We start from the raw sequence: 230686 nt of genomic DNA, 5'->3' as shown, positions 1-230686 counted from the left end.
CAGCTGACCTGCAGTTGCCATAAAAGGAAGTGCTCCATTAATGACACCCGTATCATAACCGAACAACAGGCCGCCGAATGTAGATACCAATGTAATCGTTCGTAAAAGCCCTTTATGAGCTAAGCTTTCTTCTCCTATTACAGCCTCTTTCTTTTTTGTACTCACGGCTTTCTTCCCCTTCTTTCAAGAATGGCAGAGCACCCGACACCAAGCATAAGCCAATGCATCCCTCCTTCAGCAATACCCCTTGTTGTAACCGCTTTCTAAAAAGATTATAAGACAACGAGATTTCTCGCGTCTTTATCATATGAAGACATTGTTTTGTCATTTCAGGACATCTTATTCGTGCGGCTTGGCCTGTTCGATTTTTTGAAAAGGTTTATTGATTTGAAATGCGGTCATTTTTGAGTCTTTATAAAGGGAGCGGAAAAGCCCTGGAGAGCTGCCGATTTTAGCGGAAAAGACGCGAGTGAAATAATGTACTGAGAAACCGATTTCTTCCGCTATTTCTTTAATCGACAAATTCGTTGATTTCAGCAGTTCGGCAGCTTTGTTTATTTTTTCATTTTGGACAAATTCTGAGTAGCTGACGCCCAGTTCTGCTGCAAATAAACGTGATAAATGCCTCCCTGAGATATGAAAGTGGCTAGCGACATCCGTCAGCTTTAACGGCTGTGACAGATTGTCTTTTATGTGCAGTTTCACCTCTGTCAGCAAAGCAGAAGATGTGTGAATGGGCTGCTTTTGTTTCGGGCGTTGGGCGTACGGGAGAAAGGTTTGGATTAATGACAGGATCAATGCATGCGACAAATGAGATAGGATCTCTTTGTCAAAAGCATTGACAGGTTGCGCTGCTTGCAGCATTAACGTTTTCCAAAGCAGGCCCGGCGGTTCGCCATCTTTCAATTGCATTGTGATAAAGGGGCTTTGTTTCACTTCTTCCATCACTTTGATCCATTCGGCGCTTGACTGATCCTCGCTCAGCTCGAAAGCGACGTAAAAAAGGAACAGCCCTGTTTCACTTTTGATTTGGTGCAAATGCTCCGGCTTTGACAAAAAAATCGTCTGTTCACGAAGCGGATATGTACGATCGCCTTCAAGGTAATATCCTTCACCTCTTACCACGTAACAAATTTCATAAAAGGAATGCTTATGAAGCAGTGTGTTATAGTGGTTCGTCATCGCTCCCCAGTAGTGGACGTAAAATGAAACATCCTTTTGCTCTAAGCGATGCACATATTGATTTAATGCTATTTTGCCCGTCACAAGGTGGTTGAGTTCCATGTAAACGCCTCCTAACAAGTTGGTTCTCTCATCATAACAAGGCGGACAAAAATAAAAAATCCCCCTGCCGTTATTTCGGCAAGGGGATTGCAGTTAAATCACAAATGTAATATAGGCGCCGGAAACAGGGTCTTTCACACGAAAGCTGTTTTCCGTCTCTTCAATCGAATACCCGGCATGTTTGACTCGGTTTGCCACTAAATCCAGCTCCTCTTGGTGAGGCAGGACAACAGTGTAATAGTCTAGTCCGCTGGCATTTGTCGGTTTAGGCGGCGCATTTCTTCCCGCCCAAATGTTTAAGCCGATATGATGGTGGTACCCCCCGGCTGAAACGAAGAGGGCGGACATGCCCGCATAGTTTCCGACAATGTCAAAGCCCAGTACATCTGTATAAAACGCCTTTGCTTCTTTCAAATCACTGACATGCAGATGAATGTGTCCGATGATTGTATCGGTCGGAAGCGATGTTTTCCGCTCATCTCCCGCCTCTTCCAGAAGGCCCTCAATGTCAACAGCGGTTGTCGTCATGACGTAGTTTCCTTCCCGATCACGCTGCCACGTGCTGCGGGGGCGGTCAGCGTACATTTCAATGCCGTTTCCGTCAGGATCAGACAGGTAGAGCGCTTCGCTGACAGCATGGTCTCCATGTCCGATAGCAATGCCGTGTTCAATCAGGCGGGCGAGCGCGATCCCAAGTTCTTTCCTGTCCGGAAGAAGAATCGCAAAGTGATAAAGGCCTGTCACAGACCGTTCAGGCAAGACGACAGCGCTCGGATTTTCTTCAAGAATAAGCAGTACGCGTTTCCCGTCAGCCGTTAATTCAGCTTGGCGATCCGTCTTTTTTAAGACTTGAAAACCGATGACGTTACAGTAGAACTGAAGCGAACGCTCCAGACTGCGAATTGTGAGTTTGGCATAGCCAATGTGTGTATCCTCATGAATACTGGTCATGCTGCATGCCTCTTTTCTTATGCTGAAACGTTTTCGTTCTTTTTTCCTTTAAATACAAATGGGTCCAGCGCCAGGAATCGACTTCCAGTAAGCGCCAGGTGAATGGATGTCAAAAGCAGAAGGTAATCAAATTCTGCATTGCCCATGAATGGCGCTTTCAGCTTAACAGTGATGATGGCGCCGATCAGTGTAAGGGCGAACAGTACACCGACAATACGTGTAGCCAATCCGAAGAAGACAAGCACTCCGCCAATGAGTTCAATCGCTGCGATGACATACGCCATAAAGCTTGGAAGGCCTATGCTGCCGAAAAATTGGATGGTGCCCTCCATTCCCTGAAACTTTGATAAACCGTGAACAAAAAAGATAATACCTGTAATAACTCTTAAAAGTAATGTGCCAATTTCAAATGATTTATTCATTTTATCCTCCTTGATAAATGTTACCACTTACTTAATGTAAGCTAGTATATATACATAACTTGTTTACGTCAAGTAATTTTGTTACATTTTACGAAAATGAAATAAAAGTACTATAAAACTGTAACAAAAAAGACCTCTGTGCAGGACAAAGGTCTATTTATCAAATTGGCTTTCATATAAGTCACTGTAAAATCCTTTTTGCCGAATCAGCTCATCATGGCTGCCTTTTTCAATCATTTCACCGTCTTTTAGCACCACAATCTGGTCCGCTCTTTGAATGGTGTTCAGCCTGTGGGCAATGATGACGCTTGTTCTTCCTTCCATTAAACGGGCGAGCGCTTCTTGAATGTTGACTTCTGTAACGGTATCAATGTTGCTTGTCGCTTCATCCAAAATGAGAAGAACCGGATCGGCAAGCACCGCCCTCGCTATAGAAATCAACTGCTTCTGTCCTTGACTGATGCCCGAACCGTTTTGCGTCAGCACGGTGTCATACCCTTTTGGCAGCCTTTCAATAAAACTATGGGCATTCGCTGTTTTTGCAGCGGCTTCGACTTCCTGATCAGAAGCATCAAGCCTGCCGTAGCGAATGTTTTCTCTGATCGTTCCCTGAAATAAGAAAGAATCCTGAAGAACAAACCCCATGTTTTTTCTCAGGCTTGCTCTAGTAAGGGTTTTAATATCAGTACCGTCGATTAAAATTTTTCCTTCGTTAGGCTCGTAAAAACGGGCGAGAAGATTAGTGACGGTTGTCTTCCCCGCCCCCGTCGGTCCGACAAACGCGATGGACTGCCCTGCAGGCACGGTAAACTGTAAATGCTTCAGTGTCTGCTGCCCTTTATCGTAACCGAAGGACACATCCCGGAATTCAATGCTGCCTGTTTGGATGGGCTGATGCACGGCGTTCTTTTCATCCTCGCGCTCTTCTTTTTCATCAAGCACGTCAAACACCCGTTCAGCGCCGGCGATTGCGGACAGCATCGTATTAAACTGGTTGGCCAGATCGTTTAAAGGGCGTGTAAATTGTCTTGAATACTCGGCAAAGACAACGATGGAGCCGATCGAGATCCAGCCTTTCAGCGCAAACAAACCGCCGATTGCCGCAATCATTGTAAAGCTTAAGTTATTCAAAGAGTTCATGACCTTCGGAATAAACCCGGAAATCGTCTGCGCCCAAAAGCCCGACGTCTTGAGTGCAGCGTTTTTTTCGAGGAATTCAGCAGTAATCTGCTTCTCACGTGAATATGCTTTGATGACCTTTGCGCCTGAAACAGATTCCTCAATATACCCATTCAGATCACCAAGGTTTTTCTGCTGTTCTTTAAACAGCTTTCCCGTTCGGTTGGTGATCCATTTCAGGCTCGCTGCCATCACCGGAATAATGGTCAGCGTAATCAATGTAAGGAGCGGGCTCATGTACAGCATCACCGCAATCGTCCCGACAAAGGTGATCACGCTTGACAAAATTTGAATGACTGACGTGTTTAAGGTAGAACTGACATTTTCGATGTCATTCGTCACCCGGCTCATCAGCTCCCCGTGCCGCTGTTTATCAAAAAATGGAATCGGCAGCTCATGCAGATGAGTGAACAATTCGCTTCTCATTCTGAAAACCGTGCCCTGCGAGATCGTAATCATCCAATAGTTTTGAAACCAAAGCGACAGGGACTGAATGATATAGATAGCGAGCAGAAGAAGCAAAACGGGAATCAAGCCGCTGACCGTTTTCCCGACGATAAAATGGTCAATGGCCTTTCCGATCACAAAGGGGCCAAGGAGCCCGAATATGGCGCTGATGACAACCATCAGCATGACAAGTATGAGCAGTCCTTTTCTTTCAGCCAAGTAAGACCAGATTCGTCTCAGTGTGCCCTTTGTATCCTTTGCTTTCGCCCGCTTTTTCGCACCTTCTTTTTTGTCAATTGGCAGTTTGGGATATTGGAAAGGCTTGCGGATGTCTTTTAGCATGACTCGCTCCCCTCCCTTCCGAATTGTGACTCGTAAATGCGCTTGTATAATTGAGATTCAGAAAGCAGCTCACTGTGAGTGCCTTTTTCAATCAGTTCGCCGTCCTCAAGCAGCAAAATCTGATCAGCTTTCATCGCCGTGGTCATTTTTTGTGTAATGATCAAAGTTGTGCAATGGTATGTGCTGATTGCTTCAAGCAGCTTCGCCTCCGTTTGCAGGTCAAGCGCGCTTGTGCTGTCATCTAATAGAAGGATAGCCGGTTTTCGAATCAGCGCCCGCGCAATGGAAATCCGCTGCTTTTGGCCGCCGGACAGGTTGACGCCTCTTTGCCCCAAAACAGTGTCATATCCATTTGGGAGCTTCAAAATCGTTTCATGAATTTGCGCATGTTTGGCCGCATCCATTATTTCATCTAGTGAAGCATTTTCTTTGCCCCAAGCGATATTTTCTTTGATTGTGCCGGAAAACAAGAGGACTTCCTGCGGTACATATCCAATTTGCCTGCGCAGCCCTTCAGCCGGAAAATCTTGAACCGGCTTTTCATCTATGTAAATGCGGCCTGAATCCGGCTGATAAAGCCGCGGAATGAGCTGAAAAAGCGTGGACTTGCCCGAGCCCGTCGCACCGAGAATCGCGATCGTTTCTCTTGGCTTTGCGGAAAATGAGACATTCCTGAGCGCTTCTCTGTCCATTTCAGGATAGCGAAAGGATACATGCTGAAACTCAATCCGTCCTGACAAACGATCAGATATGATGCCTTCCTCCCGCTCGTCGCCTTCTGTTTCAAGCACCTCACCGATTCTATCCCCTGAAGCCTTCGCCCGGGTGAAAATCATAATCAAAAACGGAAACATCGAAAGCGCGCCTGTAATTCGTGTTGCGTAGTTAATTATCGCAACAACATCGCCGACCTGAGTGCTTCCGCTCGTAATACTGTAGGACCCCGCCCACAAAATCAAAAGGATGCAGAGATTCATCAAAAGCATCAGTACAGGCATCGTGAATTCCACAAGCTGAAAGGCCGAAACCGTTTTTTCCATCAGCCTTGTGTTGGCTTTGATAAATCGTTTGACTTCGTGGCTGCCGCGAAGCAGCGCTTTGATCAGCTTGATTGCAATTAAATTTTCCTGCATGATGGTGTTCACTTGATCCAGCCTTTTCTGCACTGAGCGGAACAGTGCCCCGCCTTTCCTTAATACCCACAGCAAAAACAAGATCAGGATCGGAATGGTCACAAGCAGAAAAAAGCCGAGTTTCACATTAACGGCAAGCGACAGCACAATGCCGCCTGCAATCATTAAGGGAGCCCGCAGCATAAACCGCAAACTCATAAAAATCATATTTTGAACCTGTGTGACGTCGTTTGTCAGCCTTGTAATATAAGAAGAGGACGAAAACTGGCCAAATGTGGAATAGGAGAAGGACTGGATTTTTTGAAAAAGCCCTTTTCTCGTATCATAGGAAAAGCTTTGGCTGACATGGGCGGCATAAAAGGAATTCAGCATCCCCGCCGCAAAGGATAACACGGTCAGCCCGATCATGACCGCGCCCCATATCCATACATGCCGCAGATCTTGCTTCAATATCCCATCGTCGATGATTTTTGCAATCAATAAAGGCTGCACCAGTTCAACTGCAAGCTCCGTCAGCATAAGAATCAGAGCAATTCCCGCCAGCAATGAATATGGTTTTAAAAACGACAAAGCCTTTTGCATGTAAAAGCCTCCAAACCCCTTTTTACTCGATTGTCTCTTTCTTTACTTTACTATGGCGGTCTTTTTGACGGCAAACGAAAACCCTCCCGAAAAGGAGGGCAGTCTTTATTGATTCAATATTTTTTCCACACGCTCCCGCATCTGCGGCACGCTTAATCCGATAATCACCTGAAACGCCTTCCCGTTCCTGACAACGCCGTGTGCGCCAAGCGCGCGGAATACGCTGTCGGGTTCAACCTTTGTTTCATCCTTGACACTGACTCTGAGGCGGGTGGCGCAGTTTGTGACTTCAGTGATGTTGTCTTTTCCGCCCAGCGCTTCAATATACAGAAAAGCGGTGTCATCCGCCGTTTCAGCAGCGGAGGCCGTTTCATCCTTGTTTTTTCGTTCTCTGTATTCCTTTTTCGAATATAGCTTTGTTTCCTGCTGTTCATCCTTTTCCCGTCCTGGTGTAGCGATATTGAATTTGAGGATTAAAAATCTGAAGACGAAAAAATAAATTGCTGTAAACGAGAGCCCGATCAAAATTTGATACACATATGTCATACCGTGGCTGCCAAAGAGCGGAATCCAGTTCAAGGTCACCGCCTCAATCAGTCCGCCTCCCATATTTCCGACGACGCCGGCCATATACATAACTGTCGACATTGTGGCGGCAAGCACGGCGTGAACCGCAAATAAGAAAGGTGAAATGAATAAGAACGTAAACTCAATCGGCTCTGTAATACCGGCGACAATCGCTGTCAGTGTGACAGGAATCAGCAGCCCTGCGACGAGTTTTTTCTTTTCCTTTTTGGCTGTCACATAAAAAGCCAGGGCGATACCCGGAATACCGAAGATTTTCGAGTTGCCGTGAAGCGCGAATCCGCCTTGCGGAAAGAGCTCCTTCAGCGGTTTGGCGCTTTGCGAATATTCGCCAAGATGCTGTGCCCAATACGTGACGATCCCGCCTTCTGCTACAGCCGGGCCATAAATAAACGGCGTGTAAATAAAGTGATGAAGGCCGGTCGGAATTAAAATCCGTTCCAAAAACGTGTATATCCAAACGCCCACCGCCCCAGAAGCAACCAGGAAGCTTTGAAGCGAGCCGATTCCCGATTGAACCATCGGCCAAATATAAGACACAGCCAAGGCAATTGGGATCATAATAAAGAAGGAAATCATCACGATATATGTTGAGCCTTGAAAGATGCCGAGAAAATCGGGCAGTTTTTTATCAAAATAGCGATTATGCAAAAAGACGACAATCGAAGAAATAAAGATGGCTCCGATGATGTTGGTATCGAGCGTTTTTATGCCCGCAATCATCGTTAACCCGCTCGTTCCGCCGACCTCTTGATTCATGTCGACGCCAAATGCTCCTCCCCATACCGTCAATATCGCGCTGACAAAATAGTTGAATGTCAGGTAGACAGTAAGCGCTTCCAAACAAGCGCGTGCCTGAGCTTTCTTCGCCAAAGCAACCGGGATGCCAATGGCGAATAAGAGCGGCATTTGGTTAAAAACAGTCCAGCCGCCCTGCTCAATGATATACCAGCACTGATACCAAAAACCGTCAGGATCGGCGAGCGGTCCCATGAGGGTTTTATTTTTAAAGAGCGTGCTGATACCGACGATAATGCCGGCGAACGCGAATAATAAAACAGGCACAAACATCGCGCTTCCAAAGCGCTGAATTTTTTGCATCATACCAGAACCCCCTGCTACTCATTGTCATTTTTTTCTGCCTCTTTGTAATCAACATATGCGCGGAACAATGCTTCGCCAACGAGAAAAAACGGTGCAAAAGCGACAATTTCCGTTTTATCGCTTAATGTCACAGGTTTGCTTGTCGCATAAAGATTATGCGGAGTCAGCTGGGCGAGGACATTGTTTTTTAAATTCGTAATGGAAATAAAGGGAATACCCTTTGCAGAAAGCATTCTTGCCTGAGGAATCAGCTCCGGTGTTTCTCCGGAAAGAGAAATGATGATAAACAGATCGTTTACTTTAAAATCATCGCGCATCAAATTAAATTCATTTGTGTCTTCAATTAAAATAAGATAGCGATGGCGCGGAATAAACATTCTTTGCAGGTCGCGGGCGCATATCTTTTGCGCATTTCCAGAACCGTAGACGAAAATGCGGTCAGCTGCATCAATCAGCTGGCACATGTCCGTCATGTCCTTTGTCCGTAAAAACTTCAAATTTGCTTCAATATCATCAAGCAGCTTTTCAAAACTCATACTCTCGCCTTCTTCCGGCTGATCTTCCCACTTTAAAAAGACGCGAAATTCACTGTAACCGCTGAAACCGAGCTTTTGGGCAAGCCGTAAAATTGAGGAACGCGATACACTGCAAGCTTTGGCCAGCGCGTCGATTCCAAGGTGATAGCATGTGTGCTTATGATTCAATATATATTTTAAAATATGAAAATCGTTGTCATTCAATTTGCTGTAGTGCTGATTGATCAGTTCTTCGAGCTGCATATCAGATCCCCCCATTTTCTTTCTATTATATACAATTACAGATTCGAAAATGGGGGAATTTCAGTTATGATATACGGGTCGGGCTTTGATCAAGCTCAGGCCAGAAGTCTTTGTTGGCCTCCATTAAATCCTCGAGAATAAGTCTTGCCACACGCGCGTTCGGCACTGTTTTTGACAAAATTAGCGCCTGCCACAGCTTTTGGAACGATTTCTCCGCCCACGCTTCAACAGTCAGCTTCTCAACGGATACCTGCTGCTCCATAAGCCCTTTTTGGAATTGCGGAATGGTGCCGACGGTAATCGGTTCAGGCCCATTTGAGCCGACAATGCATGGAACCTCGACCATCGCAGTCGGGTCAAAGTTCGCAATTGCGCCGTTATTTTCAACGATCAACAGCATTCTTTCACCTGTGTTGTAGGCAATCGCCCGGGCAAGATCAACAATATATGATGCGTGGTCATCGATTTTGATTTCGCTGTTTTCTGTGGACTGCTCACGTGTAATCATGTCACATTGGCTGAAAATAAAAGCTTCGCGCCCTTCCATCACTTCATTTGCCCGCGTATGATTCGGATTTGATTTTTTCACCATATCATCCGGGAACAAATAATATTGCAAATACGTATTCGGCAGTGTATCAGGATCTGCGGCCTGCACGTCACGCGCTTTGGCGAATGTGTCATTCCAGCTCGCCTCCACCGCTTCAGCCTCTGTTTTCGGAATATAGCCGTATTGAGATACATGTTCCTTCAGCTTCGGCATTAAATCGTTGCCCTCTTGATCCTGAATTGATGTCCACCAGCCGAAGTGATTTAATCCGTAATAGCGGACCTTCATTTCTTTTCTTGAGGATAAGCCAAGAATTTGCGCCATCCGGTCTTCGATCCCAACCGGCATATCACAGATATTGAGAATTTTAGAATTCGGTCTAAGGCGTCTCGTAGCTTCAGCCACAATTGCCGCCGGATTGGAATAATTGAGCATCCACGCATCAGGCGAGTATTTTTCCATGTAATCTAATATTTCAAGCACACCGCCGATCGAACGCATACCGTATGCGATCCCGCCCGGCCCGCACGTCTCCTGGCCGACAACTCCGTACTTTAACGGAATTTGCTCATCAAGCGCACGCATCGCGTATTTCCCTACTCTGATGTGCGCCATAACAAAATCGACATCTGTAAAAGCTTCTTCCGGGTCAGTCGTCGCTGCAAATTCAATATCCGGCGCTTTTTCTCTGATAAAAACGTCACAGGCGCCTGCAATTCGATCCTGTCTCTCCTTATCATTATCATACAGCTTCAGCTTTCTGATCGGAAACTCCTCCAAATGGTCCAAGAGCATGAGTACGATCCCTGGAGTGAAAGTGCTCCCTCCGCCCGCTATTACGATTGAGAATGATTTTTTCTTCATATGACGACCTCCTTGATAACGTTTACAATTCCATTTATACCATGAGATAGCCCGTCCCGTAACACGTTTGGCGCACTTAGGTCATTTGATCAAATTTAGTGTTTTTTCCCATAGAGCGGGAAATTTCTCATTTGCCTTATGTCTGAGGGATTTGTTTTTTTTACCTTTTTTGTAATCTTAAAGTCTCACCAACTGTGAATTTTAAGTGAATATACGCCCTTCCAATTCTTATGAAAAGGTTCTTTTGTACGATTCGGATACATGCCGAATTATTTATAATCATTTATATAAAACATCCAATTGTGCGTGAATTTAGAAAAGGCAGGGGACAAAAGTTGGACTCATATAAAGTCATTGAGCTGGCAAACAAGTACAGTGCGGCCGCAGAAGAGGTCAGAAGCTCCAAAATGCTGCTTGAATCCCGGTTATCTGCAATGGGAGATGCTTGGCAGGGAAAAGCAAGAGATTCGTTTGACCAGGATTTCGAGGAAACGAAAGCCGCCTACGATCAATTCGAACAGGAGCTGCTTGAAACAAGCCAAGAGCTGAAGGCTGCCGCTGTCAAAATAGAAGAACGAAAAGCTGAAATTGCCAGAATGGAAGAACTGGAGCGTAAAGCAAGAGAGGAAAGACATAAATTCGGGAGGTGAACGGTGTGTCAGGAAACATTGCAGTTGATCCGGATAAGCTCGAACAGCTTGCAAATGATGTTGTCACTGAATTAACTGATATGGAAAACAAATATAAGGACCTGCATGTGGAGCTGGGGCAGATGATTTTGCAATGCGATCCCCGCTACAGCAGCTGTTTTTCCGGAGTGGGCGATGCGTGGAGCTCAGGAAAAGCACTCGTCACCAAGCTGAGTGACAATGAGATTTTCATCAGAAAAACGGGCGATAAATTTGTGGAACAAGATGATATTTTGCGAAAGCTCTACAATGCCTACGACAAATACGGTACGATGACAAGCTTAACCGCTCTTATGCTGACGCAGGGAAAATATTACGGATTAGGGCTTACGAAATTTGTGAAACAACCAAGCGGCTTGCATACAGCCCAGCACTCAAAACTGCTCTTGGATATTTCCAGGGCCGTTGACAGCTCACGTTATCAAAAAGCGGCAAGAGTGCTTTTGAATCCTAAATATTTGTTGAAAAAGACAAACCGTCCATTTTCAGATTTGGTACATAAAAAGTTTACAAAATACTTTCCTCAGGACACGGTGGATTTTTCAAACAGCGTCAGAAGCTACACAAAAGGATTTCTTAATGAAGCCGGCGTACGCTCCACTTTGAAGGATGTGGGAAAAACGGGCTTGAGATTCGCGAAAGGAAATGCCATTACCGCCACACTGATTACCGGAGCGACCGAAACATTCGGAGCAGGCGTGAAAATTGCTGAAAATTATGCAAAATACCAGGATAAACCGGAAGTTCTCAAGCGTGAAAACGCCAAGGCCGTCGGGAATGCTGTGAATAATACGATTTTTGTTGCCGGCGGTGCCACAGCTGGTGCTGTTGTGGGCGGTGCCGTAGGAAGTGTGTTAGGTCCTGTCGGCACAGTAATCGGAGGCACAATTGGTTCGGCAGTAGGAGGGTTTGTTGGGGAAAAAATCGCAAAATTCACATCAGTCTATGCTGAAAAAGCAGCGATAAAACTTAAAGAACCGATCCATGCTGTCGTTGATACAGCCAAAAAAGGACTGGAATCAGCCGGCAAAGTCGTCAAATCAGTGAATGACGGCATAGATGCGGCGAATAAAACGATACATAAAGGGATAGACAGTGCGAAAAAAGGAATAGAAAAAGCAAAGAAAACAGCGGATTCGCTCATACACGGCGCAACCCATTTCCTTAAAGGGAAATTTTCATTTGGATAGGAGAATAAACAATGAAGCAGTTTACAATCAGCATAGAAGAACTCTTGTTTTGTTTTTACAGCGAAGGGTTTTTCGAACAGGGAATGGCCTTAAAACAAGCCTATTTTCCCGAAATAGAAGATGAACAGCTCGGCGCCTTATTTGAAGCCGCGTGCCGCTCACTCTTAGCCAAAGATGCGGCGGAATATCGGAATCATCAATATCGGTTAAAGGACGAATACTGTCCGTTTATCCACGTGTTAAACGATGCGGACTATACAGTGAAGCTATCCAAATTTGATGAACAAGCCAAAGAACAGAATATATCCTGCCATGTTTCGAAGTTTGGCACTTACTCTCATGAATTGCTGTTTGATGAACAGGTACATAGAATCAAAAAAATGGATTCAACTAATGGAGTACTCTCTAAAACATACGAGTTTTTAAATGTAATAGATGCAGAAGATCATAAAGAATCAATGATCACCCTGACGTCAACTGAATTCGAATGGCTTCTGGAGGGCGCTTCAGACACTCCCGCATATCAGAAGGAATTTCTAGATAAGCATGATCACCAAGAGGACGTGACCCGTTTTGTAAATGATCTGGCTTTGCGAAAAGGAAAAATGGATACGCTGATGCGGCTGGTTTATGACAAAGACAACTCGCCGGAAGTGGCTGATATGGCTTTCGTCCTGCCTGGCAGCCGTCATACTTGGCTGGTAACAGGCATTACCCAAAATGAATTTTCTATCGTAACAGCAAATAAAGATGTGATAAAAGGAATACTTTTTTGCTAAAGAGCGATAAAGGAGAATAGCAATTGAAAAACAATGAAGTAATTAAGGTCAAAAGCAGACTGTTTTTTAGAATATGGCTGTTCCTCGCTACAGGGGGCGCCTTTATTGTGGGAGTCTGGCTGGTGTCTGAAGCCCTCACGTTTGAATCTAAATATGCCCTGCTTTATTTGGGCGGCGGATTACTGGCGATGATTTATGGATTGATCACATTCTTTATGGCTTTTCCTGCGTTCACAAGCCGTGGAAATGTCATTTTCACCATAAAGACCGGACCTAGTGGCGAAATCTTCTCGAGAAAGCGCAGCGTGCTGTTTTCCGAGGTGAAGCGGCTTTATATGGGACGCCATCAATACAGTTTGAAAGGGATCTTTTTTGAGGATATTATCATCGAGAAAACAGACGGCAAAATCGTTCGAATCCCGACCTGGAACATCATCGCGAATCCGCTGTTTTTCGAAGCAGTTGAACGCTATATCCTTCCCTATCTGAATGAAGAGGCGAAAAGCAATTGGATCGGACAATTTACAGAGGTTCAGCGAAAAGCATATTTGAAGGAATTTGAGAATCATCCGAAGCTTTAAAAGCTCTCCTCCTCTATAATGAAAGATAAATGCAAATTGAGGAGTGCTCATGATGCTGATTACCATTCTTTTATTTCTCGCGGCAGGGCTTGCTGAAATTGGCGGCGGATATCTGGTTTGGCTATGGCTGAGAGAGGCAAAGCCAGCCGGCTACGGGATCGCCGGAGCATTGATCTTGATTGTCTACGGCATTCTTCCGACATTCCAGTCCTTCCCTTCCTTCGGCCGTGTATACGCCGCTTATGGCGGGGTATTCATCGTGCTTGCGGTCCTGTGGGGATGGCTTGTTGACCGGAAAACACCTGATCTGTATGATTGGATCGGCGCATGCATTTGTCTCATCGGTGTCTGTGTTATTTTATTTGCGCCGCGCGGATAACAAAATGGCCTGCTTATGAAGCGGGCCATTTTTGTTTAATCCTCTTTTAAGCTGTTCAGCTGCACTTCATGCTCCTGCTGCGGTTCGTCAAGCGGATAAATTCTTGCTGTTCCGTTTTCTTCATTCACGTGCTGAATGTATATAGGAACGCCGTTATATGTTACTTTTTTCATATCGGGAGATTCTACTATTTCTTTCGCCCTTTGAATATTCATCGTAACACCCTCCTTCAATACATAACGTTTCCATTTCCTGAAGGAAGTATGCTTTATGATTCAGCGGACAAGTTGAATTTTTTCAGGCGTTTGTAGAAAGTGCTTCGGGGAATCCCGCTGATTTTGGCAGCTTGAGAGACGTTTCCTTTTGCAGATTCAAGCGCTTTGATCATCATATCCTTTTGGATTTGCTCACGAAAGGTAAGCACGCCGGCAGCAGCCGGCTTTTTTTCTGCAGAGCTGGCCGGCAATCCAGCGGCTTCCAGTAAAGCGGGAAGCGGTTCATCCCTCAGCCGGCCGTCCGGAAATCTGATAGAAAGACGTTCAAACACATTAAACAGCTCACGGATATTCCCCGGCCACTTCCATTGCTTCAGCACATGACAAAAATCAGAAGGAAGTTCGCCTGGCCAATGATTCTTCTGTTTGTAGTACTCAAAGAGGTCCGGGATATCCTCGGTGCGATCGCGTAATGGAGGCAGTTCAATTGGATAGACATGAAGACGGTAAAACAAGTCCTCTCTGATTTTTCCGTTTTCGGCAAGCTCGCGTAAATCACAATGTGTGGCGGCAATAACTCTGATATCAACCGGAATTTCTTTCGTCCCGCCGATTGGCGTTATCTTGCGTTCCTGAAGCACCCGTAAAAGTGCAACCTGCATCGAGTGGGAAATTTCTCCGATTTCATCTAAAAATAATGTGCCTTGATTCGCTTTTTGAAAGGCGCCTTTATAGCCATTTCGTTTCGCTCCCGTAAAAGCTCCCTCTGCATATCCGAACAGTTCGCTCTCAATCAAATCAGACGGAATCGCTCCGCAATTGACAGCAACAAACGGACCGTGACGTCTCTCACTGTTCTCATGAAGAGCGCGAGCCGCGACTTCCTTTCCCGTACCAGTTTCGCCCGACAAACAGACCGTTGCATCTGCCGCAGCTGCACGTTCAAGGTTCATCAGCATCGCTTGCGATCTGCCGCTTTTCCCGATCACTCCATTGAATCGAAACACCTTCTTTTTCTTATGTTCCGAAAGATAAAAACAAGTGCCGCCATCTCCTATGGTGACAGCTTTTTCGATTGAGTAGCCCCGTTCCTTCAACTCATACAGGTGCCGGCCCTGCCAATCCGGCATTGAGGTTCGAATCGGTATGCTCGCACTGATGATGTGCTGCTTGTTATTGCATAGCACCATCGGCACACTGGATGCAGCTCTCTCTCCAAAACGACTGATCAGCTCGAGCTCTTTCTCACGGCTTTTAGCTGCGAGTTCCCGTTCAGCTGCATAGGCGATCGCAGTGGCAATACCGAGCATATGAGGATGAGCGCCTGCCGCCGGACACGATATGTCAATCACACCCGCAAGGCTGCCATCCTCATGGTGAATCGGAGCGGCTGAACAGTTCCAAAGATGGGAAGCAATGGAGTAATGCTCTGATCCTTGTATCGCAACCGGCTCGCTGATGTGGAGCGCCGTGCCAATCGCATTTGTTCCGACAGCCGTTTCCGTCCAGCATGCCCCTTCGACGAAATTGATGCGTTTGGCTTCATAGAGCGCGCGGGGATGGCCGTCCAATGCCAGTACAACACCATCTGAATCAATTAACAGCGCCATCATTTCCATTTCTTTTATGGCAGGCAGCAGTTTTTCGAGGTAAGGCTTTGCGGTCGTCAGGAAGAATGAATGCTTTTTTGACTGCTGATCCAGCTCCGTTTGCTGTAAAACCTTCGGGCCTTTTTCTAAATAAGGATTGACCTCAGCTTTTTTGCAGCGATGCCATGACTCGGCGATCCGTTTTCTTATTCGGGCTTCGTCAAGCACACCGTCTTTCACAAAACGTTTCCAGGTTTGCAAATCGTTTGGGACCGAATTCATTTCCTTGATCGCTCCTCCCTTACACGCCGTTTTCATCTATTGTAGGGGAAAAATAAAGCGCTTTCAACAATAAAAAAAGCAGACGCCTTATATCCATGCGCCTGCTTTTCCTCTTATTATGCATGTACTGCAAGCCCGATCGTGCTTAGCAGCGCCTCGTGCAATGTTTCCGATAAAGTCGGATGGGCGGCGATAAAATGCTCCGCCATATCTGCCGTCATCTCACCATTCATGATCGCTGCCGCCTGGCCGATGAGCTCGGTTACATCCGGACCAATCATCGATACACCTACGATTTCGCCGAATTCCGGTTCAGCTATGATTTTGACCTTTCCTTCCGCTTGCTGTTTAATGAGCGCCTTGCCGTTTGCAGAAAAAGGAAATTCGCCAATCTTCACATCCCCGTATACGCTTCTTGCCTGTCGTTCTGTCATTCCGATACACGCGATTTCCGGGGACGTGTAGATGCAGCGCGGCACATGTTTCTCATTGATTTTGACATCCCTTCCAGAAGCATGAGAAGCAGCAATGATGCCCTCATGGAATGCGGCATGTGCCAGCTGAATGCCTCCTATTGCATCTCCGCACGCGTAAATATGAGGCACGTTCGTCTGCATGTGCCCATTCACCGGAATGCCTGTTGGAGAAAAATCAACTCCCGCCTGCTCCAGCTGTAATCCGTCAAGACGGGGTTTTCTGCCGATCGCCACCAGTATATAATCGGCCTTTGTTTTAAACTCACGCTGGCCGCTTTTCCATATTGCCGTTTTCGCTGTTTGATCCACCCGCTCTAATCTGGATGAAATATGCACTTCAACACCGTCTTCCTCAAGCTTTTCCTGAAAGAGACGGGCGATATCTTCATCTTCAGCAGGGACCAGCTGTCCCGCTGTTTCAATGACGGTCACCTTCGATCCCAATCTGGCAAACAGCCCTGCATACTCACACCCGATGACACCGCCGCCGACAATGACAAGTGAAGACGGAATCTCGGAAAGAGAAAGCGCGTCTTTACTGTCGATGATCCATTCGCCGTCAAAAGGAGCGAACGGCAGCTCGATTGGCTCTGATCCTGAGGCAATCAATACTTGGCCCGCCTCTCTGATTTCTTTTCCGTTTTGTCCTTCGATCAAAAGCTTTCTTTCAGAAAGAAAGGAGGCTGTTCCCTTTACAACCTGTATTTGATTTTTCTTCATTAGATACTGAACGCCTTGAACAAGCTGTCTGACAACCTGCTGTTTTCGATTTTGCATTTTACTCCAATCGACTGATATCGCACCTGCGGGGAGTTCGATTCCAAAGCTGCCGGCATGCTTGATTTTATCAAGAACGTTTGCGCTTTCTAGCAAAGACTTCGTGGGGATGCAGCCTTCATTCAGGCAGGTCCCCCCAAGCTTGCCTTTGTCAATGAGCAGCACGTTTCTGCCCTGCTGTGCCGCGGAGACCGCAGCCGCATAGCCTGCAGGTCCGCCGCCGATAATGGCTAGTGTCATGTCGTTTTCACCTGCTTTTCCTATAAAATTAATGCCGCGGGTTCTTCCAAATATGTTTTCATCGCCTTCAGGAATGCAGCTGCTGGAGCGCCGTCACACGCTCTGTGATCAAATGTCAGGCTGAGCGGCAGGAGCGTGCTTCTGACGATCTCCTCCCCTTGGTACACCGGTGTGTCATAGCTTGCTCCGATACCGAGAATGCCTGCTTCTGGCGGATTTAATATCGGTGTGAAATGCTCAACTCCAAAAGCGCCAAGGTTTGTAATGGAGAAGGTTGAGCCTTGCAGTTCTTCGCTTCCCGCACGTCCCTCGCGTGCTTTTTTGGCATTTTCTGAGATGGATTGAGCCAGTTCAATCAGCGATTGCTTTTCAGCATGGCGGATGACAGGCACCACTAAGCCATTTTCCAAGGCTACTGCCATACCAAGGTGCACATGAGGATATGTGATGATGCGCTCATTTTGATAAGAGCTGTTCAGCACAGGGTGAGCTTGCAGTGCGAGAACGGCGGCTCTTGAAACAAAATGAGTGATTGTCAGTTTTGTGCCGTACCGTTCTTCCGCAGCTGGTGAAAGCTGTTTTTGAAGAGTGGCAAGCTTAGTGATATCAGCCTTCATCGTAATCGTCAGCTGCGCGCTGTTTGCCAGGCTTTCCTGCATTCGGGCAGCGATGACTTTTCTCATGCCTGTCACCGGGGTTTCCTGCGCTTTCTGATCAGAAACAGGTTTTGCCTGAGCTTTTTTCTGTTCAGCCAGCGCCTTTGTCACGTCATCCTTCACGATTCTTCCGCCTGGTCCGGTGCCTTTCAGCTGTTTCAGGTCTAACCCCGCTTTTTCCGCTATTTTTCTCGCAACTGGAGATATTTTCAATCGATCTTTTTTGGAGGCTGCGGGTTTGTTTTCTTGTTTGACGGGCTGGACGGCTTGCGGCACGCTGTCTTCAGCAGCAGGCCTGCTTGCCTCTTCCCGCACCGACTCATTGGCGTCCCCGATGTAGCAGATTGCAGTGCCGGGCGGAACCTCTTCACCCTCTTTCACTTTGATGTCGATCAGCGTTCCTTTTTCAGGCGCTTCGATCTCCATTTCAATTTTCTCCGATTGAATGCTGGCAATGCTTTCTCCCTTTTCAACCGGGTCGCCTACTTTTTTATTCCATATCGATACTTCCCCTTGTTTCATCGCCATTCCTAATTTTGGCATCACTACTTTTACTGCCATTTGTGTCCCCCCTTTAGTTCATTGCCGGCTCGCCAAGCAATTCAAGCGTGACGCTGACAATTTTATCTGGTGTCGGCAAATATTGATCTTCAAGCACCGGTGAAAACGGCACTGGTGTATGCGGTGCTGTAATCCGTTTAATCGGCGCATCAAGCAAATCAAAGCCTTTGTCTGCGACAATCGCTGCAATATCCGTGGCAATGCTGCATCGCGGATTGGCTTCATCAATGATGATCAGCCGGTTTGTTTTTTCTAACGATGTGAAAATCGCATCCTCATCCAGAGGAGACAGACTGCGCGGATCAAGGACCTCGGCTTCGATGCCTCTCTCTGAAAGCTGTGCAGCTGCTTCAAGCGCGGTATTGACCTGCTTGCCGACTGCAAATAGCGTGACATCATTGCCTTCGCGTTTGATGTCGGCCTTTCCGAGCGGAATTGTATAATAATCTTCCGGCACCTCGCCCTTCATGTTGTAGGACGTCTTGTCTTCAAAGAAGAACACCGGATCATCGTCTTCTATTGCTGCAAGCAGCAGACCTTTGGCATCATACGGGCTGGATGGAACAACCGTCTTCAGTCCCGGGATGCTCGTGAAAAGGCCATACAGCGCTTGTGAATGCTGGGCAGCGGCCCGAAATCCCGCTCCGTATGTGGTGCGGACGGTAATCGGCACTTGCGCTTTACCGCCGAACATATAGCGGAATTTCGCCCCTTGGTTGATCACCTGGTCAAAGCATGTGCCGATAAAGTCATTAAACATTAATTCTGCAATCGGTCTCAGCCCGGTTGATGCCGCAGCCATAGCCGCACCCATGTAGCCCGCTTCAGAAATCGGTGTGTCCAGCACTCTTGTGCGCCCGAATTCCTGTACGAGCCCCTTTGTGACTCCTAATACACCGCCCCATGCTTCATCATCCTGCAAATGATCAACAGCCGCTCCGCCGGCAACATCCTCACCGATCAAAAGCACATTTTCATCTCTTCTCATCGCAAGCTTCATTGCTTCATTGATCGCGTCTGACATGCTTATGACTCTCGCCATCTCTTACATTCCTCCTTTTTCATATGACACATACACATCTGTCAGCAGCTCCGAATCTTTTGGATATGGGCTGTCTTCGCTGAACGAGACGGCTTTTTCAATCGATTCGCTGACACGCTGTTCAATGTCTGACAGCTTATTAGCATCTGTTTCTTTTAAAAGGTAGTTTTTAAAACCTTGAATGGCATCTTTTTCTTCAAGGTGCTCAACTCTTTCATCCTTCGTTTTATAGGTTTGGGCATCTCCTTCGAAATGGCCGTAGTTTCTGTAGGTCATACATTCAATCAAAGACGGGCCGCCGCCGTTTCTTGCTCTTTCTATCGCTTCCTCGGCTGCCTGGTAAACTGCTAAAATATCTTTGCCGTCAACTGTAACCCCCGGCATGTTATAAGCAGCCGCCCGATCGGCGATTGAATCACAGGCTGATGCGTACTCAAATGGGGTAGCTTCGCCATAGCCGTTGTTTTCAGCAACAAATACGACAGGAAGGTTCCATACAGCCGCTAAATTCAGCCCTTCGTGGAAGGTACCTTGGTTATTTGCCCCGTCCCCGAAAAAGCAAACGCTTACATTTTTAGTCTGTTTATATTTAGCCGTGAGCGCTGATCCGCATGCGAGCGTAAAGCCGCCCCCGACGATTCCATTTGCGCCTAACATGCCTTTATCAAGATCCGCAATGTGCATAGAACCGCCCTTGCCTTTGCACAATCCGGTCGCTTTCCCGAAAATTTCCGCCATCATGCCGTCCAGGTCACAGCCTTTGGCGATACAATGTCCATGTCCCCTGTGGGTGCTTGTAATGCTGTCGCCATCATGTAAATGAGCGCACACCCCTACAGCCACGGCTTCCTCACCGGCATATAAATGAACGAATCCGGGAAGCACTCCCTGGGCGAACAGGTCATGCACTTTGTCTTCAAAGCCCCTGATCTCCAGCATCTTTTGGTACATCCACAGCGCTTTTTCCTCAGTTAATGATAAGCCTTCTCGTTTTAACAATTCCATTTTGTGCGCCTCCTTCTATTTAGGGTTCACCATTATAAATGCAAGAAGTGTGCCAGTCTTTTGAGTCCGTAAAATCAATCTTCTCGTCTTCACTTTGGAGACAGTTTGAGACGTGTGTCTCGTTTTGTCTCAAACTGATTCATTTGTCTCGTTTTACAGCATGCAAAAAAAGACCGGATATCACCCGGCCTTTGACAATGATCGACGTATTTATTTCCTTGGAAATCTTTTTAACTTCCTAGTTCCTCTGCATCGTTTGACTGAATAGCTGTTTTTGAAAGAAAATCAATTGAATATTTGACATATCCAATACCGCCGCCCCCGTCCTTCTGCATACAGTCTATCGTGCCGTTTGAGTATGTGTATCCCTTTTCATTAAGCGTTTTTCTGACCGTTTCCGCCATCTTTGCGGCATCTGTTTTTGATAACCCGCTGGTGTCTAACTGAATCGTCATGCTCATAGGCGCTTTTTCAGCCAGCTGTTTGTTCCATTTTGTATCTAACATGAACTGTCCGTTTTCAATACTCAAAGCAGCATCAGCTTTTATAAGTCGAGGAACCGCTTTTTTCAGATCTGCTTCGATTGCCTTCGTTGCTTCTTCATTTACATGTTTTGATACTGATTCGGTATACGCTTCTTCAATTCCATCGCACGTTACTTTAGGATGCAGAAATCCCTTCGTACACATTGGGTAGCGATGAGATTGGGAGGTTGCTTCGAATACATATTCAGAGGTTTTAGCGTTATATACCCCATTCGTGATCTTGATTTCTTTCTTAGGATAGGTTTGTTTCACATAAGAGACTAGCTTCTGTTCTGCAGCATTTTTCGAAAATGGATCACCGAACCATACATGATAGATATATAGTCCGCATCCGAATAATGCAATGGCAAGCAAGCCAAACACAAGTTTTTTCATGTTCACACTCTTTTCTTCATATGTATGTGCTACAGTTCATGCTTTTCTTCAACAGCCCGGTTCAGCGCTTGGAGCATGTAGCCTATGCCTTTGTATGATGATAGCGGCCAGCTGATATGCTGGTGTTCTCCGATGACGGCGTTTAGAACGCTTCGATATTTTTTTCCGCCAAGCATGACTAGCTCTTTGATATTAGAAAAGCCTTTTTCGTGAAATTGGCGGCTCAGCTCGTCCGCTGTCATGATTTCCGGATGACCGGTGCCAAAAGTGACATCGTAATTTCTCGAAACGAGATCATTAGGGCGGAGGAACCCGTGCTTCGCAGACAAAATCACCCACTCATCGAAAAATGCTTTCGCATACCGCTCGCACGCCTGATGAAACGGGCTGAGATAAGCGTCCTCTGCTCTTACCGGCCCGGCATCAGGCTGGACATCCCAGATTTTTTTCTTGCCGCAGGGGATGATGCATAGCCGTTTCATTTTCCTCTCCCCCTTTATAAGATATCTCCACTAAATATACCATTATTTTCTTACAATAAATTAGAGAAAAGACAGGCTGAGTAAAAGCTGCGTACAAAAAAGACCCGGATTTACCGAAAATCCAGGTATTTTAGTCAAGAATTGTGTAAAAATCCCTTTATTTTGTTAGCCTTTTTTGAATCAAGCACTGCAGTTACTCTATCCCATCAAGATACTTTCTCTCAAAGTCGTCGAGCAATGCACGCACTTCATCTGTTGACTTTGTGTTCATGCATTGATTTCTTAATTCACTTGCCCCTCGGAACCCGCGGAGATAAATTTTGAAAAAGCGAGGAAGAGGCTTGTACGGACGGGCTTCTAATGCTGAATATTTATCATGAAGATCCAGATGCAGCCTTAAGAGATCAAGCAATTCCTTGCTGCTATGCTCTTTCGGCTCCTTTTCAAAGGCAAATGGATTTGTAAAAATACCACGCCCAATCATAATTCCATCAACACCGTATTGTTCAGCAAGTTTCAAGCCAGTTTGGCGGTCAGGGATATCCCCGTTTATTGTTAACAATGTATCTGGTGCCACCTCGTCACGAAGTTTCTTAATCTCCGGGATGAGTTCCCAATGCGCATCTACTTTGCTCATTTCTGCTCTTGTGCGCAGATGAATAGAAAGATTGGCAATATCCTGTTTCAAAATGTGTGTCAGCCACTCGCGCCATTCATCCACATCCGTGTATCCAAGTCTTGTCTTCACGCTTACAGGCAATCCCCCTGCTTTTGCAGCTTGTATTAATTCTGCCGCAACTGCAGGACGGCAAATAAGGCCGCTTCCCTTTCCATTCCCCGCAACATTAGGCACAGGGCAGCCCATATTGATATCTAGTCCTTTAAATCCTAACTCTGCCATGCCAATACTCATTTTACGGAAGTTTTCAGGCTTATCTCCCCATATATGGGCCACAATTGGCTGTTCATCCTCTGTAAAAGTCAAACGGCCGCGCACGCTATCCTTCCCATCCGGGTGGCAATAGCTCTCTGAGTTTGTGAACTCTGTAAAAAACACATCCGGTCTGCCTGCTTCACTTACTACATGCCGGAAAACAACATCTGTCACATCTTCCATTGGTGCCAGTACAAAAAACGGCCGTGGTAATTCACGCCAGAAATTTTCTGTCATAACAAAAATCAAATCCTTTCATTAGGGGATACGGCTATACCTGTATCTCAATATTAAAAAAACTGACCATGCTTCTTTTACACTTATCGCATGCGAAAGCATTTCTTATCAATCTATAGTAAATTTTGAAGATTTCACTCTTTATACCTAAAAAGCAAACCGAAAATAGAAAAGGCGGTTTGGGTCATATGGTTAGGTACATGACCCAGATTTCGGTTTTAAACTCCTGAAAAATCGAGAAATGACCTGATCAAAAAGTGAAAATTGAAACCCACATACTATGTGTGAGTAAACATAAAGTTTTCCAACCAAAAGATGATCTCAAGAACAGATCGTCCCGACAGGCTATGCACGAAAAAGACCCGGAAATCGGCAATGTTCATTCTGCCGAAATCCAGATCTGATTAGGAATTAATGAGACGATTTTAAAACAAGTCTCGCCACTGCTTCAACATGAGCCGTCTGCGGAAACATATCGACAGGCTGAATATAGTCCACGCGATAGTCCTTCGAGAGCGTCTGCAAATCCTTCGCAAGCGTGGATGGATTGCAGGAAACGTAGACGAAGCGTTTCGGTTTGACTTTTTTGATCGTGTCCAGGAACGTGCTGTCACAGCCGGTTCTTGGCGGGTCTACAATGACGACGTCCGGGCGGAAGCCTTCTTTCGTCCATTTCGGGAGCCAGTGCTCGGCTGTTCCTGTTACGTATGTGGCATTTGCCATGCCATGTTTTTTGGCGTTTTTCTTGGCATCGTCAATTGATTCCTTGATGACGTCCATGCCGCGGACTTCCTTCGCTCCGTCCGCCACCCACATGCCGATAGTGCCGACGCCGCAATACGCATCAACGACTTTTTCTTTTCCGGTCAGCTGCGCCGCTTTTTTCACTTCATCATACAGCTTGACGGTCTGTTCCGGATTGAGCTGGAAGAAAGCGCGGGCGCTCAATTCAAAAGATACGTCGCCGAGCACTTCTTGAATCACTGTTTTTCCGGCGAGCGGTTTTGTTTTCTCACCGAAAATCACTGAAGTTTTCGCCCCGTTTACATTCTGAATAATGGATTTGACCTCTGGCAATCGCTTTTGAATCGCTTTGACGATTTCTTCCTTGTGCGGAAGCGTTTCTTTTGCGGTTACAAGCACGACCTGCACTTCGCCTGTTTCAAAGCCGACTCTCGTCACGATCGTGCGAACGTCGCCTTTTCGTTTTCTTTCATTATAAACAGACACATTGAAGTCCTCTAAAATGCGGCGGACGATGCCTGTTGTTTTGTTCGTTGCCGGATGCTGAACGATACAGTCTTTAATCGGAACGATGTCATGAGAATCAAGACCGTATAAGCCGGCGATGATGCTGCCGCTTTGCGAGCGCCCGATCTGGAATTGGCTTTTATTGCGGTAATTCCACGGGTTGTCCATGCCAATCGTTTCTTTGATTTCCATGTTTTCAACTTTAAACTTCGTATGGCGTTCAAGAGACTGAATGACGATATCACGTTTTTCCCGAAGCTGCTGGCTGTATGCAAGGTGCTGAAGCTGACAGCCGCCGCATTGTTCATAAACAGGGCAAGGCGGTGCCACCCGGTGCTCAGATGCCTTGCGGATTTTCTTAATGCGGCCCTCCGAAAACTTCGGCTGGACCTTTGTGGCCTGCACAACAACTTCTTCGCCAGGAAGCGCGCCGGGCACGAAGACGACTTTTTTCTTAAAATAGCCGACACCTTCTCCGTTAATGCCGAGACGCTTAATCGTCAGCGGAAAAGTTTGTCCGACCTTCAGTTCGACGGGCGCCTGTTTCTTTTGTTGGTTCACGTTGTTCTCTCCGTTTCTATATGAAGCTTTCTGCGGATGGCAGAAAGTGAAATGGTTTTTTCACATCTTTCTAGTATAACACGTTTGCAGGATTTCCTTCATTGTCAGACGAATTATTCTATACTCCTCCACAAATACAAAGACGCATAGCTTAAATAAGGCTCCCACTCCTTGCTCATCGCCAGCATGACATCCTTTGCCGGCTTATCGTCCAGCTGAAAGTGGCGTTTGATGGCATTCTGGAGGCCGATATCGGCAAGCGGGAATAAATTGGGACGGCCAAGTCCGAACATGAGGACGTTTTGCACGGTCCACGGGCCGATACCCCTGATTTTGATCAGTTTCTTCATAATGTCTTCATCCGCCATATGCGGCAGCTCTGACAAGCTGAGTGTGCCTTCTGCGATCATCCTTGATGTATCAATGGTGTATTCCGCTTTTCTCATGCTGAATTGCAGATCACGCAGATCCTGATAATCGAGTTCCGCAATCGTTTCCGGCTTTGGATAGCACCACACGCCATCCTTCTGCTCGCCAAACGCATGAACAAACCGTTCTGTTAGCGTGTAAGCGAAGGAAAGATTGAGCTGCTGGTGGATAATGCATTTCATCATGCAGTTGTACACGCTGTAGTCCAGAACAAGCGGCGTCCCGGCATGCTCTTCAAAAATGGCGGACAGGCTCGTTTTTGAAAAATGATCCAGAACGTGCTGCAAATGATTTTCCCATTGAAAAATCCGCTTGATTTCCTTCATCATTTCTCCCTGATCGGTTTCCCCGCTAACGTGAAACTCAGGCTCGTCAGCATAGCCTAACGCCTGTACTTTTACAATACATACGTCTCCCGCATGATTTCTGATCGGCACGCGGACTTCTCTCGCCTCTCGATCGACAGCATTGAGGGGGTCTAAAGACAGCCTGTCCAGCACGCGGTCAAAATGATACGGAGGCGTGACAGATACTTTTTCCTTCCACATGAGATCCACCCTTTTTTCCGTTTTTGTTCAGTATAACATGCCGCTGGAATTAGGCAGAGAGTACCGTATACTTTTCTCATAAAGACCGCATGATATAATGGCAGGTGGAGGGTTGTTTATGATCAACATTACCGCAATCACAACAGAGCATCAGCTGCTGAAAAATATACCGATCGAACGAGTGGAACAGCCTGATATTGCATGGTACTGGGTTGATTTTTACGGCCCGGAGGATACGGAAACGGCGTTATTGAGAGATTTTTTTCATTTTCACCCGCTTGCCATTGAGGATTGCTTCCAGCATATGCAGCGGCCAAAGCTTGACCATTATGACGGCTATCGTTTTTACGTGATTCATGCGCTGAATAAGGAAACACTTGAGACGGAGGAAGTCGATATCTTTCAAGGCGAAAAATTTGTCGTCACCTTTCATTTACACGAAACGCCCGGTATCGCTAAAGTCCGGGAGCGTTTGTATGCTTCACCGGACATATTGAAAAAAGGGCCCGGGCATATTTCTTATATGATCATGGATCAGCTTGTTGATGAATATTTTCCTCTCGTGTATAAAATTGAAGACCGGCTGAATGAAATTGAAGAAAGCCGTCCCCACAAAACGTATGGAACGCTGATGAACGAGGTGTTTGATCTCAGAACAGACCTATTGCATTTGAGACGGACGATTATCCCGATGCGTGATTTGCTCTACCGGATTTTAAGCCTTGACCATGTGAAAGAGCAGCGGGAAACGAAAGCCTATTTCAGCGACATATATGATCATTTGTTAAAGTTGTCTGAAATTGTGGAATCCAACCGTGACATGACGTCCGACTTGCGTGACAGCTACGTGACGCTAAACTCAAACCGGATGAATGCGATTATGATGACACTGACGATCGTATCAACCATTTTCATCCCGCTCACCTTTATTGCCGGTGTATACGGTATGAACTTCGACTTTATGCCGGAACTGCATTGGAAATACGGATATTTCGCTGTACTTGGCCTGATGGCCGCGCTTGTGATTGGAATGCTGATTTGGTTTGTACATAAAGGATGGTTCAATATTTTTAAATGAGGACAGCGAGCAGCTGTTCTTTTTTGTTGTAAGCCGATCGCTATGCATATTCTGTTCATATTGTTTATAATGGAAAAAATATTCAGGGAGTGATTAGATTGAAAATTGCTGTCATCGGACTCGGCAATATGGGACAGCCCATTGCCCGAAATGTTCTTCAAGCAGGCTACGAATTGACTGTCTATAACCGGACGAAACAAAAGACAGAAGACCTTGTCACAGAAGGCGCACAGGCAGCTGATACGCCGCGGCTGGCGGCAAAATCCGCTGATATTGTCATCACAATGCTTGCAGATGATGATTCTGTCAGCACCGTGACATTCGGAGAAGACGGGCTGCTTGAAGGATTAGCAGAGAACGGCATTCACATCTCGATGAGCACAATCAGTGTTGAGTTCTCAGAAAAGCTCGCAGCGGCTCATGCAGAGAAAGGACAATTTTTTCTCGCCGCTCCTGTCCTTGGCAGACCGGATGCCGCAGCCAAAGCCGCGCTCCGTATCATAACAGCCGGACCGGCGGAAGCAAAGCAAGCTGCCAAGCCTCTGCTCGACAGCCTGAGCCAGCAAGTATTTGACGTCGGCGAAGAAAGCAAGACGGCAAATGCAGCCAAAATCAGCATCAATTTCTTGCTCGTGTCCATGCTGGAGGCGTTATCTGAATCCTTCTTAATGATGGAGAAATACGGCTTAGAACAAAAACAATTTTTAGAAATCGCCAGCGCGCTCTTTGGTTCTCCAGTCTATCAAAATTACGGAACCATTATGGCCGAGCAGAAATTTGAGCCGGCCGGCTTCAAAATGTCTTTAGGGCTGAAGGATACCAACCTGGCACTCGCCGCCGCAAAACGGGTTTCTGCAAATCTTCCTCTTGCCGAGCTGGCCAAGAGCCATTTTGAAAGCGGGATTGAACAGGGCTTCGGAGATCTGGACTGGGCCGCACTGATTAAATGTATAAAATAAAGAAAAGCCTCTCCATTTCAGGAGAGGCTCTTCTCATTACAAGGACGGCAGCCTCATTTCTTTCTCAAACATCAGATCATCAATGCTTTTAAATGTGTAGCCCTGTTTTTTCAGATCTGTAATCGCGTCATCCAGCGCTTCTGCATTGTCCCTCGATACGGTGTGAAGCAGGTAAATGGCTCCCGGGTGCGCCTGCTTGATCATATGATCGTAGGCATATTTCTTTCCCTTTTGGTTGTTGATTTTCCAATCAACAAAAGCGACCGACCAGAAAACGGTTTGATAGCCGAGGCGTTTCGTTTCTTTCAGTACGTACTCACTGAACACGCCGCGCGGCGGACGCAAATACAGGTTGTCCTGCTTTCCCGTAATTTTATAAACCTCTTCGTTGACTGAATCAAGTTCATCCTGAATCTGATCAGCTGTTTTTGTCGTTAAATCCGGATGGTGAAAGGAATGGTTGCCGATAATATGGCCCTCATCTGACATTCGTTTGATCAGCTGAGGCTGGTCCTTTACGAAATGCCCGGTGACAAAAAACGTTCCTGTTACGCGATGTTTTTTTAAGACATCAAGCACTTTTGGCGTATAGCCATTTTCATATCCGTTATCAAACGTTAAGTAAATCGTTTTTTCCTTTGTATTCCCTAAATAAAACGCGTCATATTTTTCAATCAAACTGTTCAGCTGCTTCCCGGCATCTGGCGGCTGATGATTGACACTTCGTTTAAAGCCCCAATTAATCGGCTCATTCGGCACCGCTTCCGCCTGTGCTGCACCTCCGGCAAGCAATACGGCGGCGCAGCATATTGAACACATCCACTTCATGGCCAGCGCTCCTTCTGCATTTTTTCTTATTTTACAGATAGGGGCTTTGTTTTATACTGTTGCTTTATGCCAATAAAAAAACCGCGGCGGGCACGCGGTTTTATTCCCAATCTTTTTTAAAACGTTCGTATTTGGCTTCCAGGTCATCAAGCATGCTGATAAGCCTGTCTATATCTTCAACGTCGGTTGCTTCAGGGTCTAATGAATCGATGACGTTCATAAACATGTCAAGTCTGTTCTTTAAATAATCAATCTGCTGATCTTTATTGTTTACGGCGTTCCCCATTCTGTTCCTCCATTCATTTTTTATTATGGTAGCTCATTTTTTGCCGTTTTTCAATCGCCGCGCTACTTGCGATCTTGGCAAATCAGGTCTAAAATTAACTGTTGGCAGCGTTAGTATGCCCATTAATAAAGGAGTTAGATAGTCATGACACAAAACACGAAGCTGCGTCCGATTACGCCCGAGTTTGACCCTTGGGAAGCCTATATGGATGTTGACCAATACGGAGACATGCAGCTGACAAACGTTGAATTCACAACGACGACACTGTGCAATATGAGATGCGAGCATTGTGCTGTAGGCTATACATTGCAGCCTAAAGACCCGAATGCTCTGCCAATAGATCTTCTGTTAAAACGGCTGGAGGAAATCCCGCGCCTCAGATCCATCAGCATCACAGGCGGAGAGCCGATGCTTTCGTTGAAATCAGTAAAAGAATATGTTGTTCCTTTATTGAAATATGCCCATGAACGGGGTGTGCGGACACAAATTAATTCAAATCTGACCCTCGACATCGAGCGGTACGAATGGATCATTCCGTATCTCGATGTGCTACATATTTCTCATAACTGGGGTACAGTTGAAGATTTTGCTGAAATCGGCTTTGCCATGATGGACAGAAAACCGACCTTCGAACAGCGCGCGCGCTATTTTGAAAAAATGATCGAAAACAGCCGCACGCTCGTGGATGCCGGAGTAATGGTATCTGCGGAAACGATGCTGAACAAACGAACTCTTCCGCATATTGAGCATATTCACCGCCAAATCACAGAAGATATGAAATGTCAGCGTCACGAGGTCCACCCAATGTATCCAAGCGATTTCGCAAGCGCTCTTGAATCCCTCAGCCTGAAAGAGATGAGACAGGCCATTCACCGCTTGCTGGATATTCGTGATGAAAATACGTGGATGCTGTTCGGAACGCTGCCGTTTTATGCCTGCAGTCCGGACGAAGACGACCAAAAGCTGCTTCGCCGGCTTCGCGCGGCGAAAAACGTCACAGTGCGAAATGACCCTGACGGCCGATCCCGCCTGAATGTGAACATTTTCGATGGAAACATTATCGTGACCGATTTCGGTGATACCCCGCCGCTTGGCAACATTCAGACGGACAGCCTCCCTTCCGCCTATGAAAAGTGGAGAGAGACCAAGCTTGCGAAGGAACTAAGTTGCCACTGCCCGAATGTCCGGTGCCTCGGACCGAATGTTCTTGTCAAAAACAGTTATTATCAGGATACAGACTTCACAAAACGTCAAGCCAGGAGTTAGATGCGGATGAAAGAAACACTTACGGAGATTTTTCAAAATAAAATCGTCGATATTCTCCTCGTTGCCGTTATCCTTTGGATCGGTGTCTTTATCATCAACCGGCTGGTACAGCTATTTTTTAAACGGACGGATTTTATTGAAGAAAAAAAGGAAAAAACGATTGAAAGCCTTGTCCGTTCTGTCACCCAGTATACGGCGACAATTGGTTTTATTTTTTACGTTATTTCTTTATTTGTGCATGATTTCGGCAAGATATTGGCCGGGGCGGGCGTAGCAGGTATCGTGATCGGTTTTGGCGCCCAATCGCTGATCAAAGATGTGCTGGCTGGTGTGTTCTTAATATATGAACGCCAGCTGCACAAAGGCGATTATGTCACCGTCAACAACTTGTTCAACGGAACAGTGGAGGAAATCGGCCTCCGCTCGCTGCAAATCCGGGAATGGAGCGGGAAGCTGCTCACCATCAGCAACGGCGAGGTCAGACAAATAGAGAACTATAATATTGATTTTATGCGGATTACCGAATCCTTTCTTATCAGCTTTAAAGAAGATCCGGACCGCGTGTACAGCGTGTTGGAAGAGGCATGTGACATGCTGAATGAAGAGCTTCGTGATTCATTGAAGCGGGATGAATTCGGCAATCCGACAGAACCATTTCAAATCCACGGCATCACCGCATTGAATAAAATCAATCGCGGCGTCGAATTTACGGTTAAAGGCATGGTGAAAGATGATGATTATTTCAGTGCCAGCCTTGCAGTAAGACGGGTTCTCGTTCGCCAGCTCTACCAAAACAATGTGCAAATGCTTGAGGAAGCGGTCCGAATTGAGAGAACCCAATAAACAAAAAAACTGATTCCGAGTTGGAATCAGTTTTTTATTTATCTTGGCAGTGAGGAAAGCTGAAAACCAAACGTGACATGATCTTGAACTGGAATCCACGCGCCGATTCCCTGTGACGTGACATTTTTCACGACGAGTTTTCGTTTATTTCCTTTCAGCACTAAGTACACTTCTCCGTAAGTCACTTTTCCTTTTTCATTCACAGCCGGTGCATATGCATGTAGATAACCGATTTTTTTAGGAGCGACTTTATAAATCTGATCCCGTTTTGTGCCAGCCCCAATGACCGTCTCAAATGCAAGCGGGAGGTTCGTTTTCTTCATTGCTTTTTGCATCATCATGCTTTTGACATCTTCAGCATTTGGAACTTTAGCTGTCAAGCCACCCTTCACTCTGTACTGCTGTTCCTGGGCATAATGCATTTCAGCAGTTTCTTTCCCGCCGCGGTTATCCGCACGGTTTGTATTGATTTTTTTATATTCCCAGTTTGCGACTGTTTCATTTGATTCATAGCCGAGCGCCCATTTCCCGAGAAATATTGTCGCCCGGTACCCTACTGCAAGCGGTGTGCCGGATATGTTGGATTCATTCAGCATTTTGATGAGATGCGGATTTTCAATCTTTACCTCAGAATGATCGAGCAATTCCTTTGCCAGCTTGCTCGGCTGAAGCATTGGCTGATCCTGTGAAGCATTCGGATACGTGTTTTCCTTTGAAATGCTTGCGACAGAATTAGGAACCTTAAACTGCTTTTTCGCGTGGATGGGCTGAACGCCGAAAAAACTAAAGAATAACAACACGATAAGTGTGGAATGAAATAGCTTTTTCATCATATCACTCTTTCTATGGCATTTTCCCTTAGTCTTTTCATCCCGCTTTGTTGTTATCCATCATTTTTTCAGGTTAAAGAAGGAAAAAGCCGATCGCCATAATGACATATGCAGCAAGCAGTGTCGCCCCTTCAAACCAGTTGGAATCCCCGTCATTCGAAATCGCGATCATCAAGAGAACCGCTGATACCATCGCGACGAGCTCCGGCAATGTAAATACAAGCGGCATGCTTGTCGGAAAAAAGATAGAACAGATGACGAGAACCGGTGCGACAAACATAGCGATCTGCAGCGTAGAGCCGACTGCAATTTCAACCGCAATGTCCATTTTATTTTTGAAGGCCATAATAATCGCTGACGCGTGCTCCGCCGCATTTCCTACAATCGCCACGATGATGACCCCGATAAACAGCTCGCTCCACCCGAACTGTTCAGCAACCGAGTGAAAGGTATGGACCAGGTTTTCGGATATGTATGCAACCACAATCGTTGCCGCAAACAAGACAATCGTCGCAACCTTCCCTGACCATTCCGGCTCTTCCTCTTCTTCAGACTGAGCGGCATTATTCGGCTGATAAACGCCCCGATGCGTGACAAGTTTAAAGTACAGCGCCGCCACATACAACAGAATCATAATGATGCTGATGCCGATGCTTAAATTGAGCTTGCTGGCGTTTCCCATACCAACAGAGAATACCTCCGGAATCACAAAGGCGACAATGATGGCAAAAATCAGAAGCCCGGAGTTATGGCGGGCATCATGGATATTAAATTCCTGCCGCTTATATTTTAAACCGCCGACAAAAAACGATAGGCCCGCTACCAGCAACAGGTTCCCCAGCACTGAACCGGTTAAAGAGGCAAGCACGATTCCTGTCAGGCCTTCTTTTAATGCAAAAAGGGAAATAATCAGCTCCACCGCATTCCCGAAGGTTGCATTCAACAAACCGCCGATACGCGGTCCTGCAATGATGGACAGTGATTCTGTCGCCCTCCCCATATAGCTTGCAAGAGCGATAATCGTCACGCAATAAACGGCAAATAGAACCGCGGAAGGCCAATGCATCAAACTGCCAATCACAGAAAGCGGAACACCGGCCGCCACTAAAATAAAAAAGATACGATTCATGGTGAAATAGCTCCTTTTTTATGACTTGTTTTATTTTTATTCTTCACAAAAACCTTCATGATTACACGAGGGCAAATGTATAGCGTGATATAGGCTTTTTTCAGGTTGCCTGCTTTTGGAAAACATTGTACGATCAACATAGATTCCACATAAGGAGAACTGACACGATGTCACGATTTCATTTCTTTATCCTTGTCTTGCTCGTATCCATTTCCGGGTTTTCACAAGGCATGCTGCTGCCTGTCATTTCAATCATTTTTGAAACAAATGGAGAATCCGCTGCTATCAACGGCCTGCACGCGACCGGGCTGTATATCGGTGTGCTTTTGGCTTCGCCGTTTATGGAAGCGCCGCTCAGAAAGCTCGGATTCAAGCCGCTGATCGTCATGGGCGGAAGCATTGTCATTTTAAGCTTATTCGGATTTATTTGGCTTCAGTCAGTTTGGGTCTGGTTCCTGCTTCGCCTGTTCATTGGAATCGGCGACCACATGCTTCACTTTTCTACGCAAACGTGGGTGACCTCCATGTCATCAAAACAAAATCGCGGAAGAAACCTGTCTATTTACGGGCTTTCCTTTGGCCTTGGCTTTGCCGCAGGCCCGTTCATGGTGCCGCTTGTCAAGCTGAGTCCGTCGCTTCCTTTTATCGTGTCCGGCTGCATCAGTCTGTTTGCGTGGCTTTTTGTTTTCTTTCTACAAAATGCATACCCGGAAACCAGTCCTCATGAAACCAAATCAGACAATAGTTTCAGGCGATTTTATCAGGCCATGCTGTTTGGGTGGGTTGCCTTTATGCCTACATTTGGCTACGGCTTTCTGGAAACGGCGCTGAACGGAAGCTTTCCGGTGTACGCGCTCCGTTTGGGGATATCAGTAGACGCAGTAGCGATCATCCTTCCCGCATTTGCGATTGGAAGCATTATCTTTCAGTTTCCGCTCGGCATCCTCAGCGATAAATACGGCAGGCGGAATGTGCTGCTGGTGATTTTACTGACTGGGGCTCTTTGCTTTTTCATCGCCGGTGTATTTCCTTCGCCTTACGTGATCGGCGGCTGCTTTTTTATTGCAGGAATGGCAGTCGGATCAACCTTTACACTTGGCATCAGCTATATGACAGACCTTCTTCCGCCTCACCTCCTGCCGGCGGGGAACCTGCTTTGCGGCATTACATTCAGTCTCGGCAGCATCCTCGGCCCAGTTGCCGGCGGCTGGTATATGCAGACATTTGAAAGCGCAAACTTGTTCTACTTCATTACTCTCACGCTTAGCGCTGTGTGGCTGGCCCTTGTGCTGGGCAAACCGAAAAGCTGGTCACCGGCTGAAACCTATTCTTCATCTTCTTAATCAAAAAGCCTCCCGACATCATGTCAGGAGGCTTTTATGCTAATGGTAGCCGTTTTGTCCGTTGGCGCTTCCGCTTGTTTTATGGCTCGATTTGCTTTTCGAGTTTTGTTTGTTATGGCTTCCGCCTTTTTTCGTATGCTTGGTCATCACGATATCCCCCCGACTTCTTTTTGAACCGAAGTTCGTTTATAGGGTGCGCTAATGGTAGGGATTTTCATCAGGAAGCTTTTTACGTTTATGTAAAAGAGCGTTGATTTCTCCACCTAGGATAATTAAAATGCCGCTCAAGTAAAACCAAATCATCAGAACGATGATTCCCCCGATGCTCCCGTAAGTGGCGCTATAGTTCGCAAACGTGCTGACGTAAAATGAAAACAATGTGCTGACAATGATCCAGCCGATAGTCGCAAAGACCGCACCCGGCATGACAAACCGGAGAGACAGCTTTTTGTTCGGCGCAATCACATACAGCGCGGAAAAAACAATCAACAGCACAAGCGGACTGACACCCCAGCGAATGGCGGCCCAGACGGATAAAAACAGATCCGACGCGCCGACAAAGTCAGAAGCGAGCCTTCCAATCTCCCGGCCAAATACCGGCAGAAGCAAAGCCACTAAAATCGTAAATACCATGGCAATCGTCAAAAAAATCGAGGTTAGACGAACAATGATAAAAGAGCGGTTTTCTTCCACATCATACGCGTGGTTTAGCGACCGGACGATCGCGTTCATTCCATTAGACGCAGACCATAATGCGGCGATAATCCCGAATGACAGCAAACCGCCATTTCGATTATTTAAGGTTTGATGGGTAATGGATTCAACGAGAGACATTGCACTGGCGGGAGCATATTGTTCTATGACTCCTAAAACATCATCGGTAGAAAGCGGAAGATACGCGGTGAGCGTCAGCATAAAAATCAAAAACGGAAACAGTGACAATAGAAAAAAATACGCCAGCTCCGCTGATTTACTTTGTCCTTCATGAAGGGTGTATCTGCTGAAAAGCTCTTTCAAAAAACTCATGTCGTCTCACCTCGCATGTTTGATCATTTTTTTGAAAAATGCTCTTTCGTTTCTTGCAGAAGTTCCATCACTTGCGGCGTTGTTTTCTTCAGCTCTTTCACCTGCTGGTTCACAAAGTCGACTTCCTTTGAAAGCGTTTGGGCGAGCTTTTTGGCCTCATCCACTTTTGTGATGACAGTGTTTTTTAACAGCTCCGGATTGCTTTTATACAGTGAAAGTTTATGCTTGCATGTCAGCCATCTCATGCCGCACGCCTGTCTTGTCGGCTTATGGAGCAGTGATAACGCCGCGCCTGCCGCAGCTCCGAGAAATATCCCTTTCAGCATTAACCGTTCGTTGTTCATGCAAATTCTCCTTTCACTCACAATTGTTTTTCTTTTTGAATAGACGCAAGCAGATGCTCACAGCCCGATTTGATTAATTGGCAGACTTCTTCAAAATTCCCTGTGTAGTAAGGATCGGGAACGTCGGCAAGATCTGAATCTTCAACATAGTCCAAAAGCCTTTTGATATGCGAGGTGTTTTTAAATCCCGCCATGCTTCTGAGGCTTCCGATATTTTCTGCATCCATTGCAATGATGTAATCAAAATCGGCCAGATCCTGTTCGCTGACTTGACGCGCCAGCATGCCATCAAAGCTGATTCCTTCTCTGCGCAATATCTCCTGCGTTCCCTCATGCGGCGGATTGCCGATGTGCCAGCCGCCGATTCCCGCTGAGTCCGCCTTGATTTTCTCCTCTAATCCTTTTTTGGCTGCAAGGTCCCGAAAAATCGCTTCCGCCATCGGAGACCGGCAAATGTTACCTAAACAAACAAATAACACGCTTATCATATTGTCCAACCTCCCTATTCTTTGCCCCTATTTCTCTAAAAAGAAACCTTCATGAATATCTTAGTAGGATGTTCATTTTCTTTTCAACTGATGTCTTCACTTTTTTGGAATGAACAGCCTGCTTTTAGAATAGGGTTTTTTTCTGATGGAATTCTGTTAGAATAAAACATACCTATATTGCGCATAGAAAGGATGGAACCCTTTGTCCAGCCCAAATACAGAAACATTAACTCAAATGATTGAAGAGATTTCCCAAAAGCTGAACATGCTGAACGTCGGCGTAATCAAAGCGGAGGATTTCAGTGATGAGAAGATTGAAGACCTCACGTACCTTCACAGAATGGTGATGAAAAAAGAATCATTCAGCCCAAGTGAAATGCAGGCGATTGCTCAAGAATTAGCCTCGCTTCGTAAATAATGGAGACTGGCCGGAAACTCGGCGAGTCTTTTTTATCATTTCCCCAAACCAAAACAGCAAAGTGTTCGAATAAGATTTGAAGGAGTACAAGCATGCAAACGACATCTATCAAAACAGCATCCGGAATGTATATCAACTACTTCTTTCTGGGGATGGTCAACATCATTCTCGCATCCAATATGTCTTCATTAACAAAACAGTGGAATACCGATCCGACCGGCATCAGTTATGTCATTGCCGCTATCGGGTTTGGCAAACTTCTGACATACGGCATTTCCGGCGTTCTATCAGATAAAATCGGCAGAAAGCCGCTTGTTGTCGCTTCTGCGGGAATTATGGCCGTCTTTTTAGTCGGTATTCCTTTATCACCGAGCTATGAGCTGGCGTTTGTGTTCGCCTTATTAGCCGGAGTCGCAAATTCAGCGATGGATGCCGGAACATATCCGGCCCTAACCGAGCTCTTTCCGTCTGCTTCCGGTTCGGCGAATGTCTTGGTCAAAGCCTTTATGTCTGTCGGGGCCGCACTTTTGCCGCTTTTGATCACATTTTTATCAGACCACAGCATGTTTTACGGATTTGCTTTTTATCTGCCGGCAGCGGTCTATCTCCTGAATATTATTTATTTATCAACGCTTTCGTTTCCTAAAAAACATAAGAAACCAACTAATAGCGGCCAACAGGAATCTCCCGTTTTCTTGTCTGAACCCGTTTTTCAGAAGGAAGGCACCGCACTGATTATCATCGGTTTTACATCCACGGCTTTATTTACGGTTTCTCAAATCTGGCTCCCGAGCTACGCGCAAAAGGCAGCCGGTTTAGCTGAATCAGCATCTGTACAATTGCTGAGCTATTATAGTATAGGATCTCTGGCATCTGTTTTATTATTAGCCGTTTTGCTGAATAGATGGGTCAAACCTGTCTTCATAACGCTCTTATATCCTATTATTACTTTATGTACGCTCGCAGTCATGCTGACCGTTCATATCCCAGTTGTGCTGGACATCACTGCCTTTTTCTTAGGCTTTTCAACTGCGGGTGTGTTTCAAATTACCATTACGTTAATGACAGAGCTTTTCTGGAAGCGAAAAGGAACCGTTACCGGAATTGTAGCGACCGCTTCAAGTCTTGCATCAATTCTGCTGCCGATTGCAACAGGGCTTATCGCAAAAGCGGGGGGCATCGCCCATATTTTCATATTCGACTTCGGCATTGCGGTCATCGGAACGGCTGCAGCTGCTTTCTTGTATTACAGGTACAAGAAACTGACAGGTGCTCAAGCCTAAGCAACAAAAAAACGGACGCCCAAGAGCGTCCGTTTTTTCTTATTTCTCAAGCAATGCCAATGACTCGCGGTTAAATGCCGGTATATCGTCCGGTGTGCGGCTAGTGACCAATTGATCCTGGCAAACAACCACTTCCTTGTCCACAACGTCGGCACCGGCGTTTTCCATGTCAACACGAATGGACGTATAGCCCGTCGCTTTTCGGCCGTCGAGCGCTTTCGCATTGATTAAAAGCTGCGGGCCGTGGCAAATGGCGAATACCGGCTTTTTGTCAGTCATAAACGCTTTTGTAAATTGGACGAAACGATCGTCAGCGCGAAGCTGGTCTGGTGAAAATCCTCCGGGAATCAAAAGCGCATCAAAGTCTGAAGGGTTTACGTCGTCAATGGACGCGTCAACCGTCACTTCCGCTTTTCCCTGCTTGCCTTTTACTGTTTTTCCTTTTTCTTTTTCGATGATAGTCAGTTCATGTCCCGCTTCTTTAAAAGCTTTCGCAGGCTCAGTGTACTCGCTGTCCTCAAAATAATCTGTTAAAACCACTGCAATTTTTTTCCCCATGATTCATAACCTCCCGCTTTATATGTCTACATAAAACACTCTACCCCAGCCACACTAAAATAAACATTCCGCGATTGTGACAAACGATAAGCATAAATACCCAGTATTTGTCGCTTGATACTGCTACATAATACTCATTTTTCTCCCTTTTACAATAATCATAAAGAAACACCTACAAATAGTTACAAAATATTCTTACAATAGGAGCTGTAACACAAATTTCGTTGAAAGGTGGAGAACTGGTGAGAATACAGAAAAGACGAACACACGTCGAAAACATTCTCCGTATTCTTTTGCCCCCAATTATGATACTTAGCCTAATCCTCCCAACACCACCCATTCATGCAGAAGAAAGCGCGGCTCCTCAGGTGCATCTGAATATTTTGGCTACGACTGATATTCATGCCAACATGATGGATTACGATTACTACAGCGACAAAGAAACGGCGGATTTCGGTCTGGCGAGAACAGCGCAATTGATCCAAAAGCACCGCGAGCAAAACCCTAACACCCTGCTTGTGGATAACGGCGACTTGATTCAAGGGAATCCGCTGGGTGAATACGCGGTGAAATATCAAAAAGACGACATTATCTCCGGCACGAAAACCCATCCGATTATCAGCGTCATGAATGCGCTGAAATACGACGCCGGAACGCTTGGCAATCATGAATTCAACTACGGGCTCGACTTTCTCGACGGCACAATCAAAGGAGCCGATTTCCCGATTGTAAATGCCAACGTCAAAACAACTAGCGGCGAAAACCGTTATACGCCGTATGTGATTAATGAAAAAACCCTTATTGATGAAAACGGTAATGAGCAGAAAGTAAAAGTCGGTTACATAGGCTTTGTCCCGCCGCAAATCATGACATGGGACAAAAAAAATCTCGAGGGGCAGGTTCAGGTGCAGGATATCGTAGAATCCGCCAATGAAACGATCCCGAAAATGAAGGCGGAAGGCGCAGATGTCATTATTGCCCTCGCCCACACCGGCATTGAAAAGCAGTCACAATCATCAGGTGCAGAAAACGCCGTATTTGACCTTGCCACCAAAACGAAAGGCATTGACGCGATTATCTCGGGCCATCAGCACGGACTCTTTCCTTCCGCCGAGTATGCGGGTGTTGCTCAGTTCAATGTGGAAAAGGGAACAATTAACGGCATTCCTGTCGTCATGCCAAGCAGCTGGGGCAAATATTTAGGCGTGATTGACCTCAAGCTTGAAAAGGCAGAGGGCTCATGGAAGGTAGCAGATTCCAAAGGAAGTATTGAATCTATTGCTGGCAACGTCACATCAAGAAACGAAACCGTTACAAACACCATTCAGCAAACACACCAAAACACACTGGAGTATGTCCGAAAGCCAGTCGGCAAAACCGAAGCAGATATTAACAGCTTCTTTGCACAGGTCAAAGATGATCCTTCCATTCAGATCGTGACTGACGCGCAAAAATGGTATGCTGAAAAAGAAATGAAGGATACTGAGTACAAGGACCTTCCAATTTTGTCTGCGGGGGCGCCGTTTAAAGCAGGCGGCAGAAACGGAGCCAATTACTATACAAACATTCCAGCCGGAGATCTTGCGATTAAAAATGTCGGTGACTTGTATCTTTACGATAATACTGTTCAAATCGTCAAGCTGACAGGCAGCGAGGTCAAGGACTGGCTGGAGATGTCAGCAGGCCAATTCAATCAAATTGATCCAGCCAAAGGCGGCGATCAGACCTTGCTGAACGAGAATTTCCGTTCCTATAATTTTGACGTGATTGACGGTGTCACATATCAGGTCGATGTGACAAAACCGGCTAAATACAATGAGAACGGAAAAGTGATCAATGCGGATTCATCCCGTATCATCAATCTTTCCTATGAAGGCAAGCCGATCAGCCCAAGCCAGGAATTTCTCGTGGTCACCAATAACTATCGTGCGTCCGGAGGCGGCGGGTTCCCTCATCTGACGAGCGATAAAATTGTCCACGGCTCTGCGGTTGAAAACAGGCAGGTGCTGATGGATTACATTATTGAACAAAAAACAGTCAATCCAAAAGCAGACAACAACTGGTCAATCGCGCCTGTTTCCGGCACGAATCTGACGTTTGAATCCTCGCTTTTGGCCAAGCCATTTGCCGATAAAGCAGACGACGTCGCTTATGTAGGCAAGTCTGCGAATGAAGGCTATGGTGTGTATAAGCTGCAATTCGATGATGATTCAAATCCAGATCCTCCTAAAGACGGACTGTGGGATCTGACCGTCATGCACACCAATGATACGCACGCCCATCTCGATGATGCAGCGAGACGAATGACGAAAATCAACGAAGTGCGCAGCGAAACAAATCACAACATTCTCCTTGATGCGGGAGATGTGTTTTCCGGCGATCTGTATTTTACTAAATGGAACGGTTTGGCCGATCTGAAAATAATGAACATGATGGGCTATGACGCCATGACCTTCGGGAACCATGAATTTGACAAAGGCCCGACGGTGCTTTCTGATTTTCTAAGCGGAAACAGCGCAACCGTTGATCCGGCGAACCGCTATCACTTTGAAGCGCCGGAATTTCCGATTGTCAGTGCAAACGTAGATGTGTCAAATGAGCCCAAGCTGAAATCATTTGTCAAAAAGCCGCAAACCTTTACGGCAGGTGAAAAGAAAGAGGCCGGCATTCACCCTTACATTCTGTTAGACGTTGACGGGGAGAAAGTCGCCGTATTCGGCCTGACAACAGAAGATACAGCCACCACATCAAGCCCGGGCAAAAGCATCGTATTCAATGATGCCTTTGAAACAGCACAAAACACCGTCAAAGCGATTCAAGAAGAAGAAAAGGTAAATAAAATTATTGCTTTAACCCACATCGGGCATAACCGGGATCTTGAGCTAGCCAAAAAAGTAAAAGGCATTGATTTGATCATCGGCGGACACACTCACACCCTCGTAGACAAAATGGAGGTCGTGAACAACGAAGAACCGACGATCGTGGCACAGGCAAAAGAATACGGCCAATTCTTGGGGCGCGTTGATGTCGCGTTTGATGAAAATGGCGTTGTGCAAACAGACAAATCAAATCTGAGCGTGCTGCCAATTGATGAGCATACAGAAGAAAACGCAGAAGCAAAACAAGAGCTTGATCAGTTCAAAAGTGAATTAGAAGACGTAAAAAATGAAAAAGTCGGCTATACGGATGTGGCGCTTGACGGCCAGCGTGAGCATGTGCGCACGAAAGAAACGAATCTCGGAAACTTCATCGCGGACGGTATGCTGGCAAAAGCGAAAGAAGCAGCCGGCGCCAGAATAGCGATAACAAATGGCGGCGGCATCAGAGCCGGCATTGACAAAGGTGATATCACACTCGGCGAGGTGCTCAACGTGATGCCGTTCGGCAATACGCTTTACGTGGCCGATTTAACCGGAAAACAAATTAAAAAAGCCCTTGAACAAGGCCTAAGCAATGTGGAAAATGGCGGCGGCGCTTTCCCTCAGGTGGCCGGAATCGAATATACCTTTACATTAAACAACAAACCTGGACACCGTGTGTTAGAAGTGAAAATTGAATCGCCTAACGGAGACAAAGTTGCTATAAATACGGATGATACCTACCGCGTGGCAACAAATAATTTTGTTGGTGCCGGTGGAGACGGATATTCTGTCTTTACAGAAGCCTCCCATGGTGAAGACCTTGGCTACGTTGATTATGAGATTTTCACCGAACAGCTGAAAAAACTAGGAAACAAGGTCTCTCCTAAAGTTGAAGGACGGATCAAAGAAGTATTCCTGCCGACAAAGCAGAAGGACGGCAGCTGGACACTTGATGAAGACAAATTTGAGATTTACGCTAAAAATGCCAACACGCCGCTTGTCTATTACGGAACACATGAAGGATCACAAGAGAAGCCTATCAATCTCAAAGTAAAAAAAGATCAGGTCAAACTTTTGAAAGAAAGAGAGTCAGATCCTTCATTGACGGTGTTCAACTACTGGTACAGCATGAAGATGCCAATGGCGAACCTTAAAACTGCAGACACTGCAATCGGAATCAAGTCGACGGGAGAATTGAATGTGTCATTGGCAGATGTATATGACTTTACAGTAAAGCAAAAAGGAAAAGAAATAAAATCATTCAAGGAGCCCGTTCAGCTTTCGCTTCGCATGTTTGATATTGAAGAAGCCCATAACCCTGCCATTTATCATGTCGACAGGAAAAAGAAAGCTTTCACAAAGACAGATAACGGATCAGTTGACGATGATATGGTGACAGGATATACAAACCACTTCAGCGAATACACGATCTTAAATTCCGGTTCGAACAACAAACCGCCGGCATTCCCGTCCGACCAACCGACAGGCGGTGATGACGGCAATCATGGCGGCGGCTCCGACAAACCAGGCGGAAAACAGCCAACTGACGGAAACGGAGGAAATGATACGCCTCCCGGCACTCAACCGACTAACGGCTCTGGAGGAAACGGTTCGGGCGGATCAGGAACAGACGGTCCGGCTGGCGGCCTGCTTCCGGACACAGCCACATCCATGTACTCGATCCTGTTGGCCGGATTTCTTATCAGCGCACTCGGAACGGCAATGTACTTACATCAGAGGAGAAAACAGAATAGAGCGAATCAGGCATAAAAAAAGAGCTGCTCGCTAAGCGAGCAGCTTTCTTTTTTATACCCACTTCACAACATCTTCAACAGCAGATCTTGTTTTCGGACGAGGGTCTCTCACTCGGTAGCCAAATGCCACCATCACAGAAATATCGAAGCTTCCGTTTTCCAGAAGGCCTTCTTCTTCAAGAATACGGTGAATGTGATCGTACTGGAAGCCTTCTATCGGGCAGGAATCAACACCGATTTGCGCAGCGGCAGTCATCATGTTGCCAAGCGCGATATAGGTTTGTTTTGATGCCCAGTCAAACAATGTTCTGTCACTTTCAAGCAAATGCAAATCGTTTTTCTGGAATTCTTCTGTTTTGCTTAAATAGCCTTCGTACACGTCTTGAGGCATTTGTTTTACTTCTTTTAAATGACGTTTGATGTAGTCCGCATTATATTTGATATCCTTCGCTGTACGCGCAAGAATCAGGACGAAATGGCTTGCGGTCGGCAGCTGCTTTTGCGCGCCCCATGTGTATTCACGAAGCTTCTCGCGGAACTCCGGATTTTGGACGACGACAAATTTCCAAGGCTCAAGGCCGAGTGAGCTCGGAGACAGTCTTCCTGTTTCTAAAATAAATTCAAAATCGCTGTCTGACACTTTTTTATTCGGGTCAAATTCCTTAGTCGCATGCCTGAAATTGTATGCATCCAGAATTTGTGTCTTTAGATCTGCCATGTAAAACACCTCTCCTTTAGATTACTCTCATCTCTATTGTAGCCATTATGATAAAAAGTAAAAGTACGCACATTTTTGTTGGATAGTATCAATTTTGATACCAAACAAAAAAGCGCGCTGCCGCAGGCAGGCGCCTCTCTCATTTCCCCCGCCGCGCAAAATCAACAAATCGGAATTTGTCGAGACGGTGTCTGCTTTCCGTATATTGAAACAAACTGGTATCCTCCAAAAAGACGTAGTTTCTCACCACGACCATATGGTCATAGCCGCGTAAATCGAGCAGCTCTCTGTCCTCGTCCGTACACGGCTCGGCGACAATTTCTTTTTGGGCGTAACTGATCGAAAGACCGAGCTCTCCTTCTATATATTCATATATGGAGTTTTCACAAATTTCTTTCGTCAGGTGAGGGACATGCTTTCTGAAAAAGTAATCCTTGTCCAAAATCACATGTTCCCCGTCAATCTTTCTAGACCTGATGACTTCCCAGATGTCGTCATCCAGATTGGCCCGGAGCTGTTTTTGGATCAGCTCTGACGGAGGCTCCAGCCCGAATTTGTGTACAGTTGTTTTCGTTTCTTTGCCAAGCGTTTGCGCGAGCTCCTTGAAGCTGACAAGGCCCGAAACGGGAAACTGCATTTTTTCACGATTGAGCACGACGGAGCCTTTTCCCCTGATTTTCTGGATATAACCGTTTTGCGCGAGCATATGAAGCGCCTTTCGGACCGTTTCTCTTGATGTACCGTACTGTGCGGTCAACTCATGTTCAGACGGAAGAATCTCCTCCGCTTTCCATCGGCCGCCTTCAATTTGCTGTGCGATGTCTTTATAAATTGTGATGAATTTATTCACCTTCATTATGGACCACCCAGCTTAGTTTAACACGGTTTCGTTAAACGATAAACAATGGACTCATACGGGCGAAGCGTCATGTTCTGAAGCCCTCCCCTTGCTTCATCGTTCGTCAACAGCACCTCTGCCTTCCATTCGTCAGGCGCTAAAGAGTCCGGCAGTGTAAAGGCCGCCTCTGTCCCGTAAAAATTATTGATCACGAGCAGCTTTTCATTGCTGCCGTGTCTGAGATACGCAAAAATGTTCGGGTCATCCTTTGCGATTATCTCATACGTACCCTCTGTCACAATGTCATACATTTTGCGAATCTGAATCAATTTTTGATAATGGTAAAACACCGAATTCTGATCCCTCAGCGCCGCTTCAGCATTGATTTCCCGGTAATTTCCTGCAACCGGTATCCATGGTGTGCCCGTTGTAAAACCGCCATTTTCCGTAGCATCCCACTGAACGGGGGTTCTGGAATTGTCACGGGATTTCGCCTGCAAAATGGCTGTAATATCTTGATCAGCCATTCCTTTTTCCTTAAAGGCGTGATACATGTTCAGCGATTCGACATCCCGATAGGAGCTGATGTCAGTGAACTTCGGATTCGTCATCCCCAGCTCCTCGCCCTGATAAATATAAGGCGTGCCCTGCATCATATGAATGGCCGTAGCCAGCATTTTCGCCGATTTCACCCTATATGCGCCATCATCTCCATATCTTGATACAACGCGCGGCTGATCATGATTGCACCAGAACAGAGCGTTCCATCCTCCTCCTGCGTGCATCCCCGTTTGCCAGTCAGATAGGATCTCCTTCAGCTTCAAAAAATCAAACGGCGCCAAGGCCCATTTTTCGCCGTTAGGATAGTCAACCTTGAGATGATGGAAGCTGAATGTCATATCAAGTTCTTTATTGTCAGGATTCGTATACCGGATGCAGTGGTCTACGGTTGTTGAAGACATCTCACCGACCGTCATGCTGTCGTAATGCGAAAACACCTTTTCGTTCATTTCATGCAGAAATTCGTGCACCCGCGGCCCGTCAGTGTAAAAAGAGCGGCCGTCGCCTTCCTCCGCATTCGGAAAGCGCTGATCTTTAGAAATCAGGTTGATGACATCAAGCCTAAAGCCGTCTATTCCCTTTTCAAACCAAAAATGCATCATGTCATAGACATGCTTTCTGACCTCTTCATTTTCCCAATTCAAATCAGCCTGTGTCACATCAAACAGATGCAAATAGTATTGGCCCGATGCTTCGTCAAGCTCCCATGCCGAGCCGCCGAATTTCGATTCCCAGTTCGTCGGAACAGAACCGTTTTCCTGCGGGTTTTTCCATATATAAAAATCACGATACGGGCTGTCTATTGAAGAGATCGCCTCGCGAAACCATTTGTGCTCTGTTGACGTATGATTGACAACAAGATCCATGACGATTTTCAGGTCTCTTTTATGTGCTTCGGACACTAGCCGCTCAAAATCCTCCATCGTTCCGTATTCAGGATAAATCGAGTAATAATCACGAATATCGTACCCATTATCATGCTGGGGAGAATCATAAATCGGCGTCAGCCAAAGCACATCCACCTGAAGTGTTTTTAAGTAATCCAGCTTTTCAATAATGCCGTTCAAATCGCCGACACCGTTTCCCGTCGTATCGTTAAAGCTTTTCGGATAAATTTGATAAACCACAGCTTTTTTCCACCATGGCGTTTGTTCTGTTTTCATCTGTCTCCACCACCATATTTAAATTGAAAATGGGAAAAGGGAACGTTCAACACGTCCCGCTCCCCATTTGTTATTTATGTTTGAATCTCGCATACGCGTATGTTCCGGCAAACGGCACGATCAATACAATAGCCATCCCGATTGCAAACGCGCCCCAGTGCTGGCTCATGATTGAGAAAATCCCCGGCACGCCGCCGACACCAACGGAGCTTGCCAGCACACCTTGAGAAGAAATATACATTCCGGCCAGGCCAGAGCTGACCATTGCAATGATAAACGGGAATCTGTATCGCAGATTCACCCCAAAGATGGCAGGCTCTGTAATGCCAAGATAAGCAGAAATCCCTGATGTGAGGGAGAGGCCTTTTTGTTTCTCATCCTTCACGATAAACATCATGGCCAGAGCCGCCGAACCTTGTGCGATATTAGAAAGCGCCAGCATCGGCCATAAAAAGGTGCCGCCGAGCTTTGAACCGATGAGCTGCAGGTCGACTGCAAGAAACGTGTGATGCATACCGGTAATCACGAGCGCTGAGTAGAAACCGCCATATAACAGACCGCCCAGTGCGGCAAAAGAACCAAACACCGAGATAAGCCCTGAAGTCAGTACATTACCGATCGCAAATGTAATCGGGCCGATAATGATAAAAGAGGCAAATCCCGTTAAGAGAAGCGTAATTGGTGCGACAACGAGCAGCTGTATGCCCTCAGGTGTGCGTTTTGTTAAAAATACCTCAATCTTCGCCAGCATATAAGAAGCGAGCAAAATTGGGAGCACCTGGCCCTGATAGCCGACTTTCTGCACCTCTAGGCCGAATAGATTCCATACCGGGATCTCTCCGCTTTGTTCTGCCGCGCCATATCCCCACGCATTCAGCAAATCAGGATGCACGAGCATAACCCCGAGCACAATGCCGAGAAGCGGATTGCCGCCGAACCGCTTGACGGCAGACCATCCGATTAACGCAGGCAAAAACGTAAAGGCCGTGCCTGCAATCAGGTTAATCATATTAGCAAGATCCGCCCACTGCGGATAAACCTGCACAATCGATTTTGTGCTGAAGAAAATGCCTTCCGCCGTTAAAATGTTATTGATCCCCATTAAAAGACCCGCCGTGACAATCGCAGGCAATATTGGAATAAAAATATCTGCAAGCGTTTTCACAGCACGCTGCAAAGGATTCATATTTTTTTCTGAGGCCTTCTTCACTTCATCCTTTGTTGACTCGCCAATCCCCGTTTCCTTAACCAGTTCAGCATATACTTTATTGACAGTTCCCTGGCCGATTACGACCTGAAACTGTCCGTTTGTCGAGAATGATCCCTTTACCACATCAATTTGATCAAGCATCTCTTGGTCAACCTTGCTTTCATCTATTAAAGCAAAACGCAAACGTGTAACACAATGAGTTGCCGCTGCAATATTTTCAGCACCGCCGACTGCTTCGACAATCTGACGTGCCGATTTGTTCAGTTCCCCCATGCCAACCCCTCCGTATCCGTTTTTATAACTTGTATATACAAATTATAATCATATTGTATTCCTGTATATACAGGTAGTCAACACTTTTTTATAGCGCTTTCATCCTAGTCTGGAATATATGAAACAGACAAGGTTACCCTAAAAGTCACAAGCACTTGTTGAATATGACATTAAAAAGCAGGGTGAGCCTCTATGAATAAACGCGACAAAGCGCTTCAGCTCATCAAAGAGCTTGAAGACAATCAGGACAGACCGATCTCTCCCAATTTGAAGGAAAACCTCGAAAATCTGACCTTATTAACAGAAGGCTGCTCAGACATCGTATTTAGACAATTTGACTTTGGAAACGGGCTGTGCGGATTTATTGTTTATATCGAAGGAATTGTAAAATCTGAACATATTCAGGATCACGCCCTCCGCCCTTTCTTAATGCATTTGACGGAACAAATAAATGAACATGAAGAGGCGCTGCAAAATACTCTATCAATTTCAAGTGTTGCAATAGAAACGATTATGAGCAAAGTGGCTGCATCCATCATTGAGGGGAACGCGGTTTTATTTGCCGACGGGCACTCAAAAGGGCTGATCTTAAATATAAAAGGCGGACAAAGAAGAAGCATTGAAGAGCCGATAACAGAATCGACCATCAGAGGGTCAAGAGAGGGCAGGGTCAATACCGCTCTTGTGCGCTTTCGCGTCAAAACGTTTCAGCTTAAAATGATCTCGTTTAAAATCGGCACGAAAACCAAAACCGATGTTGTCTTGGCCTATATTGACGGGCTTGCCGATCCAAAGGTCATTGACAAAGCAAAAAAAAGAATCAAAAAGATAAAGATTGATGCTGTCTTAGAAAGCGGATATATTGAAGAATTTATCGAAGACGACACGTACTCGCCATTCCCCCAGCTGCAATACACAGAAAGGCCGGACACCGTCGCCGCCCAGCTTCTCGAAGGCCGATTTGCCATTTTCACAGATAATACGCCCTTTGTCTTAACAGGCCCGATTACGTTTTGGCAGCTTATGCAGGCCAGTGAAGATTACTATGAGCGTTATTTGATGTCTAACTTAATCCGCTGGCTTCGCTATATGTTTTTATTCGTTGCTTTATATTTGCCGGCTATTTATGTTGCCGTTATTACATACCATCAGGACTTAATGCCGACAAACTTAATGTTCAGTGTGGCCTCTGCGCGTGAACCGATTCCTTTCCCCGCCATCATAGAAGCATTGATTATGGAAATTTCTTTTGAGGCTCTCCGTGAGGCGGGAGTGCGCCTGCCGAAAACCATCGGCCAGACCGTCAGTATTCTCGGGGCCCTAGTCATTGGGACAGCAGCTGTTGAAGCGGGAATTGTTTCTGCCCCCATGGTGATCATCGTATCGTTAACAGGGATCGCGTCTTTTACAATTCCGCGGTTTAACTTAGCTATCTCCATCAGGATGCTTCGTTTCCCGCTTATGTTTTTGGCGAGTATTTTTGGGATATTCGGCATTATGCTCGGCACGATTATCTTAGTGCTTCATTTATGCAAGCTGCAATCTTTCGGCATTCCTTATTTATCCGGGATTTCTCCGTTTAAACGAGATGAAGTAAAAGATATTTTTGTCAGGGCGCCTTGGTGGACGATGACCAGAAGGCCGGGCACGTATTCGCGCGGCAACGGACAGAAGGGGGCGAAAAGAGAGGACCCAAAAGATGAAGAAAACAATATATAAGTGTGTTTTGCCGCTTCTCATTTGTATCCTTCTAACGGGGTGCTGGGACCGGACAGAAATCAATGACATTGCATTTGTTGTCAGCTCAGCCATTGATAAGAAAAAAGATCAGTATCGAGTGGCCATGCAGATTCCCTTGGTCGGCCAATTAGGCGGACAAACAGGGGGCGGCGGCGGAACTGCCGGTTCAAAAACATGGTATGTTGATTCAGCTTCCGGCACTACGATCAGAGAAGCGAACAACAAGCTGCAAACCTCCTTGTCACGGACAATCAATACGTCCCACAGACGTACAGTCATTATTGGAGAGGATATGGCGAGAGACGGCGTTGCCCCAGTCTTTGATATTTTAACGCGAAATCCGCAGAACAGATTAACGGCGCTCATTTTAGTCAGCCGGGGAGAAGCGCGGGACATTTTAAATACCGATGTTCAGCTTGAACAATTTCCGGCGGAAATGATTCGGGAGCTGGCCATTATCGCAACGAGCCGCCCCGTTTTCTTAAGCAGATTCATGTCTGATCTAGTAGAAATAGGCAGTGATCCGTATGCACCGGTCATCTCTGCATCTAAAACAAAACCTGGAGGGAAAGGCAAATCTAATTTGAAAATTGACGGGCTTGCGATCTTTAAAAAGGACAGATTGATGGATATTTTCAAAGATGAACACATGACAGCAGCCCTGATGTTGCTGAATCAAGCCCGCCAGCCAGAATTCATAGTAGACCTGCCGAATCAAATGGGGCAAGCATCCATTCAGCTTCAAAAGTCCAATGCATCCTTTCATGCCGCTGAAAAAAACGGAAAGCTGTCAATGACAATCGAGATCAGAGCCAAAGGAATTATTATGGAAAACCAATCAACCTATGAGACGAGAGAAAATGACCAGTATTACATCATTCAAAAAGCACTAAACAGAACCATAAAGAAGGATGTGATCAGCACCGTTCATCGTTTGCAAAAGTTAAAGGCGGACCCGGCCGGCTTTCAAGACAGGACCATCAGAAGCACGGCAACCACGAAGAATCTGCTGAAAAAGGAATGGGAAGAGGTATATAAAGATATGGAGGTTCACGTCGTCCCAATTGTGACGATTGAGCAGGGCGGTGTCCTATACAAAACGATCAGCCATTAATGGAGGTGCGTCAGCATGATCAGCTATATCGTACAGACATTGATTGTGTGCATTGCCATATACGCATATGAATGGAAGAATTTTCGTTCCGCTAACAATCTAACAAAATGGGCCTTCAGCCTGCTGATTGCAGGAAGTGCTTTTCTATGGATTTATATGAGAGTGAATCCCCTGCTTCCGCGGCTGGGGCACCTGTTTAAATATATTCCGTTTTGAACATGACAGAAAGGATGTGCTTTATGGACAAGACCTCTGCATACCAAGGATTATTTTTCGGAGCTCTGTATACGTTAGCAGTCGGATTAAAGCATGCTCCGATTCTCATGATCGAATCAGCAAAACAAAATGCCTGGCACAGCTACATCCTCGGCGTTGTCATCGTGATTCCGGCACTCTGGCTCATGCATAGGCTGATGAAAAAGCATCAGGATAAAAATATCTATGAGCTGCTGAGCGATTCCTCACCAATCGCAGGCCGGATTATCATTTTACTGTTTTCTTTGTATTTCCTGTTAATCAATGCTCATGATATACGTTTTTTCATCAATTTGATTAACATTTTATTTCTCCCGAGAACACCAATGGCTGTTTTTGGCGGTGTTATTATCTTTGTGGCGATCTGTATTGCCAGAGAGGGAAAAGAAACATTGACCAGAATGGCGCAGATATTCCTATTTCCATTCGGCATCCTGGTCTTATTCCTTCCATTTACGCTGGCCACACAAATTGAGCTTCAAAACTTGACGCCTGTTTTTGAAGGTCTAATCCCATACCTTCAATCAGGCTATTACGCGTTTGGGACAATGGGGGAATTGATTATCCTTCCGCTTCTCTTCTCAAACCGGAGCGTCCCGCTAAAATACACCATTTTCGCGATACTGCTGGGCGCTTTATTGTTGGCCGTGATGTTATTTTCTTCAATTTCTGTCTTTGGTCCCAACCTGACATCTACTTTCTTTGATCCTGCTTATATGGTCATCAGGCAGATCCGCATTACGGATTTTCTGGATCGCTCAGACCTGATCATCGCGGCTTTTTGGATTCCGGTCATTATGGTGAAGATAGCAGGTTCCCTATATATCGTGGTATACGGCCTTTCGTTTTTACACTCAAAAATCGACCCGAAAGCCATGTATACACCAACCGGCATGTTCTCAGTCGTATGCGGCTTTTGGTTCTTTTTAAATACAAATCAGCTAATCGACTTTAACAGAATCAAACCAATCATTAATGTAGTGATTTCTATTTTGCTGCCTTTACTCATTTATTTGATCATAAAAAGCAAAGCTTTGTTCGGCGCCAAAGCAAAGCACTAGGAATTTTTAGCTTCTTTTGTTTGATAAACAGGATTCTGTTTTGTTTTTCTTATATCTTTCAGGTAGTACTGTTCAGATGTAAAGAATTCGGTGTACAGCGCTTTTACCTTTCTGCTCAATAACAACAGCGCAATCACATTTGGAACGAGAATAAAAGCCAATGCTAAGTCCAAAAAGCCCCAAATGGCTTTTGCTCCGCCTGCGGCACCTATGATAATAGCCGCTAAATATACGAATTTAATCACGTGTCCTGCCAGCCGCCCGAACAGAAATTCAGCTTGCTTTACGCCGTAAAAAATGACAACCATAATGGTTGATACGACAAAGAAGACTAGGGAAACCGAAACGAAGTACCCTCCGCCAGAACCGAAATAATGCTGAAATGCAGCCGTCGTCAGTGCTGCCGGGTCAATTGAGGCGTTCTTCCCTGTCCAGACACCAGATGCAAGAACGACAAAAGCGGTGGTCGTGCAGATGATCAAGGTGTCAATGACAATGCCGATCACAGACCAAAACCCTTGCCGCACAGGATGATCAGTCATTGCTGCCGCATGTGCAATCGGGGCTGTTCCCATTCCGGCTTCATTAGAATACAGCCCGCGGGCAAATCCCCAGCGAACGGTTTCCGCCAACGCAGCACCTGCGAACCCTCCAACTGCTGAAGAAGAGGTAAACGCATTTGAAAAAACGAGAGAGAAAAACGCCGGCACTGATGATAGATTCATGAGAACAATCAGGAGACCGGCACCTGCGTATGCCCCTGCCATAAGAGGCACGACAAACTCTGTTACTTTTCCGATCCGCTTTACCCCTCCTATCACCACTAACCCAATCAAAAATGCAATTCCGATTCCTGCGTATATTTTATTGAAAGAAAACGTCTCGGCAAGCGAGACTGAAACCGAATTTCCCTGAACCATAATGCTGGGAATCAGCTCCACAATCAGCGCAACAGAGAAGAATACGCCGAGCCATTTCATGCGCAGCCCTTTTGTTATGTAATACATCGGTCCCCCGACGTATTCACCCTGCTCATTTTTTTCTCTGTAATGAACAGCAAGAACACTTTCAGAAAACTTAATCGCCATGGCAAATAAGGCAATAAGCCACATCCAAAAAACCGCTCCTGGCCCTCCAAACATAATAGCGGCGGGCACACCGACAATGTTCGCTGCACCGATCGTTGAACTGAGGGCTGAGGTCAATGCCTGAAGCGGTGTGACTGTGCCTTCTCCCTTCGGCTTTTTTCCTACGCTGCCGATTGTCTGTTTGAAAATGTATAAAGGATAGCGAAATTGAAAACCTTTCAGCAAAATAGTGAAATACAACCCCGTCCCCGTCAGCAGGATGATTAGCGGCGGGCCCCACAGCCAATCAGATATATGCTCTATCCATACTAATAGTCGTTCCATCCCATCACCCTTTTTTCGTTTATGGGTCATTTCCCATAGATGGAAAAACATAAACCTTTTGACATAGAACTTGGAACATAAAAAGGATGGCTTTTATCAATCGCCATCCTGCAGATCAGACCAATCAGCTGGAAGAAGGTCTGTTTCGTCCAAGCCGATCATATACTTTATTCTTATAAAAAGCGGATGCTGGCTTTGAAAACATGCCTTTTTTGTCGACAAGCTTATCAAGCAGCAATTGCTTTTCAGATTTTTTTCTGATTAATTGCTCGCGTTCTTTTTCGTCATAGCACTTTTCGATTAAATGGTCGATGGTCATAAGCTCTTTTTTGAGCGCGCCCTCGTCCTCTGCCATTCCCGCGTTTTTCAAAATACGATAGCCCATGCGCAGCGATTCCGGCAAGTGTGCCGCGTCATCCTTCGGCAGCGGCTTCCCCATTCCCGGGAGGTTTTGAAAGTCCCCGTCTTTGATGGCGCGCTTAATTTTATCTTCAGACACAATATGGGAAAAATCCATCATTTCACCTCTTTTTATCTATACCTTATATTTTATCATACAATTCTCAATGTACCATTTTATTCCTTTATTTCTAGAAAGATACCTTGTTTTACATTTGGTAATATCAAAGCGAAACGTTGATTCGACGGCGTTTTTCGCCACTTTCTCCCTCATACGATTTTCACTTTTCTAATCTGCTGATTCGTGTTATATTGGATACGTTCGTTTTTTCTATCGTTTCGCTCGAACTGGATCGGAAAAAAGGAGTGTAACAATGAAAACATTTATAAAAGAAAGAGGACTGGCCTTCTTCTTAATTGCGGTCGTCCTGTTATGGATCAAAACGTATGTCGGTTATGTCCTGAACTTCAACTTAGGAATAGACAACACGATACAAAAAATATTGCTTTTTGTGAATCCTCTTAGCTCAAGCTTGTTCTTTCTTGGCTTTGGACTCTTGTTCAAGAAAAAATTACAGCAGACAGCCATTATAGTGATTCATTTTTTAATGTCTTTTTTACTGTACGCCAACATTGTGTACTACAGATTTTTCAATGATTTTATTACAATTCCGGTCATTATGCAGGCTAAAACAAACGGCGGCCAACTCGGTGACAGCGCATTTTCGCTGATGAGACCGACTGACGCCTTTTACTTTATCGATACGATCATCCTGATCATCTTGGCGATCAAAGTAAACAAGCCTGCCGAAACGTCAAGCAAAAAATCGTTCCGAATTATTTTTGCGTCTTCAATTCTTGTGTTCTTGATCAACCTGGCAGTTGCGGAATCAGACCGTCCTGAATTGCTGACAAGATCATTCGACCGGAACTATCTTGTGAAATACTTGGGAACATACAATTTCACGATTTATGACGCTGTACAGAATATCAAGTCCAACAGCCAGCGCGCGCTTGCCGATTCCAGCGACGTAACGGAAGTAGAAAACTACATGAAAGCCAATTACGATGTGCCGAATAACGTGTATTTCGGCAAAGCGGAAGGAAAAAACGTCATTTACGTTTCACTTGAATCTTTGCAGTCATTTATCATCGACTATAAAATTGACGGCAAAGAAGTGACACCATTCTTAAATAAACTGGCACATGATAACGAAACGTTCTACTTTGATAACTTTTTCCACCAAACGGGACAAGGTAAAACATCTGATGCTGAATTTATGATGGAAAACTCTCTGTACCCGCTGGCTCAAGGTTCAGTTTTCGTAAACAAAGCGCAAAACACGCTGCAATCCGTTCCGGCGATTCTGAAGTCTAAGAATTACACATCTGCTACTTTCCACGGGAACACGCAGACGTTCTGGAACCGTAACGAAATGTACAAGGCGGAAGGCATTGATAAATTCTTTGATTCTGCTTACTATGACATGAACGAAGAAAACACGAAAAACTACGGCATGAAAGACAAACCGTTCTTCAAAGAATCAATGCCGCTGCTGGAAAGCCTGCCGCAGCCGTTCTATACGAAGTTCATTACCCTGTCTAACCACTTCCCATTCGGAATGGATGAGGGGGATACAGACTTCCCGGCTGGAGACTTTGGTGACTCTGTCGTCGATAACTACTTCCAGTCAGCCCATTACCTTGATCAGTCCATTGAACAATTCTTCAATGATCTGAAAAAAGACGGGTTATATGATAAATCGATTATTGTGATGTACGGAGACCACTACGGCATCTCTGAAAACCACAATAAAGCGATGGCGAAAGTGCTTGGCAAGGATGAAATCACTGATTACGACAACGCCCAGCTTCAACGGGTGCCGCTCTTTATCCACGCTGCCGGCGTGAAGGGCGAGAAAGTTCATAAATATGCCGGAGACGTTGATGTGGCTCCTACCATTCTGCATCTGCTCGGAGTGGATACGAAGGACTATCTGATGTCCGGTTCTGATATTTTATCGAAAGAACACCGTGAAGTGATTCCGTTCCGAAACGGAGACTTTATTTCACCGAAGTACACGAAAATATCCGGTAAGTATTACGACACGAAAACCGGAAAAGAACTCGATGAATCCGAAGTCGACAAGTCAGAAGACTCGCTCGTCAAGAAGGAACTTGAAATGTCCGATAAAATCATAAACGGAGACCTGCTGCGGTTCTACGAGCCGAAAGGTTTTAAGAAGGTGAATCCTTCCGATTATGATTACACAAAACATGACGAAGATTCTTCCGAAACGTCAAAGGATAACGAAGATAAATAAGAAAAAGCGGAGAGGTTGCCCTCTCCGCTTTTTTTATTTGACAGCAGCTCTCAATTCTTCCGCCGCAAATTCCACATTCGGGCCAATAATGACTTGAACCGATTGCCCGCCCGATTTGACAACCCCTTTTGCGCCTGCTTTCTTTAGCAGCGCTTCATCCACCAAAGCGGTATCCTTCACAGTCAGTCGCAGCCTTGTGGCGCAATGATCAATGGTTTGAAGGTTTTCTTTTCCGCCGAGCCCTTTCAGCATGATGTTTTCATTTACATCCTGAACAGTATTTTCATCCAGCACTTCATCTACATCATCGTCTTCCCGTCCAGGCGTTTTTAAATTCAAAGCCTTAATCAGTACATAAAACACGATAAAGTATACTGCCGCATAGCATATACCTACCAAAAGCAGAAGCAGCGGTTTTTCCGCGATTCCATAGCTGAGCACATAATCGATAGCTCCAGCTGAAAAAGAGAAGCCTGAGCGGATGCCGAGCCAGTTGACGATAAATAAAGATAACCCGGTTAAGACCGCGTGAACAGCGTATAAAAGCGGAGATAAAAACATAAATGCAAACTCAATCGGCTCCGTAATCCCTGTGATAAACGCCGTTAAAGCAAACCCAATCATCATCCCAGCCGTCGCTTTCCGTTTAGACGGCTTCGCAGTCACAACCATAGCCAGACACGCCGCCGGAAGACCGAACATCATGATTGGGAAGAATCCCGTCATATATGTGCCCGCTGTCGGATCTTTCGCGAAAAAGCGCGCCAGATCCCCTGTCACTCCGTTATATTCTCCAAATTGGAACCAGAAAATATTGTTCAGCACATGGTGAAGGCCAAGCGGAATTAACAGCCTGTTGAAAAGGCCGAATATGCCTGCCCCGATGCCGCCGAGCCCGAGCATCCACTCTCCAAACGAGTTTATACAAGATTGAATCGGCGGCCAGACGACTCCGAATATGCCCGCTAAAATGATCGTAATAATGGCTGTTATAATCGGCACAAGCCGTCTGCCACTGAAAAATCCGAGATATTCAGGCAGCTTGGTATCCTTGAAGCGGTTATAGGTGTAACCGGCAATTAAACCGGCAATAATTCCCCCAAACACCGCCATGTTATTTGTTTTATCAATTGTCTTTGTTGCCGCGTCAAGCATCAGATACGATATCGCCCCTGATAAACCCGCGGCCCCATTGCTGTCTTTTGAAATGCCGATGGCAATTCCGATCGCAAAAATAAGCGGCAGATGATCAAAAACCGCCGTCCCCGCCTGATAGACAAACGGGATATTAAATACATCCTCTCTGCCAAGCGCAAGGATAATTCCAACCGCAGGCAGAACTGCAATCGGGAGCATAAATGACTTCCCGAGTTTTTGTAAAAGTGAAAGCATACCCATCCCCCTCATACCCTTTTTTTTCAAATATACCATATAAGATATCTAGTGATCTATACCAATTTTCCCGGGGGTATTTCTTTTTTCCCAGGCCCGTGTGTTTCCTATTTTTAAGACAGTTGTGGTAAGCTTAATCTAGATTATTTAAAAAGAAAGCGGGAATGACAGATGATTGTAACAAACGATCAAGAATTAGAAGGCCTGAAAAAAATCGGAAGAATCGTCGCGCTTGCGCGTGAAGAAATGAAGCGGAAGGCAGAGCCCGGCATGAGCACAAAAGACCTTGACCTTATCGGAAAAGCTGTGCTTGATGAGCATGGCGCCGTTTCAGCTCCTGAGAAGGAATACGATTTTCCAGGCGTGACATGCATCAGCGTAAATGATGAAGTGGCTCACGGCATACCAAGCACATCCAAAATTTTAAAAGCAGGGGACCTTGTCAACATCGACATCTCCGCTGAATTTGGCGGCTTCTATTCCGACACAGGCATCTCATTTGTGCTCGGTGAAGGAGAAGAACGCCTTCATAAGCTTTGCCAATGCGCGGAAAACGCTTTTCAAAAGGGGCTTCAGCAGGCAAAAGCGGGCAAGCGCCAAAACCAGATCGGAAGAGCCGTTTATCATGAAGCACGCTCTCAAGGCTTTACCGTCATCAAAACCCTGACCGGCCACGGAATCGGCCGAAGCCTGCATGAAGCGCCGAATCACATCATGAACTATTATGATCCGTTTGATAACGCACTGTTCAAAAATGGCACAGTCATCGCGCTTGAACCGTTTATTTCAACGAAAGCAGAAACGATTGTTGAAGCTGGAGACGGCTGGACGTTCAAGACGCCGGATAAAAGCATGGTTGCCCAAGTTGAACACACGATCGTCATCACAAAAGATGAACCGATTATCCTGACGAAACTGTAAAACACATTCCGGGCTTCCGGCAGGTTTAACCTCCTCCAATAGCAGGTAAAACATCATTATTCTGCACGAGGAGGTCTTGCAATGAACAGAGATCAAGAAAAAATCCAAATTGAAAACGAAATGAACGCGATGCATGGCACAATAAAAGAAGACATTTTAAAAGACTTTGATGAATTTAAAGGCTACCTGAAAAAACAAGTCAACCGAGGCAAAAAGCTGGGATTGGATGACGGCAAGCTTGTAAAAAGCGCTGCGATCCTAGGAGACTACCTCGCAAAGCATGAAGAGCCGCAAAACGGTGAAGAAATGCTGCTGCAAGAGCTTTGGAGCGTTGCAGACGAAGATGAGAAAGAACATTTGGCACAGCTTCTGGTCAAATTGGTTGATAAACAATAAAACATGAGCCGGGCGATATGCGCCCGGCTTTCTTGATATTGTCACAGCCCGGCTCTTTCAGATATGCTACACTACTATTATGTCTGTGAAAGGAGCCTTTATCTGCATGTGGTTTATTATTTTCGGCATCATTTTTTTCATTGAAGGCATCATTATGACCGTTTACGGCGTTAAGAAAAAAAACGGGATGCTCACATATATCGGCATTGTTTTCGCCATTATGACATTTGGCGTTGTCATGATCAAACTAACCGGCCATTAAATCATATTCGGCTTTTGCTCCGCATATACATTCAGAAGAACATTCGTACATCTAGTGCGAAAGGCTCAGTTTTCCCCGCATCTCTTTTCAGCATCTTTTTATAGATGTTACAATGCCAATCGTTTCGAAATCAGATAGGGAAAGGAGTTTTCTGACATGCATTACGGCAGTAAAGGCTGGTATGTGGCAGAACTAAAAAAGCAGGGGATCACGCACCATGAAGGAAGAAAGCTTCAAAGCTATAAAACCTATTTTCTTGCCAACCTGCTTGAATCAAAGAAAAAACAATCTTAAATATGACAAAGCCGCGCACGTTGATATGCGCGGCTTTTTTCTATTCAACCGGCAGCAGCCTGTCCTTTTTTTTCATAAAGGACGCTCTCCAGCTTTCCGATAGTGCAGCCTCACTTAAAATCAGTTCAATGGCGGTGAGATTTTTTGCATCATGGTAGTTGATGCGGTTGGCGAACTGGACGGATATGCCCTTCTCTCCTCTGGACAGCAATTCAAGGTTCGCGCCGGGAGACACCCTGCCCTCCTCCAGCACGCGAAAATAGAACCCTGTATAGCCGGTTTGCTGGACCTTCAGCACCATTTCTTTTACACCAAACTTTTTCGCCAGCTTTACACACGGCTGGCGCGGCTGGCTGACCTGAACAACAGCTTCATCAAGTCTGAACACATCCCCGATGCAAACATTCTCCTCAGTCAGGCCCGCGACCGTCAGATTTTCTCCAAATGCGGCATTTGACAGCGGTCTTGAGAGGAACTCTTCCCAAAACGGATAATGCTCCGCCGGGTAGACACAGACAGCCTTATCAGGTCCGCCGTGGTTGACGAGGTCCGCCTGTCCGTCTCCTTCAAAATTCTCCCGATACAGCATGACGGCTGATTCAGCCGGCCGCTTCATGATGCCGGTTTCGATTTTCTTTCCGTCATATTCAAGCGTCTGCGGTTTTCCCAGATTAAGAGAAAGAACTGAATAGCGCTCTGGTTTCATATAAACACATCCCCTTTACAGGTTGTAAAATGATTGATTATCATAAAAAGAAAAGGTGGTTTTTACATGCTTCAATACCGAATCATTGTAGACGGCCGGGTTCAAGGTGTGGGCTTTCGCTATTTTGTTCAAATGGAAGCTGATAAGCGAAAACTGGCCGGCTGGGTCAAAAACCGTGATGACGGGCGTGTCGAGATTTTGGCAGAGGGTCCGGAAAACGCCCTGCAATCGTTTGTTGAGGCTGTAAAGAACGGAAGCCCTTTCTCAAAGATTACCGACATCTCTGTGACTGAATCCCGCAGCCTTGAAGGCCATCATCGATTTTCTATTGTTTACTCATAAGGCTTATCTTGATAAAAATAGTTCGGCTTAACGATTGAGTTATCATAGGAGCGGTGGAAGATATGAGAGGCAGCGGGTGAAATTGGCGGAATCAGCCACGTCCAGTCTCCCGTCAGCTTTCTGCCCGCTTCTTCCTCCTGTTCTTCAAACCGTTTAAACTGGCTTGCCGCTGTATGATGATCAACGATGCTGACACCCTGCTTTTTATACGAGTGCAGCACAGCTTTATTCAATTCAACTAGCGCTTGATCCTTCCATAAATCCGTATTGTAATCAGCGGCGATGCCGATCACGGACGCTACTTTTTTCAGCTTGTCGTACCGCTTTTCATCTGCGAGGTTTCTCGCTCCGATCTCCGTGCCCATATACCAGCCGTTAAATGGCGCGGCATTATAATGAATGCCCCCGACCTCAAGCTTCATATCAGAGATGATAGGCACGCCGTACCACTTCAGCTCCAAATCAGAAAACGCCTCGATGTCCGGATGTGTGATTGGAACCTCGATCACAAGTGAACGCGGCAGCTCATACCAGACAGGCTGTTCGTCGCCTTTCATGCGAAAAATGAGCGGCAGCAGGTCAAAATCCGTTCGTTCTCCGCGCCAGCCGAGCTCTTCGCAGGCTGCTGTCAGGGAACAGGAAGCCGGGTCGCCGATTCTTTCTCCGTCTGACTCATATCCAGCGTACCGGATCAGCTGATGATTCCAGATCTCGACTTGCTTTTCACCCTTCTCTTCCGGAGGGAAAATCGTAATGGTCGGTCTGATTTTCCCGTTATTGGTGGCGGTTTCAATATGGTGAAAGAGGGCGTCACGCACTTCCTCCTTCGTCCGGACGTCTCGTCTGTCGATAACATTCAGCGAATTCCAGAACAATCTGCCGATGCAGCGGTTGCTGTTTCTCCAAGCCATTTTCGCTCCGTGCTCTAGCTCTTCCTTCGTATGTACATAGCTTCCGGTCAGGTCAATTTCACTTTTAATGTCCTCGAGACGGTCTTTCACTTCCTCCTCCTTTCCTAATTCCTGATAGCATGCGGCAATAAACGCTTTCGCTTCGTTCCAGAGTATTTCTTTTTCTTCCAACAAACTCTCCCCTTCACATCACTTCATGCTTTTCATTGTATCGTTTTTAAGCGGCAAGACAAATGATTTTTCTGCAACTTCCTGGAAAACAATAAAAAACACCCGCGTAATGCGGGTGTCAAATAGACGATAATCGACTTGCCAATTCAGTTAAGTCACTTCGAAAGTTTTTGCCGGTCATCGGTATGCCGTGCCCTGTCAATAACGCTTCCGGTTCAAGACCGGCCAGCTTTAGAATGGACTCCGCGGCCGTCTCTGTGTCAGGCGTGAAATAAGCCGGCGGACCGTGAAGCTCCTGTTTTTGTATCAAGACGTCAGCCATTTTCTCCTGTTCCACTGTAATAACAGCATCACCTGCTACAAGCACGCGTCCGTCATCGCGGAATAACGAAATATGGCCCGGCGTGTGTCCTGGTGTCGCGATCCATATCCACTCGTCAAGAAAAGGAACTGAACCGTCTTCCGGCAGTGCCTGGACATGTGAGGAAATATCGATGGAATGCCGCGGAAACAGCGGCGACAGCTTGGCGACCAGCCCGCTCTTGCTGTCAGGACGAGCCGGAGGATAATCCTCTTTACCTGTTACATAAGGCATTTCCCGAGAATGGATATAAACAGGCACATCCCAATGCTCAAGGATCTCTTCGATTGCCCCAATATGGTCAAAGTGCCCGTGTGTGAGGATAATCGCCTTCAGCTGAAACCCTTCACCGAATCTTTGTTTGGCTTCATTGACAATCACGCCGGCTGATTGGGGCATGCCGGCATCAATTAAAACAAATGAGTGAGGTTCAGAAGGCAGCTGAATAAAATAGACATTCGCAATTTGCACAGTCAGGCCGTGCACCCCTTTTGCCGCTTCGAACCCCGTTCCGCTTCTGACTGAAGTCAGCGGCATATAAGGATCACTCATAATGACACCTCCGGAATGTTGTATGCCGTTAGTGTGTGTCATTACGCCTGAATTATCATACGGAAATAGAGATCGCACCGATGAATAGAGCGATAGCCGTCATGACGATCACTGCGAGAACCGCCCATTTCAATGCGAATTTTTGATGGTCATCAATAGAAACTCCGACGAGTCCGACAAGCAAATGAGTGGATGGCACAAGCGGACTCAGCATATGAATCGGCTGGCCGATAATAGAGGCTCTGGCAATTTCCACTTTATCCACACCGTATGCGACAGCTGTTTCTGATAAAATCGGCAGCACCCCGTAGAAATACGCGTCATTCGGCATCAAGAATGTGAAAATGCCGCTTGTTAAGGCAACAATCGCCGGGATCAATCCGCCCATTTGTTCCGGTATCATGGACACGAGCGAGATCGCCATTTCATCAACCATTTTCGTGCCTGTCAAAATCCCCGTGAACACCCCCGCGGCAAAAATCATTGAACCGATAGCCAGCACGTTGCTGGAATGCGCCGCGATGCGCTGTCTCTGATGCTCGAGATTGGGATAATTCACAATCAGCGCAATACAAAACGCAATGACAAACAGTACGGTTAAACTGACTTTACCCGATACTAAACATCCTATTAAAGAAAGCGTTAACAATAAATTGAACCACCAAAGCTTCGGCCGCTTCCACTCATCTTCAACCGCAGCAGCCGGTTCATTGGCATTGGCCGGCTGTTTCAGTTCAATCACACCAAGGCGCTTTCGTTCCGCTTTTCCAAGCACATACGCAACCGCCACCATACAAAGCATCCCGCTTGCAATGACAGGAATCATCGGCCCTGTAAGCTCAGCTGGATCAACCCCCAGCGCACTCGCGGCCCTCGGCGTCGCACCGCCCCATGGAATCGTGTTCATGATTCCCATGCCGACTCCCGCGATTCCTGCCAAGATAATTGGCCGGATGCCTAGCAGCAAATAGAGCGGAAGCATGGCGCTTGTCGTAATCATGTACGTTGTCGAGCCATCTCCGTCCAAGGCGACGAGCATTGTAAGGACCGCTGTCCCGACAACAATTTTTAAAGGGTCTCCTTTGACCATGCTTAAAATTTTGCCAACCATTGGATCAAACAGGCCTGTATCAATCATAATTCCAAAATATAAGATCGCAAACATAATCATGACCGCAGTCGGTGCGACTTGCTGAATCCCCGAAATCATCATGTCCCCAACTTCAGTAAATCCAAATCCGGCGATAAGCGCAAACACAATCGGCGTCAAAACTAATGCTGTTAAAACAGAAAGCCGTTTTGTCATGATCAATGCCATAAACACAAGCATCATGAGAAAGCCTAAGATTGCTAACACATCCATTCCCCCTTAAATGAATCCGCTTACATTTTTTTCTCCCTTACTCCCCTTTTTGTCTTGCCTTTTTGCCATCGTATGGGAAAACCAACCGCAAGTAAATAATTTGGTTTTTTTGTATTTTTAAATTTTTAAAACCGTTTTGTTCTTTTTGATCATTTTTCGGCATGAAAAAATCCCGGGATGCCGGGATCTTAATTTCCTGTCATGATGCTTTGATAAAAAGCGGATTGCTCTTCTAAAAACCGTTTCGTTTCCCTGCTGTTCAAATAAAAGCTTTCCCAGTCCTGTTCGTTTATTTTCCGCTTCCATTCAGGTGAGGAGGTGACCTTCTTTAGCGCTTGATCCCAGTAAGAAATCTCTTCCTCAGACATATTTTTCGGGCCCAAAATCCCTCTCCAATGAGAAAAAACAAACGGGATTCCCTGCTCCTTCCACGTCGGTACATTTGGAAAACCGGGAAGTCTTTTATCAGATGTTACAGCAGCTAACGTGATATCGCCGTTTCGTTCATATGGTTTCGCTTCAGAAAGTGTCATGGAAGCCGCTTCTATCTCATGTCTGATCAGCGCCTGAATGAGCTGTTCGCTGCTGTCATACTGTGAGAATTGAATGTCAAACGGGTCAATGCCGTACATATCTGCCGCTCTGACGAACGAGAGCTGATCATCATTGCCAAACCCCGGGGCAAAGCCGATTCTCACCTTGCCGGGATGCATGTTGATCTCATTCAGCACATCCTTGCCATTTGTTAACGCTGATCCTTTTGGCAATGCAACCGTCTGCCATTCCTTGGAGAGAATGGCGAGCGGCGTAAAATCGGACATTTTTAATTTGCTTTGCCCGAGAAGATCATTGCTCAATATTAGGCTGGACGTCATGCTGATGGTTTGTTTGCTGCTTTTGTTGACATATTTCCAGCCTTTCTCTCCCCCGCCGCCGGATTTATAGACGATATGAACATCATCCTTCACGATCTGCTTCTGCCTCAAAACTGATTGGATCGCCTGCGCTGTGACATCCCAGCCGCCAGAAGGTTCGGCAGGGACGACAATTTCTATCGGCCCGTCCGGCAGGCGCGGCGCAGCCACCTGCCTGATATCACCCTGCATAAAGATCAATAGAAAAATCAATAATATTATAGATTTTTTCATATCTAATCCGCCGCCAAATAATATTTTCTCTCCGGCCTGCCGATAATCCCGTATTCAAGCTCGGCTCTTGCTTCTTCCTTTGACACAAGGTACTCGGCATAACGGCGGGCAGTTGTTCGTGACGCCCCCATTTTTTCCCCAAGTTCCTCCGCTGTCAATCCTTCTGACGCAGTCTGAAGCGCTTCCTTAATTTTTCGCAGTGTAATCGAATTAATGCCAGTCGGCAAATCCTCTGCCGGCAAAGCTGTCTTCACACCGTTCCCAAAAATATGGTCGATCATGGATTGGCTGACCTCCGGCTGAGACATGAGCAGCTTCCTTTTTTCTTTATACTGAAGCAGCACCTGCCTGAACTTGTCAGCCGTTACGGGTTTGATCAAATAGTGGGCAATTCCTGCCCTTAGCGCTTCCTGCAAATGCCGGGTTTCTGTTGCCGCTGTGATAATCATAATGTCCACTTCAGGAAATTGGCTTCGTATATCAGGAATCAACGCGGTCCCAAGCTCGTCCGGCATATAAATATCCAGCAGAAGCAAATCAGCCTTGTGTTCCTTCAAAAGCGCCAATGTCTCTTTTGCGTTAGCCGCCTTGCCGATAATCTTGAATCCATCAAGCTGTTTAATCAATCTCTCATGGATTTGCGCAACTCGAAAATCATCCTCCGCAATCGCGATGTGAATCAAATGGATTCCCCCTTTGTTTCTCCTTCGGTATAAACACAGTGAATACCGCCCCGCCAGTTTTTTGATTCGCCAGTTCGATCCAGCCGCCCAGTTCACGCACTGAGTCTTTCACATTGGCCAGACCGTAGCCTCTCCTCATCCCCTTTGAAGAATAGCCTCTCTCAAACACAGCTTCTATTTTCTCTGGCGGCACACCGGGCCCTGTGTCTGATACTTCAATGACAATGTCATGGCCCATATCCGTGATAAAAAACAAAACTTCCTTCACGCTTTGCTCCGCTACAGCTTCGAAAGCGTTATCAATTAAATTGCCAATAATCGTAATAAGATGGGACAAGCCGATATGTGCAGGAAGAGGCGCGAGTGAGCTGTTCTCATCAATCACCAGCTTGACCTTCTTTTCCGATGCCTTGCTTATTTTCCCTAACAAAATGGCCTGCACCTGCTGCGAATGAATGTTATGGAATAAAAGATCATGCTGTTCATTTTGTATCGCATATTCCTCTTTAATCAGATCAATGGCTTCATCATACTCCCCAAGTTCAAGCAGCCCTAAAATCGCATAAAGCTTATTTGAAAATTCATGAGTCTGCGCCCTGAGATCCTCAGAATATTTGCGAACCTCTGTCAATGTGTCGATCAGCTTCTTCAGCTCTGTTTTCTCCCTGAAGCTGACGACAATCCCATACGCCTGCCCGCCTTGATTCATCACTTTCGTATTGATAATAAACACTTGATCGTTGACGCTTACTTCCTGGTTCGGCAGCATTTCTCCTTTTTCAAGCACAGACATCAGCCCTGCTCCCGGCATGACGTCATCTATAGGAAGATGGGTCACAGGCTCGGGCAGCTTCAGCATCTCGGCCGCCGATACGTTCATCATGGTGACGACGCCTTCACGGTTGGTGGCAATAATCCCTTCTCGAATCGCGAAAAGCATTGCGTTCCTCTCACGATATAGAGCCGCGATCTCATGCGGCTCAAGCCCAAGCGTATCCTTTCTGATGCTTTTCGCCAGCACGGCGGCGCCAATAAATCCAAGCAGCAGTACAAGCACAGCAATCACACTCAAATTTCTCAAATGCTTTTTGATGCTTTGCTCTGTCTCCGTTTGCAGAAAATCAACAGATACGCTGCCGATCACTTGGCTGTATCCCTTCTGTTCTTTTATAATCGGCGCGCTCCCTCTGATCACTCTTCGTCCATCCGCTTTTGTTTCAGAAACATGCGAACCGCCAAACAAAATTTCTCTGCTGCGCTCCAGTTTCTTTAATCCGCTTTTTCCAGAGGCGCTGCGAATGTCTCCTTTTTCGTCCAAAACATAAATGGCAAACGCGCCAGTCTGTTCTTTCATTTGTTCAATGACCTCTTGCGTCTGAGCCGCATGTCCGTCTTTTCTCTCAATGAGCTCTTTAACCGGCGGCATATAGGAAATGGTTCTCGCCGTTTGAACCGCCAGCTGCTCTGCCTGTCTCCGTTCTCCCTGTGTATGCTGAACGGCTAACGTAATGGTCAGCACACCAATGACAAAGACCAGCAGAGCCGCAATCAGCCCCATTATTTTTGTTTGCAGGGAAAAATGGAACCGCTTTTTCACCACAGCACCAGCCGTCCTTTCTACCTAGATCATACCATTTTTCACAGGAAATTTTCTCATTTTTCAAAATCCGTTTTCTTGCGAAGGAGTGAAAATAAAAAAAAGGCAGACCGCGTCTGCCTTTTTCTTTCTACCATATTCCCAGTACTTTCCACCATAATCCGCCGATCACAAGCCATACGATGATATGAACAATCGACAGGATAAATCCGATGGACCACCATTTGCCTTGCGGGATGTAGCCTGCTCCGAAGAAGACCGGAGCCGCTCCAGAACCGTAGTGAGTCGTTGACCCGAACAGGTTACTGATGAACGCGAGGCTCAGCGCTGCTAAAAGCGGCGGTGCGCCCGCTGCCACGACGACAGCCAAAAATGCTGAATACATCGCACTGATGTGGGCTGTCGCACTTGCAAAGAAATAGTGAGAGTAATAATACACAACAATTAAAATGATAAATGCCACAATCCAAGAGAACCCTGATACGGATGATTTCATGGCATTACTGAACCAAGATACCATGCCTAATTCATTCAAGAAGTTGGCGAGCATGACAAGCGCCGCAAACCAAGTGAGCGTATCCCAAGCGCCCTGTTCTTTCTTGATATCATCCCAAGTCAGAACTTGTGATAATAAGAGAACGGCCAAACCGATCAATGCGGTTGTGGTTGCGTCGATGTTGAAGCTGCCGCCAAAAATCCACAGCACGAGCACCAAAAGAAACACGATAACCATGGAAAGCTCTGATTTTTTGAACGGTCCCATTTCTTTCAGTTTTTCTGTTGCGATTTTCGCCGCATCCGGTGTTTCTTTGATTTCCGGCGGATACAGCTTGTAAATCACAAGCGGCGTGATGATTAAGCTTACAAGTCCCGGCACAATCGCGGCAATTGCCCAGCTTGTCCATGTTAAGTCCACCCCTGCGACATCATGGGCCAGCTTGGCAATCAGCGGGTTCGCCGCCATCGCTGTCAGGAACATAGCAGATGTGATCAGATTCCCCTGAAAACCGGTTTTTAATAAGAATGCACCGATTTTCCTCTCTGTTCCATTTGCCGGGCTTGATCCGAATGTTTCGGATAATGATCTGATAATAGGAAATATAATGCCTCCTGCACGCGCCGTATTACTTGGAATAGCAGGTGAAAGTATTAAATCACTGAATAGCAGTGAATAAGAAAGTCCAAGGGTTTTTTTCCCGAATTTCTGAACGAATACATACGAAATTCTCGCACCGAGCCCGGTTTTGATAAATCCCCGGGAAATAAAGAATGCGATAACGATAAGCCAAATGGTCTTATTCCCGAATCCGCTTAATGTATCCTCAATTGATAGTGTTCCAGTTAGTGCAGTAACCGCCAATGCAAAAATTGCAATTGCACCCATTGGCAAGGGCTTGGAGATAAAGCCGATAATTGTCGCGACAAAAATCGCAAACAAATGCCAAGCTTTAGGTTCAAGTCCGGACGGAGCGGGAATAAACCAGATGATTAGTCCCACAGCGACAGTAATAAGCAATGGAACAAGCTTTACTGCTGACTGTTTTCCTGCGTCTTTTTCTGAAGCCATAAATAGGTCTCCTCCTATATACTTGTTTTCCGATCCCCTTTTCCATTCTACTCCTTAACTAAGTTAATAAACATTTTAATTAATTAAAAAACACAAAGGTTAGCACCCTTTGTGTTTTTCACTTTCTTAATTTAATTTACCCGCACCCGCTTGATTTATGACATTTGATTTCACATTAGCAGAAGCATCAATCGACCCATGCAGAGACGGCGTCCAGCCGACAGAAGAGCTCAGCCCGTTTGCAGCCGATGCGTTGATCTGTGTGCCGTTCAGCAACGTGCCGGAGTCATATAAAGCCGTTCCCCCGCTGAATACGCTGATCGTTTTAGCAGCTGACAGTCCCGGTACGTCAATGACATTGTTTTGGGCATAGATTTTAGATGACTTTCCGATTCCCCATGCATAGCTGAAAGGATAACTTGAAGAGCTTGTGCTTCCTTCATAATAGTTGTTGTATACGTGCACTTGCCCGAAGCGGACTCTCGGCGCGCGCTGGACAATATTTTTATAGCGGTTATGATGGAGCGTAATTTTTAATTTGCCGTCATCGGAGGTTTTGCTGTCACTTGATCCGAAAATAGAGCTTTTATCATGATCGTGATAATAGTTGTAGGACATCGTGATATAGTTAGCGCCGTTGGAAGCATCCGTTTGGCCGTCATGGTGCTGATATTTTCTTCCATAATATTTCGGTGATGTGCTGTCCGGACGCGAACCGTCGTTAAATGTACAGTGATCAATCCAGATGTGTGTGCCGCCGTTTATCGTGATGTTGTCGTATTGTGAGTTCCAGTTCCCTGAGCTTCCGTCAGTCGGATCCCATTGCGGAAAATAGTCATAGGCATCCTGGAATTCAATGTTGCGAATAATGACGTTATCACTCTTGATTTGGAAGTTTCCTCCCACGACTTTAGCGTTAGTCCCTGAACCGACGATCGTCGTGTTTGCAGGGATATCCACCATGACCCGTGCTTTTTGGTTTTTCTGAGAGCGCGCTCTCGCTTCTTCTTGTGTTCCCGACGGCTCTTTTTTGCCCCATGTGCTAGGATCATAGGCTTTCAAATATTTGTCCAAATCATACTCCGGATCTTTATAGTCATTTAGACCAAGCGGCTTCAGATTGTCATCCACGTTCATGTCAATCGTTCCCTTGATATAAATGATTTTTGGCGTTGTGTTCGTTTCCTTCCCTAATGCCGAGACAAGCTGGTTTCTGTTGCTGACGGTATACACATTTGAGGAGGATGCTTTTGATCCGCCTGTCGTGCCGGTCGAGTACGCGCCCCAGCCATCATTGGATCCCAACGTCTGGTGGCCTAAATCAGCTGCGTTCGCGCCAGCTGGAGTCAATCCTAAAAACAAAGCCGTAGCTAACATCACTTTTTTCATCCACTATGTACCCCCATTTTCTATTTTGTGAGATTTTATTCCAATTTATCACAAAAATATAATAGCAAATTGAGGGACATTCAGAACCGAAAATGTTCCGCTATCCTATTGCGGCATTCTGCAAAATGCCACCGCAAAGACCGCAAAAAAACCAAAAGGCCGTCATAGCCTTTTGGTTTTTTCCTTGCTTTATGCCCAAGCTTTCACTTTTTCGTTATCTGTCACAAAGAGAAGTACTTTTCCTTCATCTAAGCGTTTTTCAAATTGAGCGGCTTCATCTTCAGAAAAACCGATTTCGTGAATTTTATTGCGGAGCTCATCTCCTTTTTTATTGAAGATATTTCCCACCGCGTGCTTGAAACCTGTTTCTTTGGCTCCGATCGTATTGGCATTCGTGTTGTCTGCCAGGCGTTCCGTTCTGTCATCGTCGTGAGCTAAGACGTATACATCCTCTTTCGCAACACCCATTTTCTGCAATTCCTCTACATCCTTCATGAGCTGTTCGTCATTTGTATACTCTTTTACAACTGGTTTCATGTCGATATTCCTCCTTCATGTTTTCTATATTTCTTTCATACCCGATCGTCTGTACCTGAAACAGATTCCAGAACATTAAAGAGAAAAACAGGAGGAATGGTAGTAGCTATTTGTTTTCCGTCCATGGTAAAGTGATAGGAACGGGACCTATTTTCAGAAAAATCAAAATTAAGGAGAAGCCGCTGCACGGAGCACACGACCATGAAACGCTGCCTTTATCCGTACGAGCAGGAGGTATGTCTAATGCAATACTTTTCACCAGAACAGCAATACAATGCTTGGATTGTGAGTGATTTAGTCAAACAGATTTTCCATAAGCGTGCCGGATGTTCACCAGGAATTCACGAGCTTGCGGTTTTTGCCGAGGAACATTTTCATATCGATATCGACTTTGTTTTCTCGATTATCATGAATATCGGCGACATTGAATTTGCACTAACAGATGAAATAGAAAAGAAATTGTCCGGTTATCTCAGCACTCTCCTTCCTTATGTCACTGCTGATATGTTCGAAACCTCTAAAGCCAACGCCCATGCGTTTTTGTCTCGAAGACACGGTAACGCTTCATACCACTTATTTGTGTCTGATGATGCTTTCATGAGAAAGCAGTAAAAAACGCATCTTTCTTTACTAAAAAAATATTGACATGATAAGCCATGCTATTATAGTGTTACATGTGATAATGATTCTCATTACTAAATCTGAAAAAAGGAAGAATGACATGCGCACCTATTCTAACAAGTTGATTGCCATCATGAGTGTTTTATTGCTCGCCTGCCTCATTGTATCCGGCTGTTCATCAAGCCAGAATAACAACGGAAGCGGCGAAAGCAAGTCTAAGGATTCCAGAGTGATCCATGACGAAGAAGGAAAAACGACAGTAAGCGGCACACCTAAGCGAGTGGTTGTGCTTGAGCTTTCATTCTTGGATGCCGTTCGCAATCTCGGCATTACGCCGGTGGGCATCGCCGATGACAACAAAAAAGATATGATTAAAAAGCTTGTCGGCAGCTCCATTGATTACACATCTGTAGGCACACGCAGCGAACCCAATCTTGAGGTCATCAGTTCCTTGAAGCCTGATTTAATCATCGCTGACGCTGAGCGCCATAAAAACATTTATAAACAGCTGAAAAAAATCGCTCCGACGATTGAATTAAAAAGCCGTGAAGCGACATATGACGAAACGATCGACAGCTTTACGACCATTGCTAAAGCATTAAATAAAGAAGATGAAGGAAAAGAAAAGCTTGCCGAGCACAAAAAAGTCATCAACGATCTAAAAGCCGAACTTCCGAAAGATGAAAACCGCAACATCGTTCTCGGCGTTGCAAGAGCGGATTCCTTCCAGCTTCATACATCATCATCCTATGACGGAGAAATCTTTAAAATGCTAGGCTTTACACACGCTGTGAAGTCAGATAACGCCTATCAAGAGGTCAGCCTTGAGCAATTGAGCAAAATCGATCCTGATATTTTGTTCATCTCAGCCAACGAAGGCAAAACCATTGTAGATGAGTGGAAAACGAACCCGCTCTGGAAAAATCTCAAAGCGGTGAAAAATGGACAAGTCTATGATGCGGACCGTGACACTTGGACAAGATTCAGAGGCATCAAGTCTAGTGAAACAAGCGCCAAAGATGTGCTTAAAAAAGTGTATAATAAATAGGACAAATGAGAAGCGAGGGGAAATCCTTGCTTCTTCGTTTTTGCAACCAGACGCAGTAAGGAAGTGAGACTGTTGTATCATTCAGCCAAACGGCGCTCATCATCAAGACTGATGATGTTTATCATTGCACTGATTATTTTTATATTTGGGCTTGGGCTGAATCTTTCAGTAGGAGCCTCAGACATCGGCATCATAGATTCATTGAAATATCTTTTTGTATGGGACGGTTCAAAGGAACAGCTCATCATCTCTACTCTTCGCCTTCCCCGCACTTTAATCGGCGTTTTTGTCGGCGCCAGCCTAGCTGTAGCAGGGGCGCTGATGCAGGCTATGACCAGAAACCCTCTGGCTTCACCCCAAATTTTCGGTGTGAATGCGGGTGCATCGCTTTTTGTCGTTTCTTCTCTCGTCATTCTGCCGGCATCGCCCTATTCATCTGTTATATTCGCTTTTGCGGGTGCGGCAGCAGGCGGCGCGATTGTATATATGATTGCCTCATCCGGCGGAATGACACCTGTCAAGCTGGCGCTGTCAGGAATGGCCGTGCATTTGTTCCTCTCCTCTATGACACAGGCCATCATTATTTTAAATGAGTCAGGTGAGGATGTTCTGTACTGGATGACAGGCGCAATCGACGGCAGCAACTGGCAGGATGTCATAACCATCGCTCCGTTTTCTGTCATTGGCATCGGGCTTGCCCTCGTATTTTCCGGTTCTGTTTCTGTTCTCGGTCTCGGAGACGAAACAGCAAAAGGGCTTGGACAAAATATGAACGGCATCCGGATTCTGATCAGTTTGATTATTTTAATCCTTTCCGGCGCTTCCGTAGCCGTCGCCGGGCCGATTGGCTTTGTCGGGCTGCTCGTCCCGCATATTGTCCGCAAGCTGATCGGAGAACATTATCAATACGTGCTTCCGTTTTCGGCACTGTTCGGTGCCATTTTGCTGGTGTACGCAGATGTTCTGGCCAGATGGATTGCATTTCCTTATGAATCACCGGTCGGCATTGTCACCGCGATTATCGGAACGCCGTTTTTCTTATATTTGGCAAGGAAAGGGCGGCATCTGAAATGAAGAAAACAACCAGAAAACAAAAACGCCCCTTGCTGGCGATACTCATATTGGCCGTGATTTTAATCGTTCTGTCCGTCATCAGCATTGGAATCGGTGCATTATACATTTCACCTGATGCAGTAGTGACGAATCTGCTGGGACTGGATCATTCCTTTGAATTTATCATCCAGCAATATCGTCTGCCCCGCATCATATTAGCGATTTTGGCCGGTGCTGGGCTTGCCGCTGCCGGAGCGATTTTACAGGGTGTGATCCGAAATCCGCTCGCTTCCCCGGACGTTGTCGGCATTTCAAAAGGCTCCGGACTTGCGGCGATGGCTGTGATTCTCATCTTTCCTGAGTCGCCGGTATACGTGCTTCCGTTCTCCGCATTTGCCGGAGCCGCCATTATTGCTGTACTATTATTAATGATAGCCCGAAAAAAGAGCATTCAGCCCTCTTCACTGGCTTTATCAGGCATTGCTTTAGGCGCGGTCTGCCACGCCGGAATGCAATATATGATGGTCAAGTTTCCGGGCGACGTGAATGCTGCACTCATTTGGCTGACAGGAAGCCTCTGGGGAAGAAACTGGGAAGAAGTCAAGCTGCTTGCGCCATGGCTTTTGATTCTTTTTCCGATCGTCTGCATACTCATACCGAAGCTGGATCTTATGTCACTCGGGGATGAGCTTGCACAGGGTCTCGGAGAAAACGCAAACCGGCTGAGATTCATTCTGATTTTCACCGCGGTGGCGCTGGCGGGAAGCTGTGTAGCCGTCGTCGGCTCAATCGGTTTTATCGGCTTGCTTGCTCCGCATATCGCCAGACGGCTTACCGGAGAAAAAGCTAAATATTTACTGCCTGCATCGGCATTGATTGGTGCTATTATATTATTAATTGCAGATACGTTAGGGCGCGGCATCATGCCTCCGGTTGAAATACCTGCCGGAATACTGACAGCCGTAATCGGCGCGCCTTATTTCTTATATTTATTGAAATTCGAAGCGAGGAAACAGTAGGGAGAGGATACCATGGGAAAACTGGCTGCAGACCAGCTCACTCTTTCATATGACAGTACAGTGATTATTGACGGAGTCGACTTAAAGATAGAAGAAGGAAAAATCACTGCGCTCATCGGCGCTAATGGCTGCGGTAAATCAACAATCCTCAAATCGCTCGCCAGGCTGATGGCCCCGAAAAGCGGTACAGTGCTACTAGAAGGAAAAGACATCCACCGCCAGCCATCAAAAGAAGTCGCAAAAAAACTGGCCATTCTTCCACAATCTCCTCAGGCTCCTGAAGGATTGACGGTAGAGGAATTATGCTATTTTGGCAGACATCCTCACAAAAAGCTGTTATCCAAGCATACCCAAGAGGATCATGACATGGTAGAGTGGGCGCTAGAAGCAACGGGCATGATTGAACTGAAGGATCGGACGCTGGATGCCCTTTCAGGCGGCCAAAGACAAAGAGCCTGGATTTCCATGGCACTTGCGCAAGGCACTGATTTGCTTTTGCTTGATGAGCCGACCACGTATTTAGACATCTCACACCAGATTGAAGTGCTTGAACTGCTGAAAAAGCTGAACCGCGACCATGGCCGCACCGTTGTCATGGTGCTCCATGATTTAAACCAAGCAGCTCAATATGCTGACTATCTGATCAGTGTGCTGGACGGAAAAATATACAACGCCGGAACACCGGAAGATGTGTTCACCCAGCCATTTTTCCGTGAAGTCTTCGGCTTGGAATGCTGCATCATGAGAAGCCCGATCGACCAGAAGCCAATGTGCCTGCCGACGGGACTGTGCCCGAAATTACGGGCGAAATAAAAAGGAGAGGAGCCCCTCTCCTTTTTTGTATGCCAGCTTACCTTTTGTATTTCCTCTCCTGTCCATGTTACAGTGGTGTCAACCAAGTGATAGGAGGATGAAAATGACAGCATCTCAGCAGCAAATTCAATTAGCAAGACGTCCACAAGGTATTCCTGTTCATGAAGACTTTCGCTTTGAAACCATTCCGGTTCCTGAACCCAAGCAAGGGGAAGTGCTTGTCAAAACGCTTTATGTATCGGTTGACCCTTATATGCGCGGCCGTATGCAGGATACGAAGTCATATGTTGAGCCGTTCGCCTTGGATGAAGCGCTTTCTGGCGGGGTTATCGCTGAAGTTGTGTCAGACGGGAATCATCTGAAAAAAGGCGATATCGTCATCGGAAATCTCAGCTGGCAGGAATTTTCCGCTGTGAGCGAGTCTGCCTTGCGAAAAATTGATACAAGCCTTGCTCCCGCTTCGGCCTATCTCGGCATTTTGGGAATGACCGGCTTAACAGCATACTTCGGATTGCTGGACATCGGACGCCCGAAGGAAGGCGAAACCGTGGTTGTCTCCGGAGCTGCTGGAGCCGTCGGTTCAACAGTCGGGCAAATTGCCAAAATCAAAGGCGCGCGAGTCGTCGGCATCGCGGGCTCTGATGAAAAAATCGACTATTTAAAACAGGAGCTTCAGTTTGACGAAGCCATCAATTACAAAACAGCGGATGATATCCAAAAAGCGCTTCAAAACGCTTGTCCTGACGGTGTCGATGTGTATTTTGACAATGTCGGCGGACCGATTTCAGACGCGGTGATGAATCTGCTCAATGAATTTGCCCGCATTCCGGTGTGCGGCGCCATTTCTTCCTATAACGCAAAAAGCGAAGCAGATGACATGGGCCCTCGTGTCCAATCAAAACTCATTAAAACGAAGTCGCTGATGCAAGGCTTTATCGTAAGCGACTACTCCGATCGTTTTTCTGAGGGAGCAAAACAGCTGGCCGAATGGCTGAAGGCTGGTAAACTCCATTACGAGGAAACCATCACAGAAGGCTTCGAAAACATTCCTGACGCGTTTCTCGGTTTATTTAAGGGAGAAAATAAAGGGAAACAGCTGATCAAGGTCAGTGATCCGAGCTGAATGAAGATGAAAACGGGAGGGCTTTTTGCCCTCCTTTTGTGTTTCGATGAGATCAGTTGCGAAGAATCAGCGTAAGAAAACCATCTTCATCAGGTTCCGTGTCTTCCAAAGTGAATCCTGCTGCTTGAAAGCAAGCTAAACTGATTCGATTGTCTTCTTCAATGCATGCCACCCATTCTCGCACGCTAGTAAAATCAGGTTCGGTCATCAGCTTTTGCAATATCCGTTTTCCGTACCCTTGAAGCCGGTACAAAGGATTGACGATCAATCCAATATACGTCCGCTCCTCTCCGAACTCAATAACGACCATCCCTGCCGGCAGCTGTCCATCATACGCCATGATGACAGTATCGTGTTTATCTTTATTTACTCGTGCATACCACTCATCTAATGGCAGCATCCCATCCATTCTCCGTCTGGTATCCTCATTCTCAAACCAGTGTTCAAGGATTTTCAGCTCTGGCTCCTGCATTACTTGAAACCTGTCTATTGAAGCCATTTTCCCACCTCCGCGCAAAATCTTTTCTATTATTTTACAACAAAAAAAGGGCTCTTCGCCCTTCTTTTTATTTCGTCTTCAGTTTTCCGCCTGCATACACAGCTTCACTCAGCTCAACACCAAGCTTCTTCGCCATTTTTTTCAGCTTAGATTCCTCCAATTTTGTCACAAGGCTCAGCACGTTGCCTTCTTTTCCGGCCCGGCCTGTTCGTCCTGATCTGTGGACATAGCCATCTTCATCTGGAATATCAGCATGAATCACGTATGGCAGGTTTTCAATGTCTAAACCGCGTGCGGCAATGTCAGTCGCCAATAAAAGAGGAAACTCTCCGTCTTCGAATGCGGCAATGATTTTCGCTCGCTCCATTTTTTTCGCTTCACTGTGCAAAACGCCGAGTTCAACGTGGTGATATGCCAGTTTTTCCGCATATACACTCAGGTTGCCAATGTCTCTCACAAATACGAGTGCCTGCATGCCTTCAAGCCTTGACAGCTTTTGCAGCAGCTTCACTTTGTCGCGCTGGTCGCAAATCAGGTATTGATGCTTCACTTTCCCTGCCTCCGCCTTGCTTCGCTGCACCTTCAACACCTCAGGCTCTTGCGCCAATTCGCGGAGCACGTCCTCTGTTTCCTTTTTGAGCGTGGCAGAAAAACATAGAAGCTGGCGGTCTCTTAATGTTGTTTTAATGATTTGCTTCATCGTTTCGCGATGCTCCGGCAGGACGAGCTGATCCGTTTCATCAAGCACGATCGTTTTCACTTCATGCATTTTGAGTTTCTTCGCTTTAATCAGTTCAAACACCCTGCCCGGCGTGCCGACGATGATATGCGGATGTTTCTTCAGCTTTTCGACCTGCTTCTTCACATTCGCCCCGCCGATTAAGGAAACCGCACGCAGCTCTGAGCCCGCTTTCCAATCCTGAATCACCTGAAAAATCTGCATGACCAGCTCACGGGAAGGCGCTAAAATCACCGCCTGCGGATGCTTTTGCTCTGGTTTGATCCGCTCCAAGACCGGCAGCGCATACGCCAGCGTCTTCCCTGTGCCTGTCGGCGATTCTGCAATGACATCCTTTCCGTCCATGATCAGCTGGGCTGCCTGCTCTTGAACAGGGGTTGGCGTTTGAAAGCCGGAAGCATTCCAATTCTCTTGTATAAATGATTGTGCATTATGTAAAAATGGCCAAGTTTGCGTCATTTTGTTCTCCTCAATTCCTGAAATCTATTCCATAGTATCTCAAAACCTCGCCCGGAACGCAATTTTTCTTTTTCTTTCCTATACCTTTCAACATTCCGAATCCTCCTTTATAATCAAAAGGGTGAATATTACACGCCGATTGTGCGTGTTTGATAACGATAGAGGTGTAAACATGAGTATTTTATCTGTAAAGGATTTAAGCCACGGCTTCGGGGACCGGGCCATTTTTAATAACGTTTCCTTCCGCCTGTTAAAAGGCGAGCACGTCGGTTTGATCGGCGCAAACGGTGAAGGAAAATCAACCTTCATGAATATTATTACCGGAAAGCTTGAACCTGATGAGGGAAAAGTCGAATGGTCAAAAAATGTCCGTGTCGGCTATCTGGATCAGCATACCGTGCTGGAAAAAGGAAAATCTATTCGCGACGTCCTGAAAGACGCATTCCATTATTTATTTGCGATGGAAGAGGAAATGAACGAGATTTACAACAAAATGGGCGAGGCTGATCCCGACGAGCTCGAGAAGCTGCTTGAAGAAGTCGGCGTCATTCAAGACGCGCTGACAAACAATGATTTTTATGTCATTGATTCCAAGGTGGAAGAAATCGCCCGCGGTCTCGGTTTGAGCGATATCGGTTTAGAGCGAGATGTCACCGATTTGAGCGGCGGACAGCGCACAAAGGTCCTTCTCGCTAAGCTTCTCCTTGAAAAGCCGGAAATTCTGCTTCTCGATGAGCCGACCAACTATCTTGATGAACAGCATATTGAATGGCTGAAACGCTACCTGCAGGAATACGAGAACGCGTTCATCCTGATTTCCCACGATATTCCGTTCTTGAATAGTGTCATCAACCTGATTTATCACGTTGAAAATCAAGAGCTGACACGTTATGTCGGCGACTACCATCAGTTTATGGAAGTCTACGAGGTGAAAAAACAGCAGCTTGAAGCGGCCTACAAAAAGCAGCAGCAGGAAGTCGCGGAGCTGAAGGATTTCGTTGCCCGCAACAAAGCGCGTGTCAGCACGAGAAACATGGCGATGTCCCGCCAAAAGAAACTCGATAAGATGGATATGATCGAGCTTGCGGCAGAAAAGCCAAAGCCGGAATTCCACTTTAAGCCGGCGAGAACGTCAGGCAAGCTGATTTTTGAAACGAAGGATCTCGTGATCGGTTACGATTCCCCGCTGTCCCGTCCGCTCAACCTCCGCATGGAGCGCGGCCAAAAAATTGCCCTTTACGGCGCGAATGGGATCGGAAAAACGACATTGCTGAAAAGTTTGCTTGGTGAAATCCAGCCGCTCGAAGGCTCTGTTGAACGCGGTGAGCACATCTATACCGGCTATTTCGAGCAAGAGGTCAAGGAAACAAACAACAATACGTGCATCGAAGAAGTATGGAGTGAATTCCCTTCTTATACGCAGTATGAAATCCGTGCCGCTCTGGCAAAATGCGGACTGACGACAAAGCATATCGAAAGCCGCGTCTCCGTATTAAGCGGAGGCGAAAAAGCGAAAGTCAGATTGTGCAAGCTAATCAACTCAGAAACAAACCTGCTGGTGCTCGATGAGCCGACAAACCACTTGGATGTCGATGCCAAGGAAGAGCTCAAGCGCGCCCTGAAAGAATATAAAGGCTCCATTCTGCTCATTTCCCACGAGCCAGACTTTTATATGGATATTGCGACAGAAACGTGGAACTGCGAGTCTTGGACGACGAAAGTGCTTTAATTTATAAAAAAACCCGCCTGATGAAGGGCGGGTTTTTTACTGCCATTTTTTCTGAACCATTCTCAAAAGCTCTCTGTCTTTTAAAATGAGCTGCAATGGAGATGTGAATTCATCAAGTGTCAGCTCTCTTTTGGCAGACAGCTCAAAATCCTCCTCATCTGCCCAAGCGGTAAACCACTCGACCGAGAAAAGCTGTTTTTCATGACGCTGTGTATGTATTGATAGAGCGTTTCTAAACATTTATGATCATATTCGTCAGGTTTTGCCTTATCCATGGCAAACGTCCCCTCTACAGCATGAACCATCACTTGAAATGGCAATCGTAAATGAACGGACACATTCTCAGCTTCTGCAAGATAAATCCCAGCCGCATCAATGCCTGACCGAAGCGGATGCCAACGCAATTAAAAAAATCTCACTGAATGTCCTGGAAACAAACGAAAGGATTTGAAGCAGAAGGAATCTTAAAAAAGGAGAAATTGCTTTCTGACGGAAATTACTATAATACGGTAGTAATGGGAAATTCCACGATTAAAAAAAGACACTGCATCTGTGCAGTGTCTTTCGTTATTAATGCCCCGCCTTAATTCCAGCAAGATGTTTACGTCCCATGAGAAGGACAAGCATGCCGACAAAAACGACGATTCCGCCTACTGTATATGGTGTGCTTGCAGTAAAGTGTTCTGACAGCATTCCCGCAATCCACGGAGCGAGCGCGCCGCCGATGAAGCGGACTGAGCTGTAGGCTGAAGACGCGATTGAACGTTCAACCGGCGCAGAACCCATCACAGCGGTTGTCATGATCGTATTCACCATACCGAGGACAGCACCAGCGACAACGATACATGTAATAATCAAAGTCTGATGGTCTGTCCAGATCCCCATAATAACGAGAATGGCCGCAAAGGCGATAAAGAGAACGACGAGCGAACGCACTGTGCCCAGCGCTTTGTGCACGAGCGGCGCCGTAAAGACTGACGTAATCGCCAGCAGAAGACCCCAGCCGAAGAAGACATATCCAAGACCGTGTTCATCTAAATCCAGAACGAACGGAGAATAAGCAAGCAAAATAAAAAATCCAAAGTTGTATAAGAATGCCGATACCGCCATTGTTAAAAGGCCTTTATATTTTAGCGCCTTCATCGCATCAAACACACCGACGCGTTTCGCCGGTTTCGGCAATTTCGGAAGCATGAAAGAAATCGCGATTAACGCAATAAACATCAGGACAGATACTCCGAAAAACGGCGCGCGCCATGAAATGCTTCCAAGCTCTCCGCCTGCAAGCGGCCCGACAGAAATCCCGAGACCGAGCGCAGCCTCATACAAAATAATCGCTTGGGCGCTGCCACCGACTGATACGCCGACGATGACCGCAAGCGCTGTTGAAATAAACAAAGCATTCCCTAATCCCCAGCCGCCGCGATAGCCGACTAACTGAGCGATTGAGCTTGAGCTGCCGCCAAGCCCCGCAAACACAATAATAAAAATAAGTCCGAGAATTAATGTCCATTTCGCGCCGATGCGGCTGGAAATGGCTCCTGAGAAAAACATCATAAATCCGGTTACAAGCAAATAACTTGTAAACAAGAGTGATACTTCACTAGGTGAAGCATGCAATTGTGCGGCAATGGCCGGAAGAATTGGATCGACCAGCCCGATTCCCATAAAAGAAATCACACAGGCAAACGCGACAGCCCATACCGCTTTTGGCTGGCTGAGCAAACCCGTTTTCTGATTCACTTGTGTTGTCTTATCCATTTGACCTAACCTCCATCTTTATTCCATTAAAAGAAACGCTACAAAAATAGCGTTTAACAAACTTTTCATTCGATTGATTGAATGGCGCGTTCCGCTTTGCCTTTCATGCCTTGCAGGCGTTCTTTAAAGCTTTGGAATGTGCGGATTTTCTCATCAATCAAACTCAGCTGGTGATTCAGGGTTTCCTGAATTTCCTCCAGTTTTTCTTTCCGTTCCTTAGGATCCAGTGACAACAAATACCCCTCTTTGTTTAACTCTAGCTGGCGGCTGGTTTCCATGAAATGCTGAAGCTCCTGAAGGGAAAAACCGAGCACCTCTTTTGTGCTGATGACTTTCTCAAGCTCCTCCATATCATCCTCTGAATAAAGCCTTACGCCGCCGTCTGTCCGTTTCGGCGCCGGAATCAAGCCGATTTCTTCATAAAACCGGATGGTCCGCTTTGTCAGTCCGCTTCTTTTGGCCACTTGATCAATCTTCATCCATTCCAAGGTAAATCCCCCTTCGCCGTTTCTGTTACCATTATACACCTTTTGAACCTTAACGTAAACGTTAAGGTTTAAAAAACAATAAAAAAGACGAGCAGCATAAAGCACCCGTCTTTCACTTTCCTGTTTAAGCTAAACTTCCCGCCACTGACAGAGACTCTTTTTGAAGGCTTTCAGAAAGCACTCGATACGCGATCACTTTCTTCTTGTACTGTTTCACGACGTCGATATGGTCGTCGTAGCGGTACACGAACAGCTTCACGTCTCTTTTTCCTTTTTTTGTATCTATCACCAGCGGCGTGCCGCCGTTTTCCGGATGTAAATAACGCTCTTCATCACCTGGATAGATATAATATTTTTCCAGGAAGACAGCTTCGTTAAATTGATCAATCACTTTCTGCTTCTCTGCACCCTTGAGGCGTTTTCCATCTAGAGAGAGACTTGCATTTTCGTCACTCAGCTTGGCGTGCACTTCAAATTTGCTGAGCAGCCATTCTATGACGCCTGTAGGAAGACAGGTTAATACGATTTTCACCAGACTCATGAGAATTAACATCACGATCGCCCATGTCATACTTCATCATCTCCGTTAGTTTTCCATGTGCCTCTGACACACAATTTTATTCTAACATAAGCAGGCCGGTTCGTTTTTGTCCATTATGTGAAAAAAAGCGCGGCCTGCTGCGGCCACGCTTTTTAGCTTTCCAGTTCTTCGATCATGAGGGACAATTCTGTCCAGCGGTCCATCGCAGCCTCAAGCTCTTCCGCAGTTTTCGCCTGCTCGGCCATCAGCTCTTGGATTTTGCCAAAATCACTGCCTGCTGCGGCGATGTCAGCTTCGAGCTGCTCATGCTTTTCTTCCAGCTGGGCAATTTTATCTTCGATGCCATCCCATTCCAGCTGGTCTTTGTAAGAAAGCTTTTTCCGTTTTTTCTTCGGCTCGGCTTCAGCCGTTTTTTCCTCAGCTGTCGGTTTTTGGGCCGCTTTTTTCGCTTTTGACTCCTCCATATAGTCGCTATAGGAGCCTTGAAAGCGGGAAATGACGCCATTTCCTTCAAATACAATCAAACGGTCGACGACGCGGTCAAGGAAATAGCGGTCATGGGATACGGTGATGACGACGCCAGGGAATTGGTCAATATAATCCTCAAGAACGCTTAATGTTTCAGTATCCAAATCGTTCGTCGGCTCATCGAGAAACAGGACATTCGGCTCCTGCATGAGAACCTGAAGCAAGTATAAACGGCGTTTTTCCCCGCCGGACAGCTTGCGGATATACGTCTGCTGCATCGAACGCGGGAAGAGGAAACGCTCGAGCATTTGTTCAGCTGTAATCATATCGCCATCTGCCGTTTTTACGACCTCCGCCGTTTCTTTTATATAGTCAATGACCTTTAACTCACCGTTCATTTCACTATGATCCTGAGTATAGTAGCCGATTCTGACCGTCTGTCCGATCATAATATCGCCTCCGTCCGGCGTATGACGGCCGGCAAGGGCATTTAACAGCGTTGTTTTCCCGATGCCGTTCGGCCCGATGATCCCGATCCGTTCACCTGGTATGACAAGTTCATTAAAACGGTCGACGAGCATGCGGCCGTCATAAGCGATCATGACGTTCTCCGCTTCAATAACCTGTTTTCCGAGACGGTGCGAGCCAATGGCAAAATCGAGTGAACCTGATGACTGAGGGCCTTTCTGCTCTTTAAGCGTCTCTACCCGGTCAATTCTCGCCTTTTGTTTTGTTGAGCGGGCTTTCGCTCCTCGTCTGAGCCAGGCCAGCTCGCGGCGCAGCAGGTTTTGCCGCTTCGTTTCCTTTTGCTCAGCCTGCGCTTCCCGTTCCGCGCGTTTTTCTAAAAACACTTCATAGTTGCCTTTGTACGTGTAGAGGCTGCCTCTTTCAAGCTCATAAATGCGGTTGGTGACACGGTTTAAGAAATATCTATCGTGCGTCACCAGCATGACAGCGCCGGGATATTGGCTTAAATACCCTTCAAGCCACTCAATCGTTTCATTATCCAAATGGTTTGTCGGCTCGTCCAAAATGAGCAGATCAGCGGGCTGAATTAAGTTTTTGGCAATGGCTACCCGTTTTTTCTGGCCGCCTGAGAGCTCATTGACCGGTTTTGTTACGTCGTTGACGCCCAGCTTAGACAATACGGTTTTTGCCAAGGTGTTTGCATCCCATGCATTGTTTGCGTCCATTTTCGCTTGTGCTGCCAGCAGGTGTTTCTGGCGCTGTTCATTTTCGGGATCTTTCCCCAGTTCATACAGCGCTTTTTCATATTCACGCAAGGTTTTCATCACAGCCGATTCACCGGAATAGATATGCTCCAGCACTGTTTGCCCCGCAGGCAGCTCCGGGTCTTGATGAAGAAATTCGACCTGCACGCTTCCAGATTTCGTGATTTCTCCTTCTTCGATAGATTCCAAGCCGGCAATCACTTTCAGCAGCGTTGATTTTCCTGTTCCGTTCGGCCCGATTAATCCGATTCTCTCATTCTCTTCAATATGAAAGGAGATATGGTCAAATAATGTTTTATCTCCGTATGTTTTATAAAGATTTTCCGCTTTTAATATGCTCATGGTTCCTATCAATCCTCACGTAAGTTCATGTGTACATTTTAAATCAGCCGCTGGAATAAAACTAGTAAAACGTCAGACAAATTTCATGGAAATGCAGGATAGAAAAAGACCGGGGACATTTGTCCCCGGTCTCTTACTCTTCCTCAAGCGCTTTTTCGGCCATTTTTGCAAGATGCTGTGCGCTTCCTGAAATCTCCTGCATTGTGGCGGAAATTTGTTCAACAGCAGCGGCTTGTCCGTCTGTATGCTGGTTAATCGACTCAATGGATTCCTCCAGCCCTTTCAGCAGGCTGTGGATTTTTTTCGTAATCTGGTCAATTTGGCCGACATTTTCTTTTGAATGCGTTGCTAGCTTTCTGATCTCATCTGCGACGACAGAGAAGCCTTTTCCGGACTCCCCTGCTCTTGCCGCTTCGATCGCGGCGTTCAAGCCGAGCAGATTGCTTTGGTCAGAGATGCCTTTAACAGTTACTGAAATATCGGCGATTTCACCGGCGCTTTCGCTTACTTTTTTCGCCTGAGAGGAAATGCCCGACATTTGAGTTGAAAACCCGTTAATTGATTCAGAAATGTCAGAAATAGCCGCGGCTGTTTGTTCAACGACAGCTGATAAGCTTTCCGCGACATCATGCAGCTTTGACGACTCCTCAAGGCTCGTTCCGAGGCCGACGCCTCCAATGACTCTTCCATTCTCGTCGTGCAGCGGGATGGCACGCGCGATCAATGGGAAGCCGAACAATTCTTTCGGAACCATGCTCGTCTTCTTCTGATTGCTTCGGATGGCATCTGTGATGATATCCCCTTCCTGCAGCGGATCGCCGGCTTTTACGTTCAGCGAAAAGGTTTTGGCCGGTATATTCACGAGCAGTTTTTCCGTATCATAAATGCCGATTGTAATATCATCCTGAACCAGGCTGTTTAAATAAGGGGCTACTTTGATAAATGCGTCCAGAATATATGCGGTTTCTTTTTCCGTATTTATGGTCAATTCCATTCACTCCTTTTCATTAATAAGGGAAGCTGCGTTTTTCGTGCTGGACCGAGATCCATTTCAGCGTTGTAAATTCTTCGAGGCTCCACTCACCGTTTAAACGGCCGAGACCTGATTGCTTTTCACCGCCGAAGGCTACATTCGGTTCATCATTGATGGTCGTGTCATTGACGTGAATCATGCCCGTTTCAATGCGTTTCGCAAAAGCCACGCCGCGCTCAAGATTTGACGTATGTACGGCACCGCTCAAGCCAAACGGGGTTTCGTTTGCGATATCCACCGCCTCGTCTTCTGAATCAAACTTCATAAAGGAGACGACTGGTCCGAACAGCTCTTCCTTGGCAATGCTCATGAACGGTTTGACGTCTTTTAAGATCGTCGGTTCCACGATCGTCCCGTTAAATCCGCCAAGCTTCACTGGTACAGCGCCTTCTTCAATTGCTTGCTCTACAGTCTTCATCAGCCCGTCCGTCTGTCTGCTGTTGATTAATGGCCCGATAATCGTATCAGGATCCATTGGGTCGCCGACTTTCAGCGATTCCACTTTTGCCTGGTACAGCTCAAGGAACTTGTCATAAATAGAAGAATGAACAAGCACGCGGTTGGCTGACATGCAAATCTGTCCTTGATGTGTAAATCGGCTGAACACCGCCGCATTGACCGCATATTCTATATCTGCATCCTCAAGTACGATGAAGGCACTGTTCCCGCCAAGCTCAAGAAGCGGCTTTTTAAAATGCTTCATCGCAAGCTGTCCGATGTAGCTGCCGACTTTCGTAGAACCGGTAAATGAGATGATCCGCGGCACTGGATGCTCAACGAAGCTGTCGCCGATTTCAGCAATGTCTGTGACAACAACATTCAGCAGCCCCGCTGGAATTCCCGCGTTCTCAAAAATTTTCGCAATCAGCGTTCCGCCGCAAATCGGCGTTTCCTCATGCGGCTTTAGCACAACGCCATTGCCGGCTCCGAGTGCAGGCGCCACTGATTTCATAGATAAAAAGAATGGGAAGTTAAACGGACTGATGACACCGACAACGCCTGCCGGCACGCGATATAATCTGTTTTCCTTGCCATCTATTGTGGACGGAAGAATTTTCCCCTCCATGCGGATTGGGAACGTTGCCGCTTCTTTTATGATGTTTTTGACAAGACCGATTTCAAAAGCTGCTTTGAGCCTTGTACCGCCTAGCTCCTCCATAATCAAATAAATAATGGCTTCTTCATTTTCTTCAATATACGTGACGGCTTTTTCTAAAATGATTCTTTTCTCGAACGGGTTGACCGCATCCCATTTTTTCTTTGCCAGCGCCGCTGCCCGATACGCTTCATCTACATCGTCAGCAGTCGCTTTACGGAATGTTGTGAATGTTTTTTGAGTATAAGGATTTTTGTTTTCCAATACATTTGGGCTGCTGCCCTCCTGCCATTTCCCGCCGATAAACTGTTTATTCAACTCTTCATATTGAAACATGGTCAGCATCTCCTTTATAACCGCAAATCAAAATATGGGCGAATCTATTTTTTCTATCGGTTCATCTTGCATAAAATTGAATATACGATTAGTAAAAATTACTATCCTATGATACGACAACGCTGTTTCGCTTCTATCATTTAAAGCAGAAAAATATTTTATTGACTGCGTCAAATTTCGACAATATAATACAACAAGAACTGCATATAATGATTAGAATATTTTGAATATTTCTAGGAGGAACTTTTGATGAGTTCATTATTTAGAAAAAAACCGCTTGAAACATTGAGTGCGCAGAGCAAGTCAAAAAGCCTTGCCCGTACGTTAAGCGCATTTGATTTAACCTTGCTCGGTATCGGTTGTGTCATCGGTACAGGAATTTTTGTCATTACAGGAACAGTGGCAGCGACCGGTGCAGGTCCCGCCCTCATCATATCGTTTATTTTAGCGGGGCTCGCCTGTGCGCTGGCTGCTTTCTGTTATGCTGAGTTTTCGTCTTCCATTCCGATTTCGGGAAGCGTGTACTCATACTCATACGTGACACTTGGAGAGCTGCTCGCCTTTTTGATCGGATGGGATCTCATGCTTGAATATGTCATTGCACTGTCGGCGGTTGCCACCGGCTGGTCTTCATACTTTCAATCACTGCTTGCCGGCTTCAATCTTCATATTCCGGCTGCACTGACAGGAGCGCCGGGAAGCACGGCGGGCGCCGTATTTAACCTTCCGGCTGCGGTGATCATTCTCCTCATCACTGCGATTGTCAGCAGAGGCGTCAAGGAAAGCACACGCTTTAACAACGTCATCGTACTGATGAAAATCGCGATCATATTATTGTTCATTATTGTCGGCATCGGCTATGTGAAACCGGATAACTGGTCTCCTTTTATGCCATTCGGGATGAAAGGCGTCATACTTAGCGCTGCCACTGTATTCTTCGCGTACCTTGGGTTTGACGCGGTTTCTAACGCATCAGAGGAAGTGAAAAATCCGCAAAAAAACATGCCCGTCGGCATTATTTCAGCTCTAGCCGTCTGTACGGTTCTGTACATCGCGGTATCGCTTGTGCTGACAGGCATGATGCCTTATGCCAAATTGAATGTCGGAGATCCTGTATCCTTTGCGCTGAAATTCGTCGGACAGGACGCTGTTGCCGGAATTATTTCTGTCGGTGCGATTATCGGGATTACGACGGTGATGCTCGCTTTGCTGTACGCTCAGGTTCGTTTGACATTTGCCATGAGCAGAGACGGCCTTCTGCCTGGATTGTTCGCAAAGGTTCATCCGTCATTTAAAACCCCGTTCCGCAACACATGGCTGACAGGGATCGTTGCAGCGGGAATCGCCGGCTTTATTAACCTCGGAACGCTGGCCCATCTGGTGAACATGGGAACACTTGCCGCGTTTACGGTCATTTCCGTTGCTGTCATTGTGCTAAGAAAAAAACATCCTGAAATCAAGGCGTCCTTCAGAGTGCCGTTCGTTCCGGTTGTGCCGATTATCAGCGCAGGCATCTGCCTTTGGTTCATGTACAGCCTTCCCGGCGTCACATGGCTTTCATTTGTCATCTGGATCGCTGTCGGAACGCTGGTTTACTTCCTATATTCGAGAAAACACAGCTTATTAAACAAATAATCTCTTTTCAGCCGGCGGTGCCTCACCCGCCGGCTTTTTCCTTTTTTTATGTGCTATACTTTGAATACTCATGAGAAAGGGAGACACACAGATGAAACAATACCGCACTTTATTATTTGATGTAGATGATACCATCCTTGATTTTCAAGCGGCAGAAGCTTTAGCCCTGCGTTTGCTGTTTGAAGATCAGAACATTCCTTTAACAAATGACATGAAGGAGCAGTATAAAACCATCAATCAAGGTCTCTGGAGAGCCTTTGAAGAAGGTAAGATGACACGGGATGAAGTCGTAAACACACGTTTCTCCGCTTTGCTCAAGGAGTACGGTTACGAAGCGGACGGCGCCTTGCTTGAGCAAAAATACCGCCGCTTTCTTGAAGAAGGACATCAGCTTATTGACGGTGCATTTGATCTCATCTCAAATCTGCAGCAACAGTATGATTTGTACATCGTGACAAACGGTGTGTCTCACACACAATATAAGCGTCTCCATGATTCAGGATTATTTCCATTCTTCAAGGACATTTTCGTTTCTGAAGACACAGGCTTCCAAAAGCCGATGAAGGAATATTTCGATTACGTATTTGAACGGATTCCTCAATTTTCAGCAGAGCACACATTAATCATTGGGGATTCACTGACTGCTGATATCAAAGGCGGACAGCTCGCCGGGCTTGATACTTGCTGGATGAACCCTGACATGAAGCCGAATGTGCCAGAGATCATACCAACCTATGAGATTCGTAAGCTTGAAGAGCTATATCACATTTTGAATATCGAAAATACTGTCAGCTGCTAATCAGGCTGACGGCGTTTCTTTCATAAGAGTCTTTTTTCCTCTTGATAAATTCTTCACCTTATGAATAATATGGTGGTATGCTTTGGTTATATATGTAAGGAGGAGACTCAATTGGCTATCGCCGCCCCGTTAAAAGAAAAAACAGTTCAAAAACCAGGCACCACGGTGTATCCGATTTTGATTATTATCGGAATTTGCCATATGCTCAACGATTCGCTTCAGGCTGTGATTCCGGCCATGTTCCCTATTTTGGAACGCTCCATGAGCCTGACGTTTACACAGCTCGGCATCATTGCTTTCACATTAAACATGGTGTCATCCGTCATGCAGCCTGTTGTCGGCTGGTATACCGATAAACGGCCGCGGCCGTATGCGCTGCCAGTCGGTTTGACCGCCAGCATGCTTGGCATTTTGGGCCTTGCATTTGCCCCGTCATTCATAACGATCTTATGCTGTGTGTTTTTCATTGGATTAGGCTCGGCCATTTTCCATCCGGAGGGCTCCCGTGTGGCGTATATGGCCGCCGGCACAAAACGCGGGCTCGCCCAGTCGATTTATCAGGTGGGCGGAAACTCAGGCCAGGCGATGGCGCCGCTGATCACCGCGCTGATCCTTGTGCCGCTCGGGCAATTCGGCGCTGTTTGGTTCACGCTTGTCGCCGCGCTTGCTGTTATGTTTCTCATGTATATCGCGAAATGGTACGCCTCACGTCTCGGCAGCCTTGCCCAGAAATCAGGCAAACAAAAGAAAACGGCTGAAAACACGGCCATCACCAAATCTGTTGTATCTGCTCTTATTATTATTATATTTCTCATTTTTGCTCGTTCTTGGTATACGAGTGCGATCGGTAACTTTTACACGTTTTACGCGATGGATACATATCACGTAAGCATTCAGCAGGCACAAAGCTATATTTTTGTCTTCTTGCTGTTCGGCGCAATCGGCACGTTTCTCGGCGGCCCGCTTGCAGACCGTTTTGGAAAACGCTTCGTTATCCTCGGTTCGCTGTTATGCTCGGCGCCGCTGGCGATTGTGCTGCCATTTGCCGGCCCGGTTCTCGCCTATGGCGTGCTCGCATTGATTGGCTTGGTTCTGATGTCGAGCTTTTCTGTAACGGTCGTCTACGCACAGGAGCTAGTTCCTGGAAAAATCGGCACAATGTCCGGTTTAACCGTCGGGCTTGCCTTCGGGATGGGCGCAATCGGCGCTGTGGCGCTGGGCGCTCTGATTGACGCCGCGGGCCTGACCCCGACGATGATCGCCATTGCCTTTCTCCCTGTTCTCGGCATCCTTGCCTTCCTATTGCCAAGTGACCAGAAGCTGAGAGAATGGCATAGCTGAAAAAACCCCTGCCAGGCGGCAGGGGGTTTTTTAATCCAGCTGGATAAAATGAGTGTCAGGCACTGCGTGCTTCGGGATAAAGCCATCCGCAAAGTCCGGAAACGCCGACTGTATTTCATCAATCCATCTTTTCAGATTTAATATATACGGCATATAAATCATCTCAATTGTCGCTTCGTCTTCAATCCGGTAGTACCAGCAAAGATTAAACTCTTTTTCTGTCACCAGTGTAAACCCAGAGAAATGATAGAAAATCAGCGGCGTTTCATCTATATACACGCGGCCGTCCTTTTGCCCGACCTTATAGTTTTCGATATTCCAAAGCGCTGTATTGGCTCCTATTGATTTGACAACATGAACACCTTTAAACTGCTCCGGCCATTTCTCCACATATCTTTGATCACCATATGTCTTTCGTTCCGTATCCATTTCGACCGTGCAAAATTCAATACAGTCCTGTCTCCACTGCCACACCGCTTCATATGCTTCCTTTGTATTACCGGCGCCGACAAAGCCTGTATTAAAGCGTCCGGTTCGGTCGTAGTAGGACATGAAGCGCGGCGAATTACGATGATCAGTCAAATACAGAGACGCCGTTGGGTTTTCTGCAAAAATACGTGCCGGATCAGAAAAGAAAAATAGATCCGTATCCATATGGGCAAAGTATTCAGCGTCATCCCACTTGCTCATCACATGAAACAAAAAGGCGGGCTTTAACGTCCAGCAATATTCATGAAACGTTCTGTTGCTTTTCGCTTTCAACAGCTCCGGGTCTTCCATTTCATGCAGCTGCACAAAGGTTACATGCTCCCATGGAACGTGCTGAAGCAATTCATACGCTTTCTGGTCGACACACAGCACATATAAATGAAAATCATCGCAATGCTCATGGAGAGAATGAATCATAGGCATGAGCTTAAAGATATGTGTCCTTGACACTATCGTTGAAAAATGAAATGTACTCACTTATACCACATCCAATGATCTAAGATCCACGTGCAGCAAATCGTTGACAAGCGCATACAGTGCGTTGGCAAAATCGTTCACGCCTAGCTTTTTCTTCGCCTTAGGCAGAAGCTTGCGGACAGTTTGCAAATCAAAGCTTTTCGCCGTCACCCTTGGGGATTTCTTTCGCCAATCCGGATCAATGTTGCGCTCTTTAACAACATGCAGAAGCTCAAGAAACAGATTCAGCAGCATATCATATTTCTGTGATTCCAGCAGCTTTTGAATATCAGCCATGATTCTGTTCGTCATGTCAGGCGGGAACGGCCCATTAAAAGCGAGATGAACGTCTAAGGAGCGGATGTTATTGTATTTATCGCACATATAGGCAATGTTTGCCCGAATATCGTCTACAGACTTACAATTGCTTGGATGTTCCTGATGAACACTGACAATATCACGGCGAAGCCTGAAGGTCAATCCGGCCTGATGAAGCCTGATCCCGAGGTCATAATCCTCAAACCCGTACCGCACAATGCCTTCGTCAAATAAACCGAGGTCAACCACATGCTTGCGTTTCACAGAGGAATTATTCGTGATAAAAAAGCGCCATGGCATATGATAGCCTTTCAAGTCATCGCCGTACTCATCTAAAATCTTCTTGAGCACGTCTATAAAGTCGGTATCGAGGTCAAAGCTTTTATCAAGAAAGCTTCCGTTTTTGATGTCCGCTTCCTCCAGCAGCTTTTGTTTGTCTTTCTTCGGCATTTCACCTGTGAGCTTTGCGAGCTGTTCCTTATGTTCTTCTTCAAATCGTTCATAGTAAAAACTGTAGATCCGTTTCCAAAACAACCCGCACACGACGAGATTCTCTTCGTTCTCATGGGCTTTAATATGTTTTGCCACAAGGTCCTTTGCCGCAAGCATATCGCTGTCATGGAAAATCAGGATGTCTCCTCTGGCATTGCGAAGCGCCTGATTTCGTCCGTACGCAATGCCCCTGTTTTCTTTAATCCGTGTAAAGATCAGCGGAAAATCAGATTGAAATGACTCAAGCATCGAGAGCGTCCCGTCCTCAGAGCCATTGTCCGCTACAATGACTTCGAATTCTTCATCGCACTCCTGCTGGTTTAATGACAGAAGGCTGTTGTAAAGACGCTCCTTTGAATTATATGCAGGAATAATAACGCTTGCTTTCACTTCATTTTCACTTCCTGTATTTACTCATTTATTTGTTGTCATCTTTTGAAGCAAAACCGTTAAATTCAGGGTCTAACGTTTTCATGTGCTGAATGATATGCGGCAGTGTCTCTTGATACAGTTCATGCACAAACGGCAGATCTGTGCGGGTTGTTTCATGAATCTGTTTGATTTCATTGATGCTGACGATTCGGTATCCGCTGAAATGATAAAAGATCAGCGGACTGCCATCCTCCAGCACGATCCGGCCATCTTTCCAGGAAAACGTATGCTGCCCATAATTCCAATGGCCGATGTTCACGCCGGGTGTTGTAATGTCACACACATTCGGAAACAGCTCAGACATATAATCCAAATAGCCCTGATCACCGAATTTTCCTTCACCCGGTGCATTTTTGCATTCCTCAAGACAGCGTTCCTTCCACCACTCCAAGCAATCCGTGCCTGCATCATCATGCTTGAAGCTGATAAACCCGGAATTATATCTGCCTAAAAGACGCTGCAGCATGTCAATCTGCTCTTTCTCAAAAGAAGGGATTACAATATCCCCCCGTGAAAGCAGCACCGAGCAGTCCGGCTGGTTCTCAAAAATCGGCGATGGATCTGCATAGAAAAAGAGGTCCCCGTCAATATACGTCACGCGCTCCAGCTCAGGATTGCTGTTCAGCACAGCTTGCAGAAAGATCGGCTTCATCGTCCAGCAATACTCACTTTGATCTCTAGTTTCCTTCAGCTTCAATAGCATTTCATTTTCAAGAGCGGCCACCGGCACAAGGTTCAGCTGCTTCATCTTCAGCTTCTGTAACACGCGGTGCGTATCTTCATCCATGCAAAGTATAAAAATGGGACTGTCTTGATCAACTTGCTCTAACGACTTAAACAAAGCGACTGCCTGATATAATCTTCCTTTTGATAAAACGGTGCAATACGCGCTGGTCACAGTCTTGTTCACCTCGTTTCACATTACTTTTTGAAGAATTCCGTATACCACTCAATCGTTTTTTCAAGTCCCTCATCAATAGTGTAGGCCGGTGTCCAATTCAGCAGCTTTCTTGCTTTTTCCGCGGATAAATATTGATGTTTGATTTCATTGCTTCCCTGATTCAGCACCTTAGGTTTCAGATTGCTGTTCATTTTCTTTAATATTTTCTCTACCAGTTCAAGTACGGTCAGCTGGATCTCATTGCTGAAGTTAAAGGCCTCTCCGGCAAGATTGTTTTCTTCCATTTTTTCTGCAAGAAGCAGATAAGCCTGAACGGCGTCTTCAATATAGAAGTAGTCCCGTACAAATGTGCCGTCGCTTCGGATTTCCGGCGCTTCCCCGTTCAGCACAAGCTGAATCGTCTGAGGAATGATGCGGTTGAAGTTCAAATCTCCGCCGCCGTATAAGTTTCCGCAGCGCGTAATGCAGACCGGAAGCCCGTACGTATGAAAATAGGTGTGGCTGATCAGATCTGCGCAGCTTTTTGAGACGTCGTACGGGTGCTTGCCTTGCAGCGGCATGTTTTCATCGTATGGAAGGTTTTCTTGATCGCCGTAAGCTTTATCACTTGAAGCGACAATGACCCGCTTAATTAACGGATGCTTGCGGCAGGCTTCGAGAATATTCCATGTGCCGAGGATATTCGCTTCAAAGGTAGAAATCGGGTTGCGGTTTGCCACGCCGACAATCGCTTGTGCAGCAAGATGAAAGACAGTGTCGATCTCATACTCGCCAAGCGCGCGTTCAATCACAGCCAAGTCCTCAAGAGAGCCCCGCACGATGCTCATTTTCTTGATATGTTCTCCTTGATAAAGATTGGATTGAGGCACATGATCCCTGACAAGCCCCGTAACGTTTGCGCCCTGTTCAATCAGCTCTTTCACCAAATAGCTTCCTAAAAGACCTGTGCACCCCGTGACAAATACGTTTTTATTTTTCCAGAAACTCAAATCGATTCACCATACCTTCCATACTTGTTGTCCTTGATTCCACATTTTGTTGACTTCTAAGAGATTTTTATACGTATCGATGGCCGTCCAAAATCCGTAATGGCGGTACACAGCAAGCTCCCCATCTTTGGCAAGGTTCTTCAGCGGTTCATCTTCGAACATCGTGTTCCCGTCCTTCGGCAAATAATCGAAAACCTTTGGACTAAGAACGAAGAATCCGCCGTTGATGATTCCATCACTTGATGTCTTCTCAGAAAATGTTTTCGCCATGCCATCCTCAACTGTCAAGGTGCCAAACTGCGAGACTTTGTCAATGCCGGTGACAGTCGCGGCAGCACCTTTTGTCTGATGATAGCTGATGAGATGGAAAAGATTGACATTGGCCAGCCCGTCTCCATAGGTGAGCAGAAATGTTTCATCACCGATATAGTCTTTCGCCTGCAAGATTCTTCCGGCTGTCAGCGTATCTTCCCCAGTCTCCAAAAACGTAATTTTCCACGTTTCAGGCTGCCCCAGCATCTGTACCTCTCCCGTAGAGCTGTCGAGTGTCAGGCTGTTGTGCTTCCATTCATAGTCGAGAAAGTATTCCTTGATTTTTTCTCCTTTATAGCCCAAAAGCAGAATAAACTCGTTTACTCCGTAGTACTGATAAATTTTCATAATATGCCATAGAATCGGTTTGCCGCCTATCATGGCGAGCGGTTTAGGAATGTCATTCGTGACTTCACTCATTCTCGTTCCTTTTCCGCCGCAGAGAATGACCGCTTTCATCTCTACCCCTCATCTCTATGAATATTGAGTTCGAAACCTGGTACATCTTCACAATCTATCAAGGCATTTCCCTGATAATTTGTCCGATTTCAATCCGGTTTCAAAATCTACTGTAATGATATGAGAGAAAGACGGCCTTGGTGACCAAATGGAATCTATTTTTTCAAGTTGGTTGTATAACCAAAAAAAAGAGCCTTGAGCGAAGGCAATGCGCCCGCTCAAGGCTCTTTTTCATCTTATTTGATTTCTTTCTCCTTGCCGTAATGATAGTCTGACGGATCAACGGCTTTGAAATCATTTAGTTTATGGAACCTCAGCAAGTCTTTGTACAGGACACTGTCTGAAAGGCTCAGCTGCTGGTTCACTCTTGTTTTCAGATTCTTCGTTTCTTCATTCGCTTTCAGTTTTTCACCTGTCTTCGTATCGTAAATGATATTGTCGACTGATGTGTACTTCGGCGTTACGAAGTCTCCGTTTCTGAATGCCACCGTATCGTCGTGGTCTTTAGAGAATAAATCAGTACCAAAGTTGATATATTTCTGAGAATCAATTCCTTCTAAGTGCAGAAGTGTCGGCATGACGTCAATTTCGCCGCCATACGTATGGTTCACTCCGCCTTTTTTGCCAGGAACGCGGATCATCAGCGGCACACGCTGGTTCTGTGCGTTTTGATAATCTGTGATCTCTTTTCCAAGAATCTCTTTCATCGCTCGGTTATGGTTTTCAGAAATACCGTTATGGTCACCGTAAATCATGATGACTGAGTTGTCATACAGGCCGGCTTCCTTCAGCTCCTTGAAGAATTGCTCAAGCGCTTCGTCAAGGTAACGCGCTGTCTGGAAGTAGCTGTCAACTGTGTTATCGCCTGTTGTCGCTTTTTTAAGAGACGCGTCTTTTTCATCAAGGTTAAACGGATAATGGTTTGTCAATGTAATCAAATGCGCATAAAATGGCTGTTTAAGAGATTCAAGCTTTGGAATCGATTCTGTAAAGAACGGCTTATCCTTAAGCCCCATATTAATCACATTTTCATCTGACATATCATACGTGCTTGCGTCGAAGAACTTGTCATATCCGATATGTTTGTAAATCTGGTCACGGTTCCAGAACGATTTGTAATCACCATGCAGGACGGCGCTTGTATAGCCTTCCTTCTGGTCTAAAATCGCAGGAAGCGACTGGTAAGTGTTTTCGCCTTTCGTCACAAACGCGGAGCCTTCAGGAAGACCGAAGATCGAGTTATCCATTGTCAGCTCGGCATCAGATGTTTTTCCCTGGCCTGTCTGATGGAAGAAGTTATCAAAATACGTCACATCTTCCCCGCCGTGCGCAAGTTTATTTAAGAAAGGCGTCACCTCTTCACCGTTTAGCTTGTAATCAATCAGGAATGACTGGAAGCTTTCGAGGTGAATTTTAATGATATTTTTGCCTTTGGCAGAGCCGAAGTACTCGGCGTTCGGTTTCGCATAATGAGACGTCGTGTAATTCTCGACGCTTGTTAAATCATCGCTGCTTGCATAGGCCCGTTGCGTTTCTGTTTGAGCCGTCTGTACACCGTCATAAATGGTGTAGTTGTATAAACCTAAATATTTCACAATATAATTGCGGTCAAACGTTCTTGTCAGCAGCTGCGGACGGTCTTTTTCCGCATAGTGCAGGTTGATGAAAAACAGTGCGATCCCAGAAAGGATCACTAAAGATGCAAAGCGTTTTTTCATTTTGTATTCTTTTAATTCAGGTCTCCAGATCAATACCGCAATCAAAATGATAATATCTAAGAAATAGAAAATATCATGACCGGCCATGATACTGAAAATCCCGTCTCCCATGTTTCCAACGTTTCCGGACTGTTTAATGTTCGGGAACGTCAAGAAATCGTCAAAGAAACGATAGAATAAAATATTTGCATATAACACAAATGTCATCAAGAAATCGATAATCAGCATAATAATGGCTGATTTACGCCCTTTCGCCAGCAAAGCCAGTCCTAAAAAGAAGACGGCGCTTGAGAATGGGTTAAATATCAGGAGGATCTCCTGAGTTGTGCCTTTTACCCCAAGATTAAACTCAGTCTTGTAGGATAAATACGTTTTTGCCCAAAACAGTATAACAGCCAGCACAAAAAAGCTAAGTTTGTAAGAAAAAAGTTTCTTCATGGCAACCTCTACTTTCTTAAACACTTTAAGTTCTTCATTCATATTTACCTGCTCTTTATATCCTGCCTTCCAATTCCTTCTTTCCAAACAAAATCAAGGCATCACACAACAAGAAATACACCGCGGCAAGCCGGAATATTTATGTTTCGCACCATATCATTTTTATTACAACCATTTGGAAACCAATCACTGGACGAAAGAAACCTTCATTTCGTTTCACATTTTTTTCTCGGAAATAAAAAAAGGATTTCTTTTGTCATGTGTGCCTTTGAAAAAAGAAATAGATACCGAGTATAAGAATAACATAAACTAGCAAAAACGAAAAATAGGTTTTGCAGACAGCCCGCCCTTCCGGCGGACTGAAGTTATTGTATGCATCAATGTTTAGCGCGATCACCATTTTTTCGAAAGGACTAAAAAGACTGGATGTCTCCAGTCTTCTTTATCTATATCCCTGCCCAGACATCCTTAGCGTACATACCGGTATCCTGCAGATGTCTCAGCCAGTTTTGCGCTTCTTGTTCCCCGGTTCCATGGACAGCCTGATACGCTTTTTGAAGTGCCGCCTCCACATCCGGGGCCATTTTGCTGCCATCACCGCATACATAAAGCCTGCCACCGCGGTCAAGGATTGATATTAATGTATCTGCTTGGTCAGCCATGAGATGCTGGACATATGTTTTCGGCATGCCCTCTTTTCGGGAAAAGGCTGTGTGGACAGTGACGATTCCGTCTTTTTCAAACCACTCAAGCTCATCTCGGTAAATAAAATCCCGATCGTTCCTGCATCCAAAATAGAGATGAGCCTCACCGAGCGTTTTGCCCTCCCGCTTTAAAACATCGCGGGCTTGAAGGAAACCGCGAAATGGCGCGACTCCCGTGCCTGGCCCGACCATAATAATTGGCGTTTCAGGGTCTTTCGGAAGCTGAAACCGGGATTCCGGTGTGCGGATAAACATCACGACATCATCACCGGCTTGACGCTCAGCTAAATCATTTGATGCCACACCCCTGTATTCGCCACGGCCGCTCCACGCCGGGCCGCGCACGACACCGACTGTGATCGATGCTTGCCGCGGATTCACTCTTGGAGAGCTTGAAATCGAATAATATCTCGGTTTTAACGGCCGTAAAAGCTCTAAAAATCGTTCAAACGGCATGTCGCACGCTTCATACTTTTCAAGCAAATCCAGCATGGAAATTCGTTTTTTCAATATTTGCTCCTGATAAACACCCTCTGCTGACAGTTCTTCTAATTCGCGCCTATGCGGCGGACACACTGTAAATGCCGCCAGTTCACGTATTTGCGCTCTTGTGGCTGCTTCCTGCACCTCGACGCTGTAGCTGAGAAGATCATGCAGGCTGACAGGACGGCCCAATGGCAGATGCCCCGCACTGCGGCCGCTTGCCGACAATGTCACTTGGTCGGTTCCCTTCAAACCGAATCTGTGAAGAATCCGGCTGACATTGGTTTGGCTGTTTTTTGGCAATACGCCAAGATGGTCGCCCTCTTGATATTCAACATCCGGCGGCAATGCGATTTCGATATGGCGGGTGCTTCGATCGCTGTCCGCAGACTGAAGTTCACGATTTTCAGCAATGGATGCGTGAGAGGCTTCGTACGATCTAGCCAGCGGAGACTCGCCCAGCCCTCTGACAAACTGAAGGCTCAGCGTGCTTCGTTCCTTATCGGCGTTTTCATTAAGCTCCAGTCCGAATGCCTTAATGGCGTCTGCCCACATGCTTTTTTTCCACTCGTCAAGCTGCCCTTCAAAATCACCGCTCACATCCCCTTCCCCGCGCGCAGAAAACCGAGTCGCGCCTTTCTCCGCAAGCTGCTCATCAATGAATCTCGGCACGTATTGATACGTGCTCGCCCAGTTGTGGTCGCCGCAGCCAAATACCGCGTAATGGACGCCCTCAAGCTCACCCGGTTTGATTTCTTGAAGCCACTGCACGAACTGTCCGGCATTGCTTGGCGGCTTTCCATTATAAGACGAGGTCACAATGACAACTGCTCCCTCTTTTGGCAGCTTTCCAATCCGGTCGTTCAGAGGTGCTGTCTCTGTCCTTACGCCGTGAAGACTGGCAGTATCAGCAAGCTCCCGGGCGACGCCTTCTGCGGTGCCGGTATCTGAGCCGTACAGCACGAGAAGCGGGCGGTTGTTAAGACCGATGACCGATGTGCCCTTTGCTTCCGTTTTCTCCTTTTGCTCATCAGACGCGGCTTTTTCAGCTACCCGGACGTCTGCATGAATGGCTTCCAGATGACGGCTTTGAACCCTGATGTGAAAATCGCCCGGCTTAAGTGTTAAGGTTTGTTTAATATCAAGCTCATAATTCTCATGATCAATCAGCGTGAAATATTTTAGAATCATGCCCAGCACAAGTGTGGCTTCATGAAGGGCAAACTGCATGCCGATACAGGCCCGTTGTCCATTTCCGAATGGTTTGTACGCATGATGAGGCACTTGGTCCTGATGCTCAAACCGTTCCGGCCGGAATTCTTCTGCGTCCTTTCCCCAAGCGTCTCGATCACGATGAAGCTGCGGAATCAGCACAGAAATTCTGTCATTCGTCGTGATCGGGAATTTCCCGCCAATGACTGTGTCTGCTTTTGGATAAAGGCTGAAAGCCGGAGCTGTCGGCCATAAGCGCAGTGATTCATTTAAAATCATCCGTATGTATGTAAGCTCCAGCACTTGTTTATAGGTCGGCGCTGCATCCGTCAGCACCCGATCGACCTCTTCATACGCCTTTTTCAGTTTGTCAGGATGCTTCAATAAAAAGTAAGTCGCAAAGGAAAGCAGGCCGCTCGTTGTTTCATGGCCGGCAATCAAAAACGTAATGATTTGAAAGCGGATATTTTCGTCGTCGAGCTTTTCACCCGTTTCCGGATCTTCCACATTCAGCATGCGGGCGAGCAAATCTTTTTCATCCTGGTCTCCATTCGCCCTGCGCTCTGCAATAATGCTGTCGACTAACGAAAACATCGTTTGAATATCATGGCGGAATTGCCGCTTTGTTCTGACCATAAGCTTATCTTGAACATCAAGCCGCTGCATTTGATGCATCGCTTCATCAAGCGCCCGCACCATGCTGTTGATAAACGGGTGGGGCGTTTCTCTGTAGTAACTGTTAAAGCGGTAGTTAAACCCGCATAGCCCAATGGTGTCGAGCGTCAGCCGGGTCATATCTCCCGGGACATCGACTGCTTCATTCGGATTGAGCCTTGCCCATTTTTGAATGAGCTGAACAGCGATATCGACCATTTTCTCATGATAGTCCTTCATGGCCCGCTGGCTGAACGTCGGCATCAGAATGTTGTGCGCTTTTCTCCAGTTAGGCTCATGCGTCCAGCTCGTAAACAATCCGTCACCGGAAAACGCGCGGACCTTTTCCAAGGCGCCTTCAATGCTTTTATCAAACCGTTCTTCATCACAAACCTCTTTCACCAATTCGTGGCCGGACACTACAATGGTCGTGCCCGCGGGTGTATGGATTTGAAAAATCGGGCCCTGTTCTTCCGCCAGTTTGATCAGCGAAAGCGTCGGCTTGTCTTTATCGATTAAAGGCAAATTGCCGAGCGGCCCAAACGTCTTCGGTTGAGGAATCGGGCTTGTTTCCTTCATCGAACCATTCCTTTCCGTATGAGATGCCTTCTATTTGACTACATTTCCCTTTCATGGTCATGATTATTCCGTTCTCCCAATTGACGCATGATCGCTGTTTTTTCTATACTTGAGAAGCTGTACAATACGCGAATAAGGTGAGTTTATATATGGATTTTGAAATTCGGTTTTTATCCTTTTATGTCATACAGGTGGAAGGCAAAGATGAGCAGGCGAACAAGCAGTTCAAGCACTTCCAGACCCTTGATACGGGCGAATTTGAAGAAAGCGAGCTAAAGGACTTTCTCGACGGGGAACTGAAAAAAATCGTCAAACGGAAAGCCGACCGCCATCCGCAGTCCGAGCAGGTGCCGACGAAAATCGGCCATTTTATCGTCGAGCCCGGCCACGAGCTCGATTCCAACCCAAACTACAACATGTTCAACCGCGCTCGTCTGGCGGAAACAAAAGAAGACTTCAATGAGCTGAGCGAGCAGTTCGTCCGCACGTACCTTGACACAAGCGCGGTTCGCGGCGGCGTGTTTCTCGTCGCTTCGGCCGTACCGAGAAAATACTTTGACGAGTCATTTGTCTTTATTATGAAATGTGATTTTGAGCCGAAGGTCGCCCGCATCTCTGACACGTCTTCTCTCATTAAAAAAGTCGAAATGGCGATCACGACAAAAAACATGAAAAGCATCCAATACCCGTACATGCCAGAGGAAGGAATGGTCGAAGAAGGTGAGCTAAAAATCCATCAGGCCTCGCACGCCCGCTATTTTGAGGACTTTCTGAAATTCGTCGAGTACGGCGAATCGATGCCGGAAATCATGAAAAATCAGGTCATGAACATGGTACAGGAGCACGTCTACGAGACATTTGAAGACAACAGCGAAGAGCTCAAGCAGTTCGAGCACGACATTGAGATTTGGGAAGCAAGCGAAAAGCGGGAAATCCAAGAGCGTCTCGACACCCATCAAGTCATCGAAGCCTCCGCCCAAATCATCGAGCACACGCCAGAGGCCCAGCTGAAAATGAAAGTCGGAGAAACAGAGATTAAGGGATTGCTAGCGGATTTTGGCGATTCTATTCATCTCGCAAAAGTAAACGGGCGCTATGTCGCGCTGATTGAAGCCGAGACAATTTCGTTTGAGAAAGGCAGTTCACCGGTGGAGTTTTATAAGCCTGAGGGGCTGCATGAGGTGATTGAGCGGATACTTAATAAAATCTGAATATAAATTAATCAACTTTTAAAAGGGGCTGATAATTTTTATTCAGTCCCTTGTTATACTAGTATTTTTATATTAATTTTCTCTGATTGTTTTATCTCTAGGCTAAAGTTTATTTATAATTAGGATTGCTATATTCAAATGTGAATCTTTCAATAGTTTTTTGATTTATTCTTATATGATTTTGTCCCGTAACAACTATACTTAGATCACCATTTCTTTTTTCAACATTTCCTACACAATCCAAAGTTAATTGTTGTTTCTGCTCTAAAGCATCATTTACAACTTCAAACATGTTCATTATATTTTTAGCAGCAGTAGCAAAGAAATCTTCCTCAAAAAAAACATTTAACTTTAATCTATCTTTCCCCAACAATATTACTACTCTGCTAACTTCTATTTTGATTGATAAGATATTATCATGAATTGCAATTGCTGTATTTAAATCTTCTTCATTTAAGTCAGAGATACTATAGCGTTTTTTTACAGGTGGTTCTTTTGAATTTTCTACATTTCCAGAAATACTTTTATCCGTAGTTGGTAAAACATTTAATGAATTAGTTGTTGTATCAACTATTTGGCTTTTTTTCTCTTTATATCTTTTTCTTTGTTTTTCTAATCGAAGGCGTTTTTGTTCCTCAGTTTCATTAGTATACTTAATTAGATTTTTCAATACATTATTAATATGTTTATCTGTCAACCTTGCAGAAGTCGTTGCTAGATTTTTTTTAGACTTCCTCTTCTCCTCTCTTTTGAAAAAATCTTTACAGTCTTCCGTATGATCAACTTTTGGCCATGTTCTGAAATGTGCTACCCTTACTCCTCTTGGTACATACTCCATCTTAGCCGAACAACCTCCAAAAGCACAGAATAGATTTCTCTTGATTAATTCTATATCATCTCTGGATTCTATTTCATTTAAATAAATTTCCTCAATACTATCATCTCGTTTGTACAGTACCTTCTGTATCCGCAAACTATCCCCCCCTTTTTAAACGTCTAACAGATAATTTCTCATAAACGAAATATGTGAAAATCGTATCACAAAATAACTTAAATTACCATAATGAAAAATTGATTATTCAGTTTTTATATAATTATATACCTAGACGACTTGGAAGATCGAACGGATACGCCACAAAACAGAGCAAGACTAAAAAGTCCAGAAATCACTTTCTGGACTTTTCCTATTTAATACCCTTCCCTCAACACCGCATAGCACTCCCCAATCAGTTCTTCCGCTCCCGGCTCTCCTTTCAGCCCGCGGCGGACGATTTCCGATGATAGGTTCTGGACTTTGAGCGCTCGTGGGGCTCTTCTTTTGTAGTACGCCTGTAATGCTGTTTCGTGGTCGGCGTGGTTTTGGAGTTCTTCGGCGAGGACGATGGCATCCTCGATCGCCATTGCCGCTCCTTGCGCCAGGGTCGGCGCGCCGGCGTGGGCAGCGTCTCCTCCGATGACAACGCGGCCTTTATGCCATGGCTCCTGCACGGCGACCTGCTCCAGTTTGTTAAAGATGACAGGATGCTGTTTTGACATGTGCTTTGTAACAAAATCCAGCCCCGGAAAACCAGAAAGAACCTCTTTTACTCTATCAAACCGGGTATCTTCCTCATCCCAGTAATCGCTCGTGCAAGGCTGGAGGACGAAGACATAGCCAGCGTGTTCCGCCAATGGCACCACCCCGATTTGTGTGTCTCCGCTTCTATACATGAATGTTGCGTCCTCGAATGTGTAATCAGGAAGTTCGATATAAAAGCGCCACGCTCCCATGCCGAGATGCTCTTTTTCCGTCTCCTTTTGCAGCATCTTATCGCGAACAACAGAGTGAATGCCGTCAAAGCCCGCCAGAATGTCAGCCTGCATCTTTTCTCCATCTTCACATAAGGCAGTGACCGATTCAGCAGTTTCTTCATAAGCGACAACCTTTTTCCCCCACTTGATGTCTACACCCGCCGCCTCGGCATGCTTCATGAGAATGTCATTTAACGTTTTGCGCAGGATATTATTGCGTCCTGGAAGTGAATCGTCTAAAAAGGATTCACTGACTTGAAACAGCAAATTCCCCTGTTCATCAAACGTTTTAAACCATTCTGTTTGAAAGCCGTGCTTACAGCACTCTTCGAATACGCCCAGTTCTTTCAACACCGCCAGTGCGTTTTGCGGCTGAAGAATCCCCGCACCTGTTTTTCGGTTTTCTGAAGCCGCTTCACATAAGGTGACGGAAAACCCTGCCTTACGGAGAGAAATGGCCGCTGACAAGCCGCCGATGCCGCCTCCTGCAATTAACATATGTTTCATATAAATAACCACCTTTTCAGCTCTATGTGTATTAGTTAGGTGCCTAATTATATTACCTTACTATGTCCCAAGAAAAGCTGTCAATCATCTCCAAGCCAAGTTGCGTTATGGTTTTCCCTCCTTTATAATCGTGTCACAACGAATGTACGGGAGCTACTTGCGATGGAATTAAAACATTTACCGAAATATAAGCATATAACAGAGCACGCCGAAACGTATGCCAATATTGACGCCGGCTCTCTTGAATTGTTTTTATCTCTTTTTGATATTTCAAAAAAAATGAATCATGTGATGGAGCATTACTTTGCTGGCCGAGGGCTGTCAGAAGGAAAATTCAAAATCCTGATGCTGCTCTTTGATGCCAAGGATCATAGGTTAAGTCCGACAGAGCTTGCCAAACAGTCAAACGTCACGAAAGCGACGATTACAGGCCTGCTGGACGGGCTGGCGAGGGACGGTTTTGTCAGCCGCAGGCATCACACAGAGGATAAACGAAAAATCAGCATTGAACTGACAACGGAAGGCAAAGCACGCCTTGAGGAATTTCTGCCCGGCCATTTCAGCAAAATCTCAGCGGTCATGGAAAACTACAGCGACGAGGAAAAAGACATGTTCGTAAAGATGCTTGGTGATCTTTTTGAAAGGCTGAGCGTGTTTAAAGACTAAAAAACCCGTCCGATTTGGACAGGCTACAGCGTCTTTTCTTCTGAAGCCGGATACGCATCCGGCTGTTTTTTCTTTATGACCGTAACAAATATGCCGCCGATGACACATACAATGCCAATCAAATGCACAAGCTCAAACGGCTCCTTCAATATCACGCCTGCCAAAATGACAGCAGAGACCGGAAGAAAGGATGTGAAAATGCCAGACACCCCAGCCGGCACCTTCGTCACCCCGCTATACCATAAGTAAAACGCCAAAACAGTGACAAAAAGCGCGTAATACAGCACATACGACCAATCCAAAACAGTCGGCACGCTGTAATCAAATGAAGAGGCCTCAAACAAAGCAAACGGGAGAAAAAACAGGAAGCCGAAGAGCGATACGAAGGTCGAAATCGCCAGTGCCGAAATATGCGGGGATAGCAGCTTGGCCATCAATGTAAACAACGCTTCGCCAATGACTGCAGCAATGATCAGCATGTTCCCGAATAAGGCGTGCGGCGTCCCGTCTTGGCTCCCCGCTCCAAACAAATTAATCGCCATTACGCCGCAAACCGACAGCAAAATGCCGATCAGCGTCTTTTTCTCAATTTTTTCTCTAAGCAGGAAAAAGGATAAAATACCGATCACCATGGGGGTTGTGCTTGTCAAAATGCCGCTTTCCGTTCCCGTAGTATATTGAACCCCATACAGCAGGCAAATACTGAACAAAAACACGCCTGTGAATGATTGCACCAGCAATACGAACACATCTTTTTTCGTCAAAGCCGGAAACCCTTTTTCAATGCAAAACAGCAGCGTGAGCAATACGACAGAAGCGATCAAAAACCGCAATCCGGAGGAAAGAAAGACCGGAATCCGTTCGACCATCAGCTTGCCGACAACGACAGAGCTGCCGACGATTGCCATAGCAGCTGCCAGAGATGCATATGCGCCCATTTGTTTTTTCATCAATACTCCACCTGCCTTTTTGTGTATGGCAAAAAACGCCTATCCAATGACAGGCGCTTTTTCATTAATCATCACTGCTCAAAATGCCGAAGAAGCGGAGCAGGTTGATGAATAAGTTGATAAAGTCAAGGTACAGCGATAACGCCATAACGGGAATCAAGTCTTCCGTAATGTGGCGGTGTTTGATTTGGTTCAAATCATACAAAATGTAAAGGGAAAAGACGATGGTTCCGATCACGGAATACGCCATCATCGCCGCTGAGTTTAACGGGCTGAAAATGTTGAAAATCCCTACCACTGCGAGTGCGAGCACCGCAACCAGCAGAAACGACCACAGGAAGGATAAATCCTTCTTCATTTTTGCGCCGATTGTGCCCAAGACGGCAAAAATGACAAATGTAGAGCCAAAGGCTTCGAGCACGACATAGGCGCCGGCGATGGAAGCGTAATGGCTGACGATCGGAAATAAGGTAATGCCGGAAACGAACGCGAATGTATATACAAACGCATACCCGACCGCTTTTCTTCTGCGCATCCAGAAGGCCAGAATAATCATCGCCACTTCAAGAATAGAAAGCGGCAGCATCAAAGCGACAGGAACAAATTGGCCGATAAAAAGGCCGACAGTCGCGATCAGCAATGTGAAGACAAAGACTGTCAAAATGCGTTGCATGATCGATTGCTTACTCTCGTGAACCGTAGCTTGCATGTCAAAAATCCTCCTAAAAAATGATCTTAAAGGTCTATTATATAAAAATTGGATGAAATATGTATATGTTTTAAGGAGAATTTAATGAAAACAAACGCCCTTTACATTATCATTTTGATTCTTTCCTTTTCAGCGAAAAACGGTGCTTTTCTATTTTCTCAATTTGGGTAATCTGAGAATCATGAACCGTAATCTGAACCGTGCCGAAATCGAGTGTTTCCAGCGAGCTGATGATTTTTTCAATCACTTCCGGATCAATCGTTGATTTAGAAACCAAAAGACCTTCCCCCCTGTTGAATAGGTTTTAATTCACAGTATTCTTATAAGAATTATAATATTATGTTTTTTTCGATAAATCAATGGTGATTTCTGTTCAAATCAAAAAGGCATATGATCACCCGGTGACGGACAATCATATGCCTGGAAACTTCCTATTTGTTTTCTTCCAATTCCTCAACAATACAGCGGACACCCATGTTTTCTAATGCCTGCTTCAGCGTGCCGTACGTTTCATATTCACTAAAATCAAGCCCCAATTGAATCGATGTTTGGGCCACATCCGGGCGAATTCCTGAAAATACGGCTTTGACGCCTAATAAGAAAAGTGTTTTAGACAGGTTGTACAATTGCTGAGCCACCATGGTATCCACAATCGGAACACCCGAAAGATCAACGACGAGGCTTGTGATTTTTCTCTCGACACAGCGGACCGGCACTGTTTCTAAAATGACCTGTGCCCGTTTTGTATCAATGGAGCCGATAAGCGGCAATATCCCGATTCCATCGGCAATGGAAATGACCGGGCAGCCAAGCTCTGAGATCAGTTCCTGCTGAGATGTAAGCCTCATCAGCATGAATTTTTGGTACTGCTCGGAGAATTCAATAATCAGCTTATCGAACGACTGATTCACAATGCGGTTCCATCGGTCTGCATCCTCATTTGTCACAATCTCCTGATTCTCTTTTATAAATGTGGCGACTGCGTCCCAGAATGAGATTCTTGAATTGGATATGGCTTCTACGACCTCATGCACTTGAACATCCTGCTCTACCCTGTTTTTCGCAACGTTTTGCGCCCATTTTGTCATGTTTTCTTGAAAATCGGTTTGATCCTCCAGAAATGCGCTTGCGATTGTTATATTGGTAAATGTATGCTGCTCGGTTAAAAGTGTTTTCGTTTCTTCACTTAAATGGCTGGCGGAATATAGCTCGCCTTTTAGCTGGCAACGCAAACTGAACCATTTCTCAGTAATATCCGCAGTGTTGTCTATGATATATTGATATAATAATTGATCGATATTCACGGTCTGTCTCCTTTTTCGTAATAGAAGCACTTTCATTATAAAATGATAAATCGGAATTGTGAATAAGACTAGAGAAAAATCAAATGATTCTGCTCTCTGAGAGCATTCCAGCTTCATATCCTTAGGCGAATGCACCAATAAGAGTCCGCCCGCATAAACTGCAATGTACAGTTTACAATGAGAAAGGACGTTATCACATGTATTATGTTGATCCTTATATGTTTGCGGGGCATTTTTATGAGCCTTGGCCTGCTTTTGAATATGAATACCGATATCCATGGCCTGGCATTGGCAGCGGCGCTGTTCCGGGCTCTGGCGGCGGCTCCGGCCCTGGCATTGGCGGTGGCGCTGTTCCAGGCTTTGGCAGCGGTGCCAGCCCAGGCTTCGGCGGTGCGCCGCAGGGACCTCCTCCTTCCCAAATACCAGCGAAACCCCCAAAACCGCAGGGTTCTCAAGGAGCCGTTTTGTTAGTTGAACCAATCACCATTCGTCCTTGCCTTTTCCGATTTACCTATGTTTGGTTAACCAATGGCCGCTCATTTTGGTTCTACCCAATTATCCTTGGCAGAAGATCCGTCGGCGGCTTTTATTGGGATTCCTCACGGCGCCGCTGGGTTTATTTCGCCTTAGACACAAATCACATCGATGTTGTCAGCTGCTCATTTTAAAAATCAGCCGGTTTCCCGGCTGATTTTTTTATGTTACTTCGGCCGTAAACAGGTTATAGTATTATTATCTTTTCAACTTGGAGGTTTCCCTATGATCAAACAAATTGGCACTGTTGCTGTATATGTCGAGGACCAGCAGAAAGCGAAGCAATTTTGGACAGAGAAGGTAGGCTTTGATATTGCAGCGGACCACCCAATGGGACCTGAAGCAAGCTGGCTGGAGGTTGCGCCAAAAGGGGCCGAGACTCGTTTAGTCATTTACCCGAAAGCCATGATGAAAGGCTCAGAGCAAATGAAGGCTTCTATTGTGTTTGAATGCGAAGACATCTTTGGTACATACGAGAAAATGAAGACAAACGGTGTAGAATTTCTCGGTGAGCCCAATCAAATGGAGTGGGGCACCTTCGTTCAATTTAAGGACGAAGACGGAAATGTGTTTTTATTAAAAGAATAAACTGTTGCGCACGGCGGTTCGATTCCGCCCTGCGCTTTCTTTGACATTGAGAATGAATTTCATTTACAATTATTCATATGTGAGAATGATTGGAGTGAGACAAATGTTTGTACAGTTGAGAAAAATGACGGTTAAAGAAGGCTTTGCAGATAAAGTCATAGAACGTTTCAGCGCTGAAGGAATCATTGAAAAACAAGAAGGTTTAATTGATGTGACAGTGCTTGAGAAAAATGTGCGCCGCGGTGATGAAGAAGTTGTTGTCATGATTCGCTGGGAATCAGAGGATCACTGGAAGCAATGGGAAAAAAGCGATGCGCATATCGCCGGCCATAAAGCAAACAAAGGCAAACCAAAGCCTGACTATCTGATCAGCACTGAAGTGAGCATGTACCATGTACGTGCTGTCAAACAAGGGACATACAATCAATAAAAAGCTTGCGCCTTGCTGCAAGCTTTTTTCTAAGAGTCATGTTGATCTGCTTTGTTCGTATGTTACGGTATACAGCGGCTTATTTTTATGCCATTCTGCAAATAACACGTCCTCCGTCTTATCAATGTTCTTCTTTTTCAATTCTTGCTTCAGCCACTGTTCATCCACACCTGCTTCCTTCAGATTATCCCGGACAATCTCTCCATCTATGATTAAAGTGATCGGCAGGGAAACAGACTTCGAAGGAATCTGCAAATCCTTATTGGTCGGTTTGTCAAAGTCTGATTTTGGAAGCACGCTGACCATCCCGTTTGTTTCCAAAATCGCATATTCTACTTCTTGAATCGAAAAGCTCCCAGCTTGCCTCAATAGGCTTTGCAGCTGGTTAATGTCCATCTTATTTTTCTTCAATACTTTATATTGAAGCTCCCCTTTGCGGATGACGATATTCGGCTCACCCTCCAAGAACTTCCGCGATGATTTCATTTTTTGCGTGATAAATTCAATAATATAAATCAGCACGCCCCACAGCAGCGAAGCAAAAATAATTTCTTTGATCTTGATTTCATGATCGTAAACGGCATTTCCGACCAATTCTCCTAAAATTAAAGCAGAGATAAAGTCAAACGGCGTAATTTGAGAAAATTGGGTTTTCCCGAGAAGCTTTAAGATGATAAATAAAATGCCTAAACCGCAGACCAGTTCTACCGCAACACTTAAATAATTTCCCATATTGATAGCACCTACTTCTTGATAATACTATCAGTATGGTCAATGGTTTCTTTTCTAAACCGGAAAAGCTCCGCTCAACGTTGCATGGTGCATTGGAGCATGTCATTGAAAAGCTGCTCTGCATCACTGCGATCAATCTTGACAAGCGGGTCATTGAGGAAGGCTTGAAACGCGAGGCCAGTATCCTTTGTTAAACCTGCGTCCGCCACTGCCTCCTGATTGAATATATGCCTAGCCGCCAGCATTTCCACACCTTTCGGAAGCGCTCCGGACAAAATCGGCTGGACACGGTTCCTTGTGATGAATGCGTTTGTTTCGACAATGGCTTGTATAGGGAGGTTTGAGACCTGGCCTTGATTCGGCATATTTACATTTGTGACGAGTTCACCCAATCCGAGAAGAGCCGCTATGATGTTCACGCCTTCTTCTCCCGAAGCTTTCTCAGCAACGCCCCGTTGTTGCACGATCAACCGTTCTGTTTCTTGTCGTTTCTCAGCTCTGTCTTGTTTTCTGAATGATATAGGTGTGAGATGAAATTTCCATACTTCAGGCTGTTTGAGGTATGGGCCGGGAAGAAACTCTGCCAGATGCCTGTCTCCCGCAGCAGGGATGGAGCCATACGTTTCAAATAAATCAAACGCAACACGGTGTGCCGAACAAAAGACGCTGTCCCTCCAGCTTTCCCCCTCCAGCTCATATCCTGATTCCCCATAGTGCGCGCTGAATTCACGGAATATAGGCAGCAGGTCAATATGGCGGTAAGAGGCTTTTGTGATCCATGTAAAATGGTTAATGCCGAGCACATTAACGCGGATATCCTCACGCCGCGGCACCTCAATCCCCAGCCTTTCCGTGACCATTTCCGCCAATAACTTTTGCGTCCCGAATACCTCGTGGCAGCAGCCAATCGCTTTGATGCCGGGAAACACTTTATACAGCACTCTTGTACAGACAGACATCGGGTTTGTATAATTAATGACCCATGATTCAGGTGCGTAGTCTCTTATTGCCCGGGCAATTTCCGCAAATATCGGCACAGCACGCAAGCCCCTGATGATCCCTCCAGGCCCGACAGTATCACCTACAGACTGATAAATACCGCAGCGCTCAGGCAAGTGGACATCGACTTCCATATCATCCAGTGATCCCGGCAAAATGGAAATAATGACGATATCCGCGGCTGATAACGCCTTTTTCAAAGTAGAAACAGCCTCATATCTCCATCTGCCGTTCCCGCTGTGATTGCCGATCACTTCATTTTTCTGAGCGGCTTCAAAATCAAGATCATAGAGCGCCACCGTGCCTGACATACGTTCATCAATCGACAAATCACTCATCAGGCTTCTGACCCAGCCTTGGGACCCCCCGCCAATATAGGCAATCTTAATCTGATCTAATGTACTGATATGAAACACTCCCTTTCTCAGCCTTTCACCGAACCGATCAGCATTCCCTTTGCAAAGTGTTTTTGTAAAAATGGATAGACCGCCAAAATCGGCAGCGTTGCAATGACAATGACAGCGAGTTTAATTCCCTGCTCCGGCGGAACGGCATTTTGCATCGTATCGCCATTGGTCGCCGTTAAATCCGATAAAATCGTGACTTGGCGAAGCACCATTTGCAGCGGCCATTTTGCACTGTCATTGATATATAAGAGAGCGTGGAAGAAATCATTCCAAATCCCGACCGCATAAAACAGCGCAAAGGTCGCAATAACCGGCTTTGACAGTGGCAGGGCGATCCGCCAGAAGACTCCGATTTCGGAACAGCCGTCTATTTTTGCTGATTCCTCCAGCTCGCGCGGCAGCTGCTGAAAGAAGTTTTTGATAATAATAAGGTTGAACGGATTAATCGCCATCGGCAGAATCAATGCCCAATACGTATCCAAAAGGCCAAGTGATTTTACGACAAGGTACGTCGGAATCATGCCGCCTGAAAACAGCATGGAGAAAATCACCAGATTCAACAGCAGATTCCGTCCCTTCACATGCCGCTTCGCCAGCGGATACGCCATCGTGAAGGTAAAAAACAGCTGTACAGCCGTCCCAACCACCGTGATGAAGATGGACACGCCCATGCTTCGAAGGAACGTCGGTGTCGAAAACACATACTTGTAAGCATCAAGTGTAAAGGTTTTCGGGAAAATAAAGAAGCTCCGCTGGGCAAGTTCCGCTTCTGTCGCAAAGGAACCGGCGATAATATATAAAAACGGCAAAATGGTAATCGCGCCGACACCGCCGAGAAACAGAATGTTGCAGACGTCAAACACCCGTCCGGCTTTGGTGTTGTGCATCGTGTGAATTTCAGCCATACCTCTCCCTCCTCTAAAACAATCCTTCCTGATCAAACTTTTTCGCAATGTAATTGGCGCCAAAAATCAAGATAATCCCGACAACTGATTTAAACAAACCGACCGCCGTGCTGTAGCTATACGCCCCTTGGGTAATCCCCATCATGTACACATACGTGTCGAAGATGTCAGCCACACTGCGGTTGAGTGAGTTCGTCATCAAATACACCTGTTCAAAGCCAAGATTCAAAAAGCTGCCGATTCTTAAAATCAACAAAACGATAATGGTGCTTCTTATCGCCGGCAGCGTAATATGCCACATTCTCCTGAACCGCCCCGCTCCGTCCATGATGGCCGCTTCATACTGCTCTTGATCAACCGTAGCAAGCGCTGCCAAAAATAGAATCGTTCCCCAGCCTGTCTCTTTCCAAATGCTTTGCATCACAATCATCGGCCGGAACCAGTCTGCATCCGACAAGAAAGAAATCTGCTCACCTGTCAGGCTCATGATCATTTTGTTGATCACACCTGTATCGACAGTAAAAAAAACGAAGGTGATGCTGACCACAATTGTCCATGATACAAAATGTGGTACGTAAATAAAGGTTTGGATACATCTTTTATACACGGCCTTTCTTACCTCATTCAAAAGCAGGGCCAAAATGAGAGGCGCGGGAAAGGCAAACAAAAGATCCAGGCTCGCCAGCATGAGGGTGTTGCGCAGCAGCCGGAAAAAATCCGGATTCATAAAAAAGTCTTTGAAATAATCAAAGCCGACCCATTCGCTTTTCCAGAAGCCGAGATATGGCGAATAGTCTTTAAAAGCGATCAGCACACCCCACATCGGCAAGTATTTGAAAATCAAGAAATAAAGCAGACCGGGAATAAGAAGAAGATAAAGCCATTTGTCCCGTTTGAGCGCAGCCATCCAGCTGATGCCTTTTCCAGCGGTGAGAACAGGTGCATCTCCCTTCTTCGGCACTGTTTCCATATCTGTTCTCCTTTCGTGATACCGGGGCGCCCGCCGAACGGCAGGCGCATCGGTTTATTTTGACGATTGGTACAATTTGTTCAAGTCCTTCATCAGTTCATTGCCGCCGCTTTTTTTCCAAAGCTCCACCGCATCATCGAACCCTTTTTCATCAATTTCTCCAATGATAAATTGTGTTCTCGCGTCGAGGATGATGTTGTCAAGCTGGGCTCCTTTTTGGGTATAGACATCAGATACAAGCGACTCAGCCGGGTTAAAGACGGCTATTTTTTCTCCTTCGGTTATGATGTCCTTGCGATGCTGGAAGAGCTTGGTTTTCTGGTCTTCGATGTAATACTCGCTTTTCGGAATCGACATGCTGAACTGTGCCAAGCCTTCATGCTCATACAGGAGAGATTTATTGTTTTTTTCAAGTGAGGTGAATACGCCGTCCTTGAGCTCGTAATTGCGGCCCTTCACTCCGTTGTTCGTGAGAATTTGCGCTTCCTTATCATTCATCTTATCGAGGAAGGACAGCACCTCTTTCAGCTCTTTTTCGGTTTCGACGCTTGATTTTGGTATCGTGATCATGCCTGAATAACCAGATGTCGGGAAGGTGCGCTTGCCATTCGGTCCCTCAAGCGAGCCGACGATATCAATGATATCCTTGTTCGACTCATCCGCCTCCTCCATCGCGCTTTGGATTTGAGACGCTCTTGAGCCTGTATCAACGATGACACCTGCTTTTCCTTTTACAACCGGATCATTCCACTTCGCAGAATCCATGACAGCAAAGTCCTTATTGATCAATCCCTCATCATAGAGCTTTTTAAAAAACGTGAGCGCATCCATGTATTCCCTCGTTGTAAAATCTGGAATCAGCTTTCCGTTTTCAACACCGTAGCGGTTCGGAGCGCCGAACCAGATTTGCAGAACATCCCATGGGCTTCCGTTGCCGAGTCCCATCCATTTCGGCACGACCATGCCGTACGTATCATCCTTGCCGTTTCCGTCAGGATCTTTTTCCTTAAAGGCTTTCAGCACTTCATAGAAATCATCAAGCGTTTCCGGCATATCCAGACCGACATTTTTCAGCCAGTCGGTTCTGATGATCATACACGCCCTGATCAGATCCCTCGTTCTGTAGATTCCGTACACCTCGCCGTTCACCGAGCTGTTCTTCAAAATCTTTTCATCTGCCTGGCTTAAATTCTTGTAGTCTTTTAAATAAGGAGACAGCTCCCAAAACGCCCCTGCTTTGACAGATTTGATAAAGCCGGCTGACTTATCTTTAATGACAATTGCGTGAGGCATCTCTCCTGAAGCCATGACGATGTTGAATTTGTCGTTGTAGGATGAATCAGGCACCCATGTGACCTTAATCTCTTTGCCTGTGTATTTTTCGAGCGCTTTTAATGAAGGGCTCTTATCACTTGGGCTTTCCGGCGATAAGAGCGGCGCCATAATTTTGATCGTATCTTTCGAATCGCTTGCTGAATTGGATGTTTCCGAATGGCTGCATCCGGCGATCATCATGGCAGCAAGCGGCAAGGCCATCCATTTTTTTCGCATTCTTATTTTCATGTTGCGTAAGTCCCCCTTTTTTCAATTTGCATTTCCCCTTTGCCCCTCTCAATATAAAGCGCTTACATAAATTCTTGCAATCTTCATTTTTTGCACCATTTCTCCTATGAAATTCCGGCTGTTATCCTTTTTTGCCCGATGTTTCTTTTTTTGCCGGAAGGGAATCTCCGATCAGTTCCAGCGCCGCTATGACATTTAAACACCATTGAGAGACAGTGTTCGTTGTCACCCATGGAAGCTCCTCTAAGTGCGTCCATGTCTCGATGCGCTCCGGTTTGATCGGAAGCGGCGTATGGCTGAGCTTATCTTCTAGCAAAAGATTCCACGCTTTGGCGGCGAGATGAGGATCTTGTTTTTTTCTTGCGGCGTAGGCTGTCATACTGGCGGCGAACATCGGCCAGTGAAAATGCCCGTCATGAAGAGCGCCTCCGCTTTTTTTCCGTTTTTCCTCATCACTTAGTGTGTAAAATTCGCCGAATTCACTCAGCATATCTTCCCATTCCCGGTCATCAAGAAGCTCAGCCAGCTCCATCCACACTTGCGGCGCGCCGAAGGCAATGATCATATGATATCCGCCCGCAATGCCGTCTCCCATGTGATGAAGCATCGAGGTCGCCGGGTCATATTCAAATGTCGGGCCGGATAATAAGCGGAGCGGCAGCAGCTTCAGACAGTTGATTCCCGTTTCGATTTTTTTGAGATATTTCGGATTTTCGGTCCGCTCCCATTCCGCCAGCCAGTTCGAGCAAAACGCCGCCCAGTCCGGTCCCGTTCTGGCGTGAGTCGGGTGCTTGCCTTTCTCGTAAAAAGCGCGCATCGGATCGGTTTTGACGAGGGCATAATCGGCATCCTTCACTTCTGTCAAAAGATCTCCCGTCCGCTCATCACCCGTCAGATAATAATAGAATTTATAAAGCCCGGCCATGCTGATTCTCGCTTCCTTGCAGCCGCATCCCCAGTGCACAACATTATGCCGTGAACCAAGCCCGGCGTATTCACCGAGGTGAAAGCTGTCCGTTTCGCTCGTATGGCGGGTCATGGCTTCTGCCATGCGAAAGATATCCTCTCTGCCTGAGCGGAAAAACGCCTGCCACAGCCATAGGGTCGGAACGAGCTCATTGTTTTGCCATGCGTATCCACCGAGATCGTACCGCCACATATGCCGGATCGGGTCATACGTATGCATGACATCGCCATAATGCCAAAAACCGTACCATCTGCGTTGCTCTACTTCCTTTTTATAAAACAGAAAGGCCGCATCAAGCTGTTCTTCCAGCTCTTTTTTGAGCGGATGGGATGTGTCAATGATGCTCCAAACCCCGAGTGCTTTTGATTCGTAATAGACGTCCGGCTCGCATACAATGAGCGGCGGCGCCTGCCATTTGTCAGCGAGTGCATTGAGGACTTCGTCAGACGGCATGTGCGAAAAGCACGCCAAGCTGATTTCATTTGTGTTCGCAATGCCTGTCGGATCAGAGCGCATTTCATCAAAGCCTTCATACGCGCTGACCACGTGGGTGTTTCCTGTATAATGCCGCAAATCCATCGCTTCGCCGTCCGGAGGCCAAAGCCAGATAGTCATTTTGGGGCGGCTGCCGGCAAGACCTGTGATTTCCAGTGCTGACGGATATTTCTCAAAGAAATACCGCAGGCCGAGAGCCACACCGCCATTTTTTCCGCCCGCATAGCAAAGCCCCTTCGCCCGGCTGCCATGCAGCATTCCAACCCACGCATAATCTTTTCCGGTCCGTTTTGACAGGCTGTAATGATCGCTGGAATCTTGCACGAGCTTGACATCGTCCCAAACCGCATTCTGTGTGCCATGTGCAAACCATTCCTTATGCTCTTCATCTGGAGACAGCATTTCGCCATTGATTTGTTTTTCATAAAGCGGATATCGTTCATTGAATTTACGTGTGCCAAACAGCTGGGAAGGTTCTTTATACATCCCTTTCTCTCCCGCAAAGCGGAAATGGCGGTTGTACGGCTCTCCCTCCAAAAAAAGGGCAAATTCGATGCCGAGCCCCTTAATGAATTCTTGTTTACCGCTCCTGTCAATCAGCTGCGTGTGCACAAGGCCGATCTCAGACAGCCCGGCATAAAACGTCAATCGGATGACAAACGGCAGCCATTCTTCATTCGTTTTATGGAGCACATGCACTCCCTCGATTTTGACTACTGCTTTGACAGGACCACTCTGCTCAATCGCAGCCCGTTTGATAAAGCTGACAGACCTTTCATGCAAAAGAACCGTTTCCGCCGCCGACTCCTTTCTCGTTTCTCTTATCGCGACGAGCCTCCCGCCTGCGGCGATCGGCTTTCCATTGATCTGCAATGATTGAATGAAATCAGATCCTGTTTTATGAATGGTACAAACGACTGCTCCTGTATTCACTTGGATATCATGCTCTGTCTCATGAATGCTGAGCGATTCAGTTGGCTGCGGCACTTCTCTTTTGTGCACTGTAAAACTTTGGTTTTCCTGACCGCCAAACACCGCCGCGTGCTTCGTCCACTTGATGCTCCCGTCCGGCCAATAGGCCGACGGTTCGCTTTGCACATATCGCGTTTCCGCGTTTTCATTCATAAGCGCCAGACGGTCTCCCTTTTTTAATTCTCCTTTTTTCCATGGCACGCCCCACGTCACGCCGCTTGTCAACTTTGGCTGTCCTGATAACCATTTGATCTTTTTCATCGGTCTCTCCCTCCATAGAAAAAAGCTGATTCGATGCAAAGAATCAGCTGTGATTGTCAAATTGAATCACACGGTATTCATGCGGTCCGACCGCCAGCCTCCCCGCCTTTTCCAAACGGTTCGTCAACAGATCTGTTCCCGCTTCCGGCAGTGTCACACTTCCTCCTTTTCCATCCATATTCACAACGATCCACACAAGGCCGTTATCGCCTTTGCGCGGGGCAACGATCGTGCCGGGTGTTACATCCGAGCGGACAGAAATGGCTGCCTCAGCGGCATAATGCCTGACAAGCGCCTCCAGCATCGCATCCCCTTCTTTCCCGGATGGAAGCGAGCCCAGCATGACAATTTTCCCCTCGCCGTAATTCCGTTCCGTCAGAAAAGCATGGCCCGCCCCCGGTCCTGATTCAACCGTGCCAAGGGTGTTTCCGCTCTCTGTGTCAAACACCGCGCTCCATAGTCCGAGCGGCGCCGTGATGCCAAACGCTTTTCCTGTATTCACGTTCTCATTCATCGGAAAGGTAAAAAGTGTTTTGATCCCTGACGTTTTCTCAAGTTCGCCAAGTCCGCAATCGGTATGAATGGTATGCTCGCATGTGCGCCCTCCTGTCAGCGGCCCCGTGATCCAGATGCCGCCCGCTTCAGCGAATGCCGAAGCTTTTTTGATAAATTCAGAAGACAAATACGGCACAAATGGCGTAAACAGCAAGCGATAGCCGTCCAGTAGAGCGCCTTCCGGAATAAGGTCACGGTGAATCCCCGTGTTGAGAATACGTTCATAAAAATGCGTCACAAGCGAACGATGCCGGAGTCCCCGGTGAGGCTCAGTTTTAATAAATGCTTTTGCTCTGTCAGAGTAAGTCATCGCCGCCTCGGCTTGAACGGGTTCAGTCGATAGAATAATAGGCTCGATTTCCTTTCTTGCCCGCTCAACCGCCAGCACATTTTGGTAGCCAATGGCGGGTTCGCCCCAGGCACTGAGAACCGAACCGTGGGAAATCTCGCTGCCTGAACGCTGCTGTCGCCATAGCCAGTAGCAAAATCCCTGGCTCCCTAAGGCGTAGGACGATACGGCTTCGGCCTGCAAATACCCGTCTGCGTGCGGGTAAGCGGAGCTTTCAAGCGAGGCGGCATACGACGGACTCGTTTCCAAAATCCAAAACGGGCGCCCTTGTTTCAGATTTCTCCATAAATCACAGTTCAATAAAAAGGCAGAGGCGTTTTCCTGCGAAGCGTACGTGTCATAGGAGGCAAAATCGAGATTCTGAAACATTCGCTCATTGTCCACGCTGAACATGACTGATCCGTTATGCGTGATCGGCGCATCTGAATAGCATCGGATGATTTTGGCCTGTTCATCCGCAAACGAAGCGATCATCTCCATCGAAAACAGCTGATACATAGTGCGTAGAGAGGCATGATGCAGAAACGGGGCCGGTCCCGGCTGCGGGACTTGCTCAAACGTCTGATAGGTCTCGCTCCACACATCGGTTCCCCAAGCTTCATTCAAGCGCTCAATTACCCCGTAGCGATTTTTGAGCCAGTCATGCCATAGGCGCAAGCATGTCTCACACATGCATTCTGCAACATGGCATTTAAACTCATTGTCTAGCTGCCATCCGATCAGCCCCGGGAGCCGGCCAAGCTCCTTGGCGATGGCTGTGGTGATGATGGCGGCTTTTTTTCGGAAATACGGGTTGTTCGTACAGGCATGCTGACGGGAGCCATGCCCCATGATCTCTCTTTTTTCATTGACATGCATGCGTTCCGGCCGGCCATGTGAGAACCAAATCGGCGGGGTAGGCGTCGGCGTGCACATAATCGTTTCGATCCCGCTATCATACAGCCGGGCGATGATTTCTTTGAAAAAACCGACGTCAATTTTTCCTTCTTCAGGTTCCATGATAGACCAGGCAAATTCGCCGATCCGCACAACATTTACGCCAACTTCACGCATGATGTCAATGTCCTGCTGAATCGTCTCTTCATCCCATAATTCCGGATAATAGCAAGCGCCATGATACAGTTTTCTCATCCCATTTTCACCTTTCTTTGATGATCGATTCTGTCAATGGCAGGCCGAGCTCCTTTATGCCTTTTGCCACAAGTTTCGCCATTTCATTTGCGCCTTTTTTTGTAAAATGCGTGTAATCGTTAATCCCTTCTGAAATCATAAAATAGGTGTATACTTTTTCCTCGCCCTTCTCAGTAAAGAAAGCAAGGCTTTTCTCCATCAGATCAATGAGCTGGACATTCTCCTCTTCAGCAGTCTGCTTCATAGCAATGCAGTAATCAGGAAAATCGTTCAAAAACACGCCATTTTCGTAATGAAAGCGGGCTACGGGGGTAATGAGAAGCGGATGGGCGCCTTTTTCCCGCGCACCTGCGATATACTGCTTTAAATATTGTTTATAAGTAGTGTAGGGCTCGGTGTAGCGCTCCGGCTTATTTTTCGATGCGTCATTATGGCCCATCTGCACGAACAGCCAATCATCCGGCTCGATCACATCGAGGATTGCCTGAAGCCTGCCCTCTTCCACAAATGTTTTCGAGCTTCTTCCCCCGATCGCTCTGTTGATCACTTGAATATGCTCCGGCAGATGCGAGCCGAGAAACTGCCCCCAGCCCCCTTGATTTGTGCTGTCTCCATACGTTTGAACAGTCGAATCGCCGGCAAGATAAATATGATTTGCCATTTTTTATTCCCCCTCGTTTTTTATACAGCTTCCATCACGGATAGCTCTTCCCTTGAAAAAGACCGGTGCGTACAGCGCTTGAGCATTGGTTCGTCCTGCCCGTTCGTTAATCATCTTGTCGTAGCGTTCAGCCTTTGCGTCTTATCCCTTAGTCCTCCTACAGCGGCGCCTCCGCTTTACTTCCCGCTATGTACAGGGCGGGCTTCGGCGGTTTTTTCATTCCCGTTCCGAGGTAAAAGCTCGTGTGCGGCGGCTGGTTGTAGGCGGTATTCTGCCAGGCGATGCCGAGCCTGTAAACCGGATCATGCATCAGCGTGTAAAAGCGGTGGCGGGTGAGATGTGTCGTTGTATAGATACGGAGCGCGCTGCTGTCTTCCGTTCTCCATATCACTTCTTCCCGCCAGTCTCCGAACAGGTTGGCCTGAAGAACCGGGTTTCCTTTCGTGCCGTTGTTGGACAGCACGCCAGCCGGCTGAAATATCGTCTTCAGACAGCCGTTTTCAGCATCCCATTTTTCAATCTTTGGCCTGCCGATCGTTCCGTCCCAGTCATGATCAAGCAGTTCTCTGACCAAATCACCGTCCCACCAGATGGCGAAATTGGCTGAAGCGGGCGCTTTGTCGCTGATTTTTTCGCCTTTGCTCGTGAAAAGCCCATACGACATGCCATCATTGCCCGGCGGATCAATTCCCCAGACGAGCGATCCTTTGTAGCTTGGATCAATATGAGCCGCCATGCCCCGGCCAACGTCAGTTCCAGCATGGACGCCCCATAATATCTCACCGGTTCCGGCATCTCGCAGCGACAGTCCGTACGGCTTCGTGGCGTCCTCATGCACCTGGAACACTTCAAGCCCTTTTCGTGACGGGTCCAGATCCCCTACATGCATCGCGTCTCCGTGCCCGAGCCCCGTTGAGTACAGGCCGGTTCCGTCATGATCGACAGCCATTGCGCCGTATATGATTTCATCTTTTCCGTCTCCGTCGACGTCCGCCACGCTTAAACTGTGGTTCCCCTGTCCTGCGTACGCTTCATGTCCCGGATGGTTGGAGTCAAATACCCATCGTTTTTTGAGCCTTCCGTTTCTGAAATCGTATGCCACGAGCACGGTTCTCGTATAGTAGCCGCGCGCCATAACAAGGCTCGGCCGCTCCCCATCCAAATAAGCGATCCCGGCGAGAAAACGGTCCATCCGGTTTCCATAGCCGTCTCCCCAATCCTCCAGCTTGCCGCGGGGCGGTTCATATTCCACGGTCGTGAGCGCCTCACCGGTTTCTCCTTTAAACACCGTCAAATATTCCGGACCGGACAAAATTCTGCCCTGTTCGTTTCTAAAATCGGCATGCTCATCACCGATGATATGTCCTTTCCCATCTGTTGTGCCGTCAGCTGTTTTCATGGCGATTTCTGCTTTTCCGTCACCATCCAGGTCATACACCATAAATTGTGTGTAATGAGCGCCCGCTCTGATGTTTCTGCCGAGGTTGATGCGCCACAAAAAGGTGCCGTCCAGTTTATAGGCATCTATGAGCACCTCCCCGGTATACCCGTCATGGGCGTTGTCTTTTGAATTGGACGGGTCCCACTTCAGGATGATTTCATATTCTCCATCCCCGTCCACATCCCCGACGCTGGCATCATTGGCGCTGTAGGTGTACGGCTTTCCGTCCGGCGTGATACCGCCTTCCGGTTTGGCAAGCGGAACCTCCAGTACATTTTCCCGCCAGACGGAAGCTTCTTTGGACAGTTTTTCTTCCCTTCCCTTATTGACGGCCTCCACCTGATAAACAGCGTCAGCCGTTCCGTTTTGATCGAGAAAATTAGTGCTTTCAGCGATTGGATCGCGGGTGATCCGCTTTCCATCTCGATAAAGGTGAAAAGCCGTCGTCTCATGATCCGTGCCGAGAAAACGCCAGCTGACAAACACGCCCTGTTCTGTCTTTACCGCAATCAAACCTCTGGTCAAGTATTCCATTTGCCTCTTTTTTGGTTTCATTTTAATGGGAACGGGCTGCGCGCAGCCCGTTCCTTCCCCCTTTCAGTTAAGGCGTATACATATTTGGTTTTGGCTGTTCCGCCATGCCGTCTCCTAAAAAGAAGCTTGTGTGCGGCGGCTGGTTATAGGCGACATTTTGCCAGGCGATGCCGAGCCGGTACACCGGATCGTGCATCAGTGTATACAGCCTGTGCTCAGTCGGAATGGTCGTCGTGTAAATGCGCAGAGCACTGCTGTCCTCCGCTCTCCACATGACTTCCTCCCGCCAGTCACCGAGCAGATCAGCCTGAAGCGTTGGTGTTGCTTTTGTGCCGTTGTTAGCCGCTGCGCCTGATGCAGTCAGCACATTTTTCGATACGCCGTTTTGATAATCCCACTTATCAATTCGGTTGCTGTCCAGCTGTTCCCGCAGCAGATCGCCGTCCCACCAGATGCCGAAGTTGGTCGAGGACGGAGCCCCGCTTCCGATTTTGACCCCTTTCGCTGAGTAAAGAGAACCGTTTGCCCACACCTCCTGTCCCGGATAACGCGGGTCAATATCAGCAGCCATTCCCCGGCCTACATCCTTGCCGGCATAAACGCCCCAAAGGATTTTTCCGGTTGCAGCATCCCGAAAAGATAAGCCGTATTTTGCATTTTTGTCCTCATGAACTTGAAACACCTCAAGCCCCGGCCGGCCCGGATCAAGATCTCCTGTATGAAGGGCATCCCCATGGCCTAATCCGGTCGAGTACATGCCTTTCCCGTCATGATCAACAGCCATTGAGCCGAAAATAATCTCATCTTTTCCATCCCCGTCAACGTCCGCGATGCTCAGGTTGTGATTCCCCTGTCCGGCAAACGTTTCATTTCCTGACTTTGAGGAGTCCAGCGTCCAAAGCTTTGACAGCTTTCCGTCCCTGAAGTTATAGGCAACTAGCATGGTTTTAGCGTAATACCCTCTGGTCATGATCAGGCTCGGCCGCTGTCCATCAAGGTAGGCAATGCCGGCGAGAAAACGGTCAACACGGTTGCCGTAGCTGTCTCCCCAATCCGACACATTGCCGCGCGCCGGTTCAAAATTTGCGGTGACAAGCTCTTTCCCGGTTGAACCTTGAAACACAGTGAGATATTCAGGGCCTGAAAGCACACGCCCCTGTTCATTTCTGTAATCAGCATTGGCATTTCCAATTACTTTGCCCGTGCCGTCTTTTGTCCCGTCTGCCGTTTTCATTGCCACTTCCGCTTTTCCGTCACCATCAAGGTCATACACCATAAACTGGGTGTAGTGCGCGCCCGCTCTGATGTTTTTGCCGAGATTGATCCGCCATAACTTTGTGCCATCCAGTTTATACGCGTCAATTAGCACGTCACCCGTATAGCCATCCTGTGAATTGTCTTTTGAGTTAGACGGGTCCCATTTCAGGATCAGCTCGTATTGCCCGTCACCATCCACATCGCCAACACTTGCGTCATTAGCGCTGTACGTGTAAGCTTCACCTTTTGGCGTCGTGCCGCCAGCCGGTTTATCCAGCGGGACGGAATGATACGGCTGCGCCCATACGGAGGCTTTTTCAGAAGCCGGCTGTTCGGTACCGTTTACAACAGCCCGAACCGTATACGTTGAGCCCGCCGAACCGTTTTTATCCACATAGTTCGTGGTTTTGACAGGCGCAGCATTCAGTTTTTGCCCGTCTCTGTACACATTGAACAAAACAGATGCGTTTTCAGTTCCAAGAAACCGCCAGCTGACAAAAATGCCCCCGTCTGTCTTGACCGCTACAAGCCCCCGGTTCAGCGCTTCCATCTGCCGCGCTGCCCCTTCAGCTTTCACAGGACATACAGAGATTCCCATCACCAACAAGACCAGCAACGTAACAGCGGTAAACATGCGTTTCCTTCGTGTAATCATCAGACAGCTCCTTCTCATTTATATGTAAGCGCTTACTTAAATTGGATTTTATGCGCTGTGTGAGCTGTCTTCAATTTCACTTTTTTGCATCTGCCTATTTCGGACACTGCACTTTTTTGCGTATTTGTCATTTTTTTGTTACCCGGCTTGATGATGCTGGGCCTCCGTCTTTTGAAATCCCCTAAGAGCAAAAAACATCAAAACAAGCCCAAATAAACACGGGCCGTAAAATGGGATCAGGCCAGGAAGCGTATACAGCAAATAAAGGACAAATCCGCACCCGATCAGCATACAGCCGGTTGTCAGCGGCCTCATGGCGCCAAACAGCAGTGCCTGCGGAATATATTTGCGAAGCGGGAGCTGGTAATGCACATAAAGGGGAAACACATACATCAGCGCGATGATATACAAAAGCCCTGCAAGCAGCGTGCAGCTTGTTACTGCAAAGGACAGCCAATCCGTACTGGCAGAAAAATAATGATAGTTCGCGGACAATATGAGCAAAAGAGCCGAAAACGCCAATCCGATCGCATTAACCTTGAGAAACTCTTTTTTATAGGTATCGAGAAATAACGGAAATATCGGGACATCCTTTTGCCCCATCAGCCATTTCCTTATAACGGCACACATCGCGGCTGTGCTCGGCGCCCATCCGAAAAGAACGCCGCCCAAAAGTGTAAACAACAGCCACAGCCCGTTGAGCCATGCTATTTTCACCACCGCTTCGCAGCCTGCATAAAGCGCATCCGTTACAGTCGTCTTCATCTTCTCACCGCTTGATGCACGGCAAAATCCCTGTAAACGGCTTTCATGGGGGCCATCTGCCGGAACCCGATTTTTCCTTTTGTTAACACAGGCCCATAAGTGCTGCCGTCGTCCATCCACTCAAGAATGGGCAGACCATTGATTGAAAAGTGCACATAGCCTTTGTCTTTGATCAGCTTCATACGATACGGAGAATCAGCGTCGTCTGGAGAAGGCAGCGGATCGGCCCCCATTGCGGCGAGGTGGAAACCGCGGCTTTTTCTTAAATTGCAGGTGCGGAACGCTCTTTCCTCCGCGTATTTTCTGCGGAAATACGACAGGTGGAGGGCATTGATATCTCCTGAATGATACTCAGGGTATGTTCCTGTTCTTTTCCTGAGACTTGGGTCAAACAAATCCTCGCCTCCCATTCCCGCAGCGGCAAAAAACAGCATACACAGTCCAGGCTGCTCGATCGGAGAGAAGTCCCATGTCACAATGATGCCGTCTGGAAAGGTTTCCGGACACCAAAAGACAAAGTGCGCTTCATCCTGGACATGTGACAGGTGCAAGCTGTGATCGTCAAATGAGATCTGTCCGCCTCCCTCCATCCGCCAGTCCTTCACATCGCTTTTAGACCGGAGCGGGTTGCGGTACAGGCACGCGCCTTCCTTATACATGTTCTTTCCCCTCCCGGCTCACAAGGTGGTCCTTAAGCGGAAGTCCGAGCTCTTCAATGCCTTCTGCCACAAGCTTCGCAACCTCCATTGCACCTTCTTCCGAAAAATGCGTATTGTCCTCAATGCCGTCCGGGTAATTCGGATGTTCATTTGGCTGAAACCAAACGAACAATCGCTTCGACTCCTCCGGCCCGTATGCTTCATACAGCACCTTTGTTTTCGCAAGCAGATCAATCACAGGTACATCGAGCTCCTTCGCCAGTGCTTTCATCGCATCGGGATACTCACCGAGCGTATGCTCGATCCGTCCGTTTTCATCAAAGCGGCGGCGCTGCACCGATGTGACGAACACAGGATGCGCGCCCTTTTCGCGTGCCGTATCTGCAAACAAGGTAAGAAACTGCTGAAATGTGGAGTACGGCTTCGTCCCCCGCGGTTTTTGGTCATTGTGGCCGAATTGAATCAACAAATAATCGCCTTGTGTGATGCGTTCGGCAATTGCTTGAAGCCTTCCTTCCTCCACAAAAGAATTGGTGCTCGCTCCTCCTTTGGCATGATTGCGGACCAGCACATCTTCAGAAAACAATTGCCCGAATACCTGCCCCCACCCCGCCATCGGCGCTTCATGAGGCGGGCAGTCACTCACAGTGGAATCTCCCGCTAAAAATACTTGAATCGGTTTCTTCATCACATGTTCTCTCCTTTCACGGCGTTTCCTGATACATTTGCCTGAAGACACCCGGCGGCATGCCGACCTGTTTTTTAAAAATCCGATTGAAGTAATTGTGGCGGTAACCGACTTCTTCTGACACGTCATGAATTTTTTTATTCGTATTGACCAGCAGTTCTTTCGCCTTTTCGATTCTGATCTGGGTCACATAATCGATAAAATTAATGCCGGTCACTTGCTTAAATGCCTTGCTTAACGTATATGAATTCATGCCAAGCGCATCGGCACAGCTTTCCAATGAAATGTCCGCCATATACTGTTCGTGAATCATCGCAATCACACGTTCTGCCAGCTGCTTTTGCTGTCTGTTTTTTCTGCCCTCAAGCTTGGAAAGGTAAGGCGTCACCACTACATCCATCAGCCAGGCCGCCGCTTCGTTAGGTTCGCGCAATTCTGAAATATCAAGAAACGGATTCCGGTGCTGAAATAGTTCGCTGGGATTGATCCCTGAATGCAAAATATCCTCCTGAATGCGGGAAAACAGCTGAATCAGGGCGGAATGCACATGCCTGTCTATGGCCGCCTTTTCCGCCAGTTCCCTCATACATCCATCTATCAGTTCCTTGGCTTCCTGTTTTCTTTCCAGCCGGATGGCCTGAACAATTTGTTTTTCCAGCTCAAAAGGGTAATAAGGAGCGAACTGCTCATCCTGAGGGAAGTCGGCCTGCAAATCAATGACCTGATCCCGGTTAGCAAATTTCCTGCGGGATTTGCCGCATTTCACATTCTGAAATAAAGAAGGAATTTCCGTGACACGCTCCGTCTTGCTGCTCAATGTCGAGGTCAGGCATAGTCCGGTTACATCTCCAAATTGGCGTGCCAGCTCCGTTATATACGCCTTCAGATCAGAGCTGTTTGTTTTCATCACAAGAATGGTGACAGAAAGCCGGCCGATATCAAGTATGGAGAGCTGAAAAACGCGTTTAGCCGCCAATTCCTCAGCGATATTAGTCAGTGTAAACACGGCAAGCTGTTCATCACCTTCACGGAAGATGCTTTTTTCACAACGGAGCCCTGTCACCTGTAGATCAAGCACATGAAACGCGTTTCCGCCGATGTTCCAGCCAGCCTCCTCCATCCGCAATCTGAGGCTTTCCTCGTTGTCATAGTAAAAATCGCCCTGTAAGAGATGCTGCAAAAAACTCTTTTTCATATGGGGCGTCTGCCGCAGGAGCTGCTGTTGGAGCTTCCGGCTTTCAAGGGATAGATCCTGCCATCTCTTTTCAATCCATTTGAATTCATCCTGCCCGGACGCCTGCCATGTTTTCTTCTCTCCTCCGGTAAACAAGCCAAGCAAATGCTGGATGGGACGATAGATTTTTTTTGATGCATACCATGTCATGCACACCGCCAAACCGATGCAAATGACCAGCATCACGATGATCACTTTTGATAAAAACACCATCGGCGCTGTAATAGCTGAAAGAGGCGCCGCTGACACAAAGGTCCATTGCTGATGCATCCGGTTCATTTCTCCAAAGGAGACAGAATACACCTTGCCTTCCCATTCCATCTGAAAATGGCCGTTCTCAGCAGGCTGTTTTTTTATCTCATGAAGTAAAGTCTTTTCAAAATCTTTTTCCCCCTCATGAAACAGCACCTCTCGATTTTGATCTAAAAGCAGCGCACTGCCATCAGGATAGGGGGACAAGCTTTGCAGGATTGATTCCATTTCTTTCGGATCAACCGCCAGCATGATCGTGCCGAACGGTTTCTCCGCCGCGCCCGGAATGAGCTGGATCAGCATCGCTTGATTTCCCGACCGTTTCCAATAAATGCTGTGGTCTGAGGCAAGCAGCGAGCGATACTTGCGAAGGCCCTCTTGTTCTGTCAAAGCGCTGTATTCAGGGCTCAGCACAAGAGGCCGGGGGCTGTTCAGAAAGATGGAAGCCTGCTCGATCAGCGGCTGCTGGTCCCGCAAAAGAAACAGCTTTTTCGTTAATTGATAGGAGAACGTAAAGTCTTTCTCCAAATCCCTCTCGGCCAATCCATTCATCAGTGAAGAATCGTAGGCCATCTGGGTGAGTGCCAGTTCAAGCACTGCCAGCTTCTCATCCATTCGGCTGACCTCACGCGCCACCTGTGTTTCATGCGATCTCTGCAGCTCATTCTCCACCTTGTCGATCGAAAGAAAGTAGATTGCGCCGCCAGTCAGCAATCCGGGAATACAGGCAATCAGCAAAATGAAGACAAAGTTTCTTTTGAAATACGTTCCCTTCCAGCGAGAAACCCGTTCCTTCTGTTGAGGCTGTTTTTTCATCCCTTTCCTCCCGCCGCTGTCTTTACTGATACACGCGTTTTTTCGTTTTCAAAACATCAGCAAGAAACGTCAGCGCAAGTCCCTGCCCCCATCCTTGTATTCGTTTGTAAGGCACCTGTTTGTATCCTTCGGCATTTTTCATGACGGCTGTCCCGGCAGATACCTTGCTGACCCGTCCGTCCTCTTCCACCGCATCCAAAATGGCGGCAAGCGATTTCTGCACATATTTTGTATACAGCTTTCCGCTCGACATCAGAGCAGAAGCAATACCCGCTGATGCCGAAACCTCCAGATAAGAATCCGGATCATCCAAAATCGTATGCCACAGCCCTGATTCATCCTGAAGCCGGACAAGCGCGCTAAGCTGGTCTCTGAGCGATCCGTCGATGATCATAAAGGAAGGATGTGTCACCTCAATAAGCGGGAGCGCCTTTGCCATCGTGAGTGCCGCCCAGCCGTTCGCCCTGCCCCAATAAATCCCCGACAGATGATTTTGCGCTTTGTTGTCCCAGGCGTGGTAGTACAAATTCGTGACAGGGTCCTGAAGCACATCCTCATGTCCGTGAAACTGGCGCAGGCCGTCTTCAAAATAATCCTCACGCTCCATGATCCGCCCGATTCTCAGCATAAACAGCCCAGCCATCATCAGCGTATCCGCCCATGCCTGTTCAGGGAATACGTATTCTGCCGCATTCACCGTATGCTGAAGGATACCCTCGCCAAAGCGCGGCGCCTTATGCAGCACATATTCCGCCATCTCGGCCGCTGTTTCCAAATACACGTCATCACCTGTCACCTTGTGGAGGAACAAAAGCGTATGCCCAATGGAAACTCCGTTGATCGAAAGCGGCGGCAGCCCATCCTCCAGCTGTTCATCCACCCACGTTTTTAACAGATTGATATATTCCTCGTTTTCCGTCGCTTCATAGGCCTCCGCCACACCGTAAAACGCGACGCCGCCAGGCCAATCCCACGCAAAATCCATCTGAAATGTCCGTTTCACGATCCGGTCAATAACCGACGTCACCTTTTCTTCATCAAAGATAAGCTGTGCCATCTGCAACACTCCTTTTTATTTTAATCCGGTCGTACTGATACCCTGAACGATATATTTCTGAAACAAAAAGAAAACTAGAATCACAGGCAATAACGAGACGGCCGACATGGCAAACATCGCGCCCCAGTTCGAAGCCGACTCTGTATCGAGAAAAAGCTTCAGCGCAAGTGAAACAGGATAAAGCTCCGGCTTATTCAAATACAAAAGCGGTTGAATCAGCTCCTCCCACTTCCAATAGAAGGAGAAAATCGCAGACGTCGCAAGCGCGGGGGCAATCAGCGGGAGAATGATTCGCCAAAAGCAGGCAAAGCGCCCGCATCCGTCGATTCGCGCGGCTTCATCCAGCTCCTCGGGAATCGTCCGGATAAACTGGATCATCAGAAAGATAAAAAACGCATGCCCGAAAAATTGCGGAACGACAATTGGTTTAAAGGAATTCAGCCAGTCTAATTTCGCAAACATAATATACTGCGGAATCATCAACACTTCATGAGGCAGCATTAACGTCCCCATCATGCACGCAAACCAAAATTTTTTTCCCTTAAACGGAATACGCGCAAATCCGTACGCAATGACAGCCGATGACAGGACGGCACCGATTGTTGACAGTCCGACAATGATCGCCGAGTTTTTAATAAACGTCAGAAACGGCTGTCCCGCGATACCCTTCCACCCTTCAGCATAGTTACTGAGAATAAAAGGGTCGGGAATGAGAGAATGTGAGGTTGTAAAAATACTGGCGCTTTCTTTAAACGAGCTGACAAACAGCCAAATGACCGGGTACAGCAGTAACACCGCCAGCGTTGCCGTAAAAACATGGAACAGTATGCGTTTGGGACTGACGCGCTCGGCTTTTTTTCTTTCTAAAACCGGGGCTTTTCTGACAGGCTCGTTGACCGGCTCCATCCGTCATTCCTCCTTTGACTCGTAATGAACCCAATATGACGATGTTTTAAACAATATGAGCGTAATCAGCCCGACAATGACAAGCATGACCCACGCCATCGCCGATGCGTAGCCCATTTGAAAATAGTTAAACGCACGCTGGAACAAATAGAGCGAATAGAGAAGTGTCCCGTCAAGCGGCCCGCCCTCGCCCTTCGAAATGATATAGGCAGGTGTAAATGTCATAAAAGCAGAAATCGTCTGCATCACTAGGTTAAAGAAAATAATCGGTGTAAGAATCGGAAGCGTGATCTTGAAGAAACGCTGCACCCGATTTGCCCCATCCACACTTGCCGCTTCCAAATACGAAGACGGAATGTTTTTCAGCCCGGCCAGAAAAATCAGCATTGACGACCCGAACTGCCAGACGGACAGCAGAATCAATGTCCACAGCGCACTTGTCGGATTCTGGTACCAAAGAATTTTTTGATCAATCCCGACAAAAAACAGCAGCGCATTGATGACCCCGTCATTGCCAAAAATATTGCGCCACATAATCGCCACGGCGACGCTCCCGCCGATGATCGAAGGCAGATAAAAGAGCGTTCTGTAAATGGCCGTTCCTTTTGCTGCATTGTTTAAAATGACAGCGATAAAAAGCGCGAAGCCGAGGCGGAGCGGAACCCCGGCAAGCACATACGTAAACGTCACCTTCAGAGACTGCCAATACTTTTCGTCACCCGTAAACATTTCCTTAAAGTTGTCGAGCCCGATCCATTTCGGCGCCGTAAACAAGTCATAGCTCGTGAAGGACAGAAACAGGGACGCCCCCATCGGGATCACCGTAAAGCATAGGAACCCGATGATAAACGGAGAAATAAAAGCATATCCCGCCAGATTGTCTTTTCTTATACTCCGGCTTTTTTTCATTGCGTCAGCCCCATTTCCCGTCAATTATTCCTCTCTAATATCTCATTGGCCTTTTTTCGGAACGTTTTGGCGGCTTTTTCCGGCGATACCTTCTGATACAGAATCTGATCTGACGTATCCTTCAGCAGCTTGATGACCTCCGCGCTTCCCACAGGCTCTGGCGGATCGGCTTTGCTGATGTTTTTTGACGCGGTTTCTACATACTCCACGATGTTGGCTTCTTCCTCATTCAGCTTCGGTTTAATCGCATCCGCCACCTTGTCGGAGACTGGAACGCCTCGCTCGCCTTTAATCATCTGGTTCGCTTCCTCATTATTCACGAAGAAATTAATAAATTTCGCTGCCTCTTTTTTATGCTCAGAGCTTTTCGGAATGGAAAACAGCATACTCGGCTTCAGTGTCAGCGCCTTTTCCTTCATTTGCTCCGGCGGCAGATAGAGAGACAGCGGCGAGTCTGTCAGCCGGGCAAAGCCCAAATATTGATTGGAGTAGTTCCATGTAATCGCTGACTTGCCTTTGACGATAAAATCGTCTTCCATCCCTTTAATCTGTGCGCTTTCATCAGGTGTTGGGGACGTTTTCGCTTTCACCAGCCTCAGCTGCCGTTCAAAGTAATCGACAAACAGCTGATCATCTTGATACGCGAGGCCAGTGCCGTCTTCTTTATAAAAGCGCTCACCCTTTGTGCGCAAATAATAAGGGAAGAAAATATCAGGCGGATGCATTCCGTTGGAACCGTAGACACCGGCTTTTTCCTGAAGATCATACGCCAGCTTCTCGTAATCCTCCCACGTCCAGTTTTCCTGATTGATAGACACACCGGCTTTTTTCAGCAAATCTTCATTGGCAATCACAGACAGCACGTTGACACCTAGCGTAAATCCATAAAGCTTATTGTCGATTTTTCCGCCCGACAGCATATTCTCGTCGATTGAACTGACGTCAATCGTTCCATCCTTTGTATACGGCGTTAAATCTTCCAGCTGGTTCTTCTTTCCGTATTGGGCTAAGTAAGCGGTATCCATTTGAATGACATCAGGAAGCTGGCCGGCGGCAGACATGGGCGCAAGCTTTTTCCAGTAGTCATCCCAGTTCGCAAATTCCGCTTCAATATGGACGTGCGGATTCTTTTTCTCGTAAAGTTCAATTACCTTTGTTGTATAATCATGCCTTGGCTGCCCGCCCCACCACGCGATTCTGAGTGTAACGTCTTCTTTTTTTCCTGAGGCCTCTTCACCCGCTGAACATCCGCTGAAAAAAAAGACGCAGACAAGGGATAACAGCACGTAACAAATCTTCTTCAAACCAATCCCCCCTTTAATGTAAGTGCTTACATTTTATTTTAAAGCGTTCGGATAGGGCGAAACACTCAAAAAACAGTGGCGAAAGTCAAAAAAACAGAGATGGCTATCCTGCGGAAGCGCCTCCCTGTTTTCTTCTGAATTCTGACGGTGTCAGACCGGTATATTTTTTAAAAACAAGACTGAAATACTTCGGATTATCGCCAAATCCGATTTCTTCAGCAATTTCTGATACACTCGCGTCCCGCCTCATTTTCATCTGTTTCATCGCATGTTCAAGACGCACTCGTGTAACATATTGGGAAAATTTCTCGCCTGTTTCCTGCTTAAATAACTTCCCGAGATAATCAGGATTCATAAACAGCATATCCTTCGCCGCCCATTTTAAGGACAGATTCGGATTTCCGAGCTCGTCGGCAATAAGCCTGATCATTTTTGAAATCACTGCGCTCCCATGCAGGTCACCAGACGCTTCAGCTGTGTCACGAAACAGCTGCCCCGCGTGCCGGAGTTCTCCCGCCTGACTGATGGCCATCTTGCGGTCCGCAAAAACCTCCGCCGCCTTTTCAGCGGCGTTCTCCTCTACGGCGAGCACGGTCCATTCTCCGCTGCTGCAAACCGCTGTCAGTACCGACCCGAGTGCCTCTCTGGCTGTGGCATCAATAGATTGTTCCCCTTTTAAGATCAAGAGGCGGATCTTTTTTCCGGCAAGTGAAGGCGGCGGAGACAGCTGGGCCACACCGGCGATCAAGCCTTCCAAGTATTGATCGGCTGCAAAGGAACGGATATGGTCCAGCTCGTGTTTCAGATGGGCTGTTTTCTTTTTGTGCACATCTTGCCGCTTCAGCTCAGCAATGATTTCCTCCAGCGAGCTGATAATCTGCTGTTCATTGCAGGGTTTCAGCAAATAATGCTTCACCCCATATTTCATGGCTTCCTTTGCGTATTCAAACTCTCCAAACCCGGACAGGACGATAAATTGCACCGACGGGCTGACGGCTGACACCTTTTTGATCAGCTCAAGCCCGCCCATGCCGGGCATTTTGACGTCTGTGATGACAATATGCGGCTGCTTATGTACAATCTTTTCATATGCTTCATGTCCGTTCTGCGCTTTTCCGATCAATGAGGCGCCAAGCGACTCCCACTCAATGATTCCAGCCATTCCATCAAGGATAATCCTCTCATCATCAGCCAGCAGTATTTTATACATCACACCACCTCATTTCGGCACGGTATTGTGATCACAATCCTCGTCCCCTTTTCATGCTCACTATGAATCCGCAATCCGTATGGCTCTCCGAATGTCAGGCTGATGCGCTCGCGAATATTCCAAAGTCCGATTCCTCTTCCACCCGTTGATTCAAGAATCCGTCCATCCATGCCAGGGCCGTTATCTTCGACCGTAATACAGACACATTCCTTTGCCTTTTTCGCCTGAATCCGGATGGCGCACGGCCTTGTAAAGGGTTCAAGCGCGTATTGAATCGCATTTTCCGCAAGCGGCTGGAGCGTCAGTTTCGGAATGAGGCAATGCTTCACCTCATCGTCAATATCCAACGTGAAGTTCAGGCGCTCTTCAAATCGAAATCGCTGAATGGTCATATAGTGGAGTACAATGTCCGCCTCCTCCTGAATGGTCACGATATCCTTTTTCATATGTATGCTGTTTCGCAGAAGAAAACCGAGCGATTCCACCATTTTTGAGATTTGCTTTTGCTGATTCGCCTTAGCCAGCCAATTGATGGACTCGAGCGTGTTATATAAAAAATGCGGATTGATCTGGGCTTGCAGTGCTTTCAATTCGGTTTCTTTAATAATGAGCTGTTTTTCCACATTTTCTTCCATCAGCTCATTAATCCGTTTCATCATGACAGTAAAATGACGGTTCAGCATGCCGGCCTCATCCTGTGTATGTTCCGGCAGAGAAAGCGACACACCTGCTTCAATGCCGCCGTGCTGTACCGATTTCATCGCGGTCACAAGCTGTTCAATCGGCTCCGTGATGCTGTTGGCGATTTTCCTTCCGAAAAGCAAAACCACACAGAAAAAAAGAAGAAAGCATGTGCCGATCACTGTTTTCATAAAGGAAATTTTTGCGAACATCTGATCAAAGGGGATAACGTTATAGTAGCTCCAATTTTGGTAGGATGATTGAAGGTAAGAAATAAAGTAACGTTTGCCATTCTTTTTTATCAAGTCATAACCGGGGTGCTTCAGCGTCTCTTTTGCTGCCTCAGGAACATGCGCTGATGCATGTGCCGTATACACCAAATTACCGCCTTGGTCAGCAATCATAATGTCTCCGACTGAATCGCCCCAATCCTTCGGCACATCACGAATCATCTGTTTTACATTGACCTGGATCAGCACCATGCCCAAGCCGTTCAAACTCAGCTGGTGATAGGACCTGATCTGCCGTGCTGAAATCAGGACAGGATCTGACCCGCCGAGCGTCATCCAAAGATTTCTTCCATTTTTCGCTTTCGCTCGCTTAAATACCTCTTCCTGCTCCTGCTGCAAAAGATCTGAAGAACTGCTTCCGGCTGAATACTCTGAGCCGCGGGCATCAATCACATGAATGGAATCGATGTACTTTTCATCGCTGGCATATCCCGCAAGCTGATCCCACAGCTCCTGCTTCATTTGATATTGATCATACGTATCATCCCGATTTTGCATACTCAGGATGCGCTGAATCTGTTCGTCTGTAATGATTTCATATGACACATCCTCTATCTTCTTCAGCTCGTCTTCGATCCTTTCAGAAGACATCCGAAGCACCTCCGAGGACTTGCGGTAAATCTGCTCATCATACACATGAAAGGCATACTGGACCCCGCTGTATACAAACAGAAAGGATACGGCCATAATCAACGATAGAAACACAAACAGCTTATCCTTAATCTTCATCCGCCTGTACCAGCCAGCAACTCTTTTCTTCATGCCGCCTTTTCTTTCTCCAGCCGCTGATCCATTGACCGAAACGCTTTAAAGGACAGCTTCGTTAAGATCAGGCTGAGTAAACTCCCGCTGAAAAACAATAGAAACGTAACATGAAACAGAACGAGACAAAGCACACCGACAGCGCCCGCCGCCATCAAAAGCGTCACCGCCGGACGGCTGAAGGCAATGAAAAAGCTGATGCTCAGCACCTCTCTGATTTTTACGTCAAAATGAGAAAATACCGGGAACACATACAGCACAACAAACGCGAAAATCAAACTAATGCTCAGGAATACATTGACGAGCACAGGCTGGTCCATCTGAGCCGCTATCCGCATATCCGCAAACAGAAACAGGGCAGCCGTCACAACGATAAGCCCGAGGATCTGTGATGCCCGCCACTCCTTTTTAAACGTCCGAAAAAAGACAGAAAACACCGGGGCATCTGTATTCCCCTTCGCCCATTCTCTCGCCACTGTAAACATCGCGGCAGTAGCGGGCATCAGCCCAAACACAACCAGGCCTGCAAGAGAAAACAAAATCCAAAGCACATTCAAATAGGCCAATCTCATCACCCACGTACAAAAACGATTCAGCCCATTTGTCACACTGTGTATCATCAACATCACCTTCCCGCTTTGGAAAACGCTTTCATTTTAAAGTAATATGTATTTCTCCTTTCGAAAGAAAATTCCTGCCGGTCTGTGAAAATTTCGACATGATGAGAGACGGCAGCAGCCTTATCTTTTCCTGTAACGCCGGATGGCCTTATCGATCAAATATCCGGCAATGGCTCCGAAAATGACATTGAATCCAAGCATTCCGAGCGCAGCCCCTTCCCAACCGCGTACATACACGAGGCTCTACCAGATCAGAAACACACCAAGGACGATCAGCCCGGCCAACATCCATTCCGGCCGACTTTTGTCAGGAAATCTCATCCGCATCAAAACGGATACGCCAGCAAACAGACAAGCCGTACGATCCCTGTCACAAATAATATTGCCCACACATCGCCTGCCCTCCCTTTTAGAAAAAGACAAAAAAGCCCCCTGCAAAGGACGCTTATTCTGCCGTAATCTCTTTCTCAAACAAATGATATCCGGACGCATCAGCACCCATGAATTCATATCCCATACGCCGATAAAAGGAATGCAGGGCGTCGCTATCAGCGACACAGTCAAGCCGGATCCGCGTTTTTTCCGGAAAGTGTATGCCCGTCTCCGCCCACTGAAGGACGCGGGCTCCTAGCCCCTGTCCCGCAAACCGGCGGCTTACTGCGAGGCGATGCAAATAAATGGACTCCTCATGCCCATCGTCTCCCCAAAGCGTCCGGTCCCACTCGCTCGGTGCAGGCAGCAGCATCACGACAGCCGCAAGCTCTTCATCTTTCTTAAACACAAACACATGTCCCTTTTCAATTGACCCCGTGATATCATGTATATCTTGCCCTTTGAGAAGTCCGCTCCATTGGTTAGAACCCCGATCCCGGAGCCATTCAGCTGTTCGGACGAGCAACCCGGTAATCGATTCTGCATCCTCATAGACGGCCGGACACGCGTAAAATCCATCTGCAATCGTTTCGTTCTCAATCTTAAAAGCTGACATAAAGGCCTCCCAATCAAAAAGTAAGCTTGCACACACACCTTGATTATAATGCAGACCAAACTGCAAAAACAGACCATTTTCTCTGTATGTAAAAGGGTGTATGAAAGAGAGGCCAATCTGCCTATTAGAAAATCTTCTTTTTATCCCGTTCTTCTTTTAAAATTTCAACCGCTTCTCTGAAGCGCATAGAGTGTACGATTTCACGCTCACGCAAAAAACGCAGGGAATCGTTTAAATCAGGATCATCCGAAATATCAATCAGCCATTGATACGTCGCCCGCGCCTTTTCTTCTGCGGCAATATCTTCGTATAAATCGGCAATCGGATCGCCCTTCGCTTGGATATAGCTCGCGGTAAACGGCACGCCCGCCGCATTATGATAAAAAAGCGCGCTGTCGTGATTGACGTAATGATCGCCAAGCCCAGCTTCACGCAGCTGCTCCGGTGTGGCGTCTTTTGTTAACTTATAGACCATGGTCGCAATCATTTCCAAATGGGCAAACTCCTCCGTGCCGATATCTGTTAAAAGGCCAATGACCTTATCAGGAATCGTATAACGCTGGTTCAAATACCGGAGAGCTGCGGCCAGCTCGCCGTCCGCTCCGCCATACTGCTCAATCAAATACTTCGCCAGCGTCGGGTTGCACGTACTGACCTTGACAGGGTATTGCAGCTTCTTTTCATACACCCACATTCAGGCATTCCTCCTTATACTTGCCACGGCCATGGCCCTTTTCCCCAATCCCAATCCTTGCCCGCGGGGCTGTTGCCGAACTGCAGAAGCGGTCCGTAAGAGGATTCGAACTGTCTTTTTAAGTGCCTTGAATAGCCGGAATATTGATTGAATTGCTTCAACGCATCTTCATCATGAGGATGTGTATTTAAATAAAGACTCAGCTCAACAAGCACAAAATCAGCAGCCTGTATTTGCTCTAGCTGACGATAATATTCGGCGTCAACCTTTTTTGCCATGTGCGTCTCCCCCTCGATAAGGGTTTTCATAAAAATCATAGAGATCCTTCCAAAGGGTGCCTTTCCTCAAAGCCTCCATCGGCGAAAACTGCTCCATATGCTCAGGCTGAAAGGTCATATAAAGGTTAGGGGGCGTTCTGTAATATTTCTTCCCTATGGGCGGACAGGGATCAAAACGGCTGTGAAAGGGCGTATATGATTTGACAGGCGTAAACGGCTGCATATCCTTCATTCCGGCTCCTCCTTTCTCAAAAACAATGACCTTAATAGGTATGAGGCAGGAGGCATGATTATGACTAAAACACGACTTAGCTTTTTCAATAAGAAGACCTTCGGAAGCGCCGAAGGTCTTTCTAGACTATTCAGTCCAAAATGAGGTCAGTGTTTCCAATATGCAGCATGAGCAGCCGCAAACTCTGACAGCGAACGAGGTTCTTTTCCCGTCACATGCTTCACTGTATCCGTTACCCGATGTTCCGCACCATGGCTGATTGCCTCATCAAGCTTCGCCATAAAATGGGCATAATCCGCGGGCAAACCTCCTGCCTCCATTTTATGCTGCAGCTCGGAACGAGAAATGCTGACATGCTCCACCCGGCGTCCCGCCGCAGCTCCAATGATCTCCGCCGCTTCGGCATAGCTCAGCGCCTCGGGACCTGTCAGAATATGATGTGTTTGATGAGGAACATCATCAATCAAAGCCCTGACGGCTGTTTCTGCGATGTCATCAGCGTCAATAAACCCAAGTTTTCCTTCACCCGAAGCCGTTGTGATGCGCCCCTCAGTTTGAATAGACATGCGGTGCTGGACATTGATGAAATTTTGCATAAAGTATGAGGGCCGCAGCACCGTCCATTCTGGAAACTCGCGCACTGCCTGGTGAAGCGCGCCAAACACGGGACCGTTCTCGGAGACAACAGATGCACTTTGCATCACTACCCGCTTTGCGCCGAGACGCTTTGCTTCCTTTAAAAAGGGAAGCACATAGGGAGCCGGATCAAGTACACCAACCGGAGCAACAAGATAGATGTCTTTTACCTGTTCTAGAGCAGGCGTAAAACTGGAGGCATCCTTCCAATCAAAATACACATACTCCGCACTTGCAAGCGCGCCCTTTTTTCGGCTTGCAATACGCACTCTGTATCCCAGCTTTATTAAACGGCTGGCGATTCGGCTGCCGACTGTGCCAGTCCCGCCCGTGATTAAAATCGGATTCTGTTTCATCATTTCCCACTCTCCTCTGTTTGCAAAAATGATCCTCCAAAGGCCTCTTTTACAACAAGCGGATTCCAATAATCCCTATAACGCACAATGCGGCCGTCTCTCGTTTCGATGACACTGATATAGCTTTGGCGATAAGGCAGTCCAGTCTCAATCACATGGCCCTCACATTGAAACTCCGCAATCATCGTATTCGAGTCTGCTGAACGGTACACTGTCGGAGCCGTAAATGAAGAAAGATGGATCTGCTTAGGATAATCCTTAATATAATTGTAAATGGCCGCTTTTCCTTCTATTCTTTTTGGTGATCCCTCCGGTGCATAAGGAAACTCAAATACAGCATTCTCATCCCAAAGCTCCACCCAGCTCTTCATGTCCTTCTCAAGCATATAAGCCATAAACTTTCTCAATGTTTCACATGCTTTTTCAAACTCATTCATCAACATTCATCATCACCTCATTTTTATTTCTAGACTATTCAGTCCAAAAAGTACATACATGGGCAAAGAATTCTTTACCACATGTTAATCAAGCACTGATAAACTCACGTCAACATGGTCCTGAAGCCGATCCATATCAGCCGTCACTTTCGCAACAAATGTCAGTGACAGCCTGCTTTGATTCAGGTACCGAGCAAGCGCAGATATATCAGTCTCTTCGCCATTCAATTCTCCTTGATCCTTCGCTCTTAAAAGCCCGTGATAAAAAGCGTCCTCAAGCTGCTTGGATTGTCTTTCAAAATACCGGGCAAGCTCAGGGTCATGCGGGATCTGTTCAATCGCGCTGTTAATAATGTAGCACGCCTTCGCCCGTTCCGGATCCCTCAGGGCATTGACACCCTCCTGAAAAATATCACGAATGGCTTCCTTTACAGATCCTGGCGCTTCAAGCCTTTCCATAACGGCAGCGTTTTTCCCTTCAAGATACGATTTCACAGCGGACAAAAACAAATCACGCTTCGTTCCATACGTATCATACAAACTTTGGCGCGCAATGCCTAAATGAGAGAGCAGATCCTGAAGAGACGTTCCTTCGTAGCCATACTCTCCAAAAACCTCTATCGCCCTGTGAAGAACAAGCGCCGTATCAAATTCTTTATTCCTCCCCAAAAAATGATCACCTCCTGAAACAAATGTTACCATTTTCCAGACTGAACAGTCAAGAAAAAAGCTAAAAAAACACTCTTGATCTGCAAGAGTGTCCTCTTTATACCATCATCTTCTTTATTTATAACCGTCTTTTCCCCAGTGGCCCATATGGTGGTGATGGTGGCCATAATGACCATCATGATGGTGGTGATAATTATCCTTTCCAACATGGTGATGATGGTGATGAAGATTATCTTTTCCATCATGATGATGGTGATAATAGTGGTGATGGCCATCATTTTCATGGTGCATGTTCGGATAATTTACAGTTCCCGGAGAGCCTCCATAGCCGCCGCTTGGGTAACCGCCGTACCCACCATATCCCGGATAGCCGCCGACTCCTCCATGTATGCCGTGATCTGGGTAGCCTTGCATGCCATAGCCCGGATAGCCTGTGCTTTGCATGCCATAGCCCGGGTGGCCAATACCAAAGCCCTGATAATGACCAAAACCAGGTCCGCCATACATATGTCTTGTATCAGTCATATTTACTCTCTCCTTCACATAGGTTACAGTCCAGAGTATGAGAATATCTTATAGATCGTATAGGCGGCCGCCTACATACAGCTAAAACAATTTCCGGGACAAAAAAAGCAGGCCATAACAGCCTGCTCACTCCTTACTCACCTAAATCAACGTTATGATATACCTGCTGAACATCTTCCAAATCTTCTAATGCATCAATCAATTTTTCAAACTGTTCCTTTGCATCATCCGGAAGCGTTACTTCACTTTGCGCAAGCATTGTCAGCTCCGCTACTGTAAATTCCTCGACACCCGCGTTTTTAAACGCCTCTTGCACCGCATGGAATTGATCAGGCTCGGCATACACGATCGCGCTGTCATCCTCTTCTAAAATGTCACGTACATCAACATCCGCTTCCATCAGGATTTCAAGCGCTTCGTCAGCAGTTTTGCCTTCCACACCGATTACAGCCGTCGCGTCAAACATGTAAGCAACAGATCCGCTCACACCCATGTTTCCGCCGTTTTTCCCGAACGCCGCACGCACTTCCGGCGCCGTACGGTTTACATTATTCGTCAGCGCATCAACGATAATCATTGATCCGTTCGGCCCGAAGCCCTCATAACGAAGCTCATCGTAATTCTCTTCCGCTCCGCCCTTCGCCTTCTCGATCGCACGTTCAATGATGTTTTTCGGCACGCTATAAGTCTTCGCACGCTCAAGCACAACCTTCAGCGCCTGGTTGGATTCCGGATCAGGCTCGCCCTGTTTCGCCGCCACATAAATCTCACGGCCAAACTTCGCATAAATCCGACTCGTATTTGCGTCCTTAGACGCCTTCTTCTCTTTAATATTGTTCCACTTACGGCCCATGATGTTCCACTCTCTTTCATATATATCAATCTAAATACTGTTATTCACTTTATCCATTATACCTCAAATGGTTTGGTTGTTTCGAGTGTCTTGCGTTAGAAATAGAAGGAATGCCGCGATGTGGAAAATGGAACGTCTTCCGTAAAGCAAGAAAAAGCCCTAGCTAAGGGCTTTCTTCTGATCACTAAGTTTGTAAGGGGAATGATCGATAAACGTCGTATTTCGATCTGTTGATTCCTTAAATCCGCCGGAGTTTGTCAGGGTTGGAAACGACATGCTTCCGAAAACTAGAGTAACAGCCAGACACATCATCACTTTTTTCTTAATAGGCATATAAACACTCTCCTTTTAGAATATCTTCTTGGGCTTTTAGCACTTTCCGATAAAACGCAGCAGCTTGTTCAAAGTGACAGCTGCTTTCAAAAACAGCGGCAGCACTCCGGGCACATGCTTCAATGTAAGCGTGCAGGTTCTTTTTTTCGAAATAGCTTAAAAGATCATGAATTTTTCGTTCATCAACAGTCTCCTTGTACACGGCCTGCAAGAACAGAAACAATTCTTTATAAAATTTGTGAGAACGTGCTGTGATATGGTCTAATCCTTCCTCTATGAACTGAAACGCCCGCTGTGTTTGGCCTGTCTTACATAATGTCCAGCTTAATCCAAACAAGACTTTCGGAAGCAGATCAGGGACTTTCTCTCTGCTTACTTTCGCCGCTTTTTGGAAATGTTCTACAGCCATCTGATCGTCTCCTGATCTGTCATAGCTGTTCGCGATGTTCAATAGAGAAATGGCGATAAACCTGTCATTTTGAATGTCCATTGCCAATTCCAGCGCCGTCTCTAAATGCGGGAGCGCTTTATCATAATGTTTGAAATCATCATAGTTGCCGGCGATCACAAACAAGCTTTGTATCGTTCTAATGCTGTATAGGGGATTGTTTTGATAAATGTCTAAGGCTTGAAGAATATGATGCATCGACACATGGGTTTGCTTCATGTGATAATACGCTTCTGCCACTTTAAAATGGAATTCGGCTTTCTCAATATCATCTGACACAAACGGCAGTTCTTTCTCCGCCTCGCGATAATATCCGATCGCTTCCACATATTCTTTTTGGTCAAATTCATACATGCCACGGAAAAACAAAGAGTAGTATTTCAAAAGGCCTGTGAGTTTTTTCTGAGGGGTCTCAATCGTTTCAAGAAGCTCTGTCACTGTAGGGCGATTCCCGTATGTTTGTCCCGGCTCCAAATAATCAAGCATCAGCTGGTGCCGAAAACACATCAGAGAATAATAGATCAGTAAATCCTGGTCTTCTTCCATCTGCTGAATGTCCTGCTCCACCTCCGCTTTCAGAATCTCAGCATCCGGAACACTGAACTGGCGAATCATTTTATACCATTCATTAATCTTAACACCTACACGCGAAGACGGTATGGCTTGACTCAACGGCTTCCCTCCTTCTCTATGAGATATGTCATATTCTATCAATCCCAAATTTTGAAAACAACACACAAGGAAGAAATTGTTTTTTCATCCTGTCAATTTGTTTTTTTTCGCAAAAAAGACCCTTTACACAAGGGTCCATGTCAATCTTATTTCATATACGTATTCACCAGCTCGTAACAGCGCTCTTTCGTCTGTTTGGCAAGCTCTTCTGTTTGGACGACTCGGGATAATGAACCGCCGCCCTCCTCATCATATCGTTTCTGGGCCGCAGCATCCCTATCCTTTATCCATTGGCGCTGTTTCACTTTTAATGCCGCCATGTCTGAAGCAGGAAGCTGTTTTTGCAGCACGCCGTATATCTCGTTCAGCAATCCGTCCCACATTTGATAATTGTAACCGTAATCCTCAATCATCTGATAATCACTTTGATAGTCATTGTGCTTTTCTTTCTGTTCTGTCGCTGACAATTTGGCAGCATAATCTGCTTTTGTGCTTCCTGTTGTGTGCTCACTGCTCTGTGTATCCGCTGTATCAGGCGATGCGGTTTCCGCAGTCTTCTGAGCTGTCTCTTGCTCCGGGGTCTCAGTCTCGTTTTCATTATCACTTACCAGACTGGTATCCTTTGAGCTGATCGCCACCTGTCTTTCCCCATTTGAACTTTTCACATTGAAAAGATAAGCTGTTCCGCCGTCAGCCTTCGATTCATAGGACTTCACAAATTCTGCCGTTTCACCGTTTCTCGACAGAATCGTTTTCGCTTCTTCTTTTGTCAGCTTGATATCATCCCCTTGAAGCGACTTGCTGTCCCATTTGTTGATCTTCCAATCGCCATCTTCCTTCACCAATTCAAACGTCCATAACGTGCCCATGTTGTTTAATTCTGTTGCCGGATCTATTGATGAAGCCTCTATCTTATTCTTGTTCTGTTCATATGTAAAACGCACATCAAAATCAGTGCCGGGTTGAAAAGGAGCATCACACTCGCAAAAGTACTCCCCAGCCAAATCCTTTAAGGTCTGATCTGCAAACGTTTCTGTTGCATAAGGCAGCACACTAGGCCGCAGCTTGTTGAAATCCGCCTTGTTTGCCGTGCTCCAGCCGTTTTCTTTTCCCGCTTTATCAAATGCATTAAAGATCGAATCAATATCGTTTTTCAAAGCTGATTTTACTTCCTGCTCCGTCAGTTTCGCAACGCTAGCTTTCTTCACGGCTTGCTTTTCCTGATTTTTATCAGAAGCTCCGCTATCAGAACACGCCGATAATAGGAATAGTATCGATAAAAGCATCGCACCTAATTTATAACTCATTGTCTCTCTCACCCTTCTGCTCTCTCATGGTAGCTTTCTCATTTTATAGGTCTTTTGTCAGTTTGTACATTTCATTTTTACAGAAGCAGAAAGAGACTGAAATGAGCTTACTCAACCACAACAAAACCCTGCACCTTCACCTGTTCCTCAGGCAAATCAAACTGATAAAGCATCTTCTTAGAATGAATATCAAACACACCCATATACCCGCCGATGCCCTTTTTATGCTCTTCCTGGGCAACTATATACAATAGATTCCCCTTAAACTTCGCCTCTATATAAGGGAATGTCAAGCTGTATGTGTGAAAAGAAAAATCCTCCCCATATTCCAGCAAGTTCGCCTCCCCCTCTTTGTCTTCGTACGCAACGTAAAAACTGCCGCTTTCCTTGTTATAGTATACGGTATCAGCGTATTCAAGATCATCAGGATACGGAATATATGTCGTTTTCCATGTCCCTTTTTCAATCACAGTCAATTTATGATCCGAGCTCGCGACAATAAATTCCTCCGAATCTGCGAATTGATCAGCGTATGAAGCTAAACTCAGAGTCTCAATCATTTCCTCTGTTTTTCTGTCAATCACGTAAATAGACATACTTTGAATGATATAAATATAGTTCTCATCACTGGCCCCCATCGTGACAAGCGAAGGCAAGGTAAGGGTATATTCCTTCTTCATTTTTTTATCATTTATGCGGATCTCATTTCCCGTCGTATCAACATTATAGGCCTCAATAGTGACATCCTTCCCCTCATACCAAAACGCAAATGGATCTGACAGCGGATGCTCTTTGATCGCATCCTTCTCCAGCGTGTAGTAAAAAGGCTCGTGTTCCGCCAATAATACAAGGTCTGTTGATGCATAAGATTTCGTTTGAATATAAGGCACATCCGCCACCTTAAACGTACGCCTGTTAAACCGTTCGCCTGTAGAGGTTGAAAGCAGCACGCTTTCTTTTATGAAAGGATTGGAGTAGATAAAAAAGATCCGGTCTTCTTCGGGGTGAATGGTGGAAGATTGGACAGGATGCGTATTTTTATTTTGAAAGGAAATATACACAGTCAACATAAAAACACTTGCGAACAAGCCCAATAGTATAAAACGCTTTTTCACACAAGAAACTCCCAGTAAATGGTTAAAAACTCTATATCGTTTTCAACATGCCCTGTACATATCCCTTGTAATCCAATAAAAAAAAGAACTTCTCCATGGAAGTTCTCACTTATTTTTCTCATAGGATTGTTTGATCAATCCCATGATATATTCTATGTTTTCGTCATCTTTTATGAAAATCTCATAGTCGCCATTTCCCCAGTGGCCGGTCTCAGAGACATCGCGCATTCTCTCCTCAGGATCATGCAATTCCCCCTTTTTCATATTCACCCACAGCTTAAGTCCGCTTTTTAAAAGAAGAATGTCAGTGAAATTTCGCTTATTTGATGTAAACGCAATATAAAGCTTTGTCGGTTTGATTGAAATATGATCGTCCAAATTAAAAATGAATTCCTTTAGCTGCTGATAAAGCTCTATGATGTCAAACGGTTTATCTGCAAGATGATCCTCTTCAGAAAACACTTTAATTTCTTTGCTGACCTCTTGAATGGTCTCACTTTGCTGCGAAATGGTCTTAATCGACTCGGAGACGCCATCAGCCTTCATTTGATTCAACTGGATCAGATCATTTTCGTACCTTTTAATCTCCCATAATTCAATTGGCAGGTCTTTAAAATGGATGGATTGCTTTTGATACACCGTAAAAACAGGTGAAATAAAAATGACCTTCGACTGCGACCAATCCACATCATCCCGCTTTAACGGACGATCATGATTCTCATTGTACTCAAGAATGAAATCAGCTTTATGATTGAGCATTGCCGCTAAATAGGCGTAGCCCTGGTCAACAACACTGAAGTTCTTCGTATTTTTATACTCGATAATCACAAAAGATTTCGTCTCAGCATCAAACGCTAACGTATCAATGCGGAAATTGCTAATCCTGAATTCAGATTTCACAAAACTGAGCCCCAACATTTGCTGAAGATTGGTCTCAAATAAATCCTGAATCTCTTTTTCTTTTTTAAACGGTTTCTCGCGAATATCTTCTAGCTGATTTTGGTTGTTTACTTTATAGAGATACATGCTGGGCTCCTTTTATTTTACTAGTTCCATTAAGGTTTCTAAGGATAGACTCGAAACCGGATTTTGCGTTTTTGTTTTCAGTGTACTTCCAATTAAATAAGAATAGTCACGGCACTCTGCCAATTGAAACCGGACTCTATTATTCGTTTTAGTGATCTTGGCGGGTTCTTCAGATTCCCAAGCGTCAACGATCTTGTAAACATTTAAAATCACACCGCTCCGAACAACAATTGCCCGTTTACATTCCTTTGCTCTGGACAATTTCATATCCCAGTTCCCGCAAGCGCGGTTCGTTAGCGTGTCGCCTTTTTGAATATCCTTGATCTTTATGATTAAGAAGTCTTTATCCAAATGAGCTCTTCCCCTTTTTATTGATCTATCATTATCTTATCAAAACCGTGCACTTAGACACATGCCAAATGACTCATTTTTCCACCAAAACACGTTCTCACATCCACCATCATCCCACCCCGTGGTAAAATTTTGATATTGAGTGAACAAAAGAAGGGAAATGGTCATGAAAGTATTTGAAGCGAAAACACTGCTTTCAGAAGCGGCAGACCGTGCAAAAGAGTACAAAGAACTAAGAACGCAAATGGTTAATTTGAGAAAAGCATTAAAAAGCGTCGCTGATCTCAGTGACAGTGAATTCTCAGGTAAAGGCGCCAGCAATATCAAAGCCTTCTACCACGACCACGTCGGCGTCACCGACCAATGGATCGACTACATCGACATGAAAATCGCATTTTTCAACAGTATCGCCGGAGCCGCCGAGGACAAAGGCCTCTCTGACGCATACATCGAAGAATCTTTCCTGGAGCATGAACTGGAAAATGCGCACAAAAAATCGAAATCCATCATGTCTGAACAGAAAAAAGCAATGAAAGATATCTTAAACGATATCGACGACATCCTCCCGCTCGACCTGTTTTCAACAGAAACCTTCAAAGACGAGCTGGCCGATGCCAACGACAAACGCAAAAAAACACTGGAAAAATTGGACGCCTTGGACGAAGACCTGAAAACAGAATACGCCCTGTCAGAACCAAACGAACAATTCATCAAATCCGACTTCCAAAAGCTCCAAGAAGCAACGGGCAAAGGCAAAAACGCAACACCCATCCACTACAACGCCAAAGCGTACCGTGAGAGTGACATACATAAGAAAAAAGGCGACATTGAAAAGCGGACGGATGCTTACTTGAAGATTAAGAAAGAGGAAGCGAAGGAACGCGAGATTGAAAAACTGAAGAAAAAGCTTGCGAATGGTGTCTCAGATCCGGATGAATATTTAGAAATTGCGAAGAAGATTGGGTATGAGAACCTTAAGCCTACACAGTTACAGTATGTAGTGCAACTAGAGCAAGCAAAACAGCTCGAAGAAGTTGGTGAAACCACATGGGAAGTTCTGAAAGGAGTTGGAGTCGGTCTCTACGATGTCGCTAAGGATACTGTGACTGGCGTTAAAGATTTAGCTGTCGGAACGTGGGAGTTTTCCCAGCTCTCCGAAGAACAAAAATTAGCCAAAACAATTTCAACTGTATTGAAGACACCTTCCTATGCAAAAATCATATGGACAAACATAGCGGATTCATGGAATGATAAAATGGTTAACGGAGATGCATACTCCAGATCTCATTATATTACCTATGTGGTCGGGAACCTCGTTGGACTAAAAGGTGCTGGCTCTGCTGTGAAAGTAACAAGCAAACTTGGTAAAGCAGGTGCTGCCAAAGTCGATAAAGTGCTTGAAGCTGGAGAAAAAGCGGCTACTACACATGTAAAGACAGGAATAGAAAAAGGAAAAAACTTCATCAATTCTTTTCCTAAAAATGAATATGAACCTGCCCTTGTAGGAATAGCGCAAGACATTGGTAATACTCACAATGTTAAGAATACCCCCTTATTAGAGAAGATTATAGAAGAAACTAAAGAATCTAGCATTCTATTCACCAAAAGAAACATCCCAGGTGTAGCAACTGGTAAAGTAACTCCAAGTAGAGGGCTGCAGCTTCAAGAAAGACTGATGTACAACAATGGTAAATTAGGGGTTATTCCTCAAGAAGTACGCAAACAACTTCTTGGGAAGGAGTTCAAATCATTTGATGAGTTTAGAAAAGAATTCTGGAGATCTGTAGCCAACACTGAATATGCAAATGAATTTAATAAAAATAATATAGCTAGAATGAAAAATGGGAACTCCCCTATCGCACCTAAAAAAGAGCATTATGGTAAACATAAGTCATATATTTTACACCATAAACAACCTATTGATAAAGGTGGAGATGTGTATAATTTAGATAACCTAATTATTACTTCTCCAAAAATGCATCAGGAGATACTAGATCCAGCTTATCATTTCGGAAAAAAAGGAAGTAAAAACTAAAATAAAGAAAAGGAGAATAAACCCTTGAATAAAATGTCAAAAGAAGAATTAGTCTCATTGGTGAAAAAAATTATGAATCCTGAATTAGAAGATGAGGTTATTGGTAAATACATCGATTTATTAGAAGAAAATGTCCCTCATCCTGCACCAAGTGATTTAATTTTTTGGAGCGAAGAAGAATACACAGCCGAGCAAATCGTGGAAATTGCTCTTAACTATAAAGAAGAGTAATCACACTATAATCCGTAACCTTCAATAACAATCAAGATGTTTTGTCCAATTAGAACCTCAATAGGGACATTTTAAAGTTTTCATATTATTATGCTTATACCGATGGACCTAAAAGGTACCCTCAACTCCCAGTAGTATGAGGATCTATAAATCAAAGATAGCTCTTCTATACTGGGCTATTTTTGATTCTGGAGGTGCTTTTATGGAAACAGAAAAAATGGGCGTATTATATCAAAAAATAGTGAAGAGTTCATTTATTCGCATGACATTCCCGAATATTATCAAGTAAGTGCACAAATTTATGATAACTTGTTAATCGAACTACAAGATTTATTTGATGACTAAGGGATGAATGGAAAGCGAATAAATCAGATTTGTGGACTAACCTACTGGAAAATTTTCAATAGACTATGATTATGAAAATGTTATTGAATCTACGTTAGACGACTACCAAAGACAAATGATCTGGGAATACACTAACTTGGGTATTTCCCCTATGGACAAAGAGGATGAGGAATTTGTAAAGAACTATCTGAATTAGTGATGACGTTTACATCTGATGCAATTTTCATTACCCTCTTTTGAACCATTATGCTTGAGTAAGGGGTGAAAAATTGGAAAAACAAAATTTTTTATCGCTTTGGATAGGGTACATAAAAAATTCATCCTCTTTAAATGATTACGTTAACCTAAAATACAATGAAGACGAAGGTGATTTTCTCCCTTCCCAATTTTTAATTGATTTTGATATAGATATCGATGAATTAGATGAAGATTTTATAGAAAAAGTCGCACATGAAAAAAATTGTAATAATTTATCTGAACTAATTGGCGGCTGTTCGTACGATAGTGTCATCTTACCTCGATTTGAGAACATAGTAGGTACCGCAATTCCAGAACAAATCAATGCTGCTGTTCTTTTATATAATTTTGAATATGACGGCAGGGAGAAAGAAATAAACGATAAAAACTATTCATTTAAATTTATTGGTGCAGTATCCTATGCTTAAGTAAAAAATTCTAAATAAATATGAAGCCCTCTTACTTGAGGGCTTTATTTTTATCTCATCTCACTTTATAAAAGGAGCATCACCTTGACAGTAAGAAAAGAATTAATAAAACAAATGAATTTAACAATCACAGTAATAAAAACAATTAATCAAAAGAATCCAACTCCAATTGTGAAAAACATATTACAAAGGTACGAAGAGGCAAAAGAATTTATCCAACATTCAACAGAGGAGCAATTCGAAGAAGACCTCTCTAGAGTTAAAAATAAACTAGATACTCTGACAAGAGCATATCTAGAATCAGCTAACAACTACATGAATCCTATGCTCAGAGAAATGTATAAGACAGAAAAACTGCTAAAAGAGTACGACGAAACTGCTCAGTCGTGATAACCGCAATCCAAAGTTCAAAAGTTGAGATTGTACTACCTTCACAAAACCAAATATAATGCGAAACACCCCAACTCCCTTTAGCGGACTGCACTGAAAATTTTTTTGCGGTCGCTCAACCCCTTCCTATTAAATTTCAGTATTGATAAAATTTACATAATTAGTGAGAAGAGGAAGGGTGAGAAGTTTGGACACGATTTCGTCTCCGCACGTTGGGATGAAAATTAATGAGTGGAACCGGCATATTCAAAAGTTTAATGTGACAGATGCTGAAATGCTTAAAGCTGAGATCGAACGAGACATTGACATCATGGAAGAAGACCAAGACCTCTTGATTTACTATCAGCTCATTGCATTTCGCCATCAGCTTATGATTGACTATGTGATTCCATCTGAAGGAAACCAAATGGAGTTATCAGAATATTTAAAGAGAATTGAAGGCAGCAACAGGAAGATGGAGAAACTCGTTGAATACTACTATTACTTTTTTCAAGGGATGTATGAATTCAAAGAGGGCAATTTCTTAAGTGCCATTACATTCTATCAAAAAGCGGAAAACACCATTCCCTATATTTCAGATGAAATTGAGCGGGCGGAATTTTATTTTAAAATGGCTGAAGTGTTTTATCATATGAAACAAACCCACGTATCCATGCACTATTCTTCTAGGCGTATAACATCTATAAAACACACGACCTTTACTCAGTCCGCCGCATACAATGCCATTTTGTGATCGCAGGAAACTACGACGATTTAGAAAGTCATGAAAAGGCGCTCCCTCACCTTGAACAGGCACTAAAAGGCGCACGGCTTCTTGAAAGCAAAAACAAGCGGATTTACGGCCAAGCTTTATTCAATATCGGAAATTGTTATCTTAAAATGGGCGAATTGACGAAAGCAGCAAAATACATGGAGAAATCGATATTCCAATTTAAAAAATCAAATTTCAACAACTTGACACAAGCTTACCACGATTTAGCCTTAATTTATTTTCTTCAACATAAACAAGAACAGGCAATGGATTGTTTCAGAAAAGGCGTACGCTTCGCATGTAAATTCGACGATGGCCTATTTAAAATTATGTTTGAAGGATTGCAGGCGCTGTTTATCAAAAAAGGAGAAGCGTCCATTTTATTAAATGTTTTCAACAAATTAGAAACATCCCAAGGATATCCTTATATGGAAGAGTTGGCATTATTAGCCGCAAAGTTTTATACTGAAATTGGGCAGATGGATGATTCTGTTATCTGTTTCAAAAAGATGGTTCATGCCCGCAAACAAATTCAGAGAGGGGATTGTTTGTATGAAATTTAAACTGACTTTGTGCGCTGTAATTGCTTTGATCGGTGTAAGCTTTATCAGTTCTTCCTTGGGAAATGAAGTAAACGTAGCATCCAGAAACATGACAAGCAAAGCTGCAAACGATTCAACGAACTCCCTAGCAGACAAAGCCATCTTTGACAAGGAAATGACGATTGCAGAAAACGGAACGCTTGGTTAAGAACAAGACGTAGCTTAGGCTGCGTCTCTTTTTCTGAAGAAATAGGTGACAAGGTGATAGAATGTTGATGTTCAAGATGCTGATCAACTTCTGCTTGAAATCCACAAAACGATGACCTCACTTGAGTGGCATATATCTAAAATTAGTGATCTAACTATAAAATTATTCAAGAAAAACCATGCAGTTTAGCCTTTCCAGTTATAACAATCAAAAAAGACAACAACCCCCAAGGGTTAGTTGCCTTCTCTAAGTTTAAGCACAGCCACACACTCCACATGATTCGTATGCGGAAACATATCCACAGGCTGCACTTCGAGCGTCTGATACCCGCTATCCTCAAGCACCCGCAAATCTCTCGCAAGCGTCCCCGGATTACAGGACACATACACCACCCGCTTCGGCTTCATCTCCACAATCGTCCGCAGGAGGGCTTCGTCGCAGCCTTTTCTTGGCGGGTCGACGACTAGCGTATCTGCTGTGATGCCTTCTTCGTACCACTTTGGAATCACGGTTTCCGCTTCTCCAACAGCAAACTCTGCGTTTGTGATGCCGTTTAATTCTGCGTTTCGTTTCGCATCTTCAATTGCTTCCGGTACAATCTCTACACCGTACACTTTTTTCGCCTGCTTTGCCAGAAAGAGAGAAATTGTACCGATGCCGCAGTAGGCGTCGATGACGGTTTCTTCACCTTGAAGCTCCGCGTATTCCAGCGCTTTGTCGTAGAGCACCTTTGTTTGCTCCGGGTTCACCTGATAGAACGATCTGGCGGAGATGGCGAATTTGACGTCTCCGATGAGGTCGTAGATGTATTCTTCGCCCCAGATGACGTTTGTTTCGTTGCCAAAAATGACGTTTGTTTTGTTTGGGTTGATGTTTTGCACGATGGATTTGACGTGCGGGAATTGCGCTGTGATGTCTTCGATGATCTTCGCTTTGTGCGGAAAATCGTTCGTTCTTGTGATGAAGACGATCATCATTTCGCCCGTAACAACGCCGTATCTGACCATGATGTGTCGGAGCCAGCCTTTGTGGCGTTCTTCGTTGTAGGCTTTGACGCCGTAGTTTGCGCAAATGTCTTTGACGGCTTGGACGGCTTCGTCGTTTTTGGATTGCTGGATCAGGCAGGCGCTCATATCGATGATGTCATGGCTTCTTTGCTGATAAAATCCGGCGACGAGTCCGCCTTCCCGTTCTCCTACCGGCACCTGTGCTTTGTTTCTGTAGTTCCACGGGTCTTCCATGCCGAGTGTCGGGTGCACGGTGACGTTTGAAAGGTCCAGCTTGCCGATGCGTTCTAAGACGTCTTTGACTTGTTTCTGTTTAAACAGGAGCTGGCCTTCGTAGGTCATGTGCTGAAGCTGACAGCCTCCGCATTGTTTGTAAATCGGGCATGGGGCGTCCGTTCTATGCGGGCTCTCTTCCTTCAGCTCAATCAAGCGTCCGAAAGCAAAACCTTTTTTGACGCGTGTCACTTTGATTTGCGCTTTTTCCTCCGGCAGGGCGTTCGGCACGAAGATCGGGAAGCCCTGTACCTTTGCGACACCCGCTCCTTCATGTGTCAAATCCTCAAATGTCACGTCGTAGTATTCATTTTTTTCTACTGGGGGTTTCATTTTCATGTATGTTCACCTCTTGTTTTAAGCGAAAGAAAAACTTGGCCTATTCAAGCCAAGTTTCAGCGTGTAGGCAAACCTTCGCATTCGTTGTCAGTCCTGTGCTTCGGTGCTCACGTAAAAAGACCAGCGGCTAAAAACTAGAGCGTCCTGCTCAAACGCCGCTGTCACCGCATCCTGCGGAAGTACGCTCCAATGCTCGTCCTTCCTAGACTTCAAAGGTTTTCAATCACGCTGAAAAGATGACAAAATCCTAAAACGAAAACTGTTTTAGGATTTTGTCAACATTCTGAGCTTGGCTTACAAAGCCAAGTTTTAGTCATCCAGCTGTTCCGCTTTCTCCTTCGGCATGACGACGTGAATGTGCCGGTACAGATTCACGAATTCGCCCGGCAGCATGCCGCCGTACTCGCCGTCCAGGTTCAGCTGCATCTTTTCTGATACATTGACTTTCACGCGGTTCGCTTTTGTATAAATAATGTGCTGGTCGTTGATATGTTCGCCGCGAAGCGCCATCGTAGCGACCCTGATAAATTCAGCAAGGTTTGCTTTCTTTAATATCATCAAATCAAACATGCCGTCATTCAGGCTGGAATCCGGCGCGAGCTTTTCGAACCCGCCGACGGAATTTGTCAGCGTGACCAAAAACAGCATGATTTCACCTTGAAACAGCTTGCCGTCATATTCAATCTCGACTTCTGTCGGACGAAGTGAAGGCAGCATTTCCATTCCTTTTAAATAATAAGCAAGCTGGCCGAGCATTGTTTTGAGTTTGCTTGGCACGTCGTACGTCAGCTCGGTCAGACGGCCTCCTCCGGCGATATTGATAAAATACTGGCCGTTGACCTGTCCGATATCAATCGGGCGGGCGACGCCGTTAATGACCGTATCTGCCGCTTTTAAAATATCCTCTCGCGGAATGCCGAGCGCTCTGGCGAAGTCGTTCGTTGTGCCGACAGGAATCACACCGAGTGTCGGACGATTGTCTAAAGGCGCAAGCCCATTGACGACCTCGTTGATCGTTCCGTCCCCGCCTGCCGCAATGATTAAGTCAAACTCACGCAATGCCGCTTCCTTGGCGGCGTGCGTTGCGTCTCCCGCGCATGTCGTGGCATGGGTGGAGGTTTCATAGCCGGCTTGTTCAAATTTTTGCAGGACCTGGGCAAGATGCTTTTTAAAGATCTCCCGTCCTGAAGTCGGATTGTATATTATGCGTGCACGTTTCATTATCTCATCATCCTACTTAAGAGTATCCGATCCATTTTTACACTAACAACCTTTAATTATACTATGAGTTAAAAAAATCGCAACAAAATGTACATAATCTTACAGGTGAAAACGCACAAAAGCTCAAAACTGATTCTTGTTTTGAGCTTTTGTCATCCTTAACATTCTTTCAGCTTGATTGAAAACCCTTGTAGTCTAGGAAGGGGGAGCATTGGAGCGGAGCGAATGTAAAATTCGTGAGCACCGACGCGCAGACCTGACAACGAATGCGAGGGTTTTTCAACAAGCTGAAAGCCTCAGCAGAGCTGAGGCTTTTTGTTTTTTTACTCTTCTTCCGTTCCCGGTTTTTTCTTGCGGAACTTCGCCAATACTTCATATACGATTGGCACGATCAGGAGTGTCAGAAGTGTTGAACTGATCAAACCGCCGATAACCGTGACGCCGAGTCCTTTTGAAATGACCTGGCTTCCGCCTTCGAAGCCGAGGGCTAATGGAATCAAGGCGCCGATTGTCGCAATGGCTGTCATCAGGATCGGACGGAGTCGTGTAGAGCCGGCTTCCAGGAGCGCTTCTCTCGTAGACAGGCCTTCCGCTTCCTTATGAATCACGCGGTCAATTAAGACAATGGCATTCGTGACAACGATACCGATCAGCATGAGCATACCGATCATGGCGTTCAGACTGATCGTTTCACCTGATACGTAAAGTCCGACCAGTGCACCGATGACTGTGAACGGCAATGAGAACAGAATCGCAAATGGCGCTAGTGCTCCACCGAAGGTAATCACGAGCACAAGGTAAACGATCGCTATTGCTGCCAGCATCGCTAAACCGAGCTTCGTGAAGGAATCAGCGATATCCGCTGATACGCCGCCTGTGTCAATCGATACGTTATCAGGGTGGTCTAGCTTATCAATTTTCTTCTGGATAGCAGCTGATACGGCTGTGACGTTGTCAGAGGTAACCTCACCTGTGACATCTGCATAGACTTTTCCGTCACGTTTTGACACGGTATCTGATGTTGATCCTTCCTTCACTTTTGCCACATCGCCGATTTTGACTTCCTGGCCAGTCGCGGAAGTGATCTTTTTATTCTCTAAATCTTTCACACTCTTATACTCGTCTTTTTCTGTCTTAATGTTCACATCAAGCTCTTTGCCGTCTTTTTTCACTGTTGTGAGCGGTTCTTGTGATGTTTGTGACATTAAGGCCTGAGAAATTTGAGACGCAGTTAAACCGAGTTTGCTTAGTTTTTCTTGGTCAGCGACAAATGTGTACTCATCATATGTGCTGGAAAGGCCTGAGTTTACGTTTTTCAGATCCTTTTCATCTTTCATGATTTTTTCAATGTCTTTGACCGTGTCTTTAATATCGTTTTCAGAATCGCCATACACATAGTATGTTAATTCGTTGTTATTGCCTGAAGAGCTGAAGTCCTGTGACTTCCATTCTCCGCGGTCAGATTGCTTTTGGATTTCCTTCAGAACGTTATCTTTTTCTTTATCAAAGTCAGGTGTGTCGCTTTCATATTTGATATAGAATAACGCACCGTTAGAATCTCCTCCGGCAAGCGGGCTGCCAGAGCCTAATGAATACTGAACCGTATCGACATGCTTGCGGTCAAGCAGGATTTTTTCCGCTTTTTCAGCTTCATTTTCGGCTTCTTTTTTCGTTTCACCCGGTTCTGGGCTGTATGTGAGCTGCATCGTTTTTTCTTCCTCGGACGGCAGGTAGCTGGCACCGATTAGCGGTACAAGGAACAAGCTTCCAAGGAGCATCAGAACAGCGATGATAGACGTGATCCATTTGTGGCTCAGCGCCCAGTTCAATACTTTTTTATAGATGTTTGCAAGTCTGCCAGGTTTGTGTTCTTTCGCTTTAATCGGCGCACCCGTTAATGATTTTTTGAACAGGCTGTGTGCGAGCATCGGCACAAGCGTGATTGAAATCACCAGGGATGCGGCAAGCGCAAAAACAATCGTTAAGGCAAATGGAATAAACAATTCACCGATTTGTCCGCCTACAAGTGCGAGTGGCAGGAATACCGCGATTGTCACAATCGTTGATGACATGATCGGTTTAAACATTTCCTTCGTCGCTTCACGAACCAAGGCTTTTCCGCGGAGCGGCTCATCTTTGAGTCTCATGCGGCGGTAAATGTTCTCGATCACAACGATGGAGTCATCGACTACACGTCCGATGGCAACGGTCATTGCGCCGAGCGTCATAATATTCAATGTGATATCAAGCTGCTGCAGCACAAGGAGTGCGATCAGCAATGATAATGGAATTGAAACAACAGAAATTAATGTTGATTTGATATCTCTTAAGAATAAGAGAATAATCACAATCGCAAAAATAGCACCGAAGATGGCTTTGCTTAACATCGTGTCAACTGACTGTGTGATCGGCTCCGCCATGTCGAGAGTTGCGCTGTAATTGAAGCCTTTATGGTCTTCTTTGAACTTCTTCAGCTCAGCTTTGACATTGTCGGCAACCTCTACCGTATTCGCATCGTTTGCTTTGACGATATTGATGCCGATGCTGTCTTTGCCATTTGTGCGTGAAACAGATTCAGCTTTTTTCACATCTTTAATTGTAGCAATGTCAGAAAGCTTGACTGTCGGCACTGCTGTGCTTGCGCTTTGCTGCGCCTGTGCTGCCGCTTGTGCGCTTTGGGCTGCTTGAGCACTCTGCGCACCCGCTTGAGATGCTGCGCTGCTGCCTGCACTTGAAGCAGATGCCGTCGGGATTCTCATATTCTTCAAATCTTTAATTGTTTCAATATCGCCGCTGACGACGACAGATTTTTCTTCATTTCCGAATGTGTACAATCCAAGCGGAGTTGTCACATCTGAACCTTGAATCACTTGCTTGACTGTATCTTCATCAAGGCCGTATTCCTTCAGTTTGTCTTCTTTGAAAGAGAATTCAACCTCTTCCACCTGCTGGCCTGATACTTGGACGGACGCAACGCCTTCTATGCCTTCAAGTTTAGAAACGAGGCTGTCCTCCACTTGTTTCGTCAGCTCTTGCAGATTATCTTTATCACTGGACACGCTCAGCGTCAGAATCGGGAATGAGTTCAAGCTGTAGCGTGAAATCTCCGGATCTTTCGCGTCATCAGGCAGGTTGACGTTTTCTAACGCTTCAGCTGCTTCTGTTTTCGCTTTGTCCATATCTTTCTCATAATCATATTCAATCATGACCGACGATGCGTTTTCATAGGACGTCGACGTCACAACGCTGACACCGTCCAAGTTCTGTACGGCTTGTTCAACCGGTTTGGTCACTTCATCAGCCACTTGGCTTGGTGTTGCACCCGGATATGTCGTGCTGATCGTCAAGTAAGGCATGTTCACGTCAGGAATAGACTCTTGCTTCATATTCATACCCGCATACAAGCCGGCTGCCGTTACAATAATCGTCATCAGCCATACGGCGAATTTGTTTTTCAGAACGAAATTAATAACGTGGTTCATCATATCCTCCATTACATTTTTTATTGACTGACTGGTCATTCTATATAATACTAAACGTTATAACGCAACAACGTCAACTCATATACCAGAAAATTTTACTAAATTTTTCAAGGATTAAGGGGAAGCACGTCATGAATGAAAAAAAAGAGAGAATCATAAAAACCAGCATTCGTTTATTTGCGAAAAAAGGATTCGCAGCTACGACGATCCAAGAAATCGCCAGTGAATGCGGCATTTCGAAGGGCGCTTTTTATTTGCACTTCAAATCGAAAGAAGCGCTGCTGTTATCTGCCTGTGAATATTATATCGGTATGTCTATGAACAAAATGAAAAATATAGAAGAAGATCTCGCCGGAAAGCCCCCTAAGGAAGTGTTAAAAAAGCAAATTGGCGCTCAATTTGAGGATTTTCGCGATCATAAAGATTTTATCGTTCTTTTGCTTACCGAAAATATCATTCCGGAAAATCAAGAAATCAAGCAATACTTTTACAAAGTAACCATGGAGACGGATAAGCTGTACCGGAACGCCTTGCTGGTATCCTATGGCGAAGGAATCGAGCGGTATGTCGCAGATCTGTCCATCATGGCAAGAGGCATTGTGCATTCCTATATGAACGTGATGGTATTTAACGGTGAGCTTAATATCGATGCAGAAGAAATCTCAGCCTTTATTATTGAGAGACTGGATGATCTTGTACAGGGGCTGAGCCGTTCTGCACTCAATCCGATTGTATCAAAAGACATTTTCAACCCGATGCCTGCGGGAAAAGACCAGCTGCTTGAGGACATTCAGAAAGTGAAAGAAAACAGCACGCTGCCCGAGGATATCACCGTGTCACTTGATGTTATCGAGGAAGAATTGACTCAGGATAAACCGCGCAAGCCGATTATTAAAGGCATGCTGTCCAATTTGACCGGAACCAACGACAAAGAAGTTGAAAGGCTTCGGGCCCTCATCTCTGTCTTTATCTCAATTTGACCATAAAAAAAGCAGCCTCTAAGGGCTGCTTTTTTATTAGCGTTTTTTAATTTCTTCAAGCAGAATTTTGTTGACCATCGGCGGGTTGGCTTGTCCTTTGGACGCTTTCATAATCTGTCCGACTAGGAAGCCGATCGCGCGGTCTTTTCCGTTTTTAAAGTCTTCGATTGATTGAGGATTGTTGTCAAGCGCCTCAGTGACAAGCTTCAGAAGCACGCCTTCGTCAGAAATCTGAACAAGGCCTTTCTCTTTCACAATCTTCTCAGCGTCGCCGCCTTTTTCAATCAATTCTTTAAACACTTTCTTCGCGATCTTAGAAGAAATGGTTCCTTTTTCAATCAATTTGATCATGCCGGCAAGGCCTTCAGGTGTCAGGGCAACATCGGCAAGCTCTTTTTGCTCAGCGTTTAGGTAAGCTGACACTTCACCCATCAGCCAGTTAGACGCTTGTTTGGCTTCAGCGCCTTTTTGAACGGTTTCTTCGAAGAAATCAGCCATTTCTTTTGTCAGCGTCAGAACCATCGCGTCATATGCAGGCAAGCCAAGCTCTTCGATATAACGCTTGCGGCGCTCATCCGGAAGCTCAGGAATGCTTGCTTTTACGCGTTCCTTCCATTCATCATCAATGTAGAGCTCGACTAGATCCGGCTCTGGGAAGTAACGGTAGTCGTCAGATCCCTCTTTGACACGCATAAGAATGGTTTTCTTCGTTGCTTCATCATAACGGCGAGTTTCTTGCTGGATGACGCCGCCGGAAAGAAGAACCTGCTCCTGGCGTTTTTCTTCATGCTCAAGGCCTTTTTGAACAAACGCAAAGGAGTTCAAGTTTTTCAATTCTGTTTTTGTGCCGAATTCCTCTTGGCCGATCGGACGAAGAGAGATATTGGCGTCACAGCGAAGTGAGCCTTCTTCCATTTTACAGTCAGAAACGCCTGTATACTGGATGATGGATTTCAGCTTTTCAAGATACGCGTACGCTTCTTCCGGCGTGCGGATATCCGGCTCTGATACGATCTCAACAAGCGGCGTTCCTTGGCGGTTGAAGTCAACAAGAGAATAGCCGTCGCCCGTATGCGTCAGTTTTCCGGCATCTTCTTCAAGGTGAAGGCGCGTGATGCCGATGCGTTTTGTTTTTCCGCCGACTTCAATTTCGATCCAGCCGTTTTCGCCGATTGGCTTATCAAATTGAGAAATCTGATACGCTTTCGGGTTGTCAGGATAGAAATAGTTTTTGCGGTCAAACTTCGTATCCGTTGCGATCTCACAGTTGAGCGCCATAGCGGCTTTCATTGCGAATTCAACGGCTTCTTTGTTCAGAACAGGCAGGACGCCCGGATATCCGAGGTCAATAACGCTTGTCTGCGTATTCGCCTCCGCGCCGAATGGCGTTGGAGAGCTTGAGAAAATTTTTGATTTTGTTTTTAACTCAACGTGGACTTCAAGTCCGATTACCGTTTCAAAGTTCAATTCTTTTCACCCCTTACAGTTCAGGTTTTGCTTTATGATGGTCTGTCGCTTGTTCAAATGCATGAGCAACGCGGTATACAGTGCTTTCATCAAAGTGTTTTCCGATGATTTGCAGGCCGAGCGGAAGTCCGTCTGCTAATCCGCATGGCACGCTGATTCCCGGTACGCCGGCAAGGTTGACCGGAATCGTTAAGATATCGTTTGCGTACATTGTGAGCGGATCCTTCGTGTTTTCACCGATTTTAAACGCAGGTGTCGGTGTAGTCGGTCCAACAATAACATCATATTTTTCAAATACGTCCTCGAAATCCTTCTTAATCAACGTACGCACTTTTTGCGCTTTTTTGTAGTACGCATCGTAGTAGCCTGAGCTTAAAGCAAACGTTCCGAGCATGATGCGGCGTTTGACTTCATTTCCGAAACCTTCAGCACGCGTTTGCTTGTAAAGATCGATCAGGTTATCCGCATTGTCTGTGCGGTAGCCGTAGCGGATGCCGTCAAAGCGTGCAAGGTTCGCTGACGCTTCAGAAGATGACAGCAGGTAATATGTCGCAAGCGCGTATTTACTGTGCGGAAGAGACACTTCTTCCCATGTAGCGCCGAGGCCTTCAAGGACTTTTAGCGCTGCCAGGACAGATTCTCTCGCTTCTTTGCCGACACCTTCACCAAGGTATTCTTTCGGAACGGCGATTTTCAGCCCTTTGATGTCGCCAGTTAATGAAGAAAGAAAATCAGGCACGTCCACATTTGCACTCGTGGAGTCCATTTTGTCTACGCCGGAAATCGCTTGAAGTAAAAACGCGTTATCCTCAACCGTACGTGTAATCGGTCCGATTTGGTCTAATGAAGACGCAAATGCGACCAGGCCGTAACGAGATACACGTCCGTATGTAGGTTTTAATCCGACAACGCCGCAGAAAGATGCCGGCTGACGGATGGAGCCGCCTGTGTCAGATCCAAGAGAAAACGGAACTTCTCCCGCAGCAACCGCAGCCGCAGATCCGCCGCTTGAACCGCCGGGAACTGTTTCTAAGTTCCAAGGGTTTTTCGTCAGCTTGTAAGCTGAGTTTTCGGTAGATGATCCCATGGCGAATTCGTCCATGTTCAATTTTCCGATTGTGACCGCTTCAGCGTCTTGAAGGCGCTGAACGACAGTAGCGTCATAGATCGGATCAAAGTTTTCGAGAATTTTGCTGGAGCATGTTGTGCGCAGCCCTTTTGTTACGATATTATCTTTTACGCCGATCGGCATACCGAAAAGAAGACCGTGCTCAGAACGCCCGTCAACCGCCTCATCAAGCTCCTTCGCGTATGCGCGCGCTCTTTCTTCATCTAATGCCAAAAAGGCTTGTACCTTATCATCAACCGCTTGGATGCGTTTATAAGATTCATCAACCAGATCAGAAATCTTAATTTCTTTTTTATGTATGAGCTGTTTTAATTCTGTGATTTTATGATCAAATAATGACATTCTTGTGTCCCTCCTTTAGTCCAGAATTGATGGCACACGAATATAGCCGTCTTTATGGTCAGGCGCATTTTTCATGACATCCTCAACCGGAAGACCTTTACCCGCTTCATCTTCTCTCATGACATTTTTCATTTTCAGCACGTGAGTTGTAGGCTCCACATTGTCTGTGTTAACCTCATTAAGCTCCTCGGCAAATGAAATGATACTGTCGAGCTGTTCAGTGAACATTTTTGCTTCTTCTTCAGTAATTGCAAGTCTTGCAAGGTGCGCAACGTGCTTTACTTCTTCTATTGAAATTCGTGACATATGATCCACCTCCACATATTTCTCCGTTAAGTCATATAATACTGATCATATCAAAAACAAGCCCTTTAAAGCAACAAAACGCCTTAAGACAGGCCTGTGTTTTCGAAACAATACCCTATATATTTTATACTAAAATGAGGCGAAGGAGAAACGAAATATTTTTCTGAATATTTTTACTTTAATTATTTTTTGAAAGCGTTTTATTCTTTATTCCCTTCTAGGTTTGCAACGGTATTTCTCGCTCATGATCAATGTTTCATCGCTTGAATGGCCGGGAATACTTTGTTAGGTTAAGTTACCAAGTGCACCCGCAAAAGAATTTCTTTTGTTTTGCACTTACGCCAGGCTGCTTAACTGGCACCATCAATTTGAGAGGTGATGCAACATTATTAGAAATGAAGAGAGGGTAAAACGTGAGTATTGAAATTATTATATCTTTAGGAATTTACTTTATTGCCATGCTGTTAATCGGCTGGTATGCATTCAAGAAAACCACTGACATCAATGATTACATGCTTGGAGGAAGAGGCCTCGGACCATTCGTTACTGCTTTGTCTGCCGGTGCGGCCGATATGAGCGGATGGATGCTGATGGGTGTTCCCGGCGCGATGTTTGCGACAGGGCTGTCCACCTTATGGCTTGCTTTAGGTCTTACAATCGGGGCGTACTCAAATTACTTGCTGCTGGCTCCAAGGCTGCGTGCTTATACAGAAGCGGCGGATGATGCGATTACAATTCCTGATTTCTTTGATAAACGATTCCAGCATTCTTCATCACTGCTGAAAATCGTATCTGCATTGATCATCATGATCTTTTTCACATTATATACCTCTTCCGGTATGGTATCTGGCGGACGGCTGTTTGAATCTGCTTTTGGTGCGGATTACAAATTAGGCTTGTTTCTGACCACTGCAGTTGTCGTGTTATACACACTGTTTGGCGGTTTCCTTGCTGTCAGTCTGACTGACTTCGTGCAGGGTGCGATCATGTTTGCAGCACTAGTGCTTGTGCCGATCGTTGCTTTTACCCATGTGGGCGGCGTTGCTCCGACTTTCCATGAAATCGACGCTGTTAATCCACATTTATTGGATATTTTTAAAGGCGCGAGCGTCATTAGCATTATTTCCTATTTAGCCTGGGGGTTGGGCTACTACGGCCAGCCTCATATCATCGTCCGATTTATGGCCATTAAAGACATTAAAGATTTAAAACCTGCACGCCGAATCGGCATGAGCTGGATGATCATTACAGTTCTAGGTTCCGTGCTGACGGGTTTAATCGGTGTTGCATACGCCCATAAATTCGGAGTTGCTGTAAAAGATCCGGAGATGATTTTCATTATCTTCTCTAAAATCTTGTTCCACCCATTAATTACAGGGTTCTTATTGTCAGCTATTTTGGCTGCAATCATGAGTTCCATCTCCTCGCAGCTCTTGGTCACAGCAAGTGCTGTAACAGAGGATTTATACCGGTCATTTTTCAGACGAAAAGCTTCTGATAAAGAATTGGTCATGATCGGGCGATTGTCCGTCTTAGTCATTGCCGTTATCGCGGTACTCTTGTCATTGAACCCGAACAGCACCATTCTTGATTTGGTCGGATACGCTTGGGCCGGCTTCGGTTCAGCTTTCGGACCTGCGATTCTGCTCAGTCTATATTGGAAGCGAATGAACGAATGGGGCGCGCTTGCTGCCATGATTGTCGGGGCTGCGACCGTGTTGATCTGGATTACAACCGGCCTGGCAAAATCAACCGGTGTGTACGAAATCATCCCTGGGTTTATTCTCAGTATGATTGCCGGCATCATTGTCAGCATGATCACAAAACGTCCTGCAAAAGCCTCTTACCGATTATTCGGTGTCATGGAAAAGCTGTTAAAACGCAAAAAGTAAGCAATAAGCCATCAAGCGCAGCTTGGTGGCTTTTGTGCTCTTGTTTTGCTATAAATACTGTGAGAAAATCATATTTATTTAAAAACACCATAGAGAAGGGGGAAGTTGCTGTTGAGCTGGTATATTGATCCTGATATTTTATTGAAATTGGGCATTGCCACATTGATTGGCATGGTCATCGGGCTTGAACGCGAATTAAAAAATAAGCCGCTCGGATTAAAAACCTGTATTGTCATCGCAGTCAGCTCATGCATGCTGACGATCGTCAGTATTAATGCGGCATATCATTTCCCTAAATACTACCGCATCATGATGGATCCGCTTCGTCTGCCGGCACAAATCATCTCCGGCGTCGGGTTTATCGGAGCCGGTGTCATCCTGCGAAAAAGCAATGATGTCATTTCCGGCCTGACAACATCGGCCATGATCTGGGGGGCAGCGGGGCTCGGGCTTGCTACGGGAGCAGGTTTTTATAAAGAAGCGTTTGCCAGTCTTCTGTTCATCCTGATCAGCGTGGAATTTCTCCCATGGGTGGTCAGAAAAATCGGCCCCGACCGCCTGCAGGAAAAAGACATCCGCATCAGAATGTCACTTTCTGATAAAGACAAAATGACAGAGATTTTAAAAGAAATGAAAAGAAGAGATATCAAAGCACACTCCGTTCGGATCGACGACCTAGGCGAAAAGGATTTTCCAATTATGGAAGTGAAGGTCCGCGTCCATAAAAACAGATACACGACCGATGTCTACTATGACATTAAAGCCATTGAAGGCGTAGTCGGCGTGAAGTGTGATACATTATAAAAGCCAATGGGACTGGAATCCCATTGGCTTTTTCTATCTACACCAGTGCTGAAAAATCAAATGCTGTAATCGGCGTGCCATTCTCTATATCGTTTCTGAAACCGGCCAGCATTTCTTTTTCCTCTTCTCCTATTGTGTTAAGGTCAAACATCTGGTGCAGCAATCCGTAAATCAGCATATGGCGAAGGCGGAGGAAATCAGGTATTATCATCAGCCATGCAGGGTCAAGCTCATTTTCCTCCCAGTACCCTTTCATAAAATGCGTCATAAATTCTTCTGTAAACGCAGCTTTATCATCATATGGCACAACAGGATACCACAGGACATTGTAGAGAAGAATGCTAATATCGTTAACAAACCAATTGTAGCCGATATCATCAAAATCAAATGCCGTGATTTTGCCATGATCCCAGTTAAAATTGCCATGGTGCAGATCCGCATGCACCAAGCCGTAGCTGTCCTGGCTTTTCGGGAGCCTCCGCAGTTCATTCATCAAAGAATCGGCTTGCTGAAACACCTTTATCTGATCTTCAGGCACATATTTTCTCAGCTTTAATTGCTCCTCTTCATCCCATTCCTGTCTTTTGAAAGCGGGATTGCTCAATTTGTAGCTTTTTGTCAGGCTGTGCATGCTGCCTGTGTATCTGCCAAGCTCATAAAATAGCGTTTCATTCCAGTCCGATTCATCCACTTTTTGCCCCGGCGCTTTCTCATACACTCTCAATAAAAATGACCCGCCGTTTCCGTCCGGCACTGCTTCTACGTCTTTTCCGTTCAGCGACGGGAGCGGTTTGGCTACTGAAATTCCCCCTATTGCAAGGTGACGGAGCCATTCCATCTCTCCCATTATATAATCAGAAGATCTCCGAATCGTATGGGTAATCTTTAATATATAAGGTTGATTGTCTTTCATACATTCATATACATAGTTTTCCGCATCAGCCAGAAAACGCACCTGATCTTTTGAGAAACCGTATCTCGCTGCAGCTTCTGCCAAAACCTGCTCTTCATGAAATATTTTTTTGATATCTTTATGCACGTCTAACATCCTTTCATTGCTATAGATTTGATAATGATTGTTTTCACACGATTTCCAGCATCAACATACCTCCCCTTGATTTGTGTTTCGGCAGAAGTGGAAACATTTTCCCTTTTCCTGTTAATTGTAACATAAAAACCCTTGTGCCAATATGGCACAAGGGTCTTCTGTCAGTCATAAATGTGAACAGTCGGCTCTTTATCTCCGGCATTGCGGATAATGACCGCTTCCTGTCCGTCTGAGGACGTGATATTGACTTCGACATCAACTGAGCTCTTAGAGTAGTAGTCCATCACTTCACCCGTTAAGAACTGGGTAAACGCGACAACTTCACTTTTTCCGTAGAATTGCATTGGTATGTCAATCTTCATTTTCTTCATTTCATCATTTTCATACAGCGCTGTACCGACAACGCCTGTATAGTTCGGGAAGTATTCTTCAATTGAATTTTTAAACCGCTTAAAGACCTCGGTGTCATCCGGGTATTTTTCTGCTGTGGTTGTATCCGCCGGATAGAATACATATTTTTCATTGATGTCATCCCAATTTGAGATATCGGTAGAGCCTGCTTTGACCTCTGTTTTGGCGATGAAGTTCCCCGGCACAATCGATGTTTTTGACGCCTGCTTATAAAGCGCGACGGTAATCGGCACATTCTTCAAATTATCTTTTTTGCGGAGGCGGTTAATAACCTCCTGTGCAATTTTTTCTCCCTGCTGGCGAAGCGTGCTGTCTTTAATTTCCACTTCTTTTTGCGGGTCGCCAGTTTTTTCACGATAGTAATACACTGAGTTTAACGCCAGTCCGATCATGACGCCGCCAAGCTGGATAGAATTCTTGTCTTTTCTGACTAAATAATCGTGCTCAAGCATGGATGCTAAATAAATTGGGCTGCTTTCGTTCTTTTCTTCTGTTGAACCAGAGCTTGGGAGCGCCGGGTTCAAGCCTTCATTTTTGAAGTTTTTATCTTCTTTTTCGGCTTTTTTCAAATCAGAGCCCGTTTTTTTCCGTGCCAGCCAGCTTAATACTGTATCCTCATCTAAATATTGTCCTTCTTGGAACAGATAATCGTCAGTCGAGAAAGAATCTTGGGCAAGACGCATCAGCCCTGTTTCAAACTCGTCAATGTCCAGCCTAGTATTCAGCTGTTCCGTTGTTAAGCCACGCGCTTTGCCTGCCTTAAACGGCAGCACCATTTTGTAATAGGAGTCAGAGATATTATATTTCGGGACAATCGCTTTTTCTGATGATTTCGCCGTCTTTTGCGTAATCTCTTCCTCCTTCTCCCCCCCAAAACCTGACGAGCAGGCAGACAGCATTAATACTGCCGCCGTTGCCGCCAATGCCAACGTCTTTTTCAATAGAAAACACTCCTCTTATTTCTTTAGCTCTCCCATTAACTGTTCTTCATTCCACACTTCAATGTTCAGCTCTTGTGCTTTTGTCAGCTTGCTTCCCGCCGCTTCTCCGGCGATGACTAAGTCTGTGTTTTTGCTGACGCTTCCAGTCAGCTTTCCGCCCAGCGCTTCGATTTGCGCTTTGGCTTCGTTTCTTGACAGCTCTTCCAGCTTTCCTGTCAGAACAATTGTTTTACCGGCAAAGTAAGAGTCGCTGTCCTCTGCTTTTACTTTTTTCGGGCCTTTGTAGAGCGTGTTTACGCCCAGCTCCTGAAGTTCATTCAAGAGTTCAAGCATTTCTTCTTTATGAAAATAGGTGATGACCGCGTCAGCCATTTTTTCACCGATTTCATCTACCGCGAGAAGTTCCTCTTTTGAGGCTTTTTTCAGGTTCTCCAAGCTTTCAAAATGCATGGCAAGCGTCTTTGCAGCCTTTGATCCGATAAAACGGATGCCAAGCCCAAACAGCAAACGCTCTAACGAATTTTCTTTTGATTTTTGGATGGAGCTGATCAGGTTTTCAGTGGACTTTTCACCCATGCGCTCGAGCTGGATGACTCGTTCCTTCGTCAGCTTATATAAATCTGCCACATTGCGGACAAGGTTTTCCTCAAACAGCTGTGTGATCACTCGTTCGCCGAGCCCGTCAATGTTCATGGCATTGCGGGAAACGAAATGGATCAGCCCTTCCCGGATTTGCGCCGGACATTCAGGGTTAATGCAGCGAAGCGCCACTTCTCCTTCGATCCGGACGAGCTCACTGCCGCATTCAGGACATTCCGTCGGCATGCTGAATTCCTTTTCTTCTCCTGTGCGCTGTTCAACGAGGACATTCACAACTTCCGGGATGATATCGCCCGCTTTTTTGACGACAACCTTATCCAAAATCCGAATGTCCTTCTCTTTAATTAAATCTTCGTTATGAAGGGATGCTCTTGAGACCGTTGTGCCGGCAACTTTTACCGGCTCAAGAATCGCGGTCGGCGTAATCACACCCGTTCTGCCGACATTTAATTCGATATCAAGAAGCTTCGTCACGACCTCTTCAGCAGGAAACTTATACGCGATGGCCCAGCGCGGGCTTTTCGCCGTAAAACCTAGCTCCTCCTGCTGATCGAGGGAATCGACTTTAATGACAATGCCGTCTATTTCGTACGGCAGGTCAGCGCGCTTCGCCTGAAACTCATCGATCAGTACTATGACTTCTTCTATGCTGCCGCATTTTTTTCGTTCCTGATTCGTTTTAAATCCGAGTTCGTCGAGAAAATCAAGCCCTTGGCTTTGCGTCTCCACACCCATCTCGTCAAGCTCCGCTATACTGTAGACGAAGATATCGAGGTTTCGTTTCGCTGCAATTTTCGGATCAAGCTGCCTGAGAGATCCCGCCGCGGCATTTCGCGGATTGGCGAACGGTTCTTCCTCATTTTTAATTCGTTCCTCATTGAGAGCTTCAAACGAACGCTTCGGCATATACGCCTCGCCGCGCACTTCGATTGACAGCTCACGGTTCATTTTGAGCGGGATATTGCGAATCGTCTTCAGATTCTCCGTAATATCCTCTCCCGTCGTTCCGTCACCTCTTGTGGCTCCTCTGACAAAATAGCCGTCTTCATAACGGAGAGAAACAGCAAGACCGTCTATTTTCAGCTCCACATTATACGCCACATCGTCGCCGACGGCTTGGCGCACACGGCGGTCGAAATCACGAAGATCATCAGCATTAAAGGCGTTGCCCAGACTGAGCATCGGTGTGCCGTGGGTGACTTTTTGAAACGCTTCAAGCACGGCTCCGCCGACGCGCTGCGTAGGAGAATCAGGCGTTCTGAGGTCTGGGTGCTCCTCCTCGATCGCAATCAGCTCCTGCATCAATCTGTCATATTCCGCATCAGGGACGCTCGGTTCATCTAGGGTGTAATATTCATAGCTATACTTGTTGATGGTGCGGCGCAGTTCTTCTGCCCGCTGCTTCGCTGTTTCTTTGTCCATCTGCTTCTTCCTTTCCTCTTCGATTACTGCTTTTCAATAGGAGCAAATGCTGCTAACAGGCGTTTCACGCCGACAGGGCTCGGGAAGGCAATATCGAGCTCCGTCCCTTCTCCTTCGCCTTTCACGCTGACGACAGTTCCTGTTCCCCATTTTTTATGGCCCGCCTTATCTCCGACTGCCCAGTTTAAGGTGTCGCCGCCTGTTTTGCTGGCGTAGGATACGGGGCGTGAAACAGGGCCGCGTCTCGGCTGCATTTTTCTCGCAGACGTCGCTCTCGTTTCTTTTTTCTCATTTAGGTTTTCCAATAAATCATCCGGTATTTCAGCAATGAAGCGAGATTCCGGGTTCATATTTGTCCGGCCAAACAAGGTGCGCATTTTAGCATTGGTCAGATAAAGCTCCTGTTCAGCCCTTGTAATCCCAACGTACGCAAGGCGGCGTTCTTCTTCCATTTCCGCTTCCTCCATGAGTGAACGGCTATGCGGGAAGACGCCTTCTTCAAGCCCCATCAAGAAAACAACCGGGAACTCCAGTCCTTTCGCGGCGTGCAGTGTCATCAGGGTGATCGCATCCTTGCCGCCTGACTCTTCCTCCTTCTGATCGAGCTGATCAATATCTGCGATTAACGCCAAGTCTGTCAGGAACGCAACGAGTGTCTTGTCTTCACTTTTCTGTTCAAAGTTTTTCGTTACAGACAGGAACTCGTCGATATTTTCTAAACGGCTTTGGGCTTCGATCGATTTCTCAGCCTTCAGCATTTCTCTGTATTCCGTCTTATCAAGAATTTCTTCTGTCAGCTCTGTAATGGATAAGTAATCCTGCATATTGGTCAGGTTTTCAATCATCTGTCTAAAGCTGTCAAGCGCGTTTGCCGCTTTGGCACTGACGCCGATAAAATCAACCTGCTGAATCGCTTGGAAAAATGACAAGCCGTTTATGGCCGCATACGAAGCGATTTTTTCAAGTGATGTCGCGCCGACTCCGCGCTTCGGCACATTGACAATGCGCGTGAAACTGATATCGTCATCCGGATTGGATACAAGGCGCAGGTACGCAAGAATGTCTTTAATTTCTTTTCTGTCATAGAACTTTGTGCCGCCGACAATGTTATAGTTCAAGCCCGCTTTGAGAAGCGTTTCCTCAATCACACGGGACTGCGCGTTTGTCCGGTATAATATGGCGATATCAGACAGTTTCCGCTTGCCTGAGCTGTGAAGCTGATGAATTTTACCGGCCACAAACTGCCCTTCACCGAATTCATTATCACCGCGATAATAGGAAATTTTGATGCCTTCATCGTTTTCCGTCCACAAATTTTTCGGTTTACGGTTAGAGTTGTTTTTAATGACCTCGTTTGCCGCGCGCAAAATCCGTTTCGTTGAACGATAGTTTTGTTCTAGCAAAATCACGCTTGCATTCGGATAATCTTTTTCAAATGAAAGGATGTTGGTGATATCCGCGCCGCGCCATCTGTAGATTGACTGATCAGAATCCCCGACAACGCAAAGGTTCTGGAAACGCTCGGCAAGCTGCTTAACGAGCATGTATTGCGCCCTGTTCGTATCCTGATACTCATCAACATGGATGTACTGGAATTTGCGCTGATAAAATTCAAGCACTTCAGGCACTCGGTCAAACAGTTTAATCGTCGTCATAATCAAATCGTCAAAATCGAGCGACTGGTTTTTCAATAGCTTCTTCTGATAATCAGCATATACATCGCTGACCACCTGATCGTAGTAGCCGCCAGCAACTTTAGAGAATTCCTCCGGTTCGGTCAATTCGTTTTTCGCACTGCTGATCGTACCGAGGATGCTTCTCGGGTCAAACTTCTTCGGATCAAGATTGCGCTCCTTCAAAATCCCCTTGATCACTGAAAGCTGGTCAGCCGTATCAAGGATGGAGAAATTTCGGTTGATCCCAATCCGGTCGATATCTCTGCGCAAGATCCGCACGCACATGCTGTGGAATGTGGAAATCCAGATATCGTCCGCGCCGGGTCCGAGGATGCTTTCTACACGTTCTTTCATTTCGCGTGCCGCTTTATTTGTAAATGTGATCGCCAGAATGTTCCACGGCGCCACATGCTTTTCTGCCATTAAATAAGCAATTCTGTGTGTCAGGACACGCGTCTTTCCGCTTCCCGCTCCCGCCATCAGCAAAAGAGGCCCGTCCGTTGTTTTGACTGCTTCCTGCTGAACGGGGTTTAAACCGCTTAGTAATTGATTGCTAATATAATTCAAAATTTGTTCACCCGCCTATACAAAACATATGTTCTATCATAAACCAAATCCGTACAATTTACTACTCGCCTTTCACAGCCGCTACTGTTTTCAAAGCCCTGTCAAAATCTTCATACACCGCATTGCCTACAACGATCACGTCCGCATGCTCTGCATACTGTTTGGCCGTTTCCGCATCCTTGATGCCGCCGCCGTAAAACAAGGTTGACGTTTCCAATACAGCCTTCGTTTTCTTGACAGCTTCTATGTCTCCAATCATGCCGCTGTATTCTAAATAAAAAATCGGCAGTTGCAGCAGCTCCGACACACGCGCATAGGCGACAATATCATCCATATTCAGATCGGCGTCCGCTTCAGTCAGTGCCGCGGCTTTGCAATCTGGATTTGCGATGCAGTAGCCCTCCGCCACGATTTCTTCCATAGACATCAGTTCTCCGTATTCCTTCATGGCTTTCTGGTGCATTCCGACAATCCAATCCGCGTTTTTGCTGTTTAATACACTCGGAATAAAATATAAGTCAAAGCCGGGAACGATCGCTTCAATCGCTGACACCTCTAGGACACACGGCACCAAAAACCGTCTTACCTTAGACATCATCCGCAGGACATTATCCTCTGTCACACCATCACTGCCTCCGATAATGACCGCATCCGTTCCTGATTCGCAAAGAATCTCCAGCTGTTCGTCAGGCAAATCTTTATTTGGATCGAGTTTAAAGACATGCTTCCACTCTGTTACATCGTACACGTCATACGTTCCTCCATTCGTTTGTTACCATTTAAACATTATAACAAATTCACATAGCGCGGAAAAACGGAAAAAGCCGTTAATCTCGTTATTCACTGAAAAAGGTGTTTTGATTCTTTTTTCATAAAAAAAGAGAGCAGGAGGCAGACCTGCATGGTGAGTCCTGTATCGGCAGAAGCACACATTTTTCACCAGATTCCTTCTGCTATTGTTTGGAAAGTGTTCAACTGTGGAAATGGTTACATAAAAAGGGAGGCTGAGAGATGGAAACCATCATAATAGCACTCATCGCATTTATCATAGGGATCATCGCTATCCCGATCGTCTTGTTTGCCTGGATCTACATAAAGGATGAAAAACAGCAGGAGCACTCAATTCTTCGCAACTATCCCGTCATCGGAAGGTTTCGGTATATCCTTGAAAAAATCGGGCCGGAGCTCAGACAGTATTTATACAGCAATGACAATGAGGAGCAGCCTTTTTCACGAAAGGAATATGAGCAAACCGTCATCTCCGGCAAATACAAAAGCAGAATGATGGGCTTTGGATCTGTAAGAGATTTTGATAAACCTGGCTATTATATCCGTAACGCTATGTTTCCAAAACAAAGGGAAGAAATGCACGTAAATCAAACGCCAAAAATTGAAACCCAAATCTATAAAATGGATGCTGACAATCTGTTCAAACGCAAGGAGCATGCCGAACATATCAAGGCAGACCCGTATTTTCTCCATCCTGATGATGTACAGGTGATTGGCGAGCATACATGCGAGAAGCCATTTTATGTGAAGGGCTTAGTCGGTCAGTCTGCCATGAGCTACGGTTCTCTTGGAGAACGGGCTGTTACGGCGCTCTCAAAAGGGCTCCATCAGGCAGGCGGCACCTGGATGAATACAGGTGAAGGGGGATTGTCTGAATATCACTTAAAGGGCGGCGCCGATATCATTTGCCAAATCGGACCGGGCCTATTCGGCGTGCGCAAAAGAAACGGGGAATTTTCGTGGGAGGAATTTAAAAGAAAAAGCAGGATTGACCAGATTAAAGCGTTTGAGCTAAAGCTGGCACAAGGAGCGAAAACCCGGGGCGGCCATGTGGACGGCGCCAAAGTATCAGAGGAAGTGGCAGACATTCGGAATGTCGAACCTGGAAAGTCGATTGACAGCCCGAACCGCTTTTATGAATTCTCAAACCCTCCTGAAATGCTCGACTTTATTGAAAAACTTAGAGATGTCGGACAAAAGCCAGTCGGCATCAAACTGGTCGCAGGGCATCCTGAAGAATTGCATGAGCTTTTCTCTCATATGCAGAAAAGCGGAAAGCATCCGGATTTTATCACGATCGACGGAAGTGAAGGCGGTACCGGAGCTTCCTTTTACGAGCTCGCGGATACAGTCGGCCTTCCGATTATGACAGCGCTGCCTATTGTTGACACGCTTCTTAAACAATACGGCTTGCGCAGCCAGCTGAAAATCTTTGCTTCCGGAAAGCTCCTGACTCCTGATAAAATCGCGGTCGCCTTAGCCCTCGGCGCTGACTTTGTCAACATCGCACGCGGCATGATGTTTTCCGTTGGCTGCATCCGCGCTCTCGTCTGCCACACCAACACCTGTCCGGCAGGTGTGGCGACGACAGATCCGAAATTGCAAAAAGCATTGAGCGTTGAGGAAAAACAGCATCGTGTCTGCAACTACGTCATTTCCCTGCGCGAGGGGCTGTTTAACCTCGCAGCCGCAGCAGGGATTAATTCGCCGATTCACTTTTCCAAGGAGCATGTTGTCTATCGGAAAGAGGATGGCAGTATCATCGATATCGACAACCTGATCCATCAATTTGTTTCATAAAGAAACCGCCCTTGCCGAACGGCAGGGCGGTTCTATGTTATTTTGAAGAAGACTCAGTTTCCGTCTCCTTCACACGGTCAAGCGCCATTTCATAAGCGTCATTCCCGTAATTTAAGCAGCGTTTCACACGGGAAATCGTAGCCGTGGAAGCGCCTGTTTCTGTTTCAATCTTATGATACGTGTTTCCTTCGCGAAGCATGCGCGCCACTTCAAGGCGCTGAGCCAGCGATTGAATTTCGTTAATTGTGCATAGATCATCGAAGAATCGGTAACATTCCTCCAGGTCTTTCAGCGATAAGATCGAGTTAAATAACTGGTCCAGCTCTTTGCCGCGTAATTTATCGATTTGCATCGTTACACACCTTCTCCTTTACTAATGGAAGCCGCATCAAGATCAGGTACGATATTGATCCAAGTCTTTCCTGGCACAAACGGAAGCCACTTGCCGTCTTTTATCGGCACAATTCTGCCATTCACTTGTTTCCAGTCTGTTTCAATGACGTTTCCGTGCTGAAACAACAGACCTTTTCCTCCTGATTCCAAGTCGATGTCCCGCCTTCCATCTTGATCAATAATATGATGGCTGGCTTCAACAATGAAAATATTTTGCATTGCAACCGGCTTTCCGGTTTCCCGGTCTGTCGTTATGACACCATCAGAGCTTCTTGTATAAGATTCAGCTTTTTTATCATAGTTGTATTCGACAAGATTTGTAACGTTTTTTGTTCCATAATCTACCCGAACATTGTAAGATTCATTTGCAGGTTTTGCATCTGATGTTTGAAACAGCAGCGGATTTGTTTCCTGCTTCAGCTTATAACCCTTTTGTTCTGCCGCCTTTTTTATGTAATCATAAGACGTATAGGAATTGTGGGGCGGTTTGCTGAAATCAGCTCTCCAAAATAAGCTTCCGTCAAAATCCAATCCGTTCATATAATCGGCAGCTCCGGATTCCAGCTGCTCTTTGGCGCCGGGACTCCAGCCGTGATGGACAAATATGCTGTCAAAGCCATTGCTGAGAGTGACGAAATATTCCCGCGCGCTCCGCACAGGTCCGACAGTTTCAGGCATCTGGCTTTGGAAAATGGCCAGAAATCTTGTGATTTGCCCTTCGGCTAGCGCTTCTATAACAATGTCGGCTTTAGACAGACCCGACTGCGGCCTCGCCTTCGGGTGATTGTTCACCACAACAGCAACAGGGCGGCGTTCAGTCACTTTCTGTTCAGTCTTTAGCCCCGTTAAAGGAGCTTTCAGCTTCTTTGCAGTATCCGGGACAGCATCCTTCTGCTGGCAGGATACCAGCAGAAAAAACACGAAACACAGCGCGCAAACTGTCATCCATTTTTTCATATGTCGGCTCCCTGCTCTTTTATATTTTAACGCATTATCGATGGAAAGAGTACAGTTTTTTTCATGACGTCGAAGATTCCTCTTGGCGTAATGCGTATATACGGAAGGTGCGTACTTTGTAAAAAGAGCAGCGTATAGATAGGATCGCAAAACTCATAGCCTCTTTCAGTCAAAAGATCTCTCAGCTTTTGTTCCTTCTCAAGCACGTCTTCATACGCTTCCGAAGAGGCGCAGCCGCACAGCGCAAGCGGGATTTCATGCAGAATGTTTCCGTTCTCCGCTAAAACAATTCCTCCTCCGATTTCTTTCATGCGGGCAAAAGCGAGCAGCATATCCGCTTTATTTTTTCCAATCGCGACAATGTCGCCCGTCGTCGTAAAGGAGCTTACAAATCCCTGCACGCTTGAGGCAAACCCTTTTATCATCGTATTGACGCGCCATTTCCCGTGTCTGTCGAGCATCGTCAAATAACTTTCATCATGGTCAAACGAGAGCTGTTCCATCGAATTGTCGATCTCAATCATATACGGCTCCATAATGACCGCATTCCGCATTTTCACGCCCATCGGCATAGAAAACTGCAAGTCATCCATCGTCATATCATATGAAAGCTCAAGCGGGACAAGACCGCCTTTGTGCCAGTCCGTCTTTGTAAACGCCTTCAAATCACAGCCGTCTTCACGCAGAATGGTCCCTTTTGACAGAACAGTCACGGGATTCGGATTTAACGGATCTTCCAATATGTTCAGCGATGCCAGTCTGCCCGGTCCGACAACTCCTAAATAATCATCCATTTGGTAATACTTTGCGATATTAAATGATGCCATATTGTAGGCATCGATTGCAGGTACGCCTTCTTCTAACGCGATGCGAATCAGCTCGTTTGTCATGCCGCCTTTATAGAAATTCGGGGTTGCGCCATCTGTCGTGAAAAAGAAGTGGTCATAATAGCGGAAGCCCTTCTCATGCAGCTCCTGCAAGATTTTTCTTACATCAGGGCGAATGGAAGAGTTCCGAAGGGAAACATAATAGCCCAGTTCCAGCCTTCTCATCACTTCATCACCTGTCATCGCTTCATGATCACAATCCGCTCCGAACAGCTTCATTTTTGTAAGCGTTTTATCAGAAGCGCCGGGAAAATGCCCTTCAATGCGTTTTCTCTGTTTCTTTGTAGCTTGCATACAGTGGAGCATTAAATCATCACCATCTACCAGGCGAGGCCATCCGGTCATTTCTCCGCCTTGAATCACATCCGGATGTTCAATCCACTGTTTTCTGACGTCAAATGGAAGGACGTGGTCCTCGTTCAGAACCTCGGTCTGGAGGTCATAGCGTGACCACCAAAAATACTGGACAGGCTGCTTTTTGAGTTCATTCAAAATCGTAAGCGCTTTCTTTTTTCCGCTTTGCAAAAGCAAAAATAAGTTATCATTCACGAATGTCGTTGTTCCGTATTGAGACACATATTCCGCCAGTGTTTGGGGATTATATATTTGAAAAGGATGTGCGTGCGGTTCAATATAACCTGGCACAATGTATTTTCCTTCACAATCAATCGTATGAATTTCTTCGGCTCTATTCGGAAGTTCATGACCCACATAAACAATGCGGTCCTGATAAATCCAAATGTTTTTTTTCAGCCATTGTTTTACATATGGATTTAAGACGAGAGCATTCCGTAAAAGGAGCGTTGGAAGCAGCTTTGAGTCTACAACATCAACCTGTGCCCTGATGTCTTTGTTTTTCCAGTTAAAGGTGCGTTCGGACATTCACATACTCTCCTTTACATGTATTAGACTCATGGTATCACATCCTTCCTCATCACGCACGATAAAAACGTTACAAATTTTTGAAGGTTCGATTAAAAAACTTTTTTAAGTAAAAGGAGCGGATTTCCTTGAAGCCAAACATCAGTCTCATCAATGCCGTGTTCAGAATCGCCTGCGGATTGACGATTATGTCAGCCGCCAGTGCAAAGTTTACGAAAAAACCTTGGTGCAGAATGCATCTCTTTTACATCTTTATGGGGGCCATGAAAGCGGGTTCGGGAATCTTGCGCTTCTGCCCTATGACCTACATGTTTCAACACAGCGATTCTGGAAATAACGGCCAGCATAACGGATAAATGAAAAAGCTTGATCACGAAACGTGATCAAGCTTTTTTTTATGCCCTCCCTTTGTTTTCATATAGAAATATCCTGCAGCTGCCAGCACTGCTGGATAAAGCAGTGCCCAGCCGCTGAATGAATAAATCACCGCGCACGCCACAAATGCCCCGAGCGCCATCCACCAGCCTATATCTCTCCTGCCCAGCAGTTTCAGTGCTGCCGCCATTGTACATATGTAAGATGCGATAAAAGCCGCGCTCGGCCCTTTCAACAGAGTCGTCAAATCGATTTGAAACAGGCCATGCGCCGCAAGCACTAAGCCAAACACTGCGGCCATCGCTGTCAAAACGCGAATAGGCGTACGTTTTGTCGCACTGAGTTTTCCAAAATATACAGGAATGTGCCCCTCTCTCGCCAATGCGTACACCATTCTTGAAAAACCAGCAATATTGGCATGGATGGTGGCGAATGTAATAAACAGCGCTAAACATACCGTAACATATACACCGCTTTCCCCTGCTCCTTTTGAGATGAGCATGGCAAGCGATGCAATTTCTCCATTCTCTCCATATGAATGAGTCCCCACCGTCACAAATGACAGCATGATATACAGCCCTGCCACACAAGACGCTGCCAAAAACAAGCTGAGCGGGACATCTTTTTCAGGGCGATGAAATTCCTCAGCCAACGGGGTAATCATTTCCCAGCCTACAAAAGAGAAAAAAATCATGACAGAAACAGATCCCGCGGCAGACCAGCCATGCGGAAGAAACGGTTTGAATTCTGCTATCGTGACGTGTGGCAATGACACAGCAATAGAAGTGACAAGCAGAAATACGATGACACATATAACGAGTGTACTGATGTTTGCTGATAGTTGAATCCCTTTCATATGAAGCAAAATAGATATAGCCAGCATACAACCAGCAATCGATGTAACCTGCCAATCGGCCGCCTCTGTGACGTAACTGACGTAATGCGCGCCAGTCAAAGCGATGATGGGAACGCCAATCGGAACGGAACCTAACATGATCCAGCCCAAAATCGCTCCGGCTTTTTTTCGAAAAGCCAGCTGCACATAAGCCGTGATTCCTCCCGCGCTGGGCGCGATTTTCACAAGTCGTGCCAGCGTGCCGACGAGAAGAAAAGATAAAAAAGACATGAATACCCAGACAAATAAAGAAGCCGGACCGGCCGTATCCGCGGTAACAGACGGCAGAATTAATATCCCGCATCCTAAAACCGCCCCAATCGTTAAGGCCGTCCCTTGTATCCAAGTAATAGAGCGCTGCAATTCTGGCAACATGATGCCCCCTCTCTGATTGATGGCTTTATTATAGAAAAAATAAGACGGCATCCATATGCTACAATGAAGGTAAATCAACAGCATTACCTTACGATCAAAGGAATTTTCATTCATTCGCCTAAATATGTAAAGGAGCCAGACAAATGGACGATACAGACCTTCAGATTCTCTCGCATTTGCAGCGAAATGGCAGATTAACGATGGTTGAGCTGGGAAAGCTTGTCGGACTCAGCTCGCCAAGCGCGGCGGAGCGTGTCAGGAAGCTGGAAGACAAAGGAGTGATTACCGGGTACAGCGCGAATATCTGTTATGAAAAACTAAACAAGCATGTCACCGCTTTCATTCTCATGGAGCCGAAAAGCTGCAAGCACTACGCCGCCTTTGCAAAAGCGCACCCTGATGTAGCAGAAAACCACCGCATCACGGGGATGTACAGCTATGTGACAAAGGTCGTGACAGAATCGGTACATACGCTTGAGGATTTTATTGACGCCTCGATGGCCCATGGAAAACCAACCACGCTTGTTGTGCTTTCTTCTTCCAGCTGCCATCCCGCTTTTTGATAACAAAAAACCCGCAGCTAATCTGCGGGTTTTCCTCACTTATTTTTGGGCAGCCTGTAAAGCGCGTGCCCCAATGTCTTTTCTGAAAAAGAGTCCCGGTTTGAAAATTTCATCAACCGCTTTGTACACTCGGTCTCTAGCCGCTTCAAACGATTCATCAAAAGCTGTCACATTGGCGACGCGCCCCCCGTTTGTAACGAACTCTCCGCCTTCTGCTTTCGTTCCGGCATGGAAGACCACGACCTGCTCAGTTTCCGCAGCAAGGCTGCCGATCGGCGTGCCTTTTGCGTAGCTTTCCGGATATCCTTCAGAAGCAAGCACCACACTAACAGCAGCGGTATCCTTCCATCTTAAGTCAACTTCCTTATCATCTAAAAGATCAAGAAGCACCTGTACCAGATCAGATTCCATGCGCGGAAGCACGACCTGTGTTTCCGGATCGCCGAAGCGGGCATTAAATTCGATGACCTTCGAGCCGTTTTCAGTAAGCATCAATCCAGCGTACAAAACGCCAGTGAAGGAACGGCCTTCTTGTACCATTGCTTTTGCGGCCGGCTTAACGATCGTTTCTACAGCATGGCGAACCGTTTCTTCCGAAATTTGCGGAACTGGAGAGTAAGCGCCCATTCCGCCCGTATTCGGGCCTTTGTCTCCGTCAAACGCACGCTTGTGATCCTGGGCAATCACCATTGGATACACTTTTTCTCCTTTGACAAAGGCCATTAGAGAAAATTCTTCACCAGAAAGGTATTCTTCAATGACAACGGACGCGCTCGCATCACCGAACTTTTCATCTTCAAGAAAGTCATGCAGACACGCAATTGCTTCTTCCTCTGTCATAGCAACAGTAACGCCTTTTCCAGCCGCAAGTCCATCTGCTTTTATCACAATCGGAGCACCTTTTTCCTGCACATATGCCTTCGCCTCATCAAAGGATGTAAACGTGTCGTATTCTGCGGTCGGAATGTCGTATTTCTTCATTAAATCCTTAGCGAACTGTTTGCTTCCTTCGATGATCGCCGCGGCTTTTGACGGGCCGAACACGCGCAGACCCGCTTTTTCAAATTCATCCACCAGACCTTCAATTAAAGGAACCTCAGGGCCGACAATGGTCAGGCCGACCTGGTTTTCTTTTGCAAATGAGACAAGCCCTGCGTGGTCGCTTTCCTCAATGTTTACAAGCTGTGCGGAAGCTGCCATGCCGTCATTTCCGGGAGCGGCAAATACATTCTCGACGAGGCTGCTTTGCGCTGCCTTCCACGCCAGCGTATGTTCTCTTCCGCCTTTACCGATAATTAATACATTCACGTCGTTTTCATCCCCTTAATGTTTGAAGTGTCTGATGCCGGTGAATACCATGGCAATGCCGTATTCATCCGCTTTTTTGATGGAATCCTCGTCACGCACAGATCCCCCCGGCTGAATGATAGCCGTAACGCCCGCTTTTGCCGCTTCTTCAACAGTATCCGGCATTGGGAAAAATGCATCAGATCCGAGCGCGCTGCCTTTCGCTTTTTCCCCTGCTTGCTCGATTGCGATTTTTGCCGATCCGACGCGGTTCATTTGGCCTGCTCCCACGCCGACTGTCATGTTGTCCTTTGCGAGAACGATCGCATTTGATTTCACATGCTTCACGACTTTCCAAGCAAGCTTCAAGTCTTCCCACTCTTGCTCGTTCGGCTCTCTTTTTGTCGGAATGCTAATCTCAGCATCATCAAAGCCGTGCATATCTAAATCTTGAATCAGCAGCCCGCCTTGAACAGATGTCAGTTGTTTTTCCTTTTGAACAGCGGCGGATACGTCAAGCGTCAGCAGACGGAGATTTTTTTTCGCAGTCAGGACGTCGAGCGCTTCTTGGCTGAATGAAGGCGCAATGATGATTTCTAAGAAAATGTTGTGAAGCGCTTCGGCAGTTGCCTTGTCCACTTCACGGTTCAGCGCGATAATGCCGCCGAAGATAGATGTTTTATCCGCTTCAAACGCTCTGTCAAACGCTTCTGCGATCGTTTTTCCTGTTCCTACACCGCACGGGTTCATGTGCTTCACAGCAACAGCAGCCGGTTCAGTGAATTCACGAACGATTTGAACTGCCGCATCCGCGTCTTTAATGTTGTTGTAAGAAAGCTCTTTTCCGTGAAGCTGTTCTGCTTGCGCAATGGAGCCTTTGACAGGAAGAGCTGTTTGATAGAAAGTTGCTTCCTGATGCGGGTTTTCTCCATAGCGAAGCGATTGTTTTTTCTCAAATGTCACAGTGAATTGCTCTGGTTCTTTTTCACCGACAACATTTGTCAGATAGTCAGCGATCAGTGCATCATATGCCGCAGTATGACGGAATACTTTTGCCGCGAGCTCGCGTTTTTTCTGAAGAGATACGCTGCCTTCTTCTTTGATTTGATTTAGCACTGGGCTGTAATCGGCCGGATCGACAATAACCGTGACATCCTGATGGTTCTTTGATGCCGCACGCAGCATGCCCGGTCCGCCGATGTCGATATTTTCGATCGCTTCTTCATACGTGACGTCTTCTTTAGAAATCGTTTCTTTAAATGGATAGAGGTTGACGACAACGAGGTCAATCGGCTGAATCCCGTGTTCATTGATCTGCGCCATATGCTCTTCATTGCCGCGAACCGCCAGAAGGCCGCCGTGAATATTCGGGTGTAGGGTTTTTAACCGGCCGTCCATAATTTCAGGAAAGCCTGTCACTTCAGAAATTCCGATCACATCCACACCGTTTTCTTGAAGAAGCTTTTTCGTTCCGCCTGTGGAGATGACTTCAACACCAAGCTCTGTCAGTTCTTTTACGAAAGGAACGAGATTTGTTTTATCTGAAACACTGATTAATGCACGTTTAATGGTCATGCCTTTTCACCTCTGTTATTTAATCCTAATAGCTGTTTAATCACACTCGGATACCATTTATGCTCAAGCTTGTGAATTCGCTGTTCGATTGTTTCCAATGTATCATGTTCATCAATTTCGATTGCCTTTTGAGCGATGATCGGACCTGTATCCATTCCTTCATCGACATAATGCACGGTGATTCCGGCCACCTTCACACCCGCCCGGAACGCCTGTCCGACTGCGTCGATTCCAGGAAACGCCGGAAGAAGCGACGGGTGAATGTTAATGATTTTTCCTCCATATGCTTGAAGGAGCGTATCACCGATCAGCCTCATATAGCCGGCAAGAACAATCAATTCAACCTCGTGAAGACGAAGCTGTTCAATGATGGCTTGTTCAAATGCGGCCTTGTTTTCATAAGACTTCGGCTCAAATGCAAAGGATGGAATGTGGAATGCTTCCGCCCGTTCGATGACTTTCGCCTGCGGTTTGTCGCAAACGAGGAGCGCTGCTGACGCATCCCAGTTCTCCTCCTTCAAACGCGTAACGATGGCTTCGAAGTTTGAACCGTTTCCTGATGCAAATACCGCAAACTTTTTCATGAAAGTGCCGCACCGCCGAATGTGACGCCTTCACCTTTTTTCACTCGCCCGATTAAATAGGCTTTTTCGCCATGGCTTTCAAGCGTTCCGATCACATCTGTCAGATGCTCTTCTTTGACAGCCAAAACAAAACCGATACCCATATTAAAGACGTTGAACATGTCTTCTTCCTTCAGCTTGCCGTACTCTTGCAAGAAAGAAAAAATTGGCGGGATCGGCCATGAGCCATGATCAATTTCCGCACTTAAGCCTTCCGGAAGCATACGCGGAATATTTTCAATAAATCCTCCGCCTGTCACGTGCGCCATGCCGTCGATTTTTCCGCTTTTGACCGCGGCAAGCACAGGCTTCACGTAAATCCTTGTCGGTTCAAGCAATTCCTCGCCAAGCGGGCGTTCAAACGGCTCATATGTTGTATCGAGGTCCAGCTCCGCATCATCCAGAAGCACTTTTCTGACAAGGGAAAAGCCGTTGCTGTGAAGGCCGCTGGAGCTGAGGCCGATCAACAGATGGCCCTCTTCAATGTTTTCTCCAGTCACGATTTCGTCCTTTTCTGCCACTCCGACTGAGAAACCGGCAATATCGTATTCATCAGCTGTATAGAGCCCCGGCATTTCAGCCGTTTCACCGCCGACTAAGGCTGAACCTGACTGCTCACAGCCTTCCGCAACACCTTGTACAATCTGTTCAATTTTCACTGGGTCCGCTTTGCCGACCGCTAAATAATCGAGGAAAAACAGCGGCTCTGCACCTTGTGCCAGCACGTCATTGACACACATTGCAACAGCGTCCACGCCAATCGTGTCATGCTTATCCATGGAAAAAGCGAGCTTTAATTTTGTGCCGACACCGTCCGTTCCCGAAATGAGAACTGGTTTTTGATAAGAAAGCTCAGACAGGTCAAACATGCCGCCAAAACCGCCAAGGCTGCCCATAACGCCAAGCCGTTTCGTGCGCTCCACGTGTTTTTTCATTCGTTTTACAGCTTCATATCCGGCTTCGATGTCAACTCCTGCGTTTTTATATGCTTCAGACATCCTATTCACTCCTTTAAGGCGCTTTTCAAAATATCTCCCCGAACGAGGGCAGAAAGAGAAAGGCAGCCGAACTGCGCTGCCTTTATGTCATTTTCAAGTTTTATTTGGTTAATACTGCTTCTTTTACGTGAGGAAGCACTGTATCCTGGTAAATTTCAGTCGGATATTTTCCTGTAAAGCAAGCGAGACACTGTCCGCAATTCGAGTCATCGTATTTTCTGCCGATGCCTTTCAGCAGCCCTTCCACACTCAAAAATGAGAGGGTATCGGCTCCGATTTCCTGACGGATTTCTTCAACAGAATGCGAAGACGCGATTAATTCTTCATGTGTGGACGTATCAATGCCGTAAAAGCACGGATGAGCGATCGGCGGTGAACTGATTTTCACATGCACCTCTGTCGCACCCGCTTCTCTAAGCATCGTGACAATCCGGCGGCTAGTTGTTCCGCGTACGATAGAGTCATCCACCATCACGACGCGTTTGCCTTCTACAACCCCGCGCACCGCAGACAGCTTCATTCTGACGCCTTGCTCACGCAGAGCCTGGGACGGCTGAATAAACGTTCTGCCGACATAGCGGTTTTTGATTAAACCGAGCTCATACGGAATGCCTGTTGCCTCTGCATAGCCGATCGCCGCAGAAATACTGGAATCCGGAACCCCGGTTACGACGTCAGCTTCAACTGCGGATTCTTGAGCCAGCATTTTTCCAAGGTTTTTACGGGCACTGTGTACGTTAATACCGTCAATATTGCTGTCTGGTCTGGAGAAATAAATGTACTCCATGCTGCAAATGGAACGGTTGATATTCATGGAAAAACGCTCTGATTTCATTCCTTCATCATTAATGATCAGCATTTCTCCCGGCTCTACCTCGCGAAGGTACGTTGCGCCGACGACGTCAAATGCGCATGTTTCTGATGCGACCACATAAGCGTCGCCCATCATGCCGATGGATAGCGGTCTCAGCCCGTTTGGATCAAGTGCGACAATCATTTCTGTTTCGGTCATGATCAGGAACGCGTAGGCGCCTTTCAGCATAGAAAGCGAGTTTTTAATTTGGTCCTTCAGCGTGAAATGTCCGCTTCTTTTGATCAGGTGAGCCAAAACCTCTGTATCCGAAGAGGTTTGAAAAATGCTCCCTTGATTTTCGAGCTGCTGCTTCAGCTGAGTGGCGTTGACAAGGTTTCCGTTATGAGCAAGCGCCAGGCTGCCGTTGTTTTGGGAACGGAAGAGGAGCGGCTGAACATTTTCGTATCCGCCGCCTCCAGCCGTTGCGTACCGAACGTGCCCGATAGCGCCTTTTCCCTTTACTTTGCTGAGCTCGCCATTTTGAAATACTTCAGTGATCAGCCCTTGGCCTTTGTGCGCCGTCAGTTTTTGACCATCAGTCGCTACGATGCCCGCACCCTCCTGTCCTCGGTGCTGAAGGCTATGGAGACCGTAATAAGTGATCTGCGGGGCTTCTTCATGTCCCCAAATCCCAAAAACGCCGCATTCTTCATTTAAGCCTTTGATTTCAGCAAGCATGGGATAGCTCCTTTCCATGCGCGTTCAAGCTCTTTCGTTTGCGCATGAATCATTTGTTGTCCGTCTTGGTTTTGAATCGCCAGAATTCCGTCAGCCGTTACCTCACCAATATGAACCGCATCTTTGACAGTTGCTTCAAACGCTTCTTGGTGTTCTTTTTTCACTGAAACGACGAAGCGGGATTGAGATTCAGAGAATAATAATGCCGCTCCCCCTTCTACAGTCACATTAGCGCCAAGGTTTTCCGTCGTCATGACACTTTCCGCAATCGCTACGCCTAAGCCGCCTTCAGACACATCATGCGCAGATTGAACGAAGCTTTTTTTAATCGCGTCAAGCAGTGCTCTTTGGCGTGACAGCTCGACATCAAGATCGATTTGCGGCGCTTTGCCGTAAATGCGGCCTTCAGTCATTTTTTGCAGCTCGCTTCCGGCAAACTCTGGTTTTGTTTCGCCGATCACGTATACGAGATCTCCCGCTTGCTTGAAATGCTGTGTTGTAATGTGTGCTGTATCTTCAATTAAGCCGACCATGCCGATAACTGGTGTCGGATAGATTGCCGTGCCGTTTGATTCGTTATAAAGCGATACGTTACCGCCGATAACCGGTGTGCTGAGAACATTGCACGCTTCGCTTATGCCGTCTGCCGCTTTTTCGATCTGCCAGAAGATTTCCGGCTTCTCCGGGTTTCCGAAGTTAAGGTTATCTGTGACCGCAAGCGGTTCTGCACCTGAGCAAATGATGTTGCGGGCTGCTTCAGCGACAGCAATTTTCCCGCCGACTTCAGGATCAAGATAGAGATAACGCGCGTTACAGTCTGTCGTCATCGCCAGCGCCTTTTTCGTTCCGCGGATTCTGAGAACACCGGCATCAGACCCGGGAGCAACAACTGTATTCGTGCGCACCATGTAGTCATACTGGTCGTAAACCCACTCTTTACTTGCGATCGTCGGCTGCTGAAGAAGGGCCTTCAGCGTTTCATTCGCATCTTCAATTTGCGGAGCCGGAACGTCCGTTTCCAAAAACTCGCGATAGTAAGCAGGCTCTTGAGAAGGCTTATGGTAAACCGGTGCTTCTTCTGCCAAGGCATCAACAGGCAGCTCGCACACAACCTCTCCTTTATGTGTCAGGCGAAGCATTTTATCATCTGTCACATGCCCGACAGAAACCGCTTCAAGATCGTACTTGTCAAAAATATCGATGATTTCCTGCTCACGTCCGCGCTCAATAACCAAAAGCATCCGTTCTTGTGATTCAGAAAGCATCATTTCATACGCGGTCATGCCTGTTTCGCGCTGAGGAATCAGGTCAAGGTTCATTTCAATGCCAGAACCGGCTTTACTTGCCATTTCTGCACTTGAGCTTGTTAACCCGGCAGCTCCCATATCCTGAATGCCGACTAAGGCGTCGCATTGGATGACTTCCAGACATGCTTCAAGCAAAAGCTTCTCCATAAACGGATCGCCGACTTGGACAGCAGAACGCTTTTCTTCAGACGAGTCTGACATTTCTTCAGAAGCAAACGTAGCGCCGTGGATGCCGTCACGCCCTGTTTTCGCTCCTACGTACATTACTGTGTTGCCGACACCCTTCGCCTGGCCTTTTTTGATGTCTTCATGATTGATTAAACCGACGCACATTGCGTTGACGAGCGGATTTCCTTCATAGCTGCTGTCAAACTGCACTTCTCCGCCGACTGTCGGGATGCCGATACAGTTGCCGTATCCGGCGATACCCGCTACTACTTCTTCAAACAAGTACTTCACGCGGGGTGAAGTCAGTTCACCAAATCGAAGAGAGTTCAATACAGCGATTGGACGGGCACCCATTGAGAATACATCACGGATAATTCCGCCTACGCCAGTCGCAGCGCCTTGGTAAGGCTCGAGAGCTGATGGGTGGTTATGTGATTCAATTTTGAACACAACCGCTTGGTTATCACCGATATCAACGATTCCGGCGCCTTCTCCTGGCCCCTGCAGCACACGCTCACCGCTTGTCGGGAATTTACGCAGAATCGGCTTTGAGTTTTTATAGCTGCAATGCTCAGACCACATGACAGAAAAAATTCCGATTTCTGTGTAGTTCGGCAATCTTCCAAGAATGGATTCTATCAATGCAAACTCATCATCACTGACACCCATTTGCTGATACAGTTTCTCTTCTTTTATTTGTTCTTTACTTGGTTCAAGCAGTAGTGACATGAGTTTCCCTCCAATTTTTCACGATAGACTGGAACAATTTAAGACCGTCGGCGCTTCCAAGCAGTTTATCGACCGCGCGCTCAGGGTGAGGCATCATGCCTAATACATTGCCTTTCTCATTCACGACACCGGCAATGTCGCTGACACTTCCATTAATATTAGAGCCGTATGTGAAAGCAATTTGATTGTTTTCCTTTAATGTAGCAAGCGTCTCGTCATCACAGTAGAAATTCCCTTCACCATGGGCAACCGGGATTGTAATCGATTCTCCCTTTTCGTAGGAAGCTGTGAATAAGGTTTCGTCGTTCTGAACAATCAATTCAACCGGACGGCAAATGAACTTCAGATCTTTGTTGCGTCTCATTGCGCCTGGCAGCAGCCCAAGCTCCTGTAAAATCTGGAATCCGTTACAGACGCCAAGAACAGGTTTTCCTTCAGCCGCTGCTTGTTTGACAGCTGGCATAATATTCGCAAATCGGGCGATGGCGCCGCATCTTAAGTAATCGCCGTAAGAAAATCCTCCCGGAATTAACACGCCGTCGAAGCCGTCAAGACTTGTTTCCTCATGCCAGACGTATTCCACTTCATGGCCGAGCTCATCCTTTACAGCATGATACATATCGATATCACAGTTGGAGCCGGGTAACACAATCACCGCAAATTTCACTGTGCGACTACCTCCTCAACCTCATATCTGTAATCTTCAATCACTGTGTTCGCAAGAAGTTTTTCGCACATTTCTTTCACTAGCACGTCAAGATCACGGTCAGATTTTTCAATGGTAAGCTCCATGTATTTCCCGATGCGCACATCTTGAACTTCGTTGTAAGTCATACTGTGCAAGGCATGCTGGACAGCGCTCCCTTGTGGATCAAGTACACTTTCTTTTAAGCTGACATAAACTTTTACTTTATACATGATGAATGCCTCCCAGTCTTTTGAAAATCTCTTCGTATGCGTCGGTTAAGCTTCCCAGATTGCGTCTGAATAAATCTTTGTCCAGCTTTTCGTCCGTATCTTTATCCCACAAGCGGCATGTGTCAGGAGAAATTTCATCCGCCAAAAGCACTTGCCCTTCTGCATCTAAACCGAATTCAAGCTTGAAATCTATTAATCTGACATGGCAATCGTCGAAAATGCTTTGAAGCTCCTCATTTACTGTTTTTGTAATGGACTTAATGGTTTCTACCTGCTCAGGAGTCGCCGCTTTCAAAAGCCAAATATGATCTTCTGTGATGAGCGGATCACCCAGCGCGTCATCCTTGTAGTAAAACTCGATAATCGGCTGCTCAAGCTCCGTGCCTTCTGGGATGCCGAGACGTTTGGACATGCTTCCTGCCACAACATTTCTGACCACGACTTCAAGCGGCACAATCGTTACCTTTTGAATGAGCTGTTCCGTTTCCGAAATGCGCTCGATAAAGTGATTGTTAATGCCCTTTGCATGAAGGTGTTTGAAAATTAAGCTTGAAATCTCGTTATTTAAGCGCCCTTTCCCGCTGATTTCTGCTTTTTTCTCGCCGTTAAAGGCAGTAGCGGAGTCTTTATACACGACATACAGCGTGTTTTCGTCATCGGTTTTGTAGATCTTTTTTGCTTTTCCTTCGTATAAAAGTTCATTCTTCACAATATTCACGGAAGGCCTCCTAACCCGAATGTTGGGAATTTTCAAACAGCGGCGACATAGAAGAAGCCGCTAAAAGCTTCTTCTATGCTAAACCTAAACGTTCAAAGATCAGATCAACATTTTTCAGATGGTAATTGTAATCAAAGCAGTCAGCAATTTTTTCCGGAGAAAGACGTGACGTGATTTTCTCTTCCGCTTCCACAAGTTCGCGGAACGGCACTTGTTTTTCCCACGCTTCCATTGCTTTCGGCTGAACAGTATCATAGGCTTCTTCACGTGTAAGGCCTGTGTCAATCAAAGCAAGCAGCACACGCTGAGAATAGATAAGGCCGAGAGTGCGGTCCATGTTGCGCTTCATGTTTTCCGGGAAGACCGTTAAGTTCTTCACAATGTTAGAGAAGCGGTTCAGCATGTAGTTCAGCGCAATTGTCGCATCCGGAAGAATAATCCGTTCTGCTGAAGAATGAGAAATATCGCGCTCATGCCATAATGGAACATTTTCGTAAGCTGTCATCATGTAGCCGCGGATCACGCGCGCCATGCCTGTCATGTTTTCAGAGCCAATCGGATTTCGTTTATGCGGCATTGCAGATGAACCCTTTTGCCCTTTCGCGAAAAATTCCTCAACTTCACGTGTTTCACTCTTTTGCAATCCGCGGATTTCCACAGCGAATTTCTCGATGCTTGTCGCGATCAAAGCAAGTGTTGCCATATAGTCAGCATGGCGGTCACGCTGAAGGGTTTGAGTGGAAATTGGTGCTGCTTTCAATCCGAGCTTCTCACAGACATATTGCTCAACAAATGGATCAATGTTCGCATATGTGCCGACAGCGCCGGAAATCTTTCCAACCTCGATGCCTGCTTTCGCTTGTTTGAAGCGCTCAAGATTACGTTTCATTTCTTCATGCCAAAGCGCAAGTTTTAAGCCGAAAGTTGTAGGCTCAGCGTGTACGCCGTGCGTGCGCCCCATCATGACTGTGTATTTATGTTCTTTCGCTTTTTCTTTTATAATGTCAACAAATCTCTCAAGATCCTTGAGCAGAATATCGTTTGCCTGTTTTAATAAGTAGGAAAGGGCAGTATCAACAACGTCAGTTGACGTTAATCCGTAGTGCACCCATTTTCTTTCTTCGCCCAGTGATTCGGAAACGGCGCGTGTAAAAGCGACAACGTCATGGCGCGTGTCCTGTTCGATTTCTAAAATGCGGTTGATGTCAAATGACGCGTTTTCGCGCATCAGCTTTACGTCTTCTTTTGGAATAACGCCAAGCTCCGCCCACGCTTCACAGGCAAGAATTTCAACCTCTAACCATGCTTGAAATCTGTTTTCATCCGTCCAAATCGCGGACATTTCAGGTCTTGAATAACGTTCGATCATTCTGCTTGTCCTCCGTCTCTATTCATCCATTGATTTGTGATCTCCTGAATCCATTCGTCTTCAGGCTGCTTCATAAATGTAATATGCCCCATTTTGCGGCCTTTTTTGATTTCATGTTTCCCGTATATATATAGCTTTGCCTCTTTTAAAAGCTCCGGGTCTTCCTCAACAAGCTTTACTTCATCGCCGAGAAGATTCACCATCATGCCCGGCTTCAGCAAATCTGTCTTCCCAAGCGGAAGCCCGCATACCGCTCTGATATGCTGCTCAAACTGGCTCGTCTCGCAAAGGTCCAGCGTATAATGCCCAGAATTGTGCGGTCTTGGCGCCAGTTCATTGACCAAAAGCTCTCCGTCCTCTGTCAGAAACATCTCAACAGCAAGGGGTCCGACAAGGTTAAGCTCATCGGCAAGCTTAACGGCCAGCTCTGCAGCCTTCTGCTGAATCTCTTCCCCGACCCGTGCAGGCACAATGCTTTGGAAAAGAATATTGTTGTGGTGAATGTTTTCAGCTGCCGGAAATGTTGAGATTTCACCGTTTACCGATCTAACGACGATCACCGACAGTTCCATTTTAAAAGAAACCCAGCTTTCAAGAATGCAGATTCCGTGTTCTAACAGAGCGGCTGCCTGCTCCATTTGCGCCTCTTCTTTTATCACAAATTGCCCTTTGCCGTCATACCCGCCGCGGCATGTTTTCAGCACTGCCGGAAGCCCGAGCTCCTGAACAGCCTGCTTCAATTCATTCTTTGTTTTGACGATGCTGTACGGTGCGACTTCACAGCCCGCGGATTGAATTGCTTTTTTCTCTGTTTCACGGTTTTGGGTAATGAGCAGCAGCTCACTTCCTTGCGGGAGATACGCATGATCTTTTAGCCAATGCAGCGCATCATAGTCGATGTTTTCAAACTCATATGTGATGATATCGCTGATTTCAGCCAATTTTCGAATCGCTTCACGGTCATTATAATGAGCGGTAATTTCGATATCCGCAACCTGCCCGCACGGCGAATCTTTCACCGGATCAACGACCGCGACTTTATACCCCATTTGTTTGGCGGACACAGCCATCATTTTCCCAAGCTGGCCGCCGCCGATAATGCCGATTACAGCTCCCGGATAGATGATTTGTTTAGACAAGCCGATCACTGCTTTCTAACACTGTCTGTTTTGTATTTTCTCTTCTCTCATCCAGCTTACGGGCAAGGTCTTCGTCAAATGCTGACAAAATTTGCGCCGCTAACAGGCCTGCGTTCACAGCACCCGCTTTGCCGATGGATGTTGTCGCAACAGGCACGCCTCCAGGCATTTGGACGATGGAAAGAAGTGAATCCATTCCGTTCAGCGCCTTAGACTGAACCGGAACTCCAATGACTGGCAGTGTTGTTTTCGCAGCCGTCATCCCTGGCAGATGCGCCGCTCCTCCGGCACCGGCAATAATCACCTTGATGCCTCTTTCTCTAGCAGTTTCAGCATATTCAAACATGAAATCAGGCGTCCGGTGAGCGGAAACGACCTTTTTTTCGTACGGAACATTGAGTTCGTCAAGTATGTCGCATGCGTGTTTCATTGTCTCCCAATCGGAAGTGCTTCCCATGATGATTCCTACTAGCGGCTGCATTCTGTTCCCCACCTTCTAATGCTTTTGTTTTCAGAAAATAAAAAATACCCGCTCTGCATTGCACTTATGAGGAAGCAATACAAACCGGGCATGGTACATGTATCGTCAGTCGTTCGCTTCTGCGATATATCCATGTCAGTTTTATCGATCACTTTCCTGCATAGTCCGGCAATTTACGGTTGCCGGGTAGAAACTTATGGGCCATATTCCCAAGATTATATGAGGTCGTGTTTTGATTTCATGTTTATCTTAACAACGGACATGGATAATGTCAACGATATTATCGAACGATACAAAAATTCATTCTACTAATGTTCGTGTTTTAGATCAATTTCCCTTCAAATACGATTTTTTTCCCGCACGGAACGATCTGAATTGACCCATTTTCCTTTTTTTCCATAAAAATAGGCTCTTCCATTCGCCTTACAGGCAGATATCCTTCTTCTTTCATTTGCTGAAGCACCGCATCAATCGTTTGCTGCTCTGTCACTTCAAACTTTTTCTTCTTCGGCTTTGCCATTATTCTTTAATTCTCCTCTTTTTCACCGCTTTGACCCAGAAGCCGCCGTGGATTGTTTTTGGTTCGTACGCAATAATAAAGGCTTTTGAATCAAGTGTTTTAATCGTATCATATAGCTGGAGTTCATATTTTCTCGGCGTCAGGATCTGAAGGGCTGTGCGGTCGCCTTCAAGCCCGCCTGCCACCCAGTTTGTCACGCCGTAGCCTTTTTCACGGAGCTGCTTCGGAAGATCAAGATCGAGCTCCTTCGTAATCACATTGACCATAATATAGCCAAGCGCCAATTTTTCTTCTATTTTCATGCCGACAATTACGCCAAGACCGTAACCGAGCGCGTACGCGATCACATTTTGAATCTGGTCTAAGTTATCGAGCACCAGACTCAGTCCTGTCACATAAACCAGTATTTCAATCGTACTGATGCCGGCCGCTAAATAACGCTGTCCTTTCAGCGTTAAAATCATTCTTATCGTAAAAAATGACACATAGACAATATTAATAATGAGAATTATGAGAACCATGGCTATCCCATTTGATAAGATGGTTTGCATCATTTTATTCATCCCCCTACTCTTCAGCTTGCACAAAGCATTCATATTCTACTAGAGAAATGAGCCGTTTACAATCAGCTTCGCCCGTAAGCTTAAGCAAAATATTTCGACATGCTTTTATGAGTTGAACAGTAGTAGTTTACCCTCTTTCTCGCCTTTTCAAAATCAAAACAAAAAAGCCCGCTTTTCAGCAGACTCACCTCTTTATATCTATTGTCAGATCTCTTTTTTCATTTTCTGAAGGGACTTGTATTCTTTCTCAAGCTCACTCAGCGTGTAGTCCGCAAGCTGTTCCCCTCTTCCTTGATAAAATTCCGAGAGCAGTAATTTGGTTTTTAAAAATTGCTTCTTTTGGTTAATTGCTCGGCGAAGCACATCAGCCATGTCCATCATCCTCCTTAAACATAAAGGTTTTTGCGCTGGACGTTTTCAGCATTTTCCCCATCATACACGGGTTAATCCTACAAATCAACTATGTTTTTTAGATATATTTGTAAAAAGTGTGACATAAAAAAACCGGCTGCTTTGAGCCGGTTTTTTCATTAAAGCGGAATCAGCGACGCCGTAAAATATTCCGAAATAAACGGCCAAGTCACTGCCGTAAACAGCAGCGCTATCGCAACCACTGCCAATACACAATAGATATAATCAATTGGTGCATCTTGTGCCGCCTGGTACACACGCTGTACATACAGCGCGATGATAAAAAAGATGGAAAACAAGATCAGCACCGTAAACAGTACTGTCAGCATTGGGATATTTACAATCGCAAAGATCAGCCAAAGGATTGAAACAGCAATTACGGGTACAAGCAATGAACCCAATACGGCAGCCGCTTCTCTGAACGTCACCTTCTGCTTCATCATATAGCGGGAGACAGCCCATATAGCAAAGACCATTACCGCGAAAAAGATCAGCAAATACACAAGAACAACTAAAAACCCGTCATAGAAAGCATGATGGCGTTCTCCGAAACCGAGCGGCCGATTCCAGCTTGCCTTTAACTGAAACCAATTCCCAATTGAAAAAATGATACTGAATATAAGCATTGAAATCAGACCGTACTTATAATGAGAAAAACCATCCGTTACGACAGTTTTCGCCGGAGATTTTAAAATCGAGAACGCAAAACCGCAATATCTGTTGATGGCTGCCCAAACAGACGCAAGCTTGTCTTTAACAGTTGATTCACCGCGTTCCTGGCGCGGTTTCTGCTTTTGTTTTTGCTTCTGCTTGCTTTGCCGGCTCGCCTTTCTGGACATTCTCGATAGCGGTTCTTCATCTGCATCTATTCTTTCACTCTGGTTAATTTCTTCTTCAAACGTTTCTTTTCTTTCTTCCGTCATGTCAGCAACTCCTATCAAAAAAATACGGCGGAATACCATTCAGCAAGAAAATAAAACACTTATATAAGGTACCGAAGCCTTCCTGAACAGTCAAGTCATTTCCATTTAAGTAAAGCAAGGCGGCACATCTACATGACGGTATATCGTATGAAATGGTTTTATCTTTTGCAACAAAAAAACCAGCTGCCGGTGCAGCTGGTTTTTCATTCCTTATTTTAAGAAGATAAAGTACAGGATAAATACGACAAACAGCCCGTACATGATTGGATGAACCTCTTTTGCTTTTCCTTTGCACACCATCGTAATCGGATAGAAAATAAATCCGATGGCAATACCAGTCGCGATGCTGTACGTTAACGGCATCATGATCATGGTAAGGAAAGCAGGAACGGCCACTTCGAACTTATCCCAAGCGATTTTGCCAAGCGGCGCCACCATCAATGCACCAACGATAATAAGCGCCGGCGCTGTTACATTTGACGTAACGACTGATAGGAGCGGAGAGAAAAACGTAGCCAGTAAAAAGAGAATCCCTGTTACAATTGCGGCAAATCCTGAACGGGCACCCGCAGCGACACCTGAGCTTGATTCCACGTAAGAAGTTGTTGTAGACGTACCAAGCACGGCACCGATCACAATAGAAGATGAATCAGCTAAAAGCGCACGGCCTGCACGCGGCAATTTGTTTTCCTTCATTAAACCAGCTTGTGTCGCCACAGCAACAAGTGTACCAGCTGTATCAAAAAATCCGACAAATAAGAATGTTAAAATAACGATCAGCATTTGTACGGAGAAAATATCCGGGAGGTGAATCCACGCTTGTCCGAAAGTCGGCGCAAGGCTCGGCACACTGCCGACAATTTGAGTCGGAACCGGAACCAAACCGAAAATCATGCCGGCAACCGCTGTTAACAGCATCCCGATAAACACGCCTGCGTTCACGCGAAGCACCATTAAAATAACCGTGACAATCACACCGAAAATCGTTAACAGCACAGGACCGCTGTGAATGTTTCCGATCGTGACGAGCGTAGAAGGATTTGCAGTAATGATTCCTGAGCCTTGTAAGCCAACGAATGTAATAAACAGGCCGATCCCCGCACCGACTGCCAATTTCAGCTCAGGCGGAATGGCGTTGATGATTTTTTCACGAAAACCTGTTAAAGAAAGAGCAACGAAAATAAGACCTGAAATAAAAACACCGGACAAAGCTGCCTGCCATGAAATACCCATACCAAGGACAACAGAAAACGCAAAAAACGCGTTCAGCCCCATACCCGGCGCAATGGCAATCGGATATCTCGCTATTAATCCCATTAAGATACAGCCTGCTGCAGACGCCAGCGCTGTCGCCGTAAAGACCGCACCCTGGTCAATTCTCAGCGCCTCCGGAAAATCTTTCACGCTCTCCAAAGCAAGCGTAATCGGATTGACGAACAGAATATATGCCATAGATAAAAAAGTCGTTAATCCGCCAATGATTTCATTGCGATAGCTGGTGCCCAGCTCATCAAACTGAAAAAACGTTTTCAAGCTATTTGACTCCCTTCACTCTTTGCTATTTATTCTGTCCTGAAAACGCCAAATAAAAAACGTCCCAATACATTTTGGGACGCTTGACTACAGACGGATTTCAGTTCGAATAAATAAACGTGTTTTATTTATATCAAACGAAAGAAATGTTTACGTAGTCAAGCCATTTACGGTAGCTTGGTAGAGACTTGCGAGCCATATTCCCGCGATTATACGAATTCATCTTATTTGATTTCTGTGTCTATTGTACCAAGTTCATTTTGAAAAAACAATACAAAAAGCGAACAATAGTCACACAAAATCGGTTTTTGTTCGTAATAAACAAATAAAACCATCTTCCCGGCAAAATTGCCAAAAAGATGGTTTCCATTAATTGATTCTTATTCCCACTCAATCGTCGCAGGCGGCTTACTTGTAATATCGTACACCACGCGGTTAATGTGCTTCACTTCGTTTACGATACGTGTCGAAATGACTTCAAGCACATCCCACGGGATACGCGCCCAGTCTGATGTCATGCCGTCTATTGATGTAACGGCACGGATTCCGATTGTGTAATCATATGTTCTTGCGTCACCCATAACACCAACGCTGCGGATGTCAGGAAGAACAGTGAAGTATTGCCAGATATCACGCTCTAAGCCGTGATTTGCAATTTCTTCACGCAAGATTGCATCTGATTCACGAACGATTTCAAGTTTTTCTTCTGTTACTTCGCCAAGAACACGGATTCCGAGTCCCGGTCCTGGGAACGGCTGACGCCATACGATTTCATCCGGAATGCCGAGCTCTGTGCCAAGCGCGCGCACTTCGTCTTTGAAGAGCGTGTTTAACGGCTCGATCAGCTCAAACTGCATGTCTTCAGGAAGTCCGCCGACATTGTGGTGAGATTTGATCGTTTGCGCCGTTGCTGTACCGCTCTCGATGATATCTGTGTAAAGCGTACCTTGTGCAAGGTAGTCGATGCCTTTGAGCTTGTCCGCTTCATCATCAAACACGTAAATGAATTCATTACCGATGATTTTGCGTTTTTGTTCAGGATCAGAAACGCCTTTTAGTTTGTTTAAGAATCGATCTTTTGCGTCTACTTTAATCACATTCATGTTAAAGCCTTCGCTGAATGTTTTCATAACACCCTCAGCTTCGCCTTTACGGAGAAGACCATGGTCTACAAAGATACAAGTCAGCTGGTCGCCGATCGCTTTATGAATCAAAACAGCAACAACAGAGGAATCAACGCCGCCGCTTAGCGCGCAAAGAACCTGTTTGTCTCCGACCGTTTCACGGATTTTTTGCATTTCGATTTCGATAAAGTTCTCCATTGACCATTCGCCTTCGCATTCGCAAACACCGAATACAAAGTTTTTCAGAAGATCATTGCCGTATTCAGAGTGGCGCACTTCCGGGTGGAACTGAACGCCATACCATTTTTTGTCCGCTTTGCTCATTGCTGAGTTCGGGCAGTGATGGCTTGTCGCGTCAACAGTGAAGCCTTCAGGAACTTCTACAACCAAATCGCCGTGGCTCATCCAAACCACTTGTTCATTCGGAAGATCTCTGAACAAATCAGGTGTGCCTTCGATGCGGATGTTTGCTTTTCCGTATTCACGCTGGCTTGCCGCTTCAACTTTACCGCCAAGGTAATGAGTCATCAGCTGCATGCCGTAGCAAATTCCCAAAACAGGAATATCAAGCTCGAAGATTTTCTCGTCACAGCGGAAAGAGTTTTCATCATACACACTGTTTGGACCGCCGGATAAAATAATTCCTTTTGGATTCATTTTTTTAATTTCTTCAGCCGTCAATGTATGTGGATGCAGCTCGCTGTAAACACCGAATTCACGGATACGGCGTGTAATCAGCTGGTTATACTGACTGCCGAAATCAAGGACAAGAATCATTTCATTCACTAACTTTGTCATGGTTGTCACCTAATCTCCTCTAAGTTTTTTGACACAGAAAAAAACGAGGACAGATATGAAGCTCGCTCCGCCCTCTTTGGCAAGGCCGTTTGCCGGAGTCAGGCCAACTCGCTCCCAGACTCCGATAATATTCACTAATTCTAACAACACGTCGATAAGTGGTCAAGACCATCTTCTTTTAATTAAATTTTCCCATAACTCTCTCGAATCATTCCATAGCGCCGAAGAATCTTCATTTCTGTAAAGCGCCCTTTCATAGCTTAATGTCAGCTTTGACATGTCTTCTATGTCGTATTTTTCATCAATTCGTTTTGCATAATCACGCAGCGTTTCACTGTCTCGTTTCGGCAGTCCTTTTCTCTTCAGTTGTTTCAGCAGCGCGCCATATGCCTCAAAAAACGCGTGCTGATCACTGCGCCGCTTCAATTTCCTCACGGCGAAAACAGGAATCCATAACGAGCGGAAAACATACAGCAATACAGCTGCCACCAGGAGGACTGCAAGAACCGCAAGCGCTGCATACAAGCCCGCACCTGCATTGGTATGTGAAGCGGACGGCTTTTTAGAAACAGCTGGCTCCCGTTTTTCCTTTTGTTTTTCTTCTTTTTGCGGCTGTTTTTTCTCTTCTTTCTGTTTCTCTTGTGCTTTCTTCGGCGAGCTGCTGTTATCGCTGCCGGAGTCCTTTGTGTCAGAAGAAGTAAATTCAGCCGGATTTGTAAACCCTTTAGTCGGCTCAAATGTAACCCAGCCCTGTTCCGGGAAATACACCTCTACCCAGGAATGGGCATTGTTATTTGTCACTTCGTAAATGCTGCCATTTTTGTTCCCTGCTTCTTTGTATTCGCCGGACGTATAACCCTTTACCCAGCGGGCCGGAATGCCGGCCGAGCGCAAGAGCACCACCATGGCGGAAGAAAAGTTATCACAATAACCCATTTTCGTTTCAAAGAGAAATTGATCGACATAATCTTCATCATTCTTAGGAATGGTCACGTTTTCTGTTTCATAGGTGAACGCATTTGACCCTAAATAGTCCTCAACCGCTTTCACCTTATCAAACATATTGTCGTGATCCTGAGTCAGTTTGATCGCAAGGGTTCTCACCCGCTCTGGCAGTGAATCTGGAAGCTGCATGTAGCGATCGCTGAATGTGTACTCCTCACTGTTTTTTCTCACTTTTACCTTTCTCAGTTCATCCAGCTTATAGACCGGGGAATTGTACGTTACAGTATAATTCCCCATATTTCTGATTTCACCGGCTTGTTCACTGATCGGAGAAATTTGCTCCGTGTTGCCGTTCATTTCAAGTGAGACAGCCTGCTTTGGCTGAATGGTTTCCGCACCAATCGGATACATCAGATGGTTATACCCGTAGTGCTTATCGACTTTTACTCGGACGGTGCGGCGCTCTGTCGCAACCTTATGGTCAAACCACAGATTTTCAACTTTTCCATTGCTAAGCTGATACGACATGCCTGTGTCTGTTTCAATCCAGCCTTTTCCGGTATACGTGTCCTTCGTTTCCACACGGAAATACGTACGCTCTTTTCCCTGCCATGTAAAAACAGGTGTAGCATCCTGCTGGAACGGGCCGCCGAGTGATTCATCATGATTCCCGTATCCGATTTTGCTTTCCCCTGCAGACACGCGGTCTTGATGAGTGATTTTTTTAAGAAAAGGCACCGGATCAGGCCAGGCCGGCTCTGATTTTGGAGCGGCGAGTCCGAATCCCGTTGCAGCCAAAACCAATACAGATAAAGGAAGAAACCATTTCAGGACAGATGTTTTTGGCAGTGTGATTCTTTCCATCAGCTTAATGCGTTCCAAGTATAAAAGGCCCAGCATAAAGAAGCCGATCAGCACGATACGGATGACGGCAAAAGTGGCATCATATGGCGTAAAGGTATCAAGAATCGTAATATACGCTACTGTCATCAAAAAGAAAAACAAAATTTTTCTCTGGTAAATCACCCAATAATGCAGGAGATAGACCAGCAGCCACAGCAGCACAAAAAACAGCAGGGTCCGAAATGAAGGAATCATGTCATTCCATTGCCCAGATTGAATCAGCGTGATATTCAGATAGACATCCTGCAAAAAAGAGCTGACCCAGCTCAAGTCGAATATAGATCCTTGATAAAACAGGATGTGTATCGAGATCAATGTAAATATGACACAAAAAGGAACTGTGACAAACCACCTCATCCTGAAAAAAGTCAGCAGAAACGTCAAACCGATAAAGACACTAAAAAAGCCTGTATGTTTCGTTTCAGTAAAACTGTCAAGCGGCCTGAGCCACTCCCACAGCAATAAAAAAGCCAGAAAATAAAATAACAGCAAGCTCAAACGGCTTCCCTTGTGATCATCGTGCGGCATGTGAACCAGTCACCTCTCTTTCTAAACAACACGCGAAACTCGCCCGCCCCTCATGACCCGAACTCTGATTTGGCGTTTCATCATGCGTTCAATCATGGCATTTTCAGCTTGAGAGAGCTCAGCATCTTTCTCTTTTGCCAATATCACCGTAACCCGGCCGCCTCCTATTTCTGCGAGGTGCAGCATATCTTCCGTTAACTGTCCCGTGACAACAACTTGATCAGCTTGGCGAACAGATGGCTTTCCCAGCTCTTCCCGTGCATATCGGCTTATCGGGTCTGCCGCATCACAATGAGCGATGGCTAAATGCCGAAGCATGTGCTTAAAATGCTGATCCCCTTCCTGAATAGGGAAAATGTTTTTTTCCTTCCCGATGGAAGCCAGACCAGCACCCGCGCCGTTTTTTAAAACAGAATGAAGAATCGAAGCTGTCACTGAAACGACCTCTTCGAATGCGTCTGAGGAAAAACGGTCCATCAGCAGAAACAGATTTTTGCTGCGAGAAGGCTCAAATTCCTTCGTCATCAGCTGGCTCCGCCGTGCAGAGGTCTTCCAATCTAACGCAGCAAACCGGTCTCCCGGCTGATAATTCCGCACACTTGCTGCGACTGAGGAATGGTGCTGATGAATAGGAGAAGAACCGCTTACACCGTCTTCCTGATGCCTCTCATTCACCTGATAGGAAAAACGCTGAAAGAATGGATAAACAAACAGGGTGTCATCCAGCTCAAAAAATGCTGTTTTTTCAATCAAGCCAAGAACATCCCCGGTTCGCACCCTGACAGAATGAAAGTGATGCTCTCCGCGCGGTACCCGAGCTAATTCATACGACATCGTCATGCTCCGTTTAAACCAAGGAAAAACGAGCCGTTTGGCCGCGGCTCCGTCTCGATTTAATGACTCGATACCTTCTGGCAGGCAATCTTCAATCACCATATACATCAGGGGGAATGGCAGCTTTCTTCTCAGCGTAACCGTTACGCCCAGCCTGTCCCCGGCATGCGATTGTGTTTTATCCATTTGCCGTGAAGCCTGAAAAGAACGGAGCGGATACAAGGCCAGCAGCCCGGCATACAAGACAAAAGGGAGAAACGCGTAAAACAAAAACCAGCTGACAAAGCCGCCCTGAAACATCGCATAAGAAAAAACAGCAGCCGTCAATAAAGTTAATATAATCAGCTTCCAACCATATACGAGCCATTGCCATTTCTTATTCATCAGCGGACCGACGACCTTTGAACCGGCACCTTCACAGCTGACATGATCTCCCTTACGATCGCTTCTGCCTGAATCCCTTCAAATTTTGCCTCAGGATGAAGCATCATCCGGTGCGGCAGCGTGAAAGGAGCTAAATATTGAATATCATCCGGTATGACATAGTCGCGATGATGCAGCAGCGCGTATGCCTGTGCCGCTTTCATGAGGGCGATTGAGCCGCGCGGACTGACGCCTAATTGAACAGAAGGATGCTGTCTCGTTTTCTGCACAATTTCAACGATATATTCCTTAATGCTGTCATCAGCACGGACATTTTGCACTTCCCTCTGTAAACAGATGAAGTCTTCTTTTGCAATAACCGGCTCAAGCGTCTCAATCGGATGGCTTTTTTCCTGAAGAGATAAGACGTCAAGCTCTTCATTAAAGGACGGATAACCCATCCGAAGTTTGAATAAAAAACGGTCAAGCTGAGCTTCCGGCAAAGGATAGGTCCCTTCATATTCGACCGGGTTTTGCGTTGCCATCACAAAAAAAGGAGCGGCAAGCTGCATCGTATGGCCATCTACCGTGACGCTCCCCTCTTCCATTGCTTCGAGCAAAGCCGACTGTGTCTTCGGAGAGGTACGGTTGATTTCATCTGCCAGCACGATATTTCCCATAATTGGGCCGGGACGATATTCAAATTCCATCGTTTTCGCATTATAGATAGATACCCCTGTTACATCAGATGGCAGCAAATCCGGAGTGAATTGGATTCTTTTGAAATCGGCGCCGATTGACTTTGCCAGCGCGCGGACCATCATCGTTTTTCCGACTCCGGGTACATCCTCAAGCAGCACATGCCCTTTGGCAAGAAGGGCTGCTAAGCTGAGTATGGCGATGTCTCGTTTTCCAACCATTACTCTATTAATATGTTCAACTGCTTTCCCCAGCAAAGGATGCAGGTCTTCTTGATATGCCATTCTTTTCCTCCTAGTCATCTACAAAATTCATCATAATGTAACCTAACTTTACCACAAAAAGCAATCTGTATAAAAAAACGATTCAAGCAAATTGTTTCCAATAAAGCAGGGCAAATCACGCAAAAAAGCTTCCTGTGACAGGAAGCTCCAGATTGTTGACAAAATCCTAAAATGGCTTTCATTTTAGGGTTTTGTCATCTTTTCAGCGTGATTGAAAACCCTTGAAGTCTAGGAAGGACGAGCATAGGAGCGGAGCGAATGTTCTAATTCGTGAGCACCGAAGCGCAGACCTGACAACGAATGCGAGGGTTTGTCGACACGCTGAAGCTTCCTGTGACAGGAAGCTCCATTATTTGTGTTCTAAAGGCTCCATATGAACATGCGAATAATCAATCGCATGCTCCTCCTTCATTCTCCGCTCAATTTCATTGGCTATATCGTGGCTTTCCGTAATATTTAAATCTGCCGATACCTCAACCACCACATCAACATGAACCGTACTGCCCAAGTATCTTGCTTTTATGTCTTTTAAACGGCTCACACCGGAGATTTTTTCGATTGTCTGTTTATAAGCGGAAATGTCCTTTATGTCGAATCCATCTGTCAAAGAGTGAGATGACTCTTTAAAAATATCCCATGCGGTCTTGCAAATAAGCAGACCGATCACAAACGCAGTGACCGTATCAATCCAAGCAAGATGGAATTGAGCAGCCACAATGCCGATAAATGTGCCGATACTGACGAATGCGTCTGATTTATTATCAGCAGCCGCAGCAAGGAGCGCCTGGCTCTTCACCTTTTTAGCCAGCCTTTTATTGTACCGATAAACGATCAGCATCAGGACTGCCCCGCCCGCTGCCGTCCAAGCCGCAATCATTTCCGGCGTCTCTTGTTTAGCAGAAAAAATAGATTCTCCGGCACTGAACAGCACTTGCAGGCCGACAACCATCATAATAAACGATGCGATAAGCGATGCAATCGTTTCCGCTCGAAAGTGGCCGTATGGATGATCTTCGTCAGGAGGCTTTTGAGAGATGCGCAGGCCAATCAGCACAGCAACAGAAGCAATAATGTCAGTTGTGTTATTTAACCCGTCTGCCGTAAGTGCTTCCGAGTGAAAAAGATAACCGATGATCAGTTTAATTGCGGAAAGAACAAGATACGCGGCAATGCTGACCAGCGCCCCGGATTCTCCCTTTTTCAGTTCATCATATCTCTCCATACAAAACCTCCTCCCCGCTCACATTTTCCTATTATTATCTTACAAAGCTGAACCGCAGTGGGTCTACAGAAACATGATTCACCCGCCACAGAAAAATAGTGACGATGGAACACTTTTTCTCTCATCCAATTTATTTGCTCCGCCAAAAAGCCCATCAGATCCAATGACACCAGCGCTTCTCGCATTCTATCGAATTGTAAATAGTACAAAAAATCACACAGCAAATAAAAAACGAAACATTTTTTCCACACATTCGCTGAAAGCGCAAACAAAACACTACAAATTTGAAATAAAACGTTATATTTTCTCACATGAATTTTCGACAAACTGTATATTTATGATAGAGTTTCAATTATCATAATATTCAGTAATGATTGCATTTTAAAAGGAGGTAACTTATGAACCAATCTCAATCAGGATTAAAAAAGGAATTAAAGACCCGCCATATGACAATGATTTCGATTGCCGGTGTAATCGGAGCCGGCCTATTTGTAGGCAGCGGTTCAGTGATTCACTCGACCGGTCCGGGTGCCGTTGTTTCTTACGCGTTAGCCGGATTATTGGTGATTTTTATTATGAGAATGCTCGGTGAGATGTCTGCCGTAAACCCGACGAGCGGATCGTTTTCTCAATACGCTCACGACGCCATCGGACCGTGGGCAGGATTTACAATCGGCTGGCTGTACTGGTTTTTCTGGGTGATCGTCATCGCGATCGAAGCCATTGCCGGTGCTGGCATTATTCAATACTGGTTCCATGATATTCCGCTGTGGCTGACAAGTTTGATCTTGACCATTGTGCTCACCCTGACAAACGTCTACTCCGTTAAGTCTTTCGGTGAGTTTGAATATTGGTTCTCCCTCATTAAAGTTGTGACTATCATTGCTTTTCTAATCGTTGGTTTTGCCTTTATTTTTGGCTTTGCACCGGGCAGTGAGCCAGTCGGTTTTTCGAATCTTACAGGCAAAGGCGGATTTTTCCCGGAGGGCATCAGCTCCGTATTGCTCGGCATTGTCGTTGTCATTTTCTCTTTTATGGGAACTGAAATCGTTGCCATTGCAGCAGGGGAAACATCCAATCCGATCGAATCTGTGACAAAAGCCACCAGATCCGTTGTATGGCGCATCATCGTCTTTTACGTGGGCTCAATCGCCATTGTCGTAGCGCTGTTGCCATGGAATTCAGCAAATATTTTAGAAAGCCCTTTCGTCGCTGTACTTGAGCATATAGGAGTGCCCGCAGCCGCACAGATTATGAACTTTATCGTCCTCACAGCCGTACTCTCTTGCCTGAATTCAGGTTTGTATACCACATCCAGAATGCTGTATTCACTTGCAGAAAGAAACGAAGCGCCGCGCCGTTTTATGAAATTGAGCAAAAAAGGCGTTCCCGTACAAGCCATTGTGGCCGGGACATTTTTCTCTTATATCGCGGTCGTAATGAACTATTTTTCACCGGATACCGTCTTTTTATTCTTAGTCAACTCATCAGGCGCAATCGCTTTACTCGTCTATCTTGTCATCGCAGTTTCCCAGCTGAAAATGCGGAAAAAACTCGAAAAAACAAACCCAGAAGCATTGAAGATCAAAATGTGGCTCTTCCCTTTCCTAACCTACTTGACCATCATCGCCATTTGCGGAATTTTAGTGTCCATGGCGTTTATTGATTCCATGAGAGACGAGCTGCTGCTAACAGGCGTCATCACGGGAATCGTTCTGATTTCTTACCTTGTGTTCAGAAAACGCAAGGTGAGCGAGAAAGCGGCTGCCAACCCAGTCACACAGCAGCAACCCGATATCCTGCCTTAATGCTGATCAAATCCTAAACGGCCTGCCGTTTAGGATTTTGTTATTTTCTTCTTCGGGCGGGCTGCAGCACGAAGATTTTTTGTAACCATCACGTCCTTATTGTCATTAACTATAGTACCAATTTGGAAAATTTAGATAAGGACAGATGAAAATGACACTTGAAAAATTTGTGGATGCTCTCCCAATCCCAGATACACTAAAGCCAGTACAGCAATCAAAAGAAAAAACATACTACGAAGTCACCATGGAGGAATGCACTCATCAGCTCCATCGCGATCTCCCTCCAACCCGCCTGTGGGGCTACAACGGCTTATTTCCGGGGCCGACCATTGAGGTTAAAAGAAATGAAAACGTATATGTAAAATGGATGAATAATCTTCCTTCCACGCATTTCCTTCCGATTGATCACACCATTCATCACAGTGACAGCCAGCATGAAGAGCCCGAGGTAAAGACTGTTGTTCATTTACACGGCGGCGTCACGCCAGATGATAGTGACGGGTATCCGGAGGCTTGGTTTTCCAAAGACTTTGAACAAACAGGACCTTATTTCAAAAGAGAGGTTTATCATTATCCAAACCAGCAGCGCGGGGCTATATTGTGGTATCACGATCACGCCATGGCGCTCACCAGGCTAAATGTCTATGCCGGACTTGTCGGTGCATATATCATTCATGATCCAAAGGAAAAACGCTTAAAACTGCCTTCAGACGAATACGATGTGCCGCTTCTTATCACAGACCGCACGATCAATGAGGACGGTTCTTTGTTTTATCCGAGCGCACCGGAAAACCCTTCTCCGTCACTGCCTAATCCTTCAATCGTTCCGGCTTTTTGCGGAGAAACCATACTCGTTAACGGGAAGGTATGGCCATACTTGGAAGTCGAGCCAAGGAAATACCGATTCCGTGTCATCAACGCCTCCAATACAAGAACCTATAACCTGTCACTCGATAATGGCGGAGAGTTTATTCAGATTGGTTCAGATGGAGGGCTCCTGCCGCGATCTGTTAAACTGAATTCTTTCAGCCTTGCGCCTGCTGAACGTTATGATATCATCATTGACTTCACAGCATATGAAGGAGAATCAATCATTTTGGCAAACAGCGCGGGCTGCGGCGGTGACGTCAATCCTGAAACAGATGCGAATATCATGCAATTCAGAGTCACAAAACCATTGGCACAAAAAGACGAAAGCAGAAAGCCGAAGTACCTCGCCTCATACCCTTCGGTACAGCATGAAAGAATACAAAACATCAGAACGTTAAAACTGGCAGGCACCCAGGACGAATACGGCAGACCCGTCCTTCTGCTTAATAACAAACGCTGGCACGATCCCGTCACAGAAGCACCAAAAGTGGGCACAACTGAAATATGGTCCATTATCAACCCGACACGCGGAACACATCCGATTCACCTGCATCTAGTCTCCTTCCGTGTATTAGACCGGCGGCCGTTTGATATCGCCCGTTATCAAGAAAGCGGGGAATTGTCCTATACCGGTCCGGCTGTCCCGCCGCCGCCAAGTGAAAAGGGCTGGAAAGACACCATTCAAGCGCATGCAGGTGAAGTCCTGAGAATCGCGGCGACATTCGGTCCGTACAGCGGACGATACGTATGGCATTGCCATATTCTAGAGCATGAAGACTATGACATGATGAGACCGATGGATATAACAGATCCCCATAAATAACCAGACAAACTTGCCTCTAGCAGGCAAGTTTTTTCTTTATGAAACCTTTGGCCCTATTTATCGTATTACGTAAAAACAGCAAAAAGGAGCTGCTTTTTATGCTGACACACGACCTACATGAAAAAATAAAGCAATACATTTCCATTTATGCTGAATTAAAATCAAAATTAAAATGGAAAGTTTCACACGATCAGATATTAATGCTCATTTCTTCTGCATATATTGTGAATAAAAGAGAGTTTGATTTTCAGCGCTTTTATGATTTGAGCAGCTATATCAAATCAAACATCGGCAGCTTCTCAACACTCAATTCACACCACCGCTTTACTGTTGCATCTATTCTGGACATTCATTTTCAGCATGAGGCAAAACAAACATTTCATACTTTTATCGATGTATACAATGAAATGGTGAAGCTAGGATATAAGCGGGATATGTTCACATACCTTTCCGCTCTGATCTTGCTCACCGGCAAATCTGAAACGACAAACCAAAAAGAACAGATGAACATGGGGCTAGCAGTTTATCAGCAGATGAAGAAAAATCATTATTTCCTCACTTCAACTCAGAATGTTCCGCTTGCCGTACTGCTTGGAGAAAACGGAGAAGGTTTGCAGGCGCTACAGAAGGCGGAAACATGCTATCAGCTGCTGGCAGCCAACGGCTTTAAAAAAGGACAGTACTTACATCAGGTCAGCCATATTCTGGCCTTGCAAAGTGAAAAAGAGCCCGAAATGCTGGTTTCCGCTTGCAAACAGATATATCAATCCATCACTGAATCTGTCAAAAAACCAAAGGATTATCATTATCCAGACCTTGCTCTCCTCACATTTCTGGAAGAGCCAGATATCAAAACCGTTTTGTGCATCACTGACGAATTAAACCAGGAAAAAGCTTTTAAATGGCAAAAGGAAATGAACTTTAAAATTGCTGTCAGCCTCTATCTCAGTGAGCATATGGAGAAAAATCTGCTGATGGAATCAGGACTATACACTGCTATCGAAACAGTCATTCAAGCGCAGCAGGCAGCCGTGACAGCTGCCATCATCAGCTCAACAGCAGCCAGCCATACTCATGATGGAAACTAAAGGAGGAGAAACATGCCATACATCACATTAGAAGATCAGACACGCCTTTACTATGAAACACACGGGAACGGGACGCCGATCCTATTTATACATGGGGTGCTGATGAGCGGACAATTTTTCCACAAACAATTTTCGGCGCTTTCTGCCAATTATCAATGTATTCGTCTTGATCTTAGAGGACACGGCGAATCTGACAAAGTGCTTCACGGCCACACCATTTCCCAATATGCCCGTGACATAAGGGAATTTCTAAATGCAATGGAGCTTGACCATGTCGTTCTTGCCGGCTGGTCAATGGGCGCTTTTGTCGTATGGGATTATCTCAATCAATTTGGGAATGATAACATTCAAGCCGCTGTGATCATCGATCAATCCGCTTCCGACTATCAATGGGAGGGCTGGGAACACGGTCCATTTGATTTTGACGGCTTAAAAACAGCGATGCACGCCATTCAAACTGACCCGCTGCCTTTCTACGAAAGCTTCATCCAGAATATGTTCGCAGAACCGCCTGCCGAGACCGAAACAGAATGGATGCTGGCAGAAATTCTCAAACAGCCGGCTGCCATTTCTAGCACGATTTTATTTAACCAAACGGCCGCTGATTACCGGGGCACCCTCCAAAACATCAATGTGCCGACATTGCTGTGCTTCGGGGAAGACAAGAAATTTTTCTCTACAGCAGCTGGGGAACACTTGCGCAGCAATATTCCAAACGCGACACTCGTTACCTTTCCTAAAAGCAGCCATTGCCCGTTTTTAGAAGAGCCAGATGCTTTTAACAGCACACTCCTCTCCTTTTTAGATGGGGTTATTGGAAAGTCATAAAGAAAAAGGAATTAGGAGATTAGGGAAAAGTATGAGACAATAAGAAGTGTGCAGTAAAATACATGAGGGAAGAAGTGACTTTATGTCTTACTATAACAAACGAAATCAAGAACCGCTGCCAAAAGAAGATGTGAGTACTTGGGAATGCACAAAAGAAGACTGTAATGGCTGGACCCGAAAAAACTTCGCCAGCAGTGATACGCCATTGTGCCCTTTATGCGGAAGTAAAATGGTCGACGGCATCCGTTCATTAGTGAATCTCCAAAACAACAGCCAAACGAAAACAAGCTAGTTCTTCCCTATAACAAATGCAGTCTCCTGCAAGCAAACAAACCCCGAACGGAGACAAAATTCTATATTTCAGAATAAAAGCCTCTCATTGCAAGAGGCCAAATACGAAGAAAGAAGCCCAAAACTGTAAACGTTTAGGGCTTTTTTGTCTGTTTCAATGGTATAATATGGATATAAGAGGAGTGATAACGTGATCTCAAACCAGCAGCAAAAAGACTTGAAAAAAAGAGCTGCGTTCAAAAAGCTGAATGTTGCAATGAACTCATATGTTGAACTTCTGTTTTTGTCGGTACCTCTGATTCATATCTTTAAATGGCTCGGATCATTAGCTCTGCACCTCATCCATTAAAAAAGCCACTCAGCTCATGCCGAGTGGTTTTTATTAGTTAATCACAGAAAAGCTGTTGATGATGCCGTTTGGATTTTCCCATACTTTTTTGAAGGTCTTATTTTCAAGGCTATAGGAATAAATCGTCCGCACCTTAGCTTCACGCCCTGTTTCGTCCTTCAGCTTTTTAGCCCCCTTGGCTTCGGCAAGAAAATAAATGTTCTTCCCATCCTTAGAAAACTGAGGCTGTGCGTCAATTAACAGCTTAAATGATTTTTGATTTGAGATGATGCTTTCATATTTTTTCGTATCCGCATTGAGCATTTGAATAGAAGCGGTTTGCTCCGTTCCTTTCTGCGTATATGATGTGAATAAAATACGTTTATCATCATCAGAAACAGCAATATCGCTGATAAATTGGTTCAGGCTTTTCAGCTCATTAAATTTATGTTGACGGCCTTCCGCAAAATGAATCGTTGTCGGTTCAGGATCGATGCCCTTTTCGTTTGCTTCATCTGTTTTCTTGTAGTCTTCTTCTACAGAATAATGAAGCAATGCAAATGAATCGTTTTTTTGGTTATAAAAGAAGCTGCTGACGGTGTTATCCTGATCATTAGCGGCAGGATAAAGATTTTTGTACTTTTTCGTTTTCAGATCAAAAGCGGCGATCCGAAAATTGCTTTCGTCCGCTTTTCCTAAGCGGAAATAGATGGTTGAACGGTCCTTTGATAAAAACAAACTGTCCGCACTCTCCGCGCCTTTATAAAGCACCGTCTTTTTATTAGACTTTAGATCCAGTTTAAAAAGCCTCATTTCATTCTGTTCATTATTGCCCGTATAATAGAGCACCTGCTGTTTTTGATCCAAGGCAAATGCCGGATAGCTGGTCAGCTTCTCCTCATGGATCACCTTGTCATTTTCATAATACTTTGTCAGCAGATCCGTATCTGTAATTGAAACCAGCAGCTCATCACCGCTTTCGGTATTGACTGAAACATCAGCAGCCTTCTCATGGCCTTTATCCTTTGCAAGATAAAACGCAACCCCCGCGGCAGCTGCCGCTATTATCACTGCTAATAATAATATGATTCTTTTTTTCATCTTTTATCTCCACCAATAGAAAAAGCAAGAATGTGACTTCTTGCTTTCCAGATTATATATGTACATTAATAGCTGTAATGCCCCGCTACTTTACCTTTGCTTAATGGATATCCAAGCGCTTTAAACGCTTTAGGGCTAACATCCAGCACTGCATTAGGCATTCTGCCAACATCATTTTTATAAACCGTAATCACCTTTTTAGGCTTCGCTTTTGCATAAGCTCTGATTTTTGTCCCGTTTCTAGGAACATCAAATCCGATTTTGGTCGCACAATCCCAATGTCCAAGTTTCTTACCTGAAGAGCCTTTTTTCCCGACTCCATTATACCAAGTAATATTTCCGTTCACATGTTTCGCACTGGCATCTGATGAAAAACTAAAAGCTCCCAAAGTACTTCCTACTAAGATAAAAGCGGCTAAAATGACTTTCTTCAACATTTCGTCCCCCTGTTTGTTAACATCTAGGAAGATTATACACGATCAACCAGCTATTTTTTATTTCAATATCCTTACAGTAATGTTACAAAGTCAAAAAGTTACCTCTGCTAAATTAAACCATGGAAGATTATCCTATTATAATAGCGGTATTAGCGTTATAATTATTGATAGAGTAGTTGTCGCATTCAATATGAACGAACCATTACCGTATTGTTCAAACCAAATTCATAGCTATGTAAACGATTGATACTCTCATATAAAGAAAAAAGAGTGTGCGAGACCCTTTTTTCTTCAAAGTTTCTTTTTTCAAAAAAACGTAGATTATATTATATAAAAATTTCATTTCTTTTTTGGTTTTAAAAATGGCGATTTTGTGAACAGTTCATATTGACCGGTGCGGAATTACTCACATCAAAAGTTATAGGAGTGGTAATCCATGAAGGCAGCAAGATGGCATAACCAAAAGGATATCCGTATTGAACATATCGAAGAGCCAAAAACGGAGCCGGGAAAAGTAAAGATCAAAGTCAAATGGTGCGGCATCTGCGGAAGTGATTTACACGAATATCTGGGCGGCCCGATCTTTATTCCGGTTGACAAACCGCACCCATTAACAAATGAAACGGCACCTGTCACAATGGGGCATGAATTCTCCGGTGAAGTTGTCGAAGTCGGAGAAGGCGTTGAAAATTATAAAGTTGGAGACCGCGTTGTAGTCGAGCCGATTTTTGCTACACACGGCCACCAAGGCGCCTACAACCTTGATGAACAAATGGGATTCCTCGGCTTAGCCGGCGGAGGCGGCGGTTTCTCTGAATACGTCTCTGTAGATGAAGAGCTTTTGTTCAAACTTCCTGATGAATTATCATATGAACAAGGCGCGCTCGTTGAACCTTCTGCAGTTGCTCTATACGCTGTCCGATCAAGCAAACTCAAAGCAGGCGACAAAGCGGCTGTATTCGGCTGCGGCCCGATCGGACTTCTTGTCATTGAAGCGCTGAAGGCTGCCGGTGCAACTGATATTTACGCTGTTGAGCTTTCTCCTGAACGCCAGCAAAAAGCTGAGGAGCTTGGCGCGATCATCGTTGATCCGTCTAAAACAGACGATGTAGTCGCTGAGATTGCAGAACGTACAGGAGGCGGTGTTGACGTAGCATTCGAAGTCACTGGTGTCCCAGTGGTGTTACGACAAGCCATCCAGTCCACTACAATTGCCGGTGAAACCGTCATCGTCAGCATTTGGGAAAAAGGTGCTGAAATCCATCCGAACGATATCGTAATCAAAGAACGTACAGTAAAAGGAATTATCGGATACCGCGACATCTTCCCGGCTGTATTGTCATTAATGAAAGAAGGCTATTTCTCAGCCGACAAACTCGTAACGAAAAAAATCGTACTAGATGATTTGATCGAGGAAGGCTTCGGGGCTCTTATTAAAGAGAAAAGCCAAGTCAAAATCCTTGTCAGACCTAACTAATTTGAAACCAAAAAGAATCCGCACTCGGGTGCGGATTCTTTTTTTAATTATCCAATCACTTCAGCCCCAGAATCCTTCTTTGCCCCGCCGTGATCATAAGCGCGGAAGTTTTCCTCCAGCTGCTCAAGCGAAAGACCTTTCGTTTCCGGTAAAAACTTCTTCACAAACAGGACAGAGCAAATTCCTAATCCAACGAAGATAAAGAACGTTGTGGACAGCCCGATAGCTGCCAGCAATATCGGAAACGTGAAACTGACTGCAAAATTCACCATCCACAGACAGAATACCGTAACACCCATTCCCAGTCCGCGAAGGCGAAGCGGGAAAATTTCAGATAGCATCAGCCAAGTCACTGGTGAAATGGCGCCCTGCTGAAAAGCAAGAAATGTGACCGTTAATGACAGGACTACATACGGAAGTGCCGGTGATCCTTCAAGTACAAGTGAGAATATCCCGATTAGCAATAATGCTGTTGTCGTACCGATCAAGCCTGTCATCAGCATCGGCCGGCGCCCCACTCTTCCCAGCAGCCAGATTCCGACGAATGTTGCCAATACCGAAATCACGCCATTCGCAATATTTCCGATTAAAGCGGCTTCCGTTTGGAAACCGGAATTTCTTAGAATTTCAGTCCCATAATACATAATCGAATTCACACCTGTAATTTGCTGTACAATCGCAATCCCTAATCCAATAAACACAATACGGCGCACCCATGGGACTGAAAGATCTTTAAATGTCGCTTTTTCAAGCTGGTCTTCTTTTTTGAAAGCGAATTCAATTTCTTGCAGCTCAGCTGCTGCCCGTTTTTCGTCCCTGATTTTTTTCAATACACGCAAAGCATCTTCTTTTCTTCCTTTAGAAACAAGCCAACGGGGACTCTCGGGCATTCTGATCATGCCGAAAAACAGGAACAAGGCTGGAAGTGACGCAATGACCAGCATAAACCTCCACACATGGGAGTTGTCTCCCATTGTTGTTCCAAGGATCGCATTAAAAACAAAGGCCAAAAGCTGTCCTGATACAATCATCAATTCGTTCTGCGTCACCATCCGTCCCCTGCTTTCCACAGGAGACATCTCTGCTAAATAGGCAGGCACCGTTACGGATGCACCCCCAACCGCAATACCGAGCACAAAACGGGAAATAATCATGACCGTAACATTTGGTGCAAACGTACACCCAATCGTTGAAATAAAAAATATAACAGCGAGGAACAAAATATTTTTGCGGCGGCCGTTAAAATCAGACATCCTGCCGCCAAACACAGCACCCAGTGCCGCTCCAAAAAGAAGTGAACTGGTGACAAGGCCTTCTGTGAAGGCATTGAGATTAAGCTGATCCGGCTCTCCCATATACGGCAAAGCTCCATTGAGCACACCGGTATCATAGCCAAAAAGAAGCCCGCCGAAAGTGGAGACTAAAATAATTGTACGTAAAAATGACATTTGATTTCCTTGTTTATTCATACTGTTTCCCCCAGTCTTTTTCAAAATGCGTATGTCAAAAACTTATTCCAGGGCTGCTGCCTTCCTCACATTTCGTAAGCAGGCTTCAGAAAATAGTTGTTCATGTTTTTATCCAATAACCTCATAACCTTCCCTTCTTCTTAGCATGTCAATCCCTATGGAAGCGATTTCATTTCTCGTTAAAAGAACAATGGTCATTTCTTTGTGCATAACCTCGTTCATTTGGTATTTACTAGTCACTTAATAGTTCAATTGTAGTGATGTTATAGTTACATTTTTGTTATATCTGATATTATCATAATTATAAAAACGCTTTCAGTCAATATAAATTTCTGAAATTTTTTTACTCTATAAAAGGAAAATCACCAATTCAAGGGGAAAATGGACGTTTTTCTTCATGAAAATGTGTGAATCAAGTCAAAAATCCTGTGATTTTCTGTTCATATCGAAAAATGAGTAAGTGTTGGGTAACTCCCACCTATTTTTCTCTGTAAAATCAAACATTCGTTCAATTGTTTCAGACTCAGGATAAAAGGAAATAGAGAAGAAAATAAAAGAAGGCTGACTTAAGGGAGGCAACCAAAATAAATGAGGGTTATATCATTGCAGGCCTTTTATTATTGACAGCGGGGATGATTGATTTTTTATGGACCACGTTATGGTTAGAGAGCGGTGCCGGCCCGATCACAAGATGCCTGTCTGCCTGGCTGTGGAAGGGCTGCCGCAAAATCAGCGGTGACCACGCAAAGGTTCTAAGTATGGCTGGTCCTCTGCTGTTATGCCTGACGTTAGTGATATGGATTAGTCTATTTTGGGGCGGGTGGGTTTTGATTTACTCAAGTGACCCTCAATCACTTATGGAAACTCAATCAAAAGAACCGGCTTCCTGGTCAGACCGAATTTATTTTTCCGGCTATGTCATGTTTACATTAGGAAATGGCGACCTCGCTCCGAACGGAGGCCTATGGAAGCTTGTCACGATTATTGAAACAGCTCAAGGACTGCTTACGATCACGTTTTCTGTCACGTATTTGATTTCCGTCTTGAGTGCGGTTAATCAAAAACGCTCCTTTGCCCAAAGTGTATTAAGTCTAGGGCATGACGGAACAGAAATGGTCCATAATGCATGGAATGGCAAAGATTTTCACGACATTGATTTTCTTCTTATCGCTGCCTCATCAGAACTGGGAAAGCTGACCGCTCAGCATAACGCCTTCCCCATCCTTCATTTTTACCACAGCACGCAGCATCAGGAATCATCCATTATAGCTGTTGCTGTATTGGATGAGGCTCTAACCATTTTCAAATACGGAATTCCTGAACAATATCAGCCGAATCAGCTTCATATCAAAGAAGCGCGCTCAAGTATCAAAAACTATCTGGATACCGTTCATACTGCCTATATCCATCCTGCAGAACAAGCGCCGCCGGAACCAGACATCTCAAAGCTTCAACAATCAGGCATACCGGCTTTATCAAAGCAAACATTTCAAATTGCCGTCAATTCAATAAAGGAACGCCGTCAATTGCTGCTGGGAATTATCCAAGCGGGGGCTCGAAAATGGCCTGTTCAGGAGCAAGCAATAGGTAACGCTTATTCTCCTAAATAAAAAAGTCCCGAGTGCTGATCACTCCGGACTTTTCACTGTATGAGTCTTACACAAGCTTCTGGCCGCAATTCGGACAAAAATTGGCTTCGCCCGTTTTTGTTCCGCAGTTTGGACAGAAATTCGGTTTGCTTCCGCTGCCAGTTGACTGTGGGCCTGATGACTGTGCCTGCTGATTTTGATTCATTTGGTTCATCATCTGATTGGCCATATTCATTCCCATCATCATTCCAGCAATATCCGAAGCCGCTCCGCCTCCGCTCATCTTTCCGGATGCCATTCCATCCGTCATTGATATTTGCTGGTATCTGTTCACATCCCCAACCATACCGTAGGAAGCGTTCTTTGTAATCATATCTTGAACCTCTTGAGGATAATTAAAGCTCATGATTTGAAAACCAGTGACCGTCATCCCGTCGCTTATTAATTGCATATCTAAGTCCTCTTGAATTCCCTTGGCAATATCAAAAGCGTTTGCTTGAAGATTAAACATATCTTTCCCTTCTCTTGTGATCCACTTCATGAGAAGCTGATCCAGAATAGAAATGATACGGGTTTTAATATCCTCTACAAAATATTGATCTTTCACGCCAGCGATTTTATCAATCAGGCTGATATAGTCCTGCACCTTGAAATTAAATGTGCCGTTTGCGCGAATGGGCATACCGCCTGGCATTCCCGCTGCCGGAATATTTATCGCCTGTTTTGTTCCCCATCTTACGGTAAATTCCTTCGTATTGACAAACAGCACCTCAGCTCGCATGCCGCTGTTAAAGCCAAACTTAAAGCCCTTTAACGTTGAAAGGAATGGAATAATTTCTGATTCAATATCATAATCGCCATCATCTTGAAAGACTCCTTCAACCCGCCCATTGTTCAAAAAGACAGCATCCTGTCCGGGACGAATGATTAAACGGCTCCCTTTTTTGATTTCACGATTGTTCCATTTATAAAAAATCATATCATCTCTAAATTCTTCCCACTCTACTACATTCGCTAATTGATTTCTGAAAAACGACATTACGCCTCTCCCTTTCTCTATTTCTTACATTTAAAAATTGCCCCGGCTCCCACTGTATGACGTGCCGCCTTTCGTAACACCGCCATCGCTGCCGCTGTCTTTATCTGATGGTTTTCTTTCTCTTGTTACAGTCGTTCTAATATAAGTGTCGTATTGATCAATCACATCAGACGTACGCTGATCCATATATGTATTTCCATTAACCGTTACTTTGCCGCCTGCATGATAAAGCATGATTGAAACCGCAATTCCCCCGACTGCGATGGCAGCAATCAGCTGAAACCACCATGTAAAGAATATGTTGTCAGGGTTTACTCCCGGTTTTATGCCCATATCTTTATAGGAAAGCTGAATATATGTCTCAAAAGCTTCAAAATAATTTTCATTGGATAAATCAGATGAAATCGTATTTCTGATGCTATTGAGCCTGCTGTTGTCCAAATACTGTTCGGCTTTTTTAAAGCCTGCGATAAACACTTCTCTGTTTGTCATATCAATGGTCAGAATGGCTGTACTGCCTTTTCCGTAACGATCATAAAAATCGCCGGTATAGTCTGCAATATCTTCACCGTTTGTGCTTTTGGTCGTAATAATGATGAAATCAGTGTCCCTCTTTGCACCCAGCTCTGCCGAGAGAGATTCAAGTTTTCCGATCTCCGCTTTTGACAATAGATGAGCGCGATCGTACACATGCTGCTGCAATTCAGAGGCTCTTACCGCTTCGATACCCAGTAAAGGCATCATGATGAAAACAGCCAGCACAACAAAGATCGCTTTCCCAAAAAATCCACGCATCAAAATCCGCCTCCCATCATCAATGAGACGAGCTTCAACGCAAGAAATGTCCCGCCTGCTATTCCGCTAAACCATGCCGCTACTTTTCCTCGACTGATCGGCGGCTTTCCGACAACCTTTCCTGTTTGCCCGTTCATCGCAAAGATATGCTCCGCTCTTTCATAATCGTAACTGACCATCCAAACAGGAAGCAAAACGTAAAAGCTGTTCACGTTTTTCGTGTGAATATGTTTGTCCCTCACATTGACTGACGTATATCCGGAAAAAGTAGAATGGATGTATGAATCTATATAACTGCTGATTTTCTCTTTTGCCCTCGGAAAAAGCTCCTCATCGGTATAATTGTACTTTTCCGCAATATAACCGGCCAAATATGCCGTTTGAAAGTCCTTCAGCTCTTCGTATGAATAAGGCTCCAATTTGTCCATTAATTCGTCTTTCATTTTTTCAGAGGCATCGACAGGGATTTTCAAATAATCGAGATTGATATCACGAAACGCTTCAAAGTGCTCTGTTTCCGTGCAAATATAATCCCCTTCTTCATACCGGTGGACCCTGGTACAGTTTGCTCTCACCTGTACTTCACTATTTAAATCAAACATCCAAAACGGAATATACATGCCGGTGATGCTTTTAATGCGATCGGCAGACATGAAACCTCTTGGTGTCAGAAGGCCTTTTTTGCACCACTTTCGAAATGCCTGCTCGGCTTCTTGCTTGCTGATTGTAAATGGGATGACTTTCGCCGGTGCCAAATGTCCCGATAAACGATCGGCAAGTATTGCAGCACCCCCGCAGAAGCTGCACGTCGTTGCTGTCGTTTCAGCTTCCGTGATCAAAACGGCACCGCAGTTTTCACATTGATATTCTTTTGCTTCATCATCAGAAAACCGTGCCGCAATGTTTTCTTTCGGAAGGCTTTCAATATTGTCCTGTCTTCCGCAGCTGCTGCAGGATAACGAGCCGGCTTCACTGTCAAATGCCATATCACTGCCGCAGTTCGGACACTTATAAGATATTATCATTACCGTTCCCTCTCACATCTTATGATAAAATGACGCCGCAGCCGAGAGCTGCGGCCTCCTATGTATTACTTATCGAGCATCATTTTCGCTTTTAACGCCGCAAGTTCATCATCAACCTGGCTTGAACCGCCAGTGTCATACTTTGCAGTCAGATCAGCCATATCATCCTGCGGAGCGCTGTTCAGTTCAGCCATTGCATTGGCCTGATCAAGTGCCTTATTTACTTTGTCCTCCATTCGGCCGAATGCAGACATTGATTGGCTTGTACTTGAAACAGAAGCGCCCAGTTTGTTCATTCTTTCTTGCGTTTTCGCTACTGCCCACTTCGCCTTGATCATATTTTTGCGTGCTTCCAGCTCTCCAATGTCAGATACCAATTTGTCATGCATCTTTCTCATCTGTGCGGCATTGGTTGCAGCAATTTGATTCGCCGCCTGCAGCTCAGAAAGCTTTGACTCCAAAGATGTTTTTCTTTCAAGAAATTTTCTCGCATCGTTCTCATTTCCGGCTTGCAGCGCCTTCATTGCATAGCTTTCCATCTTTTCCATATCCGCCTGGCATTCGTGATATTCTCTTTTTGCTCTCTGTTCCTCGGCCATAACAGCTGCTGTTTCTGCCTTAACCTTAGCCAAATCGCTATTCATATTTCTTAAATATTGATCTGCCATTTTCTCCGGATTTTCAGCCTTGTCCAATAAAGCATTGATATTCGCAGACATAATATCTTTAAATCTTCCAATTATACTCATTATATCGTTCCTCCTAAAGCTAATTCGGTAATCCTTGTTACATATACTATTTATTATCGTTAAAAGTTTCACTTTTTTAATAAAAAATGACATTCTAAACAAAAAAATACACAACTTTTTACCCGAACAAAAATGTAAACAATAAAAAAAGATGCCTCCAAAAGTCCAAAGACTTTCAAGAGACATCTTCAATGATTTACAAAGAAACTTCAATCTCATCCATGCTTGGCAGTGCATCAATCGCTCCAATTTTAGTGCAGACAAGAGCTCCGACCTTATTGGCAAACGCCACAATCTTACGCAGTTTCACAAAATCAGCATCTACAGATTGAATCTGATCCGTATTTGCCAATTGATATAAAGCCGCACCGACAAAAGCATCTCCCGCCCCTGTTGAGTCAATTGATGTCACCGGAATGCTTGGAATGATTTCACGGTCTTTTCCATTGGAAAGAAGCGTTCCGCTTTTCCCAAGTGTCACAGCGACAATGTTGGCTCCGATCTCATGAAGGATCGCAACACCCTTTTCATGATCCTTCACACCGCTGATAATCTCAAGCTCCTCGTCACTGACTTTCACAAAATCACTTACAGCGATCGCTTTTTTCGCAACACTTACAAACTCTGAGACTCTTCCCCTCCATAAATCTTCACGGTAGTTAGGGTCAAACGAAATAAACTGTCCATTGTCTTTCGCAATCGACATCAACCGTAAATAGGCTGAGCAAAACGGATCCGATAACAGTGCCGTCGCAGAGCCGAAATGAAGGATTTTCGCTTCGTTTAGTTTTTCCTGGTCAATGTCCTCCAGCGTAAACAAAGCGTCCGCGCCTCTATTAAAAACAAAGTCACGCTCTCCATTTTGTTTTAATGAAACAAAAGCAAGCGTTGTAGGCGCTTTCTCATCCATCACCAGCATAGAGGTATCGACATGTACAGCGTCCAATGTTTGCTTCAGAAAATACCCAAACGGATCCTTTCCTACTTTTCCGCTGAAAGCGGCGTCTCCGCCCAGCTTAGCAATTGCTGCCGACACATTCGCCGGTGCCCCGCCGGCACTTTTCAGGAATTGGCGCCCTACCATTAAATCAACGTCAACATCGGTACAAAAGAAATCAATCAACAATTCCCCAATACAAACTACAGAATGACTACGCATATTATCACACTCATTTATAAAGTCTAGATTACAGTCTCAGTATATTACTTTCTGCCATAAATACAACATTGAATATTAAAAATTTTACATCTATTTATCTCGCAGACCTTTGCTCCAGCTCAGAGATGATGTGTTTATATCTTTTTTCCGTTAAAGGATAGAAGGCAATAAGAATAATAGAAAGCAAAATGAAAAATCCCGGAATCAAAGCATTCATATTTTTAATCGCATTCAATGACGCAACTGTCTGGTCTGTATTCGCCACATATCCGGCGATTCCTAAGTAAATGGCCGAAAATGACCCGGCTAACGCAACACCCAACTTATTAATAAAGCTCATGCTCGAAATCACAACACCATCCGCGCGAATTCCGGTTTTCCATTCCGCATAATCGACACAATCCGCAACCATTCCCCAAGCAAGCGTATTTAAAGGCGTTGTGAAAAATCCCGAAGCGAAAAGCCAAATGAAAATGAGTGGAATTGAAGAATACGACGTAAAATGCAGGCCGGCATAAGAAATAAGCGATAGAGCTGCCGTGATGATCATGACTTGTTTTCTGCCCCACTTCTCAGAAAAGAAAGGAATAAACAAATTGCTGATCAGCGCTGCTCCGAAAAATAAAACGGTGCCCATAAATACGAACTCTTTATGGTTGACGTTATACGTAAAATAATAAACCATCGTGCTGAGCTTAATATTAAACCCGATCGCAAAAGCCAAAAATGATGAAATTAACATAAGCAAGGGTTTGTTTCGGAATAAAACGGATAATGTCTTTTTGATCCCTTGTTTGTTTCTCTTTTTAGGCTGAATTCGCTCCCGTACAGTAAAGAAACTAAATAGATTCAAAACGATGCTGACAGCCGCATAGATGAGCGCCGTCATTTGAAATCCAAACGCCTGATCCTCTCCTCCGATAGCAGTTGCAAGCGGTGTCGCACAGGAAATGGATAAAAGAATGCCGATATACACCAAAATCATCCGGGTTGTGGTCAGAACCGTCCGTTCCTCCACCGAATTCGTCATCCGCCCCGTTAAGCTGTTCACCGGGATCGTTTGCATACTAAAGGACATCCCAAGCAGAATATAAGTGACATACGCATATACCATATTTCCGGTCTCACCGAAATGAGGCGTCGTGAAACATAAGAATGTGAATAGCGCAAAAGGAAATGCCACCCACAGCAAATATGGCCTTGCTTTTCCCCACCTTGTATTCGTTTTATCTAAAATCAATCCCATGATCGGGTCAAAAATAGCATCCAGCACACGCACAACAAGAAACAAAGTTGCGATCACCGCAGGCTGAATGCCGCCGACGTCTGTATAATAAAATAATAAGTATGCGTTTACAAACTGAAAGATAATATTATACGACATATCGCCGAATCCATAACCGATTCGTTCAAACCAGGACAGTCCGGTACTGGATTTTGACTGATGCTTCACTTTCATTGCTGTTACTTTTTCTGTTTCAATCATCATTTCCCACCCCAAGAATCCGTTTTCATTTCCAGTAAACAAGAGGGAGAATACGAAGATCCTCCCTGTTCACTCAGCGATTTGGATACACCATCACTTTTAAACATTCATTCTTAAATTGAAGCGCCCGCTCCATCGCATCTTGCGTCTGCTCCAGCGAATATTGGTCCGTTACTAGATGCTTCGTGTCCACAATGCCTGAAGCAAGAAATTCGATTCCCTTTGGATACGTATTGGCATAACGGAAGATCCCGTAAATATCAATCTCATTATCCGCAATAAACGGCACGTTGAGCGGAATCTCGTTCTGTGAAGGCAAACCGACAATCGCCAATTTTCCGCCCCGGCGCACAGAAGCCAGTGCGGATTGCAATGCCGCTGGATTCCCTGCTGTTTCCCAAGCAACATCAACGCCTCTATCATTCGTGATCGTTTTAATCTCTTCAAGTGCATCCTGTTCACGTATATTAATAATATGAGTCGCTCCCATTTTTCTCGCAGCTTCTAACCGCAGCGGCTCTAAGTCGGTGACAATGATTGTACCTGCCCCAAATGCTTTAGCTGCGGCAACAGCCATTAACCCAACAGGGCCCATCCCCATAATCGCAATCGTTGATCCGGGCTGAAGCTTCGTTCTGGCCGCCGCATGGATGCCGACAGAAAACGGCTCGATCAAAGCAGCATCTTCATAAGAAAGTGAGTCTGGGATTAAAAAAACAAAGTCCTGACGCATTTTAATATATTGGACAAACGCACCGTCTACCGGCGGTGTAGCCAAAAACTGTACATCCGGGCAAAGATTATAGCGCCCTTCTTTGCACGCTTCACAGCGTCCGCACGTAACACCCGGCTCTACAGCGACGCGGTCTCCCACCTTGAATTGATCGACAGATGATCCGACAGCGGCAATTTCACCCGCACATTCATGCCCAAGGATAAATGGTTTTTCCACAACATAGTTACCTATTCGGCCATTTGTATAGTAATGCAGATCAGATCCGCAAATTCCGACAGCCATCACCTTAATCAACACTTCATCATGATTGATGTCAGGCACAGGCAATGTTTCAATTTTGATCTCTCTTGTGTTGTGCATAACAGCCGCTTTCATGTTTTGAGGTACTGTGTGAGTCATTTGGCAAATTCCTTTCTTCAGAAAATAAAATGTAAGTGCATACATTTTTGTTTTCTCTGTTACTGCCCCCATTTTATCTGCTTTTCAAGACGTTCAACAGCCTTTTCTGCTGTATAAAAGGACAGCGGCACTGTACTTTTATTTTTTCATATACAAAAAACGCTGGATTGATAAAATAGTACTAATAGGAGGTGCAGGCTTATGGCTGAACTTGAAAACCGAAAACAATTTGCACAACTGCTGGCACCTGGCGTCAAAACGCTAAAACTTCATCCTGATTATAAAGTCAGAAGGAAAAAGAATGAAAAAACAGGACAGTCTTACATAGATAAAATCGCACTCCAGCTGGGAGTCTCCCCAAACACGATCAAAAGCTGGATCGGACAGATGGGGGCAAACTACATTCCCGGAAGAATCGACGACGGAAAACTGTTCGGAATGATCTGGATCATTCTCGAAAAGACCGACTTGGATATCGAGTGGTTGACCGACTTGCTGGAAGCCACCACCATCCCAGTCATCAAACCCGCATTGCCTGTATGGGCAGCATCCTGTTTGAAAAAAGCGAAAATACTGCGAAAAGACGGATTATTCGGGGCTCCGAGTGAAGACGAAATTGAAAATGTAGTAAAACGGCTGTTTCATGACAGACCCGGCCATGAAACGAATGCGCTTACAGAACAGCCTATCACTCATAATTTACCCTCACGCTGGGCCGGACGCTTTATCGGACGCAGCTTTGATATGGAAGCGATACGGCAATGGATGCTTTCTCCGTCACCAGTCTGTTTAATCACCGGCTGGGCCGGTATGGGTAAAACCACAATCGCTCTTGAAGCAGCCTATTCCTGTGTCGACGATACTTCAGATTGGCCGGCGTTCAACAGTATCATTTGGGTCAGCGCTGATTGGAAAGGATTGAGCTTTAGCGATTTTTTAAATACGATCGCCTATCAGCTCGGACGCACAGAGCAAATCGATAAATCAATCAATGAAAAACGATTCGTCGTCCGCAATGCGTTAGCCAATTACACAAGAGAAAAACCGATCCTGCTGATCGTTGACAGCATCGATACTGCAGAACGTGACATTCACGAATTTATCACAAGCCTTCCGCAAGGCGTGAAAGTTCTCCTCACAGCGCGGGAAAACGTAAAGCAAACCTATCGGGAAAGCTTCGGAGAAATGACAGCTATTCAGCTGAGCGGCCTTGACCAAACAGATGCCTTGGATTTTTTTCAGCAAGAAGTGCACCGATGCTTACAAACATGCAACCTCCCACATAAACGGGAAAAGCTGGAGCAGCTGTTACAGCTATCGGCTGGCCTGAAAAACGAATTCATTTCAGCGACTGCCGGAAACCCGAAAGCCATGGCACTCAGCATCGCCTATATGTCAGATGATGACATACCCGCTCAGCAGCTGATTCATGAGCTTGGAAAAGCAGGCTACTCACTGCTGGAATTGTTTGAATTCCTCTTTGGCCGCACTTGGGATAGATGCAATGAAGATACGCGAAAGCTATGGCAGACGCTTTGCTTTTTCAGCAAGCCGCCTGATGAAAAAAGCCTGGCGGCAGCAGCCGGATTAGACGCCCGCCGTTTTCATTACGCTATGGAGCAAATGCGGTCATATGCGCTGATTCAGCCGGAACGAAGCCAAGGCAGGACACAATACTTAGCGCACCAAACCGTTGTCGCTTACGGAGAACAGCACTTGTCCGAACAGCACGAATATGAAAAAGAAGCCCGCAATCGCTGGGCTCACTATTATATTGATTATGCCGAAACCCATTTAAAGCGGGAACAGCCCAACTCTATCTATTGGAGCTACCTGCTGGGACGGAACTTAGATCAAATGAAACAAGAATGGCCAAACATCTTAAAGGTCATCCAATGGGCAAGTGAAACCGATCAAAAAGAAATCCTAATCGAACTCATCACCCGCATCAGCCATTTTCTAAGCAGAATCAACCTGCCCCTGCGAATCGAATACGGGCGCAAAGCCGCCGACGCCGCCCATCAATTAGGCCAACACACACGAGAAGCGTTCTTCCGAATCGACACAGCAGGCTGGGCCCTGATGGAAGTCAATGATTTAGACGGAGCGCTTCAGCAAATAGAAGTCGGGCTGAAGATTCTTAAACAATCCGACGCTCACGATGCCTATGATCTAAAGGTTTGGGGACACGCACTCAAAGCAAGGCTTTTTTTAAAAGACGGGCAACAGGAAAAAGCAGAGACCATTTTAAACGAAATCGAAAATCAACCGATTTCCCCTACCATTCAACACAGAGTTCTATTGGTTCGCGGTGACTTAAGCTTTGCAAGAGGTTATCATGTAGAAGCCATTCAATTATACGAAGCGGCAAATGAAATAAGCTCCACGTACGGCGGCGAAAAAACGATAGAAGCCTATTTCAATCTGGGTGTCACTTACGTGAAATGTGGTCAGTTTGAGAAAGCGGAAGAAGCCTTTGAGCAAATGCTCTATGACAAACATAACGCCAATCAGGTTGAACTGATCTACTATAACTACGGAATGGCGCAGCTGTTGTATCGTAAAGGAAACTATTCCAAAGCGCTTCAGTCTACCCGAAAGACATTGAGACTGATTGAATCGTGGGAACCTGTGATTAGTATTAAAAAAGAAGTTAACAGTTTGGAAAAGCTATTGAAAGATTTGTCATCTTAGGTGTGAGATCGATAGAAAATAATTTCTTTAATGCCTTTTGTAGTCAATGAAAAAGATACTACACTTAATTAATCCATTCATACCAATTGATTTAATAAATAAAAATCAACTGTAAATCCGAAAAAAAATTTAAGTACTTAAAAAACAGAAAATGTTATGAAATAGTTTATTAAGTATTCATTATCCATCTCATTAAATTTGTTGAAAGCAATAAAGTAACCTTATACCCTATTACTTTAAAATCCAAGAGAGTTTCTCAAGTATTATTAAATTAAATATACTATTAATTTTCATTATGAAGAAGTACATATAGAATAGTATTAGATACATGTTGGCATTGTGAAGCATCATCACTTAAAGAAATACCAAAGTTAAACCCTTAGGTAAAATAAATCAGTTTTACATTATCCTCAATTTCATGTATATACCTTTATATGCTTAATCATCAAAAAACAAACAAGCACTTAAAGTAAAGAAATAGATGAAAAGAAAGAGTGCTAGAATCCTTATTAATGCCCTAAAACGAAAAAGAAAGCAAAGCGTTGATAGAACTAAGGAACATCTTTTCAGGATATTGGTGAGGGTGAGGGTGAAGGTGGAACGTCAGAGTCCAGTTTTATAACAATGATTTGGGTTGTAAAAAATATATATCCTATTTGCAAACGAGCACCCTCAAGGATGAATTAGAAAGAGGACAATTAAACCCTATTGTTATTGTTCACTAATATGGGGAATTGCCGTGTTAGGGTGACTTTTGACGATGTTTTTCAAAACAAAATAAACTTAAAAATACTTTTTTTGCTAGTAATATGTTAAGATTATTAATTCAGTAGATTAATAGAACTACGTATAGTGTATAATTTCATGTTACTATCACTCGTAAATTAGGAGGATGACTGCAAATTGTTTTGGCGGTATTTGAAGCTTATTTTGAGTAGTTGGATTTTAAAAGTAATTGCACTTCTTGATTTGGTGGGATTTACAACAACCTATTTTGAACAACTAAAAATTCCATATTGGATATATCTTTGCTTTCTTATCGTTGGACTTATTTGGTCTGGTTACAACATATATAAAAATTCAGCACCCAGAATCTCTATTGAGAAACCTAAACAAGACAATGTTTCTTTTAGTTTTCCAACTACTGATAACAGCTATTTTACAATTAACATGGAATCATATCTTACTAATTTTGGGCTACAATCCGGATCTCTTGAATACATAAAACTCAAATTTGTAAATGTCAATGATCTTAAAGATCAGTTTGTGATAGAAGAGATTGGAATATCCGGTGAAGAAGGTGAATTATCTAAAGATAAAGTTTTTCCAATATTCCCATCAGGACAGGATGAAAAAAGATTCAACTTCCCAATGATTGTAAAACCTAATGAAATATTACCTTTTTATCTTCGAATTGATGTATCTCTATCTGAATATGATGAACAAGCGATTAAAAGAAAAGTGTCATGGCTTAAGTACGTTAAACTCGAATTAGAATACAAAATAAAAGATAGTTTTGGAACGGAAACAGTCACTATTCCTTTTCAAATTGATTTACAAAACCTTTCAAATGTTTTAGATAGGTCAATAAACTCTAATCAAGCAATTAACGAAATATTTCTTGATTAAATATACATAATTAGTTAATCCCCTACGTATAGAACGTGGGGGATTGTAGATGAAATATCAGAAGAACAACTTCGTCAAGCAGAAACATTAAATAATCGAATAAAGAGATTAGGGCGTTTCAACTCTCTTTTGTTATAAAAGAAAACGCACTTTTGACATCAAAAAAGTCAAAAGTGCTTTTAAATCAATCAACATAACTCCAAATATCATCGCAAAGCAAATGGTCGAACGTTTGTATATGTTCACTCAATAGAACATCAGTTTGCATTTGTGGGCGTGGGTCGAAATAATACACTCCATCAAGGGGATTTAATTTAACCGTGTAACCTTTAAAATGTCCTGCTAAAAAGGTACCATTTATCCCGAATTTTTGCGGATCTTTATTCCTCTTTCTTTGAACATCATGTAAGAAAATTGCAATGTGGGGTACTGTTGTTTCCGTTAATTTCGAATATAGAAACTTATCGACAAAAATCTTTCCAATTCTATCCTTTGAAGTTGTTTTAACAGAACCAATCAATTTTACCTCGCCTTTTTTGTCTTTAAGTATAAGATCGTGTTGATAACTCATATTGAATAGTTGTTTGTCTTCCATATTTACAGGGACTTTTACAACCCCGTTATTCGCGGGAGCACCGATTTCTCGCAGCAGTAATAAAATTAACTGCTCGAAATAGTCTCCATTCAGTTTTCGAGCTACATTTGTCCTATTTGCGTCAAGACCGTCCAATGCAAAACCTATTGTTTGTTGTACCGTATAAATTGTTCTATTAATAATACTTCTATCCAAAATTTTTGCATGATTACGGTCGCTTTTCAAATCCTTCAATATTTTATTGAATTCCCCTAGGTTATCCAAAAAATCTTGGTGAGAATATAAAATTTTTGAATTGAAAGGGCGAGTTACTTGATAATTCGCTTCACTATTATATTGATAAAAGTTATATACATGTTCA

212 protein-coding genes, 6 pseudogenes and 2 riboswitches (2 of these 220 only partly in view) are annotated in these 230686 nt (G+C 45.7%); of the genes and pseudogenes, 64 read left to right on the top strand and 154 right to left on the bottom strand.

Annotated features, from left to right (window positions below; all coding sequences use genetic code 11):
• The 9 genes from NST79_RS04525 to glvA all read right to left on the bottom strand — a co-directional run.
• Positions 1–165: the start of a sugar porter family MFS transporter gene (locus tag NST79_RS04525; protein WP_212059907.1), read on the bottom strand. It extends 1284 nt beyond the left edge of the window; only the first 165 of its 1449 coding nucleotides appear in the window; its start codon is at positions 163–165; its stop codon lies beyond the left edge, outside the window.
• Positions 166–339: 174 nt separating this feature from the next.
• Complete coding sequence (locus tag NST79_RS04520; protein WP_003243004.1) at positions 340–1284, bottom strand: helix-turn-helix domain-containing protein; 945 nt, start codon at positions 1282–1284, stop codon at positions 340–342.
• A 93-nt stretch (positions 1285–1377) separates the two neighbouring features.
• Positions 1378–2235 (bottom strand): catechol 2,3-dioxygenase, encoded by an 858-nt coding sequence (gene catE / locus NST79_RS04515; protein WP_015252532.1) that lies wholly within the window; start codon positions 2233–2235, stop codon positions 1378–1380.
• Between the two features lie 17 nt (positions 2236–2252).
• On the bottom strand, positions 2253–2657 hold the full coding sequence (gene catD, locus NST79_RS04510; protein ID WP_015252533.1) for a DoxX family oxidoreductase CatD: 405 nt from the start codon (positions 2655–2657) through the stop codon (positions 2253–2255).
• A 153-nt stretch (positions 2658–2810) separates the two neighbouring features.
• On the bottom strand, positions 2811–4625 hold the full coding sequence (locus NST79_RS04505) for an ABC transporter ATP-binding protein (protein WP_087614447.1): 1815 nt from the start codon (positions 4623–4625) through the stop codon (positions 2811–2813).
• Positions 4619–6340: an ABC transporter ATP-binding protein gene (locus NST79_RS04500; RefSeq protein ID WP_212059909.1), complete on the bottom strand. Its 1722-nt coding sequence runs from the start codon at positions 6338–6340 to the stop codon at positions 4619–4621. Before NST79_RS04500 ends, NST79_RS04505 begins: the two co-directional genes overlap by 7 nt.
• A 105-nt stretch (positions 6341–6445) precedes the next feature.
• Positions 6446–8029 (bottom strand): PTS maltose transporter subunit IIBC, encoded by a 1584-nt coding sequence (gene malP / locus NST79_RS04495; RefSeq protein WP_003233606.1) that lies wholly within the window; start codon positions 8027–8029, stop codon positions 6446–6448.
• Positions 8030–8043: 14 nt separating this feature from the next.
• Positions 8044–8808 (bottom strand): MurR/RpiR family transcriptional regulator GlvR, encoded by a 765-nt coding sequence (gene glvR / locus NST79_RS04490; protein WP_029317468.1) that lies wholly within the window; start codon positions 8806–8808, stop codon positions 8044–8046.
• A 64-nt stretch (positions 8809–8872) separates the two neighbouring features.
• On the bottom strand, positions 8873–10222 hold the full coding sequence (gene glvA / locus NST79_RS04485; RefSeq protein ID WP_014476180.1) for a maltose-6'-phosphate glucosidase: 1350 nt from the start codon (positions 10220–10222) through the stop codon (positions 8873–8875).
• Between the two features lie 335 nt (positions 10223–10557).
• Here glvA and NST79_RS04480 point away from each other — a divergent pair, with 335 nt between their 5' ends.
• From NST79_RS04480 to NST79_RS04460, 5 genes are read left to right on the top strand one after another with little or no spacing between them, the layout of a single operon-like run.
• A complete protein-coding gene (locus NST79_RS04480) occupies positions 10558–10872 on the top strand; it encodes a WXG100 family type VII secretion target (protein ID WP_212059911.1) in 315 nt (104 codons plus the stop codon).
• Between the two features lie 5 nt (positions 10873–10877).
• Positions 10878–12101 (top strand): hypothetical protein, encoded by a 1224-nt coding sequence (locus NST79_RS04475; RefSeq protein WP_015715519.1) that lies wholly within the window; start codon positions 10878–10880, stop codon positions 12099–12101.
• An 11-nt stretch (positions 12102–12112) separates the two neighbouring features.
• Positions 12113–12880 carry a hypothetical protein gene (locus NST79_RS04470; protein WP_212059913.1) on the top strand — a complete coding sequence of 256 codons (768 nt, stop codon included), beginning with the start codon at positions 12113–12115 and terminating at the stop codon, positions 12878–12880.
• A 23-nt stretch (positions 12881–12903) separates the two neighbouring features.
• On the top strand, positions 12904–13461 hold the full coding sequence (locus tag NST79_RS04465; RefSeq protein WP_181190196.1) for a YfjD family protein: 558 nt from the start codon (positions 12904–12906) through the stop codon (positions 13459–13461).
• 49 nt (positions 13462–13510) lie between these two features.
• Complete coding sequence (locus NST79_RS04460) at positions 13511–13840, top strand: YnfA family protein (protein ID WP_212059915.1); 330 nt, start codon at positions 13511–13513, stop codon at positions 13838–13840.
• A gap of 35 nt (positions 13841–13875) precedes the next feature.
• Here NST79_RS04460 and NST79_RS04455 read toward each other — a convergent pair whose 3' ends face one another.
• From NST79_RS04455 to NST79_RS04405, 11 genes are all read right to left on the bottom strand, one after another.
• Positions 13876–14055 (bottom strand): small acid-soluble spore protein H, encoded by a 180-nt coding sequence (locus NST79_RS04455; protein WP_003233621.1) that lies wholly within the window; start codon positions 14053–14055, stop codon positions 13876–13878.
• 53 nt (positions 14056–14108) lie between these two features.
• Positions 14109–15926, bottom strand: coding sequence for a sigma-54-dependent Fis family transcriptional regulator (gene acoR / locus NST79_RS04450; protein ID WP_212059917.1), 1818 nt, complete (start codon positions 15924–15926; stop codon positions 14109–14111).
• Between the two features lie 116 nt (positions 15927–16042).
• Entirely contained in the window at positions 16043–17419 is a 1377-nt protein-coding gene (gene acoL / locus NST79_RS04445; RefSeq protein ID WP_212059919.1) for a dihydrolipoyl dehydrogenase, read from the bottom strand.
• A 20-nt stretch (positions 17420–17439) separates the two neighbouring features.
• Positions 17440–18636 (bottom strand): dihydrolipoamide acetyltransferase family protein, encoded by a 1197-nt coding sequence (acoC, locus tag NST79_RS04440; protein WP_212059921.1) that lies wholly within the window; start codon positions 18634–18636, stop codon positions 17440–17442.
• A 13-nt stretch (positions 18637–18649) separates the two neighbouring features.
• Positions 18650–19678, bottom strand: a complete 1029-nt coding sequence (acoB, locus tag NST79_RS04435; protein ID WP_069839967.1) for an acetoin:2,6-dichlorophenolindophenol oxidoreductase subunit beta — start codon at positions 19676–19678, stop codon at positions 18650–18652.
• A gap of 3 nt (positions 19679–19681) precedes the next feature.
• On the bottom strand, positions 19682–20683 hold the full coding sequence (acoA, locus tag NST79_RS04430) for an acetoin:2,6-dichlorophenolindophenol oxidoreductase subunit alpha (protein ID WP_015252546.1): 1002 nt from the start codon (positions 20681–20683) through the stop codon (positions 19682–19684).
• 230 nt (positions 20684–20913) lie between these two features.
• Entirely contained in the window at positions 20914–21603 is a 690-nt protein-coding gene (locus tag NST79_RS04425) for a hypothetical protein (RefSeq protein WP_029317477.1), read from the bottom strand.
• Positions 21604–21632: 29 nt separating this feature from the next.
• Positions 21633–22085 carry a DUF6884 domain-containing protein gene (locus tag NST79_RS04420; protein ID WP_029317478.1) on the bottom strand — a complete coding sequence of 151 codons (453 nt, stop codon included), beginning with the start codon at positions 22083–22085 and terminating at the stop codon, positions 21633–21635.
• 193 nt (positions 22086–22278) lie between these two features.
• On the bottom strand, positions 22279–23256 hold the full coding sequence (locus tag NST79_RS04415) for a tRNA-dihydrouridine synthase (RefSeq protein WP_021481196.1): 978 nt from the start codon (positions 23254–23256) through the stop codon (positions 22279–22281).
• A 411-nt stretch (positions 23257–23667) separates the two neighbouring features.
• Positions 23668–25068, bottom strand: coding sequence for a 23S rRNA (uracil(1939)-C(5))-methyltransferase RlmD (rlmD, locus tag NST79_RS04410; protein WP_071578304.1), 1401 nt, complete (start codon positions 25066–25068; stop codon positions 23668–23670).
• A 113-nt stretch (positions 25069–25181) separates the two neighbouring features.
• Complete coding sequence (locus tag NST79_RS04405) at positions 25182–26045, bottom strand: DNA-3-methyladenine glycosylase (RefSeq protein ID WP_212059923.1); 864 nt, start codon at positions 26043–26045, stop codon at positions 25182–25184.
• Between the two features lie 118 nt (positions 26046–26163).
• Between NST79_RS04405 and corA the strand changes: the two genes are divergently transcribed.
• Both corA and NST79_RS04395 read left to right on the top strand, forming a co-directional pair.
• The gene (gene corA / locus NST79_RS04400) at positions 26164–27123 is read left to right on the top strand and encodes a magnesium/cobalt transporter CorA (RefSeq protein ID WP_003233650.1); all 960 of its coding nucleotides are present in this window, start codon (positions 26164–26166) and stop codon (positions 27121–27123) included.
• Between the two features lie 98 nt (positions 27124–27221).
• A complete protein-coding gene (locus NST79_RS04395; RefSeq protein WP_015715507.1) occupies positions 27222–28082 on the top strand; it encodes an NAD(P)-dependent oxidoreductase in 861 nt (286 codons plus the stop codon).
• A gap of 36 nt (positions 28083–28118) precedes the next feature.
• Here NST79_RS04395 and pdaA read toward each other — a convergent pair whose 3' ends face one another.
• Positions 28119–28910: a delta-lactam-biosynthetic de-N-acetylase gene (pdaA, locus tag NST79_RS04390; protein WP_003244439.1), complete on the bottom strand. Its 792-nt coding sequence runs from the start codon at positions 28908–28910 to the stop codon at positions 28119–28121.
• A gap of 100 nt (positions 28911–29010) precedes the next feature.
• Positions 29011–29196 carry an SE1561 family protein gene (locus NST79_RS04385; RefSeq protein ID WP_003223132.1) on the bottom strand — a complete coding sequence of 62 codons (186 nt, stop codon included), beginning with the start codon at positions 29194–29196 and terminating at the stop codon, positions 29011–29013.
• Between the two features lie 144 nt (positions 29197–29340).
• Here NST79_RS04385 and yfkAB point away from each other — a divergent pair, with 144 nt between their 5' ends.
• Positions 29341–30462, top strand: a complete 1122-nt coding sequence (yfkAB, locus tag NST79_RS04380; protein ID WP_003233655.1) for a radical SAM/CxCxxxxC motif protein YfkAB — start codon at positions 29341–29343, stop codon at positions 30460–30462.
• Positions 30463–31305 carry a mechanosensitive ion channel protein MscC gene (gene mscC / locus NST79_RS04375; protein WP_010886444.1) on the top strand — a complete coding sequence of 281 codons (843 nt, stop codon included), beginning with the start codon at positions 30463–30465 and terminating at the stop codon, positions 31303–31305.
• A 38-nt stretch (positions 31306–31343) separates the two neighbouring features.
• On the opposite strand, the gene NST79_RS04370 is transcribed toward mscC, so the two are convergent.
• Positions 31344–32138, bottom strand: coding sequence for a YfkD famly protein (locus tag NST79_RS04370; RefSeq protein WP_003233657.1), 795 nt, complete (start codon positions 32136–32138; stop codon positions 31344–31346).
• Positions 32139–32208: 70 nt separating this feature from the next.
• Positions 32209–33264 carry a calcium/proton exchanger gene (cax, locus tag NST79_RS04365; protein ID WP_003233658.1) on the bottom strand — a complete coding sequence of 352 codons (1056 nt, stop codon included), beginning with the start codon at positions 33262–33264 and terminating at the stop codon, positions 32209–32211.
• A gap of 167 nt (positions 33265–33431) precedes the next feature.
• On the opposite strand from cax, the gene NST79_RS04360 reads away from it, so the two are divergent.
• Positions 33432–34607, top strand: coding sequence for an MFS transporter (locus NST79_RS04360; protein ID WP_003243008.1), 1176 nt, complete (start codon positions 33432–33434; stop codon positions 34605–34607).
• A 198-nt stretch (positions 34608–34805) separates the two neighbouring features.
• Here the strand turns inward: NST79_RS04360 and NST79_RS04355 are convergent, their stop codons facing one another.
• From NST79_RS04355 to yfkJ, 3 genes are read right to left on the bottom strand one after another with little or no spacing between them, the layout of a single operon-like run.
• Positions 34806–35633: a YihY family inner membrane protein gene (locus NST79_RS04355; protein WP_003242564.1), complete on the bottom strand. Its 828-nt coding sequence runs from the start codon at positions 35631–35633 to the stop codon at positions 34806–34808.
• A gap of 23 nt (positions 35634–35656) precedes the next feature.
• The gene (locus tag NST79_RS04350) at positions 35657–35977 is read right to left on the bottom strand and encodes a hypothetical protein (protein ID WP_212059925.1); all 321 of its coding nucleotides are present in this window, start codon (positions 35975–35977) and stop codon (positions 35657–35659) included.
• Positions 35978–35994: 17 nt separating this feature from the next.
• Positions 35995–36465, bottom strand: coding sequence for a protein-tyrosine-phosphatase (gene yfkJ / locus NST79_RS04345; RefSeq protein WP_019712686.1), 471 nt, complete (start codon positions 36463–36465; stop codon positions 35995–35997).
• 202 nt (positions 36466–36667) lie between these two features.
• On the opposite strand from yfkJ, the gene NST79_RS04340 reads away from it, so the two are divergent.
• Both NST79_RS04340 and NST79_RS04335 read left to right on the top strand, forming a co-directional pair.
• The gene (locus NST79_RS04340; protein ID WP_003243712.1) at positions 36668–36883 is read left to right on the top strand and encodes a DUF1128 domain-containing protein; all 216 of its coding nucleotides are present in this window, start codon (positions 36668–36670) and stop codon (positions 36881–36883) included.
• A 92-nt stretch (positions 36884–36975) separates the two neighbouring features.
• Entirely contained in the window at positions 36976–38166 is a 1191-nt protein-coding gene (locus NST79_RS04335) for an MFS transporter (RefSeq protein ID WP_003233671.1), read from the top strand.
• Positions 38167–38205: 39 nt separating this feature from the next.
• Here NST79_RS04335 and yfkM read toward each other — a convergent pair whose 3' ends face one another.
• Positions 38206–38724 (bottom strand): type 1 glutamine amidotransferase domain-containing protein, encoded by a 519-nt coding sequence (gene yfkM / locus NST79_RS04330; RefSeq protein ID WP_212059927.1) that lies wholly within the window; start codon positions 38722–38724, stop codon positions 38206–38208.
• Between the two features lie 242 nt (positions 38725–38966).
• Here yfkM and NST79_RS04325 point away from each other — a divergent pair, with 242 nt between their 5' ends.
• The gene (locus NST79_RS04325; protein WP_212059929.1) at positions 38967–43355 is read left to right on the top strand and encodes a multifunctional 2',3'-cyclic-nucleotide 2'-phosphodiesterase/3'-nucleotidase/5'-nucleotidase; all 4389 of its coding nucleotides are present in this window, start codon (positions 38967–38969) and stop codon (positions 43353–43355) included.
• A gap of 36 nt (positions 43356–43391) precedes the next feature.
• Here the strand turns inward: NST79_RS04325 and NST79_RS04320 are convergent, their stop codons facing one another.
• The 4 genes from NST79_RS04320 to treP form a co-directional block, all read right to left on the bottom strand.
• Positions 43392–44057, bottom strand: coding sequence for an NAD(P)H-dependent oxidoreductase (locus tag NST79_RS04320; protein WP_003243096.1), 666 nt, complete (start codon positions 44055–44057; stop codon positions 43392–43394).
• 139 nt (positions 44058–44196) lie between these two features.
• Positions 44197–44913 (bottom strand): trehalose operon repressor, encoded by a 717-nt coding sequence (gene treR, locus NST79_RS04315; protein ID WP_003233679.1) that lies wholly within the window; start codon positions 44911–44913, stop codon positions 44197–44199.
• Positions 44914–44933: 20 nt separating this feature from the next.
• Entirely contained in the window at positions 44934–46619 is a 1686-nt protein-coding gene (gene treC / locus NST79_RS04310) for an alpha,alpha-phosphotrehalase (protein WP_212059931.1), read from the bottom strand.
• 70 nt (positions 46620–46689) lie between these two features.
• Complete coding sequence (gene treP / locus NST79_RS04305) at positions 46690–48102, bottom strand: PTS system trehalose-specific EIIBC component (protein WP_212059934.1); 1413 nt, start codon at positions 48100–48102, stop codon at positions 46690–46692.
• Positions 48103–48294: 192 nt separating this feature from the next.
• Between treP and NST79_RS04300 the strand changes: the two genes are divergently transcribed.
• From NST79_RS04300 to NST79_RS04285, 4 genes are read left to right on the top strand one after another with little or no spacing between them, the layout of a single operon-like run.
• Complete coding sequence (locus NST79_RS04300; protein ID WP_212059937.1) at positions 48295–49821, top strand: spore germination protein; 1527 nt, start codon at positions 48295–48297, stop codon at positions 49819–49821.
• A complete protein-coding gene (locus tag NST79_RS04295) occupies positions 49802–50956 on the top strand; it encodes a Ger(x)C family spore germination protein (protein WP_003243672.1) in 1155 nt (384 codons plus the stop codon). The genes NST79_RS04300 and NST79_RS04295 overlap by 20 nt, the downstream gene beginning before the upstream one ends.
• A gap of 15 nt (positions 50957–50971) precedes the next feature.
• Complete coding sequence (locus NST79_RS04290; RefSeq protein WP_003233686.1) at positions 50972–51172, top strand: hypothetical protein; 201 nt, start codon at positions 50972–50974, stop codon at positions 51170–51172.
• Between the two features lie 23 nt (positions 51173–51195).
• The gene (locus tag NST79_RS04285) at positions 51196–52272 is read left to right on the top strand and encodes an endospore germination permease (protein WP_212059939.1); all 1077 of its coding nucleotides are present in this window, start codon (positions 51196–51198) and stop codon (positions 52270–52272) included.
• Here the strand turns inward: NST79_RS04285 and NST79_RS04280 are convergent.
• The 3 genes from NST79_RS04280 to NST79_RS04270 form a co-directional block, all read right to left on the bottom strand.
• A complete protein-coding gene (locus tag NST79_RS04280; protein WP_015252561.1) occupies positions 52269–53684 on the bottom strand; it encodes a sodium:alanine symporter family protein in 1416 nt (471 codons plus the stop codon). The two genes, NST79_RS04285 and NST79_RS04280, sit on opposite strands and share 4 nt — an antisense overlap.
• A gap of 124 nt (positions 53685–53808) precedes the next feature.
• Positions 53809–54201 (bottom strand): DUF1992 domain-containing protein, encoded by a 393-nt coding sequence (locus NST79_RS04275; RefSeq protein ID WP_003233692.1) that lies wholly within the window; start codon positions 54199–54201, stop codon positions 53809–53811.
• Between the two features lie 18 nt (positions 54202–54219).
• Positions 54220–54357, bottom strand: coding sequence for a hypothetical protein (locus NST79_RS04270; protein ID WP_010886442.1), 138 nt, complete (start codon positions 54355–54357; stop codon positions 54220–54222).
• Positions 54358–54457: 100 nt separating this feature from the next.
• Between NST79_RS04270 and ltaS the strand changes: the two genes are divergently transcribed.
• Positions 54458–56407 (top strand): lipoteichoic acid synthase, encoded by a 1950-nt coding sequence (ltaS, locus tag NST79_RS04265; RefSeq protein WP_003233694.1) that lies wholly within the window; start codon positions 54458–54460, stop codon positions 56405–56407.
• Positions 56408–56440: 33 nt separating this feature from the next.
• Here the strand turns inward: ltaS and nagE are convergent, their stop codons facing one another.
• On the bottom strand, positions 56441–57799 hold the full coding sequence (nagE, locus tag NST79_RS04260) for an N-acetylglucosamine-specific PTS transporter subunit IIBC (protein ID WP_212059941.1): 1359 nt from the start codon (positions 57797–57799) through the stop codon (positions 56441–56443).
• A gap of 171 nt (positions 57800–57970) precedes the next feature.
• Between nagE and map the strand changes: the two genes are divergently transcribed.
• The 4 genes from map to NST79_RS04240 all read left to right on the top strand — a co-directional run bounded on the left by map (position 57971) and on the right by NST79_RS04240 (position 59672).
• Positions 57971–58720 carry a type I methionyl aminopeptidase gene (gene map / locus NST79_RS04255; protein WP_003233698.1) on the top strand — a complete coding sequence of 250 codons (750 nt, stop codon included), beginning with the start codon at positions 57971–57973 and terminating at the stop codon, positions 58718–58720.
• An 81-nt stretch (positions 58721–58801) separates the two neighbouring features.
• Positions 58802–59116, top strand: coding sequence for a DUF3243 domain-containing protein (locus NST79_RS04250; protein ID WP_003233700.1), 315 nt, complete (start codon positions 58802–58804; stop codon positions 59114–59116).
• Between the two features lie 106 nt (positions 59117–59222).
• Positions 59223–59378, top strand: coding sequence for a hypothetical protein (locus NST79_RS04245; RefSeq protein WP_003244572.1), 156 nt, complete (start codon positions 59223–59225; stop codon positions 59376–59378).
• A gap of 156 nt (positions 59379–59534) precedes the next feature.
• A complete protein-coding gene (locus NST79_RS04240; RefSeq protein WP_003233704.1) occupies positions 59535–59672 on the top strand; it encodes a YflJ family protein in 138 nt (45 codons plus the stop codon).
• 40 nt (positions 59673–59712) lie between these two features.
• Here NST79_RS04240 and NST79_RS04235 read toward each other — a convergent pair whose 3' ends face one another.
• Positions 59713–60378 carry an MOSC domain-containing protein gene (locus NST79_RS04235; RefSeq protein WP_014479155.1) on the bottom strand — a complete coding sequence of 222 codons (666 nt, stop codon included), beginning with the start codon at positions 60376–60378 and terminating at the stop codon, positions 59713–59715.
• 66 nt (positions 60379–60444) lie between these two features.
• Here NST79_RS04235 and NST79_RS04230 point away from each other — a divergent pair, with 66 nt between their 5' ends.
• Entirely contained in the window at positions 60445–60720 is a 276-nt protein-coding gene (locus NST79_RS04230) for an acylphosphatase (protein ID WP_212059943.1), read from the top strand.
• Here the strand turns inward: NST79_RS04230 and nosA are convergent.
• From nosA to NST79_RS04180, 10 genes are all read right to left on the bottom strand, one after another.
• The gene (nosA, locus tag NST79_RS04225; RefSeq protein ID WP_212059951.1) at positions 60711–61802 is read right to left on the bottom strand and encodes a nitric oxide synthase oxygenase; all 1092 of its coding nucleotides are present in this window, start codon (positions 61800–61802) and stop codon (positions 60711–60713) included. The genes NST79_RS04230 and nosA overlap by 10 nt on opposite strands.
• Before the next feature lie 118 nt (positions 61803–61920).
• On the bottom strand, positions 61921–62715 hold the full coding sequence (locus NST79_RS04220) for an MBL fold metallo-hydrolase (protein WP_181216890.1): 795 nt from the start codon (positions 62713–62715) through the stop codon (positions 61921–61923).
• Positions 62716–62770: 55 nt separating this feature from the next.
• Positions 62771–64072 (bottom strand): citrate transporter CitM, encoded by a 1302-nt coding sequence (gene citM, locus NST79_RS04215; protein WP_042978073.1) that lies wholly within the window; start codon positions 64070–64072, stop codon positions 62771–62773.
• A 43-nt stretch (positions 64073–64115) separates the two neighbouring features.
• Complete coding sequence (locus NST79_RS04210; RefSeq protein ID WP_032679059.1) at positions 64116–64241, bottom strand: hypothetical protein; 126 nt, start codon at positions 64239–64241, stop codon at positions 64116–64118.
• Between the two features lie 25 nt (positions 64242–64266).
• Complete coding sequence (locus NST79_RS04205) at positions 64267–65226, bottom strand: tripartite tricarboxylate transporter substrate binding protein (protein WP_106074016.1); 960 nt, start codon at positions 65224–65226, stop codon at positions 64267–64269.
• A gap of 2 nt (positions 65227–65228) precedes the next feature.
• Entirely contained in the window at positions 65229–65909 is a 681-nt protein-coding gene (gene citT, locus NST79_RS04200) for a two-component response regulator CitT (RefSeq protein WP_042978071.1), read from the bottom strand.
• Positions 65881–67509, bottom strand: coding sequence for a two-component sensor histidine kinase CitS (gene yflR / locus NST79_RS04195; protein ID WP_069703948.1), 1629 nt, complete (start codon positions 67507–67509; stop codon positions 65881–65883). The genes citT and yflR overlap by 29 nt, the downstream gene beginning before the upstream one ends.
• A gap of 127 nt (positions 67510–67636) precedes the next feature.
• Positions 67637–69073, bottom strand: a complete 1437-nt coding sequence (locus NST79_RS04190) for an anion permease (protein WP_003233725.1) — start codon at positions 69071–69073, stop codon at positions 67637–67639.
• A 126-nt stretch (positions 69074–69199) separates the two neighbouring features.
• Positions 69200–70462 (bottom strand): pectate lyase, encoded by a 1263-nt coding sequence (locus NST79_RS04185; protein WP_003244025.1) that lies wholly within the window; start codon positions 70460–70462, stop codon positions 69200–69202.
• 189 nt (positions 70463–70651) lie between these two features.
• The gene (locus NST79_RS04180; protein WP_003233729.1) at positions 70652–70999 is read right to left on the bottom strand and encodes a general stress protein; all 348 of its coding nucleotides are present in this window, start codon (positions 70997–70999) and stop codon (positions 70652–70654) included.
• A gap of 243 nt (positions 71000–71242) precedes the next feature.
• On the opposite strand from NST79_RS04180, the gene NST79_RS04175 reads away from it, so the two are divergent.
• The 6 genes from NST79_RS04175 (at position 71243) to NST79_RS04150 (ending at position 76676) form a co-directional block, all read left to right on the top strand.
• The gene (locus tag NST79_RS04175; protein ID WP_015252572.1) at positions 71243–71611 is read left to right on the top strand and encodes a YfmB family protein; all 369 of its coding nucleotides are present in this window, start codon (positions 71243–71245) and stop codon (positions 71609–71611) included.
• 109 nt (positions 71612–71720) lie between these two features.
• Positions 71721–72668, top strand: coding sequence for a Fe(3+)-citrate ABC transporter substrate-binding protein YfmC (gene yfmC, locus NST79_RS04170; RefSeq protein ID WP_095843571.1), 948 nt, complete (start codon positions 71721–71723; stop codon positions 72666–72668).
• 72 nt (positions 72669–72740) lie between these two features.
• Positions 72741–73742 carry an iron ABC transporter permease gene (fecD, locus tag NST79_RS04165; protein ID WP_212059953.1) on the top strand — a complete coding sequence of 334 codons (1002 nt, stop codon included), beginning with the start codon at positions 72741–72743 and terminating at the stop codon, positions 73740–73742.
• Positions 73739–74740, top strand: a complete 1002-nt coding sequence (gene yfmE, locus NST79_RS04160) for a Fe(3+)-citrate ABC transporter permease YfmE (protein WP_003243506.1) — start codon at positions 73739–73741, stop codon at positions 74738–74740. Before fecD ends, yfmE begins: the two co-directional genes overlap by 4 nt.
• Positions 74741–74752: 12 nt before the next feature.
• On the top strand, positions 74753–75553 hold the full coding sequence (gene yfmF / locus NST79_RS04155; RefSeq protein ID WP_003233737.1) for a Fe(3+)-citrate ABC transporter ATP-binding protein YfmF: 801 nt from the start codon (positions 74753–74755) through the stop codon (positions 75551–75553).
• Between the two features lie 103 nt (positions 75554–75656).
• Positions 75657–76676: an NADP-dependent oxidoreductase gene (locus tag NST79_RS04150; protein ID WP_041332889.1), complete on the top strand. Its 1020-nt coding sequence runs from the start codon at positions 75657–75659 to the stop codon at positions 76674–76676.
• A 52-nt stretch (positions 76677–76728) separates the two neighbouring features.
• Here the strand turns inward: NST79_RS04150 and NST79_RS04145 are convergent, their stop codons facing one another.
• On the bottom strand, positions 76729–77175 hold the full coding sequence (locus NST79_RS04145) for a GNAT family N-acetyltransferase (protein WP_015252579.1): 447 nt from the start codon (positions 77173–77175) through the stop codon (positions 76729–76731).
• A gap of 67 nt (positions 77176–77242) precedes the next feature.
• Positions 77243–78373 carry a DEAD/DEAH box helicase gene (locus tag NST79_RS04140; protein WP_212059955.1) on the bottom strand — a complete coding sequence of 377 codons (1131 nt, stop codon included), beginning with the start codon at positions 78371–78373 and terminating at the stop codon, positions 77243–77245.
• A 172-nt stretch (positions 78374–78545) separates the two neighbouring features.
• On the opposite strand from NST79_RS04140, the gene NST79_RS04135 reads away from it, so the two are divergent.
• On the top strand, positions 78546–80102 hold the full coding sequence (locus tag NST79_RS04135) for an ABC-F family ATP-binding cassette domain-containing protein (RefSeq protein WP_014476110.1): 1557 nt from the start codon (positions 78546–78548) through the stop codon (positions 80100–80102).
• Between the two features lie 119 nt (positions 80103–80221).
• Here NST79_RS04135 and NST79_RS04130 read toward each other — a convergent pair whose 3' ends face one another.
• The gene (locus tag NST79_RS04130) at positions 80222–80377 is read right to left on the bottom strand and encodes a hypothetical protein (RefSeq protein WP_086343561.1); all 156 of its coding nucleotides are present in this window, start codon (positions 80375–80377) and stop codon (positions 80222–80224) included.
• A 113-nt stretch (positions 80378–80490) separates the two neighbouring features.
• Here NST79_RS04130 and NST79_RS04125 point away from each other — a divergent pair.
• Positions 80491–80689, top strand: a pseudogene (locus NST79_RS04125) (hypothetical protein); the annotation flags it as partial.
• On the opposite strand, the gene NST79_RS04120 reads toward NST79_RS04125, so the two are convergent.
• The 6 genes from NST79_RS04120 to yfmT form a co-directional block, all read right to left on the bottom strand.
• A complete protein-coding gene (locus tag NST79_RS04120) occupies positions 80673–81863 on the bottom strand; it encodes an MFS transporter (protein ID WP_003233759.1) in 1191 nt (396 codons plus the stop codon). The pseudogene NST79_RS04125 and the gene NST79_RS04120 sit on opposite strands and share 17 nt — an antisense overlap.
• A gap of 65 nt (positions 81864–81928) precedes the next feature.
• Complete coding sequence (locus NST79_RS04115; RefSeq protein WP_014479143.1) at positions 81929–82351, bottom strand: MerR family transcriptional regulator; 423 nt, start codon at positions 82349–82351, stop codon at positions 81929–81931.
• 124 nt (positions 82352–82475) lie between these two features.
• The gene (locus NST79_RS04110) at positions 82476–82922 is read right to left on the bottom strand and encodes a YfmQ family protein (protein ID WP_019712577.1); all 447 of its coding nucleotides are present in this window, start codon (positions 82920–82922) and stop codon (positions 82476–82478) included.
• 122 nt (positions 82923–83044) lie between these two features.
• On the bottom strand, positions 83045–84934 hold the full coding sequence (locus NST79_RS04105; protein WP_212059957.1) for an ABC-F family ATP-binding cassette domain-containing protein: 1890 nt from the start codon (positions 84932–84934) through the stop codon (positions 83045–83047).
• 133 nt (positions 84935–85067) lie between these two features.
• Entirely contained in the window at positions 85068–85928 is an 861-nt protein-coding gene (locus NST79_RS04100; RefSeq protein ID WP_212059959.1) for a methyl-accepting chemotaxis protein, read from the bottom strand.
• 13 nt (positions 85929–85941) lie between these two features.
• A complete protein-coding gene (gene yfmT, locus NST79_RS04095) occupies positions 85942–87399 on the bottom strand; it encodes an aldehyde dehydrogenase family protein (protein WP_212059961.1) in 1458 nt (485 codons plus the stop codon).
• A 249-nt stretch (positions 87400–87648) separates the two neighbouring features.
• Between yfmT and NST79_RS04090 the strand changes: the two genes are divergently transcribed.
• The 3 genes from NST79_RS04090 to NST79_RS04080 all read left to right on the top strand — a co-directional run bounded on the left by NST79_RS04090 (position 87649) and on the right by NST79_RS04080 (position 91174).
• Positions 87649–89034: an amino acid permease gene (locus tag NST79_RS04090; RefSeq protein WP_015715491.1), complete on the top strand. Its 1386-nt coding sequence runs from the start codon at positions 87649–87651 to the stop codon at positions 89032–89034.
• A 91-nt stretch (positions 89035–89125) separates the two neighbouring features.
• On the top strand, positions 89126–89833 hold the full coding sequence (locus tag NST79_RS04085; protein WP_019712580.1) for a YjjG family noncanonical pyrimidine nucleotidase: 708 nt from the start codon (positions 89126–89128) through the stop codon (positions 89831–89833).
• Between the two features lie 111 nt (positions 89834–89944).
• Entirely contained in the window at positions 89945–91174 is a 1230-nt protein-coding gene (locus NST79_RS04080; protein ID WP_003243467.1) for an MFS transporter, read from the top strand.
• 30 nt (positions 91175–91204) lie between these two features.
• On the opposite strand, the gene NST79_RS04075 is transcribed toward NST79_RS04080, so the two are convergent.
• The 7 genes from NST79_RS04075 to cypD all read right to left on the bottom strand — a co-directional run bounded on the left by NST79_RS04075 (position 91205) and on the right by cypD (position 101810).
• The gene (locus tag NST79_RS04075) at positions 91205–92140 is read right to left on the bottom strand and encodes a putative nucleotide-diphospho-sugar transferase (protein WP_015252589.1); all 936 of its coding nucleotides are present in this window, start codon (positions 92138–92140) and stop codon (positions 91205–91207) included.
• The gene (locus NST79_RS04070) at positions 92141–93319 is read right to left on the bottom strand and encodes a glycosyltransferase (protein ID WP_212059963.1); all 1179 of its coding nucleotides are present in this window, start codon (positions 93317–93319) and stop codon (positions 92141–92143) included. It lies immediately after the preceding gene.
• 28 nt (positions 93320–93347) lie between these two features.
• Positions 93348–94259 carry a putative nucleotide-diphospho-sugar transferase gene (locus NST79_RS04065; RefSeq protein ID WP_144483507.1) on the bottom strand — a complete coding sequence of 304 codons (912 nt, stop codon included), beginning with the start codon at positions 94257–94259 and terminating at the stop codon, positions 93348–93350.
• A 23-nt stretch (positions 94260–94282) separates the two neighbouring features.
• A complete protein-coding gene (locus NST79_RS04060; RefSeq protein ID WP_032728964.1) occupies positions 94283–95251 on the bottom strand; it encodes a GDP-mannose 4,6-dehydratase in 969 nt (322 codons plus the stop codon).
• Positions 95252–95257: 6 nt separating this feature from the next.
• Entirely contained in the window at positions 95258–96022 is a 765-nt protein-coding gene (locus NST79_RS04055) for a glucose-1-phosphate cytidylyltransferase (RefSeq protein WP_212059965.1), read from the bottom strand.
• A gap of 236 nt (positions 96023–96258) precedes the next feature.
• The gene (ltaS1, locus tag NST79_RS04050; protein ID WP_003243930.1) at positions 96259–98178 is read right to left on the bottom strand and encodes a lipoteichoic acid synthase LtaS1; all 1920 of its coding nucleotides are present in this window, start codon (positions 98176–98178) and stop codon (positions 96259–96261) included.
• A 446-nt stretch (positions 98179–98624) separates the two neighbouring features.
• On the bottom strand, positions 98625–101810 hold the full coding sequence (cypD, locus tag NST79_RS04045) for a bifunctional cytochrome P450/NADPH--P450 reductase (protein ID WP_212059967.1): 3186 nt from the start codon (positions 101808–101810) through the stop codon (positions 98625–98627).
• Positions 101811–101959: 149 nt separating this feature from the next.
• Here cypD and NST79_RS04040 point away from each other — a divergent pair, with 149 nt between their 5' ends.
• Positions 101960–103021, top strand: coding sequence for a DUF3900 domain-containing protein (locus NST79_RS04040; RefSeq protein WP_212059969.1), 1062 nt, complete (start codon positions 101960–101962; stop codon positions 103019–103021).
• 109 nt (positions 103022–103130) lie between these two features.
• Here the strand turns inward: NST79_RS04040 and NST79_RS04035 are convergent, their stop codons facing one another.
• Together NST79_RS04035 and NST79_RS04030 are read right to left on the bottom strand one after the other, a co-directional pair.
• Positions 103131–103994: a hypothetical protein gene (locus tag NST79_RS04035; protein ID WP_085187062.1), complete on the bottom strand. Its 864-nt coding sequence runs from the start codon at positions 103992–103994 to the stop codon at positions 103131–103133.
• A 215-nt stretch (positions 103995–104209) separates the two neighbouring features.
• Positions 104210–105319 (bottom strand): FAD-dependent oxidoreductase, encoded by a 1110-nt coding sequence (locus NST79_RS04030; RefSeq protein ID WP_212059971.1) that lies wholly within the window; start codon positions 105317–105319, stop codon positions 104210–104212.
• Positions 105320–105481: 162 nt separating this feature from the next.
• Between NST79_RS04030 and yetL the strand changes: the two genes are divergently transcribed.
• Positions 105482–105985, top strand: coding sequence for a MarR family transcriptional regulator (gene yetL / locus NST79_RS04025; RefSeq protein WP_212059973.1), 504 nt, complete (start codon positions 105482–105484; stop codon positions 105983–105985).
• Between the two features lie 23 nt (positions 105986–106008).
• Here yetL and NST79_RS04020 read toward each other — a convergent pair.
• From NST79_RS04020 to NST79_RS04005, 4 genes and pseudogenes are all read right to left on the bottom strand, one after another.
• Positions 106009–107000, bottom strand: a pseudogene (locus NST79_RS04020) (DMT family transporter).
• Positions 107000–107644: a Bax inhibitor-1 family protein gene (locus NST79_RS04015; protein WP_003244397.1), complete on the bottom strand. Its 645-nt coding sequence runs from the start codon at positions 107642–107644 to the stop codon at positions 107000–107002. Before NST79_RS04015 ends, NST79_RS04020 begins: the two are co-directional and overlap by 1 nt.
• Positions 107645–107753: 109 nt before the next feature.
• Positions 107754–107921 (bottom strand): YezD family protein, encoded by a 168-nt coding sequence (locus NST79_RS04010; protein ID WP_003244522.1) that lies wholly within the window; start codon positions 107919–107921, stop codon positions 107754–107756.
• A 154-nt stretch (positions 107922–108075) separates the two neighbouring features.
• On the bottom strand, positions 108076–108948 hold the full coding sequence (locus tag NST79_RS04005; protein ID WP_032722991.1) for an STAS domain-containing protein: 873 nt from the start codon (positions 108946–108948) through the stop codon (positions 108076–108078).
• A 197-nt stretch (positions 108949–109145) separates the two neighbouring features.
• On the opposite strand from NST79_RS04005, the gene NST79_RS04000 reads away from it, so the two are divergent.
• The 3 genes from NST79_RS04000 to hmoA all read left to right on the top strand — a co-directional run bounded on the left by NST79_RS04000 (position 109146) and on the right by hmoA (position 110500).
• Positions 109146–109616: a hypothetical protein gene (locus tag NST79_RS04000; RefSeq protein ID WP_212059976.1), complete on the top strand. Its 471-nt coding sequence runs from the start codon at positions 109146–109148 to the stop codon at positions 109614–109616.
• A 91-nt stretch (positions 109617–109707) separates the two neighbouring features.
• On the top strand, positions 109708–110070 hold the full coding sequence (locus NST79_RS03995; protein WP_003233803.1) for a VOC family protein: 363 nt from the start codon (positions 109708–109710) through the stop codon (positions 110068–110070).
• Positions 110071–110173: 103 nt separating this feature from the next.
• A complete protein-coding gene (gene hmoA, locus NST79_RS03990; RefSeq protein ID WP_003243958.1) occupies positions 110174–110500 on the top strand; it encodes a heme-degrading oxygenase HmoA in 327 nt (108 codons plus the stop codon).
• A gap of 36 nt (positions 110501–110536) precedes the next feature.
• Here the strand turns inward: hmoA and NST79_RS03985 are convergent, their stop codons facing one another.
• The 37 genes and pseudogenes from NST79_RS03985 to NST79_RS03805 form a co-directional block, all read right to left on the bottom strand.
• Positions 110537–111232, bottom strand: coding sequence for a DUF421 domain-containing protein (locus tag NST79_RS03985; RefSeq protein ID WP_014479125.1), 696 nt, complete (start codon positions 111230–111232; stop codon positions 110537–110539).
• A 74-nt stretch (positions 111233–111306) separates the two neighbouring features.
• Positions 111307–112647 carry an alpha-galacturonidase LplD gene (gene lplD / locus NST79_RS03980; RefSeq protein ID WP_173613984.1) on the bottom strand — a complete coding sequence of 447 codons (1341 nt, stop codon included), beginning with the start codon at positions 112645–112647 and terminating at the stop codon, positions 111307–111309.
• A gap of 8 nt (positions 112648–112655) precedes the next feature.
• On the bottom strand, positions 112656–113543 hold the full coding sequence (locus tag NST79_RS03975; RefSeq protein WP_003242715.1) for a carbohydrate ABC transporter permease: 888 nt from the start codon (positions 113541–113543) through the stop codon (positions 112656–112658).
• A 13-nt stretch (positions 113544–113556) separates the two neighbouring features.
• Positions 113557–114513, bottom strand: a complete 957-nt coding sequence (locus NST79_RS03970) for a sugar ABC transporter permease (RefSeq protein WP_017695596.1) — start codon at positions 114511–114513, stop codon at positions 113557–113559.
• 54 nt (positions 114514–114567) lie between these two features.
• Positions 114568–116076 (bottom strand): extracellular solute-binding protein, encoded by a 1509-nt coding sequence (locus NST79_RS03965; protein ID WP_212059988.1) that lies wholly within the window; start codon positions 116074–116076, stop codon positions 114568–114570.
• A 121-nt stretch (positions 116077–116197) separates the two neighbouring features.
• Positions 116198–118771: a hypothetical protein gene (locus tag NST79_RS03960; protein ID WP_212059990.1), complete on the bottom strand. Its 2574-nt coding sequence runs from the start codon at positions 118769–118771 to the stop codon at positions 116198–116200.
• A gap of 43 nt (positions 118772–118814) precedes the next feature.
• The gene (gene yesZ / locus NST79_RS03955) at positions 118815–120806 is read right to left on the bottom strand and encodes a beta-galactosidase (protein ID WP_212059992.1); all 1992 of its coding nucleotides are present in this window, start codon (positions 120804–120806) and stop codon (positions 118815–118817) included.
• Positions 120807–120813: 7 nt separating this feature from the next.
• Positions 120814–121467, bottom strand: coding sequence for a rhamnogalacturonan acetylesterase (locus tag NST79_RS03950; protein WP_003233813.1), 654 nt, complete (start codon positions 121465–121467; stop codon positions 120814–120816).
• Between the two features lie 157 nt (positions 121468–121624).
• Positions 121625–123463 (bottom strand): rhamnogalacturonan exolyase, encoded by a 1839-nt coding sequence (gene rhgX / locus NST79_RS03945; protein WP_128992511.1) that lies wholly within the window; start codon positions 123461–123463, stop codon positions 121625–121627.
• 46 nt (positions 123464–123509) lie between these two features.
• The gene (rhgW, locus tag NST79_RS03940; RefSeq protein ID WP_212059994.1) at positions 123510–125372 is read right to left on the bottom strand and encodes a rhamnogalacturonan lyase; all 1863 of its coding nucleotides are present in this window, start codon (positions 125370–125372) and stop codon (positions 123510–123512) included.
• Positions 125373–125492: 120 nt separating this feature from the next.
• On the bottom strand, positions 125493–126119 hold the full coding sequence (locus NST79_RS03935) for a YesL family protein (RefSeq protein WP_041056970.1): 627 nt from the start codon (positions 126117–126119) through the stop codon (positions 125493–125495).
• The gene (locus tag NST79_RS03930) at positions 126116–126778 is read right to left on the bottom strand and encodes a YesU family protein (RefSeq protein WP_212059996.1); all 663 of its coding nucleotides are present in this window, start codon (positions 126776–126778) and stop codon (positions 126116–126118) included. The genes NST79_RS03935 and NST79_RS03930 overlap by 4 nt, the downstream gene beginning before the upstream one ends.
• Entirely contained in the window at positions 126771–127469 is a 699-nt protein-coding gene (gene rhgT / locus NST79_RS03925) for a rhamnogalacturonan acetylesterase (RefSeq protein WP_082098068.1), read from the bottom strand. The genes NST79_RS03930 and rhgT overlap by 8 nt, the downstream gene beginning before the upstream one ends.
• Before the next feature lie 13 nt (positions 127470–127482).
• A complete protein-coding gene (gene yesS, locus NST79_RS03920; RefSeq protein ID WP_212059998.1) occupies positions 127483–129768 on the bottom strand; it encodes an AraC family transcriptional regulator in 2286 nt (761 codons plus the stop codon).
• A 22-nt stretch (positions 129769–129790) separates the two neighbouring features.
• Positions 129791–130825: a rhamnogalacturonyl hydrolase YesR gene (gene yesR, locus NST79_RS03915; protein ID WP_014479107.1), complete on the bottom strand. Its 1035-nt coding sequence runs from the start codon at positions 130823–130825 to the stop codon at positions 129791–129793.
• 15 nt (positions 130826–130840) lie between these two features.
• Entirely contained in the window at positions 130841–131731 is an 891-nt protein-coding gene (locus tag NST79_RS03910; protein ID WP_212059999.1) for a carbohydrate ABC transporter permease, read from the bottom strand.
• Between the two features lie 3 nt (positions 131732–131734).
• The gene (locus NST79_RS03905) at positions 131735–132664 is read right to left on the bottom strand and encodes a sugar ABC transporter permease (protein ID WP_003233835.1); all 930 of its coding nucleotides are present in this window, start codon (positions 132662–132664) and stop codon (positions 131735–131737) included.
• Positions 132661–133944 carry an ABC transporter substrate-binding protein gene (locus NST79_RS03900; RefSeq protein ID WP_212060000.1) on the bottom strand — a complete coding sequence of 428 codons (1284 nt, stop codon included), beginning with the start codon at positions 133942–133944 and terminating at the stop codon, positions 132661–132663. The genes NST79_RS03905 and NST79_RS03900 overlap by 4 nt, the downstream gene beginning before the upstream one ends.
• Before the next feature lie 103 nt (positions 133945–134047).
• Positions 134048–135154, bottom strand: coding sequence for a response regulator transcription factor (gene yesN, locus NST79_RS03895; protein ID WP_212060001.1), 1107 nt, complete (start codon positions 135152–135154; stop codon positions 134048–134050).
• Positions 135154–136887 (bottom strand): sensor histidine kinase, encoded by a 1734-nt coding sequence (gene yesM, locus NST79_RS03890; RefSeq protein WP_212060002.1) that lies wholly within the window; start codon positions 136885–136887, stop codon positions 135154–135156. The genes yesN and yesM overlap by 1 nt, the downstream gene beginning before the upstream one ends.
• Positions 136884–137513, bottom strand: coding sequence for a YesL family protein (locus tag NST79_RS03885; protein ID WP_212060003.1), 630 nt, complete (start codon positions 137511–137513; stop codon positions 136884–136886). The genes yesM and NST79_RS03885 overlap by 4 nt, the downstream gene beginning before the upstream one ends.
• Before the next feature lie 114 nt (positions 137514–137627).
• A pseudogene (locus tag NST79_RS03880) lies at positions 137628–137956 on the bottom strand (YesK-like family protein).
• Entirely contained in the window at positions 137953–138495 is a 543-nt protein-coding gene (locus NST79_RS03875; protein WP_015252620.1) for a GNAT family N-acetyltransferase, read from the bottom strand. Before NST79_RS03875 ends, NST79_RS03880 begins: the two are co-directional and overlap by 4 nt.
• Positions 138496–138619: 124 nt before the next feature.
• Entirely contained in the window at positions 138620–139189 is a 570-nt protein-coding gene (gene cotJC, locus NST79_RS03870) for a spore coat protein CotJC (protein ID WP_003233850.1), read from the bottom strand.
• Positions 139190–139203: 14 nt separating this feature from the next.
• Complete coding sequence (gene cotJB / locus NST79_RS03865) at positions 139204–139467, bottom strand: spore coat protein CotJB (RefSeq protein WP_003219491.1); 264 nt, start codon at positions 139465–139467, stop codon at positions 139204–139206.
• Positions 139451–139699 (bottom strand): spore coat-associated protein CotJA, encoded by a 249-nt coding sequence (gene cotJA, locus NST79_RS03860; RefSeq protein ID WP_003219489.1) that lies wholly within the window; start codon positions 139697–139699, stop codon positions 139451–139453. The genes cotJB and cotJA overlap by 17 nt, the downstream gene beginning before the upstream one ends.
• Before the next feature lie 129 nt (positions 139700–139828).
• Positions 139829–140694, bottom strand: a pseudogene (locus NST79_RS03855) (NAD-dependent epimerase/dehydratase family protein); the annotation flags it as partial.
• Positions 140691–141134, bottom strand: coding sequence for a nuclear transport factor 2 family protein (locus NST79_RS03850; protein ID WP_116316353.1), 444 nt, complete (start codon positions 141132–141134; stop codon positions 140691–140693). The gene NST79_RS03850 and the pseudogene NST79_RS03855, both read right to left, overlap by 4 nt.
• Before the next feature lie 78 nt (positions 141135–141212).
• On the bottom strand, positions 141213–141797 hold the full coding sequence (locus NST79_RS03845; RefSeq protein ID WP_212060004.1) for a TetR/AcrR family transcriptional regulator: 585 nt from the start codon (positions 141795–141797) through the stop codon (positions 141213–141215).
• Between the two features lie 114 nt (positions 141798–141911).
• On the bottom strand, positions 141912–142322 hold the full coding sequence (yeeK, locus tag NST79_RS03840; RefSeq protein ID WP_212060006.1) for a spore coat protein YeeK: 411 nt from the start codon (positions 142320–142322) through the stop codon (positions 141912–141914).
• Between the two features lie 133 nt (positions 142323–142455).
• A complete protein-coding gene (locus NST79_RS03835; protein WP_003242611.1) occupies positions 142456–143175 on the bottom strand; it encodes a YebC/PmpR family DNA-binding transcriptional regulator in 720 nt (239 codons plus the stop codon).
• Between the two features lie 159 nt (positions 143176–143334).
• On the bottom strand, positions 143335–143508 hold the full coding sequence (gene phrH, locus NST79_RS03830; protein WP_015715465.1) for a phosphatase RapH inhibitor PhrH: 174 nt from the start codon (positions 143506–143508) through the stop codon (positions 143335–143337).
• The gene (gene rapH, locus NST79_RS03825) at positions 143498–144628 is read right to left on the bottom strand and encodes a Rap family tetratricopeptide repeat protein (RefSeq protein WP_212060008.1); all 1131 of its coding nucleotides are present in this window, start codon (positions 144626–144628) and stop codon (positions 143498–143500) included. Before rapH ends, phrH begins: the two co-directional genes overlap by 11 nt.
• Before the next feature lie 146 nt (positions 144629–144774).
• Positions 144775–145935 carry a lysozyme inhibitor LprI family protein gene (locus NST79_RS03820; RefSeq protein ID WP_047182231.1) on the bottom strand — a complete coding sequence of 387 codons (1161 nt, stop codon included), beginning with the start codon at positions 145933–145935 and terminating at the stop codon, positions 144775–144777.
• A gap of 107 nt (positions 145936–146042) precedes the next feature.
• Entirely contained in the window at positions 146043–147005 is a 963-nt protein-coding gene (locus NST79_RS03815) for a hypothetical protein (RefSeq protein ID WP_214287330.1), read from the bottom strand.
• Between the two features lie 150 nt (positions 147006–147155).
• Positions 147156–148076 (bottom strand): DUF5655 domain-containing protein, encoded by a 921-nt coding sequence (locus tag NST79_RS03810; protein WP_212060010.1) that lies wholly within the window; start codon positions 148074–148076, stop codon positions 147156–147158.
• A gap of 12 nt (positions 148077–148088) precedes the next feature.
• Complete coding sequence (locus NST79_RS03805; RefSeq protein ID WP_029726615.1) at positions 148089–148427, bottom strand: hypothetical protein; 339 nt, start codon at positions 148425–148427, stop codon at positions 148089–148091.
• A 166-nt stretch (positions 148428–148593) separates the two neighbouring features.
• Here NST79_RS03805 and NST79_RS03800 point away from each other — a divergent pair, with 166 nt between their 5' ends.
• The 8 genes and pseudogenes from NST79_RS03800 (at position 148594) to NST79_RS03765 (ending at position 153594) form a co-directional block, all read left to right on the top strand.
• The gene (locus tag NST79_RS03800; RefSeq protein WP_212060011.1) at positions 148594–150462 is read left to right on the top strand and encodes a T7SS effector LXG polymorphic toxin; all 1869 of its coding nucleotides are present in this window, start codon (positions 148594–148596) and stop codon (positions 150460–150462) included.
• Between the two features lie 24 nt (positions 150463–150486).
• A complete protein-coding gene (locus NST79_RS03795; protein WP_095714359.1) occupies positions 150487–150693 on the top strand; it encodes a bacteriocin immunity protein in 207 nt (68 codons plus the stop codon).
• A 225-nt stretch (positions 150694–150918) separates the two neighbouring features.
• The gene (locus NST79_RS03790) at positions 150919–151038 is read left to right on the top strand and encodes an immunity protein YezG family protein (protein ID WP_339225840.1); all 120 of its coding nucleotides are present in this window, start codon (positions 150919–150921) and stop codon (positions 151036–151038) included.
• A gap of 58 nt (positions 151039–151096) precedes the next feature.
• Complete coding sequence (locus NST79_RS03785; RefSeq protein ID WP_339225839.1) at positions 151097–151234, top strand: immunity protein YezG family protein; 138 nt, start codon at positions 151097–151099, stop codon at positions 151232–151234.
• A gap of 73 nt (positions 151235–151307) precedes the next feature.
• Positions 151308–151703: an immunity 22 family protein gene (locus NST79_RS03780; protein WP_144531329.1), complete on the top strand. Its 396-nt coding sequence runs from the start codon at positions 151308–151310 to the stop codon at positions 151701–151703.
• 84 nt (positions 151704–151787) lie between these two features.
• On the top strand, positions 151788–152093 hold the full coding sequence (locus NST79_RS03775; protein WP_116316346.1) for a hypothetical protein: 306 nt from the start codon (positions 151788–151790) through the stop codon (positions 152091–152093).
• A 187-nt stretch (positions 152094–152280) separates the two neighbouring features.
• Positions 152281–153407: pseudogene (locus tag NST79_RS03770) on the top strand (Rap family tetratricopeptide repeat protein).
• The gene (locus tag NST79_RS03765; protein WP_003240078.1) at positions 153397–153594 is read left to right on the top strand and encodes a hypothetical protein; all 198 of its coding nucleotides are present in this window, start codon (positions 153397–153399) and stop codon (positions 153592–153594) included. The pseudogene NST79_RS03770 and the gene NST79_RS03765 overlap by 11 nt, the downstream one beginning before the upstream one ends.
• A 233-nt stretch (positions 153595–153827) precedes the next feature.
• On the opposite strand, the gene rlmD (NST79_RS03760) is transcribed toward NST79_RS03765, so the two are convergent.
• The 3 genes from rlmD (NST79_RS03760) to srfP all read right to left on the bottom strand — a co-directional run bounded on the left by rlmD (NST79_RS03760) (position 153828) and on the right by srfP (position 159916).
• Positions 153828–155213, bottom strand: a complete 1386-nt coding sequence (gene rlmD, locus NST79_RS03760; RefSeq protein WP_212060012.1) for a 23S rRNA (uracil(1939)-C(5))-methyltransferase RlmD — start codon at positions 155211–155213, stop codon at positions 153828–153830.
• A gap of 309 nt (positions 155214–155522) precedes the next feature.
• Entirely contained in the window at positions 155523–156434 is a 912-nt protein-coding gene (locus tag NST79_RS03755) for a diacylglycerol kinase (protein WP_003233894.1), read from the bottom strand.
• Between the two features lie 323 nt (positions 156435–156757).
• Positions 156758–159916, bottom strand: coding sequence for a surfactin resistance protein SrfP (gene srfP, locus NST79_RS03750; protein ID WP_014479080.1), 3159 nt, complete (start codon positions 159914–159916; stop codon positions 156758–156760).
• A gap of 131 nt (positions 159917–160047) precedes the next feature.
• On the opposite strand from srfP, the pseudogene NST79_RS03745 reads away from it, so the two are divergent.
• Positions 160048–160918, top strand: a pseudogene (locus NST79_RS03745) (TetR/AcrR family transcriptional regulator).
• Between the two features lie 14 nt (positions 160919–160932).
• On the opposite strand, the gene gatB reads toward NST79_RS03745, so the two are convergent.
• The 3 genes from gatB to gatC are packed head-to-tail and all read right to left on the bottom strand — an operon-like array spanning position 160933 to position 164140.
• A complete protein-coding gene (gene gatB / locus NST79_RS03740; protein WP_003219444.1) occupies positions 160933–162363 on the bottom strand; it encodes an Asp-tRNA(Asn)/Glu-tRNA(Gln) amidotransferase subunit GatB in 1431 nt (476 codons plus the stop codon).
• A 13-nt stretch (positions 162364–162376) separates the two neighbouring features.
• Complete coding sequence (gene gatA, locus NST79_RS03735) at positions 162377–163834, bottom strand: Asp-tRNA(Asn)/Glu-tRNA(Gln) amidotransferase subunit GatA (protein ID WP_003233901.1); 1458 nt, start codon at positions 163832–163834, stop codon at positions 162377–162379.
• A 15-nt stretch (positions 163835–163849) separates the two neighbouring features.
• Positions 163850–164140 carry an Asp-tRNA(Asn)/Glu-tRNA(Gln) amidotransferase subunit GatC gene (gene gatC / locus NST79_RS03730; protein ID WP_003219442.1) on the bottom strand — a complete coding sequence of 97 codons (291 nt, stop codon included), beginning with the start codon at positions 164138–164140 and terminating at the stop codon, positions 163850–163852.
• Between the two features lie 413 nt (positions 164141–164553).
• Between gatC and opuE the strand changes: the two genes are divergently transcribed.
• Positions 164554–166032 carry a proline transporter OpuE gene (opuE, locus tag NST79_RS03725; protein ID WP_003242814.1) on the top strand — a complete coding sequence of 493 codons (1479 nt, stop codon included), beginning with the start codon at positions 164554–164556 and terminating at the stop codon, positions 166030–166032.
• 105 nt (positions 166033–166137) lie between these two features.
• Positions 166138–166836 carry an MgtC/SapB family protein gene (locus NST79_RS03720; protein ID WP_010886431.1) on the top strand — a complete coding sequence of 233 codons (699 nt, stop codon included), beginning with the start codon at positions 166138–166140 and terminating at the stop codon, positions 166834–166836.
• A 37-nt stretch (positions 166837–166873) separates the two neighbouring features.
• On the opposite strand, the gene NST79_RS03715 is transcribed toward NST79_RS03720, so the two are convergent.
• The 5 genes from NST79_RS03715 to NST79_RS03695 all read right to left on the bottom strand — a co-directional run bounded on the left by NST79_RS03715 (position 166874) and on the right by NST79_RS03695 (position 174249).
• The gene (locus tag NST79_RS03715; RefSeq protein WP_015252640.1) at positions 166874–167884 is read right to left on the bottom strand and encodes a phosphotransferase enzyme family protein; all 1011 of its coding nucleotides are present in this window, start codon (positions 167882–167884) and stop codon (positions 166874–166876) included.
• A gap of 161 nt (positions 167885–168045) precedes the next feature.
• Positions 168046–169236 carry a CamS family sex pheromone protein gene (locus NST79_RS03710; RefSeq protein WP_003242795.1) on the bottom strand — a complete coding sequence of 397 codons (1191 nt, stop codon included), beginning with the start codon at positions 169234–169236 and terminating at the stop codon, positions 168046–168048.
• A 15-nt stretch (positions 169237–169251) separates the two neighbouring features.
• Complete coding sequence (gene ligA / locus NST79_RS03705; protein ID WP_015252641.1) at positions 169252–171258, bottom strand: NAD-dependent DNA ligase LigA; 2007 nt, start codon at positions 171256–171258, stop codon at positions 169252–169254.
• Between the two features lie 23 nt (positions 171259–171281).
• Positions 171282–173501, bottom strand: a complete 2220-nt coding sequence (pcrA, locus tag NST79_RS03700; RefSeq protein WP_015383008.1) for a DNA helicase PcrA — start codon at positions 173499–173501, stop codon at positions 171282–171284.
• A 61-nt stretch (positions 173502–173562) separates the two neighbouring features.
• Positions 173563–174249 (bottom strand): heptaprenylglyceryl phosphate synthase, encoded by a 687-nt coding sequence (locus NST79_RS03695; protein WP_015252643.1) that lies wholly within the window; start codon positions 174247–174249, stop codon positions 173563–173565.
• A 263-nt stretch (positions 174250–174512) separates the two neighbouring features.
• Between NST79_RS03695 and NST79_RS03690 the strand changes: the two genes are divergently transcribed.
• On the top strand, positions 174513–176090 hold the full coding sequence (locus tag NST79_RS03690) for an FMN-binding glutamate synthase family protein (RefSeq protein WP_015252644.1): 1578 nt from the start codon (positions 174513–174515) through the stop codon (positions 176088–176090).
• Between the two features lie 37 nt (positions 176091–176127).
• Here the strand turns inward: NST79_RS03690 and NST79_RS03685 are convergent, their stop codons facing one another.
• From NST79_RS03685 to NST79_RS03675, 3 genes are read right to left on the bottom strand one after another with little or no spacing between them, the layout of a single operon-like run.
• Positions 176128–176442 carry a YerC/YecD family TrpR-related protein gene (locus NST79_RS03685; RefSeq protein WP_003219429.1) on the bottom strand — a complete coding sequence of 105 codons (315 nt, stop codon included), beginning with the start codon at positions 176440–176442 and terminating at the stop codon, positions 176128–176130.
• A 2-nt stretch (positions 176443–176444) separates the two neighbouring features.
• A complete protein-coding gene (locus NST79_RS03680; protein ID WP_033883873.1) occupies positions 176445–177440 on the bottom strand; it encodes a DUF3048 domain-containing protein in 996 nt (331 codons plus the stop codon).
• Between the two features lie 26 nt (positions 177441–177466).
• Complete coding sequence (locus NST79_RS03675) at positions 177467–179209, bottom strand: adenine deaminase (RefSeq protein ID WP_032726723.1); 1743 nt, start codon at positions 179207–179209, stop codon at positions 177467–177469.
• 128 nt (positions 179210–179337) lie between these two features.
• On the opposite strand from NST79_RS03675, the gene NST79_RS03670 reads away from it, so the two are divergent.
• A complete protein-coding gene (locus NST79_RS03670; protein ID WP_032726724.1) occupies positions 179338–179565 on the top strand; it encodes a DUF2892 domain-containing protein in 228 nt (75 codons plus the stop codon).
• Between the two features lie 14 nt (positions 179566–179579).
• Here NST79_RS03670 and NST79_RS03665 read toward each other — a convergent pair whose 3' ends face one another.
• Positions 179580–180854, bottom strand: coding sequence for an amino acid permease (locus tag NST79_RS03665; protein WP_116316338.1), 1275 nt, complete (start codon positions 180852–180854; stop codon positions 179580–179582).
• Positions 180855–180997: 143 nt separating this feature from the next.
• Here NST79_RS03665 and NST79_RS03660 point away from each other — a divergent pair, with 143 nt between their 5' ends.
• On the top strand, positions 180998–181417 hold the full coding sequence (locus NST79_RS03660) for an Lrp/AsnC family transcriptional regulator (protein ID WP_024572877.1): 420 nt from the start codon (positions 180998–181000) through the stop codon (positions 181415–181417).
• 39 nt (positions 181418–181456) lie between these two features.
• Here NST79_RS03660 and purD read toward each other — a convergent pair whose 3' ends face one another.
• The 22 genes from purD to mneS all read right to left on the bottom strand — a co-directional run bounded on the left by purD (position 181457) and on the right by mneS (position 205910).
• On the bottom strand, positions 181457–182725 hold the full coding sequence (gene purD, locus NST79_RS03655) for a phosphoribosylamine--glycine ligase (protein WP_041333582.1): 1269 nt from the start codon (positions 182723–182725) through the stop codon (positions 181457–181459).
• A 15-nt stretch (positions 182726–182740) separates the two neighbouring features.
• On the bottom strand, positions 182741–184279 hold the full coding sequence (gene purH / locus NST79_RS03650) for a bifunctional phosphoribosylaminoimidazolecarboxamide formyltransferase/IMP cyclohydrolase (protein ID WP_033883868.1): 1539 nt from the start codon (positions 184277–184279) through the stop codon (positions 182741–182743).
• A complete protein-coding gene (purN, locus tag NST79_RS03645; protein ID WP_015252651.1) occupies positions 184276–184863 on the bottom strand; it encodes a phosphoribosylglycinamide formyltransferase in 588 nt (195 codons plus the stop codon). The genes purH and purN overlap by 4 nt, the downstream gene beginning before the upstream one ends.
• Positions 184860–185900 (bottom strand): phosphoribosylformylglycinamidine cyclo-ligase, encoded by a 1041-nt coding sequence (gene purM / locus NST79_RS03640; RefSeq protein ID WP_003233945.1) that lies wholly within the window; start codon positions 185898–185900, stop codon positions 184860–184862. The genes purN and purM overlap by 4 nt, the downstream gene beginning before the upstream one ends.
• A gap of 100 nt (positions 185901–186000) precedes the next feature.
• Positions 186001–187431, bottom strand: a complete 1431-nt coding sequence (purF, locus tag NST79_RS03635) for an amidophosphoribosyltransferase (protein WP_116316336.1) — start codon at positions 187429–187431, stop codon at positions 186001–186003.
• Entirely contained in the window at positions 187407–189635 is a 2229-nt protein-coding gene (gene purL / locus NST79_RS03630) for a phosphoribosylformylglycinamidine synthase subunit PurL (protein WP_212060013.1), read from the bottom strand. Before purL ends, purF begins: the two co-directional genes overlap by 25 nt.
• Positions 189619–190302: a phosphoribosylformylglycinamidine synthase subunit PurQ gene (purQ, locus tag NST79_RS03625; protein ID WP_116316334.1), complete on the bottom strand. Its 684-nt coding sequence runs from the start codon at positions 190300–190302 to the stop codon at positions 189619–189621. Before purQ ends, purL begins: the two co-directional genes overlap by 17 nt.
• Positions 190299–190553: a phosphoribosylformylglycinamidine synthase subunit PurS gene (purS, locus tag NST79_RS03620; protein WP_003219409.1), complete on the bottom strand. Its 255-nt coding sequence runs from the start codon at positions 190551–190553 to the stop codon at positions 190299–190301. The genes purQ and purS overlap by 4 nt, the downstream gene beginning before the upstream one ends.
• Positions 190546–191271, bottom strand: a complete 726-nt coding sequence (gene purC / locus NST79_RS03615) for a phosphoribosylaminoimidazolesuccinocarboxamide synthase (RefSeq protein WP_116316333.1) — start codon at positions 191269–191271, stop codon at positions 190546–190548. The genes purS and purC overlap by 8 nt, the downstream gene beginning before the upstream one ends.
• A 73-nt stretch (positions 191272–191344) precedes the next feature.
• Positions 191345–192640: an adenylosuccinate lyase gene (gene purB / locus NST79_RS03610; protein WP_029726598.1), complete on the bottom strand. Its 1296-nt coding sequence runs from the start codon at positions 192638–192640 to the stop codon at positions 191345–191347.
• The gene (gene purK / locus NST79_RS03605) at positions 192637–193779 is read right to left on the bottom strand and encodes a 5-(carboxyamino)imidazole ribonucleotide synthase (protein ID WP_212060014.1); all 1143 of its coding nucleotides are present in this window, start codon (positions 193777–193779) and stop codon (positions 192637–192639) included. Before purK ends, purB begins: the two co-directional genes overlap by 4 nt.
• Complete coding sequence (gene purE / locus NST79_RS03600; RefSeq protein ID WP_041056904.1) at positions 193772–194260, bottom strand: 5-(carboxyamino)imidazole ribonucleotide mutase; 489 nt, start codon at positions 194258–194260, stop codon at positions 193772–193774. Before purE ends, purK begins: the two co-directional genes overlap by 8 nt.
• Positions 194261–194401: 141 nt before the next feature.
• A riboswitch (purine riboswitch) is annotated at positions 194402–194503 on the bottom strand.
• 79 nt (positions 194504–194582) lie between these two features.
• On the bottom strand, positions 194583–194780 hold the full coding sequence (locus tag NST79_RS03595) for an NETI motif-containing protein (RefSeq protein ID WP_003219403.1): 198 nt from the start codon (positions 194778–194780) through the stop codon (positions 194583–194585).
• Positions 194780–195334 carry a DUF5698 domain-containing protein gene (locus tag NST79_RS03590; protein ID WP_015482896.1) on the bottom strand — a complete coding sequence of 185 codons (555 nt, stop codon included), beginning with the start codon at positions 195332–195334 and terminating at the stop codon, positions 194780–194782. Before NST79_RS03590 ends, NST79_RS03595 begins: the two co-directional genes overlap by 1 nt.
• A 213-nt stretch (positions 195335–195547) precedes the next feature.
• Positions 195548–195715 carry a Fur-regulated basic protein FbpA gene (locus NST79_RS03585; RefSeq protein WP_003244066.1) on the bottom strand — a complete coding sequence of 56 codons (168 nt, stop codon included), beginning with the start codon at positions 195713–195715 and terminating at the stop codon, positions 195548–195550.
• A gap of 158 nt (positions 195716–195873) precedes the next feature.
• Positions 195874–196677 carry a hypothetical protein gene (locus tag NST79_RS03580; protein ID WP_208556631.1) on the bottom strand — a complete coding sequence of 268 codons (804 nt, stop codon included), beginning with the start codon at positions 196675–196677 and terminating at the stop codon, positions 195874–195876.
• Between the two features lie 210 nt (positions 196678–196887).
• The gene (gene pbuG / locus NST79_RS03575; RefSeq protein WP_021481311.1) at positions 196888–198210 is read right to left on the bottom strand and encodes a hypoxanthine/guanine permease PbuG; all 1323 of its coding nucleotides are present in this window, start codon (positions 198208–198210) and stop codon (positions 196888–196890) included.
• 135 nt (positions 198211–198345) lie between these two features.
• Positions 198346–198447: riboswitch (purine riboswitch) on the bottom strand.
• Between the two features lie 143 nt (positions 198448–198590).
• Complete coding sequence (gene guaA / locus NST79_RS03570; protein WP_003244399.1) at positions 198591–200132, bottom strand: glutamine-hydrolyzing GMP synthase; 1542 nt, start codon at positions 200130–200132, stop codon at positions 198591–198593.
• A 162-nt stretch (positions 200133–200294) separates the two neighbouring features.
• The gene (locus NST79_RS03565) at positions 200295–202508 is read right to left on the bottom strand and encodes a DUF4129 domain-containing transglutaminase family protein (protein ID WP_212060016.1); all 2214 of its coding nucleotides are present in this window, start codon (positions 202506–202508) and stop codon (positions 200295–200297) included.
• A 21-nt stretch (positions 202509–202529) separates the two neighbouring features.
• Complete coding sequence (locus NST79_RS03560) at positions 202530–203726, bottom strand: DUF58 domain-containing protein (protein WP_212060024.1); 1197 nt, start codon at positions 203724–203726, stop codon at positions 202530–202532.
• Positions 203726–204688 carry a MoxR family ATPase gene (locus NST79_RS03555; protein WP_161476412.1) on the bottom strand — a complete coding sequence of 321 codons (963 nt, stop codon included), beginning with the start codon at positions 204686–204688 and terminating at the stop codon, positions 203726–203728. The genes NST79_RS03560 and NST79_RS03555 overlap by 1 nt, the downstream gene beginning before the upstream one ends.
• A 349-nt stretch (positions 204689–205037) precedes the next feature.
• Positions 205038–205910, bottom strand: coding sequence for a cation diffusion facilitator family transporter (gene mneS / locus NST79_RS03550; protein WP_212060026.1), 873 nt, complete (start codon positions 205908–205910; stop codon positions 205038–205040).
• Positions 205911–205983: 73 nt separating this feature from the next.
• On the opposite strand from mneS, the gene NST79_RS03545 reads away from it, so the two are divergent.
• The 7 genes from NST79_RS03545 (at position 205984) to NST79_RS03515 (ending at position 211967) form a co-directional block, all read left to right on the top strand.
• Positions 205984–206271, top strand: a complete 288-nt coding sequence (locus NST79_RS03545; RefSeq protein ID WP_212060028.1) for a hypothetical protein — start codon at positions 205984–205986, stop codon at positions 206269–206271.
• Positions 206272–206308: 37 nt separating this feature from the next.
• On the top strand, positions 206309–207718 hold the full coding sequence (gene gabP, locus NST79_RS03540; protein ID WP_003233998.1) for a GABA permease: 1410 nt from the start codon (positions 206309–206311) through the stop codon (positions 207716–207718).
• A 151-nt stretch (positions 207719–207869) separates the two neighbouring features.
• Positions 207870–209411, top strand: coding sequence for an outer spore coat copper-dependent laccase CotA (gene cotA / locus NST79_RS03535; RefSeq protein WP_014479048.1), 1542 nt, complete (start codon positions 207870–207872; stop codon positions 209409–209411).
• Positions 209412–209509: 98 nt separating this feature from the next.
• Positions 209510–210499: a DUF4003 domain-containing protein gene (locus tag NST79_RS03530; RefSeq protein ID WP_212060030.1), complete on the top strand. Its 990-nt coding sequence runs from the start codon at positions 209510–209512 to the stop codon at positions 210497–210499.
• Between the two features lie 12 nt (positions 210500–210511).
• A complete protein-coding gene (locus tag NST79_RS03525) occupies positions 210512–211327 on the top strand; it encodes an alpha/beta hydrolase (RefSeq protein WP_116316326.1) in 816 nt (271 codons plus the stop codon).
• Positions 211328–211409: 82 nt separating this feature from the next.
• Positions 211410–211619, top strand: a complete 210-nt coding sequence (locus NST79_RS03520; RefSeq protein WP_003234008.1) for a cold-shock protein — start codon at positions 211410–211412, stop codon at positions 211617–211619.
• Positions 211620–211808: 189 nt separating this feature from the next.
• Entirely contained in the window at positions 211809–211967 is a 159-nt protein-coding gene (locus tag NST79_RS03515; RefSeq protein ID WP_003243985.1) for a hypothetical protein, read from the top strand.
• 33 nt (positions 211968–212000) lie between these two features.
• Here NST79_RS03515 and NST79_RS03510 read toward each other — a convergent pair whose 3' ends face one another.
• Together NST79_RS03510 and walM are read right to left on the bottom strand one after the other, a co-directional pair.
• On the bottom strand, positions 212001–213047 hold the full coding sequence (locus NST79_RS03510; protein ID WP_212060032.1) for a PD40 domain-containing protein: 1047 nt from the start codon (positions 213045–213047) through the stop codon (positions 212001–212003).
• Positions 213048–213112: 65 nt separating this feature from the next.
• Complete coding sequence (gene walM / locus NST79_RS03505) at positions 213113–213484, bottom strand: cell wall metabolism protein WalM (protein ID WP_003234013.1); 372 nt, start codon at positions 213482–213484, stop codon at positions 213113–213115.
• Positions 213485–213920: 436 nt separating this feature from the next.
• Here walM and bdhA point away from each other — a divergent pair, with 436 nt between their 5' ends.
• Positions 213921–214961 carry a (R,R)-butanediol dehydrogenase gene (bdhA, locus tag NST79_RS03500; RefSeq protein ID WP_003234015.1) on the top strand — a complete coding sequence of 347 codons (1041 nt, stop codon included), beginning with the start codon at positions 213921–213923 and terminating at the stop codon, positions 214959–214961.
• A 47-nt stretch (positions 214962–215008) separates the two neighbouring features.
• Here the strand turns inward: bdhA and iolT are convergent, their stop codons facing one another.
• A complete protein-coding gene (iolT, locus tag NST79_RS03495; RefSeq protein ID WP_019712787.1) occupies positions 215009–216430 on the bottom strand; it encodes a myo-inositol transporter IolT in 1422 nt (473 codons plus the stop codon).
• Between the two features lie 584 nt (positions 216431–217014).
• Here iolT and NST79_RS03490 point away from each other — a divergent pair.
• A complete protein-coding gene (locus NST79_RS03490; RefSeq protein ID WP_212060045.1) occupies positions 217015–218040 on the top strand; it encodes a two pore domain potassium channel family protein in 1026 nt (341 codons plus the stop codon).
• A gap of 46 nt (positions 218041–218086) precedes the next feature.
• Here NST79_RS03490 and NST79_RS03485 read toward each other — a convergent pair whose 3' ends face one another.
• The 7 genes from NST79_RS03485 to gutB all read right to left on the bottom strand — a co-directional run bounded on the left by NST79_RS03485 (position 218087) and on the right by gutB (position 225407).
• Entirely contained in the window at positions 218087–219058 is a 972-nt protein-coding gene (locus tag NST79_RS03485; RefSeq protein ID WP_212060034.1) for an SPFH domain-containing protein, read from the bottom strand.
• 30 nt (positions 219059–219088) lie between these two features.
• Positions 219089–219853, bottom strand: coding sequence for a YgcG family protein (locus tag NST79_RS03480; RefSeq protein WP_212060035.1), 765 nt, complete (start codon positions 219851–219853; stop codon positions 219089–219091).
• The gene (locus tag NST79_RS03475; protein WP_212060037.1) at positions 219853–220878 is read right to left on the bottom strand and encodes a TFIIB-type zinc ribbon-containing protein; all 1026 of its coding nucleotides are present in this window, start codon (positions 220876–220878) and stop codon (positions 219853–219855) included. Before NST79_RS03475 ends, NST79_RS03480 begins: the two co-directional genes overlap by 1 nt.
• Positions 220879–220943: 65 nt before the next feature.
• Complete coding sequence (locus NST79_RS03470) at positions 220944–221627, bottom strand: PspA/IM30 family protein (RefSeq protein ID WP_076458677.1); 684 nt, start codon at positions 221625–221627, stop codon at positions 220944–220946.
• Between the two features lie 196 nt (positions 221628–221823).
• Complete coding sequence (locus NST79_RS03465) at positions 221824–222786, bottom strand: carbohydrate kinase (protein WP_015252673.1); 963 nt, start codon at positions 222784–222786, stop codon at positions 221824–221826.
• Positions 222787–222880: 94 nt separating this feature from the next.
• On the bottom strand, positions 222881–224272 hold the full coding sequence (locus NST79_RS03460) for an MFS transporter (protein WP_212060039.1): 1392 nt from the start codon (positions 224270–224272) through the stop codon (positions 222881–222883).
• Positions 224273–224345: 73 nt separating this feature from the next.
• Positions 224346–225407: a sorbitol dehydrogenase gene (gene gutB / locus NST79_RS03455; RefSeq protein ID WP_038430000.1), complete on the bottom strand. Its 1062-nt coding sequence runs from the start codon at positions 225405–225407 to the stop codon at positions 224346–224348.
• Positions 225408–225608: 201 nt separating this feature from the next.
• Here gutB and gutR point away from each other — a divergent pair, with 201 nt between their 5' ends.
• A complete protein-coding gene (gutR, locus tag NST79_RS03450; RefSeq protein WP_212060044.1) occupies positions 225609–228101 on the top strand; it encodes an NB-ARC domain-containing protein in 2493 nt (830 codons plus the stop codon).
• A 903-nt stretch (positions 228102–229004) separates the two neighbouring features.
• Complete coding sequence (locus NST79_RS03445; RefSeq protein ID WP_124073343.1) at positions 229005–229730, top strand: hypothetical protein; 726 nt, start codon at positions 229005–229007, stop codon at positions 229728–229730.
• Between the two features lie 184 nt (positions 229731–229914).
• Here the strand turns inward: NST79_RS03445 and NST79_RS03440 are convergent, their stop codons facing one another.
• Positions 229915–230686 carry the 3' portion of a hypothetical protein gene (locus NST79_RS03440; protein WP_124073344.1) on the bottom strand. It continues 131 nt past the right edge of the window, so 772 of the gene's 903 nt are visible here — the last part of the coding sequence; the start codon falls outside the window, past its right edge — the gene reads right to left on this strand; the stop codon is at positions 229915–229917.

This window comes from Bacillus sp. PS196 (assembly GCF_037963555.1).
Lineage (GTDB): Bacteria > Bacillota > Bacilli > Bacillales > Bacillaceae > Bacillus > Bacillus subtilis.
Note: the sequence above shows the minus strand (reverse complement) of the source record. Positions and strands in the feature narration are given on the sequence as shown.

What these genes read in the sequence shown, in the direction of transcription:
- NST79_RS04520 (WP_003243004.1), bottom strand. Translation starts at nt 1,284, where the DNA reads ATGGAACTCAACCACCTTGTGACGGGCAAAATAGCATTAAATCAATAT.
- catE (WP_015252532.1), bottom strand. Translation starts at nt 2,235, where the DNA reads ATGACCAGTATTCATGAGGATACACACATTGGCTATGCCAAACTCACA.
- catD (WP_015252533.1), bottom strand. Translation starts at nt 2,657, where the DNA reads ATGAATAAATCATTTGAAATTGGCACATTACTTTTAAGAGTTATTACA.
- NST79_RS04505 (WP_087614447.1), bottom strand. Translation starts at nt 4,625, where the DNA reads ATGCTAAAAGACATCCGCAAGCCTTTCCAATATCCCAAACTGCCAATT.
- NST79_RS04500 (WP_212059909.1), bottom strand. Translation starts at nt 6,340, where the DNA reads ATGCAAAAGGCTTTGTCGTTTTTAAAACCATATTCATTGCTGGCGGGA.
- malP (WP_003233606.1), bottom strand. Translation starts at nt 8,029, where the DNA reads ATGATGCAAAAAATTCAGCGCTTTGGAAGCGCGATGTTTGTGCCTGTT.
- glvR (WP_029317468.1), bottom strand. Translation starts at nt 8,808, where the DNA reads ATGCAGCTCGAAGAACTGATCAATCAGCACTACAGCAAATTGAATGAC.
- glvA (WP_014476180.1), bottom strand. Translation starts at nt 10,222, where the DNA reads ATGAAGAAAAAATCATTCTCAATCGTAATAGCGGGCGGAGGGAGCACT.
- NST79_RS04470 (WP_212059913.1), top strand. Translation starts at nt 12,113, where the DNA reads ATGAAGCAGTTTACAATCAGCATAGAAGAACTCTTGTTTTGTTTTTAC.
- NST79_RS04460 (WP_212059915.1), top strand. Translation starts at nt 13,511, where the DNA reads ATGATGCTGATTACCATTCTTTTATTTCTCGCGGCAGGGCTTGCTGAA.
- NST79_RS04455 (WP_003233621.1), bottom strand. Translation starts at nt 14,055, where the DNA reads ATGAATATTCAAAGGGCGAAAGAAATAGTAGAATCTCCCGATATGAAA.
- acoR (WP_212059917.1), bottom strand. Translation starts at nt 15,926, where the DNA reads ATGAATTCGGTCCCAAACGATTTGCAAACCTGGAAACGTTTTGTGAAA.
- acoL (WP_212059919.1), bottom strand. Translation starts at nt 17,419, where the DNA reads ATGACACTAGCCATTATCGGCGGCGGACCTGCAGGCTATGCGGCTGCG.
- acoC (WP_212059921.1), bottom strand. Translation starts at nt 18,636, where the DNA reads ATGGCAGTAAAAGTAGTGATGCCAAAATTAGGAATGGCGATGAAACAA.
- acoB (WP_069839967.1), bottom strand. Translation starts at nt 19,678, where the DNA reads ATGGCGAGAGTCATAAGCATGTCAGACGCGATCAATGAAGCAATGAAG.
- acoA (WP_015252546.1), bottom strand. Translation starts at nt 20,683, where the DNA reads ATGGAATTGTTAAAACGAGAAGGCTTATCATTAACTGAGGAAAAAGCG.
- NST79_RS04425 (WP_029317477.1), bottom strand. Translation starts at nt 21,603, where the DNA reads ATGAAAAAACTTGTGTTTGGCTTGCTTGCCATTGCATTATTCGGATGC.
- NST79_RS04420 (WP_029317478.1), bottom strand. Translation starts at nt 22,085, where the DNA reads ATGAAACGGCTATGCATCATCCCCTGCGGCAAGAAAAAAATCTGGGAT.
- NST79_RS04415 (WP_021481196.1), bottom strand. Translation starts at nt 23,256, where the DNA reads ATGACAGAAAATTTCTGGCGTGAATTACCACGGCCGTTTTTTGTACTG.
- NST79_RS04405 (WP_212059923.1), bottom strand. Translation starts at nt 26,045, where the DNA reads ATGTGGAAGGAAAAAGTATCTGTCACGCCTCCGTATCATTTTGACCGC.
- corA (WP_003233650.1), top strand. Translation starts at nt 26,164, where the DNA reads ATGATCAACATTACCGCAATCACAACAGAGCATCAGCTGCTGAAAAAT.
- pdaA (WP_003244439.1), bottom strand. Translation starts at nt 28,910, where the DNA reads ATGAAGTGGATGTGTTCAATATGCTGCGCCGCCGTATTGCTTGCCGGA.
- NST79_RS04385 (WP_003223132.1), bottom strand. Translation starts at nt 29,196, where the DNA reads ATGGGGAACGCCGTAAACAATAAAGATCAGCAGATTGATTATTTAAAG.
- yfkAB (WP_003233655.1), top strand. Translation starts at nt 29,341, where the DNA reads ATGACACAAAACACGAAGCTGCGTCCGATTACGCCCGAGTTTGACCCT.
- mscC (WP_010886444.1), top strand. Translation starts at nt 30,463, where the DNA reads ATGCGGATGAAAGAAACACTTACGGAGATTTTTCAAAATAAAATCGTC.
- NST79_RS04370 (WP_003233657.1), bottom strand. Translation starts at nt 32,138, where the DNA reads ATGATGAAAAAGCTATTTCATTCCACACTTATCGTGTTGTTATTCTTT.
- cax (WP_003233658.1), bottom strand. Translation starts at nt 33,264, where the DNA reads ATGAATCGTATCTTTTTTATTTTAGTGGCGGCCGGTGTTCCGCTTTCT.
- NST79_RS04360 (WP_003243008.1), top strand. Translation starts at nt 33,432, where the DNA reads ATGTCACGATTTCATTTCTTTATCCTTGTCTTGCTCGTATCCATTTCC.
- NST79_RS04355 (WP_003242564.1), bottom strand. Translation starts at nt 35,633, where the DNA reads ATGAGTTTTTTGAAAGAGCTTTTCAGCAGATACACCCTTCATGAAGGA.
- NST79_RS04350 (WP_212059925.1), bottom strand. Translation starts at nt 35,977, where the DNA reads ATGAACAACGAACGGTTAATGCTGAAAGGGATATTTCTCGGAGCTGCG.
- yfkJ (WP_019712686.1), bottom strand. Translation starts at nt 36,465, where the DNA reads ATGATAAGCGTGTTATTTGTTTGTTTAGGTAACATTTGCCGGTCTCCG.
- NST79_RS04335 (WP_003233671.1), top strand. Translation starts at nt 36,976, where the DNA reads ATGCAAACGACATCTATCAAAACAGCATCCGGAATGTATATCAACTAC.
- yfkM (WP_212059927.1), bottom strand. Translation starts at nt 38,724, where the DNA reads ATGGGGAAAAAAATTGCAGTGGTTTTAACAGATTATTTTGAGGACAGC.
- NST79_RS04320 (WP_003243096.1), bottom strand. Translation starts at nt 44,057, where the DNA reads ATGGCAGATCTAAAGACACAAATTCTGGATGCATACAATTTCAGGCAT.
- treR (WP_003233679.1), bottom strand. Translation starts at nt 44,913, where the DNA reads ATGAAGGTGAATAAATTCATCACAATTTATAAAGACATCGCACAGCAA.
- treC (WP_212059931.1), bottom strand. Translation starts at nt 46,619, where the DNA reads ATGAAAACAGAACAAACGCCATGGTGGAAAAAAGCTGTGGTTTATCAA.
- treP (WP_212059934.1), bottom strand. Translation starts at nt 48,102, where the DNA reads ATGGGGGAACTGAACAAATCGGCACGTCAGATTGTCGAAGCAGTCGGC.
- NST79_RS04300 (WP_212059937.1), top strand. Translation starts at nt 48,295, where the DNA reads ATGAATAAACGCGACAAAGCGCTTCAGCTCATCAAAGAGCTTGAAGAC.
- NST79_RS04295 (WP_003243672.1), top strand. Translation starts at nt 49,802, where the DNA reads ATGAAGAAAACAATATATAAGTGTGTTTTGCCGCTTCTCATTTGTATC.
- NST79_RS04290 (WP_003233686.1), top strand. Translation starts at nt 50,972, where the DNA reads ATGATCAGCTATATCGTACAGACATTGATTGTGTGCATTGCCATATAC.
- NST79_RS04285 (WP_212059939.1), top strand. Translation starts at nt 51,196, where the DNA reads ATGGACAAGACCTCTGCATACCAAGGATTATTTTTCGGAGCTCTGTAT.
- NST79_RS04280 (WP_015252561.1), bottom strand. Translation starts at nt 53,684, where the DNA reads ATGGAACGACTATTAGTATGGATAGAGCATATATCTGATTGGCTGTGG.
- NST79_RS04275 (WP_003233692.1), bottom strand. Translation starts at nt 54,201, where the DNA reads ATGGATTTTTCCCATATTGTGTCTGAAGATAAAATTAAGCGCGCCATC.
- NST79_RS04270 (WP_010886442.1), bottom strand. Translation starts at nt 54,357, where the DNA reads ATGAGGGAGAAAGTGGCGAAAAACGCCGTCGAATCAACGTTTCGCTTT.
- ltaS (WP_003233694.1), top strand. Translation starts at nt 54,458, where the DNA reads ATGAAAACATTTATAAAAGAAAGAGGACTGGCCTTCTTCTTAATTGCG.
- nagE (WP_212059941.1), bottom strand. Translation starts at nt 57,799, where the DNA reads ATGCTTTCACTTTTACAAAAACTCGGGAAGTCATTTATGCTCCCGATT.
- map (WP_003233698.1), top strand. Translation starts at nt 57,971, where the DNA reads ATGATTGTAACAAACGATCAAGAATTAGAAGGCCTGAAAAAAATCGGA.
- NST79_RS04250 (WP_003233700.1), top strand. Translation starts at nt 58,802, where the DNA reads ATGAACAGAGATCAAGAAAAAATCCAAATTGAAAACGAAATGAACGCG.
- NST79_RS04245 (WP_003244572.1), top strand. Translation starts at nt 59,223, where the DNA reads ATGTGGTTTATTATTTTCGGCATCATTTTTTTCATTGAAGGCATCATT.
- NST79_RS04240 (WP_003233704.1), top strand. Translation starts at nt 59,535, where the DNA reads ATGCATTACGGCAGTAAAGGCTGGTATGTGGCAGAACTAAAAAAGCAG.
- NST79_RS04235 (WP_014479155.1), bottom strand. Translation starts at nt 60,378, where the DNA reads ATGAAACCAGAGCGCTATTCAGTTCTTTCTCTTAATCTGGGAAAACCG.
- NST79_RS04230 (WP_212059943.1), top strand. Translation starts at nt 60,445, where the DNA reads ATGCTTCAATACCGAATCATTGTAGACGGCCGGGTTCAAGGTGTGGGC.
- NST79_RS04220 (WP_181216890.1), bottom strand. Translation starts at nt 62,715, where the DNA reads ATGAGTGATCCTTATATGCCGCTGACTTCAGTCAGAAGCGGAACGGGG.
- NST79_RS04210 (WP_032679059.1), bottom strand. Translation starts at nt 64,241, where the DNA reads ATGCCGAAAAATGATCAAAAAGAACAAAACGGTTTTAAAAATTTAAAA.
- NST79_RS04205 (WP_106074016.1), bottom strand. Translation starts at nt 65,226, where the DNA reads ATGAAAAAATCTATAATATTATTGATTTTTCTATTGATCTTTATGCAG.
- NST79_RS04190 (WP_003233725.1), bottom strand. Translation starts at nt 69,073, where the DNA reads ATGGCTTCAGAAAAAGACGCAGGAAAACAGTCAGCAGTAAAGCTTGTT.
- NST79_RS04185 (WP_003244025.1), bottom strand. Translation starts at nt 70,462, where the DNA reads ATGAAAAAAGTGATGTTAGCTACGGCTTTGTTTTTAGGATTGACTCCA.
- NST79_RS04180 (WP_003233729.1), bottom strand. Translation starts at nt 70,999, where the DNA reads ATGAAACCAGTTGTAAAAGAGTATACAAATGACGAACAGCTCATGAAG.
- NST79_RS04175 (WP_015252572.1), top strand. Translation starts at nt 71,243, where the DNA reads ATGCAATACTTTTCACCAGAACAGCAATACAATGCTTGGATTGTGAGT.
- yfmC (WP_095843571.1), top strand. Translation starts at nt 71,721, where the DNA reads ATGCGCACCTATTCTAACAAGTTGATTGCCATCATGAGTGTTTTATTG.
- yfmE (WP_003243506.1), top strand. Translation starts at nt 73,739, where the DNA reads ATGAAGAAAACAACCAGAAAACAAAAACGCCCCTTGCTGGCGATACTC.
- yfmF (WP_003233737.1), top strand. Translation starts at nt 74,753, where the DNA reads ATGGGAAAACTGGCTGCAGACCAGCTCACTCTTTCATATGACAGTACA.
- NST79_RS04150 (WP_041332889.1), top strand. Translation starts at nt 75,657, where the DNA reads ATGACAGCATCTCAGCAGCAAATTCAATTAGCAAGACGTCCACAAGGT.
- NST79_RS04145 (WP_015252579.1), bottom strand. Translation starts at nt 77,175, where the DNA reads ATGGCTTCAATAGACAGGTTTCAAGTAATGCAGGAGCCAGAGCTGAAA.
- NST79_RS04140 (WP_212059955.1), bottom strand. Translation starts at nt 78,373, where the DNA reads ATGACGCAAACTTGGCCATTTTTACATAATGCACAATCATTTATACAA.
- NST79_RS04135 (WP_014476110.1), top strand. Translation starts at nt 78,546, where the DNA reads ATGAGTATTTTATCTGTAAAGGATTTAAGCCACGGCTTCGGGGACCGG.
- NST79_RS04130 (WP_086343561.1), bottom strand. Translation starts at nt 80,377, where the DNA reads ATGGATAAGGCAAAACCTGACGAATATGATCATAAATGTTTAGAAACG.
- NST79_RS04120 (WP_003233759.1), bottom strand. Translation starts at nt 81,863, where the DNA reads ATGGATAAGACAACACAAGTGAATCAGAAAACGGGTTTGCTCAGCCAG.
- NST79_RS04110 (WP_019712577.1), bottom strand. Translation starts at nt 82,922, where the DNA reads ATGACATGGGCGATCGTGATGTTAATTCTCATGAGTCTGGTGAAAATC.
- NST79_RS04105 (WP_212059957.1), bottom strand. Translation starts at nt 84,934, where the DNA reads ATGAGCATATTAAAAGCGGAAAATCTTTATAAAACATACGGAGATAAA.
- NST79_RS04100 (WP_212059959.1), bottom strand. Translation starts at nt 85,928, where the DNA reads ATGGAATTGACCATAAATACGGAAAAAGAAACCGCATATATTCTGGAC.
- yfmT (WP_212059961.1), bottom strand. Translation starts at nt 87,399, where the DNA reads ATGTTTCAATATGAAGAGTTGAATAAACAGTTTATCGGCGGGAAATGG.
- NST79_RS04090 (WP_015715491.1), top strand. Translation starts at nt 87,649, where the DNA reads ATGAGTTCATTATTTAGAAAAAAACCGCTTGAAACATTGAGTGCGCAG.
- NST79_RS04085 (WP_019712580.1), top strand. Translation starts at nt 89,126, where the DNA reads ATGAAACAATACCGCACTTTATTATTTGATGTAGATGATACCATCCTT.
- NST79_RS04055 (WP_212059965.1), bottom strand. Translation starts at nt 96,022, where the DNA reads ATGAAAGCGGTCATTCTCTGCGGCGGAAAAGGAACGAGAATGAGTGAA.
- ltaS1 (WP_003243930.1), bottom strand. Translation starts at nt 98,178, where the DNA reads ATGAAGAAACTTTTTTCTTACAAACTTAGCTTTTTTGTGCTGGCTGTT.
- cypD (WP_212059967.1), bottom strand. Translation starts at nt 101,810, where the DNA reads ATGAAGGAAACAAGCCCGATTCCTCAACCGAAGACGTTTGGGCCGCTC.
- NST79_RS04040 (WP_212059969.1), top strand. Translation starts at nt 101,960, where the DNA reads ATGGATTTTGAAATTCGGTTTTTATCCTTTTATGTCATACAGGTGGAA.
- NST79_RS04030 (WP_212059971.1), bottom strand. Translation starts at nt 105,319, where the DNA reads ATGAAACATATGTTAATTGCAGGAGGCGGCATCGGCGGCTTGTCAGCG.
- yetL (WP_212059973.1), top strand. Translation starts at nt 105,482, where the DNA reads ATGGAATTAAAACATTTACCGAAATATAAGCATATAACAGAGCACGCC.
- NST79_RS04015 (WP_003244397.1), bottom strand. Translation starts at nt 107,644, where the DNA reads ATGCAAGCTACGGTTCACGAGAGTAAGCAATCGATCATGCAACGCATT.
- NST79_RS04000 (WP_212059976.1), top strand. Translation starts at nt 109,146, where the DNA reads ATGTATTATGTTGATCCTTATATGTTTGCGGGGCATTTTTATGAGCCT.
- NST79_RS03995 (WP_003233803.1), top strand. Translation starts at nt 109,708, where the DNA reads ATGATCAAACAAATTGGCACTGTTGCTGTATATGTCGAGGACCAGCAG.
- hmoA (WP_003243958.1), top strand. Translation starts at nt 110,174, where the DNA reads ATGTTTGTACAGTTGAGAAAAATGACGGTTAAAGAAGGCTTTGCAGAT.
- NST79_RS03985 (WP_014479125.1), bottom strand. Translation starts at nt 111,232, where the DNA reads ATGGGAAATTATTTAAGTGTTGCGGTAGAACTGGTCTGCGGTTTAGGC.
- NST79_RS03975 (WP_003242715.1), bottom strand. Translation starts at nt 113,543, where the DNA reads ATGGCTGAAATTCACACGATGCACAACACCAAAGCCGGACGGGTGTTT.
- NST79_RS03970 (WP_017695596.1), bottom strand. Translation starts at nt 114,513, where the DNA reads ATGGAAACAGTGCCGAAGAAGGGAGATGCACCTGTTCTCACCGCTGGA.
- NST79_RS03965 (WP_212059988.1), bottom strand. Translation starts at nt 116,076, where the DNA reads ATGAAAATAAGAATGCGAAAAAAATGGATGGCCTTGCCGCTTGCTGCC.
- NST79_RS03960 (WP_212059990.1), bottom strand. Translation starts at nt 118,771, where the DNA reads ATGAAAAAGATCAAATGGTTATCAGGACAGCCAAAGTTGACAAGCGGC.
- yesZ (WP_212059992.1), bottom strand. Translation starts at nt 120,806, where the DNA reads ATGAGAAAACTGTATCATGGCGCTTGCTATTATCCGGAATTATGGGAT.
- NST79_RS03950 (WP_003233813.1), bottom strand. Translation starts at nt 121,467, where the DNA reads ATGGCAAATCATATTTATCTTGCCGGCGATTCGACTGTTCAAACGTAT.
- rhgX (WP_128992511.1), bottom strand. Translation starts at nt 123,463, where the DNA reads ATGAAACCAAAAAAGAGGCAAATGGAATACTTGACCAGAGGTTTGATT.
- rhgW (WP_212059994.1), bottom strand. Translation starts at nt 125,372, where the DNA reads ATGAGAAGGAGCTGTCTGATGATTACACGAAGGAAACGCATGTTTACC.
- NST79_RS03935 (WP_041056970.1), bottom strand. Translation starts at nt 126,119, where the DNA reads ATGAAGACGACTGTAACGGATGCGCTTTATGCAGGCTGCGAAGCGGTG.
- NST79_RS03930 (WP_212059996.1), bottom strand. Translation starts at nt 126,778, where the DNA reads ATGTATAAGGAAGGCGCGTGCCTGTACCGCAACCCGCTCCGGTCTAAA.
- yesS (WP_212059998.1), bottom strand. Translation starts at nt 129,768, where the DNA reads ATGAAAAAACAGCCTCAACAGAAGGAACGGGTTTCTCGCTGGAAGGGA.
- yesR (WP_014479107.1), bottom strand. Translation starts at nt 130,825, where the DNA reads ATGGCACAGCTTATCTTTGATGAAGAAAAGGTGACGTCGGTTATTGAC.
- NST79_RS03910 (WP_212059999.1), bottom strand. Translation starts at nt 131,731, where the DNA reads ATGGAGCCGGTCAACGAGCCTGTCAGAAAAGCCCCGGTTTTAGAAAGA.
- yesN (WP_212060001.1), bottom strand. Translation starts at nt 135,154, where the DNA reads ATGTATAAAATACTGCTGGCTGATGATGAGAGGATTATCCTTGATGGA.
- yesM (WP_212060002.1), bottom strand. Translation starts at nt 136,887, where the DNA reads ATGAAGAAAAGAGTTGCTGGCTGGTACAGGCGGATGAAGATTAAGGAT.
- NST79_RS03885 (WP_212060003.1), bottom strand. Translation starts at nt 137,513, where the DNA reads ATGTTGATGATACACAGTGTGACAAATGGGCTGAATCGTTTTTGTACG.
- NST79_RS03875 (WP_015252620.1), bottom strand. Translation starts at nt 138,495, where the DNA reads ATGTCAGCTTTTAAGATTGAGAACGAAACGATTGCAGATGGATTTTAC.
- cotJC (WP_003233850.1), bottom strand. Translation starts at nt 139,189, where the DNA reads ATGTGGGTGTATGAAAAGAAGCTGCAATACCCTGTCAAGGTCAGTACG.
- cotJB (WP_003219491.1), bottom strand. Translation starts at nt 139,467, where the DNA reads ATGGCAAAAAAGGTTGACGCCGAATATTATCGTCAGCTAGAGCAAATA.
- cotJA (WP_003219489.1), bottom strand. Translation starts at nt 139,699, where the DNA reads ATGAAGGATATGCAGCCGTTTACGCCTGTCAAATCATATACGCCCTTT.
- NST79_RS03850 (WP_116316353.1), bottom strand. Translation starts at nt 141,134, where the DNA reads ATGTTGATGAATGAGTTTGAAAAAGCATGTGAAACATTGAGAAAGTTT.
- yeeK (WP_212060006.1), bottom strand. Translation starts at nt 142,322, where the DNA reads ATGACTGATACAAGACATATGTATGGCGGACCTGGTTTTGGTCATTAT.
- NST79_RS03835 (WP_003242611.1), bottom strand. Translation starts at nt 143,175, where the DNA reads ATGGGCCGTAAGTGGAACAATATTAAAGAGAAGAAGGCGTCTAAGGAC.
- phrH (WP_015715465.1), bottom strand. Translation starts at nt 143,508, where the DNA reads ATGCCTATTAAGAAAAAAGTGATGATGTGTCTGGCTGTTACTCTAGTT.
- NST79_RS03820 (WP_047182231.1), bottom strand. Translation starts at nt 145,935, where the DNA reads ATGAGTTATAAATTAGGTGCGATGCTTTTATCGATACTATTCCTATTA.
- NST79_RS03815 (WP_214287330.1), bottom strand. Translation starts at nt 147,005, where the DNA reads ATGTTGACTGTGTATATTTCCTTTCAAAATAAAAATACGCATCCTGTC.
- NST79_RS03810 (WP_212060010.1), bottom strand. Translation starts at nt 148,076, where the DNA reads ATGTATCTCTATAAAGTAAACAACCAAAATCAGCTAGAAGATATTCGC.
- NST79_RS03800 (WP_212060011.1), top strand. Translation starts at nt 148,594, where the DNA reads ATGAAAGTATTTGAAGCGAAAACACTGCTTTCAGAAGCGGCAGACCGT.
- NST79_RS03765 (WP_003240078.1), top strand. Translation starts at nt 153,397, where the DNA reads ATGAAATTTAAACTGACTTTGTGCGCTGTAATTGCTTTGATCGGTGTA.
- rlmD (WP_212060012.1), bottom strand. Translation starts at nt 155,213, where the DNA reads ATGAAAATGAAACCCCCAGTAGAAAAAAATGAATACTACGACGTGACA.
- NST79_RS03755 (WP_003233894.1), bottom strand. Translation starts at nt 156,434, where the DNA reads ATGAAACGTGCACGCATAATATACAATCCGACTTCAGGACGGGAGATC.
- srfP (WP_014479080.1), bottom strand. Translation starts at nt 159,916, where the DNA reads ATGAACCACGTTATTAATTTCGTTCTGAAAAACAAATTCGCCGTATGG.
- gatA (WP_003233901.1), bottom strand. Translation starts at nt 163,834, where the DNA reads ATGTCATTATTTGATCATAAAATCACAGAATTAAAACAGCTCATACAT.
- gatC (WP_003219442.1), bottom strand. Translation starts at nt 164,140, where the DNA reads ATGTCACGAATTTCAATAGAAGAAGTAAAGCACGTTGCGCACCTTGCA.
- NST79_RS03715 (WP_015252640.1), bottom strand. Translation starts at nt 167,884, where the DNA reads ATGTTAGACGTGCATAAAGATATCAAAAAAATATTTCATGAAGAGCAG.
- ligA (WP_015252641.1), bottom strand. Translation starts at nt 171,258, where the DNA reads ATGGACAAAGAAACAGCGAAGCAGCGGGCAGAAGAACTGCGCCGCACC.
- NST79_RS03690 (WP_015252644.1), top strand. Translation starts at nt 174,513, where the DNA reads ATGGAAACCATCATAATAGCACTCATCGCATTTATCATAGGGATCATC.
- NST79_RS03685 (WP_003219429.1), bottom strand. Translation starts at nt 176,442, where the DNA reads ATGCAAATCGATAAATTACGCGGCAAAGAGCTGGACCAGTTATTTAAC.
- NST79_RS03680 (WP_033883873.1), bottom strand. Translation starts at nt 177,440, where the DNA reads ATGAAAAAATGGATGACAGTTTGCGCGCTGTGTTTCGTGTTTTTTCTG.
- NST79_RS03675 (WP_032726723.1), bottom strand. Translation starts at nt 179,209, where the DNA reads ATGTCCGAACGCACCTTTAACTGGAAAAACAAAGACATCAGGGCACAG.
- NST79_RS03665 (WP_116316338.1), bottom strand. Translation starts at nt 180,854, where the DNA reads ATGTTGCCAGAATTGCAGCGCTCTATTACTTGGATACAAGGGACGGCC.
- NST79_RS03660 (WP_024572877.1), top strand. Translation starts at nt 180,998, where the DNA reads ATGGACGATACAGACCTTCAGATTCTCTCGCATTTGCAGCGAAATGGC.
- purH (WP_033883868.1), bottom strand. Translation starts at nt 184,279, where the DNA reads ATGACCATTAAACGTGCATTAATCAGTGTTTCAGATAAAACAAATCTC.
- purN (WP_015252651.1), bottom strand. Translation starts at nt 184,863, where the DNA reads ATGAAAAAGTTTGCGGTATTTGCATCAGGAAACGGTTCAAACTTCGAA.
- purM (WP_003233945.1), bottom strand. Translation starts at nt 185,900, where the DNA reads ATGTCTGAAGCATATAAAAACGCAGGAGTTGACATCGAAGCCGGATAT.
- purF (WP_116316336.1), bottom strand. Translation starts at nt 187,431, where the DNA reads ATGCTTGCTGAAATCAAAGGCTTAAATGAAGAATGCGGCGTTTTTGGG.
- purL (WP_212060013.1), bottom strand. Translation starts at nt 189,635, where the DNA reads ATGTCACTACTGCTTGAACCAAGTAAAGAACAAATAAAAGAAGAGAAA.
- purS (WP_003219409.1), bottom strand. Translation starts at nt 190,553, where the DNA reads ATGTATAAAGTAAAAGTTTATGTCAGCTTAAAAGAAAGTGTACTTGAT.
- purB (WP_029726598.1), bottom strand. Translation starts at nt 192,640, where the DNA reads ATGATCGAACGTTATTCAAGACCTGAAATGTCCGCGATTTGGACGGAT.
- purE (WP_041056904.1), bottom strand. Translation starts at nt 194,260, where the DNA reads ATGCAGCCGCTAGTAGGAATCATCATGGGAAGCACTTCCGATTGGGAG.
- NST79_RS03595 (WP_003219403.1), bottom strand. Translation starts at nt 194,780, where the DNA reads ATGGCAAAGCCGAAGAAGAAAAAGTTTGAAGTGACAGAGCAGCAAACG.
- NST79_RS03590 (WP_015482896.1), bottom strand. Translation starts at nt 195,334, where the DNA reads ATGATGCAAACCATCTTATCAAATGGGATAGCCATGGTTCTCATAATT.
- NST79_RS03585 (WP_003244066.1), bottom strand. Translation starts at nt 195,715, where the DNA reads ATGGCTGATGTGCTTCGCCGAGCAATTAACCAAAAGAAGCAATTTTTA.
- NST79_RS03580 (WP_208556631.1), bottom strand. Translation starts at nt 196,677, where the DNA reads ATGACGGAAGAAAGAAAAGAAACGTTTGAAGAAGAAATTAACCAGAGT.
- guaA (WP_003244399.1), bottom strand. Translation starts at nt 200,132, where the DNA reads ATGACAAAGTTAGTGAATGAAATGATTCTTGTCCTTGATTTCGGCAGT.
- NST79_RS03565 (WP_212060016.1), bottom strand. Translation starts at nt 202,508, where the DNA reads ATGCCGCACGATGATCACAAGGGAAGCCGTTTGAGCTTGCTGTTATTT.
- NST79_RS03560 (WP_212060024.1), bottom strand. Translation starts at nt 203,726, where the DNA reads ATGAATAAGAAATGGCAATGGCTCGTATATGGTTGGAAGCTGATTATA.
- NST79_RS03555 (WP_161476412.1), bottom strand. Translation starts at nt 204,688, where the DNA reads ATGGCATATCAAGAAGACCTGCATCCTTTGCTGGGGAAAGCAGTTGAA.
- mneS (WP_212060026.1), bottom strand. Translation starts at nt 205,910, where the DNA reads ATGGAGAGATATGATGAACTGAAAAAGGGAGAATCCGGGGCGCTGGTC.
- NST79_RS03545 (WP_212060028.1), top strand. Translation starts at nt 205,984, where the DNA reads ATGATTCACCCGCCACAGAAAAATAGTGACGATGGAACACTTTTTCTC.
- gabP (WP_003233998.1), top strand. Translation starts at nt 206,309, where the DNA reads ATGAACCAATCTCAATCAGGATTAAAAAAGGAATTAAAGACCCGCCAT.
- cotA (WP_014479048.1), top strand. Translation starts at nt 207,870, where the DNA reads ATGACACTTGAAAAATTTGTGGATGCTCTCCCAATCCCAGATACACTA.
- NST79_RS03530 (WP_212060030.1), top strand. Translation starts at nt 209,510, where the DNA reads ATGCTGACACACGACCTACATGAAAAAATAAAGCAATACATTTCCATT.
- NST79_RS03525 (WP_116316326.1), top strand. Translation starts at nt 210,512, where the DNA reads ATGCCATACATCACATTAGAAGATCAGACACGCCTTTACTATGAAACA.
- NST79_RS03520 (WP_003234008.1), top strand. Translation starts at nt 211,410, where the DNA reads ATGTCTTACTATAACAAACGAAATCAAGAACCGCTGCCAAAAGAAGAT.
- NST79_RS03510 (WP_212060032.1), bottom strand. Translation starts at nt 213,047, where the DNA reads ATGAAAAAAAGAATCATATTATTATTAGCAGTGATAATAGCGGCAGCT.
- walM (WP_003234013.1), bottom strand. Translation starts at nt 213,484, where the DNA reads ATGTTGAAGAAAGTCATTTTAGCCGCTTTTATCTTAGTAGGAAGTACT.
- bdhA (WP_003234015.1), top strand. Translation starts at nt 213,921, where the DNA reads ATGAAGGCAGCAAGATGGCATAACCAAAAGGATATCCGTATTGAACAT.
- iolT (WP_019712787.1), bottom strand. Translation starts at nt 216,430, where the DNA reads ATGAATAAACAAGGAAATCAAATGTCATTTTTACGTACAATTATTTTA.
- NST79_RS03485 (WP_212060034.1), bottom strand. Translation starts at nt 219,058, where the DNA reads ATGTCGTTTTTCAGAAATCAATTAGCGAATGTAGTAGAGTGGGAAGAA.
- NST79_RS03480 (WP_212060035.1), bottom strand. Translation starts at nt 219,853, where the DNA reads ATGCGTGGATTTTTTGGGAAAGCGATCTTTGTTGTGCTGGCTGTTTTC.
- NST79_RS03475 (WP_212060037.1), bottom strand. Translation starts at nt 220,878, where the DNA reads ATGATAATATCTTATAAGTGTCCGAACTGCGGCAGTGATATGGCATTT.
- NST79_RS03470 (WP_076458677.1), bottom strand. Translation starts at nt 221,627, where the DNA reads ATGAGTATAATTGGAAGATTTAAAGATATTATGTCTGCGAATATCAAT.
- NST79_RS03465 (WP_015252673.1), bottom strand. Translation starts at nt 222,786, where the DNA reads ATGCGTAGTCATTCTGTAGTTTGTATTGGGGAATTGTTGATTGATTTC.
- NST79_RS03460 (WP_212060039.1), bottom strand. Translation starts at nt 224,272, where the DNA reads ATGATTGAAACAGAAAAAGTAACAGCAATGAAAGTGAAGCATCAGTCA.
- gutB (WP_038430000.1), bottom strand. Translation starts at nt 225,407, where the DNA reads ATGACTCACACAGTACCTCAAAACATGAAAGCGGCTGTTATGCACAAC.
- gutR (WP_212060044.1), top strand. Translation starts at nt 225,609, where the DNA reads ATGGCTGAACTTGAAAACCGAAAACAATTTGCACAACTGCTGGCACCT.